Annotated in this window: 192 protein-coding genes and 2 tRNA genes (2 of these 194 only partly in view); 99 read left to right on the top strand and 95 right to left on the bottom strand. The window is 48.0% G+C overall.

The genetic code is table 11. The features are described 5' to 3' along the window. The 3 genes from VC28_RS18005 to VC28_RS18015 all read right to left on the bottom strand — a co-directional run. Positions 1 to 586: the 5' portion of a ThuA domain-containing protein gene (locus tag VC28_RS18005; protein WP_049631856.1), read on the bottom strand. The gene continues 188 nt to the left of window position 1, outside the view; only the first 586 of its 774 coding nucleotides appear in the window; the start codon lies at positions 584 to 586; the stop codon falls past the left edge of the window. 147 nt (positions 587 to 733) lie between these two features. Next, entirely contained in the window at positions 734 to 1,465 is a 732-nt protein-coding gene (gene xdp1 / locus VC28_RS18010; protein WP_197085563.1) for an exosortase-dependent surface protein XDP1, read from the bottom strand. A gap of 278 nt (positions 1,466 to 1,743) precedes the next feature. Continuing rightward, entirely contained in the window at positions 1,744 to 3,021 is a 1,278-nt protein-coding gene (locus tag VC28_RS18015) for a cation:proton antiporter (protein ID WP_049631858.1), read from the bottom strand. A gap of 222 nt (positions 3,022 to 3,243) precedes the next feature. Here VC28_RS18015 and VC28_RS18020 point away from each other — a divergent pair, with 222 nt between their 5' ends. From VC28_RS18020 to VC28_RS18055, 8 genes are all read left to right on the top strand, one after another. After that, positions 3,244 to 4,206 (top strand): hydrogen peroxide-inducible genes activator, encoded by a 963-nt coding sequence (locus VC28_RS18020; protein ID WP_049631859.1) that lies wholly within the window; start codon positions 3,244 to 3,246, stop codon positions 4,204 to 4,206. Positions 4,207 to 4,237: 31 nt separating this feature from the next. Next, on the top strand, positions 4,238 to 5,764 hold the full coding sequence (locus VC28_RS18025; RefSeq protein ID WP_049631860.1) for a tryptophan halogenase family protein: 1,527 nt from the start codon (positions 4,238 to 4,240) through the stop codon (positions 5,762 to 5,764). Between the two features lie 120 nt (positions 5,765 to 5,884). Beyond that, positions 5,885 to 6,337: a hypothetical protein gene (locus VC28_RS18030; protein ID WP_049631861.1), complete on the top strand. Its 453-nt coding sequence runs from the start codon at positions 5,885 to 5,887 to the stop codon at positions 6,335 to 6,337. A 294-nt stretch (positions 6,338 to 6,631) separates the two neighbouring features. After that, entirely contained in the window at positions 6,632 to 11,083 is a 4,452-nt protein-coding gene (gltB, locus tag VC28_RS18035; protein ID WP_049631862.1) for a glutamate synthase large subunit, read from the top strand. Between the two features lie 14 nt (positions 11,084 to 11,097). After that, positions 11,098 to 12,516 (top strand): FAD-dependent oxidoreductase, encoded by a 1,419-nt coding sequence (locus tag VC28_RS18040; RefSeq protein ID WP_156184360.1) that lies wholly within the window; start codon positions 11,098 to 11,100, stop codon positions 12,514 to 12,516. Between the two features lie 150 nt (positions 12,517 to 12,666). After that, positions 12,667 to 13,734 (top strand): uroporphyrinogen decarboxylase, encoded by a 1,068-nt coding sequence (hemE, locus tag VC28_RS18045; protein WP_049631864.1) that lies wholly within the window; start codon positions 12,667 to 12,669, stop codon positions 13,732 to 13,734. Positions 13,735 to 13,956: 222 nt separating this feature from the next. After that, a complete protein-coding gene (locus tag VC28_RS18050; protein ID WP_049631865.1) occupies positions 13,957 to 15,324 on the top strand; it encodes an HD-GYP domain-containing protein in 1,368 nt (455 codons plus the stop codon). A gap of 230 nt (positions 15,325 to 15,554) precedes the next feature. Further along, the gene (locus VC28_RS18055; protein ID WP_049631866.1) at positions 15,555 to 16,307 is read left to right on the top strand and encodes a TerC family protein; all 753 of its coding nucleotides are present in this window, start codon (positions 15,555 to 15,557) and stop codon (positions 16,305 to 16,307) included. A gap of 80 nt (positions 16,308 to 16,387) precedes the next feature. Here VC28_RS18055 and asd read toward each other — a convergent pair whose 3' ends face one another. Next, positions 16,388 to 17,239: an archaetidylserine decarboxylase gene (asd, locus tag VC28_RS18060; RefSeq protein WP_049631867.1), complete on the bottom strand. Its 852-nt coding sequence runs from the start codon at positions 17,237 to 17,239 to the stop codon at positions 16,388 to 16,390. A gap of 177 nt (positions 17,240 to 17,416) precedes the next feature. On the opposite strand from asd, the gene VC28_RS18065 reads away from it, so the two are divergent. Both VC28_RS18065 and VC28_RS18070 read left to right on the top strand, forming a co-directional pair. Then, positions 17,417 to 18,166 carry a M48 family metallopeptidase gene (locus tag VC28_RS18065; RefSeq protein ID WP_049631868.1) on the top strand — a complete coding sequence of 250 codons (750 nt, stop codon included), beginning with the start codon at positions 17,417 to 17,419 and terminating at the stop codon, positions 18,164 to 18,166. Between the two features lie 19 nt (positions 18,167 to 18,185). Further along, complete coding sequence (locus VC28_RS18070; RefSeq protein WP_049631869.1) at positions 18,186 to 18,569, top strand: DUF2750 domain-containing protein; 384 nt, start codon at positions 18,186 to 18,188, stop codon at positions 18,567 to 18,569. Between the two features lie 9 nt (positions 18,570 to 18,578). On the opposite strand, the gene VC28_RS18075 is transcribed toward VC28_RS18070, so the two are convergent. After that, positions 18,579 to 18,956, bottom strand: coding sequence for a hypothetical protein (locus VC28_RS18075; protein WP_156184361.1), 378 nt, complete (start codon positions 18,954 to 18,956; stop codon positions 18,579 to 18,581). 172 nt (positions 18,957 to 19,128) lie between these two features. Here VC28_RS18075 and VC28_RS18080 point away from each other — a divergent pair, with 172 nt between their 5' ends. From VC28_RS18080 to VC28_RS18090, 3 genes are all read left to right on the top strand, one after another. Continuing rightward, entirely contained in the window at positions 19,129 to 19,614 is a 486-nt protein-coding gene (locus VC28_RS18080; RefSeq protein WP_049631871.1) for an LEA/WHy family protein, read from the top strand. Between the two features lie 65 nt (positions 19,615 to 19,679). Next, on the top strand, positions 19,680 to 21,938 hold the full coding sequence (gene parC / locus VC28_RS18085) for a DNA topoisomerase IV subunit A (RefSeq protein ID WP_049631872.1): 2,259 nt from the start codon (positions 19,680 to 19,682) through the stop codon (positions 21,936 to 21,938). Positions 21,939 to 22,033: 95 nt separating this feature from the next. Then, positions 22,034 to 22,306: a PilZ domain-containing protein gene (locus tag VC28_RS18090; RefSeq protein ID WP_049631873.1), complete on the top strand. Its 273-nt coding sequence runs from the start codon at positions 22,034 to 22,036 to the stop codon at positions 22,304 to 22,306. Between the two features lie 119 nt (positions 22,307 to 22,425). On the opposite strand, the gene VC28_RS18095 is transcribed toward VC28_RS18090, so the two are convergent. The 24 genes from VC28_RS18095 to VC28_RS19365 all read right to left on the bottom strand — a co-directional run bounded on the left by VC28_RS18095 (position 22,426) and on the right by VC28_RS19365 (position 49,070). Further along, entirely contained in the window at positions 22,426 to 22,833 is a 408-nt protein-coding gene (locus VC28_RS18095) for a hypothetical protein (protein WP_049631874.1), read from the bottom strand. A 16-nt stretch (positions 22,834 to 22,849) separates the two neighbouring features. Then, complete coding sequence (locus tag VC28_RS18100) at positions 22,850 to 24,124, bottom strand: HEAT repeat domain-containing protein (RefSeq protein ID WP_049631875.1); 1,275 nt, start codon at positions 24,122 to 24,124, stop codon at positions 22,850 to 22,852. Positions 24,125 to 24,145: 21 nt separating this feature from the next. Further along, positions 24,146 to 25,144, bottom strand: coding sequence for a beta propeller repeat protein (locus VC28_RS18105; RefSeq protein WP_156184362.1), 999 nt, complete (start codon positions 25,142 to 25,144; stop codon positions 24,146 to 24,148). Then, entirely contained in the window at positions 25,137 to 25,499 is a 363-nt protein-coding gene (locus tag VC28_RS18110) for an HNH/endonuclease VII fold toxin-2 domain-containing protein (RefSeq protein ID WP_049631877.1), read from the bottom strand. Before VC28_RS18110 ends, VC28_RS18105 begins: the two co-directional genes overlap by 8 nt. 141 nt (positions 25,500 to 25,640) lie before the next feature. Beyond that, a complete protein-coding gene (locus VC28_RS18115) occupies positions 25,641 to 26,639 on the bottom strand; it encodes a hypothetical protein (protein ID WP_049631878.1) in 999 nt (332 codons plus the stop codon). 15 nt (positions 26,640 to 26,654) lie between these two features. Further along, entirely contained in the window at positions 26,655 to 27,035 is a 381-nt protein-coding gene (locus VC28_RS18120) for an HNH/endonuclease VII fold toxin-2 domain-containing protein (RefSeq protein WP_082191612.1), read from the bottom strand. After that, on the bottom strand, positions 27,032 to 27,751 hold the full coding sequence (locus tag VC28_RS18125; protein WP_156184363.1) for a hypothetical protein: 720 nt from the start codon (positions 27,749 to 27,751) through the stop codon (positions 27,032 to 27,034). Before VC28_RS18125 ends, VC28_RS18120 begins: the two co-directional genes overlap by 4 nt. A 283-nt stretch (positions 27,752 to 28,034) precedes the next feature. Further along, on the bottom strand, positions 28,035 to 29,612 hold the full coding sequence (locus tag VC28_RS19635; RefSeq protein ID WP_082191613.1) for a PAAR-like domain-containing protein: 1,578 nt from the start codon (positions 29,610 to 29,612) through the stop codon (positions 28,035 to 28,037). Further along, positions 29,609 to 30,715, bottom strand: coding sequence for a hypothetical protein (locus tag VC28_RS18135; protein ID WP_156184364.1), 1,107 nt, complete (start codon positions 30,713 to 30,715; stop codon positions 29,609 to 29,611). The genes VC28_RS19635 and VC28_RS18135 overlap by 4 nt, the downstream gene beginning before the upstream one ends. Beyond that, positions 30,678 to 31,772 carry a DUF2169 family type VI secretion system accessory protein gene (locus tag VC28_RS18140; RefSeq protein WP_049631882.1) on the bottom strand — a complete coding sequence of 365 codons (1,095 nt, stop codon included), beginning with the start codon at positions 31,770 to 31,772 and terminating at the stop codon, positions 30,678 to 30,680. Before VC28_RS18140 ends, VC28_RS18135 begins: the two co-directional genes overlap by 38 nt. Before the next feature lie 9 nt (positions 31,773 to 31,781). Beyond that, positions 31,782 to 32,282, bottom strand: a complete 501-nt coding sequence (locus tag VC28_RS18145; protein WP_049631883.1) for a hypothetical protein — start codon at positions 32,280 to 32,282, stop codon at positions 31,782 to 31,784. Beyond that, complete coding sequence (locus VC28_RS18150) at positions 32,282 to 34,396, bottom strand: type VI secretion system Vgr family protein (RefSeq protein WP_049631884.1); 2,115 nt, start codon at positions 34,394 to 34,396, stop codon at positions 32,282 to 32,284. Before VC28_RS18150 ends, VC28_RS18145 begins: the two co-directional genes overlap by 1 nt. 13 nt (positions 34,397 to 34,409) lie before the next feature. Beyond that, on the bottom strand, positions 34,410 to 37,160 hold the full coding sequence (gene tssH / locus VC28_RS18155; RefSeq protein WP_082191614.1) for a type VI secretion system ATPase TssH: 2,751 nt from the start codon (positions 37,158 to 37,160) through the stop codon (positions 34,410 to 34,412). A 20-nt stretch (positions 37,161 to 37,180) separates the two neighbouring features. Beyond that, on the bottom strand, positions 37,181 to 38,110 hold the full coding sequence (locus tag VC28_RS18160) for a hypothetical protein (protein ID WP_049631885.1): 930 nt from the start codon (positions 38,108 to 38,110) through the stop codon (positions 37,181 to 37,183). 38 nt (positions 38,111 to 38,148) lie between these two features. After that, positions 38,149 to 39,183: a type VI secretion system baseplate subunit TssG gene (gene tssG, locus VC28_RS18165; RefSeq protein WP_049631886.1), complete on the bottom strand. Its 1,035-nt coding sequence runs from the start codon at positions 39,181 to 39,183 to the stop codon at positions 38,149 to 38,151. Further along, positions 39,180 to 41,048: a type VI secretion system baseplate subunit TssF gene (gene tssF / locus VC28_RS18170; protein WP_049631887.1), complete on the bottom strand. Its 1,869-nt coding sequence runs from the start codon at positions 41,046 to 41,048 to the stop codon at positions 39,180 to 39,182. The genes tssG and tssF overlap by 4 nt, the downstream gene beginning before the upstream one ends. Beyond that, positions 41,045 to 41,563, bottom strand: coding sequence for a type VI secretion system baseplate subunit TssE (gene tssE / locus VC28_RS18175; protein ID WP_082191615.1), 519 nt, complete (start codon positions 41,561 to 41,563; stop codon positions 41,045 to 41,047). Before tssE ends, tssF begins: the two co-directional genes overlap by 4 nt. A 20-nt stretch (positions 41,564 to 41,583) precedes the next feature. Continuing rightward, entirely contained in the window at positions 41,584 to 42,390 is an 807-nt protein-coding gene (locus tag VC28_RS18180) for a type VI secretion system accessory protein TagJ (protein ID WP_049631889.1), read from the bottom strand. 112 nt (positions 42,391 to 42,502) lie between these two features. Further along, on the bottom strand, positions 42,503 to 43,000 hold the full coding sequence (locus tag VC28_RS18185) for an Hcp family type VI secretion system effector (RefSeq protein WP_049631890.1): 498 nt from the start codon (positions 42,998 to 43,000) through the stop codon (positions 42,503 to 42,505). 103 nt (positions 43,001 to 43,103) lie between these two features. After that, on the bottom strand, positions 43,104 to 44,597 hold the full coding sequence (tssC, locus tag VC28_RS18190; RefSeq protein ID WP_197085564.1) for a type VI secretion system contractile sheath large subunit: 1,494 nt from the start codon (positions 44,595 to 44,597) through the stop codon (positions 43,104 to 43,106). 28 nt (positions 44,598 to 44,625) lie between these two features. Beyond that, on the bottom strand, positions 44,626 to 45,153 hold the full coding sequence (gene tssB / locus VC28_RS18195; protein ID WP_049631891.1) for a type VI secretion system contractile sheath small subunit: 528 nt from the start codon (positions 45,151 to 45,153) through the stop codon (positions 44,626 to 44,628). 35 nt (positions 45,154 to 45,188) lie between these two features. Continuing rightward, a complete protein-coding gene (locus VC28_RS18200) occupies positions 45,189 to 46,202 on the bottom strand; it encodes a type VI secretion system protein TssA (RefSeq protein WP_049631892.1) in 1,014 nt (337 codons plus the stop codon). 45 nt (positions 46,203 to 46,247) lie between these two features. Beyond that, positions 46,248 to 46,667 carry a TssQ family T6SS-associated lipoprotein gene (locus VC28_RS19360; RefSeq protein ID WP_053094230.1) on the bottom strand — a complete coding sequence of 140 codons (420 nt, stop codon included), beginning with the start codon at positions 46,665 to 46,667 and terminating at the stop codon, positions 46,248 to 46,250. A 15-nt stretch (positions 46,668 to 46,682) separates the two neighbouring features. Continuing rightward, positions 46,683 to 49,070, bottom strand: coding sequence for a serine/threonine-protein kinase (locus VC28_RS19365; protein WP_053094231.1), 2,388 nt, complete (start codon positions 49,068 to 49,070; stop codon positions 46,683 to 46,685). A gap of 283 nt (positions 49,071 to 49,353) precedes the next feature. Between VC28_RS19365 and tagH the strand changes: the two genes are divergently transcribed. The 7 genes from tagH to tagF are packed head-to-tail and all read left to right on the top strand — an operon-like array spanning position 49,354 to position 58,912. After that, positions 49,354 to 50,691, top strand: coding sequence for a type VI secretion system-associated FHA domain protein TagH (tagH, locus tag VC28_RS18215; RefSeq protein ID WP_049631893.1), 1,338 nt, complete (start codon positions 49,354 to 49,356; stop codon positions 50,689 to 50,691). Further along, positions 50,688 to 51,530: a PP2C family protein-serine/threonine phosphatase gene (locus tag VC28_RS18220; RefSeq protein WP_049631894.1), complete on the top strand. Its 843-nt coding sequence runs from the start codon at positions 50,688 to 50,690 to the stop codon at positions 51,528 to 51,530. The genes tagH and VC28_RS18220 overlap by 4 nt, the downstream gene beginning before the upstream one ends. Next, on the top strand, positions 51,531 to 52,076 hold the full coding sequence (tssJ, locus tag VC28_RS18225) for a type VI secretion system lipoprotein TssJ (RefSeq protein WP_049631895.1): 546 nt from the start codon (positions 51,531 to 51,533) through the stop codon (positions 52,074 to 52,076). Positions 52,077 to 52,084: 8 nt separating this feature from the next. Further along, the gene (gene tssK, locus VC28_RS18230; RefSeq protein ID WP_049631896.1) at positions 52,085 to 53,419 is read left to right on the top strand and encodes a type VI secretion system baseplate subunit TssK; all 1,335 of its coding nucleotides are present in this window, start codon (positions 52,085 to 52,087) and stop codon (positions 53,417 to 53,419) included. Between the two features lie 23 nt (positions 53,420 to 53,442). Continuing rightward, positions 53,443 to 54,723 carry a type IVB secretion system protein IcmH/DotU gene (gene icmH / locus VC28_RS18235; RefSeq protein ID WP_049631897.1) on the top strand — a complete coding sequence of 427 codons (1,281 nt, stop codon included), beginning with the start codon at positions 53,443 to 53,445 and terminating at the stop codon, positions 54,721 to 54,723. Positions 54,724 to 54,745: 22 nt separating this feature from the next. Then, positions 54,746 to 58,303 carry a type VI secretion system membrane subunit TssM gene (gene tssM / locus VC28_RS18240; protein ID WP_049631898.1) on the top strand — a complete coding sequence of 1,186 codons (3,558 nt, stop codon included), beginning with the start codon at positions 54,746 to 54,748 and terminating at the stop codon, positions 58,301 to 58,303. A gap of 33 nt (positions 58,304 to 58,336) precedes the next feature. Next, complete coding sequence (gene tagF, locus VC28_RS18245; RefSeq protein ID WP_231591898.1) at positions 58,337 to 58,912, top strand: type VI secretion system-associated protein TagF; 576 nt, start codon at positions 58,337 to 58,339, stop codon at positions 58,910 to 58,912. An 83-nt stretch (positions 58,913 to 58,995) separates the two neighbouring features. Here the strand turns inward: tagF and ychF are convergent, their stop codons facing one another. The 11 genes from ychF to VC28_RS18300 form a co-directional block, all read right to left on the bottom strand. After that, positions 58,996 to 60,087: a redox-regulated ATPase YchF gene (gene ychF / locus VC28_RS18250; protein WP_049631900.1), complete on the bottom strand. Its 1,092-nt coding sequence runs from the start codon at positions 60,085 to 60,087 to the stop codon at positions 58,996 to 58,998. Between the two features lie 106 nt (positions 60,088 to 60,193). Next, positions 60,194 to 62,371, bottom strand: coding sequence for a TonB-dependent receptor (locus VC28_RS18255; protein ID WP_049631901.1), 2,178 nt, complete (start codon positions 62,369 to 62,371; stop codon positions 60,194 to 60,196). Positions 62,372 to 62,425: 54 nt separating this feature from the next. Continuing rightward, entirely contained in the window at positions 62,426 to 63,016 is a 591-nt protein-coding gene (pth, locus tag VC28_RS18260) for an aminoacyl-tRNA hydrolase (RefSeq protein WP_049631902.1), read from the bottom strand. A 173-nt stretch (positions 63,017 to 63,189) separates the two neighbouring features. Next, the gene (locus tag VC28_RS18265) at positions 63,190 to 63,798 is read right to left on the bottom strand and encodes a PEP-CTERM sorting domain-containing protein (RefSeq protein WP_049631903.1); all 609 of its coding nucleotides are present in this window, start codon (positions 63,796 to 63,798) and stop codon (positions 63,190 to 63,192) included. Between the two features lie 171 nt (positions 63,799 to 63,969). Beyond that, positions 63,970 to 64,578, bottom strand: a complete 609-nt coding sequence (locus tag VC28_RS18270; RefSeq protein WP_049631904.1) for a 50S ribosomal protein L25/general stress protein Ctc — start codon at positions 64,576 to 64,578, stop codon at positions 63,970 to 63,972. A gap of 128 nt (positions 64,579 to 64,706) precedes the next feature. Next, positions 64,707 to 65,636: a ribose-phosphate pyrophosphokinase gene (locus VC28_RS18275; protein WP_049632532.1), complete on the bottom strand. Its 930-nt coding sequence runs from the start codon at positions 65,634 to 65,636 to the stop codon at positions 64,707 to 64,709. A 238-nt stretch (positions 65,637 to 65,874) separates the two neighbouring features. Then, positions 65,875 to 65,949, bottom strand: a tRNA-Gln gene (locus VC28_RS18280). A 35-nt stretch (positions 65,950 to 65,984) separates the two neighbouring features. Further along, positions 65,985 to 66,830, bottom strand: coding sequence for a 4-(cytidine 5'-diphospho)-2-C-methyl-D-erythritol kinase (ispE, locus tag VC28_RS18285; RefSeq protein ID WP_049631905.1), 846 nt, complete (start codon positions 66,828 to 66,830; stop codon positions 65,985 to 65,987). A 6-nt stretch (positions 66,831 to 66,836) separates the two neighbouring features. Continuing rightward, on the bottom strand, positions 66,837 to 67,445 hold the full coding sequence (gene lolB / locus VC28_RS18290; RefSeq protein ID WP_082191620.1) for a lipoprotein insertase outer membrane protein LolB: 609 nt from the start codon (positions 67,443 to 67,445) through the stop codon (positions 66,837 to 66,839). A gap of 80 nt (positions 67,446 to 67,525) precedes the next feature. Further along, complete coding sequence (locus tag VC28_RS18295; RefSeq protein WP_231591851.1) at positions 67,526 to 69,373, bottom strand: tetratricopeptide repeat protein; 1,848 nt, start codon at positions 69,371 to 69,373, stop codon at positions 67,526 to 67,528. A 39-nt stretch (positions 69,374 to 69,412) separates the two neighbouring features. Next, entirely contained in the window at positions 69,413 to 69,946 is a 534-nt protein-coding gene (locus VC28_RS18300; protein ID WP_049631906.1) for a 3'-5' exonuclease, read from the bottom strand. Between the two features lie 176 nt (positions 69,947 to 70,122). On the opposite strand from VC28_RS18300, the gene hemA reads away from it, so the two are divergent. The 8 genes from hemA (at position 70,123) to VC28_RS18340 (ending at position 80,109) form a co-directional block, all read left to right on the top strand. Continuing rightward, positions 70,123 to 71,424: a glutamyl-tRNA reductase gene (gene hemA, locus VC28_RS18305; RefSeq protein ID WP_049632535.1), complete on the top strand. Its 1,302-nt coding sequence runs from the start codon at positions 70,123 to 70,125 to the stop codon at positions 71,422 to 71,424. Further along, positions 71,424 to 72,506, top strand: a complete 1,083-nt coding sequence (prfA, locus tag VC28_RS18310; RefSeq protein ID WP_049631907.1) for a peptide chain release factor 1 — start codon at positions 71,424 to 71,426, stop codon at positions 72,504 to 72,506. The genes hemA and prfA overlap by 1 nt, the downstream gene beginning before the upstream one ends. Before the next feature lie 103 nt (positions 72,507 to 72,609). Beyond that, positions 72,610 to 73,470, top strand: coding sequence for a peptide chain release factor N(5)-glutamine methyltransferase (gene prmC / locus VC28_RS18315; RefSeq protein ID WP_049631908.1), 861 nt, complete (start codon positions 72,610 to 72,612; stop codon positions 73,468 to 73,470). Beyond that, a complete protein-coding gene (locus tag VC28_RS18320; RefSeq protein WP_049631909.1) occupies positions 73,467 to 74,219 on the top strand; it encodes a HesA/MoeB/ThiF family protein in 753 nt (250 codons plus the stop codon). The genes prmC and VC28_RS18320 overlap by 4 nt, the downstream gene beginning before the upstream one ends. 85 nt (positions 74,220 to 74,304) lie before the next feature. Continuing rightward, the gene (locus VC28_RS18325; RefSeq protein WP_049631910.1) at positions 74,305 to 74,913 is read left to right on the top strand and encodes a TIGR00645 family protein; all 609 of its coding nucleotides are present in this window, start codon (positions 74,305 to 74,307) and stop codon (positions 74,911 to 74,913) included. Between the two features lie 83 nt (positions 74,914 to 74,996). Next, positions 74,997 to 76,484 carry a winged helix-turn-helix domain-containing protein gene (locus VC28_RS18330; RefSeq protein WP_197085567.1) on the top strand — a complete coding sequence of 496 codons (1,488 nt, stop codon included), beginning with the start codon at positions 74,997 to 74,999 and terminating at the stop codon, positions 76,482 to 76,484. 249 nt (positions 76,485 to 76,733) lie between these two features. Continuing rightward, positions 76,734 to 77,852: a DUF4405 domain-containing protein gene (locus tag VC28_RS18335; protein ID WP_049631912.1), complete on the top strand. Its 1,119-nt coding sequence runs from the start codon at positions 76,734 to 76,736 to the stop codon at positions 77,850 to 77,852. Positions 77,853 to 77,973: 121 nt separating this feature from the next. Then, the gene (locus VC28_RS18340) at positions 77,974 to 80,109 is read left to right on the top strand and encodes a TonB-dependent siderophore receptor (RefSeq protein WP_049631913.1); all 2,136 of its coding nucleotides are present in this window, start codon (positions 77,974 to 77,976) and stop codon (positions 80,107 to 80,109) included. Positions 80,110 to 80,260: 151 nt separating this feature from the next. Here VC28_RS18340 and VC28_RS18345 read toward each other — a convergent pair whose 3' ends face one another. Further along, entirely contained in the window at positions 80,261 to 81,259 is a 999-nt protein-coding gene (locus tag VC28_RS18345) for an adenosine kinase (protein ID WP_049631914.1), read from the bottom strand. Between the two features lie 260 nt (positions 81,260 to 81,519). Between VC28_RS18345 and mrcB the strand changes: the two genes are divergently transcribed. The 18 genes from mrcB (at position 81,520) to VC28_RS18435 (ending at position 98,740) form a co-directional block, all read left to right on the top strand. Next, positions 81,520 to 83,862, top strand: a complete 2,343-nt coding sequence (gene mrcB / locus VC28_RS18350; protein WP_049632536.1) for a penicillin-binding protein 1B — start codon at positions 81,520 to 81,522, stop codon at positions 83,860 to 83,862. A gap of 162 nt (positions 83,863 to 84,024) precedes the next feature. Beyond that, positions 84,025 to 84,822 (top strand): DUF6249 domain-containing protein, encoded by a 798-nt coding sequence (locus tag VC28_RS18355; protein WP_049631915.1) that lies wholly within the window; start codon positions 84,025 to 84,027, stop codon positions 84,820 to 84,822. A 5-nt stretch (positions 84,823 to 84,827) separates the two neighbouring features. After that, positions 84,828 to 85,376 (top strand): RNA polymerase sigma factor, encoded by a 549-nt coding sequence (locus VC28_RS18360; protein WP_049631916.1) that lies wholly within the window; start codon positions 84,828 to 84,830, stop codon positions 85,374 to 85,376. Positions 85,377 to 85,409: 33 nt separating this feature from the next. Then, entirely contained in the window at positions 85,410 to 85,760 is a 351-nt protein-coding gene (locus tag VC28_RS18365; RefSeq protein ID WP_049631917.1) for a hypothetical protein, read from the top strand. Between the two features lie 236 nt (positions 85,761 to 85,996). Continuing rightward, positions 85,997 to 87,607, top strand: coding sequence for a methyl-accepting chemotaxis protein (locus VC28_RS18370; RefSeq protein ID WP_049631918.1), 1,611 nt, complete (start codon positions 85,997 to 85,999; stop codon positions 87,605 to 87,607). Between the two features lie 82 nt (positions 87,608 to 87,689). Then, on the top strand, positions 87,690 to 88,874 hold the full coding sequence (locus VC28_RS18375) for a hypothetical protein (protein WP_049631919.1): 1,185 nt from the start codon (positions 87,690 to 87,692) through the stop codon (positions 88,872 to 88,874). Between the two features lie 15 nt (positions 88,875 to 88,889). After that, positions 88,890 to 89,315 carry a type 2 periplasmic-binding domain-containing protein gene (locus tag VC28_RS18380; protein ID WP_049631920.1) on the top strand — a complete coding sequence of 142 codons (426 nt, stop codon included), beginning with the start codon at positions 88,890 to 88,892 and terminating at the stop codon, positions 89,313 to 89,315. 180 nt (positions 89,316 to 89,495) lie between these two features. Continuing rightward, positions 89,496 to 91,085: an ABC-F family ATPase gene (locus VC28_RS18385; protein ID WP_049631921.1), complete on the top strand. Its 1,590-nt coding sequence runs from the start codon at positions 89,496 to 89,498 to the stop codon at positions 91,083 to 91,085. A gap of 41 nt (positions 91,086 to 91,126) precedes the next feature. Then, positions 91,127 to 91,900 (top strand): co-chaperone DjlA, encoded by a 774-nt coding sequence (gene djlA, locus VC28_RS18390; protein ID WP_049631922.1) that lies wholly within the window; start codon positions 91,127 to 91,129, stop codon positions 91,898 to 91,900. Between the two features lie 272 nt (positions 91,901 to 92,172). Further along, positions 92,173 to 93,399 (top strand): tyrosine-type recombinase/integrase, encoded by a 1,227-nt coding sequence (locus tag VC28_RS18400; protein WP_049631923.1) that lies wholly within the window; start codon positions 92,173 to 92,175, stop codon positions 93,397 to 93,399. A gap of 209 nt (positions 93,400 to 93,608) precedes the next feature. Next, complete coding sequence (locus VC28_RS20115; RefSeq protein ID WP_082191621.1) at positions 93,609 to 93,815, top strand: helix-turn-helix transcriptional regulator; 207 nt, start codon at positions 93,609 to 93,611, stop codon at positions 93,813 to 93,815. Continuing rightward, positions 93,815 to 94,702: a helicase RepA family protein gene (locus VC28_RS18405; protein ID WP_049631924.1), complete on the top strand. Its 888-nt coding sequence runs from the start codon at positions 93,815 to 93,817 to the stop codon at positions 94,700 to 94,702. The genes VC28_RS20115 and VC28_RS18405 overlap by 1 nt, the downstream gene beginning before the upstream one ends. Then, positions 94,689 to 95,453, top strand: a complete 765-nt coding sequence (locus VC28_RS18410) for a hypothetical protein (RefSeq protein WP_049631925.1) — start codon at positions 94,689 to 94,691, stop codon at positions 95,451 to 95,453. Before VC28_RS18405 ends, VC28_RS18410 begins: the two co-directional genes overlap by 14 nt. A gap of 434 nt (positions 95,454 to 95,887) precedes the next feature. Next, complete coding sequence (locus VC28_RS18415; protein WP_049631926.1) at positions 95,888 to 96,922, top strand: DUF5710 domain-containing protein; 1,035 nt, start codon at positions 95,888 to 95,890, stop codon at positions 96,920 to 96,922. 59 nt (positions 96,923 to 96,981) lie between these two features. Then, a complete protein-coding gene (locus tag VC28_RS18420) occupies positions 96,982 to 97,476 on the top strand; it encodes a hypothetical protein (protein ID WP_049631927.1) in 495 nt (164 codons plus the stop codon). A gap of 116 nt (positions 97,477 to 97,592) precedes the next feature. After that, the gene (locus VC28_RS18425; RefSeq protein ID WP_049631928.1) at positions 97,593 to 98,117 is read left to right on the top strand and encodes a hypothetical protein; all 525 of its coding nucleotides are present in this window, start codon (positions 97,593 to 97,595) and stop codon (positions 98,115 to 98,117) included. Then, complete coding sequence (locus tag VC28_RS18430; RefSeq protein WP_049631929.1) at positions 98,114 to 98,341, top strand: hypothetical protein; 228 nt, start codon at positions 98,114 to 98,116, stop codon at positions 98,339 to 98,341. Before VC28_RS18425 ends, VC28_RS18430 begins: the two co-directional genes overlap by 4 nt. Positions 98,342 to 98,356: 15 nt before the next feature. Further along, positions 98,357 to 98,740 (top strand): hypothetical protein, encoded by a 384-nt coding sequence (locus VC28_RS18435; protein WP_156184366.1) that lies wholly within the window; start codon positions 98,357 to 98,359, stop codon positions 98,738 to 98,740. A 4-nt stretch (positions 98,741 to 98,744) separates the two neighbouring features. Here the strand turns inward: VC28_RS18435 and VC28_RS18440 are convergent, their stop codons facing one another. Together VC28_RS18440 and VC28_RS18445 are read right to left on the bottom strand one after the other, a co-directional pair. Beyond that, on the bottom strand, positions 98,745 to 101,063 hold the full coding sequence (locus tag VC28_RS18440; RefSeq protein WP_049631931.1) for a DotA/TraY family protein: 2,319 nt from the start codon (positions 101,061 to 101,063) through the stop codon (positions 98,745 to 98,747). Further along, positions 101,014 to 101,367, bottom strand: coding sequence for a hypothetical protein (locus VC28_RS18445; protein ID WP_049631932.1), 354 nt, complete (start codon positions 101,365 to 101,367; stop codon positions 101,014 to 101,016). Before VC28_RS18445 ends, VC28_RS18440 begins: the two co-directional genes overlap by 50 nt. Positions 101,368 to 101,629: 262 nt before the next feature. On the opposite strand from VC28_RS18445, the gene VC28_RS18450 reads away from it, so the two are divergent. The 3 genes from VC28_RS18450 to VC28_RS18460 are packed head-to-tail and all read left to right on the top strand — an operon-like array spanning position 101,630 to position 103,601. After that, positions 101,630 to 103,075 (top strand): MobA/MobL family protein, encoded by a 1,446-nt coding sequence (locus VC28_RS18450; protein WP_082191622.1) that lies wholly within the window; start codon positions 101,630 to 101,632, stop codon positions 103,073 to 103,075. Between the two features lie 24 nt (positions 103,076 to 103,099). Continuing rightward, positions 103,100 to 103,402, top strand: coding sequence for a hypothetical protein (locus tag VC28_RS18455; protein WP_049631933.1), 303 nt, complete (start codon positions 103,100 to 103,102; stop codon positions 103,400 to 103,402). Then, positions 103,395 to 103,601: a hypothetical protein gene (locus VC28_RS18460; protein ID WP_049631934.1), complete on the top strand. Its 207-nt coding sequence runs from the start codon at positions 103,395 to 103,397 to the stop codon at positions 103,599 to 103,601. Before VC28_RS18455 ends, VC28_RS18460 begins: the two co-directional genes overlap by 8 nt. Positions 103,602 to 103,619: 18 nt before the next feature. Here the strand turns inward: VC28_RS18460 and VC28_RS19805 are convergent, their stop codons facing one another. The 10 genes from VC28_RS19805 to rpsU all read right to left on the bottom strand — a co-directional run bounded on the left by VC28_RS19805 (position 103,620) and on the right by rpsU (position 110,823). Further along, positions 103,620 to 103,814 carry a hypothetical protein gene (locus VC28_RS19805; protein WP_156184367.1) on the bottom strand — a complete coding sequence of 65 codons (195 nt, stop codon included), beginning with the start codon at positions 103,812 to 103,814 and terminating at the stop codon, positions 103,620 to 103,622. 6 nt (positions 103,815 to 103,820) lie between these two features. Further along, the gene (locus tag VC28_RS18465; RefSeq protein WP_049631935.1) at positions 103,821 to 104,372 is read right to left on the bottom strand and encodes a YkgJ family cysteine cluster protein; all 552 of its coding nucleotides are present in this window, start codon (positions 104,370 to 104,372) and stop codon (positions 103,821 to 103,823) included. Positions 104,373 to 104,389: 17 nt separating this feature from the next. Continuing rightward, entirely contained in the window at positions 104,390 to 104,545 is a 156-nt protein-coding gene (locus VC28_RS19810) for a hypothetical protein (RefSeq protein WP_156184368.1), read from the bottom strand. Further along, positions 104,532 to 104,753, bottom strand: coding sequence for a hypothetical protein (locus VC28_RS18470; RefSeq protein WP_049631936.1), 222 nt, complete (start codon positions 104,751 to 104,753; stop codon positions 104,532 to 104,534). The genes VC28_RS19810 and VC28_RS18470 overlap by 14 nt, the downstream gene beginning before the upstream one ends. Beyond that, positions 104,753 to 105,271, bottom strand: a complete 519-nt coding sequence (locus VC28_RS18475) for a hypothetical protein (RefSeq protein WP_049631937.1) — start codon at positions 105,269 to 105,271, stop codon at positions 104,753 to 104,755. The genes VC28_RS18470 and VC28_RS18475 overlap by 1 nt, the downstream gene beginning before the upstream one ends. Before the next feature lie 307 nt (positions 105,272 to 105,578). Beyond that, positions 105,579 to 105,655 (bottom strand) — tRNA-Ile (locus VC28_RS18480). Positions 105,656 to 105,877: 222 nt separating this feature from the next. Further along, positions 105,878 to 107,734 (bottom strand): RNA polymerase sigma factor RpoD, encoded by a 1,857-nt coding sequence (rpoD, locus tag VC28_RS18485; RefSeq protein WP_049631938.1) that lies wholly within the window; start codon positions 107,732 to 107,734, stop codon positions 105,878 to 105,880. A gap of 151 nt (positions 107,735 to 107,885) precedes the next feature. Beyond that, complete coding sequence (dnaG, locus tag VC28_RS18490; RefSeq protein ID WP_049631939.1) at positions 107,886 to 109,982, bottom strand: DNA primase; 2,097 nt, start codon at positions 109,980 to 109,982, stop codon at positions 107,886 to 107,888. Positions 109,983 to 110,029: 47 nt separating this feature from the next. Further along, positions 110,030 to 110,485 carry a GatB/YqeY domain-containing protein gene (locus VC28_RS18495; protein ID WP_049631940.1) on the bottom strand — a complete coding sequence of 152 codons (456 nt, stop codon included), beginning with the start codon at positions 110,483 to 110,485 and terminating at the stop codon, positions 110,030 to 110,032. 122 nt (positions 110,486 to 110,607) lie between these two features. Further along, a complete protein-coding gene (gene rpsU, locus VC28_RS18500) occupies positions 110,608 to 110,823 on the bottom strand; it encodes a 30S ribosomal protein S21 (RefSeq protein WP_007644759.1) in 216 nt (71 codons plus the stop codon). Positions 110,824 to 111,042: 219 nt separating this feature from the next. On the opposite strand from rpsU, the gene tsaD reads away from it, so the two are divergent. The 3 genes from tsaD to folK all read left to right on the top strand — a co-directional run bounded on the left by tsaD (position 111,043) and on the right by folK (position 113,019). Continuing rightward, positions 111,043 to 112,071, top strand: coding sequence for a tRNA (adenosine(37)-N6)-threonylcarbamoyltransferase complex transferase subunit TsaD (gene tsaD, locus VC28_RS18505; protein WP_049631941.1), 1,029 nt, complete (start codon positions 111,043 to 111,045; stop codon positions 112,069 to 112,071). Between the two features lie 76 nt (positions 112,072 to 112,147). Then, positions 112,148 to 112,507 (top strand): dihydroneopterin aldolase, encoded by a 360-nt coding sequence (gene folB / locus VC28_RS18510; RefSeq protein WP_049631942.1) that lies wholly within the window; start codon positions 112,148 to 112,150, stop codon positions 112,505 to 112,507. Next, positions 112,504 to 113,019, top strand: a complete 516-nt coding sequence (gene folK / locus VC28_RS18515) for a 2-amino-4-hydroxy-6-hydroxymethyldihydropteridine diphosphokinase (protein ID WP_049631943.1) — start codon at positions 112,504 to 112,506, stop codon at positions 113,017 to 113,019. Before folB ends, folK begins: the two co-directional genes overlap by 4 nt. Before the next feature lie 2 nt (positions 113,020 to 113,021). On the opposite strand, the gene VC28_RS18520 is transcribed toward folK, so the two are convergent. From VC28_RS18520 to VC28_RS18530, 3 genes are all read right to left on the bottom strand, one after another. Then, positions 113,022 to 113,987, bottom strand: coding sequence for a magnesium transporter CorA family protein (locus tag VC28_RS18520; protein WP_049631944.1), 966 nt, complete (start codon positions 113,985 to 113,987; stop codon positions 113,022 to 113,024). 32 nt (positions 113,988 to 114,019) lie between these two features. After that, complete coding sequence (locus VC28_RS18525) at positions 114,020 to 114,784, bottom strand: pteridine reductase (RefSeq protein WP_049631945.1); 765 nt, start codon at positions 114,782 to 114,784, stop codon at positions 114,020 to 114,022. 98 nt (positions 114,785 to 114,882) lie between these two features. Next, entirely contained in the window at positions 114,883 to 116,103 is a 1,221-nt protein-coding gene (locus VC28_RS18530; protein WP_049631946.1) for a multifunctional CCA addition/repair protein, read from the bottom strand. Between the two features lie 461 nt (positions 116,104 to 116,564). On the opposite strand from VC28_RS18530, the gene VC28_RS18535 reads away from it, so the two are divergent. The 5 genes from VC28_RS18535 to VC28_RS19370 all read left to right on the top strand — a co-directional run bounded on the left by VC28_RS18535 (position 116,565) and on the right by VC28_RS19370 (position 126,727). Next, complete coding sequence (locus VC28_RS18535; RefSeq protein ID WP_049631947.1) at positions 116,565 to 117,563, top strand: DMT family transporter; 999 nt, start codon at positions 116,565 to 116,567, stop codon at positions 117,561 to 117,563. Positions 117,564 to 117,790: 227 nt separating this feature from the next. Further along, on the top strand, positions 117,791 to 118,453 hold the full coding sequence (locus tag VC28_RS18540) for a TorF family putative porin (protein WP_049631948.1): 663 nt from the start codon (positions 117,791 to 117,793) through the stop codon (positions 118,451 to 118,453). A gap of 232 nt (positions 118,454 to 118,685) precedes the next feature. Next, a complete protein-coding gene (gene galE, locus VC28_RS18545; RefSeq protein WP_049631949.1) occupies positions 118,686 to 119,714 on the top strand; it encodes a UDP-glucose 4-epimerase GalE in 1,029 nt (342 codons plus the stop codon). A 397-nt stretch (positions 119,715 to 120,111) separates the two neighbouring features. Continuing rightward, on the top strand, positions 120,112 to 123,291 hold the full coding sequence (locus VC28_RS18550; protein ID WP_049631950.1) for a di-heme oxidoredictase family protein: 3,180 nt from the start codon (positions 120,112 to 120,114) through the stop codon (positions 123,289 to 123,291). A 235-nt stretch (positions 123,292 to 123,526) separates the two neighbouring features. Beyond that, a complete protein-coding gene (locus VC28_RS19370) occupies positions 123,527 to 126,727 on the top strand; it encodes a family 16 glycosylhydrolase (RefSeq protein WP_053094232.1) in 3,201 nt (1,066 codons plus the stop codon). Positions 126,728 to 126,958: 231 nt separating this feature from the next. Here the strand turns inward: VC28_RS19370 and VC28_RS18565 are convergent, their stop codons facing one another. The 5 genes from VC28_RS18565 to VC28_RS18585 form a co-directional block, all read right to left on the bottom strand. Then, complete coding sequence (locus tag VC28_RS18565; RefSeq protein WP_049632539.1) at positions 126,959 to 127,906, bottom strand: DegV family protein; 948 nt, start codon at positions 127,904 to 127,906, stop codon at positions 126,959 to 126,961. A 266-nt stretch (positions 127,907 to 128,172) separates the two neighbouring features. Beyond that, complete coding sequence (locus VC28_RS18570) at positions 128,173 to 129,567, bottom strand: ATP-binding protein (protein ID WP_049631952.1); 1,395 nt, start codon at positions 129,565 to 129,567, stop codon at positions 128,173 to 128,175. A gap of 37 nt (positions 129,568 to 129,604) precedes the next feature. Continuing rightward, positions 129,605 to 130,282 (bottom strand): response regulator transcription factor, encoded by a 678-nt coding sequence (locus tag VC28_RS18575; protein WP_049631953.1) that lies wholly within the window; start codon positions 130,280 to 130,282, stop codon positions 129,605 to 129,607. 72 nt (positions 130,283 to 130,354) lie between these two features. Continuing rightward, positions 130,355 to 130,693, bottom strand: a complete 339-nt coding sequence (locus VC28_RS18580) for a PepSY domain-containing protein (RefSeq protein WP_049631954.1) — start codon at positions 130,691 to 130,693, stop codon at positions 130,355 to 130,357. Between the two features lie 160 nt (positions 130,694 to 130,853). Beyond that, positions 130,854 to 131,423, bottom strand: a complete 570-nt coding sequence (locus VC28_RS18585) for a glycine zipper 2TM domain-containing protein (protein WP_049631955.1) — start codon at positions 131,421 to 131,423, stop codon at positions 130,854 to 130,856. Between the two features lie 283 nt (positions 131,424 to 131,706). Here VC28_RS18585 and VC28_RS18590 point away from each other — a divergent pair, with 283 nt between their 5' ends. The 13 genes from VC28_RS18590 (at position 131,707) to VC28_RS18650 (ending at position 152,607) form a co-directional block, all read left to right on the top strand. Beyond that, positions 131,707 to 132,960 (top strand): glutamate-5-semialdehyde dehydrogenase, encoded by a 1,254-nt coding sequence (locus VC28_RS18590; RefSeq protein ID WP_049632540.1) that lies wholly within the window; start codon positions 131,707 to 131,709, stop codon positions 132,958 to 132,960. Between the two features lie 85 nt (positions 132,961 to 133,045). Next, positions 133,046 to 133,693 carry a nicotinate-nucleotide adenylyltransferase gene (nadD, locus tag VC28_RS18595; protein WP_049631956.1) on the top strand — a complete coding sequence of 216 codons (648 nt, stop codon included), beginning with the start codon at positions 133,046 to 133,048 and terminating at the stop codon, positions 133,691 to 133,693. A 57-nt stretch (positions 133,694 to 133,750) separates the two neighbouring features. Further along, a complete protein-coding gene (gene rsfS / locus VC28_RS18600) occupies positions 133,751 to 134,083 on the top strand; it encodes a ribosome silencing factor (RefSeq protein WP_049631957.1) in 333 nt (110 codons plus the stop codon). 48 nt (positions 134,084 to 134,131) lie between these two features. Further along, positions 134,132 to 134,608: a 23S rRNA (pseudouridine(1915)-N(3))-methyltransferase RlmH gene (rlmH, locus tag VC28_RS18605; RefSeq protein ID WP_049631958.1), complete on the top strand. Its 477-nt coding sequence runs from the start codon at positions 134,132 to 134,134 to the stop codon at positions 134,606 to 134,608. Positions 134,609 to 134,659: 51 nt separating this feature from the next. Continuing rightward, entirely contained in the window at positions 134,660 to 136,705 is a 2,046-nt protein-coding gene (gene mrdA, locus VC28_RS18610) for a penicillin-binding protein 2 (protein ID WP_049631959.1), read from the top strand. Next, positions 136,698 to 137,852 (top strand): rod shape-determining protein RodA, encoded by a 1,155-nt coding sequence (gene rodA / locus VC28_RS18615; protein WP_049631960.1) that lies wholly within the window; start codon positions 136,698 to 136,700, stop codon positions 137,850 to 137,852. The genes mrdA and rodA overlap by 8 nt, the downstream gene beginning before the upstream one ends. A 30-nt stretch (positions 137,853 to 137,882) precedes the next feature. Next, positions 137,883 to 138,923, top strand: a complete 1,041-nt coding sequence (mltB, locus tag VC28_RS18620; protein WP_053094233.1) for a lytic murein transglycosylase B — start codon at positions 137,883 to 137,885, stop codon at positions 138,921 to 138,923. Continuing rightward, positions 138,923 to 139,813 (top strand): septal ring lytic transglycosylase RlpA family protein, encoded by an 891-nt coding sequence (locus VC28_RS18625; protein ID WP_049631961.1) that lies wholly within the window; start codon positions 138,923 to 138,925, stop codon positions 139,811 to 139,813. Before mltB ends, VC28_RS18625 begins: the two co-directional genes overlap by 1 nt. Before the next feature lie 40 nt (positions 139,814 to 139,853). Beyond that, the gene (locus VC28_RS18630; protein ID WP_053094234.1) at positions 139,854 to 141,068 is read left to right on the top strand and encodes a D-alanyl-D-alanine carboxypeptidase family protein; all 1,215 of its coding nucleotides are present in this window, start codon (positions 139,854 to 139,856) and stop codon (positions 141,066 to 141,068) included. An 83-nt stretch (positions 141,069 to 141,151) separates the two neighbouring features. Beyond that, on the top strand, positions 141,152 to 141,844 hold the full coding sequence (locus VC28_RS18635) for a DUF805 domain-containing protein (RefSeq protein ID WP_049631962.1): 693 nt from the start codon (positions 141,152 to 141,154) through the stop codon (positions 141,842 to 141,844). 438 nt (positions 141,845 to 142,282) lie between these two features. Next, positions 142,283 to 148,720: a starch-binding protein gene (locus VC28_RS18640; RefSeq protein WP_053094235.1), complete on the top strand. Its 6,438-nt coding sequence runs from the start codon at positions 142,283 to 142,285 to the stop codon at positions 148,718 to 148,720. 17 nt (positions 148,721 to 148,737) lie between these two features. Continuing rightward, positions 148,738 to 150,066, top strand: coding sequence for a DUF1552 domain-containing protein (locus VC28_RS18645; RefSeq protein ID WP_049631963.1), 1,329 nt, complete (start codon positions 148,738 to 148,740; stop codon positions 150,064 to 150,066). 162 nt (positions 150,067 to 150,228) lie between these two features. After that, positions 150,229 to 152,607, top strand: a complete 2,379-nt coding sequence (locus VC28_RS18650) for a glycoside hydrolase family 31 protein (protein ID WP_231591853.1) — start codon at positions 150,229 to 150,231, stop codon at positions 152,605 to 152,607. Between the two features lie 70 nt (positions 152,608 to 152,677). On the opposite strand, the gene VC28_RS18655 is transcribed toward VC28_RS18650, so the two are convergent. Genes VC28_RS18655 through VC28_RS18680 form a run of 6 tightly spaced genes read right to left on the bottom strand, consistent with a single transcriptional unit; the run spans position 152,678 to position 159,876 of the window. After that, on the bottom strand, positions 152,678 to 154,024 hold the full coding sequence (locus VC28_RS18655) for a DUF58 domain-containing protein (RefSeq protein ID WP_049631965.1): 1,347 nt from the start codon (positions 154,022 to 154,024) through the stop codon (positions 152,678 to 152,680). 29 nt (positions 154,025 to 154,053) lie between these two features. Beyond that, positions 154,054 to 155,079: an AAA family ATPase gene (locus VC28_RS18660; RefSeq protein ID WP_049631966.1), complete on the bottom strand. Its 1,026-nt coding sequence runs from the start codon at positions 155,077 to 155,079 to the stop codon at positions 154,054 to 154,056. After that, entirely contained in the window at positions 155,076 to 156,560 is a 1,485-nt protein-coding gene (locus VC28_RS18665; RefSeq protein ID WP_049631967.1) for a DUF4350 domain-containing protein, read from the bottom strand. Before VC28_RS18665 ends, VC28_RS18660 begins: the two co-directional genes overlap by 4 nt. Next, a complete protein-coding gene (locus VC28_RS18670; RefSeq protein ID WP_049631968.1) occupies positions 156,557 to 158,170 on the bottom strand; it encodes a DUF4129 domain-containing protein in 1,614 nt (537 codons plus the stop codon). Before VC28_RS18670 ends, VC28_RS18665 begins: the two co-directional genes overlap by 4 nt. Beyond that, positions 158,167 to 159,183: a stage II sporulation protein M gene (locus VC28_RS18675; protein WP_049631969.1), complete on the bottom strand. Its 1,017-nt coding sequence runs from the start codon at positions 159,181 to 159,183 to the stop codon at positions 158,167 to 158,169. The genes VC28_RS18670 and VC28_RS18675 overlap by 4 nt, the downstream gene beginning before the upstream one ends. 15 nt (positions 159,184 to 159,198) lie before the next feature. Then, positions 159,199 to 159,876, bottom strand: a complete 678-nt coding sequence (locus tag VC28_RS18680) for an RDD family protein (protein WP_156184369.1) — start codon at positions 159,874 to 159,876, stop codon at positions 159,199 to 159,201. Positions 159,877 to 160,097: 221 nt separating this feature from the next. Between VC28_RS18680 and VC28_RS18685 the strand changes: the two genes are divergently transcribed. From VC28_RS18685 to lipA, 3 genes are all read left to right on the top strand, one after another. Continuing rightward, complete coding sequence (locus VC28_RS18685; protein WP_049631971.1) at positions 160,098 to 160,370, top strand: YbeD family protein; 273 nt, start codon at positions 160,098 to 160,100, stop codon at positions 160,368 to 160,370. A 67-nt stretch (positions 160,371 to 160,437) separates the two neighbouring features. Next, positions 160,438 to 161,016, top strand: a complete 579-nt coding sequence (lipB, locus tag VC28_RS18690) for a lipoyl(octanoyl) transferase LipB (RefSeq protein WP_369799064.1) — start codon at positions 160,438 to 160,440, stop codon at positions 161,014 to 161,016. A 102-nt stretch (positions 161,017 to 161,118) separates the two neighbouring features. After that, positions 161,119 to 162,150, top strand: coding sequence for a lipoyl synthase (gene lipA / locus VC28_RS18695; RefSeq protein ID WP_049631973.1), 1,032 nt, complete (start codon positions 161,119 to 161,121; stop codon positions 162,148 to 162,150). A gap of 52 nt (positions 162,151 to 162,202) precedes the next feature. On the opposite strand, the gene VC28_RS18700 is transcribed toward lipA, so the two are convergent. From VC28_RS18700 to VC28_RS18740, 9 genes are all read right to left on the bottom strand, one after another. Then, complete coding sequence (locus VC28_RS18700; RefSeq protein ID WP_049631974.1) at positions 162,203 to 162,862, bottom strand: putative glycoside hydrolase; 660 nt, start codon at positions 162,860 to 162,862, stop codon at positions 162,203 to 162,205. Between the two features lie 207 nt (positions 162,863 to 163,069). Continuing rightward, positions 163,070 to 164,134 carry a glycoside hydrolase family 43 protein gene (locus VC28_RS18705; RefSeq protein WP_053094236.1) on the bottom strand — a complete coding sequence of 355 codons (1,065 nt, stop codon included), beginning with the start codon at positions 164,132 to 164,134 and terminating at the stop codon, positions 163,070 to 163,072. Positions 164,135 to 164,178: 44 nt separating this feature from the next. Further along, complete coding sequence (gene manD / locus VC28_RS18710; protein ID WP_049631975.1) at positions 164,179 to 165,387, bottom strand: D-mannonate dehydratase ManD; 1,209 nt, start codon at positions 165,385 to 165,387, stop codon at positions 164,179 to 164,181. Positions 165,388 to 165,447: 60 nt separating this feature from the next. Further along, positions 165,448 to 168,315 carry a glycosyl hydrolase 115 family protein gene (locus tag VC28_RS18715; protein ID WP_049631976.1) on the bottom strand — a complete coding sequence of 956 codons (2,868 nt, stop codon included), beginning with the start codon at positions 168,313 to 168,315 and terminating at the stop codon, positions 165,448 to 165,450. Beyond that, positions 168,315 to 170,006, bottom strand: coding sequence for a glycoside hydrolase family 43 protein (locus tag VC28_RS18720; protein ID WP_049631977.1), 1,692 nt, complete (start codon positions 170,004 to 170,006; stop codon positions 168,315 to 168,317). Before VC28_RS18720 ends, VC28_RS18715 begins: the two co-directional genes overlap by 1 nt. 82 nt (positions 170,007 to 170,088) lie before the next feature. Beyond that, positions 170,089 to 171,936: an endo-1,4-beta-xylanase gene (locus VC28_RS18725; RefSeq protein ID WP_049631978.1), complete on the bottom strand. Its 1,848-nt coding sequence runs from the start codon at positions 171,934 to 171,936 to the stop codon at positions 170,089 to 170,091. A gap of 130 nt (positions 171,937 to 172,066) precedes the next feature. Then, positions 172,067 to 173,122 carry an acyltransferase family protein gene (locus VC28_RS18730; protein ID WP_049631979.1) on the bottom strand — a complete coding sequence of 352 codons (1,056 nt, stop codon included), beginning with the start codon at positions 173,120 to 173,122 and terminating at the stop codon, positions 172,067 to 172,069. 370 nt (positions 173,123 to 173,492) lie between these two features. Further along, a complete protein-coding gene (locus VC28_RS18735; protein WP_049631980.1) occupies positions 173,493 to 174,905 on the bottom strand; it encodes a sugar porter family MFS transporter in 1,413 nt (470 codons plus the stop codon). A 109-nt stretch (positions 174,906 to 175,014) separates the two neighbouring features. After that, positions 175,015 to 175,746, bottom strand: a complete 732-nt coding sequence (locus VC28_RS18740; protein ID WP_197085568.1) for an NUDIX hydrolase — start codon at positions 175,744 to 175,746, stop codon at positions 175,015 to 175,017. Positions 175,747 to 176,070: 324 nt separating this feature from the next. On the opposite strand from VC28_RS18740, the gene VC28_RS18745 reads away from it, so the two are divergent. The 5 genes from VC28_RS18745 (at position 176,071) to VC28_RS18765 (ending at position 184,121) form a co-directional block, all read left to right on the top strand. After that, entirely contained in the window at positions 176,071 to 177,555 is a 1,485-nt protein-coding gene (locus tag VC28_RS18745) for a xylulokinase (RefSeq protein WP_049631981.1), read from the top strand. A gap of 84 nt (positions 177,556 to 177,639) precedes the next feature. Then, a complete protein-coding gene (gene xylA, locus VC28_RS18750; protein WP_049631982.1) occupies positions 177,640 to 178,971 on the top strand; it encodes a xylose isomerase in 1,332 nt (443 codons plus the stop codon). A 204-nt stretch (positions 178,972 to 179,175) separates the two neighbouring features. Beyond that, positions 179,176 to 181,698, top strand: a complete 2,523-nt coding sequence (locus tag VC28_RS18755; RefSeq protein ID WP_053094237.1) for a glycoside hydrolase family 3 N-terminal domain-containing protein — start codon at positions 179,176 to 179,178, stop codon at positions 181,696 to 181,698. 135 nt (positions 181,699 to 181,833) lie between these two features. After that, complete coding sequence (locus tag VC28_RS18760; RefSeq protein ID WP_082191624.1) at positions 181,834 to 183,435, top strand: S41 family peptidase; 1,602 nt, start codon at positions 181,834 to 181,836, stop codon at positions 183,433 to 183,435. A 176-nt stretch (positions 183,436 to 183,611) separates the two neighbouring features. Then, positions 183,612 to 184,121: a GNAT family N-acetyltransferase gene (locus tag VC28_RS18765; protein ID WP_231591855.1), complete on the top strand. Its 510-nt coding sequence runs from the start codon at positions 183,612 to 183,614 to the stop codon at positions 184,119 to 184,121. Positions 184,122 to 184,142: 21 nt separating this feature from the next. Here the strand turns inward: VC28_RS18765 and VC28_RS18770 are convergent, their stop codons facing one another. The 7 genes from VC28_RS18770 to VC28_RS18800 form a co-directional block, all read right to left on the bottom strand. Next, on the bottom strand, positions 184,143 to 185,072 hold the full coding sequence (locus tag VC28_RS18770; protein ID WP_082191625.1) for a prolipoprotein diacylglyceryl transferase: 930 nt from the start codon (positions 185,070 to 185,072) through the stop codon (positions 184,143 to 184,145). A 43-nt stretch (positions 185,073 to 185,115) separates the two neighbouring features. Further along, the gene (locus VC28_RS18775) at positions 185,116 to 186,438 is read right to left on the bottom strand and encodes an NAD(P)/FAD-dependent oxidoreductase (RefSeq protein ID WP_049631984.1); all 1,323 of its coding nucleotides are present in this window, start codon (positions 186,436 to 186,438) and stop codon (positions 185,116 to 185,118) included. 62 nt (positions 186,439 to 186,500) lie between these two features. Then, positions 186,501 to 187,982, bottom strand: coding sequence for a hypothetical protein (locus tag VC28_RS18780; RefSeq protein ID WP_049631985.1), 1,482 nt, complete (start codon positions 187,980 to 187,982; stop codon positions 186,501 to 186,503). Positions 187,983 to 187,992: 10 nt separating this feature from the next. After that, positions 187,993 to 190,260, bottom strand: coding sequence for a DUF3857 domain-containing transglutaminase family protein (locus VC28_RS18785; protein WP_049631986.1), 2,268 nt, complete (start codon positions 190,258 to 190,260; stop codon positions 187,993 to 187,995). A 64-nt stretch (positions 190,261 to 190,324) separates the two neighbouring features. Further along, a complete protein-coding gene (locus tag VC28_RS18790; RefSeq protein WP_049631987.1) occupies positions 190,325 to 191,317 on the bottom strand; it encodes a Gfo/Idh/MocA family protein in 993 nt (330 codons plus the stop codon). Between the two features lie 171 nt (positions 191,318 to 191,488). Further along, positions 191,489 to 192,151 (bottom strand): SDR family oxidoreductase, encoded by a 663-nt coding sequence (locus VC28_RS18795; protein ID WP_049631988.1) that lies wholly within the window; start codon positions 192,149 to 192,151, stop codon positions 191,489 to 191,491. Between the two features lie 64 nt (positions 192,152 to 192,215). After that, complete coding sequence (locus VC28_RS18800; protein WP_049631989.1) at positions 192,216 to 192,488, bottom strand: DUF2798 domain-containing protein; 273 nt, start codon at positions 192,486 to 192,488, stop codon at positions 192,216 to 192,218. A 163-nt stretch (positions 192,489 to 192,651) separates the two neighbouring features. Here VC28_RS18800 and VC28_RS18805 point away from each other — a divergent pair, with 163 nt between their 5' ends. From VC28_RS18805 to VC28_RS18865, 12 genes are all read left to right on the top strand, one after another. After that, positions 192,652 to 193,578: a LysR family transcriptional regulator gene (locus VC28_RS18805; protein WP_049632549.1), complete on the top strand. Its 927-nt coding sequence runs from the start codon at positions 192,652 to 192,654 to the stop codon at positions 193,576 to 193,578. A gap of 109 nt (positions 193,579 to 193,687) precedes the next feature. After that, positions 193,688 to 194,281, top strand: a complete 594-nt coding sequence (locus VC28_RS18810; RefSeq protein WP_049631990.1) for a DUF6088 family protein — start codon at positions 193,688 to 193,690, stop codon at positions 194,279 to 194,281. Continuing rightward, a complete protein-coding gene (locus VC28_RS18815; RefSeq protein WP_049631991.1) occupies positions 194,271 to 195,221 on the top strand; it encodes a nucleotidyl transferase AbiEii/AbiGii toxin family protein in 951 nt (316 codons plus the stop codon). Before VC28_RS18810 ends, VC28_RS18815 begins: the two co-directional genes overlap by 11 nt. A 290-nt stretch (positions 195,222 to 195,511) precedes the next feature. Then, positions 195,512 to 195,811 (top strand): hypothetical protein, encoded by a 300-nt coding sequence (locus VC28_RS18820; RefSeq protein ID WP_049631992.1) that lies wholly within the window; start codon positions 195,512 to 195,514, stop codon positions 195,809 to 195,811. 77 nt (positions 195,812 to 195,888) lie between these two features. Next, entirely contained in the window at positions 195,889 to 196,482 is a 594-nt protein-coding gene (locus VC28_RS18825; RefSeq protein ID WP_049631993.1) for a hypothetical protein, read from the top strand. Between the two features lie 387 nt (positions 196,483 to 196,869). After that, positions 196,870 to 198,147, top strand: a complete 1,278-nt coding sequence (locus VC28_RS18835; RefSeq protein ID WP_049631995.1) for an efflux RND transporter periplasmic adaptor subunit — start codon at positions 196,870 to 196,872, stop codon at positions 198,145 to 198,147. Positions 198,148 to 198,164: 17 nt separating this feature from the next. Next, the gene (locus tag VC28_RS18840; protein WP_049631996.1) at positions 198,165 to 198,908 is read left to right on the top strand and encodes an ABC transporter ATP-binding protein; all 744 of its coding nucleotides are present in this window, start codon (positions 198,165 to 198,167) and stop codon (positions 198,906 to 198,908) included. Between the two features lie 35 nt (positions 198,909 to 198,943). Next, positions 198,944 to 200,257: an ABC transporter permease gene (locus VC28_RS18845; protein ID WP_197085569.1), complete on the top strand. Its 1,314-nt coding sequence runs from the start codon at positions 198,944 to 198,946 to the stop codon at positions 200,255 to 200,257. Between the two features lie 18 nt (positions 200,258 to 200,275). Beyond that, the gene (locus VC28_RS18850; RefSeq protein WP_049631998.1) at positions 200,276 to 201,481 is read left to right on the top strand and encodes an ABC transporter permease; all 1,206 of its coding nucleotides are present in this window, start codon (positions 200,276 to 200,278) and stop codon (positions 201,479 to 201,481) included. A 15-nt stretch (positions 201,482 to 201,496) separates the two neighbouring features. Beyond that, positions 201,497 to 202,864 carry a sigma-54-dependent transcriptional regulator gene (locus VC28_RS18855; protein ID WP_049631999.1) on the top strand — a complete coding sequence of 456 codons (1,368 nt, stop codon included), beginning with the start codon at positions 201,497 to 201,499 and terminating at the stop codon, positions 202,862 to 202,864. Next, entirely contained in the window at positions 202,848 to 204,179 is a 1,332-nt protein-coding gene (locus VC28_RS18860; RefSeq protein WP_156184370.1) for a sensor histidine kinase, read from the top strand. Before VC28_RS18855 ends, VC28_RS18860 begins: the two co-directional genes overlap by 17 nt. Positions 204,180 to 204,379: 200 nt before the next feature. Further along, positions 204,380 to 204,814: a hypothetical protein gene (locus tag VC28_RS18865; RefSeq protein WP_049632001.1), complete on the top strand. Its 435-nt coding sequence runs from the start codon at positions 204,380 to 204,382 to the stop codon at positions 204,812 to 204,814. 111 nt (positions 204,815 to 204,925) lie between these two features. On the opposite strand, the gene VC28_RS18870 is transcribed toward VC28_RS18865, so the two are convergent. Continuing rightward, a complete protein-coding gene (locus VC28_RS18870; RefSeq protein WP_049632002.1) occupies positions 204,926 to 206,155 on the bottom strand; it encodes an MFS transporter in 1,230 nt (409 codons plus the stop codon). 147 nt (positions 206,156 to 206,302) lie between these two features. Between VC28_RS18870 and VC28_RS18875 the strand changes: the two genes are divergently transcribed. Then, the gene (locus VC28_RS18875; protein ID WP_049632003.1) at positions 206,303 to 207,094 is read left to right on the top strand and encodes an AraC family transcriptional regulator; all 792 of its coding nucleotides are present in this window, start codon (positions 206,303 to 206,305) and stop codon (positions 207,092 to 207,094) included. A 20-nt stretch (positions 207,095 to 207,114) separates the two neighbouring features. On the opposite strand, the gene VC28_RS18880 is transcribed toward VC28_RS18875, so the two are convergent. The 3 genes from VC28_RS18880 to VC28_RS18890 all read right to left on the bottom strand — a co-directional run bounded on the left by VC28_RS18880 (position 207,115) and on the right by VC28_RS18890 (position 210,207). Beyond that, complete coding sequence (locus tag VC28_RS18880) at positions 207,115 to 207,888, bottom strand: EAL domain-containing protein (RefSeq protein ID WP_049632004.1); 774 nt, start codon at positions 207,886 to 207,888, stop codon at positions 207,115 to 207,117. Between the two features lie 314 nt (positions 207,889 to 208,202). Beyond that, positions 208,203 to 209,246, bottom strand: a complete 1,044-nt coding sequence (locus tag VC28_RS18885; RefSeq protein ID WP_197085570.1) for an AraC family transcriptional regulator — start codon at positions 209,244 to 209,246, stop codon at positions 208,203 to 208,205. 16 nt (positions 209,247 to 209,262) lie between these two features. Next, positions 209,263 to 210,207 carry a GGDEF domain-containing protein gene (locus VC28_RS18890; RefSeq protein WP_049632005.1) on the bottom strand — a complete coding sequence of 315 codons (945 nt, stop codon included), beginning with the start codon at positions 210,205 to 210,207 and terminating at the stop codon, positions 209,263 to 209,265. 148 nt (positions 210,208 to 210,355) lie between these two features. Here VC28_RS18890 and VC28_RS18895 point away from each other — a divergent pair, with 148 nt between their 5' ends. Together VC28_RS18895 and VC28_RS18900 are read left to right on the top strand one after the other, a co-directional pair. Continuing rightward, on the top strand, positions 210,356 to 213,181 hold the full coding sequence (locus VC28_RS18895) for a TonB-dependent receptor (RefSeq protein ID WP_231591856.1): 2,826 nt from the start codon (positions 210,356 to 210,358) through the stop codon (positions 213,179 to 213,181). A gap of 85 nt (positions 213,182 to 213,266) precedes the next feature. Further along, the gene (locus VC28_RS18900; RefSeq protein WP_231591857.1) at positions 213,267 to 215,216 is read left to right on the top strand and encodes a phytase; all 1,950 of its coding nucleotides are present in this window, start codon (positions 213,267 to 213,269) and stop codon (positions 215,214 to 215,216) included. Positions 215,217 to 215,339: 123 nt separating this feature from the next. Here VC28_RS18900 and VC28_RS18905 read toward each other — a convergent pair whose 3' ends face one another. From VC28_RS18905 to VC28_RS18915, 3 genes are all read right to left on the bottom strand, one after another. Beyond that, complete coding sequence (locus VC28_RS18905; RefSeq protein ID WP_049632006.1) at positions 215,340 to 215,807, bottom strand: GNAT family N-acetyltransferase; 468 nt, start codon at positions 215,805 to 215,807, stop codon at positions 215,340 to 215,342. 32 nt (positions 215,808 to 215,839) lie between these two features. After that, positions 215,840 to 216,133, bottom strand: a complete 294-nt coding sequence (locus VC28_RS18910; RefSeq protein ID WP_049632007.1) for a hypothetical protein — start codon at positions 216,131 to 216,133, stop codon at positions 215,840 to 215,842. A 122-nt stretch (positions 216,134 to 216,255) separates the two neighbouring features. Further along, positions 216,256 to 216,804: a gluconokinase gene (locus VC28_RS18915; protein ID WP_082191628.1), complete on the bottom strand. Its 549-nt coding sequence runs from the start codon at positions 216,802 to 216,804 to the stop codon at positions 216,256 to 216,258. 113 nt (positions 216,805 to 216,917) lie between these two features. Between VC28_RS18915 and VC28_RS18920 the strand changes: the two genes are divergently transcribed. The 3 genes from VC28_RS18920 (at position 216,918) to VC28_RS18930 (ending at position 222,137) form a co-directional block, all read left to right on the top strand. Next, the gene (locus VC28_RS18920) at positions 216,918 to 217,955 is read left to right on the top strand and encodes an HTH-type transcriptional regulator GntR (RefSeq protein ID WP_049632008.1); all 1,038 of its coding nucleotides are present in this window, start codon (positions 216,918 to 216,920) and stop codon (positions 217,953 to 217,955) included. Between the two features lie 120 nt (positions 217,956 to 218,075). After that, a complete protein-coding gene (locus VC28_RS18925) occupies positions 218,076 to 219,719 on the top strand; it encodes an MFS transporter (protein ID WP_049632009.1) in 1,644 nt (547 codons plus the stop codon). Positions 219,720 to 219,785: 66 nt separating this feature from the next. Beyond that, positions 219,786 to 222,137, top strand: coding sequence for a GH36-type glycosyl hydrolase domain-containing protein (locus VC28_RS18930; protein ID WP_049632554.1), 2,352 nt, complete (start codon positions 219,786 to 219,788; stop codon positions 222,135 to 222,137). Positions 222,138 to 222,190: 53 nt separating this feature from the next. On the opposite strand, the gene VC28_RS19645 is transcribed toward VC28_RS18930, so the two are convergent. From VC28_RS19645 to rpsT, 3 genes are all read right to left on the bottom strand, one after another. Next, a protein-coding gene (locus VC28_RS19645) for an IS3 family transposase (RefSeq protein WP_156184249.1) occupies positions 222,191 to 223,398 on the bottom strand; the annotation gives its coding sequence in 2 pieces (ribosomal slippage) (positions 222,191 to 223,056 and positions 223,056 to 223,398; 1,209 coding nt in all). Positions 223,399 to 223,505: 107 nt separating this feature from the next. Next, on the bottom strand, positions 223,506 to 223,913 hold the full coding sequence (maoP, locus tag VC28_RS18945) for a DUF413 domain-containing protein (protein ID WP_049632010.1): 408 nt from the start codon (positions 223,911 to 223,913) through the stop codon (positions 223,506 to 223,508). A gap of 208 nt (positions 223,914 to 224,121) precedes the next feature. Continuing rightward, positions 224,122 to 224,391 (bottom strand): 30S ribosomal protein S20, encoded by a 270-nt coding sequence (rpsT, locus tag VC28_RS18950; protein WP_049632011.1) that lies wholly within the window; start codon positions 224,389 to 224,391, stop codon positions 224,122 to 224,124. A gap of 218 nt (positions 224,392 to 224,609) precedes the next feature. On the opposite strand from rpsT, the gene VC28_RS19375 reads away from it, so the two are divergent. Together VC28_RS19375 and VC28_RS18960 are read left to right on the top strand one after the other, a co-directional pair. Beyond that, positions 224,610 to 226,463, top strand: a complete 1,854-nt coding sequence (locus tag VC28_RS19375; protein WP_053094238.1) for a serine/threonine-protein kinase — start codon at positions 224,610 to 224,612, stop codon at positions 226,461 to 226,463. A 22-nt stretch (positions 226,464 to 226,485) separates the two neighbouring features. Then, positions 226,486 to 227,166 (top strand): hypothetical protein, encoded by a 681-nt coding sequence (locus tag VC28_RS18960; RefSeq protein ID WP_049632012.1) that lies wholly within the window; start codon positions 226,486 to 226,488, stop codon positions 227,164 to 227,166. Between the two features lie 53 nt (positions 227,167 to 227,219). Here VC28_RS18960 and murU read toward each other — a convergent pair whose 3' ends face one another. Together murU and VC28_RS18970 are read right to left on the bottom strand one after the other, a co-directional pair. After that, entirely contained in the window at positions 227,220 to 227,915 is a 696-nt protein-coding gene (murU, locus tag VC28_RS18965) for an N-acetylmuramate alpha-1-phosphate uridylyltransferase MurU (protein WP_049632013.1), read from the bottom strand. After that, positions 227,912 to 229,006 (bottom strand): aminoglycoside phosphotransferase family protein, encoded by a 1,095-nt coding sequence (locus tag VC28_RS18970; RefSeq protein WP_049632014.1) that lies wholly within the window; start codon positions 229,004 to 229,006, stop codon positions 227,912 to 227,914. The genes murU and VC28_RS18970 overlap by 4 nt, the downstream gene beginning before the upstream one ends. Before the next feature lie 156 nt (positions 229,007 to 229,162). Between VC28_RS18970 and VC28_RS18975 the strand changes: the two genes are divergently transcribed. Then, positions 229,163 to 230,686 carry the 5' portion of an LPS-assembly protein LptD gene (locus VC28_RS18975; protein ID WP_049632015.1) on the top strand. It continues 1,029 nt past the right edge of the window, so 1,524 of the gene's 2,553 nt are visible here — the first part of the coding sequence; the start codon lies at positions 229,163 to 229,165; the stop codon falls past the right edge of the window.

The following is a 230,686-nucleotide window of genomic DNA, read 5'->3' on the forward strand; positions in this document are numbered from 1 at the left end:
CCCAATCTGCTGCGGGATTAAAGGTTTGTTCATCGACAGTCAAAATATAGTTGAGGCCTTTGGTGCGTTCTGCACCGAATTCATACCATTCATCAGTCCACCAAAAACGGTCGGGCATGCGTTCGAGCCCGGGAAATTTACGGTCGGTAACGGAGAGCTCTGCGGTTTGGATTTCAGGGTGAATATGGAAGGTGCGCCCCACCATTTTGGTGTACCACTCCCAATCGTATTCAGTGTCTGATGCGCTGTGTATGCCAACAAACCCTTTGCCTGCACGAATGAAGCGCTCCATTGCAGCTTGTTGCTCATCGTTGAGGATATCGCCGGTGGTTAACAGGAATATGATGGCGTGATATTGCGTGAGTTTTTCATCGCTGAAGATGGAGGCATCTTCATGCCAGTCCACGGCGAAGTGGTGGCGAACTGCCAATTGGCGGATGGCATCAACACCTTCATTAATGGATTGGTGGTGAAAGCCATTGGTTTTAGTAAATAGAAGCACTTTGAATTGCTGTGCATGGGCGCTGAGACAGGTGAGGCTGAGTGCGCAGATAAACGCCAGGGATAATGCGATCCGGTTAAGCATGTTATTTCCTCGCTGATGGTTTGTTATTGTGTCCCTGTAGTCATCGGCTCATTCCATAGTCGGCCGTCATCATAAGCGATACAAATATATAGGCAATAAAAAAGGGCGCTGTGTGCGCCCTTTAGTGAATCGATTGGTGAGCCTGAATTAAGCTGAACGACGACGCGCAACAACCAAGCCTACCAAGCCTAACATCAACAGGATCAGTGAGTTTGCCTCGGGAACTTTTACTGTTTTCGCTTCAAACGTGACTGATTTGAGTTTGAAGTAGTCATTTTTTTGAGTCAGTTTATTGGATTGGGTTGGTGCACCAAACGCCGCGTTGTAAGCACCCACCAGCCAGTACTGGGACTGTATATCCGCTGGATTCACCGCGAAACTGCCACTGCCGTTGCGATTGTAGTTACCTACAACACTCCAGCCGTTACTCAACAATGTTGCCCAGTTGTTGCCGAGGCCAGCCAAGCTTCCGGAGAAGGGAGTTGCACCGGTATAAGCAAGAACAGACACATCAGCATCGGTTTGTGCCCAGCCAATCGCCAAGCCGCTTACATCAACGATTTTGCTAAATGAAAACAACACGGCATCATAGTCGCCCTTGGAGTTGTCAATTGCATGCTCGGGGCTACTGGCATTTTCTACTCCGATGCCAGAGCCTGACCATCTGCCGATCTTATCCTGCACGATGTTTTTGCTACCGCTGGAGCTATTAGACCAGCCGGTTACAGTGAGGTTTGCTTCGGTAGAGGTGTAGCTAAATGACCACACGTTCGTTGAGGTATTCGGTGCGAGGTTAATGGTCACCGGTAATGCAACCGCGTTCATAGCGAAGCCAGTGCTTAATGCGATTCCTGCAATAAACGATTTAATGGATGGCATGATGTGTTGAGTCCAATAGATTTGAGTGAGTGACATTTATGACTGTTAACAGTCGTTTACTATCGGCGAATAGCAAATTGTGCGCCATGTCTCATAACTTGTTGATTATCCATCTGTAGTTGATTTTGATGAAAAATGATCGAAATAGTTATGTCAGATTTTTCGACAATATATGTACCTATATTAGATACAAAAAAGCCCGAACGAGTCGGGCTGAAAGGGCATAACGCACGGTAAGGAGAGCTAATGCAATATCAAACGGTTTGGGGTTTTGCGGGTTACTGTGTTTCTTCTGCGCCAACTGCGGCAAGTTCACCCGTTTCACGAGCGCGTTTACCGTAGACGAGCTCAAAGAGTGGTGATGCCATCAAAGTGGTAACAATCGCCATCAGCACCATTATGGAAAAAAGTGCCGGGCCAATAACGCCGGCTTGCAAGCCAATATTGATAATAATCAGCTCCATCAAGCCGCGCGCATTCATCAGTGCGCCAATCCCCATCGCTGTACGGTTGTCAGCACCGCACAGGCGGGCTGCCCCCCAGCAGGCAACGCCTTTGGCGAGGATCGAACCCACTAAAATTACCGCTGCAATCGCCAGCAGCTCCATGTTGTTAACCATAGTGAGTTGGGTATTAAGGCCTGAGTAAGTAAAGAAGATTGGGATCAGCGCGATTACGACGAAGGGCTCCAGTTGGCGTTTGACTTCTTGCGTCAGTTTACCGCGCGGCATAATCGCGCCGAGTAAGAATCCACCAAACACAGCATGCAGGCCAATCGCGTCCGCGGTAAAAGCGGACAACATAAAACACATCAAAACGATAGCGAGTAATGTTGGGCTGAGCGTTTGCTGTTTTTCTGCAGCGCGCGCTAGAGGTGCCAGTAGTTTGGGGGCAACCAGAATCATAAAGGTGGCGAAAATTATCCCCCCGATGATGGTTTTAATGGCCAACTCCGCACCCGCGCCAAATGTTGCCAATACAATCGCCAGCACACACCAAGCTCCTGCATCGTCAATTGCGCCCGCTGATAGTGACAAGGTACCGAGCTTGGTTTGGCTAAGGCCGCGCTCGTGGATAATCCGCGCCAGCATAGGGAAGGCGGTAATCGCAATGCATGCACCCATAAACAGGGTTGCACTGAAAGCGGTCGCTTTTTCAGAAAAGAGTCCGGGCACGCTCATCAGCCACGGAGTAATGGCAATCGCCACCAAAAACGGTGCTGCCATACCGGAGATGGAAACGGCAGCTGCACTTTTGAGATTGGCCTTGAAGTGATCGCCGCGAAAGCCAAGCCCCACCAAAAACATATACATGCCCACGCCCAGTTGTGCGCCTACATAAAGAACGCCTTTCATCTCGGTAGGGAAGATGGTTTTTTGGAGTTCCGGCATTAATAAGCCAAATAGTGATGGGCCGAGGATAACCCCGGCAATCATTTCCCCGACCACTTGGGGTTGGTGAAGGTATTTTTGTCCAATCCAGCCTACCAAACGGCAAACAGCAAGGATGACGAACATCTGTAGGAAAAACACTACGGAGAGTTGGGCAATTGACATGGCTACATCCAATTTTTATTGATTTAATCGTTGTTACTACTTGCCCAGCGCAAGGCAATTTGTGGCTGGATATTTAATGTGAGGCGCGCGCAGGGCGGCAACCGGAATGCCATAGACATTATCTATAGTGTTTGCGGAGCGATTTTTTTAGCGATAGGTTTTTGCCTTGCACGCAAGATATGTGCACACTGATAGCTGCTTTTCCTTTGGTGCCTTACCCCTATGACCCTTACCGAACTGCGTTACATCGTTGTCCTTGCCGAGGAGCAACATTTTGGCCGCACGGCTGAGCGCTGCCATGTGAGCCAGCCGACCTTGAGTATTGCGGTCAGAAAACTGGAAGAGGAATTGGGTGTGGAGCTGTTTGAACGCACCAAAACCTGCGTCAAACCTAATGAAATTGGTGGGCAAATCGTAGCGCAGGCAAAAGCGTTGCTGGCTAATGTGGCGAGTATCAAAGCGCTTGCCGATGCAGGCAAAGATCAGCTTGGTAGCCCTCTTGCTTTGGGTACTATTTTTACTATGGGGCCTTACCTTCTGCCCCAGCTTATTCCGCACTTGCAAAAGCAGGTTCCGGAAATGCCGTTATTTGTGCAAGAAGACCTCACGGAAAGCTTGCGTAAAAAATTACGCGATGGCGTGTTGGATGTGATTCTGGTTTCCCTGCCGTTCAATGCGCCGGATGTGGTTACCCAGGAGTTATTTGATGAGCCGCTGGTGTTGGTTATGCCCTACACACACCCATTGGTGCATCTACAGGAAATCACATTGGATGATATAAAACAGCAGCAGCTATTACTGATGGGCCCTGGGCATTGCTTGCGTGAGCAGGTGCTGGAGCTGATTCCGGGGCTGCGCGAGCAAGTGGCTGATGCCGCTTATCATTGTGCAGAAGCAAATAGTTTGGAAACGCTTCGCTATATGATTGCGGCAGGTCTAGGCTTAAGCATATTGCCACGCTCCGCAGCAGAGGCGAGTCTGTGCCAGGCGAATCGATTGGTGGCGCGTCCGCTAGCGATCCCCGGTAGCCAACGGCGTTTGGCACTTGCATGGCGCGCCAGCTTCCCGCGTTACAAAGCGATTGATGTGTTGCGCAAATCCATACTGACATGTAGCGGAGCTTATTGGAGTTTCACCACTGAACCCGATGAAAATGTGCAGACTATGCTATCGGTTCATTGGTAACTATTGAGTTGTTTGTGAGTAAGAAAACATTATGACCGCCAGCATTAATCCACTTAAAAAAATCGTCATCCTCGGCGGTGGTACATCCGGCTGGATTGCAGCCTCCATGCTTGTCGCACATCTAAAGCGGGAGCTTTGCGAAATCGAATTGGTTGAGTCGGAAGACATTAGTTCGATTGGTGTCGGTGAATCAACAATACCACCGGTGGTTCGTTTGGTGACCAGCCTGGGAATCGATGAAGAAGAATTTATCCGCGAGACACAAGCCTGTTACAAACTCGGCATTAAATTTGTTGATTGGCGGACGAAGAACCAAACCTATTTTCATCCTTATGGCGCGCTGGGTAAACGCATCGGCTCGCAGGATTTTTATCAATGCTGGCTGAAAGCAACCAAAGAGGGCGAGGATTACAATCTGCAAGATTTTTCCCCCTGTGCCGTAATGGCCGCGCAGGAAAAGTTTTTCTTACCTTCGCAGGCAATGAATACACCGATTGGCGGCGCAGGTTATGCCGTGCATCTGGATGCTAAATTAGTCGCTGCCTATTTGCGTCGCTATGCTGAAGAGCGCGGCGTCAAACGCAGTGAAGGCAATTGCGTGAATGTGTTGCGTAAAGAAAATGGTTTTATTGAGGCGTTGGAATTATCGACGGGTGAAAAAATTGGTGGCGATTTTTTTATTGATTGTTCGGGTTTCAAAGCGCTGCTGATTGAAAAATCATTGGGCGTAGAATTTGAAGATTGGTCGCATTATTTACCTTGTGATCGCGCATATGTAGTGAAAACAGAAAAAGCGGGATCGCGCATGCCGTACACCACCGCAACAGCACGCAAATCCGGTTGGGGGTGGCGCATTCCATTGCGCAATGGCACAGGTCACGGCTACGTATATTCCAGTAAATTTTGCAGCGACGCTGAAGCCAAAACGACCTTATTGAAAAATTTGGATGCGCCGCGCATCAGCGATCCTCGCATGATTAGTTTCAATACCGGTCGGCGAAAAGAATTCTGGCGGGGCAATTGTTTGGCGTTGGGGTTATCGGGTGGTTTTGTCGAACCGCTGGAGTCAACTGCCATCCATTTAATTGCGCGTGGTATGGATTTCTTTTTGCGCTTTTTTCCTGATGCAGAATGCGAGCGCAGCCTGCAGCGAGAATACAATCGTCGCATGGCAGCCGATTATGAAGAGGTGCGCGATTTTATTGTGCTGCACTATTGCACGACCGAGCGCGATGACAGCGAATTTTGGCGCTGGTGTAAAACCATGGATTTGCCTGAGTCATTACGTGAGCGTATAGAGTTGTTTCGTGGGCATGGCATTTTGCGCGAAGACAATGATGAATTGTTTCGTGCGGCCAGCTGGCAATCCGTCTTTGAAGGAATGGGGATTCGCCCGCAAAAATATAATCCGCGCGTGGACAATCTGGATTACCAGCAGATCAGTGATACCCTGAAGCTTGCGCGCTCAGCCATCTTCAATATGGTTAAAAGCCTGCCCAGCCACGATGAGTATCTGGAGGAGCATTATGGAATGGTGACTGTCTCTGCAAAAGACTAATCGCTTTGGTTGGTGAACTCAGGCGTGAAATGCAGGTCAACATTAGCCGATCTTTTTGTATTGTGGGCGCGACTAAAACTTCAAGTCATTTACATTGCGGAATAAAAGTGGAATAAACCGATGGGCAAGGCCTTTGTTGTAGTGTTGATGATTTTCATTCTAGCTGGGTGCAGCAATAGCGGGCGCAGCTATGTCGATACCGAGATGACAGAAACCCTTGAGGTGGAAATCCTGCCTAATGCCAGCAAGATGTTTACCTATCGCCTGCGTTGGCCTGAAGAGCATATTCCCAGCCATATCCAGATTGCGCGCAATGGCAATAATCCTGAACGCGGTTTTGCCCAAGGCGGTGTTGATGTGGGGCGCAGCACCCATGAGCGCTTGCTGGCGAATACAGCCTATGTCGTCGAGCGTTCAGGGTATTGTCGGGATGGTTTTTTCGAGTTGGATCGCAGTATCTCCCGCTATCATCTCTGGGTGCGCGGAGAGTGCAAAGATAGCGCGACAGACGCTGACCGCCAGTCATTTGGTTCAGGGCAGACGTTGACCTCAGGGCGCTGGGGAAAGTCTTGAGCCTAGCTCCGACACAGTTCAGCTGGCGCGCAGAATCCTCTAATTCATCGGTCTTGCAGCGTATTATCTCCCTATAGTTCGATCCTTGCCCTTCCGGCCTTATCTTGCTAATACCCCTCCAAGCGGGTAATATCCTGCGCCCATTTGCCTAGCCCCTACAACCTCAGGGGCTTTTTTGTCTGGGATGTGAATTGGCGCAGCTTTCGCATAAATGCTTGCCGCATGAGTGCATAAAAATTGCTCCTTTAACTTGCAGCATATTCCTTGATAGTGATTTTTGTTGAGAATCAGCCTATGACCACTGGCCTCTACCAGATAGACGAGTTTAAAGATAACTGCGGTTTTGGTTTGATTGCCCATTTAAAGGGCAAAACCAGCCATCGTCTGCTCAAAACAGCAATCGAAGCCCTGACGTGCATGACCCACCGTGGTGGTATCAATGCAGACGGTAAAACCGGTGACGGTTGTGGTTTGTTAATCCAGAAGCCGGACAGTTTCTTGCGCGCAGTGGCAAAAGAAGCCTGTGGTGCAGAGCTGACCGCGATTTATGGTGTAGGCTCGATTATGCTCAGCCGTGATGCGTCGGTTGCTGAGTCTCAACGCGCAATTTTGTCTGAAGAGTTGGCCAAACAGGGCTTGGTGGTTGCTGGTTGGCGCGAAGTGCCAACCGATCCTGAGTGCTTGGGGCCTATTGCCCTGAAATCGCTGCCAGCCTTCAATCACGTATTTGTGAACAATACTGACCTGCCAATTGAGCAGGTTAATGCCAAATTATTTGTCGCACGCCGCAAAGCGGAAATCCGTTTGGCGGGTGATAAGAGTTTCTATGTTGCGAGTTTGAGCACCAGCATTCTCTCCTATAAAGGGTTGATGATGCCGGTAGATTTGCCGCGCTTCTTCTCTGATCTGGCCGACGAACGCCTGGAAACGGCTATCTGTGTTTTCCACCAGCGTTTCTCTACCAATACCATGCCGGTATGGCCGTTAGCGCAACCGTTCCGTATGTTGGCGCACAATGGTGAGATCAACACTATCGTCGGCAACCGCAACTGGTCGGTTGCGCGTACCCCAAAATTTATCACGCCATTGTTGCCTGAGTTGCAAGAGCTCAAGCCGCTGGTTAACCGTACCGGTTCAGACTCATCCAGCCTCGATAACATGCTGGAAATCCTGTCTTTGGGTGGCATGGAATTGCACCGCGCTATCCGTATGCTGGTTCCGCCTGCATGGCAGAACGTGGAGAATATGGATCCAGACTTGCGTGCGTTCTACGAATACAACTCTATGCACATCGAGCCTTGGGATGGTCCCGCTGGCTTGGTAATTACCGATGGTCGCTACGCGGTTTGTACTCTTGATCGCAATGGTCTGCGTCCATCGCGTTGGGTAATCACCAAAGACGATATGATCACCGTGGCTTCGGAAGTGGGTGTGTACGCCTATGATCCGGCTGACGTGGTGGCTAAAGGCCGTCTTGGCCCAGGCCAGATCATGTCGATCGATACCCTGACTGGTACTTTGCACAACACCCAGGACATCGACAATCAACTCAAGTCGAGCAAGCCCTACAAGCAATGGCTGAAAGAGCGCGCATTGCGCATTGAATCGACCCTGAATACCGATGCCAAAGAAAACGGTTTGGAAGGTATTGAGCTGAAAGCCAACATGAAAATGTTCCAGGTCAGCTTTGAGGAGCGCGACCAGTTGTTGCGCCCATTGGCTGAGGGTGGTCAGGAGGCAGTTGGCTCCATGGGTGATGATACGCCCATGGCCGTGCTTTCCCGTCAGCAGCGTTCGCTGTACGACTATTTCCGCCAGCAGTTTGCGCAGGTAACCAACCCGCCAATCGACCCATTACGTGAAGCGATTGTGATGTCGTTGGAGACGTGCCTCGGTCGTGAGTTATCTGTCTATGAAGAGCACGCAGATCACGCAGATCGCGTCATTCTCAGCTCGCCTGTGCTGTCACCGGAGAAGTTCCGCGGGCTGATGGCGCTGAAGCGCCCGGGTTACGAGCAGCAAAAGTTCTCGCTCTACTACAACCCTGAAACCACCAACCTGAAAACGGCATTGGGCAAACTGTGCGATGACGTAGCCGCTGCAGTGAAGTCTGGCAAGGTGTTGATCGTGTTGAGTGATGCCGGTTTCAGCAAAGGCCAATTACCGATCCATGCCCTGCTGGCAGTGGGTGCTGTGCATCAGCATCTCACTAATGTTGGTTTGCGCTGTGAATCCAACCTGATTGTTGAAACCGCTACTGCGCGCGATCCACATCAGGTAGCGGCGCTGATCGCCTATGGTGCTACCGCTGTTTATCCATACCTCAGCTACCACGTTCTCAACGATTTGATTGAGACTGGCGAGTTGTTGAGCGATGTGGATTCTGCTTACAAGAATTACCGCAAGGGTATCGACAAGGGCTTACTGAAAATCTTGTCGAAAATGGGTATCTCTACCATTACTTCTTATCGTGGCGCACAGTTGTTTGAAGCAATTGGCTTGTCCGAAGAAGTGATCAATACCTGCTTTGAAAGTACCCCAAGCCGTATAGGTGGCGCGCGTTTTGAAGATCTGGAAGCGGATCAGAAAATTATTGCCCAAACCGCATGGTTGGAGCGTAAGCCTATTGTCCAAGGCGGTTTGCTCAAATATGTGCATGGTTCTGAATACCACGCATACAACCCTGATGTAGTGCAAACCCTTCAAAAAGCTGTACAGAGCGGCAACTACGCCTTGTGGCGCAACTATGCCGATATTGTGAACAAGCGTCCGGTCGCTATGCTGCGTGACTTGTTGGCGATTCGCGAAGATGTTTGTACGCCTGTGCCTTTGTCAGAAGTTGAGCCTATCGAAAGTGTGATCAAACGTTTCGATTCAGCAGGTATGTCACTGGGTGCTTTGTCACCCGAAGCGCACGAAGCTTTGGCTGAAGCCATGAACCGTTTGGGCGGTCGTTCCAACTCCGGTGAAGGTGGTGAAGATCCGGCGCGTTACGGCACCATCAAAACCTCCAAGATCAAACAAGTGGCTTCTGGCCGCTTTGGTGTGACACCAGCGTATCTGGTGAATGCCGAAGTGCTGCAAATTAAAGTCGCACAGGGTGCAAAACCCGGTGAAGGTGGCCAGTTGCCCGGTGGTAAAGTGAATGCGTTGATCGCGCGTCTGCGTCACTCGGTTCCCGGTGTGACCCTGATCTCGCCACCACCGCATCATGACATCTACTCAATTGAAGACTTGGCGCAGCTGATTTATGACTTGAAGCAAGTCAACCCTGATGCGTTGGTCTCGGTGAAACTGGTATCTCGCCCAGGCGTAGGTACTATCGCTGCCGGTGTAGCCAAGGCTTATGCGGATTTGATCACCATCTCCGGTTATGACGGCGGTACGGCGGCGAGTCCGTTGACCTCCATCAAATATGCCGGTTCGCCATGGGAGTTGGGTCTGTCCGAGACTCACCAAACCCTGCGTGCCAACGACCTGCGCGATAAAGTTCGCGTACAAACCGATGGTGGTTTGAAAACCGGTCTTGACGTTGTAAAAGCAGCAATGCTCGGTGCGGAAAGCTTCGGCTTTGGTACTGGCCCGATGGTAGCTCTCGGTTGTAAATACCTGCGTATTTGCCATTTGAACAACTGCGCGACCGGTGTTGCTACCCAACAAGATAAACTGCGTCAGGATCATTACATCGGCACCGTTGAAATGGCGATGAACTTCTTTAAGTTTGTGGCCGAGGAAACTCGTGAGTGGATGGCGCGTTTGGGCGTGCGTACTTTAGGTGAATTGGTTGGGCGTGTTGACTTGCTCAAGATCCTGGAAGGTGAAACCACCAAGCAACAGCAGCTGGATTTAAAGCCAATTATCCATACGGATGATTATTTGGCGACCAAGCCACAGCTTTGTGCAGTAAGCAAAAACGAGCCGTTCGATAAAGGCGAAACCGCCGAAGCAATGGTTAAAGTGCTGCTACCGGCTATTGAAGCGAAAACGGGCGGTGAGTTTGAATTCCATATCACCAACTGCGATCGCTCAATTGGCGCTCGCATCAGTGGTGAAATCGCCAAGCGCTACGGCAACCTGGGCATGAACGACAAACCAATCAAACTGAAACTCACCGGTATTGCTGGTCAGAGCTTTGGTGTGTGGAATGCCGGCGGTCTTGAAATGTATCTGGAAGGCGATGCCAACGACTACGTCGGTAAAGGCATGGCGGGTGGTAAGCTGGTGATTCGTCCACCGCGCACATCGGAATTCAAGTCCAACAAAACCAGTATTATGGGTAACACCTGTTTGTATGGTGCGACTGGCGGTAAATTGTTTGCAGCGGGTACTGCAGGTGAGCGTTGTGGTGTGCGTAACTCCGGCGCGCATGTGGTTGTTGAAGGTGCGGGCGATCACTGCTGTGAGTATATGACCGGCGGCGTGGTGACAGTATTGGGTCAAACCGGCGTCAACTTCGGTGCAGGTATGACCGGCGGTTTTGCTTACGTGCTCGATGAAGCGAATGACTTTGTGGATCGCTACAACCATGAGTTGGTTGATATTCACCGTATCAATACCGAAGCAGTTGAGGCGCATCGCCACCATTTGCGTACGGTGATTGAAGAATTTGTGCAAGAGACCGAAAGTGCATGGGGTCAACACTTGCTGGATAACTTCGATGATTACATCGGCAAGTTCTGGTTGGTCAAACCCAAGGCGGCAGCTATCGGCGGCCTGTTAAACAGCTTCCGCAAGCGCGGCGAATAAGGCGAGGGGAATCCATCATGACTCGTTTAAATAATGACTTTCAGTTTCTCGATGTGGGTCGCCAAGATCCCGCCAAGAAAGATATCGAAACCCGCAGACGTAATTTTGTGGAGATCTACCAGCCTTTCGCCAAAGAAGAGGTGGAAGGGCAAGCACACCGTTGCCTTGAGTGTGGTAACCCTTATTGCGAATGGAAATGCCCGGTGCACAACTTCATTCCTAACTGGTTGAAGCTGATTTCCGAAGGCAATATTTTTGAAGCTGCCGAGCTCAGTCACCAAACCAACTCTTTGCCAGAAGTGTGCGGCCGTGTATGCCCGCAAGATCGCTTGTGTGAAGGCGCTTGTACGCTGAATGACGGCTTCGGTGCGGTAACTATCGGTAATGCTGAGAAATACATTACTGACACTGCTTTTGCGATGGGCTGGAAACCGGACATGTCCAAAGTCGTTTGGACTGACAAAAAAGTCGCCATTATTGGCGCTGGCCCAGCGGGTATCGGTTGTGCGGATATTCTGGTGCGTAATGGCGTTAAGCCAGTGGTATTCGATAAGTATCCCGAAATTGGTGGTCTGCTTACGTTCGGCATCCCTGAGTTCAAGTTGGAAAAATCGGTGATGTCACGTCGCCGTGAAATTTTCACCGAAATGGGTGTGGAATTCCGCTTGAGCACTGAAGTGGGTAAAGACATTACTATGGAAGAATTACTGCGCGACTACGATGCAGTATTCATGGGAATGGGTACCTACAATTACATGAAAGGCGGCTTCCCTGGCGAAGACTTGCCTGGTGTGTACGATGCTCTGCCATTCCTGATTTCCAATGTGAATCGCAATCTTGGCTTTGAGAAAGATCCTGCAGATTTCATCAGTGTAAAAGGCAAGCGCGTTGTTGTTCTTGGCGGTGGTGATACCGCGATGGACTGTAACCGTACCTCAATCCGTCAAGGTGCCAGCACGGTAACCTGTGCTTATCGCCGCGATGAAGAAAATATGCCCGGCTCCAAACGCGAAGTGGCCAACGCCAAAGAAGAAGGTGTTCAATTCCTTTACAACCGTCAACCAGTTGAAGTTGTGGGCAACGGTAAAGTTGAAGGTGTGAAAGTGGTCACCACCAAGATGGGCGAGCCAGATGCCAAAGGTCGTCGTAGCCCTGTAGTCATTCCCGGTTCTGAGGAAATTCTGCCTGCGGATGTTGTATTGATCGCTTTCGGTTTCCGCCCTAGCCCGCAGCCTTGGTTTGATACCAACGGTGTGAAAACTAACGACTGGGGCGGTGTAATTGCGCCTGAGCATCAGCAGTTTAAATTCCAGACTACCAACCCGAAAGTGTTCGCGGGCGGTGATATGGTGCGCGGTTCTGATCTGGTGGTCACTGCCATCTGGGAAGGTCGTGAAGCTGCCCAAGGTATCCTGGATTATCTGCAAGTCTAAGTTTCACAAATCCAATCTGGCGCAATAAGTTAGATTTTGGAATGCACTACACTTCATTAGCCCCGCAAATGCGGGGCTAATGCTATCTAGCGTGAGAATTTTTGCTAATGCCTGTGAATAAGGCGCATTAGAACCAGAGGAATTAAGAGAATGACAGAGCTCAAGAATGATCGCTTTCTGCGTGCACTACTCAAGCAGCCAGTGGATGTGACTCCGGTATGGATGATGCGCCAAGCCGGGCGCTATCTGCCTGAGTATCGTGCCAGCCGTCAGCGCGCGGGCGATTTTATGGGGCTCTGCACCAACCCCGAGATGGCGTGCGAGGTAACTTTGCAGCCCTTGGATCGCTACCCCGGGCTTGATGCAGCCATTCTTTTCTCTGACATTCTTACCATCCCCGATGCCATGGGCTTGGGGTTGTATTTTGAAACTGGCGAAGGCCCGAAATTTCACAAGGCGGTACGCACCGAGGCGGATGTCGATGCACTCAAGGTTATCAATCCCGAGCAGGATTTGCCCTACGTCGTCAATGCTGTCAAAACTATTCGTCGTGAACTGAATGGCCGCGTGCCATTGATCGGTTTTTCCGGCAGCCCTTGGACCTTGGCTACTTATATGATCGAAGGTGGTTCCAGCCGCGATTTTCGTCGCGCCAAAGAGATGCTCTACAATCAGCCGCAAGTGATGCATCGTTTACTGGATGTATTGGCTGACTCTGTCACTGTTTATCTGAATGCCCAGATTAAAGCGGGCGCACAAGCGGTACAGATTTTTGATACTTGGGGTGGTGCGTTATCCCATGCTGCCTACCAAGAGTTCTCGCTTAAGTACATGCAGAAAATCGTCTCTGGTTTGATTCGCGAAAATGAAGGTCGTCAGGTACCTGTGATCCTGTTCACCAAAGGGGGCGGGCAGTGGTTGGAGTTTATGGCAGCGACAGGGGCAACTGCATTGGGGCTTGATTGGACTACCGACATCGCCCAAGCTCGTGCCCGTGTGGGTAATCAAGTGGCGCTGCAGGGCAATATGGATCCCACTATTTTGTATGCGTCACCTGAACGTATCCGCGCTGAAGTGGGTAGTATTCTTGCTGCTTATGGCAGTGGCTCGGGACATGTATTCAATTTGGGGCATGGTATTACGCCCGAGGTTGATCCGGCGCATGCCGGGGCATTTATTGATGCAGTGCATGATTTATCAGCCGGTTTTCATCGCTAGTTTCCCTGTATGGGTTTTATTCAAGTGTGCTGTACCCCACCTTGCAGGATGATTTAGCTGCCTTTAGTCCTGCGGCTCTGGTGTGGCATCCATTTCTTGATTACACTCGATCAGGTTAGGGCTTTTCCAGAATGGGTGGGTATTCGCAATCAAGGGTTTGGTTGCGCCCCCTGCAATAACAACAGTGGATAACGGGCACCGAGTGGTGAGTGGGGATCAAGCGTGGGAATCAAGCAGGTTAAAGTTGACGTCAATGAGTTAACTATCGGCATGTATGTCTCGGGTTTGGATCGCCCTTGGTCGCAAACCCCATTTCCCCTGCAAGGCTTTTACTTGCGCGACCTCGGTGAAATCAATCAGCTCAAAGCCCTCTGTAATTACGTTTTTATCGATGTTGAAAAAGGCCGAGGCCCCATTGCCGCGAACCTTAAAACCATCGCTCCCTCCGCTAAGAAACCCAGTACCCGCGAGCGTGTCAGCTCATACAATGAATCCGTTGCGCCACTCAAAATCCAGCGTGGGTTGTATCGCGGTGTAGAGCCACTCCAGCGTGAGGTTAAAAAGGCTCGCCAGCTACATCAAAAAGTGTATGGCGCAGTCGTGGAGGTAATGGATCAGCTCGAAAAAAATCAGTTTGATGGTTTGGACTTGGGTGAAACCAAGCGGGTCGCGAGTGAGATGGTCGATAGCGTCTTGCGTAACCCGGATGCCTTGACTTGGCTCTCCCGTGTTCAGGAAAAAGATGAATACACCTACAGCCACGCAGTGCGTTCATCGGTATGGGCGATACTGTTTGGTCGCCACATCGGCCTACCCAAGCGTGACTTGGATGTACTGGCGATGGGTGTGTTGTTAAAAGATGTGGGCAAAGTGCAATTGGAAGCTGCACTGCTGTCAAAGTTGGATCGCACTCCGGAGGAAGAGCGCCTGTACGAGACTTTTGTGGAGTTGGGGTGCGAGATTCTGCGCAAGACACCAGGTGTAGAGCCGCGCGTAATCAGCGTGGTCAAAACTCACTGTGAACGATTGAACGGCAGTGGTTATCCGCAGGGTTTATCTGGCGACAAAATTCCTTTGTTGGGCAAAATTGCAGGCATAGTCACTTACTATGATCACGTCACCAATCCGCGTGGTTCACGTCATCCCATCGCGCCTTCCAAAGCGGTTGCCAAGCTCTATGAGTTGCGCAATATCCAATTTCAGGAAGAGTTGGTGGTGGAATTTATCCGCGCCATCGGGTTGTATCCAACGGGCACTTTAGTGGAATTGAGCACAGGCGAGGTGGCCGTTGTCGTTGAGCAGAATTTTGAGCGCCGCTTGAAGCCCAAAGTAATAGTTGTATTGGATGCCTACAAACAGGCGCTAAGCGAATACTTGCTGCTGGACTTATCCGAGGATGATAAGCGCAAACAAGAACTGCTCGATTCCGGCAAAAAATCGCGCTATGAAATTGAAAAAATCGAAATTGCCCGCGATCTTGAACCCGGCAGTTACGATGTTGATATCGCCAGCATTCGCGATCACTATTTAATGAAAAATGAAAAGAAAGGCTTAATGGCGTTGCTGAGCCGTTTAACCACGCGTGGTTAAATTACGCCGTTTTGGTTTTCGGTTGTCCTGTCTCATTTGTACCTCGTCTGTGTGCAACCTCCGTTCTTTCTTCATTTGCATTAATTATCCAACCTCATTGTGATAGAGCCATAAGCTGCTGATACAATTCCGCTCCCTGCAATACAGCGTGCGGGCGTTAATGCCAAACATGGCCAGCATATGTAGCGGCTGCTGTATGGTGTACATCACACAAATCAAAGAGAGTTTATATGTTCGAATGGATAGCAAGCCCCGAGGCGTGGGTTGCATTGGCAACGCTAACAGCGTTAGAGATTGTATTGGGGATCGATAATATTATTTTTATTTCGATCCTCGTCGGGCGTTTACCAGAGCATCAGCGTAAGTTTGCACGTAATGTGGGTTTAGGCTTGGCGATGCTGACGCGCTTGGCATTATTGTTCTCACTGGCGTGGATTATGGGGCTGGTCGAGCCATTGTTCAGTGTGTTTGGAGAAGAGATTTCCGGGCGCGATATCATCCTGATTGGCGGCGGTCTGTTCCTGATTGCCAAAGCGACCCATGAAATACATGGCAGTCTGGAGGGAGCCATAGAGTCAGAGCGCAATGTTGCAGCGCACGGCCTGATGGTGGTGTTAATACAAATTGCGATTCTGGATATCGTTTTCTCGCTTGATTCTGTAATCACTGCGGTAGGCTTGGTTAGCCAGGTACCGATTATGGCGCTGGCAATTATTATTGCTGTCGGTGTTATGTTGTTTGCTGCAAAGCCGATCGGCGATTTTGTGGATTCCCACCCAACTATCAAAATCCTCGCGTTGTCATTCCTGGTGATTGTTGGCTTTACGTTGTTGGTGGAAGGTTTCGATGTAAATGTACCGAAAGGCTACATCTACTTTGCGATGGCTTTCTCGCTGGCGGTAGAAATGATCAACATCAAAATGCGCAAGCATCAGGATAAACCGGTGGAGCTGCGTAAAGACTATCCGGGCGACCAGCAGTAGTTGTCCAGCAACTAGTGAGTTGCCCTAAAACAACAAAGCCGATCATTTGATCGGCTTTGTTGTTTTGGATGCAGAAAAGGCTATCGCTTACTGCCCATGCGCTCGCCCATTTTGGTGGGCGTGGTGGCCGCAAAACGGCTATCCCATTGGATTTTATCTTTGGCAAACAGGATGATGGCGGTAGAGCCCAGCTTAAAACGGCCCATTTCATCCCCTTTATTCAGGACGATGTTTTGGTAAGGGTAAAGTGATGTCGCTATCTCGCGGCTGGCAAAAGGTGCTACCTGCCCATCCCAGACAGTTTCGATACCCGCCACAATCATTGCGCCAACCAATACCACGGCCATTGGCCCTATGTCGGTATCAAAAATGGCTACAACCCGCTCATTGCGTGCAAACAGACGCGGTACATTTTCTGCGGTCACGGTATTCACTGAAAAGAGTTCGCCGGGAATGCTGATCATGGTGCGCAATTTACCGCCATAAGGCATGTGCACACGGTGATAATCACGCGGGGATAAATACACAGTGGCGAAATCACCCTCGGCAAATTCAGCCGCGAGCGCTTCATCGCCCCCAAGTAATTCCTGTGCAGTGTAATCCTGCCCTTTAGCCTGGAAGATACGACCATCGATAATCTTGCCTAGCTGGCTGATGGCACCGTCTGCAGGGCTGACGATCGAATCTTGTGTGCTATCGACAGGCCGTGCACCGGGTTTGAGGGCACGGGTGAAGAAATCGTTAAAGCATCCATAGGCGAGCGGGTTTTCTTCAGCGGCAAGGCTCATATCTACGTTGTAGCGTTTTACAAACCAGCTGATAAACGTATTTTTAACGAACTTGTTCGGTGTGCTGGCCAGCCAACCCGCTGCGCGCGACAAGCCATGTTGAGGTACCAGGTGTTGTAAACGGATAAACAATTTTTCATTCATGTATTTTTATATTCCCTGCTGCCAACAGTTGCGGCGAATAGATGGGGCGGCAGTGTAACAAAACTCGGTAAAGCTTTGGTGCAGCATGGGAGTCTTCTTTCCGGCTGTGGTATCTTCCCGCTGGCCGCGATGTTGCGGACATCACAGTGCGCTCGGTAGGCAAGCAAAGGGTAGACAATGTCAGAGTGGGTCGATCTGAAGAAGCATACATCTCCATCTCTCTTGGGGGTTGATTTGGGGTTTGATTTCACTGTCGCCCGATCAGCCCGGCGACGCAGTATCAGTATCGAAATTCGTCATGCAAAAGTCGTCATTCGCGCCCCAATGGGCGTCGCACAATCGGTATTGGTTGGCTTTGTACATCAAAAAGCGGCGTGGGTTCGCGCCAAGATCAACGAACAGCAGCACCTGCTTGCGGCACTGCCGCAGGCGCGTACTTACGCACAGGGCAGTCAACTTCCTTTTATGGACGAAATCCTGACATTAACTATAGGTCGTGGTACGCGTGCAGCGGTTGCGCGGGTCGATCATCAATTGCATCTCTTGCTCTCATCCCGCTCGCGTTTAGGTGACGAGGCCCAGATTCGCCAGTTGTTAGAGCGTTGGTATCAACAGCAGGCGCTTGCGCTGCTTACGCGTAAAACACAGGCGCTTTGTGCACAGCTGGGTTTGAATTGTACGCAAGTCAGTGTACGGGCGACCCGCTCAAAATGGGGTCATTGCACCAGTCGCGGGGCGATCCAATACAACTGGAATATACTGCTGGCTCCTGAGGCTATAGTCGATTATCTTGTCGCCCACGAAGTTAGCCATCTGCGCCACCAGAACCACAGCGCCGATTTCTGGGCATTGGTTGCCAGCATATGCCCAACCTTCAAGGCCGACCGTGCCTGGCTTAAAGCCGAAGGTGCCCATCTCTGTTTATAAACCTCAAAGGCGTTTTAACATGAATGACACAGTCACAATCGAACCGCTTGGCGATGATCCCGCTGAAAACCTTGACCGCTTTATTGTAGAGGCGATGGAGTTGGGATGTGTGTGGGGGCTGGAGGGGCCGGATGGTTGGGCATTGAGTGCATCGGAAGATCATGATGAAGTCGATGTTATGCCGTTTTGGTCGCAGGAAAGTTTTGCCCGCGCGCATTGTGTAGATGACTGGAAAAGCTATCGTCCGGTTGCCGTTGATTTGATGGAGTTTCTCGAAGAATGGCTGCCCGGTATGCACGATGATGTACTGTTAGTTGGTATCAACTGGAATGAAGATCTGGAGGGAGAAGAAATCGAACCCTTGGATCTGCTGGAAGAGTTCGAAATGGAGATGGGGGAATAACCGGGAGCGCTAGTAGAAACCGCGCTCCTGAAAGTGGTTAAGTTCCTCATCGTCATCGCCGAATAAATGCAGATGCAATATGTCAACCTCATAGCGCTTGGCGTAATCATTCAGCATTTTCAAACTGACCATGCTTGGCGTCATGCTGTACCAATAATGGGTTGAATCATCGTGGACTGCCAACACAAACTCCAATGCGCCAGGTACCATCTTGCGGGTCAGATGGCTGAAAATTTTGCGCTGTAGCTGGAGCACTGAAAAGTTAAAGTCCGCGCACAGTCGCATCAATTGCGGGTACTGACTTTCACGCCGGTCTTGTATACGAATATCGCGGCTGGCGAATAATTCGTCCGGGTCGATCAGTAGCTTGTGCGGGGGGCGTTGCATAGGGATATATTCAGTTGGCATTTTTGTAGAGTAACTTTCGCTAAACATTTTACCGGTACAGGGAGCGAGTACTAAAGATCAATAGTCAGTAAAAAGAGTGCGGATTAGATCACATAAGTGTGAATTTACGAGTGTCTGGGATCACAATTTTACTGTTGAATAGGGCGTCAAAATGACTTTTGTTTTAAATAATCAATTACGTGGCCTGTTGTTATTCTTTATCGGTCTTATATTGGCCGGTTGTTCAAACTTACAACCAAAATTGGAGCAGCCCACAGTGAAAGTGGCAGGGTTGCAATTACTGCCTGCGCAAGGATTTAGCCAGCCGATAGAAGTTAGTTTGCTGATTGCCAATCCCAATGATCGCGATTTGCATCTGCGTGGCATGTCGTACACCATCGGTATTGAAAATTTTGATGTGCTCAGCGGTGTGAGTGATCAATTGCCTACGCTTATGGCCTATCAGGAAACACCAGTGAAAGTCGTTGTGTCAGCGAACGTATTGCAACTGGTGCGGTTGATTGAACATTTTGGCCGCAATGGTGTGAAAGAAAATGTGAATTATAATTTTTCGGCCAAATTGGATTTCAGTGCGTGGCTCCCCGCATTGCGTATTAACGAGGCCGGCAAAATTCCACTTGCCGCCAAAAAACGATAATCGGACAACATCGTTTTCAACACAAAAATAGCGTTGTTTAAATATCTGTATCTTCAGGATCTTCAATGAGTGACGAAATAACCTTGGCTGATGCCGATGAGCGCATCGCGCTTAAAGATTACACCGAGAAAGCCTATCTCGATTATTCCATGTACGTAATTCTCGATCGCGCCCTTCCGCATATTGGTGACGGTCTCAAACCTGTGCAACGTCGTATCGTGTATGCGATGAGCGAACTGGGTTTAAAAGCCAGCGCCAAATATAAAAAATCCGCGCGTACTGTTGGTGATGTCATTGGTAAATTCCATCCGCATGGCGATTCCGCTTCCTACGAAGCCATGGTGTTAATGGCGCAGCCTTTTTCCTATCGCTACACGTTAGTCGATGGTCAGGGTAACTGGGGTTCGCCGGATGATCCAAAGTCGTTCGCGGCCATGCGTTACACCGAATCGCGCCTCACCAAATACAGTGAAGTATTGCTGGAAGAATTAGGGCAGGGCACGGTTGATTGGCAGCCTAACTTCGATGGCACACTGGAAGAACCAATAGTATTACCTGCGCGCGTCCCCAATGTATTGTTGAACGGAACAACCGGTATTGCAGTAGGTATGGCGACGGATATTCCGCCGCACAATTTGCGTGAAGTGGTCAATGCGTGCGTGCATTTGCTCGATAACCCGCAAGCAACTGTGAGCGATTTGTGCCAGCACATTCTTGGCCCCGATATGCCCACCGAAGCAGAAATTATTTCACCGCGCGATGAACTCATCAAAATGTATGAGACCGGGCGCGGCAGCGTGCGTATGCGCGCCGTCTGGCAAAAAGATGAAGAGTCGGGCGATATCATTATCACTGCGCTGCCGCATCAAGTGAGCGGAGCAAAAATTCTGGAACAGATCGCCGCGCAAATGCAGGCGAAAAAATTGCCGATGGTCGCCGACCTGCGCGATGAATCGGATCACGAAAATCCAACCCGTTTGGTCATTGTTCCGCGCTCTAACCGTGTTGATCTCGAACAAGTCATGCAACATTTGTTTGCAACCACAGAGCTTGAGCGCACCTATCGCGTCAACATGAACATGATCGGCATCGACGGTCGTCCAGCGGTTAAAGCGCTCAATAAAATTTTGCATGAGTGGTTAAGCTTCCGCACAGTGACAACGCGCCGCCGCCTGCAATACCGCTTGGAAAAAGTGGAAGAGCGTTTGCTGCGCCTGGCGGCATTAATGATTGTATTCCTCAATGTCGATGAAGTGATTCGTATCATCCGCGAAGAAGAAAATCCAAAACCGGTACTAATGGAGCGTTTCAACTTAATTGAAATGCAAGCGGAATATATTTTAGAAACCAAGTTGCGCCAATTAGCGCGTTTGGAAGAAATGAAAATCCGCGAAGAGCAAGAAGCGCTTATCAAAGAGCGCGATGGCTTGCAAAAAATTCTGGATTCCGCAGTGAAATTAAAAAATCTGGTGCGCAAAGAATTAATCCAGGTTGCCGAGCAATTTGGCGATGATCGTCGCTCGCCCATTGTTGCACGCGCAGAAGCACAAGCACTGACAGAAACTGAGCTATTAAGTGTTGATCCAGTTACCGTTGTCATTTCCGATAAAGGTTGGATTCGCGCTGCAAAAGGCCATGAAATAGACCCTGAAGGTTTAAGTTACAAAGCCGGCGACAGTTTTAAATTTGCGTTGCGCGGCAAGAGCAATCAGCAAGTGATTCTGATCGACTCAACGGGCCGCAGCTATTCATTGCCCGCACACAACTTGCCTTCTGCGCGCGGTCAAGGTGAGCCACTAAGCGGTCGCATTAGCCCACCGAGTGGTGCCACCTTTGAAGGTGCATTGATGGGCACCGATCAGCAGCGCGTGCTATTGGCATCCGATGCGGGTTATGGATTTATCGCCAAGCTGGAAGATCTCATCAGTAAAAATAAAGCCGGTAAAGCATTGCTCACGCTGCCAGAAGCTGCACAGGTTTTACCTCCACAATTAATTGATAATCCCGAACAATCATTGCTAGCTGCGGTGAGTAACGATGGCCGCTTACTGGTCTTCCCCGTTACAGAATTACCTGAACTGGCACGCGGCAAAGGCAACAAAATCATGAATATTCCGTCTGCCCGCGCGGCAGCGCGTGAGGAATTTGTTGTTTCGGTGAATATTGTTGGCGCAGGCCAAACCCTCACATTACACTCAGGTAAACGTCACATCACCTTGAAAATGTCAGACCTTGAACATTACAAAGGCGAACGTGGCCGCCGGGGTAATAAACTTCCACGCGGATTCCAAAAAGTGGATAAAGCAGAAGTTACCGACAAATAAAATAACAGGGCGGATTATTTCCGCCCTGTTATTTTGGGATGCTGTGATTTGCCTATGTCGAATTGTGATTTAACAAAATAATAATAGGAGTATTTATGAGTTCAAAAGACAAGCGCCGTCACGTACGCACTGCATTCGCTTGCCGCATTAAAATCGCACACGACTCCATCGGTGAACTTTTAGTAAAAACCCGCGATATATCCGACGGTGGAGTCTTCGTCGTACTGGAACCCGAACACATCCCTCCCGTTGGAACACACCTACAAGGCCAAGTCCAAGGCCTAATGGAAGATGCCCCAGTACTCATGATGGAAGTCGTCCGCGTAGAACCCGCCGGTGTCGGATTGCGTTTTGTTCAGGATGAGTGATTCACTGGGGCTGTGCGTTAATCCGATTTACTCTTCGCTAATTTTATCTTCAAATCGAAACGCGAATTTATCAATCCAATAATGTTTATACGCTGAATAACTTTTTATGTGACTGAAGGTTAAGCAGCGTGATGTTGTTGCAGAAGATGTGGGCGAATATCCGAAGGCAAATGCGATTCGCTCGTAGGTATGGATTGAATAAATTCAAAAAAATCGCGTTTTTTTATGTGGGTATCATCAATTGCGCCATAACGAATCAAATGGGGGCCTTGATAAACCCAAACTAGAGGGATGGTTTCAGGAAAAAAATCCCCTAAAAATTCGCAGTGGGTCTCTAGATCAAGCCAAAGCCAATGCACATTGGTTAATTTCTTTTCAGAGAATTGGGAAATAGCTTTTTTTACGGGATCGCATTTGTGACACCAAGATGCCCCAAGTGCAATAACGATGGATTCATTGCTATTGTTTAATATATTTTTTATTTTCACAAAATCGCTCCATGCATCTAACACATTACTGTTATCCATAAACTCAGTTCCTTGATTAGTATATGAAAAATGGTTTGGGGAAACTCGCCCATTCCTGCGATTCTTTTGAGAGAGTTGAAAGCAAGGCTCGTTGCCAATGCTGCGGCATAGCGCAAGATGAACTTAATGCTGGTAAAACATTATCAACTGATATGCCGTTAAGAAGTCTTCTTTTCTCTGAGTTGTGGGGTGACTGATCAGATAACCACTGTTTAACGGCGGAAGCCGATACCGTACTCAAGCCTTCCACTTCTCGAAGGAGTTGTTTGATGTGTGGCGGATAATTTCCTTCCTGATCATCGCGAGTGTCGGCGTCAGATTGAATCTCACGTATGTCATCGAAAGAGTCAAGATTGATGCCGGTAATGTGGTGAATCGCATAGGCAGCGAGTGGCGCTGCAATTTTATGATCTAGCAAAATTATCAGGCGTTCCACAGCGCTACTGGTGCCGCGAAACGCGTTTGCCCAGATATAATCGCGTAAAGAGGTGCTAGTGTTGAAAGTGGGGAGTGAATGTTCAAAGCTTTGTTCTGAGCTGGTTATACACCATGTTAGCAAATATTTAAGTCGTTCATTTTTGCCAAGTCTTGGTATTAAGTTAACAGTTTTTTGTTGGTGCTCCGGCCTTCCTAAAATAGCAAGAGAAGCACTTGCAGCGAGTTGGCATAAAGGTTCATTATCGTTCAGCGCGTTCATGAGAGCAGGAATATAATCGCTAAGTTGATATTGGCCTATTGCTTCTAAAGCCTTAATTCGAAGTGATAAATTCGACGATTTAATTGCCATTGTTAGCAAAAAGTCGGTATTCATTTCTGGTATTTGTAATGCTGTGCAAATGAGTGCATTTTTTAATGAATCTGACAGTTGCCAAAAGAACTGAATTGCAGTGATTGCTTTTTCTTTATCTCCGAGTAAAAGTGTCCATTGCAATGCGCTGGAAAGTCCCGCAGATGAGCTGCTATTTGATTTCACAACCTTGGCAATCGCATGCAACTGTTCATCTCGGCCAGTTTGAATCGCAATGTAACTAGCCGCAAATAATTCGTCAGCAGTTTGCCATCGGTTCATTCTCTGGAGTGCGTAAGGCCATGCAGTATCGACCGCAAGGCGCAGCCCTTCCAGATTGGCATCAAGCCGCTGTTCAATTCGATAAAACTGATTAAGGTTAATGTTCGGGCTCCAAAGTGAGTCTTCCCTTCTAAGCCAACAAAATGCAGCTTCTTCAACGTGTTGCTCGACTATAGTGTTGAGTGGACTGCGAGAAATTTTTATTGCGTTTGGTAATTCCACAGTAAGAAAATCCTTTGTCTTTTATTGATAAGGTGCAACCAAGCACTGCCATTCATTGCCATTAAATGCATGCACTTCATAGTTGCTGGCAACAACGAGCAATCCATCGTAGGCATCCATATGACCGTTGTAGGTAATGAGTTCGCCGTTATGTTCCGGAGTTTTTAGTTCTTTTCCATCCCAAACTTTTAATTGGTAACCAGAGCAGAGCCAGAGTTGGTTGTTGAACCATACGCTGTCATTGAATAAAACGCTGGAGTAGCCTTTTGCGATTTTTTTCCAAGTGTTTTTTTCGCCAACCCATAAATTGCCGCCTTCACCGCTGATGTAAACCTCACCGGTTGGTGCAACCGTAACTGTGTTGAGTTGCTCATTACTGGGGAAGTCGCACTGGTGCCAGCGAGTACCATCGTAGCGCCATACATCGCCGTGACCGCCGACAGCATACATGTTGGATTCGTTGTGGCCGTCGAGATCTTCAAAACCAAAAAATCCGTTGCGTATTTGTTCGGAAGTTAATTTCGGAAAGCCATTCATTACTGGTTCCCATTTTCCAATATCAACGCGCTTGTATATATCGCGAAAGGAGCCAATCGCATAAGCCCAGCCGTCAATACACTTTAGTTTTTGCGTGGCAATACCTTTGCTAGGCTCGGTTTTACCGATGGGGGTTATTTCTTCCATTTGCTTTAGATCAGCGTTAACGGAGTAGACCTGACCAATTCTGTTTCTAGACGCTGTGAGTCCTTGAATTACAGGTTTCCTAGCTACTCCTGCGCGAGGAAATGCGAAACCATTATCAAAATCTGCATAGCCTATACGACTAAATTCTAGGTTTATAGTTACCAATCGTGTGGGTACTTCACTATCCCAAAGCTTAGAGAGTTCCTTGTCATTAAGGTCTTTCCTTAGGATTAGGTTAACCATTTTATTTGTTCTTAATGCACAATCACTGATAAGCCATCTATTAAATGTTTCATTCCATTTTTCTTTCGAGGTAAAAATATTTTGATTATTCATGATTGTTGTCTCTATTTGGTGCTTTTACAGGATTGCCAAGTTGATCAACAGCATTAACTTTCGCGTTCGGGCAAAGTCCGTTGTAGTAATCTTCAAGCTGCGCCTTTATGCAATCTTTGCCGCAACCAGAAAGCGGAAACGTTTCTGTGTGTGATTCAGCTGCAGCATCGATTGCATCAGTCATGCTCATCTTGCCGTGTGTATCAATGGCGTTATCTTTAGGTTTTTTATCCAGTGCTTTATCAAATTTATTGTGAATCCTTTCATGGCTTCCGCCACTGCCGCGTCCACCTTCAACACATACCACTGGTGCGTCACTATCTTTATAGCCGGGGCAGCAACCGCGTCTACACATTTTTGCGATCAGTTTTGTTGGGTTTTGATGGCTCTACATTGCCTGCGCTGTTGCCTTGTTTTTTGTGGGGAATCAGGCTGCATTTGTGTGCGCGAATATGGGAGGGTAATGTTGCCATCCTTGGTTAATTCCTATCGATAGTTATTCATAAGGTGCAACCAAGCACTGCCATTCATTGCCATCAAATGCATGTACTTCATAGTTGCTGGCAACAACGAGCAATCCATCGTAGGCATCCATGTGGCCGTTGTAGGTAATGAGTTCGCCATTATGCTCTGGGGTTTTTAATTCTTTACCATCCCAAACTTTTAATTGGTAACCAGAACAGAGCCAGAGTTGGTTGTTAAACCATACGCTGTCATTGAATAAAACGCTGGAGTAGCCTTTTGCGATTTTTTTCCAAGTGTTTTTTTCTCCGACCCATAAATTGCCGCCTTCACCGCTGATGTAAACCTCGCCGGTTGGTGCAACCGTAACTGTGTTGAGTTGCTCATTACTGGGGAAATCGCATTGATGCCAACACGCACCGTCGTAGCGCCATACATCGCCGTGACCGCCGATAGCGTACATATTGGATTCGTTGGGGCCATCCAGATCATTAAAACCGTAGTGACCATTTTCAATCTGTTCAGGTGTTAGTCGTGGAAAGCCATTCATCACTTTTTCCCAGTGTCCTATATCTACTCGTTTATAGATTTTTCTGAACATTCCAATGGCATATGCCCAGCCATCAATACACTTGAGTTTTAACGTGACTATTCCTTTGCTGGGATCGGTTTTTCCTATAGGAGTTATTTCTTCGAGATCTTCCATGCCTGATCCGATAAAACCTATTGTTCCTGATCTCGTTCTTGATGATGCCAATCTTTGCATAACTGGTTTTCTTGAAACGCCAGCTCTTGGAAAGCTCATCCCATTAAATCCAATGTGTCCACTTTTTTCAGGGTTGTCATCAATAAAAATTGTAAGTAATCGTGTTGGTACTTCGCTGTCCCAAAGGGTTTCTATTTCTCCTTCTGGTATATCTTTGCGAAGAACAAATGCAATTTTTTCTTTTGTTAATACCGCACAATCTGTTATTAGCCAGCCTTTTGCTGATTCCAACCATTCATTTTTTGGCAAATAAATCGGATTAGCCATAATTATGTCCTGTAATTAGTCTTTACGACGTTTTTTGTCATCGTTGTTATTAATTGGATTTCCATTTTGGTCAACAGCATTAACTTTTGCATTCGGGCAAAGTCCGTTGTAGTAATCTTCAAGTTGCGCTTTTATACAGTCTTTACCGCAACCGGAAAGAGGAAAGGTTTCGGTGTGTGACTCGGCGGCCACATCAATAATTTCGTTTAATGACATTTTTCCATTTGCATCAACCTTTTTGTTTTCTGCTTTTTGTTGCAATGCAATGTCGTAGTTATTATGAATCCTTTCATGACTTCCCCCACTGCCGCGCCCACCCTCTACACACACCACCAGTGCATCGCTATCTTTATAGCCTGGGCAATCTACACCTTTATTGTGAGCTTTTATTTTTATTCATAAGGCGCAACCAAGCACTGCCATTCATTGCCATCAAATGCATGAACTTCGTAGTTGCTGGCAACGACCAGTAATCCATCGTAGGCATCCATATGGCCGTTGTGGGTGATGAGTTCTCCGTTGTGTTCCGGGGTTTTTAATTCTTTGCCATCCCACACTTTTAATTGGTAGCCGGAGCAGAGCCAGAGTTGATTGTTGAACCAAACACTGTCATTGAATAAAACGCTGGAATAACCTTTGGCGATTTTTTTCCAGGAATTTTTTTCGCCTACCCATAAATTTCCGCCTTCACCGCTGATGTATACCTCACCCGTTGGTGCAACGGTTACGGTGTTGAGTTGTTCATTGCTGGGGAAGTCGCATTGGTGCCAGCGAGTGCCGTCGTAACGCCACACATCACCGTGGCCGCCTACTGCGTACATGTTGGATTCATCGGGGCCATCAAGATCATCAAAGCCAAAAAATCCGTTGTCAATATCATCATCTGTTAGTATAGGCAATCCCTCTGCGATTCGTTCCCATTTGCCAATGTCTACACGCTTGTATATTTTTCGAAATAGTCCAATCGCATACGTCCAACCATCGATACATTTTAGTCGCATCGTATCGATGCCTTTGCTGGGTTCGGTTTTTCCGATGGGAGTAATTTCTTCAAGTCCTTTTATTTCTGAGGATGCAGCCCATGTTCCGCCCGTGCGCCAACGAGTGGTCATTAAGGTTTGTAGCACTGGTTTACGAGATATGCCGATTACGGGAAATGAAAACCCGGTATCAAATCCACTACTTCCTAATAAATTTTTTCTTATATCAAATGAGGTGCAACGTGTTGGCACCTCTCCATCAAATAATTTGTTGAGTTGATCATTTTGGATATCTTTTCGTAAAACAAAGCTCACAATATCTTTTGTTCTTATTGCACAGTCTTTTATGATCCAACCTTTAAATCGTTTCTCCCAATCTAATTTGGTAATAAAAACCTTATTCTGATGGCTTAAATTAGATATCATCTTTTTCCTCATTAGTGTCTTTTACTTGTTTACCATTTTGGTCCACAGCATTTACTTTTGTGTTTGGGCAAAGCGTATTGTAGTAGTCTTCCAGTTGCGCTTTTATACAGTCTTTACCGCAACCAGAAAGGGGGAATGTTTCTGTATGTGATTCCGCACCCAAGTCAATTGCTTCTGCAATGCTCATTTTACCGTTTTCATCAATCATATTTTTTTCGATTTTTTTCTTTAAAGCTCGGTCATACTTATTATGAATCCTTTCATGACTTCCCCCACTGCCACGTCCACCTTCCACACATACCACCGGTGCATCGCTGTCTTTATAGCCTGGGCAATCCACGCCTTTCATGGTAGCTTGGGGAATTAAATGATGCCCTTGTTGGCCGGTACAGCAACCGCGATCTACACCTTTATTGCGATCAGTTTTGCTGGGTTTTGACGGCTCTACATTGTCTGCGCTGTTGCCTTGTTTTTTGTGGGGAATCAGGCTGCATTTTCTTGCGCGTATACAAGGGTTCAATGTTGCCAGTAACTCCTGAAAATCACCGGTAATACGGCTTAATTCCTGATCGCTAGCGGTAAGTTCGCCTTTTGAATTAATCAATGGATTAATTTTTTCAAAAGCTTCGCTGGCATTTTTATAAAGTTGCTCGGCCGCTCTGGCATTTTGAATATTTTCCGGCAGGCGTGAGATAGTGAGAATGGCATCGCCTACCGATACTATTGTTCCCAGAATACTACCTATGCCTGCTCCTGGCGCTGCGCCTGCTCCCAATGTGGGTGCTCCAGCTACAACAGCGCCCATTGCTGCACCCGTAGCAATTTTTGCACCTGTACGTGCGGCGAGTTTGCTCGCGCCTTCTATCGCTGCATCTGATAAGTAACCCCAGAAACCGGATTTTATTGCTTCCATTTCTTGTGCTGCGGTATCCAGTATGGAATTTAGTTCAGTGCGTAATTGGGTTTTATTCGGTGTGTTAGTGGGAATATTTAAGCCATCACAAAACTCTTGTGACCAGTGGCCGGGTTTATCATCTGAACTAAGCTTTTTCTTTTTGCGTGACTTTTTAGCTTCGCTATCGGAGCAGGCTTTATTGATGCGCTTCTCTTGTTTTTTGCATTCATGCCCGCCTAAAAAGTTGCGCGATAAAAATGGAAACAGCGCGGTGTTAGCCGGATTGGAGTGGTTGTGGGTTACTGTATCCATATCCCTTGCTACACCTTCCCCCTCGATCTTTACATTCATAGACCAGCTGGTAAAAAAAGCACGCCCTTCAATGTTTCCGGATACGATGCCTTTCTTCAGCGCTTTTGTTGCACCTGCATCACCAATACTTTTGTGAAAATAGGATTTGTTGGAAAGTGCAACTTCTTTACCTGCAATAAATACGGTCCGGCTACCATTGCGAATATCTTTGGCAAATACTGTATTGGGGTAGGGAATGGGGATACCTGTTGCGGGCGGAGTAGGTGGCGTAAAACAAACATCACCCATCGCATTGCTTTGCCCATCGGATGAGCGAGAGGCAATTTCGTGACCGTTGGCGTAAACGTGGTGTGCGCTCATTTCAACTCCTTGAAAGGCTGTTTAATACAAAAAACGGCTGCACCGCGCGTTGTTTGAGCGGATGACAAGTGCATCAGTATATAGTTAGCCTTTAAGCGATTACTGCGTAATAGTTGCCACATATACGCAATAATAATCAAACCTAAAGCACACCCTGGATGGCCAATGTTCGCTGCAATCGTTTGATGTGAAAAATCAGCGGGTGAAGCAACTCTTAATACTCTGGCCCAAGCGTAAGCGGCTTCTTCGAAAAAATATTGTTCACCACTGATATCACTCAAGCGTAAATCAATTTTCTCTGCTGATACGCCTGCTTGTTGAAGTGCTGATTTTATCGCTCCAGCAAGTCCGGCACCATACACAGGCTGATCACTCCTTAAAGTGGCCGGTTCTTCTGCGCACCCTAAACCGCAAACAAATATTTCATCCTTATGTTCAATCGATTTGGTAAGTAAGCAAGCCGCGGCACCTTCTCCGGGGATAAATCCAGTTGCTGAGTCAGATGTATTTAGACGGCGATGCTGTAAACAATGTTCAATATCAGAAGTGTTTAACCAGGAATCAACCGCAAGCAAGATTGCATAAGTTTTTTTAGTTAAATAGTTGTTTGCAGCGGCCAAGGCATAAATACAGCTGCTTTCGCCGTGAGTAAATACTTGTATATGACGTGTTTCTGATGGGGTGAAAATAGATTTATCGCTAAGCATCTCTTGGATAATTGTAGTGATTGATTTAGGTCTGGTGTCATCACTTAAAGCGAAAATTGCAATGTCAGCTGGTAGTGGCAATACCAGTCCTGCGTTTGCTGCACATTCTTCAATGGCGAATTTACACATTTTAATAAAATGTTCATGGCCTCCTTCCCGGTAGCCGTTTGTATCTACTGAAAAATTTATTTTTACAGGAGCTGCTACCAGTGGTTCGTTAGTAGTGTCCTTAAATTCGGACATTGTAAAATTATCCAAACCGGCACGAATCGCCGCTACAGTGGTTGGCGCGTCCATTCCCAGGCTGGTCACCATTCCTGCCGATACGACTTTAAGATTTTCCAATTCCATTTTTTTGTTATCCATGCCTAACCGAAGAAAGTGTTGTTTCGCCACAGCAGCCACCCTGCTGGCGTTGATTGGCTTTCCAAAGATTCATTCCTTGGCCTATAAAGATGCCAGTAATTTCTCGAAGGGATCTTTTAATAGGGAAACGCGCTCGCCAGCTAATAAGTATTTTTTCTGTTGTTGCATCAATCATGACAGTATCGACGTTTGAGGCTAGGTTATGCTCAACCCCCTTTTCGCAAATAACATGTATGGGAAGGTTGAGATTTGGCAGTGAAAATTGGATTTCAGAACGGGTGGGGTGCAGATTCCACAAGGAGAGTATTTCACCACCCTTTGGATATTCAATCTGCTGATCTTTGGGCGCCGCCTGATAATAACGTTCATCCAAATCGCCAGGAGGTAGTGGAAAAATGTTGTCTTTCCAGTGATCATCGTAGGTGCCTGCAAAGGCTACACGCGGTTTCCAACTTCTTCCAATTGGGCCGAATGACATCGGACGATAATTGGCCGCATAAGTTTCAATGGAATTTAATGGCTCGCTTAAATTGGGAAGTTGCGTTCCATTCAATTGTTTTGTGTATTTTCCTTTAGCAAAGCCACAGCCGACGGGATTTTCCTGATAACAAATAGACTCTGCTGTATTCTCATCTGTCCATTGTCCGCCAAATGCTAACCCATAGTGAATTGGCATGCTTGTAAACGGTTCTGGCCTTGAAGGCGTAAGTCCGAACAAGCTCTTTTTCCAGAAGCGATTACCGGTGATAAGAATTTTTTTATTGCAGTCACCTAATTGGAATCCAACGATTAATTCTTTTTCAGGCTTACTATTTTTTGTAAAAGCATTTGCATGAATAAGAATGTCACAACGCAGTTTGTGAGGTACTAAATCCGATTCAAATAGCGGAGCAGATAAGCCAGGCTCCGCTATAAATACGTCACTTAGAAATAAATCGCTTTGTTGCTCTGCTGGACGTGCGCGACTATCGTTATTTTCTGGAAATAAATAAGTTGCCTTTACCACAATAGACGCAAAAAGCTGCCCGCGACTATCCATAGTTTGATAGAGCTTTGCTGGGTATTTAGTATTGTTGATCAATTCCATGATGTTGTTTTAATTGATCCTGACAGATGCTGCTTTTATTCGATGGACTTCGCTTGCCTGATTGATAATACGTGTGCCGCGTATTTCCACCTTCCCATCCGGGTTTAACGTTAATGAAGATTCGCCACAAGTAATTCGTAAGCCGTCAGGGTAGTGTATTTCTGTTTCTTCATTCGAATTAACTGTTGATTGCATTGCAAATTTGGCAACAGGATTTTGCAGTAAGCCGATAACCACTGCATTAAACGTTAAAGTTTCGCTGAGCATAAATGCACATTGTTTGTTTAAATCATTCTCACTTAATGAGCATGCAGCAATTGCTGAGAAAATATCGCCTTCTAATGAGCGGATTTGTATTGCATTCTGATCGGCCTGGATCACCGTCCCAATTAAAATGCCGTGAATATGAGGTTGCTTGCGAAGGGCAGGGGTTCCCAATAATTCTGAGAATGGAGAGTTGGTTTCGGCGTCTGTTGTATTCTCTACAGTGACATTAAAGTGGTTGTCCATTATGGATTCTCCAGTACTTTTTTAGCTTTCAAGGTGATTTCACCTTTGGCTTCGAAGATTTGTTCTTCACTGCTCATAAGATTAATATTTGCCGCTTTCATAGTGATTGTTCCATCGCCAAGCATTTCTATTGTCGATTTTCCCACTGTGAAAATAATGCTGTCTCCGTCAATACTGATATTGGCTTTTTTGCTTACTGTGAGACTGTAGTCATCACCTACTGAAATGGACTCACTTTTGCCCACACTGGAGCTTTTGTTCATAAGTACTTGTTCGGTTTTGCTCAAACCGACTAATGTGTTCATGGCTGCGCCCACGTTCAAACTGTAGGCCGCACCAACATTATCCATTCTTGCCAGTAATACATTTTGTGTACTGGTTTTGAGAATGGTTTCGAGCTTGTGACCGCCTATATCGCGTGTTTGGTTTTCACCGATGCTGATGATTTCATTTGCACCGACATCTTCCGTGCGATCGTTACCAATCGTTATGGTTTCATTGTTATCCACAGTTTCTGTACGATTACGTTTGACGTGAACGGTTTCATCGCGGTCAATGGTTTTGCTTCTGTCATTGCCCACCCAGTGGGTTTCGTCGTGCTCGACTTCAATATCCTGATTGCGCTGGGCGTGAATCCAGATTTGCTCTTCGCCGATTTTGTCTTCAAAGCGAAAGGCGTTGGCATCTTCTGCGGTGCCCTTGGGTGTTGATCGGGTGAGAAAACCGGATTGGGTCGCGTTGGCAGGTAAACCCCAAGGGTGTGGTTGCAAATTGTTGTATACGCGGTTGGTGATGACCGGGCGATCAGGGTCGCCGTTTAAATAATCCACCAACACTTCTTGCCCGATGCGCGGTACATGCACACCACCAAAACCGGAACCAGCCCAAGGGTGTGATACGCGAATCCAGCAGGAAGAGTTTTCATCTTTTTTGCCATATCTGTCCCACTGGAATTGCACAATCACGCGGCCAAATTCATCAGTGTGAATTTCTTTACCGGCAGGGCCGGTGATAACGGCGGTATCTGGCCCTTGGCTGATGGGTTTTTCAGTCAGGCGCTGCGGGCGAAAGGGTTGGCTGCTGGGTTGGGCCTGCAGCTGAATATCCATGATGAATGGTGTGGTATTGGCATCGGCTTCGTAATCGTTGGCTTGAAATAAATAAGTGCAACTGATGATTAAATATTCTTTATTCAATGCCGCTTGCGTGTGTTGCGCGAGTGTAAACAAACGCCCCGGAGCAATACCCCGAGCGGCGGCTTGGCCAGTGCAGCGCTGGTGTTGGCTGTGCAATTCCTCCATGCGAACTTGCGCATAGGTATCGCCTTCGCCTGCAAGGTAATAGCCACCGGGGTAATCAAAAATTTGTAAATCGCTAAAAGGGTGAGCTGCAGATTTTTTATGTTGGGTGTCTAGCAACGCACTGGCTTCTTTGAACGAATAATCGCGCGCGGCGTAATCGCCGGAGGTCACACTGCCTCCACTAAACCAACCGGTGACGAAATCTTCATTTGGATTGCCTTGCCCGGAACTGCGATAAGGCAAGCTCGCACAACCGGGGGCAGGGCTGGCAAGGCCGATATCATCGGTAATCACAAGTGCGTGTGATCCTGCTTTGTGATCAAACCAAAACCAAATACCTTCATGCTCCAGCATGCGCATCACAAAATTGGCATCGGTTTCGCGGTACTGCACGCAGTATTCCCATGCGCGATAATTTTTGCTTAATTCCAAGCGCAATTCAAAACCGTAGGTGCCCAACACTTCCTGCACCATTTCCGGCACGGTCTTATGTTGGAAAATACGATAATCCTGTCTGCGTGTGGCATACCACAACCAAGGCTGAATTGTAGCCTGATAAACATAATGACGGCCGTGCTTTCCGGTACAGATAAAATGACTACATTGGCCGTTGATATGGCGCACACCGCCTTGCATTGCAATTTCCACTGTGAGTGGTTTGCCAATCATGTCCGTTGGGTTGATATCACCCCGAGGGCTCTGTAGTAAAAGATTCAAGTTAAACAGTTTGGAAATTTCTTCCTCGCCACTGAGTTGGACAAAACGTAAATCCTGGGGTGGTAAGTGGCTTAGCAAATTGTAATTGCGTTTCATGGATGTGTGTCCTTTACACCATTTCCGGCGTGTTTTCGGTAGCCGTAATTATTGGTTTTGCAATGATCATCTGATCCATTGCTGGAAAAAATTCAAACGCAAATTCATTGGTATCGGTGATTGTATTAACGTACAAATGAATATGAGTGAGTGTGCGGTTTTCACTTAATCGTGCAAGTAGCTCGCGGCTAATTATGGGCAGAAGGTAATGCGTAAGAATGGAATCAATCATTCGCCCGCCGGATTCCAACTCGGTGCAGCGCTGAATAATAAGATCCACTGCGGCCGGGTCGTACGTGAACTGCATTTGATGCTGCTCCAGCGTGCGTTTTTGGATGCGCGCAAGTTGCAGACGCACGATATTAGCAAGCGTTTCATCTGTAAGTGGGTAATACGGAATAACAACTAATCGGCCTAAAAATGCCGGAGGAAAGGCGTTCAACAGCGGAGCACGCAGTGAGTTGGCCAATGCTTCTGGCTCGGGCAATAATTCAGGGGCACGAGTAAGGCTGGTCACTAAATCGGTGCCCACATTGGAGGTCAGCAGTATGACCGTGTTGCGAAAATCAATCGCTCGACCTTCGCCATCTTCCATCCAGCCTTTATCGAATACTTGAAAAAATAATTCGTGCACATCCGGATGCGCTTTTTCAATTTCATCCAACAAAACAACTGAGTAAGGTTTGCGCCGCACTGCTTCGGTAAGTATGCCGCCTTCGCCGTAACCAACATAACCGGGTGGTGCGCCCTTGAGCGTAGAAATACTGTGCGCTTCCTGAAACTCACTCATGTTGATGCTAATTAAATTTTGTTCGCCACCATAAAGTGCTTCTGCTAACGCGAGTGCAGTTTCGGTTTTACCAACACCCGACGGCCCGACCAACATAAATACGCCAACAGGTTTGTTGGGATTATCCAAATTTGCACGTGCGGTCTGTATGCGGCGACTGATTAATTCCAGTGCATGGCGTTGGCCTATGACACGTTGATCCAAGGTATCAACCAGCTGCAGCACATTGTGTAATTCATTACGTACCATGCGGCCAAGTGGAATACCTGTCCAATCAGCCACTACAGCAGCAATTGCCGTTTCATCCACGGCTAGTAGCACCAGAGGGTTTTCCCCCTGTAACTCACTTAGTTTTTGCAGGGTAATCCGATGTTGTTCTTGCAGTGCACTCACTGACAAGGATTGATTGTTATCTGCATTGTTGTGGTGAGCAGAAAATAGTTGCTGGCGCAGATGCAATAATTGTTCAATGTATTTTTTTTCTGCTGTCCAGCGCGCTAGTAATTCTTGCTCTTCCGTTAATGCGTTTGCTAATTCGGCTTGGCATCGTTGCTGTTCGTTGTTGTCCACTAATCCATAAATGGCTTCACGCGCTAGAATTGCGCTTTGCACTTTTAATGCTTGAATGCGCTTTTGGCAATCCTCCAGGGCTGCAGGTGTCGCGTGTTGACTGACAGCAACGCGAGCGCAGGCGGTGTCTAATAAACTAATGGCCTTGTCTGGTAACTGGCGCGCAGGAATATAGCGCTGTGATAATTTCACTGCTGCGCTGATAGCTTCATCCAGTAGCAACACCTTATGATGATTTTCAAGATTAGCGGCAATGCCGCGCACCATGGCAACCGCTTTTCTCTCATCGGGTTCATCAACCTGGATTGCTTGAAACCGACGTGTAAGCGCAGGGTCCTTTTCAATATATTTTTTATATTCGCTCCATGTCGTCGCGCCAATAGTACGCAGGGTTCCGCGCGCGAGCGCTGGCTTTAATAAGTTGGCTGCATCGCCTGTCCCGGCCGTCCCTCCGGCACCCACGAGGGTATGAATCTCATCGATAAATAAAATTATCGGAGTGGGGCTGGTTTGCACTTCATCAATAACCTGACGCAAACGTTGTTCAAATTCGCCTTTCATACTGGCACCAGCTTGCAGTAATCCAATATCAAGCAATAACAAGCGAACATCTTTTAGTTGCGGTGGTACATCTCCCTGGGCTAAGCGCAATGCAAAGCCTTCGGCGACGGCAGTTTTTCCTACGCCAGCTTCACCGGTGAGCAATGGATTGTTTTGACGACGACGCATCAGAATATCGATGATCTGACGAATTTCCTCATCGCGCCCAGTGACGGGGTCTATTTTTCCATCGCGCGCTTGTGCAGTTAAATCAATTGCAAAACGATTAAGTGCTTCTTGTTTACCTAGCGCGCCTGGTGCCATTGCGCCGCTAAATTCACCTGGTGCGCCAATGTTGAGAAGTTGATCGCTGGCGCTGAGATTTTTTTCGGGCGATTCAGCAGTAATTTGTGCAAATTTCTCAGCCAGCTGTTCTGCATCTACTTTGGCAAGTGATGGTGCAATGAGCGAAAGCTTGTGGCGTAGCTCGGGGGTTTTTAATAAGCCCAAGAGTAAACTGCCGGTGCGCACCTGCGGTTGATTAAGCATCAGTGTTGCGTACACCCAAGCGCGCTCAACGGCTATTTCAATGGTGGGGGACAAGTCATTAATGATGTTGGCTCCACGCGGGAGTCGCTCAAGTGCTTGGGTGAGCTCCTGAGCGATATGGCTCGCATCCAACTGATAGTGACGCACAATACGATGCAGGTCACTATCATCCAGTTGCACTAATTGATGAAGCCAGTGGGTTAATTCAACATTGGGATTGCCACGCAATTTGCAGAATACGGTGGCACTTTCAATTGCCTTATAAGCAATGGCGTTTAGTTTGCCAAACAATGCAGTGCGGCTTATTTCACGCATAAAAAATCCTTTTCTATCAATTAACGTTGAGTGACTGGTGTTGCCTGATTTTTCCTAATTTTTTTGTTGGTACTTTTGTTTTTTCTGCCGCCTTGCTGTTCTAGTTTTTGCTGCATGGCGAGTTGTTGGGCTTTGTAAATATCAGTTGGTATACGCGCACCTGTGAAGTAGTGTCCACGGCTATCTAGCTCATCAGCGATAGGCGTGGATGTTGTGGGTGATAACGTCCACAACGGGCTATCGACATTTTTGCTGAGCTTGTAAGAAACGGGTAATTCATTTTCCTGCGTGCGCGTAATGCCGTTCCGATCTAGATTATAAAGTAGGATCTCGTAAGCAATAATAGTGTTATTGGTATCCCAGCTTGAAGGCACCAGACGCGCATAATTTAATACCGGTGAGTTAGGCAGGCGGCCCAGTACACGTTCCCCTAAATGAGCATCGGCAAAAACCGCATAATGTTGAGTGGTGTAGCGGTTGCGCCCCATGTCAAATACATGAATAAACCGATAGCGTTGATAGTCAGTGGCTGAAAATAATCCTTCACCTTGGCCAGAGAATACTATGTATTTTGTTTGGGGGATGGCGATTTCAAGCAGGCGAATTGTGTCGGGATTTAATTGAGGGAAATTTCCCCACTGGGATTGGATAGCAGAGTATTTTTTGCGGCGATATTCCACCTGCGCGCTTTCGTAAGATTCGCGTAAATACACTGGTGAATCTTTAGCGTGAGGCTCATGACGTAAAACGCCATTTTCTGCATAGGTGTCCACTCTGTCTGTTATCAGGCTGGTTGCGCTCCGCTCCATTTTCCAAATTCCATCAAACGCCTGTAACAGATATGGATCTGGTGTAGTTATTTGCGCATGTGCACTTGTGCCGAAAAATAGTATTGTCGCAATAAAAAATAGCTTTCTCACTAAGAGTGCTTGTAATTCTATATGGCTCATAAAATGTATCTTCTATTAAGGTTAATAATGGGTATGGATTAACAAACGGATTCGGGATGAAAAATGACACTGGCAGTGTGATTTGTGGTGCTTTGGTTTTCGTTTCTATTTCCAAGCCAGGAGTTCCAACCCAGATATTTTTCTTTTCCCAGCGATAAACCAATATTTTTAATTGATTTATTCAGTATCAGACAAAGATCCCATGTGAATTCAACTCCGGCATAACTGCGTACCCAATCGCGCAGCTGAGTAAATTTTGCGGTATTAGGTAAAAATTGGTTATATTCATCGAGCGTAAGTGGCCCAAGCTGAATTTGAAAGTGTTGCTGTCTGGTCATTACTTTGCGACCTAATATCGCATCAAAACCCAGTTGGGTTCCCTTTATGTTACCCAGACGAGTCTGTTCGTCTGTCGGCAGTGGTAGCCAGTGCGCGACAAATTCCTGAATGTGTACAGGTACTTTAAAAAAGCCGGAGAGAATGCTTTTTAATCCATTGGCATTACGCGATTGACGCAACAAGTGGCCAGCATTGTGCCATCGGGCATGAGTGGGAATTGCATCAGTTTGGTGTAAAGAAGAAAGCCCGGATGCGCAAAGACTGGCGATATATCGAGTAAAATTTTCTTCACATTTATCCAAACTTGCACATGAATTTGCATCAGCCCAAGCACGATAAAACAACATAATCAATCTGTTGTGAAAAATATCGATAAAGTCACTGAGCGCATAATCGTTGTGATGTGCCATTCGCTCTTTTACATATTCAGTAAACACCAGTGGCATTGCACCATTAGGGCCAAATAAACCAAAACTGTGAATAGCTAATTTAGGTTTTCTGCTACCCGAATATTGATAGAGCTTGGCAATGCTTGCGCTGGCAAAAATAGACGATGGCTCTTGGCCGAATTGCAGTTTTTCATCGCGATATTTATTGGCATAACCCCATTTTATGGCGTTACTACCGACTTCCAATCTGCGCATAAGTGCAAATAAATCTATCGCATAGGGTTTACTTGCTATCGCTTGCAGCATTTCATCCAGAATGGATGGTGGTGTTACCTGAATGTTCACAGGCAACCTCGCTCGCCAAAGCGCGCTGGCCACTGTGCAATTAATCCTCGTTGGGAGCTGATTAGTTGCATTTCGGTGAAAGAATTAATACTGGCGTGATGAGCCAGATAACGCTCCAGAACTGCACCAAACGCGTAAGGGCTCGCGCCAGCAAAAGGAATTTCATCCACCTCAATTTTTATTGCAGTTCCCCGGCCAAACACCAACGGACCTTTTCCTGGCATGCGGCGTGTAATAGGGTTGAGATTACATTGGATCAGTGCTTGGCTGTAACGCCCTAACGTTGCGTCGCCCAATGCGGTATATAAGCCTAAAAGTTCACGCAATGTTTTTGCACTTTGTTCCGGGTTTGGTTGCGCGAGGCTTTGATAAGACAGATGAAGGTGGCTGATAAAACGCCAATGCATTTGGCCTTCATCGATTGCTGCAACCGGACGAGTAGGGCCGCTCATAATGCGTATGCCGTCTATAGGCAATGAAGACACTGAGCGTAAATCCTGATTGGACCCGGTTGGGATAAGCAGCGGTAAATCGCGATTGGTGGCTAATAGGTCTATCCCCAATTGACGAAGTTGGAAATCGTAAGGTGCATCGTTTTGATCAACCAGTGAAACAAAGACTTCCGATCCTTGATAGGTTGAGCGCGCACCATTTTGTACAATATTTTCGGATGCTATACGCGGTTCGCGACGAATAGAAAAATAAGCACCGTGATTATTGCGATCATCGGCATGGGTGGCATAGAAAGGGCGAAATTGGCGCTGAATGCGATGATCCCGATCAAATCCATCTGCCGCACTTACACTGTAAACTTCATAATCCAGTGGTCGCTCTCTATCTGGAACTACATGAAATTCGTTGCGATTATCTCCCAGTGGAACACGGTCAGCTCGCATGGATATCAAATTAATCGCAGGTGTACAAAACAGTGAAAATTGATTTTCATCAACTTTCTTTTCCAGATCTGATGTTGCTTGGTCGAGTAGTATCGCTACCTCAAATGTGCGGCATTTTTTATTGTTAGCAAGAAAGCGCTTGATATGGTTTAGTGAAAAAAAATGAAACCGGCCAGGTAATGCGAAATATTCATGCAAAAGTCTATACCCTTGAAAGCTTTGGCTTTCGTAGGGGAGAAGTGCTTCTTGTTCGGTAAAGCCAATTGGGGTAATTCCATTAGGCTCAAAACACCAGTTAGCATTTTCAATATCTGTTGCCCGCAGTGCTATGCCTATATTGTGCCCCATGATGACTTCATATAAGCGCGAGGCTAGCTGCAAATCTCCACATAAATGAATGGGAATAGAGTCATTGTTAGATTCATCAAGTTCCAACGGAATACTCAATGTAAAGCGCAGATGCAAGCAAGAGATGGCGGCTTTCTTTTCGCGCGCATGAAAATATTTTAACTCACTGCTGGCGGGCGAAAAGCCGACTCCGTTGAGCTTGAGTGGCAGCAGTTCTACTTCATGTGCGGTACGAAACTCACAATAGCTTGCGCCGGGGATTTGGTTGGATCTCAAGCGTGAGCCTTTCGGCGCAAGATAAGAGCTGCGTTGATTGCGTACTAGTTCCCCTGGCTCAAAACGGACAATGCACATCGAGGGAGTGGGTGCCAAGTAATTGGGATAAGTCACCTCAATAAGACGCTGAATAAAGCGAGGAAACTCTGCATCCATTTTTAACTTGATGCGTGCGGTTAAAAAACTAAAACCTTCCAGTAATCGCTCAACATAGGGATCGGCCACTTCTGACCCATTGAGTGTAAGGCGCGCTGCAATTTTGGGGTAATGCTCGGCAAATTCCGCGCCGGCTTCGCGCAAATATGTTAATTCACTGTTGTAGTATTCCAGCATCTTCTCGATCATGGCGTTTTATCCATAAGATCGGTTAGCTGTACTAAACCGATTTCCAAATCGATATGACTACGTAATATAAATTCCAATGGGTAAGGGTCTGCCCACAGATGACCTTTTATTTCCAGTGATAATTGATTGCGTGCTGCATAACCCTCATCGATTGGAAGAGCATTGACTTGTAAGCTCGTTGGTACTATGCGTGGTTCATAATGCAAAAGCGTTTGAGTGATAGATCTGGCAATAATAGACCGATCATCATCCACTAAATATTGCCCCGATAATGCAGGCACCCCGAAATTCAGCACTGAACTTTTGACTAAAGGTAAATGAGCAAATTCTATTGCTGAATCGATATTGGTCGAATTTAAGAGCCAGCTGATATCCCGTAGCACACTCGCACGATAGTCACGTTTACTCATGCCCGTTACACTGATGGCTTCACGTTTTTGCTGTGGCTGTTCATCGGTGAGGCGATCGAGCAAGCTAGGCGTTAGTCGATTACTCCGCGCCATGCGGATTGTCATAGAGGCATGTTGCGACACAGTTATTGGCTCACTGCTTGGGTAATCGTTCTAACGGAGAGAAGTGGATACTCAATCTGGTCTGTTATTAACATTTTTTGCCCCACACCAGACCAGCAATGTTCACTGAGTGCTTGCCATTGCGTCAGGTTGGCAAGGCTCAGCTGATCGTTATCATGCTGATAACTGCCAACATAACGGCTTGGCAAAAATCCGAAATGACGGGAAAAATCAGTCAAGGTGATTGTGGCGGGAATCCATACTAAATCGCGTAAGTCTTGTGGGTGATCAATATTCATTTGCTGTATTTGGTTAAAAGGCAGCCAGTAATAGTTACCGTTAATAAATACTTCGCAAACGGGGCCAAGCCGTGAATCTCCATCGGCCAACCACTCTACTTCATTCTCATTGATAGAAAAGGTTAGCGCTGGCGCATCGGCATAAGCTTGTTGCTGGAATTTTTCGCTTGCATCGATTTGTTGGTGGCTGCGGGCGATCAATGCTTCTGCCAATAAAATCTGCCAATCATCGGGCGTAGTAAAAAATTGCGGCTCTACCTTCCCCTGGAAAACATGTTCGCGCTGTATTTCTGCTTGAATCAGTGCGCGATAGGTTTGTGCCATCGCCACTGCTTTTTTATCTAGTTGGGCAGCAGTTTGTAACTGCTGCAGTGCTTTTTGCCATTCACCGGTAACCATCAGTAGCTGTGCTATATGAATACGATATTCGCAACGTCCAGGATTTTTTCGGATGAGCGATTGGAGATCTTGAATCTGGATATTGAGTGGAGTGCCATAGCTATGAATTTGATGTGCGGTAGCTGCTTGCATTGCATATCCCTGTTTTTTAAACATGACTTCTGAGTGCTTAGTTTATGGTTGATCAGTTGTTTCCTGTTTTGAATTGGATCAGTTGCCTGAGTGCAGGCAACTGATAGGAAAATTAAGCAGCTTTGTTCTGCTTAACATCCCATGCGCCAGTAACGGCGGCACCCATAGAGCCATTAGCATTTTGTTCTTTTACTTCCACCTTAATTTTGGAGTAAGAGATGCCAACTTCTTCCATTACGCGCGGACTGCTTGCATCACCAGTTGGGCGTACATGAGTAATAAGAACGTCATTCAACACAACTTTCATATACTCTTGTTGGCCATCTCCTACTTTGCAGCAAGACAATTCAACGCTCGGGATGTGTTTACCGCTAGCGCAATACTTCATCAGATTTGGAGTTGATTTATCAATGTAGTGGGTAAATACCAATTCACTAAAGTGGGCTTTACCAACACCGCCTCCACCGCCTGTATTGGTAGAGGATGATTGGCTAACGGAATAACCCCAATTAAGCACGTCAATTTGCCCTTTATGGCTTGAGTCTTTTGATTCGCCAGCAATGCCGTCAATTTTGATGAAAAAATCCTGCAGAGATTCATGTGCAGACATAGTGTGTCTTCCTTAGTTAATACAACATCAAAAAATAAATATCACCCTCATGGTGATATTCGCTTTATTAAAAGTCTGGCTTCGAACGCCAGATTTTTAATATTTACTGGCCACCTGTTTTTATAGATGGCAATTTAGAGACCAAACGTAATGAAACGGTGAGCCCTTCTAGTTGGTAATGAGGGCGTAAGAAAAATTTAGAGGTGTAGTGCCCTGGGTTTCCTTCCACTTCCTCAACATATACTTCTGCAGCTGCAAGGGGTTTTAATGCTTTGGTTTGCTGTGACGAGTTGGCAGGATCACCATCGACATAATTCATGATCCAATCATTCAACCAGCGCTCCATTTCTTCCCGTTCTTTAAACGAGCCAATTTTGTCGCGCACTATGCACTTCAAGTAATGAGCAAAACGGCAACATGCAAACAGATAAGGCAAGCGAGCGGCGAGATTGGCATTCGCTGTTGCATCAGGATCAAAAAAATCCCCGGGTTTCTGCAGTGACTGTGCACCGATAAAGGCTGCAATGTCAGTATTTTTGCGATGAATTAATGGCATGAATCCATTTTTAGCGAGCTCCGCTTCGCGGCGGTCAGAAATGGCAATCTCTGTTGGGCATTTCATATCAATGCCTCCGTCATCTGTTGGAAAAGTATGGGTAGGTAAATTGGGAACCGCACCACCTGATTCGACTCCGCGAATGGAGGTGCACCAACCATACTGTTTGAAAGAGTTATTGATATTGACCGCCATTGCATAGGCGGAGTTGGCCCAGCAATAGCGTGAGTGGTCAGCACCCTCAATACTTTCTTCAAAATTAAAATCGTCCACCGGATTGGTTTTTATTCCATAAGGTGTGCGTGCCAAAAAGCGTGGCATGGTTAACCCTAAATAGCGGGCATCATCTGAATCACGTAGGCTGCGCCATGCAGCGTATTCTGTGTTTTCAAAAATTTTGGTGAGGTCGCGTGGATTTGCCAGTTCTTGCCAAGATTCCATTTGCATTACGGCAGGGTCAGCAGCAGAAATAAACGGACAGTGAGCCGCGGCAGAGATTTTTGCCATCTCGCCTAGTAACTCTACATCCGGTGGTGAATGGTCAAACGTGTAATCGCCGACGACACAACCATAGGGTGATCCTCCCAGTTGATCATATTCCTGCTCGTATATTTTCTTAAAGATTGGACTTTGATCCCAGCCTACACCTTTATGCCGGCGCAGGGTTCTGTGCAGTTCTTGTTTGGTGATTGGCATAAAACGGATTTTTAACATTTCATCCGTTTCTGTATTGTTCACCAAATAGTGTAGTCCCCGCCAGGCGCTTTCCAGTTTGAGAAAATCCGGATGATGAATAATGGCATTGATTTGTTCGGATAATCGCGTATCTATTTCTGCAATAATAGACTCAATTGATTTGTACGCATCGTTGGTAACCGTTACTGATAGCGACAACGCTTGCTGGGCAAGTGTTTGTACAGCAAATTGCACTGCGGATTTTGCTTCGTCAGTTTTAGGTTTAAATTCTTTCTGCAGCAGGCTGGAAAAGTCATTGAACTGGTGACTTTTTTCATAGCTTCTGGTGATTTCGCTCATCTCCATAGAGAATGCTCCTTTAATAATTGCCTGATTACATTGCGTCGGCAGTTTCTTTGGTTTCAGTTGTTTCGCTGGGCAATGCCAGGCTCTTCAGAAGGGTTGGGTCTTGTAGCACTTTGCTGATGAGATCTTCCGCGCCTGTTTTTCCATCCATGTAAGTCAATAGATTGTTGAGTTGAGTGCGCGCTTCTAATAATTTAGAAAGTACATCGACGTTTTTAGCAATAGCGGAAGGGGAAAAGTCTTCCATGCTATTGAAAGTTAAGTCGATAGATAATTCGCCTTCGCCTGTCAACGTGTTTGCCACCGAAAAAGCAGCTCTAGGTTTTAAAGCTTTCATGCGATCATCAAAATTGCTTACATCAATCTCTAAAAACTTTCTATCAGCTACGGAAGGCATTTCTTCTTTTTGTTTTCCTGCCAAATCGGACATAACTCCCATAATGAATGGGATTTGGATTTTTTTTTCAGAGCCGTAAATTTCCACATCGTATTCAATTTGAACGCGAGGTGCGCGATTTCGTGCAATAAACTTCTGACTGCTTTGACTGTTACTCATAGTTGCTCCCCTGCACATAACGCAGACGTTGTTGATTAAAATTGTGGGCCGGTAATATGCTCAGCTTGGGCGACCGCATCGGGTGCTAACTGGCTTAAAATAGTATAGAAGTCTTGGCCAATCATGTTTCGTGCGCGGTTGATAAGCATTGGCGCAGGGTTGGCAGGGTCGTTGCGTTTTAGAAATTCGCATACTATGTCTAGTGCATTAATAGCATCATCGCGCGTCTGGATAAACGTTGGAGTTATTTGCGTTTTGCTATAGATATGAGACGTACTGGCTTCAGTAAAATCACCTGTCCCATCAATTTCTGCAATTTGCTTTTCGCCTGTCATAACACTGATATTGGTAAGCATAGATTTTAATTGGCTAAAATCTGGCTTTTGTTCGCTGGCTAAATATTGGGATAGTAATTTTTCCAATTCAGAAATTTTACTTAATAGTCTGGATATTACAAAAATTTCACTTTCGGGTGACAGTGCGTCATCGCGACAAATTTGTAGTAATTGGTCTCTTGAAAATTCCTCGTTTTCTGATCTTCCGCTTAGTATTTTCTCCATTCTATTTATCGATAATTTTATTGTGCTTCCTAGTCTTATATCAGTATGGCGAAGATCTCCAACCAAACCCGTCATGGAGTTTAATTCAGCAATAGCATTGGATCTTGGAAGGAAGTCTGTTTCGCCATCGAAAACAATAGCCGGAAATGCATAGCGCCAACAATTCGCTGTCAGCAAATAAATAGTTTCTATTCCCTTTAAGGTTCCGCGAATCCCATGCTTATGAGTAAGCGCACGCGTAATAATGCAACAAAGTCGATAATCTTTGCTCTTATCTAAAAGCTCATAGGCTTTACTAAGGGCGCGCGACCAGTCAATAGGTGCTGCTGGAATAATGGTGTTGCCATATTGCTGATCCATTTTAATAGCGATCATATTTTCCAGTTCAATGAATTCCGGGTCGTAATCTATCTCTATTCCCTGTTCTGCATTATTGAGTAGCTTGCTTTCCATTGTGTCATATGAAAAATCGATACTGTCATAGTCCATTGCCGACTCCTGATGGTGATCAGTGAAGTAGATGTCTAAATAGAGTTACTGTTTTCCTAGACCGCTCTGTGCAACTATGAATTCAGGGCCCCATAATGGATGCGTGCTTTCTGCAGGCGTTAATTCAAATTCTGGGTTTAACTGCAGCGCTTTGTAAAAAGAGTGACGGCACAGCGTGATTCGCTCGGTAACACAATAGATAAAAGCAAGATATTTTAGTGATTCGACTTGCTCTGACTTGTCGCCTTGCCAAATGGCGCTATCGAGTAAATTTGTCTCTGCAATGCCATATTCCCCGTTTTGGAAATTGTTTTTTCCTATTTCCAGTTTTATTTGAGCGGGTGATGCTTGGGTGGGTTTTGTTTGGGTTGTGCTGCATCCTGTAAAAACACAGAAGGAAAGTGTGATTACCACCGCCAGTGAAAATTTTCTGTATAAGAAAATTAAAAAAATTGTATTTGACATAAAGGTTATCTCACATTATTTGAATTGATGCTCGATGGGCATGTTAAGTGGATCGTTTGCACTGATGACGATTGTCTTGGGCGCATAATTGGGGTGGCGAATCTCAATGCTGTGATTGCCCGGTTTCAGCGCTAATTGATGTAGTGGCGGTGTAACTCCTACCATTTTTCCGTCAATGTAAATTTCACCCCAAGGTAAAACTTTAATATTAAGTGTGCGCTCATGTGTGATAGCAGTGGCCGTAGATGGTAAATGTGATGTCTCTGGTGTGATGGTGTGTTCATTTGCTTTTGATGGTTGATTTTTGCCTGCGGGTATTTGATTCGCAGGTGTGTCTGTTGCCTGGCTATTGTCTGCGGATTCAGGTGCAGAAAAGTTATGATAAATTGCTGGGTTTTCACCTTCACTAATAGTAACGGTGCGGATGTGTGCTGGCAGCCCTGGGTTGCGTAGTTCAACGCGATAAGTCCCTGGCGCTAGTGATAATTCTTGTACAGGCGGGCTAACGCCATAACGTTGATTATCCACCCACACTTCTCCCCATGGAAGTAGCGTGAGTTTTGCTGTTCCCAGTATGATTTTCTTGTCAGTCAATTTCTTCAATTGATCTTGCTGTATAGCGTTATTGCGCTGATTATTTTTTGGTGATTCGGAATTAATAGCGTTACTGGTTTTATTGTCGGATTCGATAGTGATAGATGAGCGCATTGAGATGTCTTGCGCTTTGGATTCAATTGATTCGTCCGTTATAACAGTTTGTTGCGCCGGTGTTAATTGAGCTGCTTGAGCGCTTATGTTATCGGCGTTATCAAAATCATTGAGTGTTAAATGGGTTGTTGGTTGAGAAAGTGAATATTCATCGGGAATATATACATCTATTTGACTGTCCGTGCTTGCGGTGGGTGTTGCTATGGTAGTGTTTTGTGCAGCTGCAATACTGGACGAAGGCAGCTGGCTCTCGCTCAACTCGTAGCTTTTAATGTCGCTTTTATTCAGTAGATAAACAGTTCCCGCAAACAGTGCCAGAAAGGTGCCGCAGCCAATAATTAAAGGAAGTGTCATTAACTTATGAGCTGACGATATTTTCTTTGCTGTTTTTTTCGCAGCAGGATTACTCTGTAACTGAGTTTGTGGTGTTACTTTGGTGCTTTTTGAAGTTGCGTTGCCTGGCTTTTGAATAGGCTTCTTTTCAAGCAGTTCTTTTACGTCACCGAAACTATTAATGGATTTTTCCCTGACTTCAGGAGAGTTAAGTAAAACATTCTCATCTGATTGTATTTTTATCGGCATCGATAAAGGGGCTTGTTGACGCTGATTTTTACAGGATAAGGTATTTAGCAGCTTCTCTTTAAACTGATTGATCTCGTCTTCAGTCAATATTTGGGTTATTTCATCATCGTCATTATTTTTTTCTGTCAAACCGGTTTTATTTGATTGCCATGCAAGTGGCGCATTCTGTGTATTGAATGAATCTAATTTTAAATTTTCGCGAAATTCAGAGATGGTTTGGAATCTATCTATGGGGCGCAATTGCAGCGCTTGATTAATCGCAGTAAGAAACTCCTCGCTAAATTGCGGATGGTCTTGCTGTGTTAGAGGTTTTAGTGTGTCGCGCATCATACGCGATACTGAAGCGCTGGGTGCGGCACCAGTAATTGCAAAATACAGGACTGCACCTAACGCATAAATATCTGTCCAAGGGCCTTGATCCTCGGCGGTATCTTCTGTGTATTGTTCAATAGGGGCATAACCAGGTTTTACCACCACTGTCAGTGCGCTTTGCATGCCAGCAATAACACGCCGTGCGGAGCCTAAATCCAGTAATACGGGTCGATTATTATCTTGAATGACAATGTTGTCAGGTGCGATGTCGCGATGATAGATATTGTTTTTATGAAGAAGTTCTACTGCATTCAAAATAGGGGACAGGATTTTTTTAAGCCAGTTTTCGGTACATTGGCTTTTGTTTTTTCGCAAAAAACTGCGAAGCGTTTGCCCGGAATAGTGAGGCATGACCATATAGGCGGTGTTATTTTCTTCCCAGAATCGCAGAATTTCAACCAGAGCTGGATGTTTGAATTGCGCAAGAAGTCGCGCTTCGTCAATAAATCCCTGCATCCCTGCATCGAATGCTTTCTTGTGGCGTGTAGAGCGTACATTAATATTTGATGACGCCAAACGATTGGCAATAGAAGAAGGCATGTATTCTTTGATAGCTACATTGCGATTTAGAAGAGTATCTTCCGCGGCATAAACAATACCAAAACCACCTTCACCAATGACCCCTGTGATTCGATATTCTTTTAGTTTTTTTCCAATGGAAAGCGCTGATACGTGTGTAACCGATGTTTCAATGTGGTTTTTTTGTGAAGTGGATATTGGGGTAATAACGTTAGCGTCCATGCGTCATCCGCTTGAGTAAATGTGATCTAACTATAAATTTAAATGCTAAACACAACACAAAAATAAATTTTAAGGCGTGTTTTTAATGAGTAATTTGTGAGGGGTGATTCTATTTATAATTCATATGTATCTTTGTGATCAAAATCTCCATTTGCGAATTGTTATGTAAAAAAATATCGCTATCATGGCGCTGTAGTAATCGCGATATTGTTAGTGTTGATGACTTTAAGTCGTTTCGTCTAATTATTTTTTTGCTCCTTCTTCTATATGGACATAGGAACTCATGTCTTTCTCTCAACAATTAAAATTAGCTGTTGTTAGCCATAGCAATCAGCCTACTGAAGTTAATAAACACAGCTATCAGTTTTCTGCCAATGAGAATATAACCATAGGCAGAAGCAGTAATAATCATTTAACGCTGATTGATCCATTGCGTATTATTTCTCGAGTTCAGGCGCGAGTATTATTAAAAGATAATGCATCTGCTTGGGTAACTAATGTCAGTTCATCTACCAGTATTTTTATTAATGAGAGCGAAATAAAGCCAGGGGATAGTGGTGCTTTCTTATGTGAAGACTTCCTGCTAATAGGTGATTATGTATTGAAGTTAAGTCAATGTGACTTGATTGAGAATAGTGCAGTAGGTAATTTCCCGACGGATACCGGTTCTCCCGGATCGGGTGTATTTATTCCGAAAGAAATGGATTTCTTCTTGTCAGATAGTCAAATTGAAAATAATTATTTTGACGTAAATAATCTTGCCGAAGTCGATATTTCATCGCCAGAGAAGGCTGCATGTGAAAGTGTAATGCTTGAGCGTTTGTTGGCCGGCGGTGATGCTGATTCAGGATTATCCTCCGACATGCTGGGGCAGGTTCAGCACGATTATCTTCCTGAAATAAACTCTTTATTTATTCCTCCGCGTGCAACTAACTTACAAAAAAATAATTCCACCGGAGAAGATGCACTCGCCGTTGCGGCGGACTCGCTAACAGACGATTTTAGAAAAAATGATGATATTGCACTTGAGTGCAGGCAGGCATTTTCTCGTGCGCTGGGAATTGATTTGCAAAAGTTGCCTGCTTTTACGCCGGCCTTGTGCGAGCGACTGGGCAGTATTTTATTATTGCTGACGGCAGGTACCGTCAACATGGTTCATGAACGCGCAAAAATAAAACATGAAATGCGTGCTGATGTAACCATTATTGCGGCATCAGGCAATAATCCACTGAAGTTTGCCCCTGATGCACAGTCTGCAATTGCACATTTACTTGCTGACACCATGCCTGGATTTATGTGTGCAAAAGACGCTATTAACGATGTGTTTGACGATTTGCTGGCGCATCAAATCGGGTTGCTATCGGGTGCACGGGAATCTGTTTACGATGCAGTAAGAAATTTCAGTCCGGAGCGAATACAAAAATATATCGCCACTAAAAATATTGTTGATGCACTGGTTCCCATGTCGAAAAAAGCCAAGCTGTGGGAGTTATATGAAGTGCATTATGCCGAAGTCGCTGGGTATGCGCGCGAAGAGTTTGAGTTGCGTTTTCAGCAGGCCTTTGCTCAAGCATATGAGCTTGCAATAGATAGAATGTGTGAGGCTAGGGAGGTTGCATGAGTAGCTATTGTGCGCTCTCAGGTATGGTGGTTGAGTTTGCCACTCTTTCGCGCCAAGGGGCTCGTGACTACAACGAAGATGCTTGCGGTTATTGGACATCCGATAATGGAGCATGTTTTGTAATGGCTGACGGTGCGGGTGGTCATGGTGGTGGCGATGTCGCATCAGAAACGGCGGTAAAAACGTTTTTGCTGGGTTTTTCAGCGCACCCCACAATTGAAAAAAAATTTGTAGACCAGCTGCTGCATCAGGCGGACTCCGCTATTCGTTATGGACAGACGTTAGCGACGCAGTTAAAGAAAATGAGCACAACGGTAGCTTGCTTGCTACTAAATGATAACGCCAGTCTTGCGCAGTGGATTCATTTGGGCGACACACGCATTTATCTGATCCGTCGTCGGCAGTGTCAATTGCTGACCAGAGATCATAGTTTATTGCAGCGGCTACTGGACAATAAAACGCTTGATGAGAATGCGGCTCACGCCAGTGTTGCTCGCAATATTCTTTACGCTGCGCTGGGAACTGGCGAAGAGATGTATTACGAGTCTCTTACGTCGCCTTTTTCATTGCAAGAGGGAGATGCATTTCTATTGTGCTCTGATGGATTTTGGGAGGCGGTTGATCAGGATGCGATGGTGTCGGCCTTGGGTATAGCAGGGTCGGCGGAGGAATGGTTAATCCGCATGGAGCAGATTATTGTTGAAAAGAAATCTGTAACTCAAGATAACTATAGTGCAGTTGCTGTTTGGGTTGGCGGTCCTAATGATATTACCGTAAACCTTGGTGCATCGGGTGTTTCTGATTTACTAGGGGCGCACCGTGCTGGAGGCGAACAGTAAATGATGCTATTCGGGGTTGGCTCGTTAAAAATATTCATACGTTTTACGAAATATGTATTGGTTATTTCACTGATCATTTTTTTTCTAACGTCCTGTGTTACGTCTACAGATTCCAAAAAGACAGTGTTGCTAACCTTTATCGTCGCACAGGATTTAAATCCTGATGTTAATCAGCGGCCTTCACCTGTAGCAATCACTTTTTATCAATTAAGTAATAGCTCTTCATTCCGCAAGGCGGACTATTTATCGCTCGCAGAGAATAGTAATGCTGTCTTAGGGCGAGATTTATTGGCAGTCAATACATTGATATTGCAGCCGGGACAAACCTTGACAGTAAATTACCCTGTAAGTGAACACGAGGCTGCATTTGGATTGTTGGCTGGGTATCGAGTGATCGATACAAGTGGTTGGCAGTTGGTCTATGAGTATCCACGTGATAAGACTGGATTTTGGTCCAGCTTTAATAGAAATGGGATATTTGATCAAAAAATCCTGGTTGGAAAAAATCGAATTCAATTTGACTCTTCGTCTAATGGAAGTCAGTAGGAGTTTTTATGGACGCTTTTAAAAAAGTTGTTTGGTGCGAAGGAATGTTTTTGCGTCCACAGCATTTTCAGCAACAAGATCGCTATTTTGAAAAAATTAATCATCAGCGAGCACAAGCCCCTGCCAATTATTATTGGGGATTTAGAAAGCTACAAATTGATAATTCGGCCTTGAGTCAGGGTATCGTTTCAATAATCGAAGCTGAGGGAGTATTTCCCGATGGTACTACCTTTGTTTTTTCTTCTCCCCATGAAGCGCCGCTACCATTAAATATTCAGGAGGGAGTTGCTGATCAGTTGGTTTATTTGGCGATACCCATTCTGCATGGGCAGAATGAAGCTATAGCATTTGATCCGCAAGAGAAAAATATGGCGCGCTATGGCGTTCAGGATTTTCTTGCAGATGACATCAACTCTGTAGCGGGCGAACCTGCTGAATTACAAGTTGCAACACCTCGATTACGTTTGCTACTGCAACGTGAGCTTACCGATTCGTGGGTTGCTTTGGGTGTGCTGCGTATTATTGAGCGTCGTATTGATCGGCAAGTAATTGTAGATAACCAATACATTCCAGCGCTTATTTCCTTGCTCGCGTCGCCTTCGCTAACCCATTTGGTTAATGAAGCGTTGGGCTTGATTCGCCAACGGGCAGATGTGCTTGGCTCACGCATGAATCAGCCTGGAAGGGGTGGGATTTCTGAAGTTGGTGAGTTCCTCATGTTGCAACTACTGAATCGCAATGAGCCTTTGGTTGAGCATTTGCTGCATGGGCGCGGCGCTTGTCCGGAGACCGCGTATCTCCATTTGGTTGCTTTGTGTGGTGAGCTGGCAACTTTTGCGAGCGAAACCAGACGTTGCGAGAACCTGCCTGCATATTTTCACGATGATGCCGAAAAATCATTCAATGGCTTGATGCAGTTACTGCGCCGTTATTTGTCAACCGTGTTGGAGCAAAATGCGATTGAAATTCCTCTGGTAGAGAAAAATTATGGTGTGCGACTTGGGCAGGTTATCGATCGCGAGCTATTTCATTCTTGCCAATTTGTATTGGCGGTGCGGGCAAGCGTACCGGCGGACATATTGAAGCAAAATTTCCCACGTCATATAAAAATTGGTTCGGTGGACCAAATCCGCGATTTGGTGAACCTACAATTACCAGGGATACTGATACAAGCTATGCCGGTCGCTCCGCGACAAATCCCTTATCACACTGGCAGCCATTATTTTGAAATGGATACTACGTCGGATATGTGGAAAGCTTTCAGGGTAAACGGAACTATCGCCATGCATATAGCGGGTGACTTTCCTGACTTGGAAATCCAGTGTTGGGCGATTCGTCGCTAATCGACTAAATGAAGGGAATTCTTATGCTCGATATAAGTAATGTTGGAGAACATGAATCGCGCACATTTGTAGTGCCTAACCCAGGCGGCAAGCGAAGACCTTCCGTTGAGCCGGATTCAACTGCGTTTGGTGCCCAGGGTTCTGATGAAATATTGCAGGCTTCCAGTCTATTACTGCGTTCGGCGAGTCCATTGCTCAATATCATATATCAGGTTCGCACCTTGGTGCATAACCCGGATCCTTCACGTTTGCGAAGTCATTTAATTGATGAAATTAAAAAATTCGAGCTGCAAGCAAGGGCAGATGCCGTTCCGGCAGAGACCATTGCGGCCGCGCGTTATTGCTTGTGCACAGTAATTGATGAAACCGCTGCTCAAACCCCTTGGGGGGGCGGAGGCGTTTGGGCTAAATACAGTTTGTTAGTGACCTTTCATAATGAAACATGGGGTGGCGAAAAATTTTTCCAGATTTTAGCGCGCGTCACTCAAACACCTGCAGTGCACCGCGACTTAATTGAACTGATGTTCTTTTGTATTTCCTTGGGTTTTGAGGGTAGGTACAAAATAGTGCCCAATGGGCAATCGCAATTGGAGTTGTTGCGCTTGAAGCTCGCGGAAATTGTCGCCGATTTAAAAGGTGAGCGGTCAAAATACCTGTCACCTAATTGGCAGGGAATTATTAAGCCGAGACCTCCGATTTGGACGTTGTTGCCTTTGTGGGTATCCGTACTGTTTTGTACTATTGCAGCCGCCATGTTGTATATCGCTTTTGCGTTAAAACTCTCTGACGAATCAGATCATGTGTTTACAAAGATGTTGCAAATGCCTGTTCCATTGCTTAAAGAAAAGCCGAAATCTGTATCAGTAGATGGAAAAATTACGGCGCTATTGCAGGCTGAAATTCAGCAGAAGTTGGTAAGGGTGCGTGAGGCTTCGGGTGTTGCAGTCGTGACATTGATGGGCGATGGTCTGTTTTCATCGGGCAGTGTTTCACTCAGTCCAGCTTATATTCCTGTGATAGAAAAAATTGGCCGCGCTATTAATGAACTTGGTAAGGGCGCAGTTGTATCAGGATATACCGACAATGTTCCCATTCGCAGCGCGCGCTATCCATCCAATTGGCACTTATCGGTTGAGCGTGCTCGTGTTGTGGCGCTCGCTCTTGATCCGTATCTGCTACCCCATCAATCATTAGATGTGCAGGGGTTGGGTGAGGCAGAGCCATTGATGGCCAATGACACTCATGAAGGGCGAGCGATGAATCGGCGGGTTGAAATAAAAATTCTCTTTAATTCAGCCAAATAGCCAAAGACAAGGAATTCGTATTGTGTTTCGAAAACTAATTACTTTTTTAATTCATCCACTGCTGTTGAAATTTTTTCTGTTTGTTATTTTAAGTTTGGCTATTTGGTTTATTGGGCCTTTGTTTTCATTTGCTGACTTTCGGCCTCTTGAATCTAAAGTGCATCGATTATTATTAATTTTTTCTATACTCGCATACTGGGTAATAAAAAAATTGCTTACTTTCTGGCGGGGGCGGCAGTTGAATACGCGGTTTATACACGCACTGTCGAATAAAAATATCAACGATCGCCAAGCCAACTCTGCTCTGGATGAATTAGGAAAGAATTTTGCGGTGGCAATGACCCATTTGAAGAACTCTACGATGAATACACGTAGCGGCCTTTTCAGCAGTTTACGTCAGCGTTTTGTGTATCAGTTTCCATGGTATGTTTTTATTGGTGCGCCTGGCTCTGGTAAGACCACTGCGCTAATTAACAGTGGCTTGCAGTTTCCATTAACCGATGTGCTAGGGCGCGAATCCTTGAAAGGGGTTGGCGGAACCCGCAATTGTGATTGGTGGTTTACTGAGGATGCGGTGTTTATCGATACGGCGGGGCGTTATATCACTCACGAGAGCCATGCAAGACAAGATAAAGATGAATGGATTGGTTTTCTGGGATTATTAAAAAAATTTCGACCAAGGCAGCCGCTGAATGGTGCGATCTTGACCATTTCGGTTGCAGATTTGTTAGCGGGAACAGAGCAGAACAGGAATCAACATGCTGCCATTGTGCGTGCGCGCTTGGGTGAGTTGAGCAATTCACTCGGAATTAACTTCCCAGTATATATTTTAATAACCAAAGCAGATTTATTGGGGGGCTTTTCAGACTACTTTGGCGCTTTATCCAAAGAGGACCGCGATCAAGTGCTGGGCTTTAGCTTTTCAGAGTACTCTGCATCCACTCAGAACTTGTCTGCTCTGGTTAGGCAAGAGTTAGAGATTCTGGCGCGTGATCTATTTGACGCGTTGCCAGATTTGTTGGTTCGTGAAACGGATACTTCCCGGCGCGCTCATAGCTTTGCTTTTCCGCAAAACTTCACTAATTGCTTGCCGCTGATTGTTGACTTGATAGATAAGGTTTTTGCTGGGGTTGATGTTTCAGGTGTGCAATTGCGCGGTGTATATTTTGCCAGCGGCACTCAGGAGGGAACGCCTTTTGATCGCGTATTGAGTGCATTGGGGCGCAGGTTTGGGGTGAGCTCTAATATCAATCTTGGCAACCGCTCGGCAACCGGACGCAGTTACTTTTTAAAGCATTTAATTACACGTGTAGTGCTGCCTGAAGCGCATCTTGCTGGAAAAAATCAGCACGAGGAAAAAAAGCAATTCTGGTTTGGTTTGGCATCGCATAGCATTATTTTCATAACACTTTTAGTGTTTTGTGGTTTTTTGGCGGGAAGCTTTTTAAAGAATCGTGCCTACCTAGGTGTAGTAGATGAAAAGGCTGCCCGGGTTTCTGCAGCGGTTAGTCAGCTATCCGCTGCGGAAATGAAATCAGTTGTCGATTATTTGCCGCTACTTAATTCGCTTTGTTGTATTGCCAATGGCGACTACTTTGCGGTTGCTTCACCACCCGTGAATATGACCTTTGGTTTGTATCAGGGTGAAAAACTGGATGCTGCAGCGCAAAAGACATATGCGCGTGGCTTACAGGGAATATTACTGCCTTGGATTGGGCAGAGGCTGCATCAATTACTAGTCGGCAGCGGTAATCGTGATATGGATTTCACCTATCAGGCCTTAAAGGCTTATCTCATGTTAAATCAGCCAGAACATTATAATTCCGAGCAATTACTTGCATTTATTGAGGCTGATATAAGTCAGCATTTTTCTGCAGACATATCGCGTGATCAGCACGCCGCACTGCTATTTCATGTCCATCAGTTATTGAGTGCGGAAGTTCAGGTATCTCCTTTCGCGCTGGATGAAACATTGGTTTTGTCAAAGCGTCGTGAGTTAAGTGGCTTTTCATTTTCCGATCGGGCTTATCAAACAATAAAAGCAGATCTATTGCGGCATACAACACTCGCGGATATTTCATTTTTAACCGCTGGTGGTGCTAGAAGCAATTTTGTTTTTGAACGTAAAAGTGGAAAGTCATTGAGCGATGGTGTTCCGGGGTTGTTTACTCGCAAGGGCTATAAGGACGTATTTTTACCCGCTGTGCAGGATCGTTTGAGAGCAGCGGTTGAGGAGGAGTCCTGGGTGTTGGGAAGTTACGCGTCCTTTTCGTTAGATCAGTTAACCGAAGAGCGTATAGCTGATATAGCGCAGATTTTGGTGCGACTATATCTACAGGACTATGCCAGTATTTGGGATGCATACCTGCTTGATCTCCGTCTGATTTCCACTCGCTCCATGTCAGAGTCAATCGATGTGGCTCGTATATTATCGGCCAATGACTCACCGCTGTGGCAATTGGTAAACAATATCGCACCGGAATTAAGCCTTGGGAAAAATTTATCTGCACCTGCGCAGATTGCTGATAAGGAAATTAAGCGGCGGATCGCGAATAAACTATCGGGTTTTGATCAATCTCTCCAACAGTTGGCTACAGATGTTGCCCATCCGGATTCGTTGGAGTTTATGGTGGATAATCGCTTTAAAGAGTTGACCGAATTGACGCACGGAGAAAATAAAGAAACTGCAAAAATCGCATTATTGAAGTTGTTTAATGATGTGTATATTGGGCTATCCAATGCTGATTTTTCTATTCGTGGTGGAGCACGAAGTTTGGACAATAATGATTCACTCGTAAAAGTTCGTTCAGAGGCTGCGCGTTATCCAGTTCCTATCCGTACTATTCTTGAGGGAATTTCTGATGAGGGAAGCCGTCAGGCGGAAGGTGGAATCCGCGGTGCACTAAATGCCGAGTTTAATAATTCTATCGGTGAATTTTGCCGTATGGCGATCAATGGTCGTTACCCGTTTGATCGGCGCTCAACCCGTGATGTTACCTTTGCGGATTTTTCTAAAATGTTTGCTCCACAGGGAATGATGGATCGCTTTTTTAATGAAAACTTGCGCGCGCTTACTGATAGCAGTGGAAAGGTTTGGGTTGCGCGGCAAACAGTAAGTGTTCCACTACCCATTCGATCTTTCCAGCAAGCAGCGCGGATTCGTGATGTATTTTTTCCTGCTGCGACCGCTAGTCCGATGTTGAATTTCGAATATAAAGTACTTGAGATGGATGCAGGTATCAATCAGCTGTCTATGGATTTTGATGGCCAGCTTTTTCAATACGCACATGGGCCGCAAATACCGCGAAGTGTGGTCTGGCCTGGTCCATTGGGAAGTAATCAAATACGTATTGAGTTAAGCGGTAATCATATTGATCGTAAATCGTTAGTCGTGGATGGCCCTTGGGCGATCATGCGCTTATTTGATATGGGGGAACGCCGGCAATTGCAACCTGAAAGATTTATCACCACATTGAATATTCATGGGCAGAAAGTGGTGTTGGAGATCACCGCCAACAGTGTGAATAATCCTTTTTATTTATCTGAGTTAGCAAGTTTTACTTGTCCTGCGCTGCATTGACCAATAGGTATTGTTTTGTCGACATCAAGATCCTTGGCATTTTACGGAAAGTTACCTTGTGCTGGTGATTTTATTGGACGGAATCTTGGGTACTCCACGCGGTTGTGTGTGGATAAATGGCTTGCTGAAGGTTTTGAGGCTTTTCAAAAAGCAAACGCTTTTTGGCTGGATCGCTATCTTACTGCTCCTGTATGGTGTTTTGTGTTGCCAGCGAATATATGGGCGGATGCTCCAGTTGTGGGTGCTATTATGCCCAGTGTTGATAAGGTAGGACGTTATTTTCCGTTCGTAAGTTTTTTTGAATGCACGCAATCTGAGTCACTACTTAATTGTTGTGGTCAGGCGATAAAAATCGCAATGCTCATGCCTGAATTACTGGCGATTGAAATCTCTATTGATGATGTTCTTGGTCATCTTGATACACCCACCGAGGAAGCAATTCATATTGCTTCAAAGGTTCTTGATAGTGAGGCAATCGCACTAAGCCTGACATCAGATATAAGTTATTGGTGGCGGCCAGATGAAAGGGATATAAGCTTCTCTTGTGGCTTTGCTGATTCAGCGCACATTTTTTCACAGCTGTTTAGTTGCGAAGTTGCTGTAGATTGATCAGTTTTTATTAGCAGTAATATCAAAGTCGTTACAAAAAAATGGCCGCTACAAGCGGCCATTTTTTTGAGTTTTTTCGTCAATTAGACGTTAAACAAAAAGTGCATCACATCGCCGTCTTGTACGATGTATTCCTTGCCTTCTTTGCGCGCTTTGCCTGCGCTTTTTGCGCCTTGTTCGCCGTTGTATTGTACGAAGTCTTCATACGAAATGGTTTCGGCGCGGATGAAGCCTTTTTCGAAATCGGTGTGGATGACACCGGCGGCTTGGGGTGCGGTGGCACCGACGGGGATGGTCCAGGCGCGGACTTCTTTTACGCCTGCGGTGAAATAAGTTTGCAGGCCGAGGAGTTGGTAGCCTGCGCGGATTACGCGGTTAAGGCCGGGTTCTTCCATGCCCATTTCAGCGAGGAATTCTTTTTTGTCGTCGCCTTCGAGTTCGGCGATGTCGGCTTCGAGTTTGTTGCAAATGGGTACTACGATCGATTTCTCTTCTGCGGCGATTTTGCGCACAACATCCAGATGCGGATTATTTTCAAAACCATCTTCTGCCACGTTGGCGATATACATGGTGGGTTTGAGTGTGAGCAAATTAATTTCTTTGAGCAGTGCGATTTCTTCTTTATCGAGCGGGAAGGAGCGCAGTGGTTTTGCTTGATCCAAATGCGGTTGGATTTTTTCCAGTAGTGCTTTGATGGCAACAGCGTGCTTGTCGCCGCCTTTTGCTGCTTTAGCGTAGCGGTTGATGGCTTTATCTACGGCTTCCAGATCGGCAAGTGCAAGTTCGGTGTTGATGACTTCAATATCGGCTGCAGGATTTACACCGTTGGCAACGTGAATGACGTTGTCGTCATCAAAGCAGCGTACAACGTGGGCGATGGCGTCTGTCTCGCGGATGTTGGCGAGGAATTTGTTGCCAAGGCCTTCGCCTTTGGATGCACCGGCAACGATACCGGCGATGTCGATAAACTCCATGGTGGTGGCGATCACGCGTTCGGGTTTTACGATTTCGGCGAGTTTATCCTGACGTGGATCGGGTACGGTTACGATACCGGCGTTGGGTTCAATGGTGCAGAAGGGGAAGTTTTCTGCGCTGATACCGGCGTTGGTGAGTGCATTGAACAGTGTTGATTTGCCGACGTTGGGCAGGCCGACGATACCGCAATTGAAACCCATGATGCTATTCCGCTTATGAGATGTGTGAAAAAGGGATGAAAATCGAGAGGGCGCGATTATACATGGCCGAAGCAGATTAGACGAAGCTCAGGCCAACTGGCGTGGATTAAAAATCGACAGTGGCGGATACAACCAGCGTGCGCGGGTTGCCTTGGGTTAGATAGCCCGCGCCGGGAAATCCGCCAACAGATGCCCAGTAGTCATTACTGGTGGCATTTTCCAGAGTGGCGCGCAGGGTCAGCGTTTGTGTGGAGAGCCTTGTGGTGTAGCGTGTGCCCAAGTCCAGCCTTTGCCAGCTAGGCACTTTTTGGGTGTTGGCGAGATCTGCATATTGGCTGCCGGTGTACATCCAATGGCTGTTGAGGGTCAAGCCGGCGATGCCGGGTACGTCCCATTCCAGCCCCAGATTGGACTGTACTTTGGGGGCACCTAGGGTGTTTTTGCCGTATTCGTCGGTATCAAGAAAGCTGATGCCGCCGAGAAGCTTAATGCCGGGGGCAGCTTCGCCGTAAAGCGATAGCTCCAGCCCGCGATGGGTTTGGTCATCAATCAGTGCCAGTGCATTACGACTGTTATAGCCTGCCAGCGGTTTACGGATCTCAAAGACGGCGATAGTTGCTCCGAGCGACTTCCCCAGATACTTGATCCCCGCTTCGGTTTGTTGGGTCTGGTAAGGCCTTAGCGCTTGACCGCCATTGGCTACCGGGCCATCGATGTTGGTGGTGGGCGCGATATCGCCTTTGAGTAGCCCTTCCATGTAATTGATGTAGCCGGAATAGCGCGGAGAAAATTTATAGAGCGCTGCAAATGCTGGTGTCAGGCGGGTTTTATCGTAGATAGATTGGAGAGCGCCTGAGTTGTAGTCAAAGTTGTATTCACGGATTGTCTGTTGGCGGGCACCCAGTGTCAGCAGCAGGCGTTCGTCCAGTAGAGACAATTCATCGGCCAGTGCCAGGCTTCCGGTTTTAGTGGTGGTGGTGATCAGTGGGCGGCGGAGATCGCCACCGCCAAAGACCGGGGTTTCTGGTCGTTCTACGGCTGTTGGATGGTAAAGATTATTGGTGAACCCGTTATAGATGAGATAGGCATTGCGGCTGTCATTCTCATAGGTATTGGCAGAAAGACTCAGTTGGTGGGTTATCTCGCCAGTGTTGAATTCGGTTCTCAAACCCAGTTCGCCGGTGATAACCGAATCTTTGTGGACGACATCAAAACGGCTGGCCGAGTAATCTCCCATTAGGTTGGTTGTGGTTAAAAAAGCGCTGAAAATGGAATCCTCATCCCCTTCGCGTGCGCCCAAGGCCAGCCAGCCGGTCAACTGTGGTGTGATGTCATATTCAGCGCGCAGGGTGCCAAAGAGATCCTTGGCATCCGAATAGGTCCAGGGTTGCCCAATATTGTGATCAGTGTCGGGTGCTGTTGGGATGGGAAGGTCGCTCGCCACAGTAACACTGGGTGGGCTGGCATCCAATTGCTGATCCTGATAGCCGAAATCGGCTGAGATACGTAGATCGTTGCTGTGAAAGTCTGCGCCCAGTGTCAGCAGTTGAAGAGCGCGTGCTTCGCCATCGATATCGGTATCGCCTCTACGCTCCACGCCGTTGACACGAATACCAAAGCGGCTGTCGTCTGAGCGATGGGATAGATCGGCTGCTGCATAATATTGGCTGGCGGATTGGGCTCCAAGGGTAATCCGTGAGAAGTTCTGTTTTGGTGCCCGCTTGGGAACCGCGCCGATACTCCCCCCAAGCGAACCACTTACGCCGGGAGCGGCTCCATTGATAAATGCATTGGCACCGCGCAACACCTCCACCCGCTCAATCAATTCGGCCGCCAGATATTGCCTGGGTAAGATTCCATACAGGCCGTTGTAGGTCATGTCATCAGAGAAAATAGGAAAGCCGCGCACCCGGTAAACCTGCTGGAAATTGCCAAAACCGCGTGCCAATTGCACGCTGGGATCGTATTGGAGTACTTCTCCGATACTGGCGGCCTGATGATTTTGTGCGAATTCCTGTGTGTAGCTGGTAGTGGAGAAAGGCGCGTCCAAAATGGTTGTTGAGCCCAGTATTCCCAACCGCCCGCCATCGGCAACTTGCGCGCCAGCGAGTGGGGTGCTCAAACCTTTGGCGGAGGCATCGGCACTGGTGCCGACCTGAATGGTCATCAGGGTGGCCAGATCCAGATCGAACAGCTCTGTGTTCTCTTCGGCAAAAGCTGCTATCGGTTGATAGGCAAGCAGGATTATTGCCATCGAAGAGAGTGAGAGAGCACCAGCCTGCATAAGCCCTAAACCTGTTTATTGTAAGGAGACTTATGCAGTGTAGTTCAGGCGTGCCTATTTCTTTGGATCGGTGTGCAAGTTTTTCATCGCGGTATTCCAGTCGCCTTTTAATGCATCGGGTGTGCATTTGATGGCGCGGGCAATTGCATCATCAATAAGCTCTTGCTCGCTGGATGGGGCGCGTTTAAGGACAAAATTGGCGACCATTGCGGCGCTACCGGGGTGGCCAATTCCTAATCGCAAGCGCGGAAAGTTCTGGTTGTTGCCAAGTGCGGCGATGATATCGCGCAAACCGTTGTGGCCGCCGTGGCCTCCGCCTTGTTTGAAGCGGGCAATGCCCGGCGCTAGATCCAGCTCATCGTGAGCGACAAGGATTGCGGAGGGTTCGATCTTGAAAAAGTTCGCCATAGCACTGACCGATTGGCCACTGCGGTTCATATAGGTAGTGGGAATCAGCAGGCGCAGGTCGCGGCCTTGATAGTTGGCGCGCGCGGTCAGGCCGAAATATTTGTTGTCGTTAACCAGCGATACACCCAGCGTGCGGGCGAGTTCCTCCACAAAATCCTGCCCGGCGTTGTGGCGTGTGCGTTCATATTCGCTGCCGGGATTGCCCAGCCCAACGACTAGCTGTATTTCGGTTGCCATGATTAACCTTGCGTTATTACGTGTTGAATAAATCCTAATCGCCGCTGGTGCAGCGGCTGGGTATTGTCGCCGCAATCAATCCAAGTGAATAGTGCCGAGCTCGTGGCAGAGTATTTGAGGCGAAAAAAAACCTGCCATGCAGCAGGTTTTTGCAAACACTATTAATTTTGCAATTATTTTTTCAATCGGCGTGAGCCAAAAAGACCGAGTAAGCCAAGCCCCACCAAAATTAATGATGATGATTCCGGTACTGCTGTTTGAATGCTATTGAATGTGAAGTTATCCATTGCGAAGTGCTCGCCTTCGCCAATAGAGGCATATACCGCGTTGGCTATACCACCAAAGGAATGAAAGTGCAGGGTGTCGATACCGAAAAATGTGAAGTTAAACCAAGTTGGTCCACTGGTATCAACTACCACTGTTTCTGTGTAGAGACTTAAGCCATTTTTTGAGCCAGTCAGAGTAATATTTAGGCCGTCATTCCACGCGGCGGTAAAATACGCGCCAGTAAAGTTAAATAGGCTACTGCTTACCTCTACATCATTGGCCGAACTGTTAAATGCGGTATTTAACCCAGAGACAGCGGCATTGGCGTAGCCACCTGATCCGCCTAATGACCCCGTAGTGTAGAGGTTGTTCCAGCTTAGACCGGCGTAGTGGGTGCCCACCTCGGTTCCATGGGGTAAATCATCAAAGGTGATGATTGTGGCATTGGTAAGGGATGCCAGCGAGAGTGCAAGGCAGGTGGCAGTGGCTTTAAAAAAAGAAGTTATTTTGCGCACTTAATTCTCCTAATGATAGATGTGGAACTTCCTATAAAAATCGGGCGCATGATATCAGGATTCGTGTCAAATAAAAGCAGTGTAAAATCAAGATCGACAATCCGTGCGCGATACGAAAAAAAAAGGGCTGACTCCGAAGAGTCAGCCCTTCTTTCAACCGGGAAGAGGCAATTAAGCTTCTTCGCTCTCTGCGCCGCCTTTTGGCTTAACGATAGTCGCAACAGCCAGGTTGTGGTCAGCACCTTTTTGCAAGTCAGCAGACACTACGCCGCCAGGCAATTTCAGGTCAGAAATGTGGATGATGGTACCCACTTCTGCATTTGCCAAATCAACTTCGATAAATTCTGGCAAGTGTTGTGGCAAGCAGATGATGTCCAGTTGGGTCAGGTTGTGAACCACTTTACCGCCCTGGATTTTCACGCCTTTTGATGTCGCTTCATTAATGAAGTGCAGAGGTACGTGAGTGTGAACCTTGGTAGCTTTGTCAACGCGCAGGAAGTCCAAGTGCAGCACAACTGGCTTGGATGGGTGACGTTGAACATCTTTCAGGATCACATCTTGTGCAGTGCCATCAACGTTCAGGCTGATGATGTGAGAGTAAAAAGCTTCGTGTTCCAAGTGCTTCATCAACTCGTTAGCAGTCACAGAAACACTCGCAGGGGCTACGTTGCCACCGTAAATAACAGCGGGAACTTGGCCAGCCAAACGACGCAGGCGGCGGCTCGCACCTTTCCCCAAGTCGTTACGGGCAGTTGCATCTAATTTAAAGTCTTCAGACATTTTATCGTCCTCAATTTTCCGTGTAGATCCGCGACCAGAATCTACCGGGTTTCAGTAACCACATTACCTTATGTAATGCGGCGGTTTACCAGAGGCGATGTTTCGCTTAGCGGAACCTTTAAAGGCTCCTAGCGGAACATGGCACTCAGGGATTCTTCATTGCTCAGGCGACGCACAGCTTCGGCCAGCATTTTTGACAATGTCAGGCTACGGATGCGCGCGCAATTTTTAGCTTCATCACTCAGTGGTATAGAGTCAGTGACCACAAGTTGATCCAGCTCAGAGCCGTTAATATTTTCAATCGCCTTACCTGACAATACAGGGTGGGTACAGTAAGCGATAACACGCTTGGCACCGTGTTGTTTCAAGGCTTTTGCTGCGCTGCATAAGGTGCCGGCGGTATCGATAATATCGTCTACCAGCAAGCAGGTGCGACCTTCAATTTCACCGATAATATGCATCACTTCGGCCACATTGGCGCGTGGACGGCGTTTGTCGATGATCGCTAAATCGATGCCCAATTGTTTTGCCACTGCACGGGCACGAACTACACCGCCGATGTCAGGTGATACTACAATCAGGTCTTCAAATTTTTGTTGCTCAATATCTTCCAGTAGTACAGGTGAGCCATAGACGTTATCTACCGGTACATCAAAAAAGCCCTGGATTTGCTCAGCGTGTAAGTCAACCGTCAATACGCGATCAACACCAACGCCCACCATCATGTCAGCAACGACTTTTGCTGTGATGGGCACGCGCGCTGAACGCACGCGGCGATCCTGGCGTGCATAACCAAAGTAGGGAACCACAGCGGTAATGCGACCTGCGGATGCACGACGCAGGGCGTCAACCATCACGATCAATTCCATCAGGTTGTCGTTGGTGGGGGCACAAGTAGGTTGCACCACAAATACATCGCGGCCGCGCACGTTATCGTGCAGCTCTACCGCAATTTCACCATCAGAAAATTGCGAAACAGAAACGTTGCCAAGCGGCATGCCCAAGTGATCCACAATTTTTTTCGCGAGATCCGGGTTTGCATTGCCGGTAAAGACCATTAAGTCAGTCACGTCAGATACCTTTAGGTGATGGCTGGGGTGATTGCTGGTGGTTAAAAGCCAGAGCCGATAGTTGCCGCCTGCGCAAAGCAGTGTTTTTTACCCTAGGGAATTCCTGCGGGTAATGCATTATCGAAAGCAGTAATGGGTAATTATAATGAATGGTCATTGTTGTGCTGTTCGTAATCGCGTTGTGGATTGATGGTTAATCACACTTGAAACAATGACTGAAAATAGATGGCAGGGGCGGAAGGACTCGAACCTACGAATGGCGGGATCAAAACCCGCTGCCTTACCACTTGGCGACGCCCCTATTGTTTCTCGAATATTCGAAAAAACAGTACTTGATTAGCTTGACGGCAGTAATTTGTAGAGTGGTGATTTGTTAATCCCCTGCGCTACAAAAACCGGCAGATTTTTTGGCGCTAGCGCCTGCACCTTTTGTGCTTCTTCTGCTGTATCGAAGCTTGCAAAAACACAAGCGCCGGTACCCGTCATCTTTGCGTTGCGATCAAATTTTTGCAGCCAGATGAGTGCTTTATCAACTTCTGGATAGAGCTTTCTCACCAAGGCTTCGCAGTCATTTTGACCACCCCGCTCAAGGAAGGCCGCCACTTTAATGGCCGAAGTATCTCTTGTCAAATCTTTGTGAGAAAAAATTTCTGCGGTGGATACATGGCAATCAGGTTGTGCAACCAGAAACCATTTTGGCTGCATTTCGATAGCGTCCAACTGCTCTCCGACCCCTTCAGCCCATGCGGTTTGGGCATTGATGAAGACGGGTACATCGGCACCTAGTGTAAGGCCAATTTTCTGCAGCTGGACTTTACCCAGATTGCACGCCCACAAATGGTTCAGGGCGACCAATGTTGTCGCGGCATTGCTGCTGCCTCCGCCAATCCCTCCGCCCATAGGGAGGCGCTTTTCCAGCTGGATGTCCACCCCCGCAGTCGCAGGTGCGAAGGGTGCTAATGCGCGTACGGCTTTGATAATCAGGTTTTGCTCAAAGTTAACGCCCGGTAAATCCGGTGCCAGCGTGATACGTGCTTCGTCATTCGTAGTAAATGAAAGGGTGTCGCCGTAATTGAGTAATTGGAACAGGGTTTGTAAGTTGTGATAGCCGTCTGCCCGGCGGCCGGTGATATGAAGGAACAGGTTGAGTTTGGCGGGTGATAGCAGTGTCAGACTGGCCATGATGAATTATTCCTGCGCGCCCAATTGCCAGTTGCGGATGGCAAGTATCAAGCGCACGTCTTTGTATTCGGCGGTGATTTTTCCGGGTAATGGGAGTGTCAGGCCGTTGTAGTGATGATCGCGATAATTGCTGTAAGTGATGATCCAGCCACCTTGATGTAATTGGTCAAGCAGGCCATTGGTATTTTGTTGGAAATGGGTAATTCGTAGCTTGGGGGCGGGCACGCCGCGCACCCAATAGGCGAGTTGTGCGACGGGGAGCGTCCAGCCAACAGATTTTTTGATCAATGCCTCTGCGGTTTTGGCTTGCTGCATGGGTTCGCCTGTTTGTTCCAGGCGGACGCTGCCGGGTTCACCGGTGATAATCATGCGCTTTTGCCCAAGTGGGCCGCTCAGGTTGATTTGGTAGCGAGTTGCTTGTTGATCCCACTTCAGGCTGGCGCTACCACTCTCGTCGCTGGTGCGGACTCCGAGTTTACCTGTGAGTTGCCAATCGCCAATATTTTGCAGTTGGCGTTGATGCTCAAGTACATCCTGCGGTGGCGTGAGTGATCCGCGGTGGACACAGCCGATAATGGTGAGCAGGGAAATCAGGAGTAAACAGCGTAGCATCATGTTCTGGCCTTTTTATTTTGAAGCTCATAGTTCAGCACTGAGGCATATAGTTCAACACTGAGATAGCTCAACGCTGAGGCTTATAGCTCAACGCCGAGGCGATTCAGTGTTTCCAGAAGCGTCGGGTCGGTGGGAGAGAGCTGGATTCCCTCGCGCCAAATGCGTTGTGCCTCTTCTTTATCGCCCAAAACCCAGAGGGCCTCCCCCAAATGGGCGGCAATTTCAGGGTTGGGCGCTGTTGTGTAAGCGCTGCGCAGATAGCTAAGTGCCTCGGTATAGTTGCCCGTGCGGTAGTGCAGCCAACCCATTGAATCGAGGATCGCCGCATCATCCGGGCGTAGTTGCAATGCTTTTTCCAGCAGCAGGCGCGCTTCGCTAAAGCGTTGGGTGCGGTCGGCCAGTATGTAGCCGAGCGAATTTAGCGCTTCAACATTGTCGGGTTGTAATTTGAGAATGCTGCGCAAGTCGCGTTCAGCGGCGGCCAGTTGCTGGCGCTGGTTGCTTAGCATGGCGCGGGCAAACAACAGGCGGGTGCTGCGGGCAAATGTGGCCAACCCTTCGCTCAGTACGGCATCTGCTTCTGCCAGATGTTTGTGGCGGATCAATGCTTGCCCGTGCAGCACATAGAGTGCTTCGCTTTGATCGGGAAAGCGCAAACGTACCCGGTTCATGTGTTGTTGGGCGCTGAGGAAATCTTCCTGACGGATAAAAATATTCAGCAAGCTGATGGTTGCTGAAAGGAAGTCATTGCCGTTTTCTACTTGCAGGTAATGGATGATGGCTTCCGGATAATCCCGGCGCGCCTCCGCCATGCGCCCGAGATAATAGTGGGCGGTAGATATATGCATATCGCGGTCGAGCAGCTGCTCAAAGGTGTCGCGTGCGGTTTCCAGATCTTTGCGTTCGAGCGCGATAATCCCCAGCGCCAGCAGCATATCGCCATTGTTGGGGAGCTGTTTGGTGAGGATAGTGAACTGCGCTTGCGCTTCTTCGATGTTGTGATGGGCAAGGATGCGCGCGTACTGCTGGCGCAAGCTGGTGTTGTCCGGGTAAAACTCCAGAAGCGCGGCCATTTTGGTGAGTGCTTCCTGGTCGCGTTTAAGCTGATGCAGCAAATTGGCTTCTAAAATGGCGGCCGGAATGCTGCGCGGATGCACTTTAAGCGCCTGATGGGTGATATCCATCGCCTCCTGATATTTGCCCTGTTGCTGCAGCAAAATACCCGTGCCGACCAGTAACTGCTCATCTTCAGGATGAGTTTGCAGCAGGTTGACGAAGTCTTTAAGCAAGGTCGCGCGCGCCTCTTCATCGAGGCTTGCCGCATTGGCGGCTATGTTCTGAAACAGTGGCTCGCCACCTTCATCCAGCAAGCGGCGGGAGAAGTCGAATGCATCGCGCAATTGTCCGGTTTGCATATAGGCCATGGAGGCGTTTGCCAGCGCTTCTTCATTGTGAGGTGCAGCATCTACCCAAATCTTGACCATTTCCAGTGCGATAACATGGTTATTCATGTAGCGGGCAATCAGGGTGGCGCGTTCGGCAATCTGTGGATCGCGGGTTTCGCGCGCTTGTTGGGCGTAATTGCTCAGCGCCAGATCATACTGCGCGCGGCTGCCGGCAATTTCAGCTGTGAGCAGCGAATACAGGGTTTCTGTAGGGAATGGGCGCGCAGGTGTTTGAATCCGTATTTCGGGTTGCGGTGCCTGCTCTGGTTCCGGAGCCGCCACTGTCCGTGTGGACTGCAAGCTGCAACCGCTCAATACCCAATACAGGGTCATGCTCGACAAAATGATAGGGCGGTGTTTGATCATGCGTGACCGGTTGTAGATGGATGCTCTGGTTGATTGCTGCACAGGGCGAGCGTAGCAGACTGCGCGGCCGGACATCATAAACGCGCGGGCGATAAACGTGAAGGTAAGGTAGTGCAAAGATCCGGCGATGCCACCTGTTTGATGGCGGCGGCTGATTTACAGCCCCTTGAGTTTTGCCAGTGCGGGCTGGGTGTTCACCAGATTGCGTGTTTCCAGGTAAGTTTGCTGGATCAGGTAGGCATCGCCACTGGCGCGGTGGCGTTTGATATCGAGCCGCTTTTCCAGCCGCTTTTTGGTTTGGTCCCAGAGCAGCAGTTGAGCTTCGCTGGCGATCATTTCAATCGGGCTTAGATGGAAGCTGGGCTGTATGCGGCCGGCAAAAAACAGGCGGTTTAGCCAGGGGCTGTCGTGTGTCCAGGCATCGCTGTAGGCGGTAATTTCACCGAGAAACTGGTTGAGTTCGATGCAGATGTCGTGCGGTTTGCGCCCGCGGCTCTCCAGTAGCCCGCGCGAAATACCGTGAATTGACTGGGCGCTTTCACTCCAATGATCCCACTCGGGCGGTGGCTCAATCAGCGCGCAATAGCGATCCCCGTTGGTTTTCACTACGCCAATCTCAATGGGATAGCTGCGTGAACCAAAGCCGGAGGCTTCGATATCGATGATCGTAGGGTTGGGTAATCTGCGCATGGAAAATCCTTGGATTGCGTCTGCGATTGAGTATAGATGCTGATAGATCAGGTGAATGAGTAAGAGGCAATAACATCCCTTTATGACAGGATTGCACGCTAACCTCTTGTCATGCCCCCGTTGTGACCGGACAATACCGCCCTTCAAACTATACCGGCCTGAAATTACTCGCCCCCATGACCCTGTTAGCCTTCGGCATCAACCATACCACTGCTCCTCTTGCCCTGCGCGAGCGGGTTGCCTTTGCGCCCGAACTGCTGCAGAAGGCCATGCAGGAGGCGTGCGCCCAAGCGGGTTTGAACGAAGTTGCCATACTCTCAACCTGCAACCGCACCGAAATCTATGCCGCGAGTGAAGGTGAAGCCGGGGCAATCCAACAGTGGCTGGTCGATCACACGGCGATTGAAGCCGCTGATCTGGCCAATAGCTATTACTGCTATCAAGGTCAGGATGCTGTGCGCCATATGATGAAGGTCGCCGGTGGGCTGGATTCACTTGTGTTGGGTGAACCGCAAATTTTAGGCCAAATGAAATCGGCCTTTGCCCAAGCCAAAGAAGCGGGTACGTTGGGGGCAGAGCTGCACGTTGTTTTCCAGCAAGTATTCAATATTGCCAAGCGCGTGCGCACAGAAACGGCGATTGGCGAGAACCCGGTTTCCGTTGCCTATGCGGCAGTCAGTTTGGCGCAACAAATTTTCTCTGACCTCAAACAAGATACCGCGCTCCTCATTGGTGCAGGTGAGACGATTGAATTGGTAGCGCGCCATCTGGCAGAGCAGGGCATCAAAAAAATGATCGTCGCCAACCGCACGCTGGACCGCGCCCAACGGTTGGCGCGTGAGTTCAATGGTGAAGCGATTTTGTTGGCCGACATCCCCGAGCAATTGCACCGTGTTGACATCGTCATCTCTTCTACCGCCAGCCAATTGCCTTTGCTGGGTAAAGGCGCGGTGGAATCGGCGCTGAAAAAACGCAAGCACAAACCCATGTTTATGCTTGATATTGCGGTACCGCGCGATATCGAAGAGCAAGTGGGCGAGCTTGATGATGTGTATCTGTACACCGTCGATGATTTGCACGCGGTTATTGATGAAAACAAAAAATCCCGCGTTGCGGCTGCAGATCAGGCGGAAGAAATTATTAATCAAGGCGTGGAACTGTTTTTGCGTCAGCAGCGCGCATTGGATGCGGTTGAAACGGTAAAAGCTTATCGCCAAAAAGCAGAGCAACTACGCGACCAGGAATTGCAAAAAGCCTTGCGCAGTTTGCAAACCGGCGGCAATCCCGAGCAGGTGTTGCAACAGTTTGCGCGCAACCTGACCAATAAACTCATTCATTCACCGACCACCGTTCTAAAAGAAGCGAGCGCGAGTTCGCGTCATCATGTCATTCAGGTCGCACAAGAACTGTTTGCGCTTTCGCCGCAAGAATCTGTTAACCCGGCTGCTAACAATAGCAGCGATGCAAGTGAGTCATAATGAAAGCATCTATTCTAGAAAAACTGGATCGCCTTAAAGAGCGCTACGAAGAAGTCAGCGCGCTCTTGTCAGAAGCCGAGGTCATCAACAACCAGAATAAATTCCGCGATCTGTCAAAAGAGTATGCGGAATTGGAACCTGTGGTTCAGGGGTACAAAAGCTACCTGCAATTGTTGGCAGATATTGAAGAGGCGAAAAATCTTCTCGTGTCTGGCGATGACGACATGAAAGAAATGGCAGAAGAAGAATTAAAAGAGTGCGAAGCGCGCCTTGAGCCGATGCAATTGGAATTGCAAAAACTCTTGCTGCCAAAAGACCCGAACGATGAGAAAAACTGTTATCTCGAAATCCGTGCTGGTACCGGTGGCGATGAAGCTGCAATTTTTTCCGGCGATTTATTCCGCATGTATTCCCGCTTTGCAGAAACGCAAGGTTGGCGTGTGGAAGTGTTGAGCCAGAACGAAGGTGAACATGGCGGATTTAAAGAAATCATCACGCTGGTGAGCGGTCAGGGTGTGTATTCAAAATTAAAATTTGAATCGGGTGCGCATCGCGTACAGCGCGTGCCGGAAACTGAATCCCAAGGGCGCATCCATACTTCGGCCTGTACTGTTGCGGTAATGCCGGAAGCGGATGAGATGGAAGAAATTAATATCAACAAAGCGGATCTGCGCATCGATACGTTTCGTGCATCCGGCGCTGGTGGTCAGCACGTTAACAAAACCGATTCTGCAATCCGTATTGTGCATATCCCAACCGGTTTGGTAGTGGAGTGTCAGGACGAGCGTTCGCAACACAAAAACCGCGCACGCGCGATGAGTTTGCTGGCGACCAAATTAAAGCAGCAGCAAGAAGATGCTGCGCATAAATCCATGGCCGATGAGCGTCGCAACCTGGTGGGTTCCGGTGACCGTTCCGAGCGTATTCGCACCTACAATTATCCGCAAGGGCGTGTGACAGACCATCGCATCAACTTAACGCTGTACTCGTTGGATGCGATTATGCAGGGTGATTTAAATCCAATTGTTGAACCGCTTGCGCACGAGTATCAAGCTGATCAATTGGCGGCGATTGCGGATTAATTTTTAAATCTTTGTACCAATGTAGGTTGGGCAGCAATGCCCAACATAAAACCATCTTATGAATTTTCGTTGGGCATTGCTGCCCAACCTACGTGGCTCCCTTATGAGCAACATCACCGTTGCGCAATGTTTACAGCGTGCAAGCGAGCTGGAATCCGTAAGCGATTCCGCTCGCCTCGATATCGAATTAATTCTTTGTCATATCCTGCAAAAAAATCGCACCTGGCTTTTTACTTGGCCGGATAAAACACTCACTTCCGATCAGCAAACAATGTTTGATGATTTTTTTCAGCGCCGAAAAAACGGTGAACCGATTGCACATATTATTGGTCAGCGCGAATTCTGGTCACTGCCGTTGTCAGTGAATAATTCCACCTTGATTCCCCGCCCGGATACCGAGCTGTTGGTAGAGACAACATTGGAATTATTTGCCAACGATGCACCGGCACAGCAGCGGCGTTGTTTGGATTTGGGTACGGGCACGGGAGCAATTGTATTGGCGCTGGCCAGCGAAAAACCGCATTGGCAATTGCTGGGGGTGGATTACTCGGCAGATGCTGTTGCATTGGCAGAAAAAAATCGTCGAGCTTTAGAATTTGGTCATGTAAGCATCCTGCAAAGTAATTGGTTTTCTGCTGTTCCCGCACAGCTATTTGATGTGATTGTCAGTAATCCACCGTATATAGATCCACAGGATTGTCACCTCGAACAAGGCGATGTGCGGTTTGAGCCGCGCTCGGCGCTGGTCGCAGGTAATCATGGTCTAGCCGATATTGAATTAATCATTCGTGATGGCTGGAATTATGTGGCGGAAGGTGGTTGGTTGTTGTTAGAGCATGGCTACGATCAAGGTGAAGCTGTGCGCAGGTTGTTACACGCACGCGGGTTTATTGCGGTAGAAACCCGGCGCGATTTTGGTGGCAATGAACGCGTATCGCTTGGCAAAAAGAAGGAGCAATCGTGAACGACGAACAATTATTGCGTTACTCGCGCCAGATTATGTTGCCTGATGTCGATATCGACGGACAGGAAAAATTACTGGCGGCGCGCGTATTGATTATCGGGCTGGGTGGATTGGGTTCACCGGTGGCAATGTACCTTGCAGCAGCAGGTGTTGGGCATTTGGTGTTGGCCGATTTTGATGCGGTGGATTTAACCAATTTGCAACGACAAATTGCGCATACTAGTGCGCGCATTGGCATGAACAAATCGGCCTCGGCGGCGCAGGCGTTGCGCGAGTTGAACCCCGAAGTGCAGATCGAATGTATCGAGCAAGTATTGGATGCAGACAATCTTGCCGGGCAAGTTAAACGCGCTGATGTTGTGGTGGATTGCACCGATAATTTTGCCACGCGCTTTGCAATCAATGCCGCCTGTGTGGCAGCTGGCGTTCCGTTGGTGTCGGGTGCTGCAATCCGTTTGGAAGGGCAAGTCGCGGTGTTTGACTCGCGCCAACAAAACAGCCCGTGTTATCGCTGCCTGTACGAAGAAGATAGCGATGACCTGACCTGTGCCGCTAATGGTGTATTGGCTCCGCTGGTGGGTGTTATCGGTTCAATGCAAGCGCTTGAAGTCATCAAGTTGATCTGTGGTTTTGGAACATCCCTTGCCGGGCGTTTGTTGTTGTTAGATGCACGCCATAGCCAGTGGCGTGAGATGAAGCTGCCCAAAGATCCCGAATGCCCAGTGTGCAGCCTGCGTAAGCCTGTGTAAAAAACTTGTTTTTTGCAATGGCATCTTTATATTGGCGCCATCGGTTTCTGACTCTATTTATTTTCATTTATGCAAAGGTGTTTTGATGAGCGAAGTTCCTTCCGGCTATAAAACTGGATTTCTCCCGGCATTAATATTCAGCTCGCGCTGGTTACAGTTGCCTTTATATTTGGGTCTGATTATCGCGCAGTGCGCCTATGTGTTTCTGTTCTTGAAGGAACTGACGCATCTGGTAACCGATGTCGCCTCGATGAATGAACAGCAAATTATGCTGATCGTGTTGGGCTTGATCGATGTGGTGATGATTTCCAACTTGTTGGTGATGGTGATTGTCGGTGGTTACGAGACCTTCGTCTCGCGTCTTCGTCTTGATGGTCATCCCGATCAACCTGAATGGTTGAGCCACGTTAATGCAACGGTATTGAAAGTAAAATTGGCAATGGCAATTATCGGTATCTCTTCTATCCACTTGTTAAAAACATTTATCGAAGCGGGTTATATCGGCATTCCTTGTGAAGAGCTGATGAAGTTAAAACAATACGCCAACAACCCAAGTGCTTGTGCAAAAATTACTGAAGCCGGTGTGATGTGGCAAACCATTATCCATATGGCATTTATCGCATCGGCGATTGGTATTGCGTATACCGACTGGTTAATGCAGAAAGTCAGTGATGGCGCCAAAAAGCATCACTAATACTCGGTTCGAAGTAATACGGTAATTCAAAAAAAGCGGCAATGCCGCTTTTTTTGTAATTGATTTATTGCAGGGTGATGGATGTGACAATCAAACATAATATTGTGTATCGCATCAATGGTTTTACCGTTAATGTCACCCAGCGGCAAGTTGTTACTGCACAAGAAACGATAAATGTCAGGCCTAAAACGTTTTCGTTATTGCTGCTGTTTCTTGAAAATCCTTTGCAGGTGTTAGCAAAAGAATTTTTGCTAAACCAAGTGTGGGATGATGTCAGGGTTGAAGAGCAGGTTTTGGTGCAGTCCATTCGTGAGTTGCGACAATTATTTTCCCCGCTGGATATTATCCAAACACATCCACGCAAAGGTTACGCCTGGGTTATCCCTGTTGAAAAAGTCGAACAACTCCCCGCGATTGAAACGCTACAAAAACCTTCCCGTCTAAGCATAAAAATTCCCAAGGTTGTCGTGGTTTTGGGTGTTGTCGTGTTATGTGCGCTGGGGCTTTTTGTATTCAAGCATGTTGCTGTTAGCGATCCAGCCAATAAAAATATTATTACGGTGTTACCTATCGAAAATCGCACCGAAGGTTCCAATTTATCCTGGGTTCGCTTGGGGATGATGGATCAGTTGATCCAGTCGTTGCAGCTGTCGCCTGACGTGCAGGTATTTGATGTTCCCTATGTGCTGCACTTGTTGGATGTGTCAGGTGAGTCGGGTGTCGATACCCGTAATCGGATGCAACTGGTGAACCGCATTTTTGAAATATCGGGATCAAGTTTGGTGTTGGATTTGGAACTGGCAGGTTCAGTCAATGATTACCGGTTGCTGTATCGCCTGTATACACCTACGGATCAAGCATCGGGTGTCATTATGGAGCATCAGTTAGATCAGGTGATAGAAAGCCTGGCCAAGGTGATTGCCACAAAAACCAATGCGCGTTTGGATTTGTCGCACCTGAATGCGGAATTCAATTCCAATGTAGTGGCGCAAGCTTGGGATAAATGGAATCAGGGTCAGGCAGATGCAGCGATTGCCCTGTTAAAAACCGCTGTTACTTTAGAGCCGGATAATTTTCTGGCCTATCAACTGTTAATTGAAGCGGAACTGCACCAGCAGGATTGGGATCAGGCAATTGATCATGCAAAAAAGAGTATCGCTACTGCTGGGCAGGAGCATTATTCCAGACTCTATGTGTTTTATTATTTATTAGCCAAAGCGGAATTTGCGCGTGGTGATCTTGAACAGGCGCGGGCCAATTTATTGGTCGCAGAGCGATTGGCCAAGGAAGCGTTTGATAGTTTGTACCAAGCCTATATCGCCAGTGTGTGGGGTGATATTGCATTCGCATCCCGGCATTTTGATGAGGCTGAAATCGCCTATCAGCGGGCGATGGGGCATCATCAGACAATCGCATGTCCAATTGGTGTCAGCATGGCGCGTTTAAAATTGATCGATCTTTACCATCTCCAAAAACGTAAAAGCCAAGTGCAAGAGCAACTGGATCAGCTTGGTGTTTTAGTAAAAAAGCATAAGTTGCCAATCGAATTGCCAACACTGCCGGCAAAGTAGTCATTTCATGACCACAACACCTATTCCATCTAATTAAGCAGTAAGTATTTACCAGTGCGTCATCCCCGCCTGCGGGGATCCATAGGTTTTAAGGTCTACAGCTGGACTCCCGCGAGCGGGAGTGACGATGAGTTATGTAGCTGAGAAGACCACAATGCAGTGATTTTCATAAAATTTTATAAAGTTTCATTGGTTTTTAACCCTGCAAACTCGCGAAAGTAGCCCGACATTATTTATCGGGTGAGTTCTATGGCTTCCAATCCAATCCGCTGGCGCAGTTTTATTAGCCTGTCTGTTTTCTGTGGTTTAACCGTTCTTTTCATTACGTCACTGTTGATGTTTTTACAGCCGCATCAGGATCTGGTGGCATTGCTGCATACGATTTTTGGTTTTTGGATGTTGCTGCTGTTGCTCTGGCATATCAAAAATAACTTCAAACCCCTCAAAAATTATGTCAAAGGTACCGGAGCTTCAAAGGTCAATTCTGTTGCCTGGGGGAGTGCGGGTGTCTTTGTGTTACTGCTGGTTCTGGTTTATCACCAGACTGCGCCTTTTGCGCAGTTTTATCGCTGGGGGCAAACGCAGCGTGCGGCAACTGAAAATGTGATGGATGAGCAGCAGGTTTACCAAATCCGCAAGGTGCAGCCCGCTATCGCACATGGAGAAACACTGACGGTTGAGTTTCGTAAAGGACCGTTTTTTATGTGGCCGCAATATGCCATCTGGCTTGAGACGCTAGAGGGGGAATTTATCCAGCCGTTGTATGTGACCGGAAAACTGGCGAGCAATAATTTTTCCAATAAAGTCACACAAAAAAATCCACAGCGGGTATTTACCGAAAATCCTTTTGCGACGGGCGAAGATGAAAACGATATTTTTGAATATCAATGGGATACCGCCAGTAAAAATGACCGTATGCGCCCTGAGTCCCTGCCGGTGTTTTTACACGCGCTGGGTTTGCAATCATCCGGTGGTGCAATGGTGCCGGAAGAACCGACTCCGGAACTGGATGCGTATTCTGGTGCGACCCTGTTGGAAAACTTTTCACTAACGACCCGATCGATTGCGAAATTGCCGGAGCAATTCCGCATCCGTTTTGAAATCAACCAGTCGTTTGATTTTAATGACTACTACTCCAGCGACCGTTTTCCCGATGACAGCATTTACTCCGGCGATGGCTATTCCGCCCAGCCATCGGTTATTTATGAGGCGGTGGTTGACCGCCGCGATAAACACCCGGTTTATTTATTGACGCTGGCGGGGCAAGGGCATCACTCCGGCAGGGATGGCCAGATTCATCCCGACACAAGCAAGCTCACTACGGCAACGCAATTGGTCGATAGGATCATGATTGAGTTTCATCCTTGAATGGGGAATGACTGGTGCAATTGATCCAGAACAATGATTGGCTTATTTTCAATCTAAATGCTATTGATAGTAATTATCATTATGATATTCTGGCGCTCAAATTTTCCTGAGAGCCAGAATTATGTTGTCCTATCGCGTTAAAACCGGTTTCAAAACCTTGCCGCTAGTCGCTGCGATACATGCAGTCTGTGTTTCTGGCGCTGTCTACGCCCAGGACAGCGTTGAAACCGTGCTGGTAACTGGCCAGTACACGGTGGCCGACAAGGTGGATACGGCGACCGGTTTGGGCTTGACCCTGTTTGAGACCCCCCAGTCGGTTAGTATCATGACTGAGCAGCGCATCATCGATCAGAATTTGAATTCCGTTGCCGATGTGGTTACCCAAACGGTGGGCGTTTCATCCAATAATCTGGATACCACGCGCAACACCTTCAATGCGCGCGGTTTTGAAATTGATAAGTACCAGATCGACGGTGTGCCCCAAGCTTGGAGCCTGGCCGGTGATTCCGGCGAAACCATTGCCGATGTTTCTATCTACGAACGTATTGAAGTGGTGCGCGGCGCGACGGGTTTATTGACCGGCGCGGGCGATCCTTCTGCGTCTATTAATCTGGTGCGCAAGCATGCAACCGCAACGGAATTGACCGGCTATGTGAACGCCGGTGTTGGCCGTTGGGATACCCGATTTATCTCTGGCGATCTATCAACACCGCTGACGGCCAATGGTGCAGTGCGTGCGCGCATCGTGGTCAAAAAGGAAGTTAGCGATACCTACATGACAATCCCTGAAGACGACCGCGGCATTATTTATGGTGTGATTGATGCGGACCTGGGGGCAAACACTTCGCTGAGTGTTGGTAGCAGCTATCAGGAAAGCAATCCAAAAGGTTCTACCTGGGGGGCATTGCCTGCATGGTTTAGCGATGGCACGCCAACAGATTGGGATCAGTCGGTCACTACCTCTGCTGATTGGACTTACTGGGATACCACCAACGAAAATAGTTTCGTCACTCTGGCTCATCAGTTTGCCAATGGTTGGGAAGCAAAGGTCAGTTATAACCACACCAAAAATACTGCAGACACCAAGTTGTTGTATTTATCAGGTACCGTGGATAAGGCAACCGGCGAATTTTCCAATGCACCTTTTCCTTACATGAGCGCTGGCTACAACAAGCAGGACAGTGTTGATGTGCAATTGAAAGGCACTTACAACCTGTTTAATCGCGATCACGAATTTGTCGTGGGTGCGCTGGATAGCAGCTACGAAACAGAAACCGCCAACTTTACTGCGCTGTCGTTCCAGCCGACGACGGGCAATTTCTTTGAGTGGGATGGCAGTTATCCCGAGCCGACGTTCAGTGCGGATGGTTTCGTTGCATCCCAGTCCACAACCGATCAAGACGGCTACTACGCTGCGACTCGCTTATCGATAAACGATGATCTCAAATTCATCGCCGGTGGCCGTGTTTCATCCTGGCAGCAGAACGGTTTTGATTGGAGCGGCACCAAAAGTTACGGTAATGATGATGTAGTAGTTCCCTATGCGGGCCTCACCTATACCATCACTGAACGCCACAATGTTTACACCAGCTTCACTGAAATTTTCAAACCACAAAATGCACGCGATGCCGATTTGAATTTTCTTGATCCGGTAGAGGGCACCAACATTGAGGCTGGTTTGAAAAGTAGTTTCTTTGATGGAGCGCTGCAAACAGCAGTCGCGGTTTTCCAGATCCAACAAGACAATGTCGCCCAGGTCGCAGGGTTTTTACCGCCAGTTGGCAGTGCGCCGCCTGAATTTTTCTACCGCGGTGCTAAAGGGGTTGAAAGCAAAGGCTTCGAACTTGAGGCGGTGGGTTATCTGACACCCAATTGGAATCTCTCGGCAGGCTATGCGCAATTCAAAGCGGAGGATGCCGCAGGCACCGAAGTGAATACCGATAGCCCGCGCAAAAAGCTAAATGTATTTACCACCTATGAATTCACCAATGCCTTGGATGGTTTAACGATTGGTGGTGGCGCGAGCTGGGAGAGTGAACGTCGCGGCAGTGGTGGAGAAGGTTTGCCCGCGTTGGTACAAGATGCTTACACACTGGCAAGTGTGATGGTTCGCTACAACCTGACTGACGATTTTGCTTTGCAATTCAACGTGGATAACTTGACCGATGAGCATTATTACGGGCAAGTGGGTTTTTACTCCGAGTACACCAATGCGGCACCAAGAAACTACACGCTAAGCGCAACTTACTCGTTTTAATAACGGGTTAATGCTAAAAACAACAATGCCGGCAACTGCCGGCATTTTATTTATTATCACTACCGCTTGCGTTATCGTCACTCCCGCTTGCGGGAGTCCAGTTCTCGAACCTCAAGCTTGATCCCCGCAAGCGGGAATGATGTTCAGATAATTAAAAAAATCCGTCCATCAACTCAGCGTGTTGCTCTGGTTTCAGGCGCGGACCAAATTGTGATACGACTTTTGCGGCTGCTTTGTTAGCGAAGGCAGCGGCCGTTTTAAAATCTTTGCCGTGATTGATTGCGTGCAGGAATGCGCCTGCAAACATATCACCAGCGCCATTAGTATCGATGGCTTTTACCGGTGTGGCTGCGACGTTAATTAATTCGCTGCCATCAAACACCAGTGCGCCTTCGCCGCCGCAGGTGATCGCAAATTGTTTGCAGTATTTTTTTAGCGCTTCAATGGCATCTTCAATTGAATGGGCTTGGGTGAAGCCGATGGCTTCGTCGCGGTTACAGAAAATTAAATCTACGCCGTCACCAATCATTTCCAGCAATCCATCGCGAAAAAATTGCACCATTGCCGGGTCCGATAAACTCAATGCGGTTTTGGTGTTGTTCGCTTGCGCTTGTTTGCGCAACTCAATGGCGGCTGCACGGCCGGTGGGTGATGTCACCAGATAGCCTTCGATATACACATAATGGGAATCGGCGATGGCTTGTGTATCCAATTCATTCACCGACAGTGTTTCGCTGATTCCTAAAAAAGTATTCATGGTGCGTTCGGCATCAGGCGTAATCATCACCAAACATTTGCCGGTAATGCCTGCTGGCGGCGTGATATGTGCAGGTGTTGCAACGCCAGCGGCTTTGAGGTCATTCAAATAAAACACACCGTTTTCATCGTTGGCAACTTTGCAGGAATAAAAATTATTACTACCAAAATAACTGGCGGCCACGATGCTATTGGTTGCTGACCCGCCACTGGCGCGATGTGATGCAACCAGGTGGTTTTGCAAATAACCAATGAGTGTGTTTTGGCGCTCTTCATCCACCAATGTCATAACGCCTTTGGCCACTGCCATTGTGGTGAGGTCGTTATCGGTAAGGGTGATTTCAGTATCGACCAATGCCGCGCCTATGCCGTAGATGTGATATTGCTTGCTCATGGGAGTGTCCTGTTGGATGCCAGATCCGAAATAGCGCGATCTGAAAAGAAAAAGAGAGATCTGGAAAGAGAGATCCGAAGTACAAAATGTGCTGCATTATGCAAAATTCGCAGCGACCTATAAAGCGACCATTACTCTGCACCGGAAATTGCCGGTTTTTACCCTCGCATTCACACAGTGCGAGGGTTAAACTGGCGCGCAAATTTTTGCGCATAGCGCGCAGCCTTCCTGTTACACAATCCACCAAAAAAGATGTGCCCATGACCAAGCGCCGTTCAACTGCTCGCCGTACAAAATCTCCATCTACCCCCCGCCGTGGTTGGGCGCTGGCGCGGCTGTGGATTTTCTATGGATTGTTATTGGCGGTGGCGTTGCTGGGGATTTGGACGCTCTATCTGGATTCGGTTGTGCGTGAAAAATTTGAAGGCAAAAAGTGGTCGCTGCCTGCGCGGGTGTATGCGCGCCCACTGGAGCTATACCAAGGGCAATCTTTGACCCCGGCGCTGTTTGAACAAGAGTTGCGCGCACTGGGTTATCGTTTTGAAAGTAATGCAGATGCGCCTGGTAAGGTTCTGAAAAAAGTCAGTGCCGCATCCCATGAAGTGACCTATCACATCCACAGCCGCGGTTTTGCGTTTTGGGATAAAACCGAACCCGCACGCAAATTTATGCTGCGCGTCGGCAATAACGAGGTGCAGGGGTTGATCGATCTGGCCGGTGCTGATTTGCCGATTGTGCGGTTGGAGCCGGAAGAAATTGGCGGGTTTTATCCAGCCGATAAAGAAGATCGCTTGCTGGTGCGCCTTGCGGATTTGCCGCCTCTGCTGGGTGAGACCTTGTTAGCTGTTGAAGATAAACATTTTCTGGATCATCACGGCGTATCGCCACTGGCCATCATCCGTGCGGCTTGGGTCAATGCAACCAGCGGCGAGGTAGTGCAGGGCGGTAGTACCATCACCCAGCAGTTAGTGAAGAATTTTTATCTGACGAATGAGCAAAGTATTTTGCGCCGCAAAATTCCGGAAGCGATTATGTCGGTACTGCTGGAAGTGCATTACAGCAAATCGGAAATTCTGGAAACTTACATCAACGAAGTCTTTTTAGGCCAAAGTGGATCGCGTTCTATCAATGGGTTTGCACTGGGCGCGCAGCATTACTTCCGTCAGCCGTTAAGTGAATTGGATGTGCATGAATTGGCGCTCTTGGTGGGCGTAGTAAAAGGGGCATCTTATTACAACCCCTGGCGCAATCCGGAGCGCGCCAAAGAACGTCGCAACGTTGTGCTGGCCGTTATGCACAAGGAAGGCTTGATTGATGCACAGCAGCTCAAACGCGCGCAAGCAGCACCCTTGGGCATTGTGGCTGAAGGTGAATCGCGCACTACGACTTACCCGGCTTTTATGGAATTGGTGAAGCGCCAGTTAAATCAGGATTACAAAGAAAGCGATCTTCGCAGCGAAGGCCTGCGCATTTTTACTACCTTGTCACCCATGGTGCAGCGTCAGGCGGAAAAATCCATGAAGCTGCGTGTGGATCAACTGGAGAAACAATTCAAAACCAAAAATGTGCAGGGCAGCATGGTAGTTACCTCTGTTGGCGGAGGCGAAATCCTTGCCTTGCTTGGCGACCGCAATCCGCGTTTCTCCGGTTTTAACCGCGCACTGGATGCCAAGCGCCCGGTGGGCTCGCTTCTGAAGCCGTTTGTGTATTTGGCCGCTCTGGAGATTCCACAGCAATATAATTTGGGCACGATCATTAGTGATGCGCCGGTGAGTTATAAATCCGGCGGCAAGTGGTGGGCACCGCAAAATGCTGATAAAAAAGACCATGGCGATATTCCGCTCTACAAAGGGTTGGCTTACTCCTACAACCAATCCACCGCGCGCCTCGGTATGACCATTGGGTTGGATCGCGTTGCCAAAGTGGTGAAGCGCGCCGGTTATGAAGGCAAGGTCCCTGAATTACCGGCAATGCTGTTGGGGGCAGTGGATATGTCGCCGATGGAAGTTGCCGGGATGTATCACACACTGGCAGCAGAAGGCGTTTATACACCGCTGCACGCGATCCGCGAGGTGCTGGCGGCTGACGGCAAACCGCTCAAGCGTTATCCATTGGAGTTGGAGCAGCGCTTTGATGCTGAATCCATCTTCCAGTTGCAATACGCCATGCAGCGCACCCTGCGCGAGGGAACCGGGCGCAGCGCCTACAACCAAATTCCATCTGCTATTGATCTGGCCGGTAAAACCGGTACCACTAATGACCAGCGCGATAGCTGGTTTGCAGGCTACAGTGGTGAGCATCTGGCCATTGTATGGCTCGGGCGCGACGACAATAGCGCAACACCACTTAGCGGTGCCGGTGGTGCCTTGCAGGTCTGGACAGATTTTATGAAGCACCTGCCTACCCGCAGCTTGTCGCAAGAACCCCCGCCCGGTGTCAGCTTTGACTGGCTGGATGAAAAGACCGGCAAGCTCAGTGCAGAAACCTGTGAAGGTGCGGTCTGGCTGCCATTGCGCGACGATTTCCGTCCGCTGCAATCGGTAGAGTGCGAGCTGCAGAATAAAAATCCGATCAAGAGCTTCTGGCACAAGCTGGTCAATTGATCGCGCTTCCAGCCTTTGATGTATCAAAGGCTGGAAGCTTGTCGCAAAAATAAACCTCTCCAGTGAATCCGAAGCTCACTAGACTGTGTCTTAGTCTATGAGTTGGGGCATTATCGATTGAAACATCCAATCCTGCCCGGATTACCCTGAGAGGCTTAACCCATGATTTTACGTTCACCCTCTATGCACCTGCTGGGCTTCGTGCTCGGTTGCGCCATCCTTATGCCTGTGAGTGCTGCCGAACTGGAAGGTACTCCGGTTCCGGTTGACTCCACTCCTTCTGTTCCTGTCAGTGCCCAAGCGCCTGCCACGCCTGATCCATCTACCCCTGCTGTAGCGCCGGTTCCGGAAGAGCCCCAGCAATGGGAGCAGGAGCAAAAAGACCTTGAACGCGAGCAGGAAGTGCAGGCTATAGAACAGCAAGCCCATGCGGTGGCGCAGGAGGCGATTGCGCGTGATCACGAACGGCGGATGCGCGAACACCACGACTGGCAGCGCGACCTGGATAAAGGCCTGCAAGAGGCGTTTGGCAAACCCAATTTTGATGAAGAGGATATTGGCTTGGCACTGTTAATTCCATTATTTGCAATTGTGTTTATTTTTGGCGGGCCGATCTTTTTATTGGCGTTCCTGCTCGTGCTTCGCTACCGCAGCAAGGCGCGTCGCCAGCAGGAAATCAATAACAATATCGACAAACTGCTTGCGGCAGGGCGCGATATTCCAGTGGAGCTTTTGCGTGGCGATGAGCCTAAAAGCGCAGGCGAAACCGGTGATCTCTCCCGCGGTATCCGCAACCTGTTCCTCGGCATTGGCTTGTTGATCTTCCTGACCGCATTGGTAGGGTTTGATATCGGATCGGTCGGCTTTATCTGGATCGCCTTCGGGTGTTCGCAAACCCTGATCTGGTACCTGAACAAACCCAAAGCGGGTTCTGTTGAACAGCAGGGGCAGCAGGACTAATCCGCATGTCCCTTTCCGATCAGGAATTGATTGCGCGGGTCGTTAGCCGCAAGGATCAGCACGCCTTCGCGCAGCTGGTTTTGCGCTACCAGTCGCCATTGCGTACATGGGCAAGACGCCTGTGCAATGGCGATACCCACCTCGCGGATGATCTGGCGCAAGAGACCTTTATGAAGGCCTACGCTGCGCTGGGCGCATTCCGTGCAGAAGCCAAGTTCTCCACCTGGTTGTACCGTATCGCCTTCAATATTGCTGCCAACCGCTGGCGTGCGAAAAAGATCGAATGGTGTGAACTTGACGAGAATGAAGAGATCGAAGCTGAGCAGTGCAGCGTAAAGCAATATCATGCACAAAAAGATGTGGAGGCCGCCATGCAAACCCTGAGTGCCGGGCAGCAACTGGCAATCCGTCTATGCTTTGAAGATGGCTTTTCCCATGAAGAAGCAGCGACTATTATGGGTATACCCTTGGGCACCGTGAAAACCCACATCAACCGCGGCAAGCAAAAATTGCAAACCCTGCTGGCCTCCTGGCAGGACGGTCTGCCCCAATGATGGTCGGGATAAAAGACAAAAGTGAGGTTGCGTATGAGCATCAGTAACTTTAATGACAATGATTTTGATAGCTTCCTGCGCAAGCAGCTGCAAGCATCCAATAGCTACATAGATGATGACGGGTTTACCGCGCAGTTAATGGCGAGCCTGCCTGTATCCCGGCGTTTGAATCGCTGGTTGGAGTTATTGATTATTGCCGTACCAGTAACACTGATCGCGCTGTTGGTAGCGAGCCAATTCCCGGTGCGTGAAGTGGTTCAGCCAATTTACGCCTGGATATTAACGATGGATGCAGCCAGCTTTGCGACTATGTGTGTAGCAGCTGCAACGGCCATGTTGTTGGTGCCTGTGTTACTGATATTCAAACCAAAGCCATTGCTGTAGTGAATGAGTTATTGAATATTGTGCCCTGACTGATTTCCTGTTTTCCTCGCTTTTAAATTCGCTTTTGCATTCTCGTTTAAATCGCCTAATTGCCAAGAGTAATTAGGCGATTTTTTTTTGCTCCCGAAATGTCAATAAGTGGTTCTACTCAAGCGTACTTGGCGCGAGAAGTTTGCGCATTATATGTGCGACTGCTATACCCAAATGATTATTTCTATCGGACTGGGATTGTACGCATGCTTCGGTTGACCATCGCAAAAAAATTAATGTTATTGGTAGCCATTTCTCTTATTGGATTTGTTATCAGCCAAGGTTATTCACTTTGGGTTGAACGTGCCAACAGTGGCCGCTTGGCTGAAGTGGAACAGCGTATTTATCCCACGCTGGAATTAACGACTATTAATCTGGGATCACTGCTGTTAATGGAGCAGCAAATTAACAGTTCAGTCACAACGGGTGATGAACAAGTATTGGAAGATGCAGATAAACATTATCAAGAGATTCGCAGCAATCTTGAAAAGCTGTCGGCCCTAAGTAGTGATTTATCCGTGCAAGTAAATGATATAGATGCGCAACTGCAAGACTGGTACACCACAGCAGTGCGTATCGCAAAAGGTTTTATTGCAGGAACAGTTGATTTCAATCAAGTGGGTGCTGAAACCGCTGCTAATGCAGATAAATTAAAAAATTTGCGCAAATCACTGTCGGCAATGAAAAGCCAAACCGCAAAACGTTTTAATCTGGCGATCAGTGAAACCATAGAGTCATCGCAAACTGCATCGAACATTGCATTGATTATTGCGATCTGCGCGATAATTGCGTTGCTGATTATCAGTTTGATTATCAGTCGTTCAATCACATCCAGCATCAACGAAGTGACAGAATCCCTGAAAGAAATGGCGTCAGGCGCGGGCGATCTCACCAAACGGATTCAGTATCCCGGTCACGATGAAATTCGTTATCTGGTCAAATATTTCAATGCATTTGTAGAAAAACTACATGGTTCATTTGCGCATGTCAGTCAAGATGTCACGGGCCTTTCACAAGTGGCAACGCGCCTGACAAATTCCAGCAGCCAAAACATGGTGCGCATCAATGAGCAGGCGAACGCAATTTCCAGCATGCGCAGTTCAATCGAAGACCTAATGAAAATGGTCAGTGAAATTGCAGAGTTTGCAGGCAATGCATCACACCAAGCACAAGATGCAAGCACAGCAGCAGCACGCGGAAAAGAAACGCTCGCAGCGAATGTATCGACTATCAGTACCCTTGCAGAAGAAGTGCGTAGCGCGGCCAATGTGGTTAATCGTTTTGAAGAATTTTCTGCTGATGTTGGCCAGTTGCTTAACACAATCCAGACCGTTGCAGAACAAACTAATTTGCTTGCGTTGAATGCGGCTATTGAAGCGGCGCGGGCAGGCGAGCACGGGCGTGGTTTTGCGGTCGTTGCGGACGAAGTGCGTGGGCTCGCCGTGCGCACGCGTCAGGCAACGGAAGAAATTCATAAAGTCATCAGTGAGTTGCGTCAGGTTTCTGCAAGTGCGGTTACCGCCATGCAAGGTAGTGTTGATCGTGCCAATCGTGGAGTAGAAGCTACAGTAGCCTCGGGTGAAGTGCTCAATTCCATTTTAAATAATGTGGAAACAATCAGCAGCATTAATGAGCGCATCGCAGCAGCCACACACGAACAAACGGTGACATTTTCCCACGTTTCCGAACACGTCAATGGTATTTACAGCAGTACCCAGTTGGTTACCAGCAGCACCAATGAGTTGAACGAAATCAGTCATGACATTGGGCACATCAGTCAGGAACTACGCAACGTCGCCAGCCAGTTCCGCGTCTAACAATTATTTTCACAGGAATAAATACAGCGGTTTTTACGGAGCATATAAACAGGACGTTATTAACTTAGGAGCGGAGTTACACATGAAAAAAATGAATCCAACACACAAAAAAAATCGCCTGGCTTGCGCTCTGGCGATATGTATTGCAGCACCTTGGGTGCAGGCTGCCGATGTCAATGTCACCGGTTTTTTATCGGTCGGTGGCGGCTTTGTCGATGATGAATACGAAGATGCTGCCAATTATGGTGGTTATGAAGAAGATCTGACGTTTGATAACAACTTGCTCGGCTTGCAAGTGAGCGGGCAAGTGAGTGAAAAACTCACCGCCACCGCGCAGCTGATTGCGCGCAGCAACAGCGATTACGATGTGAATGCTGAGTGGGCATATCTGACCTGGCAAGCAACGGATGACGTTAAATTGCGTGCAGGTCGTTTGCGCACGCCATTTTATTTATATTCCGATTTTCTTGATGTTGGTTACGCCTATTCATGGATAACGCCACCGCGCGAAGTGTATTACCTGCCGTTTAATAACGTGGACGGTATTGATATCTACGCGACGAAAACCCTCGGTATTTTTGATACGACGTTCCAAGCCTATTTCGGCAGTTTTAATGATGAGTTCTCGCTGGATGGTGTGCAAACAGAAGCTGAAACACGCAACCAGGCCGGTATAGCGGCAACCTTGGGGAAAGATTGGTGGACGCTGCGTGCGGCTTATCATCAAGCTGATCTGACGGTGGATGTCGCAGGAGCTGTTCTTGATCCTGCAACCGGTTTTACACTGGGGCAATTTTTGGATTCATTGCCAACAACACTGCGTGGTGTTACCACCAACGTGCTAGTGGATGAAGACAAGGCCACCTTTGCGCAAATTGGTCTCACGATTGATACCGGCACATTTGTAGCTGCCGCAGAGCATGTGGAATTTGAAGCAAAAAATTCGATGCTCGCTAAAAACGTTCGTGAATACGTGATGGGTGGTGTGCGCACAGGTAATTGGTTATTCCACGTCACTGTTGCGCGTTCCGATGATGAGGCCGCGAATTTGGCAGCCGGAATACCTGTTGCTGCACCCACACTCCCGGTCATTGGTGTGCTCAATCAAGTCGCTGCATCGCAATCAGATAAACGCGATGTCATTTCTCTGGGAACCCGTTGGGATGTTACCAGCGGTAGTGCACTCAAATTCCAGATTGATGACGTTGATGATGAGGTTAACGGTGGACAAAAAGTCTATTCCGTTGCCTTGCAGACCGTGTTTTAAAAAGGAGCTGCAGACATGAAAAAAATCATTACATCTTTCGCTGCTACGCTTGCATTGTGTGTCTCGGCCATTAGTTGGGCTGAAGTCGCGGTTATTGTCCACCCATCTGCTGGTTTCGATTCGCTGACCGAAGATGATGTATCGCGCATTTTTCTCGGTAAAAGCAAAAGTTTTCCAGGCGGTGCACAGGCGGTGCCGGTGAATCAAAACGAAGGCTCTGCTGCACGCGATAAATTCAATGAAAGTGTGTGTAAGAAAAATGCCAGCCAGTACAAAGCCTATTGGTCGCAATTGGTATTCACCGGCAAAGGCACTCCACCAAAGGATGCAGGCGATGATGGCGCTGTTAAAGCCCTTGTTGCTGCCAACCCCAATATGATTGGGTATGTCGATTCCAGTGCGGTGGATGCCTCGGTAAAAGTCGTCTTTAAAGTGCCTTGATTTTCCGCTACTCATTCAGCTGTCAGCCCGCCTTGTGCGGGCTTTTTTATGACCAATAAAAACCCCTCTCAGGCTGCCAATTAGGCTAAAATGCGCGCCCTTTACGTATCTATATGTGATGCATCTATCCTTTGGTGATGTATCTAGCCCGTTAATCGTTCAGCCGCAGAGAAATTACCCGTGATCTCCACCGCCAATATCACCATGCAATTTGGTGCCAAGCCCCTGTTTGAAAATGTCTCCGTTAAGTTCAATAACGGCAATCGCTATGGTCTGATCGGAGCCAATGGTTGCGGTAAGTCCACCTTCATGAAAATTCTCGGTGGCGATCTGGAGCCTTCTGCAGGGCAGGTTATGCTGGAGCCTAATACCCGATTGGGTAAGCTCAAGCAGGATCAATTCGCCTACGAGGAATACTCGGTGGTGGATACCGTCATCATGGGGCACACAGAGTTGTGGGCGGTGAAATCCGAGCGCGACCGCATCTATGCTTTGCCTGAAATGAGTGAAGAAGATGGTATGCGTGTGGCTGAGCTGGAAGTAGCGTTTGCCGAAATGGATGGCTACACCGCAGAATCGCGCGCAGGCGAATTATTATTGGGGCTGGATATTCCTATCGAACAACATTTTGGTCCTATGAGCGCAGTCGCGCCGGGCTGGAAGTTGCGCGTGTTGCTCGCGCAGGCATTATTTTCTGATCCCGAAGTATTGCTGCTCGATGAGCCAACTAACAACCTGGATATCAACACCATCCGCTGGTTGGAAAATATTTTGGTTGAGCGCAACAGCACCATTATTATTATTTCGCACGACCGTCACTTTTTAAATTCGGTGTGCACACACATGGCCGATCTGGATTACGGCGAGTTGCGTGTTTATCCTGGCAATTACGACGACTACATGATGGCGTCTACCCAGGCCCGCGAAAAGTTAGTCAACGAGAACGCCAAGAAGAAGGCGCAGATTGCAGAGCTGCAAGCATTCGTTAGCCGTTTCTCGGCTAACGCATCCAAAGCAAAACAAGCCACCTCGCGCGCACGTCAGATTGATAAAATCCAGTTGGATGATATTAAACCCTCAAGCCGCGTAAGCCCTTACATCAAATTTGTACAAAACAAAAAATTGCACCGCCAGGCCGTCACTCTTGAGCAAGTGAGCAAAGCGTTTGATCGACCTTTGTTTACCGATTTAAGTTTGCAAGTGGAAGCGGGTGAGCGCATTGCGATCATCGGCCCTAATGGTGCGGGTAAAACCACACTGTTGCGTTGTTTGTATGGCGATTTGCAACCTGACAGCGGTACAGTGAAATGGGCAGAGCAAGCGGAGATCGGTTATTTCGCCCAAGACCACGCTGCGGATTTTGCTGACGATAGCAATTTATTTGATTGGATGAAACAGTGGACCAGAGGTGACGAACAATTGGTGCGCGGTGCGCTTGGGCGAATGCTGTTTTCCAATGATGACGTAAAGAAAAATGTAAAAGTATTATCCGGTGGTGAAAAAGGCCGCATGCTGTTTGGTAAGTTAAGTCTCGTGAATCCCAACGTATTGTTAATGGATGAACCCACCAACCATTTGGATATGGAATCCATTGAGGCGCTTAACCTGGCACTGGAAAATTATCCCGGCACATTAATTTTCGTCAGCCATGATCGTGAGTTTGTATCTTCTCTCGCCAACAGAATTATTGATATGCAGCCAACAGGGCTGATCGATTTCCATGGTAATTACGAAGACTATTTGCGCAGCCAGGGAATCTATACCCAATAAGACATTAACTGCTTTTTGCTGTTGAATATAGAGTGTTTGTGATGCATAAACAAAATAATATTCGCGAATCTTTTTTAACAGCAATGTTTAGTTTATTGGGCTATGTATCTAATTGTGATGGCCCAATAAACAAATCCGAAGTAAAGCGCGTAAAGCTTTACATGAAAAAAATGAACTTGTCGGAGGATGAGCACAGTAAAGCCCTTCTGTTGCTAAAGTCAGGCGCAAGTCCTGACTTTAATGCAAACGAAACGATCCAGAAATTTCTTGAATCCACAACACCAAAGCTAATACAGATTTTATTGGTTTATTTGGTCACTGTTGCGAAATCCGACGGCTATTTGGTTGAAAAAGAGTTGCATGCAATACAGTGGATAGCGCGCAAATTAAATTATAAAAGCATTGTATTTAATCATTTATTAAAAATGCTTTATGAGCAGGATCAAATAGCAGCGAGTCGCAACCCCCAGTCAATTGATTCAGTAATGCCGCAAGACACTTCTGTTTCATCCCAAAGAAAGCAGGCAGGAAACTATTCAAATAGGGAAGACCTTAACAGTGGCCCCTATGTTGAATCCAATTCCCAAAATCAGGATTTGCAGAAGTGCTACAGGGTTCTTGGTGTTAATTCAGAAATGACAGATGATGAAATAAGAATGGTTTATAAAAAGCGTGTGAACCAATTTCATCCTGACAAATTAGCAAGCAAAAATCTTCCACCTGAACAGTTGAATGCTGCAACTGAGCACTTCAAGAAAATTCAAGTTGCATACGCATTTATCAAAAAACATCGTTCAATTTATATCGCTGGCTGATTTATCTAAGTAATGAATAAATCGAATGGAATGTTTTTTTTGCTGAGAGAATTATTTTGATGGGATTGGAGTGGTAATAATGGTGGGCCCAGCTGGACTTGAACCAGCGACCTGCCGATTATGAGTCGTCGTTAAACATATAATCCAGTGTAACACAGTATCACAATATATAACTAAGTTATTGTTTTTAAAGAATTTTATATACATAAAGATCACCCTATGTAATATAAAGTCTTATTGTGATGTAACCCCAGTGTAACCCCGGAGCGCATGTGGAACGACAATTCAATTTCACCAAACAAGCCATAGAAGACCTGCCACTTCCTGAATCTAGGATTGAATATCGTGATGAGAAGCTGCCCGAGCTTCGCTTGCGGGTAACATCCAGTGGAGTTAAAAGCTTTTCTGTTTTTAAGCGCGTTTCAGGTGGTAGTCCGGTGCGGATAACCCTTGGTAAATACCCTAGTTTGTCACCAGTAAGAGCTCGCACTCTGGCGCTAAAGCATTTGGCCGATTTGAGTGATGGGGTGAACCCCAACGAGCAGCGGCGCGTCGACGCAATGTCAGCTGTGACACTTGGCGAAACCTTTGAAGCGTACAAGCGCTCCCGCAAACTCCGTGTAACCACTCTCAGAGGGTACGAGGGAGTATTAAGAAATCATTTGCGCAAGTTTATCTCAAAACCGCTAGGTGAAATTGATCGCCGCGTGGTTATTGATATACATGCTGGTATTGCCTCGGAAGCTCAGGCAGATCTGACCATGCGTGTGTTGCGGGCAATATTTAACTTCGCCAAATATGAGTACTGTCGTCAGGATGGGACTTCGATTTTTCCCGAAAACCCAGTCGAGATATTGTCCCACCGTAAGCAATGGAACAATGTTCGGCGTAGGCAAACACATTTACGCCCCGGGGAGCTTTCGGTCTTTTATCGAGCCTTACAGGAGGTTCGTGATCAAGAGACACCGACTGGTCAATCTATTTGTGATGCGATGCTGTTCGCTTTGTTAACAGGGCTTCGGCGTGGAGAAATATTTGGATTAAAGTGGAAGGATGTGGATCTGCGAGCTGCAATCTTCACCGTCTATGACACAAAAAACGGGTTACCGCTGGAACTGCCAATCACTAAACACATCGATCAATTATTTAAGCAGCAGAACGGCAGAGTTAATTCGGAGTTTGTATTTGCTGCTGATAATGAATATGGCCAGGTACGCGAACCCAAAAAAGTGGTGGCCAAAGTTAAAACGCTCTCTGCCGCCCATTGTGACTTTCACGATCTACGGCGCACTTTTGCCACCACAGCGGAACATCTGGATGTCGGCAATTACAAGATCAAACGATTGATGAACCACTCAACTGGTCGGGATGATGTGACGGCTGGCTACATAGTTTTAACAGCTGAAACGCTTCGATCTTCAGCGGAAAAAATACAGAATTATTTTTCAAGTAAACTGAAAAATTCCAATATTGTTGAAATTAGAAAAGCAGTTTATTGATATGTATCGAAAATCCTTTTTGAATAGTCATTTTTTTACTCCCTTGCTTGTCTTAATAATCCATCGTGCATTTGGATTGCACGATGGAAAATCCTTTCATAAATAACTTCACTTTTCGACAGTTTTTTGCTGAAAAAACTGTTGACAGTCACGCATCATAACCCTGCGCCATACGACGAAACGCATCGTCATCAACGGAGGGTAAAAACGTGCAAATAACTTCAGAAAAATATTTAACCTACGAACAAGCCGCGGGCTTGCTATGCATGTCTACCGGCGGCCTTAGGAACAGGTTGTGCAGAGGCGAGCCTGTCCCCCCATCCATTAAGGTGGGGCGCCGGCGATTGTTTCCCGAATCTGAGTTGCATCGATGGCTGGCTCAACAGGGCGGCTTGGTCTGTCAAGGAGAGCATTAATGGCAATTGACATCATGTCAGCGTTTGAGAATGAGCCTCCACAATTAGATTTTATTTGGCCTGGTTTTTTAGCCGGAACGGTCGGTGCATTGATTGCTCCAGGTGCTACAGGAAAAAGTTATTGGGCGCTTGAGGCGGTGATGTCAATTGCATGTAGCGTCACCTGTGGTGATTTATTAAAAATTGGGCCAGGCCAAACGGGAAGGGTGGTGTATCTCGCGGGGGAGGATCCGGAAAGTGTACTAATCGGGCGTGTCCACGCTATCGGTAGGCATTTTAATGCTCAGGCTCGTATCGAGATCGCTAAAAATCTTATGCTTGAACCAATCATGGGGCGCTGCTTTAACGTCATGACTACTAAAGACAGCGAGTGGTTGATTCAATTGGCTATGGGAGCAAGGTTGATCGTGTTGGACACATTAAGTCGCACTCATTGTTTGGATGAAAACAGTAATGGTGATATGTCGCGACTTATTTCAATCCTGGAGAGCATTGCAGTGAAAACTGGAGCTGCTGTTCTCTATTTGCATCACGTTAGTAAAGGCTCGGTGCGCGAAGGGCAAGCAGATCTGCAGCAAGCTGCTCGAGGTGCTGGCGCTCTTGTTGACAATGTTCGCTGGTGTGGTTTTGTTTCGCGGATGTCAGCCTCAGAAGCGAAGGAATTGAGTGACCGCACTTACGACCGGAAACCAATTGGCGATCGAAAAGGCTTTTTTGTGAGGTATGGGGTTAGTAAGCAGAATTACGCTTTAGTGGAAGCTGATAAATGGTATCAGAGGGGGGAGGGTGGCGTACTTTTGCCTGTAGATCTAGCGGCGTGCAAAGGCGGCGATTTTGGAAATAAGGTTGCCGCTTTCAAGGGGAGGGAAACAGATGAAGAGTGGTAACTTGGTTGCGCCAACCAGCACAATCACGCAAGCCAGGTTGATGCTATTCCAGCCCACTCAACGCCCAAAATATCGTGAGGGGGAGTGGCTGGAAACTGCCCATGGGCGTTGCCGTGTTTTTGGTAGATTGGGTCAGCGTCACGCTGATCTTTTGGAAGCTATTCTTTACTGCGCAGAGGATAGTCGAGCCATTAATGATGGTGGAATTGAGTTATTGGTTGATCCTGCTCGTATCCGAAAAACGCTTTCAGACAGCCAGTATAGCTTCACGCAGATGGAGAAGCTTCTAATTGAATTGTGCGCAGCAGTTATCCATATCAAAAAGCCGCAGTTTGACGTCCCGATTATAGGCAATTTAATTGATCACCGTGACCCCTCGCTTAAGCCCCGCCGTGATCCTCTCACTGGTGGTGTTAGAAATCTTTGGAAGGTGCGCTTAGGAAAAGCTCTTTTGGAGCTTCTTGAGCGGGATCTGGCTCTGTACTACGACCCCGCTCCAATTGCTCGATTGCAGCACGGTATCGCTCAGGCGGTGGCCCGGCACATTCTGACCCACCAAAACGAACCTGCTGGAGGCTGGTATATGGATACAGTGATTTTGGCTGTCGCCGGGCAGATTTCAGGAAAAACCTTGCGCGATGCCCGCTTCCGCTTGAGGGAGGATGCTGCTCAACTAAAGCGAATTGGAGTTGTTATTGAAGGGGGTAGGGTTAGAAGAGTGGTTTCAGACTGTCGCGCACCCGCCCGATAGCGTCGCATACCCGCCCGATGGCGTCGCGCACCCGCCCGGAAGCGTCGCACACCCGCCCGGAATTGGCAGGATATACAGGATATTCAGATTCGGCTCAGTCGCCGCTAGGCGCGGCAGCTGACCGAAACGCATTAAGTGGAAGGGGCGCAGCCCCTTCAAACATCCCCGCAAACAGCCGTGTTTGACCCTCGGGAGCAGTCGCCGCTGCGCTATGCCTGCCCCTCTGGGAGGCTGTATGACCCTCCAATCTGTCAAGGGTGCGCTGCGCCGTAAGGCTCACCCGTTCGGTGCTCAGTCGCTACGCTCTTTGTGCTCCGCTGCGGCTTCCGCTTCCGCCCTTGACAGCTTTTCGAATCTTAATAACAAAATATTATTTGCGTTAGGTGCTAACCATTATATAATGATTTCATGAAAACATGATTGAGGAGTGATCTATGATGAATATTTACGGTGGTTTGGCCTGCGACCTGTGCGAGTCAGAAAATGCTGCGCAAAGCCATAAAGGGGATATTGATGAACTGGATAACCCAGAGTGGCTACCAAAGTGGCAAAGTGCTGGAGTTATTGATTCTTCCTCTTCTGTTATCTCAATCTTTCATAAAGATGGGGATAACATTTACACCCATTTAAATGGGCGCAGGGAAGGGCAGGCAGCGTTCAGGGATAATGGAAAATCCATTGATTGCTGTACAACAAATCCTTGGGCGCTCGCGGCTCAGTTGGAACTCGCAAAGCAAAAATTAGATGCAGGTGAGTGGGAGCAAATATGGGTATTTGGGGGGGAACAATTCCAGAGGGCAATTCTCATGCAGGCCCATGATATGAGAATCCGTGTTTTCTCCCAGGATGAGGACAATATAAAAACATTGATAATCAAAAAACGCGGCCGCAAGTGGTTTGAATGTTTGATTGGTGGTTATAGCGCCAAGCTTTTGATCAACACAACAAGCGATCATTTACAGCCCGACCATGTGGTTAAACTGCTGGTTCAAGACACCAGCAAACGTACAGATTTTGGGAGCGATCTTTCATTCACGCCTCTTAAAATATACGAGATCCACGATGCAGCAGAACTCCGCCAGTTTGCTGATCAGCTAAAAGCTTTAGAAAAGTGGTTAGGTTTGGCCGATAAAGATGTCAGCGCAGGCTTCATAAATTCAAACGCAATATCTTCATTACTTGGATGTTGGAAATCACTAAAAGATGCTGTACCGGCCACTGAGCGTGGCGCGAATAGGCACATTGAACTTGCCAATAAAGTTCAAAATCTTCTCTGCAAACTAGAAGGCAATAAGGCGGCCGTGACCTATTTAAACGTGCCTTTTTCCAAAAAGGATTTTGCGAAAAGATTAGGTGCGCATTGGGATGCCAGTGTCAGATCCTGGTATGTGGTTGGTGCTGTGAAGCCTGAGCTGCAGGAATTTGTGAAGAATTTACCTGACAACATGGAAATCCTTGATTGGCTTTAGCGTTAGAAGCTAACCAAAAACACGGATCATTAAATAATGAAATCATGAAAAGGTGATTTATGGCAAGGCCAAGACAGGGCGTGACACTGGAAAATGCTGCAGGTGTTCATGCGTATTTTCGTGAAGCACTGTCGGACTATTCACGCGCCGATAAACTCTTGTTCGATCCAAAAACATCGTATGCAGCAGTAAGGGCGCTCAATGAAATCAACCAAGTGCAATACTGCAATATTGAACGTTACTGGCGAGCTATTGAGCTGGCCGATAAAAACCCGAAATCACAGTTTATGGTCGAGTACGCTACTCGTGGCCATTCAGTCCCCGATCCAGACGAACTAGAAGGATGGGTGCTTAGGTTTGTCAGCAAAGATGGCTGGAAACAGTGCCAAAATAATCTGCGCCAAGCGCGTTATGCAAACGATGCAGGTAGAGAGAAAATACAAATAAAGCTGAATCGATCCTTGGTGTCTGGACTAAAAAATTTAGCTGAAGAGAGGGGAAAGTGTCTTGATGAGCTACTGGAGGACTTTTTAAAAAAAGAACGGGGATATTAAATCGTGATGCATTGATATGACTTTTTATTGTTAGCACCTAACAGTTAAAATCGTCCCGAATGAATGCGGACACATTCATCCGAGACTAACCACAACCACCTGTTTGGAGGTGATTTATGGCTGATGCCAATTGTACACAAATACATTCACGGGAGTTTATCCGCGTGTTGCCACTCATAGTCGCGCTGGAGCGTATCGAGCGGCCAACAGTGACCAATTTGGCTACTGACACTGGCCTAACAGAAAAGGAGTTGGAAAGTCGTTTGCAGGCGCTCCAGGGTGATTACCAAGTGTTAGTTGAGAAATCTGGGGATGCTGTGTACCAGGTGGCCAGTTGGGGACTGCTGCCACGCCATCCGCGCAGTGAGGTGGAGAGAGGTGTTTTTTCAGTCAAACGCGACAACCCACAGGATGAACAAATCACATTTGATATTGCAAATAATCTGCTCCGGATTTACGGCCACCGCATCGCTTATACTGCACCCCTTGATACAGTGAAATTGATAAAAGGATTTTCAGGCGGGCAGTTAAGGCTGGATTCAGGAGGTTTCTGCGCAAATGTGCAGTTATCAGTTGTGGAATATTTTCAGGCTGAACATTATTTCCTGGTCATCAAAAAATCTCAGGAGACCATGAAATGACAACAGGTAAAAAAGTAGCTATTGCAATTCATTGTGCTGGCGTCACGCTCGCGGCGTTTTTAGTTCTGGGAGCGGCAAAATTATTGATGGGTACTGTGTCCACCTCAGTGATTTTGGCTTCCGCAGTTTTTTATTTTGGAACGGTAGCATTTGCCACAGCGCGAGTTTTGAGCGGGACTGATGAGAAGGCAGAGAGGCTGGCGAATTTTATTGATGGGAAATAATAGAGAGAAAAGGCGATGGAAACTTTAATGAATGCGCGAGAGTTGGCTAGGTGGTCGGAGAGATTGGCCGCAGATGACTGGAGCCGCCAAACATGGGAAAACTTCGCCATGGGAACAGTATGTGGAGCAGCCTGGCTGCTCTGCATTTTTTTGCTGGTTGCGTGTCTGGTTCCACCACTGCGTAGAAAATTCCATTTATGGACAGGTGTATATCTGCCCTGGAATATTTTTGTAGCGTTGACGATTGTTACAAACCTAGTTGGAATTATGGGGCACCCAGCAATCTTTTCAACCGGGGTGATTGCATACTGGGTCAATACAACAGTGCCAGCATCCCTGCTGGAGCCCACTGCGCGAGCACTAGATTTTCTGGCTTTTGCAGGATGGTTTTCACTGTAAATTTTTAATTTTTAGTGCTCAGCATTTTAGACAGTTTGCTCATCCCACTACTGGCTGCACCTGCAGCATTTTTAATACCACTACCCGCAGATTCCGCCATTTCATTAGCACCAGAGCGGGTTTTATTTCTCATTGTGTTTCCCGCACCACTGGCAACGCGAGCAGCTCCGGCTACAAAAATTGAGCGGCTCTGTTGCTCATTTGATGCCTCACCCAGGTTTTCATTCCCTCCGCCGATATAGCGGAGGACCTTATCCGGAACCTCATGTATTAGGCCAAACGCGCGGTGCGCAATTTGAATTACGACTGCTGTAAAAATTCCGAGCATGGCGAATGCAGTGACCACGCCGCTCACGCTATCCCCAATCATTCCGCTCATGGCTGGCAGGAACAAAAGCATCAAAACTTTTAGCATGACGATCACTAAAAGCATTCCAGCAAAAAAGCCTAAAACCGCTAATGCTGGCCGCAAAAAAAGAGAAAGCATGACCATGTATCCCGCTTTGGCGCGCTCGCCAATGAAACCGTTGCCCTCAGGCATGGCATGACTTGCCGCCCATATGGGTGCTGCAATCACCGCTTCAATTAACATCACAAACCAAGCCGCAACCCCCATGATCCACAGAATCAGAGGCATTGCTGGTAGGTAAAACGCGAGCATTAGCGCAATTGGTATTAACAGCAAACCTGCGCCTACCAATGCCCAAAGTGATTTATTTGTGACTCTGCACAGTGTACTGGTGACTGGGCGAGCTGCCCCACCAATCAGACCGCCCACCGCCTCACTTGTATCGTCTGCAACACACGCTGCTAGATCAGTCAAAAATGCAGCAGCAATTGTGATTTCAAACGTACCTATGATCGTGTGCCCAACGTTGGCCAATCCCGCTACTGGGTCAGGCTCACTGAGCGCAAAATTTAATACTGACTCAACACGATTCATAACAAATTCCAGCCCGATATTATCGTCACTGTAGGTGCTGCGCTCCATGGCATTCACTGCCACGCCACTCGCAGGGTCAGTAACCAGCATTTTCTCCTGGTAGGTTTTCAGTCCATCGACGAATGTTGAGTAGTCATTGTGTTCCAGAACGGCCTCGGTCGGTCCTGCCAGCTCAGCTTTTACCGAAACCATTTTTTGCGTTTCAGCGTTCACCCTTTGCAAATCCCAATACCATGCCCCCACCGTGATCCATCCAGCGTCTCGGGCGCCTATGGTGGTGCCCGCAGTGTCGGGGTTACCTGACGCCCACTTGCTCACTCGCGCAGTCGCAATCTCACTAAGCGCGTCATTTATGGCTTTTTGATAATCAGCTTTGAAAGAATTTACCGAATTGTTAAACGCATTTTGGTCAGGCTCCGCCGCGTTTTCGTCAACTGAACGAAGCACTATTTGCCTAGCCAGAGGATCCAGTCCCTCATCAAGATCAGCGTGCGCCTGGATCACTTTATTTTGGAAACTTCTGACAGGGACATCTATTGCTGTGCCTTCATCAATTTCTGCAAACTCAAGCGAGATGGATCCGCATGGATTTGCACCGTAACTGCGCGGTACGCCATTAGGAAAATCAGATGCCCACGCCGCGCCATATGCTAGTCCTGCGCTGGCGATATTGTAGCTGCTGTCATAACGCTGCATGACTCTATGCTGCACCGGCACCAGTGGCGCACCAGTGGCACCACTGGTGCGCAGATTAACAACCTGATCATCGTTAATAACCTCGATAGGCTTTTCTTGAATATTCTGATGACGATCAGCAGTATTTATGCCGTGCATACAAACGCGGTTTTCCAAAATCCTTTTTGCTGTTTTTTCATAATCCACCGTGATTTGTGGTGGATAAAGAGTGCCTTTTTGCTCAATTTGATTAAGGGCAGCATTCCATGAGGAATTGGCTAGCCCAATCCCATGACCAGCCATCCATAAAACTCCAATTTGCATCGCAGAATAGCCACCAGAAAAAGGCAAAACCAGTGCAAGAGCAACCACCATCCTCAGCGGTATCCACATTGTTGAATACGCTTTTCCCAACGGGTTCCCTTCATGTGCTGAATTCAGCACTCCAGTTAAAAATACATATCCAATAATTAATCCAGTAAAAACGAGCATTCCAGTGTTCAAAACCTGGGACATTGCCCCAAGAACTGAATCAGGGCTTGCAGGTCCAGTGCCACCCAAAATGATGTCCACAACACTGCCAAAAATGTAGCGTAGATATTCAACACTTTTATCTGTTGGTTGCACATCAGTGATTGATGCAAATGCCCCACTGCTAAGCAGTAACAGCGGGAGCAGAAGCGCTATTTTTTTCAGTTGTTTCATGTTCAAACTCCCAGCCAAAGGCTTTTAAAAATTCAATATCACGTGAGGCAGTTAAATGCCGTTGCAAAACTTTTTGTAAACCGGCCTTGAAAGCTGGATTTACCATCGCCTCATTTATGAGAGCGGCACCCACTAAAATTTTTTGTCGCGTTGAATCCTTTTTTGCCCTCTCGCTGGCCTGACGCATGAGATCAATTGCGCGCGCTTCCTGCTGTTCAATTTCTTTAAGAATTTGAGCTGCAGCCCCGCCCGGATTTTTTCTCGCCTCTTCTTCCAAAAGTTTTCTTTGCCGTGTTTTCAACATTTGCACCTCCACTGAATTTTTTAAAAAAATCACTACACAGTGAGAATATGACGTGCTAAATTTATTTTCAAGATTTATCCTTATTTATCAATGGCTTACGTGCTGCTGAACTGCACGTTGGGCGTGTAAGTAGGGTGAGAGTGAGGGGGAGTGATGTGGCACCGAGCAAAGCCCCCCTGGCTTCAGAAGGGCGCATTTACGACTTGTGCCAAGTCATGCGTTTTTCGCGCAGCGAAAAAGAAAAAAAGCGAGGTAGGTTTTCATGGCCATTTTTTATTGCCCAACAACGCTGATTGCTCGTTCCAAAAGCAGAAGTGCAACTGCTTCTGCAGCCTATCGTGCAGCTGAAAAAATCGTTGATGAAAGAACGGGAATCGTTCATGACTTTAAGCACAAAACAGGTGTACTGGATAGATTCCTTTTTAACTGTGGAGGATTGTCCAGAGCGGAACTGTGGAACCTCGCTGAAAAATCAGAAAATCGCTCAGACTCCAGAGTTGCCAGGGAGTGGACTCTAGCGCTTCCTCATGAGTTAAAGCGAGATGCACATCAGCGAATTATTGCGCGATTTTCACAATCGATTATTGATAAATACCACGTAGCAATTGATGTCTGTGTGCATGCCCCCGGAAGGGGTGGGGATCACCGTAATCTTCACGCTCACTTATTAATGACAACACGCCCAATGCACGAATCTGGATGCTTGGGAAAACGAAAAACCATTCTTGAGTGGAGTGACTCAGAATTAAAAAAAAATGGATTACCGACTGGGGCTGAGCAGATAAAAGCGATCAGAGAAAAATGGGCTGACGTAGTTAACTTTGAACTGGAAGCAGCAGGTTTGTATGAGCGCATTTCTCATCTCTCATTAAAAGAGCAGGGGATAGAAAAAATCCCACAAATCCACGTTGGTCCATTGAACACACAATTGGCTCGGATGGGCTACATCGAGCGGGCTTCTCGGTGGCAGCTGAATGAAAAAATAAAAGCTCAGAACAATTTGTTTGACCTAACCAAAATGAGGATTTTACGTATGCAACAAACTCAAACAACATCCCTCCAAGATGATGCTATTACATCTAAAAAAGTGAACACCCACGGTGGATTAGCGGCTACTTGGCAGGCCGCTGAAGACGCCGAACTGCAGGCAATAAAACGCCTAGAACAGCACCACAAAACAGAGATAGAAGAAATAAAGAATCGCGAAGAATTAAACAACTGGAAACCCGCGCAAATCGATCCTGAGAAAGGGTCTGTGATCGCAATGTTTCAGCAGGATGCGCAAGGCGTTTATCGCTGGACGAAGGGCCAAAATGAGGGGCAAGAGGCGTTCAGAGACGCAGGCAAAGCCATTCACAGCCAAACCATCAACAGTTGGGCGCTAGCGGCTGAATTGGAGCTGGCAAAACAGAAAGTGGATGCGGGCGACTGGAAGGAGATAAGAGCATTCGGAAGCGAGCAGTACCGGCGCGCAATCTGGATCCAGGGGCAAACCATGAATATCCAAGTAAATGGCTACACACCAACAAAAGAGGAGTTGGCCAAATATGGCCAAGCCCCCTCGCAAGGCCTGGTCGGTGATGAAAAATCAATACCAAATCGCTTTGCGCAAGCTTCAAAATTTGAAAACAAATTTACTAAAAACACAGGAGGAGAAAACAGCCCAGATCAACCGAAAACAACGCCAACCCACAGTCAAAAAATATAATCAGTAAACAAAGGTAAAATCACCATGAGCGACAAATATATTCAAGAAATAAAAAATCGAGTGGAGCAACTGCAGGAACGCTTGGGTTGCCAGCTTCAAGTAACAATTTATAAAGATACTCTCAACACGGCCGACGATCTAAAAAAGGCCGTCAATGATTGCCGTATGAGCATCATAAATGCTGGCTATACACCCGGCAAAAAAGAAGATAACCCCACTTATGCTGTCCGCGTGGTTGCAGAGGGAATCGGAGAAATTCCTTATCCGTTAATGTGCAATGAAGTTTATCTGGTAGGCCAAAGTGCGCAGGAGAAAAGTAATGAGTGACGATGCAAATCCCTTAACAATCCTGGATACGATCTATGAGGCTCGATGTAGTCCACAGCCCATACAAAAAACTATTGCGAGGGTAAATGACTTGGATCAGAAAGCTATTAATGATTGGAGAGCCGAAAATGGCCACAGTGCGGTTTGCGGCAGCAATTCACCAGAACTGGAGGATTTATCTAAAATGTTTGATGACTAAAAGCGCATTAGTGCGGTTTTAGTCATTATTTTCATTCAGTGGGCGGGATTCAGTGCGCTTTTCGGCACTGTCTCGCTCTTGATGAGGGCAGCAAAAATTTGCCGGGAGGGGAATAGGTTCGTCCGGCACCACTAAATAGTTGTAGCGCAATCTCTCTTCTGCAGAGGCAGCATCATATACCTCTTGGGTCACCATAAAGCGGGGTCTGAACATAACGAACTATCTCCGATACGGGAAAAAATCTCGAATATCTTTACAGTGGCCACCTACCTGCATTGTTTGAAAATGCACCCAATGCACTAGATTTTTATAGATTGGATTTCCAAAGCCTGACTGGGGGCTACCGTACTGAAGTTGGTCTTTGCCTGGCGCGCAATTTTTAGGGTCACCTACCGCATGAAAAGTTCGGCAAACAATAGGCCTAAACTGATAGATACCACATTGCCCATCGGACGCTAAAAAAGGGCAAGGTTTTTCATTGTTGAAGGTGTGCGATGTGTCTGGATTATGGGGTATACCGGTTTTTAAATAGATGTACTCAGCCTCAAATGAAGTAATTTGTACATCGTAATGGCAGCAGTAGTTGCAGCCCTTCTGGCATGTCGCAAAAGTGGCAACATATTTGCCAAACCCATCCAGGTAACTGTAAATCCTTTCAAGTGTCTGAATTAGGTTAAGGCCGGGCTTCCGAAAATCGAGATAGAGTTGATTCGCCTGATCAATGAGCGGTTGAGGGATCTCTGGTAGTTCAATGGTGGTAATTCTTTCCATGATTTTGTTCTACGTTTTTAGCTTCTTTTCTTTACGGGTGTATTTTTTTTAATGTCAGCGAGAGCTTTCGATACTGCTTGGCTTGCCTTTGTAAAAGCATGTTCGGGAGCAGTTTCATTGGGCAAAACTGTATACTGCTTTTCCTTTGGTGTAAGTGGTCTATTGTTGCTCATCGTCATAATCCTCTTCTAAATCGATAATCATTTTTCCATTCTTGTCTGTAGCGCCAGAGGCTAACCCTTTAGGCTCTTTAATCGCTTTTTGGTTGGCTTCCATTTCTTGAGCCAGTTTTTTTAATGCAGCTTTCACGCGCTCTTCTTTAGTTTGGCCTTTCAATTTTTCATTGAACGCGGAATCGAAATCTTTAATTTTGTTGTTCATCACACAATCCTCCGGATGCAGCTATTACTTTTCAGGTCATATTTAAAGCCTTTTTGCTCGTAATAGTCGCGAACATCTTTATTGATTGGGTTCATGATCTTAACGTGAGTTGCACCTAACAAAGTTGCATAGGCGTAAAGGGCAAGATAGGTCAGATCTAAATGTGGTTCACTAGCTTCTGGTGACTTTTCAATGTAATCCAACCTAAGTCCAGTAGCCTGATAAGTGGGTCTACCCATAGCGAAACCTATCAGTCTATTGCCTTTCCAGGTGGCGCACTCAAAACGCTTTGGATAATTCATTTTCCAGCTCATCCAGGATGTTGGCCAGTCCCAATCCACTAGCCTGTTCGGGCTATTTTCCCAGCGTCGAAAAGCTTCATAGGAAGCCCCGTCAACAAGTGTGAGCCTTGTGTTTGGCATTCTCAGTGCTTGGTTTGCCATCAATATTGATTGTCTGCGAAGTTCGCCATATCTGCGTTCAAGCTCTTCGCGCATCGCTAGTTTGAAGCCGGTCATATCACATCCTTTTGGGAGTCACGAATTAAGTCTCGGGATCTTAATCTCGTCTGAGTGCAGATGCTACGCCGTATTTCACAGTAAGGAAAATGGAAGCTTAAGTTGATACGTTGCTATTGAGATAAGTTGGCAGGAAGCTGGCGCAACAGAGGCAATGTAACCCCAGTGTAACCCCAAGTTTTTCTAGTTTTTGGGGTGATGGTAGGTTTGGGGGCTAAGTGGAATCAGGGTTACACACATTAAAACCCCCGCAGGGGAAGAGTTAGGTATTAAAAACTTCGTAACTCTTTGATTTTAATGGTTTAAATGGTGGGCCCAACTGGACTTGAACCAGTGACCTGCCGATTATGAGTCGGATGCTCTAACCAACTGAGCTATAGGCCCATTAAAACTTTCTGCCCTTGACCCATTGATTATGAGTCGGATGCTCTAACCAACTGAGCTATAGGCCCTAAAGAAAACTGCGCAAGGAATTTACATATACAGAAGCTATGGTAGCGCAGTGCGGGCATTATAGTGAGTTGTGAAGTGTGTGGCTAGAGATTATGAATATTGGCGGCTTAAAAAAATAAAACCCGCATATGCGGGTTTTATTTCGAGTGATGATTAATCATCAAGGAAGCTGCGCAAGTGATCTGAACGCGAGGGGTGGCGCAATTTGCGCAACGCTTTTGCTTCGATCTGACGGATACGCTCACGCGTTACATCGAATTGCTTGCCTACTTCTTCCAGTGTGTGGTCGGTGTGCATATCGATACCAAAACGCATGCGTAACACTTTGGCTTCACGTGCAGTAAGGCCAGCCAGTACTTCGCGTGTTGCTTCCATCAGCCCTTCCATTGTTGCTGATTCCACCGGAGAAATAATGGTGGTGTCTTCGATAAAGTCACCCAGATGCGAATCTTCATCGTCGCCGATTGGCGTTTCCATGGAGATGGGTTCTTTGGCGATTTTCAACACTTTACGTACTTTATCTTCTGGCATTTCCATGCGTTCGCCGAGTTCTTCAGGCGTTGGCTCGCGTCCCATTTCCTGCAGCATTTGACGCGATACACGATTGAGTTTGTTGATGGTCTCAATCATATGTACCGGAATACGGATAGTGCGTGCTTGGTCGGCGATGGAGCGTGTAATCGCCTGACGAATCCACCATGTGGCATAGGTAGAAAATTTGTAACCGCGGCGGTACTCAAATTTATCTACTGCTTTCATCAGGCCGATGTTGCCTTCCTGGATCAAGTCGAGGAACTGCAAACCGCGGTTGGTGTACTTTTTCGCAATCGAAATTACCAGACGCAGGTTGGCTTCAACCATTTCTTTTTTCGCACGGCGCGCGCGCGCTTCGCCAATAGACATGCGACGGTTGATGTCTTTGATTGCAGCGAGGCTCAAGCCACTCTCGGTTTCAATCTGTGCAAGCTGTTGTTGTGCCGTTTGCACATCGGGTACTACGCGTTCGAGTTTGTCGGCATGCTCAACTTTACCTTTCAGAAAATCGGGTAGCCAAGCTTCGTTGGTTTCATTTCCCGGGAATTCTTTGATAAAGGTTTTGCGTTGCATCTGTGCTTTGCGCGTACACAAATCCATGATGTGACGTTCTTGCTTGCGAATATTGTCGAGCGTATCGCGCGCTTTGGAATAGATTGGATCAAATTGACGTGCGGGTAATTTGAAAAACTTAAACAAGTCACCCAGCGCAGACAGTTCTTTCTCAGCTTGCTTGCTGCCGTAACCGTGTTTGGCGAGTGCTTTGGCGGTTTTATCCTGTTGCTTTTGAAGTTCTTCAAAACGCACGCGAGCCTCTTCAGGATCTACACCTGAAATGGCTTCTTCTTCGTCTTCGGATGATGACTCTTCATCTTCATCCTCGGTTTCCGGTTTTGCGCCAGCGACAGCGACGGGAATTTCTTCGTCATCAGGCAAGGTTGCAGGAATATCTTCAACTGGATCCAGCCAGCCAATAATTACATCGGCAAGACGACGTTCTTCTTTTGCAACCAGTGCATACTCATCGAGTACTTGTTGAACCGCGCCGGGCCAGTAGGCGATGGCGTGCATTAATTCGCGCACACCTTCTTCGATGCGTTTGGCAATAACGATTTCGCCTTCGCGGGTGAGCAATTCAACCGTGCCCATTTCGCGCATGTACATACGTACCGGGTCTGTTGTGCGGCCGGTTTCGGTCTCTACCGCTACCAATGCGGCTGCGGCTTCTGCAGCGGCAATCTCATCGGCGGCAGAATCGCCATCGGTCATTAACAGGGTATCGGCATCGGGTGCAGTTTCATACACGCGGATGCCCATGTCGTTAATCATCTGGATGATGTCTTCGACCTGATCCGGATCTGAAATGTCCTCCGGAAGGTGATCGTTAACCTCGGCATAGGTCAGGTAGCCCTGTTCCTTACCGCGTGCGATCAATTCTTTAATACGGGACTGTTGCTGTTGGACGTCTTCAGACATTCGAAACCCTATTTAAAACCTGATGAGTGAAATGCAAAGCCCGAAATTATACTCCACTTGCCTGAGTGGATTCTAGGCAGTCGGGTTGAGACACTAAAAACTCTCATCATTTACTGAGAGGTTGCGCAGCTTTTGATCGATTTGGGTGGTGTTAGTGCTGCGATTTAGTCGCAAGAGCGGCGCGCACCAGTTGTTCGCGCTCTTCTTTGGATAGTTGAGTAAAGTCGGTATTCCTAAGTTTTGCCAAAGATTCTGCTGTTTTTTTCTGATTTTGTTGGAGCCGCAGTTTTTCGATTGCATCGCAAAATGCCCGCTCGCTGTCGTAGTCTGCTTTTGCGGGTTTATCCTCCCGGCCCTGGCTCAGGGCATTGGCGGCTTGCAGTAAGTCGTGCCCGGCAATTGTCGCAAGCTTCTCTGTATCGTCTGCGCCATAAACCCCCCGCCAATAACCAATCAGGTGGGAGAGGTTGTAATGCGGTCGTTCATGCAGCACTTTAAGAAGCCGCCCAAGGGTAAGGCATTCGCTGCTGGAATCCTCTTTTAGCCATTCATCATGATCGGGGGTGAGGATTGCAAGGCTGGGGTACGTGAGCAGTAATGCAAGTGCTTTGCGTGCTGGTGGCATCAGGTAACGGCTTGCTGCGCGGGCTTGTAATTCCGGCTGGTATTGGCGACGGTTTGGCGTGCGCGCAATAGGCTCTTCGTAGTATTCGTGATAATCCGGTGGCGGCAGTTCTGCAGGAAAATCACCGTAATCCGCCGGAAGCATGGTGCTGTCAAATGGGGCGTTATGACTGGCATAGTTTGTGTGGTTGTCAGGCCTGTGACTTGTATGTTGGGCGTTACCGGACTGCGCAGCCTTTTCCTCCATAGGTGCGTTAATCGATGGTGCGTTTATCAGTGTTTTAGCAGGAGATGGTTGTGCAACCGGATCTGCCTTTTGCTGCTCAAGCACTAGTTCCTGTAACACTTTGCGATTTAGACCTGTGCGGGTTGCCAGGTTCTCAAACATCAACTCCCTGAATACTCCCTTGGGGAGTCGATCCAAAAGGGGCGCTGCGCGCTTGCTAAATGTGGCGCGCCCTTCCATTGTGCGGATATTCAAGCCTTCAGCGACAGCATCAAACAGGTAATCTTCGAAGGGTACAGCCAGTTCGACCATTCGCTCGAATTTTTCCGGACCTACTTGGCGTACCAATGTGTCCGGGTCTTCGTTCTCCGGCAGAAACAGGAATTTCACCGTGCGACCATCGGTCATGCATTCAATAGATGCTTCCAGTGCCCGGTGTGCCGCGCTTCGGCCTGCTTTGTCGCCATCGAAACAAAATACTACTTCGTTGGTGTATTTGAAGGCTCGGTCCAGATGGTCGGGGCCGCATGCGGTTCCCAAGGTGGCGACACCATAACAAATACCGAACTGGGCGAGGCTCACTACGTCCATGTAACCTTCAACTACCAGCAGGCGCGGCAGCTCGCGATAAGCAAGGCGCGCCTCGTAAAGCCCGTAAAGCTCCTGGCCTTTGTGGAAAACTGGCGTTTCCGGAGAGTTGAGATATTTGGGTTTGTCGTCACCTAAAACGCGGCCACCAAAACCTATAACCCGCCCGCGTGTATCGCGGATGGGGAACATGATTCGATGGCGAAAGCGGTCGTAGAGTTTCTTTTCTTGCTCCTGGTGAATCAGCATTCCGCCTTCAATCAGCAGGTGCTTGTCTTCATCGTTCTGGGCGAGAGCTTTGAGTAAATTGTCCCAGCCAGGTGGTGCAAAACCGACACCATAGGCTTTGGCTGTTTTGCCGTCCAGGCCACGGTTTTTTAGATAATTGACAGCGAGATGTTTACTGGGGTGATGGCGCAATTGCTGCTGGTAAAACGCATCGGCTTTTTCCAGTAGTGTATAAATGCTGCGCTTCTCTTCTTCGCGTTTTTGCTGGGCTTCGGTCTGTACTTCGCGCGGCACCTCAAGCCCTGCTAGGCGAGCAAGCATCTCTGTCGCTTCGGGGAAGCTCAGGCGTTCGTAATCCATAACAAAGCCGAGTGCATTGCCGCTCGCGCCGCAGCCGAAACAATAAAAAAACTGTTTCTCTGGACTAACAGTAAAAGAGGGTGTTTTTTCGTCGTGGAAAGGGCAGCAGGCGCTGTAGTTTTTGCCGGTTTTTTTTAGTTTTACGCGACTATCGACCACATCGACAATGTCGAGGCGGTCGAGTAGATCATCAATAAAGCTTTGTGGAATTAGTCCGGCCATTGAAGCTGTCGCCTGAGGTTCGATTGCCAGAAGCTAGCAGTGAGCGACTAATTGCCCAATTTAGCCTTAAGCAGTTTGCTCACATCGCTCATGTCGGCGCGCCCTTGCACCTGTGGTTTGATCAGTGCCATGGCTTTGCCCATATCGCGCGCTTCGGTGACGCTGGCATCGGCTATTGCCTTAACGACAATGGCATCCAGCTCTGCAGCTGTTAATGCAGCGGGCAGGAATTCCTGTATTTGGCTTATCTCGTAAGCTTCCTGGTCGGCAAGCTCGGGGCGATTGGCATTGCGATATTGCGCTTCGGAATCGCGGCGCTGTTTGACCATTTTATCCAGCACGGCCAGTACGCGGGCATCATCCAGTTCGATGCGCTCATCCACTTCGATTTTTTTGAATTCAGACATCACAAGACGCAAAACCGCGACGCGCTCTTTTTCTTTAGCGCGCATCGCGGTCTTTAAGGCATCATTTATGCGGTCTTTTAGCGTCGTTTGACTCATGGGTTCACCAATAATCAATCATTTAAAACGCACGGTTTGCTAGCGAAAAGATGCAAACTAACTAACAAACAGAACCGGTAAGCACTAATTGCTGTGTTATCCCTGATGGGCACAGCGGACTATTAGTACAGACGGGTAAACTTTTTGGATTCGCGTTGAACCTTTTTAGCATGACGCTTAACTGCAGCAGCGGCATCACGCTTACGAATAGTGGTTGGCTTCTCATAGCATTCGCGAGCGCGAACGTCAGCCAAAATACCGGCTTTTTCACAGGCGCGCTTGAAGCGACGCAGGGCTACATCAAATGGCTCGTTTTCTTTGATTTTTACTGAAGGCATGTCGTTACCTTTAAATTAAGTGCTTAAAAATGATGTCTTGAGGAAATTGGACTGCGCAATGCGCGGCCAAGTATCCAAGGGGTGCGGATTCTATACGCTTCTCGTTGCTGCCGCAACCTTGGCTGGGCGATGGCGCTGGGTTTTCCCGAGGCCAGCCTTTATCATAGCGCCACTGAAATTGTTGATTGCTGCCTGATAAGGTGAGTAAGGGGTTGGATTATGCGTGTATTAGGCTTGGAAACATCCTGTGATGAGACTGGCGTTGCGGTCTACGACAGTGAGCAGGGCTTATTGGCGCATGTGCTCTACACCCAAATTGCCCTGCATGCTGAATACGGTGGCGTTGTACCGGAGTTGGCCTCGCGCGACCATGTGCGCAAGCTCTTGCCTCTTATTAATGAGGTAATGGATAAGAGTGGCTCCAGCGCTGCTGATATCGATGCTATCGCCTACACATCAGGCCCTGGCTTGGTGGGTGCCTTGATGGTGGGTGCATCGCTCGGGCGCTCCCTTGCTTATGCATGGGGTATCCCTGCGATTGGTGTGCATCATATGGAGGGGCACTTGCTCGCCCCCATGTTGGAGGCGAATCCTCCCGCATTTCCTTTTGTTGCACTGCTGGTATCGGGCGGGCATACGCAGTTGGTAAAAGTCGATGCGATTGGACAATATGAATTGTTGGGCGAATCGATTGATGATGCAGCTGGTGAAGCGTTTGATAAGGCAGCCAAAATGCTCGATCTGGATTATCCCGGCGGTCCGCAAATTGCCAAACTTGCAGAGCAGGGTGTTGATGGGCGATTTAAATTCCCTCGTCCTATGGTAGATCGCCCTGGATTGGATTTCAGTTTCAGTGGGTTAAAAACGGCGACGCTCACGACGGTCAATGCCAATAAGCAAGCGAATGGCCTGCCTGATGATCAAGCCTGTGCCGATATTGCCTGCGCATTCCAGGCAGCCGTTGTTGATACATTGGTGATTAAATGTAAGCGCGCGCTTGAGCAGACGGGTATGAAAACGCTGGTTATTGCAGGCGGTGTTTCTGCGAATAAAAAATTGCGCGCCGATTTGGATGCTGAACTCGCCAAAATGGGTGCAAAAGTATTTTATGCCCGCCATGAATTTTGTACTGACAATGGTGCAATGATCGCCTATGCGGGTTGCCAGCGATTGCTTGCGGGGCAGCAAGAAGGTTTGGCGATCAACGTGAAGGCGCGCTGGCCATTGGATTCGCTCAACCCTCTGTAACATAATGGCTTTGTTGAAATCATCGCACCGCTAGAATAATCACATCACAATTAACACCACGGAAAAGAATCTATTTATGGATATTGTTTACATCCGCGATTTACGTATCGACACTATTATCGGTATTTATGATTGGGAGCGCGAAGTGCGCCAAACCGTCAGTATTGATTTGGAAATGGCGAGCGATATTAGTAAAGCTGCTGCAACTGACGATATTCAATATGCATTGAATTATAAAGCGGTTTCCAAGCGGTTAATTGCTTATGTAGAAAATCGCAATGCGCTTTTGGTGGAGACGCTTGCTGAGGAAATTGCACAGGTAATTCGCGCTGAGTTTGATGTGCCCTGGTTGCGCCTAAGGTTAAGTAAGCCCGGGGCTGTGCGGGGTGCTCGTGATGTCGGTCTGATCATCGAGCGCGGGGTCAAGCCTGCATGACAATGATTTATCTGAGTCTCGGCAGCAATGTCGATCGTCATAGGCATATTGCAGCGGCATTGAGTGCGTTGAACTATTTGTTGGGCGAATTGCAGATCTCATCTGTGTACGAAAGCAAATCAGTGGGTTTTGAAGGCAGTAACTTTTTTAATTTAGTGGTTGGTGCGGATACAACCCTATCAATTACTGAGTTATCAGAGAACTTAAAGCGAATTGAAGATAACAATGGGCGTAAACGCAATGGCCCAAAGTTCAGTCCGCGCACGCTTGATATTGATATTCTGACCTACGGTGATTTTGTTGGGATAGAAAGCGGCGTTGAGTTGCCGCGTGCAGAAATTACCAAAAATGCATTTGTGTTATTGCCGATGGCAGAAATTGCTTCACAGGCTAAGCACCCTCAGTTACTGCAAACCTATGCGCAGTTATGGAGTGAGTATGACCAGTCATCGCAGCAATTGTGGGTGATTGATTTTGTATGGGATGGGAAAAAAATTTCGCAGGCCCAATAATCCTACAGCCATTTCTTGTAGGCAACCACACCAAATCCTGCTGCTATTACCAGCATTGCACCCAGTGTATAAAAATAACCGTTAGGGGCATGCAGTTCTGGCATGTTGTCGAAGTTCATTCCATAAATGCCCGCGATAAAGGTCAATGGGACAAATATCGCTGTGATGACTGTCAACACTTTCATGGTGTTGTTCAGTTGATGTGAACTGATAGATAAATATCCGTTGATTAAATCGCCGCAGATTTCATAGTACATGGTACATAGCCCATGTAAACGCTCGCAGCGTTCAAATAAATCTTGCAGTGCGTGTTCAATATCGCCGTCTTCATCGATCAGGCGTTGCGGTATGTCTTTTAATAAATTGGTTACCAGTTTTTCGTGATAGCTAAAAATGCGTTTGAGTTTGCGCAAACGTGACTGGTAGGCGATGAGTTCACGCATAACTTCATCGTTGGGTTTTTCTTGCATTGCATCTTCAAGTTCATTAAGTGATGGCTCAAATGCCAGTATGGCTTCCAGATAGCGGCCAACCGAAAAGCGCATGATGCGCGATGCAAGTAACCCTGGGCTCACCAATAAATTTTCATGACGCGCATTTTCCCAATAGTGTGCAATGCCCATGGAGTTGCGTGGATGACAGCTAATGAGATGGCGCTCACCGGCAAACAATGCAATGGTCATTTGTTGGATGGTGAGGTCTTTATTGAATTCGGTAATGCCGCGGTACAGTATTAATGTGTGATCATCGAAGGTTTCCGTTTTTGGGGGGTGACGAAAGCGCTGCACATCCTCAACTGCCAATGGGTGGCAGTTCATCGATAATAAAAAGTGTTTCTCTTTGGCTGGGTCTTCCCCATTTAAATCTATCCAGATATAGCTGTTTTGGTCTGCGCGCCAACGCGACACTAACTCTTCATTACCAGTAAGCCATTCGCCACTTGAGGTTAATAACTGTGTTTTGATCATACAGAATAAAAATCCATGTTGATGGGTGGCGATTAAATAGTGATGGAGCGTCCACCGTCTACATTCAGTATTTGTCCGGTCACATAGGGTGCTTCGTTGGCGAGAAATAAAATGGTGCGCGCAATATCGGATTCATGTCCGCGTTCTTGCAGGGGGATTTTGGCAAGCATCTTTTCTTTATTTTCATCAGAGAGCTGGTCTTCCGGTTTTTTATGGCTGTCATCTGGCCACAATATTGCACCTGGTGCAATTCCATTGACCCGAATTAATGGTGCCAGTTCCAGGGCGAGGGTTTTGGTGAGCATGACATTGCCTGCTTTGGCGATCGAATAAACGCTGTGTTTTTTTAGTGGTTTATCGGCGTAAATATCTGCAATGTTAATAATGCAGCCGTGCTGTTTTGCCAGAGATGGAGCTAGTGCTTGCGCCAGAAAAAAAGGCGCTTTCAAGTTGGAGTTGATAATGTGATTCCAGTCTTGTTCGTCGGTTTTTCCGATGGGAGTTGGAAAAAAGCTGGAGGCGTTATTGACCAACAAATCAATTTTTTGCCATGCCTCATTACTGGTGTGCGCCAATTGCATGATTTGCGACATATCATTCAAATCTGCTTGTACGCTAATAGCAGAGTTACTGCGCTTTTCGTTTAGCTCCTCTGCAAGCTCTTCGGCATCTGTTTTGGATTGGTGATAGTGAGCGATGATGTTGAAATTGGCTGCGTGCAGTTTGCGTGCGATCTCTGCACCTATGCGCTTGGCAGCTCCGGTGACCAGTGCAACTTTTGGATATGTTCCCGACATATTTCTGTCCTCTTTATCGGAATTGGTTATCGACATTGGTCATCGGCATTCGATTTATTGGCCGATTTTCACCATGTCATTAGCCAGTGGCCGATAAGCTATTCATTTTTTAATGTAAGCAGATTGTGTAATCGTTGTTGATTGACTGCATCGCCAAAGGCTTTTCCGGTGAGGTTCTGCGCCTGGATGGCTGTTATATCAATATTCTGTGCTGCACTGAGCGCGGCGCGAAAAAAATTGGCCTGCGGATAATGGCGATCTTCAAAGCCTGTGCGCCCGCGGGCATCTGCTTCACAGCATAGCAAAAACTGTTCAAATCGCTCGGGGCGACGGAATGCGTCGTTTGACTGCAATACTTTTAATATCGTGGCCGGTTTTAATTCCAATGCGCGATGACAATGGGTGTGCCATTGCGCGACCATCAATGCCAGTTCTTTGTATTCTTTCGGTGCGGCAATGCGTTCACATAATTGCTTTACCAGCGGTAAGCTGCGGTCTTCATGGGCAATATGGCGCGGCCACTCATGGGGTGGTGTTTTGGCTTTGCCCAAGTCATGCAAAAGCGTAGCAAAGCGTACGGATGTGCTGGGCGATAATTTAGCGGCTTGTTGCAGACTCATGAGCGTATGTACACCGGTATCAATTTCCGGATGATGCAGTGCGGTTTGGGGAACACCAAAGAGTGCATCAATTTCTGGAAATAATCGCGCCAGTGCCTTCGCATTGCGCAACACCTCAATAAAAACGTCCGGGTTTTGCTCACCGAGCGCGCGCTCGGTTTCTTTCCATACTCGCTCGGCAACCAAGTGATCGACTTCGCCGTTATCGACCATCATTTGCATCAGCTGAATCGTCTCATCGGCAACGCGAAACCCTAAATGGTGATAGCGCGCCGCAAAGCGAGCAACGCGTAATATGCGTACCGGGTCTTCTGCAAATGCAGGTGATACATGACGCAGGATTCTATTGGCGAGATCTTGTTGGCCATTGTAAGGGTCGATGATCTTGCCGGTTTCATCTTCGGCCATGGCGTTGATGGTCAGGTCGCGGCGGATCAAATCCTCTTCCAGTGAAACTTCGCTGCCGCAGTAAAAACTGAAGCCGCTGTAACCGTGACCGGTTTTGCGTTCGGTGCGGGCGAGGGCGTATTCCTCTTTGGTGTGAGGATGGAGGAATACGGGAAAATCCTTGCCTACAGGTGTAAAGCCAAGGCGATGCATTTCTTCCGGGGTGCTGCCTACCACAACCCAATCTTTTTCTGTTGCCCCGCGGCCTAATAATTTATCGCGGACAGCACCGCCTACCAGATAAGTCTTCATGTAACTCTCTATGTACTATGTAGCCTATGTGGCTCTTCATGAGTTTTTGTCATTAAAAAATATGTAAACGAGTATAAGTGAGTTATTAGTCAAAAGGCATTAATAAAAAGCGTGAATAAAAATGCAAAAATAACTTGTCGAGTGTAAGAAATTAAATTAACCTCGGTTCTCTTTTCAAAAACCTTATAAGCTTAGACCAATTAATTATGTACCCAATTTATATCGCCAAGCATACCGCCCAAGCACTACGACCAATGATTTGGTTTGTGGGCTGTGCGCGCTGCTTGGCGGAATTTGTTGATTAATTAGTTAATCGTTGTAAACAAAGGCCGCAGCATAAAAACTGCGGCCTTTTTGTTTTTGGGTTTCAGTTTTGTTTTTCCGATGTTGGAATTTTTCCAGTATTGGATGTTGCGGCCATTCTCTTGCACTTTGCTCATTGGGCAATAAGGAGCTATGCCGTGGCCGTGATATTTTCGTATTTTTCAGTAGTGCTGATATGGGCTACTACTCCGCTCGCTATTCAATGGAGTAGCGATAGTCTCAGCTTTATGCTGGCCGCTGTGGCACGCATGTCGCTTGCGTTAGCAATTGCATTGGTTATTCATGCGTTGCTGCGTCAATCGCTGAAAACCTATTGGCAGCATCGTGCGATTTATTTTGCTGCATCTATCGGTATTTTTCCCAATATGCCGGTGGTGTATTGGGGTGTGCAATTTATTCCGTCTGGTTTGGCGGCGGTGCTCTTTGCCATGTCGCCTTTTGCAACTGGCGTAATGACGCTGCTGCTGTTAAAGCAAAATCCATTTTCGGTTAAACGTGTGATTGCGTTGTTATTGGCGCTTTCTGGTTTGGTCATTATTTTTTATCACCAAATGAAATTCGATTTGCGCTCTATCTATGGTATCAGTGCGATGTTGTTGTCCTGCGTACTTTTTAGTTTCAGTAGCGTGTGGGTAAAAAAATTAACGCAGCAAAAATCGGTCACTCTGGATGCATTCCATCAAGCAAGCGGTGCATTGATATTTGCATTGCCAGGTTTGTTGCTGTGTTGGTGGTTGATGGATGGCGCAGTACCGCAGCAGGTATCAACCAAATCCGCGTTATCGATTATGTACTTGGCGGTGATGGGATCTTTGGTGGGCGCTGCATTGTTTTTTTACGTGTTGCAGAGGATGTCGGCAAGTGCGGTGTCACTCATTACCTTGATGACACCGGTCTTGGCGATTGTGATTGGGAAGGCATTGGCAGATGAGGCGTTGTCATCGCAAACACTGATTGGTGTGGCAGTGGTGCTGTTTGCCTTGTTGTTGTATCTGCCCTGGACGATCCGCTCTGCTATCGCCTCGTTGAACGCGTGGTTGTTGCGCAAATTAGCTGAGCCGCCCGCTTATGAAGGTGGAACCAGCGTGCAACAGGAATTACAGAAAATTAAAGAGTACGTTATTCGGTTTAAATGAGTTGTTTTGGTGCGTGCCCGGGTGGCGAGCTTGGTTTTTGTGCACCATGCTTGTGCCTGGGCGAGTTTTGTTTTGGGTATGCAATCTTGTATTCAATGTGTAACGTTTTGATTTTAAAGTGAAAAATAAAATTGGCTTGGTACCTGCAATATCCCCGTCAAGCTAGTGTGAATTATCAATAGCTGCCTCAAAACTAACTAGTAAAGACCATTGAAGAGGAAGAACTCATGAAAATGAAACAAAAATTAATTGCTGGTGCCGTAGCTCTGTCGGCGTTTGCTGGTTTCTCTGTTCCAGCAGTTCATGCTGAGGTGGCTGCCAGTGTGGGTGTTTCCAATATGTACTATTGGAGAGGATATGATTTGGGCGGCGGCGCGGCATTGACTGCAGATATCAACGTAAGCGGCAACGGTTTCTTCGCGGGTGCCTGGACCTCTTCTGGCGATGAAGCCTTGGGAACCGAATACGACCTGTACGCAGGTTACGCTGGTGAAGCTGGCGACTTTAAATACGGCGTGAGCGTAGTGTCTTACAACTACCCAGAGTTGGGTGGTGAAGAAAAAATCGCTCCGGGCGACTATGTAGAAATCATCCCAATGATCGGCTACGGCCCATTGAAAGTGACCTATTACGATGCAGTAGCTGCAGAAGTAAGTCCTTTGGACAACAAAGACTACTCATACGCAACTGCAGAATTGATTTTTGAAAAATTCGCAGTGAAGTACGGCCAACACATGGATGATGGCGATACCACTTCTTCTCACTTGGATCTGACCTACAAGTACAACGACAAGTTGAGCTTCACTGTAGGTACTTTGGTTGATGACGGTGATGATCCTGAAGCAGATGACGCTACTTTCGTAGTGAATTTGTCTCTGCCAATCGAGTAAGTTTTAGTTCGCTAAAATCACTTCGCAAAAGGCAAGCTTCGGCTTGCCTTTTTGTTATCTGAGTTCTTATCTGAGCTGTTATCTGGATTTCTGCTGCGTCTATTTGTCACTACACCTTAATAAAATAATAATTATATGATTTAATAAAAGATTCTTTCCTAGCCCTTATACTGCCGCCCGAACTCTGGTTCAATGCGCCGGCAATGGCTCACATCTTTATAAGGAATCTTGTATGTCCCGTTCCCCCATTCTTGTAACAGGCGGTGCCGGTTTTATCGGTAGCCATGTCTGTGTTGAATTGATCAATAGTGGTTATTTGCCTGTCGTGGTTGATAACTTGTGTAACAGCAGCGCCGAATCGCTCAAGCGCGTCGCCCGCATTACCGGTGTTGAGCCCGTGTTTTTTGAGGTGGATATCAACGATAAAAACGCGCTGCGCGAGGTGTTCCGCGCTTACAACATCAGCGCAGTGATGCACTTTGCCGGTTTGAAAGCGGTGGGTGAATCCAACCAGATTCCGATGAAATATTATCGCTACAACGTAGCGGGTACCTTGTCATTGGCGGAGGTGATGGAAGAGTTCAAGGTGTGGAAGCTGATCTTCAGTTCATCGGCAACTGTGTATGGCGACCCCATTTCGGTGCCGATTGATGAGACCTTTGCCACCTCGGCTACCAATCCTTATGGCCGCAGTAAGCTGATCGTAGAAGAGATCCTTTCCGACATGGCAAAGGCGCCCGGCAATCAGTGGAATTTTTCGTTGTTGCGTTACTTCAATCCGGTTGGTGCACATGAAAGTGGCTTGATCGGCGAAGATCCCGCAGGAATCCCCAATAATCTGCTGCCTTATGTGGCGCAGGTAGCGATTGGAAAACTGAAAGAGCTGAGTGTATTTGGCGATGATTACGACACCGTCGATGGCACTGGTGTGCGCGATTACATCCATGTAGTGGATTTGGCGCTGGGCCATGTGGCTGCATTGCAAGCGCTGGAAAAAACCGGCGTTGGGTGCCGCGCGTATAACCTGGGTACGGGAATGGGCTATTCGGTGCTGCAGATGGTGAAAGCTTTTGAAGCCGCGAGCGGGCGCGCAGTACCGTACAAAATAGTGCCGCGCCGCGCGGGTGATATCGCCAGTTGCTACGCTGAACCGGCCAAGGCCAAAGCTGAACTGGGATGGGAAGCTAAGTTTGGCCTTGAGCGCATGATGCAGGATGCATGGCGCTGGCAGTCGCAAAACCCCAATGGTTATGGCGATTAAGCTGCACGCAACATTTGCGATTAGCCAAGAAAACCCGCTGCGTTCCAGCGGGTTTTTTATTACAGGTCATCATTGCGGGTATTTTATTGATGTACGCCTGCACACCCGGACTGTGACCCGTTGTGCACAAATCCCTCTCACTTTTTACTGTTTTAAGTGAGATGCCCCAGCTTTGGGCGGTTTTTCAAAAGTGAGAAGAAAACTGTCCCCCTCAAATCGATACTGCCGATGTTGATGCTTACTAGTGTGCCAGTGCGTCACGTAGTCCTTATGAATGAATAATCAATAACAAGACAACCAGCCATTTTCTGATCGGCAGCTCTCGCATTTACAACAATAAGATCTCGCAAGAGGCACGGAGGGCGCTGTCGGCAGGGAACCCAGTGGAGACAACTCTATGCAAACCAACCAGATAGGCAGGCTGCTATGCCTGTTTTGTGCGTTATTGCTCAGCCCCGGCCTTTTGGCCCAAACCAACCTTGCCCAGAACAAAACGGCGACAGCCAGTACCGCCATGACCCCGGCCGCCAATGCGGTTGATGGTAATGGTGGCACCCGCTGGGAATCGAATCACGGTGTTAGCCCATCCTGGGTGAGTGTTGACCTTGGAGCCTCCTACAGCCTGTCATCGGTTGTGATCGATTGGGAGGCGGCCAATGCAGCTAACTATGAAGTGCAAGGTTCAGCTAACGGCACCAGTTGGACAACACTTGCTACCCGTACCGGTGGCACATTTGGCACCCGTACCGATACGGTCGCAGTGACGGGCTTGTATCGCTATGTGCGTGTGTACGCGACCCAGCGCAGCACTGGCAATAATTGGGGTTATTCGATCTGGGAACTAAAGGTCTATGGTGCGGTGCCTGCCAGCAGCAGTGCGGCGAGCCAGCCGGCTAATCTCAATCTGGCGTTAGGCGCGACGGCTACTGCCAGTACGCAAGTACAGCCTGCTGCACTGGCGATTGATAATAACGGTGGTTCGCGCTGGGAATCGGCTATCAATACCGACCCTTCATGGATCAGTCTGGATTTCGGCTCGGCCAAAACCCTGAGCTCGGTGGTGATTGATTGGGAAGCGGCGAACGCAGCGAACTATCAGGTACAGGGTTCAAATAACAACTCGACCTGGACGACCCTGGCTACCCGCACGGGCGGCACCTTTGGCAACCGTACCGATACAGTTGCGGTAAGCGGTTCTTATCGCTACCTGCGCATTTACGGTACTGCACGTAGCACCGGCAACCAGTGGGGCTATTCGATTTTTGAGCTGAAAGTCTATGGCTCCAGCGGTACTGCGAGCAGTGCGCCAAGTAGTACTGCTCCAAGCAGCGTAGCGCCCAGCAGTACTCCTACCGCATCATCGACACCTACCGTGCCTTCATCTAGCAGTGTGGCGGCAAGCATTCCGGCGAACCTGACCTATAACCGCCTGTTCCCCAACCAATTCTCGCCAGAGGTGTCGCGCAACTGGCGTATTGAGCCGGATGGCACCATCGTCACCTTCGGCAGCGGCCGCGCGCGTTCACGCCATGAAGCAGAAAGTATCTTCTATACCTTCCCAGCGTTTTATCACGAGCACCGCACCTTCAAGTTTGAAGTGCACGACCACACGCCTAAAGGCGAATCGCGCGTAGAGATTTTTTACGAGCCGGAGTACGCCAACTTTAACGATATCGGCTGCCGCAAGAGCTTGTTCAACCCCTATCGCTCTTACTTTGGGGACAACGGCGGCTTTACCCGTATTGCAACCGCTGACCCTGCGACCGGTAAAGGCGAGCGCTGGCGCTGTGTGGGTACCCGTTTTGTACCGGGTGAACGCGAAGGCCAAACCACCTTGCGGGTTGGTGAGTTCTACGATTTTGAATTCCAGCAATGGCTGGGCTTTACCGAGACAGATCCGCGGGTCAGCGCACAGCGCGTGTATTACACCGATACGTTCCGCATCAAGCTGGGCAGCCCGGGTTTGTATATCGTGAATAACGATGAGTTGAATGCCAAATTATCATCCGGTGGCGCTGCGACCGCTCCGCCTGTGCGCGCCTTTAAAGGCATCGCACCGGAAAATGTCATCAGTACATCGGGTGTGTTGGTGGATTCCAGTGGCCCAGGCTATATGCCGATCCGTTCGCCACAAGCGATTGCCAAAGGTTACCAAAAGCCGTCTTACCTGATCAGCAATCCGGCTAACAATGCGACCGTAACCTACCGTGAGGGGAACCAGACGTTCACTGACCAGGTGTTGGAATATACGCCGGGAGCGGCAAGTGCCTTTGTTGTGGAACGCCACGAGTACCAGTGGACATCGTTCTTCCGTGAAGCCCTGAACACCCGCTGGGAAACCCATAATGGCTTCCTCAATGGCCGCCGCTTGTTCCATACCAGTTTTGTGGATGGCAAACACTTTGAGCCGGGCAACCCTGACTTTACCGAAATGGCAAACCTGTCTACTGGCCTGACGATCAACAATTCCTGTGTGGCATGTCACGTCAATAATGGTCGCGGCACCGCACCGGTAAATGGTCAATTGCCGGATACCATGGCAGTAAAAGTCAGCTCTGGCCAAACCAGTGCGACTGGCAATGCCTTACCTCACGCTTATTTTGGCAAGGTGTTGCAACCGCAATCGCGCAATGGCGGTGTTCCCGCAGAGGCCAATACCAATGTGAATTACACGACGGTATCCGGCACCTTTAACGATGGCACGCCGTATCAATTGCAATTGCCTAACTACTCAGTACAAGTGTTGGATCAAGCCGGTGGTGCGGTGAGCTTCTTCTCGCCCCGTATGGCGCAAACCATTGTTGGATTGGGCTTGCTGGAAGCTGTGCCTGAGGCGACCTTGTTGCAACGCCATGACCCGAACGACAGCAATGGCGATGGGATTTCTGGCCGCGCGAATCAGGTGTCTGACCTGAAAACCGGCGAGCAGCGCATCGGCCGTTTTGGTTGGAAAGCGACTATCGCCACTCTTGAGCAATTCACTGCAGATGCATTGCATGAAGATATTGGTGTCAGTACTACCATGCTGCAGGGGCCAGCCTGTGGTGCTAACCAAACCGCGTGCCGCAATGCGGGCCCTGCCGGAGTGGAGCTGAGCGATGCGCGCGTTAACCTGTTGGCTGTGTATATGCAGGCGCTGGGTGCACCGGCGCGTCGTCCGGAAACTGTGAATAACGCTGATGTTGCACGTGGCGAGCAAGTGTTCGCTAACCTGGGCTGCGGCGGCTGCCATACACCAAGTATGACCACCGATTACGGTCACCCCCTGGCGGAGCTGCGTGGCCAAACCATCAAGCCCTACACCGACTTGTTGTTGCACGATATGGGCGCGGGCTTGGCTGATAATCTCACCAATAGCGCCAGCCTGAATCGCGAGTGGCGTACCCCTGCGCTTTGGGGCCTGGGTTTGACCGAAGCGGTCAATGGTCATAGCCGTTTATTGCACGACGGCCGCGCGCGTAACATTAACGAGGCGATCTTGTGGCATGGCGGTGAAGCAGCGGCAAGTCAGGCGGCCTACCGCGCTGCATCTGCTGCGCAGCGCAACGATTTGATCAAGTTCCTCGAATCGCTATAAGTATCCAGCACGGTTAATAAGCCGAAACTCCCGTCAGGCAACTGGCGGGAGTTTTTTGTTTTTCCCATGCTGTACCCAGCCAAAGTGGCACGTATCTATTTCATTCTTGAGTTGATGTGGGACGATTTTCGCGCCAATCGATGTGAGTATCGCCGCGCCTGATTGCCAGTACGGCCAGTAGAGCCAGTACAAACTAGTCGGGAACGTCACGCTAATAATAATCATCGAGGCTCAAATGAAATTCTCTCTCCCTCTGATCTCCTACATCAGTGTGGTGTGTATTGCACTCACTGCCTGTGGGGGTGGTTCCTCTGATAACAAGAACACTAGCTCCAGTAAAGTTGCCCAAACCGGTAGTTCCGCGGCAGGTGTGGCTGAATCATCCATTAATGCCAGCTCAAGCCAGCCTGCTGCAACGGTTGTATTGAGTGGCCGGGTAGCCATTGGTGCTGCAATACCTAATGCCACTGTGGTTGCACGTTGCGCCGATGGCAGCGGTTTTACCGCGCCAGTCGTCACCGACATTAACGGCGGTTATCAAGGCACTATTCCGGCCACAGCCAGTTTGCCTTGTGCATTACAGGCTCGCGGTGGCCAACCGGAAGTGGTGTTGCACAGTTACGCCACTAGCGCGGGCAACGTTAACATCACCGTGTTGACCGATCTGATCCTTGCCGGTGCCAGCGGTCAATCGCCAGCAACCTGGTTCGACAGCAGCGATTGGCAGTCCGTCGGGGCGACTCTGGAGTCTACCCAAGCCGAGTTGGCGCGCCAGTTAGCCCAATCTGGCTATACCCTGGATAGCGAAACCTTCTCACCCTTTACCGTCAGCTTTGTGATTGGCGATGCCCATGACCAAATCATGGACCGTTTGCAGGAAGCGATTGCTGCGGATGGCGATCTGGACAGCTACGAAGACCTGCTCGAACAAATAAAATCTGGCGAAGGGCTGGGAGTGATTCCACCGGTTCCTGCAAGCTCCAGCAGCAGCTCAAGCAGTGCAGCACAAACCTCATCGGTGCAGACTTCACTCGATGCGGGATCATCCTCCAGCTCCAGTGCTGCCAGCAGTGTTGCATCGAGCACTACTGTAGTGGTGCCCGCCCCAAGTTCTGTACCTGCCAGTTCAGTGGCACCGAGTTCTGTTCCAGCCAGTTCAACAGCTCCGAGTTCGGTGCCTGCCAGTTCGGTAGCGCCCAGTTCTGTGGTACCGAGTTCAGTGGCACCGAGTTCTGTACCGGCTAGTTCAGTTGCCCCAAGTTCTATCCCGGCAAGTTCAAGCTCAGTCGAGTCAAGTTCTGTTGCCAGCAGTTCTACTCCTGCAAGCAGCTCAGCAGCCAGCTCCAGTGCACCGGCGTGGAATCTGGTGTGGGAAGACGAATTTGAAGGCACCAGTATCGACTCCACCAAGTGGGAACACGAAGTTAACTGCTGGGGCGGCGGTAATAACGAGGCCCAGTGCTACGTTAATAACCCGGCCAACAGTTTTGTTACGGATGGCCTGTTAAATATCAAAGCCATCAGAGGTCATGTATGCGGCCCAGCGAAGAATCAGGAAGACCCTGGCTATAACCCTGCGGATACCTCGGTATGTAAGGATTATTCATCTGCCCGTTTGCGCACCAAAGGCAAGGCGGATTGGAAATATGGTCGCATGGAAATCAGGGCGAAAATGCCATCCATTGGCGGCGGTGTATGGCCTGCGATTTGGATGCTGCCTACCGATACCACCAAATATGGCGGTTGGCCGCACAGTGGCGAGATCGACATTATGGAAGCCTTCCAGCCAGGCGTGTCAGGCCCGCAACCAACCGGTGCTGCCAACGAAATCCACGGCACTCTGCACTATGGCTATTCATGGCCTATCAACCAGTACAGCGGCGCGTCTTATGAACCACCAACCAATATTTGGGATGATTTCCATACCTACGCGGTGGAGTGGGAAGAGGGCGAGATTCGCTGGTATGTGGATGACGTACTCTTTGCGCGCAACAGCGGTAACTGGTTTATCTATTACTGGGGTGGTCAGGAATTGGGCTATCAGGTAGGCACTGGTGCCCAGCCGTTCGATCAACCTTTCCACATGATTTTGAACGTGGCATTGGGTAATGGCAGCTATGTTCCTTATCCAACCTTCGGACCTTCTGACAATGTCACCATGGAAGTAGACTTCGTTAAAGTCTACGAATGCTCTGCTGATCCGGTGACCGGTAAGGGTTGTGAAACACCGACTGCTGACCCCAGTGTGGTAGCAACCGAGATTGCCAAAGACACACCGCCACCGGCTACCTGGGATACCCGCTGGTTGTACAAAGACGGTTTGCAAACGCTGTCATTTGATATCAATGGTGCACAGGTACCGGGGCCAATGTCTCTGGGTAGTTATGCTTGCCCGACGTGGGAAGGTTGGTGCCCTGCCGGTTCAAGCATCACCGTCACTGAACCAAACATTACCGATGGCCCTGGCGGCGAACCGGCTAAAGTGTTGGATCTTGCATTTGCGGGTATCAGCAACGCCTTTATCATCTTTGGTGAAGCCGGATCAGAAGATGCGCTCGACTTTGGTGGTTCCATCACCGAATACGGCCGCGCTGCGAACCTGGGTGAGATCAAGTTTGATATGCGGGTATTGGATATCGATGCCAACACCAAGTTGCGCATCAAGCTGGACAGTGGTTATCCAAACAACAGCTACCACGAGATCGAAATCCCGGCGGAAAATGAATGGGCGGAAGTGTCTGTGCGTCTTTACACCTTGCTGCCCAATACCAACGAAGGCTATGCATCACCGGTGAATTTCAAGAGCATCAAAAACCCCTTCGTGATTGAGCCGGTTGGCGGCAATGCGCACGTGCAGCTCAACAATATCCGCATCGTCTGCCAGGACAGCGAAGAGTGGGGCGATTGCAATATCAAGCCGGTAGTTCCGCCAGAGCCGATCACCGAAGATATGGATGTTTTTGTGGGTGGATTGTCAGCAGACTGGGGTAACCCAGGGTTTGGTGTATGGCAGATCGATGGTCAAAATATCCAGATTGACGCGACCGTGAATGATCCGGATAAAGGTACGGTAACGCAGGTTGCATTTACCTCTACCGGCATGGGCACCTTCTACATCCAGGGTGGTGCCAAAGACCTGAGTGCGTTTGCCGAGGGTGATCTGGTGTTTGATCTTAAAGTGGTAAGCAATACAGGTAATACCAGTGGCTTCCTTGTGAAGGCTGATTGTGGTTTTCCTTGTGTAGGTGAGGAAATACCTGTTCCTCTACCGGCGGATAACAATTGGCATACCATCACAGTGCCTATTGCGAGCATTGCAGCTAAAGCTGGTTTTGACATCACAAAAGTAAATACACCTTTCTCGCTGTGGCCGGTATTTGGTCAACAAAATGTCACTTTCCAAGTGGCAAATGTTCGCTGGAGGCTCCCGCAATAAACGTCTGTTGTAACGATGGACTAAAATAAGCATTGAGCGAAAAACAAAAACGCCCATCAGGTAACTGATGGGCGTTTTCATTTTTCATGAGGATAACTTTCAGAAGGGCTCCGGTATTTCATCGGAGACCGTATGCAGCATGGATACTGCATTCGAGCCTACAGGGACGTATTTACGGCGAGTCTCCGAGGGAATACCGGAGCCCGTCCTTTGAATATTCACAATAAAAAATCAAACCAAATCTTTATCAGTAGCAAATGACAGCGCGAAAGATTTTGGGCCTACGTTGATAGCGCCCGTCATGCTCATCATCGACAGCATGGTTTTTACATTGTATTGCTTACAGAATTCACGGAACTCCACCAGAATCGGTTCGTCTTTGATTTCTTCCAGCAAACCGCCGTAACTCATCGCGACTACTTCACTGGTCAAACCCTGTTGAATTTGTTTTTTCACGTGCGTGAGCAATTTTTCCAATGCACCTAAAAAACCTCTGCCGGTATCGATTTTTTCGGTATTGCCGCGATGCAATTGCACAATCGGGCGCAGGTTTAAAGCGCTCGCCAATTTAAAATTGATCCAGGAAATATTGTTGTCACCTTTGCGCAAATGGCGACGCTCACGCATGTACGACAAATCGTTCGGAATTAAATAGCCATAGACTTGATCGCGCATATTGTCGATTTCGCGGATCGATTTATTCAGCGGCAAATTATCAACTTGAATGCGTTTGACCAATTCGTACACCAGCAAAGCATGGCCAGTGAACATAGACATTGAGTCATATAAACGGATACGAAATGGCGAACGGCCTTCGCTTTTTTCCATCTCGCGAAATTTGGGTTCGTTCACCAGCGCAGCTTCTGACACGCGCTTGAACACATCACTTTTTTTACTGTTGATGGTCACCACTTGCACCAGATCGTATTTCGGTAGCAAGCGATCTCTGAGAATGTCTGTCATGTCATTGACGGAAAGTGGATCAGACTGCGCCAAGCCGTACACATCGCGTGAATGGTTTTTGTAAAAATTCAGCATGGTTTGTGGATCGCGATAATCCAGTTCCTGGCCTTTGGCGTGCTTGATGTAAATCGGCAGCACTTCAATGTTGTGTTGCTGGATAAATTTCGCTGGTAAATCGCATGTTGAATCGACAGCAATACACGTCCTGGATGACATTTTCAAAACCCCGTAATTTGGTAGCATTTTTTGTGAGTGCCGTCCCGGGCGGTTGTTTCCTGTCGCTCGCGCTGTTTTCTTGCGTACAGCACCTGAGCCGATGGTGCCAGTATCCGGTGTGCGCAAAAAAAGCAGTAGTCGCAAATTTCCCTGAAATCTGTGCGGCGTTGCGGAAGTTGTTGTGAGGAATAACCGGTACGCGTGTGAGCTTTGGCTTACACGATGGGAGACTTTATCGACAAAACAGGGGGGGGACTGGCTGGCATTTAATCGCTGTTGGGTAAGATTGGCAGGGTGATACTGAAGCAAGCACCGCCCAATTCCGAACGGTGAATGCTGATATTGCCCTCGTAACTGCGCACAATTTCCGCCGCTACTGCAAGGCCAATGCCCTGCCCGGGAATGGAGGTATCGAGCCGCTGGCCGCGCTCAAGAATACGTTCAGTCTGGTCTTCCGGAACGCCGGGGCCATCATCTTCAATATCAATCTGCAAGAAATTGCCTGCAATCTGCGAGCGCATACGCACTTGTTTGTTGCCGTATTTGAACGCGTTTTCCAGCAGATTTCCCAGCAGTTCCATCACATCCTGCTCATCGCCTGCGACGATGGAATTGGGGGTGAGATCCAGCTCCTGCTCCATGCGTTTTTGCGCATAGACTTTTTGCATCGCTGAAAATAAACGCTGGGCGATGGGTTCAATCCGTGTGCGGCGGAAGGTGCCTTTTTGCTGGCTGGATACAGCGCGCTGCAATTGATAAGTCACGACCTGATTCATGCGCGCTACTTGCTCGCTAGCAATTTGTTGCAGCTCGCCATCACTTGCGCCGCCGTCTACCAACTTACTTTGCAGTACTGCCAACGGGGTTTTCAAACTGTGCGCAAGGTCGGCCAGACTGTTGCGATAGCGCAAGCGTAAGGCCTGCTCGCGCTCCAATACCTGATTGAGATTGTTGACGATTTTTTGCAGCTCTTTGGGGTGCTCGCCTTCAATATTGCTGGTATCGCCACTTTGCATGGCTTTGAGTGCTTGCGCGAGTTTGCCCAGCGGGCGTAAACCCCAGCGCAAAATCAGTGTCTGGGCAATCAATAAAAATACCCCTGCTGCGCCCAGCCAGCGCCAGAGTTCATTGCGGTAGGCTTTGAGCTCTGCCTGATATTCCTGGGCGCTATGAACCACCACGAAATGAAAGGGCGTGGGGTTGCCGCGCGCGTCTTCCCAATTAACGGTATAGCGCGCAATAAAGTGCAATTGGTTATCCAATGTTTTGGTGCTGAACAGCATTTTTCCGGGGGTGTCACTTTTGGCGATGCTGTTGTATTTGGGGGGCTTGTTCAGTGCAGCAGAGTTGGAGTGCCAGACAGCTTTTGCCTGGCTATCAAATACATAACCGTAAAGTCCCGAGTTGGGGTGTTCGAAATCGGCCTCGCTTAATGTGACCGGTAAACGCAGCCCTACAATGCGGGAGTTTTTACTCTCCGGTTCCGCAACGCTCATCAACAAATTCACGTGACCACGCAAGCGCGAGCGCTCGGCAACTTCCAGGCTGTTTTCAAATGCGCGATCCAGAAAAAAACCGGTCAGCCCCAAAAACAATGGCAGCAGCAGCGCCGATGCCAACAGCAGGCGCGATGCAATAGAGGAAAACCGGGCGACTCTCACTGTGCTCTCATCACTACACTCTCACTACTTGCTGGGGTTACTGCTTATCGAGATTAAAGCGATAACCCAAACCGCGCTGGGTGCTGATGAGGTTCAGGCTGCCGTCCGGATCGAGTTTCTTGCGCAAACGGCCGACAAATACCTCAATCACGTTGCTGTCGCGGTCGTAATCTTGCGCGTACAAATGCTCAGTCAGTTCGCTCTTGGAAATATTTTTGCCTGCATGCAATGCAAGGTAAGTCAGCGTGTTGTACTCGAAACTGGTCAGATCGACTTCGGTGTCATCGCGATGTACGCGTTTGGCGTTGGTGTCGATGGTAATGGGGCCGTAGCGCAGTACCGGCGATGCATGACCACTGGCGCGGCGCAATAAGGCGTGGATACGTGCGCGCAATTCTTCCGGGTGAAAGGGTTTGGTGAGGTAGTCATCGGCACCCGCCTCAAGTCCACTGACCTTATCTTGCCAGTTGCCGCGGGCAGTCAGCACCAGAATAGGGAAGTTGCGCTCTTTGCTACGCAATTCGCGAATGAGTTGGGTACCGTCCAACAGAGGAAGCCCCAAGTCGATAATAGCGAGGTCATAGTCGTATTCACTGCCGAGAAACAAACCTTCGCGGCCATCAGCGGCAGCATCGCAGGCGTATTTTTCAGTCGCCATCAAACTGAGGATTTGCTCGCGCAGGGGTTTTTCATCTTCAACAATCAGGATACGCATAGGGCTTTCCTAAAAAGAGTTATTCCTAAAAACGACACACAGGGTAGTGTTTTACCCTTATTGATTCGCGATTTATGGGTTCAGTAATTGGCCGTTCTGGCCATCGACACGGATGACACGCATGCGCCCAGCGCTCAGTACCTTAACGCCATAGACCACACCAGAGTCATTTTGTTGGGTACTGACGCTCATCACTTGCCCGCCTACTTTCCTGCGCACCAGATCAGCGGCTTCGGCAGGGGACAGTTTGGGTGGTGGCGGCGATGGGGTATCGTCCTCATTGGCCTCGAATATATTATTGCCGCTGGCGCTGGATGAAATGCCCATGTCGCTGCCAATTAAGTCTGGCTCGGCCATTCCGGGTTTGCTCACCAACAACACAGTCAGCAGGCAAACGGATATCGCTAACATCGTGATCCAGTGAGTGGAGCCGGAGCGAAAACAGCAGCGTTTTGAGTACAACATGGCAAATCCCAAACAAGAAGGCTTTCAATCGTCAGTCGTTTTGCCTTCACTATCGCCCGTGTTTGGACAAAGGTCAATTTGACCTTTGCCCATGACGGTTGCGCAATTAATGGCGACCTCTTACATGAACGATGCGGTCGCCTGGGTGATGGCGTGTCTCAGTATGGTAGATGCGGCCATCATAGCGATAACTCACATCGTAACCCACCAGTTCGCGTTGGTATTCAGTGCGATAGCGGGTGCTGCATACTTCGCGGTCTTCATAGCGGGTCACCCTGCGGCTACCACCGGCAATATCGTTACCAATGGCTGCGCCAATCAATCCGCCTGCAGCGGTAGCATGGCCGCTGTGGCCAATTTCCTTACCAATGGCTGCGCCAATCAATCCTCCCACGACAGTGCCTTTGAATGAATCCCCTCCACCGCGACGTTCGCTGTAGGCGACAGTTTCCACGCGGCAGGAATCCACAGGAACCTCTACTGCAATGGTGCGGTAAATCGGTCGGCTGGATACGACGCGTGCATATTCTGTGTATTCAACCACTTCATAGTGACGCTCATAGTGGCGGTCATGATGCTTGTGATGATGTTTATGGTGATGCTTGTGATCAGCCAAGGCGTTGTTAGCCAGCAACAGGCTGCTGGCCAGGGTGCTGATTAATAACAGGCTTTTCATGATGGTTATCTCGTGTTGGTAAGGGAGGCCCCAGTGTTGTCTGGAGCAAGTTCAGACTATGCCTTTCAATCTGAACAAAAACTGAAATGACAATAACCAAAATTGCGGCCTGTTTCGCAAAGCCTGTAAATGGCGATCCGCACAATAAGCCAGTCAAGTAATGGGGCAAGAAGCCTGTGAATTGCTGAAATAAAGCCAGTGCTAGCCCCAAAAACGGGCGCGACTCGGGTTATAATCGCCGCTATTTTTCTGAATTGTCCGCACAGGTTGTTTCATGTCTGAACTGAACGTCAAAGAATACATGGCCGATGTTGGCCGCAAAGCGCGCGTTGCCTCCCGTGTAATTGCCGCCGCGCCAACTGCGCTTAAAAACAAAGCGCTACTGGCGATTGCCGATGAATTGGATAAATCCCGTATTACGCTGGTGGCTGAAAACCAGAAAGACCTTGCTGCTGGTAAAGCCAATGGCCTTGATTCCGCTATGCTTGACCGCCTCGCAGTCAAGCCAGGTACCATTGATGGCATGATCGAAGGTTTGCGTCAGGTTGCTGCGCTAGCTGACCCTTGTGGTGCTATCACCGATATGAGCTATCGCCCAAGTGGTATTCAGGTGGGCAAGATGCGCGTGCCTTTGGGCGTGGTGGGGATTATTTACGAATCGCGCCCCAACGTGACCATCGATGCTGCCAGTCTCTGCCTGAAATCCGGCAACGCCGCAATTTTGCGTGGCGGTAGCGAAGCAATTCATTCCAACCGTGCGATCGCCAATTGCCTGCAAGCAGGCCTGAAAGCCGCCGGTTTGCCTGCAGATGTGGTGCAGGTCATCGAGACCACCGACCGCGCTGCGGTGGGCGAGCTCATCACCATGCCGCAATTTGTGGACGTGATTGTGCCGCGCGGTGGCAAAGGTCTTATCGAGCGCATCAGCAACGATGCCAAAGTACCGGTGATCAAACACCTCGATGGTATTTGTCACGTCTATATCGACGATAAAGCCGATCTGGATAAAGCGTTCACCATTTCCATGAATGCCAAAACTCATCGCTATGGTGTGTGCAACGCGATGGAAACTCTGCTGGTGCACGAGCAAGTTGCGTCTGCAATTTTGCCGCGTCTTGCGGCGGCTTATACCGAGAAAGGTGTTGAGCTGCGCGGTGATGAAAAAACCCGTGACATCATCAAAGCAAATGTCGCGACGGATGAAGATTGGGCGACCGAATATCTCGCGCCGATTTTGTCGATCAAAATCGTTGCAGGTTTGGATGAGGCGATTGCGCACATCAACCAGTACAGCTCACAACACACCGATGCGATAGTCAGCGAAGATTACACTCGCGCGCGCCGCTTCATTAACGAAGTAGATTCCGCATCGGTAATGGTGAATGCGTCAACCCGTTTTGCCGATGGTTTTGAATACGGCTTGGGTGCAGAGATTGGCATCTCGACCGACAAAATCCATGCACGCGGGCCGGTTGGTCTTGAAGGCTTGACCTCGCAAAAATGGGTTGTATTTGGCGATGGGCACATTCGCCAATAAATGCGCTTCGCTCATTTGTGTAAGGCAATCCGTTTAGCGTCATCAAGTTAGAGCAGTCAGTTGAGAACAATCAGGTTGAATTGTTATGCGTAAATGCATCGGGTTTTTCGGAGGGACTTTTGATCCGATTCACCTTGGGCATTTGCGTTTGGCGCTGGAGTTAAAACAGCAGCTGCAATTCGATGAGATGTCGCTGGTGCCCTGTTATATCCCACCGCATCGCGCATCGCCAGATGTGAGTGCGCAGCAGCGTTTGGCGATGTTGCAGCTGGCGCTTGCTGATTGTGCGGAGTTGCGTTGGGATGCACGCGAATTACAGCGCGAAAAGCCTTCTTATACCTACGACACCCTGAGTGAATTGCGCGCTGAATTGGGCGCAGAGGCCAGTATTTGTTGGTGTATGGGGATGGACAGTTTTGTCGGTTTGGAAACCTGGCATCGCTGGCAAGAATTGCTTGGGCTCGCGCATCTGGTTGTAGTGGCGCGCCCGGGATGGGAATTGCCGGTAAGTGGAGTGTTTGCAGAGTGGGTTGCGCAGCATTCAGTTGTGAGCGATGACGCTGTTGGCGCAATACATAGCTCACCAGCAGGGCATGTGGTTATTCTGCAGCCGCGGTTGTTGCCCATTTCCGCAACCGAAATTCGTGCACACATTGGTGCGGGGGTATCGCCACAGTTTTTAGTGCCAGATGCAGTGTTGAATTACATTCGCGCAGAAGGTTTATATCGCTAACAATCCATTTGATGGTGTTAGCAACATTGTTTTTTTATTTTTTGTATAGGTAATTGAATGTCAGATTTAAACAAAGCCATCATCGACGCCCTTGAAAATCTCAAAGGCAAAAATATTGTGACGCTCGACGTTCACGAGCTCACCGATGTGATGGATACCTTGATTATCGCCAGCGGTACTTCCAGCCGTCACTCGCGTTCACTGGCTGAAAACCTGGTAGAAGAAACCAAGAAGGCTGGTTTCCGCGCATTGGGTGTGGAAGGTCTTGAAACAGGCGATTGGGTATTGGTGGACTATGGCGATACTGTGGTGCATGTGATGCAACAGGAAACGCGCGATTATTATGAGCTGGAAAAACTCTGGTCGATGAAACCAGCGAGCCGCGGATAATATTTTGTGCAGAATAAAATAATGTTCTGTGCAGGATAAATAACGGCCATGCGCATTCGCATTATTGCTGTGGGTACCAAAATGCCCGATTGGGTTGAAGCGGGTTACGCGGAGTATGCCAAGCGTATGCCGCGCGATGTCACTGTAGAAATGGTGGAATTGCCGCTCGCCCAGCGCAGTAAAAATAGCGACATCGCCAAAGCAATGGAAAAAGAAGGCGAAGCTATGTTGGCGATGATTGAAAAGGGCGGTAAAGATGAACAAGTCATCGCCCTTGATGTCAAAGGCAAGCCCTGGAGCACCGAATTACTGGCTGAAAATCTCGCGGGCTGGAAAATGAGCGGCAATAATTATTCGCTGCTGATTGGTGGGCCCGATGGTTTGGCTCCTGCGTGTTTAAAATTGGCCACAGTAAAATGGTCGCTGTCACCGCTGACATTGCCGCATCCTTTGGTGCGCATCCTGGTGATTGAACAGCTTTATCGAGCCTGTACGATTTTACAGAACCACCCTTACCATAAATAAAAATGGTTAGATCAACCATCAACCCGATTGACGTGAACCGCCGGCCCGATAATGCAAGAAGCCCAACAGTTTAAAGACCATCAACGCGAGGCAAAAATATTTCGCAATCGCGTACTGGTGATGGCGGCATTTATGCTTCTGTTGGCATCGACGCTGTTGTATCGCTATTACGATCTACAGATAGTCAACTACGAAGAATACGCCACCCAATCAGATCGTAACCGCGTGCACGTACAACCTGTACCGCCAACACGTGGACTTATTTTTGATACCAACGGCGAGTTGCTTGCAGATAACAAGGCGAGTTTTACTTTGTCTGTGGTAAGTGCAAGCCAGGCTGAGCTTGACAGCACCGTTGAATTGTTAAAGTCACTGATCGAAATTACTCCGTCGGATCTGGGTAAATTTTATAAAGCGCAAAAGCAGCGCCGCCATAAACTCGATCCTGTTCCTCTGCGTTACCGCCTCACCGAAGAAGAAATTGCACGCCTTGCCGTAAACCAGCACCTGCTTGAAGGTGTTGAAGTGAATGCGGAGCTGGTGCGCAATTATCCATACAAAGACATGTTTGCCCACGTGATTGGTTACACCGGACGCATCAGTGAAAAAGAAATGGATGCGTTCACACCTGAGCAGTTGCAAAAATATTCGGGCACTCATGCGATTGGCAAAATCGGTATCGAGAAAAGCTACGAGGATATCTTGCTTGGCCAGGTGGGTAGCCAAAACGTTGAGACCAATGCGCGCGGTCGCGTTATGCGGGTATTGGATCGAATTGATCCCAAACAGGGCGGCGATTTACACCTCTATCTGGATGCCCGTTTACAAGAAACGGCAGTTGCTGTTATGCAAGGCCGTCGCGGGGCGGTAGTCGCGATTGATGTCAAAACCGGCGGTGTGTTGGCCGCTGTCAGCAACCCCGGTTTTGACCCCAACTTGTTTGTAACGGGTATTAGCTATCGCGATTACAAAAATCTCAATGAAGATATAGACACGCCATTATTCAACCGCTTCCTGCAAGCACAGTACCCGCCTGGCTCTACGGTTAAGCCTGTTATCGGGTTAATCGGGTTGCAAGAGGGCTTCACCGATGTGCATCGCACCATCGCTGATCGCGGCGTTTTCACCTTGCCAGGCAACTCCCGCTTGTGGCGCGATTGGAGCCTTAAAGTCACCGGGGGTGGGCATGGTCAGGTGAATCTCAAAACTGGCATCTCCCAATCTTGCGATGTCTACTTTTGGGACTTGGGTAATCGGATGGGGATCGACCGGATGAGCGAATATGGCCATTATTTCGGATTGGGAATCCTGACCGGAATTGATGTGCCCAGCGAGCGCCGTGGTATATGGCCTTCGCGTGAGTGGAAGCGAGCCGCTAAAGGTCAGGCGTGGTATCCGGGCGATACGGTCAATGTGTCGATTGGCCAGGGTTTTATGCTGACTACACCACTACAGTTGGCTGTGATGACCAGCACTATCGCCAACCGTGGAATGCGCCATCGCCCGCAGTTTGTGAAGCAAATCGGCAATCAACCGATTGAGCCAATCACTGAGGATACCTTTGATACCAAGCCGGAATACTGGGATGCGATTTTTGATGGCATGGCCGAAGTGGTACATGGCCCGCGTGGTACCGCCAATCGCTACATGAGCCCGGGCGCGGAATATCGTATGGCAGGTAAATCCGGTACCGCACAGGTTGTTGCTATCGCCCAGAATGCCAAGTACAACTCTGCTTTGCTCAAAGAGCGCCACCGCGACCACGCGTTGTTTGTGGCGTTTGCTCCCTTGGAAGCCCCTGAAATTGCAGTAGCGGTAATGGTGGAAAACGCCGAGGGCGGCTCCAGTAAAGCGGCACCGGTTGCGCGCTGGATAATGGATGCCCATCTGCTTGGGTACTATCTCAAGGCGGATGAATTTGTGCCGCCACTGGGGTTCCATCACGCGGCGATTATCAAACGCGCCAACAACTACATTGCCGAACGCAAAGCAGCAAGAGAGGCAAAAGAGGCTGAAGCAGCAGCCAAAGCGGCTTTGGAAGCGGGTGCTTTACCGGCACCGGCAGCAGTGACTGAACCAGAGGCAAACCATGAGTAGACAAGATTTTTTACGGCGCATGCCGGAAGCCGCCAGTGCTTTCAGCCGTCGCGCTCGTCTTGCCGAGCGTTTGCATATCGATTTTTTCCTGCTGGTGTTGCTCATGCTCTTGACCCTGGTGGGGTTGACTGTGCTCTACAGTGCGAGCGGCCACAATCTGCCCAGCGTGGAAAAGCAGGCCAGTTTTTTTATGATTGCCTATGTCACCATGTTCATTGTTGCGCAAATTCCCGTGGAATTTATGCGCCGGATGGCTCCAGTGGCTTATGTAGGAGGCGTTCTGTTACTGGTGGCAGTAACCATTTTTGGTGACATCTCCATGGGGGCGCAGCGCTGGCTGCAAATTGGGAGTTTCCGTTTCCAACCATCGGAAGTGATGAAATTGGCGATGCCAATTGCCGTTGCGGCTTATCTTAGCCGTGGCTTTTTACCCCCACGTTTTACCCAGGTGATGGTTGTTCTTGTCCTGATTGGTATTCCGACCGCATTGATCATTGAGCAACCGGATTTAGGAACTTCTATTCTGGTGGCAACTTCAGGGGTGATGGTGCTGTTTTTTTCCGGGTTGCTCTGGCGCTATATCGCGGCGGCGGCGGTTATCTTCGGTGCCAGCCTTTGGCCGATCTGGCATTTTATGCTGCATGATTACCAGCGCCAGCGGGTGCTAACCATGCTCGATCCAACTCAGGACCCACTTGGGACGGGGTGGAATATCATCCAATCCAAAACCGCAATTGGCTCCGGTGGTTTGTCAGGTAAGGGTTGGATGGAGGGCACCCAGTCGCGCCTGGATTTTCTTCCTGAAGGTCACACTGATTTTATTATTGCAGTCATGTCCGAAGAATTCGGTTTGCTGGGTGTCATACTGCTGCTGTCGATTTATGCGATGGTCATTATTCGCGGCTTGGTGATAGCAAAGAATTCCCAAAACAGTTTTGGCCGCCTGTTAGCCGCCAGTGTCAGTTCAACATTTTTTGTATACGTATTCGTCAATATGGGTATGGTATCGGGCATGCTGCCGGTAGTGGGAGTGCCACTGCCGCTGATCAGTCAGGGCGGTACAGCGATTGTGGCGCTCTTTGCCGGATTCGGCATTCTGATGGCGATATCCACCGAGAAAAAACGGGTAATGACTCCCCAAGCGTAATGCTTGGATGATTACAACACTTGAGGTTTTATGTTGTCTTTTTCAAATAAAATGACCAAACACGCGATGGCGTTTTTTGCCGGAATAGGGTTCAGTTTTACTGTGGCTGCAGATTACAGCAATCATCCGCTGGCGGCCGGATTTGTCGATGAAATGGTACAGAAGCACGGTTTTACCGCTGCAGAAGTGAACCAGTTTTTAAGCAAGGCACAAAAACGCCAGCCTATTTTGGATGCAATTGCGCGTCCTGCAGAAAAATCCAAAACCTGGAAAGAGTACCGGCCGATTTTTCTTCAGCCACTACGTATTGATAACGGTGTTGTATTTTGGCGTGAGCACCGCACTGCACTTGCGCGCGCAGAAAAGGCATACGGTGTTCCTGCAGAAATTATTGTGGCGATTATTGGTGTAGAAACCAATTACGGTAAAAATACCGGTAGTTGGTATGTGATGGATGCACTGACAACTCTCGCATTTGATTATCCTCCGCGCGCGCCATTTTTCCGTTCGGAGCTGGTGAATTATTTAATCCTTACGCGCGAGCAAAAACACAACCCGTTGGAATTTAAAGGCTCCTATGCCGGTGCTATGGGTTACGGTCAATTTATGCCATCGAGCTACCGCAATTATGCAGTGGATTTTAGTGGCGATGGATTTACCGATATATGGAATAACCCAACCGATGCAATTGGCAGTATCGCTAACTATTTTGTAAAACACGGTTGGAAAACCGGTGAAGCTGTTGTTATTCCCGCTAAGTTGACGCGTGCGCGTGAACAGTTGTTGGCGAATGAATCATTCAATACCGTGGTGCCACCGGCAATCAATATTAACGCCTGGAAAAAAGCGGGCATTGCTCCTGCAATTAAGGTCTCCAAAAATGCTCCGGCAATTGCGATCGAATTTGATGGTGTCAATGGTTTGGAATACTGGTTTGGTTTGCAAAATTTTTACACCATTACACGTTACAATCGCAGCCCTATGTATGCGATGGCAGTTTACGATTTAAGTTTGGAAATCAAGCAAGCTATGCGTAACGCAGATAAAACAACTGCAGGGGTGACTCGATAATGTTGATGCATCGATCAGGCTATATTCATAAATGTGCAGGTATTGTGTTATTGCTGTGTTGTGCATTGATGGTGGCCTGTTCGAGCAAGCCGGTAACAAAAAAACCGGTTGCTAATGAACCCTTCAATCCCAATGAAGGTCGGTATAAACACGACAAAGACTTTGGCCCCGATGAAGATGTGGACTTATCCCACATTCCCGATGCTGTCCCACGCTATGAAACACGTACGCGTGCAGGCAACAAAAATCCTTACACTGTACTCGGCAAAACGTATCACCTGATTAAAGATGAAAGCTCGTACCGCGAGCGTGGTTATGCATCCTGGTACGGGAAAAAATTTAATGGATACAACACCTCAAACGGTGAGCGCTACGATATGTACGCAATGACCGGCGCGCACAAAACCTTGCCAATCCCCTCGTATGTCCGCGTGACCAATTTGGATAATGGCAAAAGTGTGGTGGTGCGCATCAATGACCGCGGGCCCTTTCATCAGGGGCGCATTATCGATTTAAGTTATGCCGCAGCGCAGCGCATTGGTATCCATAAAACCGGAACGGGCAGGGTGGAAGTGGAAATTGCGTTGCCGGGTGATGCCGCACCCATTCCGCGTCGCCCCGATGCAAAAGCAGTGGCTACCGTTGAGTCGGCGCTGCCAGCGGGTACTTATTTGCAAATAGGGGCATTCAGCCAGAAAGCATCTGCCCAACAATTTTCCGGGAGTGTTGGGGCCAAGCTGACGTATCCGGTTATCATCAATTCAGCAAACCAACCCAAGCAAGTTCATCGCGTGCGTGTAGGTCCATTTAAAGACGCAAAAAGTTTGCAAGATGCGCGTGATCAATTAGCCAAACTCAAAATTTTCGAAGCACATGTTGTCTATCAATAAGTGCTACCTGTTTCTTTTTTGTTTTACAGAGTGTTGATCCATGATTAAAAATATTGTTTCCAGTGTTTTACTCGCGGGCGCTGTTATCGCCCATGCCCAACAACCTGCAACGCCTGTTCCTACCTCAACGCTGCCAACACCGGTTCCCGGCCAAGTGGTAGAGCAAAAACCGCAAGCGATTCCTGCCCCGCCCCAATTGGCGGCGACAGGTTATATTCTGGTGGATGCAACCACCGGCAGTATTGTGGCGGAATACAATTCCGAGCAGCGGTTGCCACCTGCGAGCCTGACCAAAATGATGTCCAGTTATTTGGTGGTGGACGAATTGGAAAAGGGGCGTATCACTGAAGACACTATGGTTAACATCAGCGTAAAAGCCTGGAAAATGGGCGGCTCGCGTATGTATGTGAAAGAGGGAACCCAGGTTTCGGTGATCGATTTGCTGCGTGGTGTGATTATCCAATCTGGAAACGATGCCACAGTGGCACTCGCTGAATTTATTTCAGGTAATGAAGATGCTTTTGTGGATGCAATGAACCAAAAAGCAGCGCAACTGGGCATGGTTAATACGCATTTTGAAAACTCTACCGGCTGGCCAGCTGAAGGGCATTTGACCACTGCAAAAGATTTGGCTGTGCTTGCTCGCGCTATTATTAATGACCACCCTACACATTATCCTCTGCACGCCGAAAAACATTTTTTCTATAACAACATTCGTCAGCCCAACCGCAACTTATTATTGTTCCGCGATGAAACGGTTGATGGTTTGAAAACCGGTCATACCGAAGAAGCTGGCTATTGTTTGGTTGCTTCATCCAAACGTGAAAATACCCGTTTTATTGCAGTGGTGATGGGCACCGAGAATGAGAGTGCCCGTGCAGCAGAAACCCAAAAGCTGTTGGCGTATGGTTTCCGTTATTTCCAAACCCAGCAGTTATATCAAGCAGGGCAACAAGTCAGCACATCGCGTGTATGGGCGGGTAAAACGCAAGAAGTGACGTTGGGAATTCCTAATAATATTGTCCTGACGTTGCCTAAAGGCCGCGAGCAAGCATTGCAAGCTAATATGCATATCAATGAAATCATCAAAGCGCCTATTGCTGCAGGCCAGGAGTTGGGTAATCTCACTGTTGAGTTGGATGGACAGCTTTTGGTGAATACCCCAATTGTGGCGTTACAGGCTGTCGAAGAAGCCGGCTTTTTTGCACGCTTAATGGATAATCTAAGATTATTCTTTCGCAATTTATTTAGTTGATCGTTAGAATCCTTGATCTGGTATTTGCCTTGCTTGGGAAGGCAAATACCGGAAATCTCAAATAACAGATCAAGGAGCTTGTTGTGTCTACTAATCCCTACCAAACACCCGAAGGTCAATTGTCCACTGATGACCAATCATTCGGCGAAGTAAAATTTTTCTCTCCATCCTCTCGTGTTAATCGCTTACGTTATTGGGCTCATGGTGCCTTGCTTGCGTTAGCTGCGTACGCAATTCTGGCTATCGGCGGTGCATTAAGTTATTTCGTATCTCCTTGGGCTGGTATTCCGGTGATGGTAGTGGCGTACATCGCCATGCTGGTATTTAGCGTAATCATCATGATCCAGCGCTTGCACGACCTGAATAAAACCGGCTGGATGTGGCTGTTGGCCTTGGTGCCCTTCGCAAACATTTACCTGATGATCATTTTGATTTTTTTCAAAGGAACTCCAGGTCGCAATAATTACGGTTTGCAAACACCACCGAATAAAACCTGGCATTGGGTATTGGCGTTGGGTTTCCCAGCCTTGATGTTGGTTGTGATTTTTGCAGTTGCATTGCCTGCATACAACCAATACCTGCAAACTATGCAGGCAGCGCAGAGTTATCAATTTGAAGAGCAGACACAAGATACTTATCCATCTGAATACACCGAAGAAAGCACTACCGATGAATCGCTCTACACCGATGAGGCTATCGTAGACGGCTTGCCAGTTGATGAGGAAATTACTGATGAGCCAGTTGAGGAATCAACAGAGTCAGAAACCCCGCAATAATCATTAGTGATTATTTTGCAAAAAAAGCAGCTTCGGCTGCTTTTTTTATAAGTCTATTTTCTGTGAATGCATACGTATTCATATTGCGGTACATCAGGGTTAAATCCTATTCTATTGTTGAAGTTATCTTATAAATATTGCTTTAAATATCAAAAATTAGTTTATACAACAATAAATAGCGAATTCAGTATCACCCGCGCCAATAAGGTGCCTTTTAAATACTCTTACATCGAAAATTGTTTCAGTGGCAATGGCTGCACCTATGTTGTGCGGCCAGGGATCTGCGCGATTTTTTGTTCAATTGGAAAACCACAGCGAATGGGTTCAGGTGCATAACGCATCGACTGGTTTGCTTTGCCATCCATAACTCACATTACATAACAATAATATTCCGGGCGTTGTTGTACCTATCGCCTGGCTGGCCTTAGGAAACATGCTATGCATACTTCATCATTCCTCATCGCGTGGAAATGGCAGCGTTATTTCATTTTTCTTTTTGTTATCGTATTTGCGTTAGTTTATGCACGGGCAAGTCATGCACAGGCTTGGAGCAATAGTTATTTTCGCGGTACACCCAATAACTGGGCTGCAACTGCGATGACAAAAAATGCATCAACAGGCTTGTGGGAAACCCAGCAGGCATTTGCTGGAATCAATCCGCGTTTTAAAATCAGCCGCAATGCAGATAATTGGAATGAAGCCTATCCCGCACAGGATTTTTTGATTACTGGCGGCGATGGGGATTATAAAATTACGTTTAACGATACATCCAAAGCAATTACGGTAACAAAACTTCCTATTTCAATTCCTGCCAACAATATTTGCTTTAATAACCCCAATAATTTTGCTGCTCCTTACATTTATTTTTGGAATCCTCTGCCCGCTGGCGCAGTGACCCCTTTGCCCGCTTGGCCCGGTAAGAGTATGACCAAGCGTGGCACTTTTTATTGTTACGATTTCACCGCATCGATACCTTCCGGCATGCAAATGCCGACATCGCTGGATGTTATTTTTAGCAATAATGGTGCAAACCAAACCGCCAACCTTAAATACACTGGCGCAGCCTGCTATGAAAATAATGTGTGGAAAGCTCTGTCTCAATGTGGTTTTACTGTTGCTGTCAGCTCATCTTCAGCGAGTTCTTCCTCATCAATAGTGTCTTCTTCTGCTGGGAATTCGTCATCCTCAATTTCTTCTTCATTGGCGGCATCTTCGTCGGTTTTATCTTCTTCTAGCGCTTCGTTAGCGTTATCCAGTCAGTCATCAATTGCAGTAAGTTCGTCTGTCGGCTCGATTGCCGCAGCAAAAACAAAAATTTATTTTAAAAACACGGCCAATTGGGCTTCGGTCAATATCCATTATTTTAATGTTGTGCCAGCCATGACAGCCTCTACTTGGCCTGGCCCAGCGATGATTAAAAATATTGCTGCGCCAACATTTTTCAGTCATGAATTTGCGAGTACGGTTAACTCGGCTGGCATAGTATTTAGCGCGAATGGAAACCCTAAAACTATCGATTTAAATTTTGTTGCGCCGAATAATTGTTATGACTTTGGTACAGCGAGCTGGAAAACCGCCAGTGCCTGTGGTGTGCCTGCAGAGTTAGTGGCAAATGCCGGAGTGGATCGCAAAGCCAATATCAATACACGGCAAGCGTTGTCTGCGGCAGCGTCAACTGGTGATTATGTTACGGCGAGTTGGACAAGTGCTGCATGGACAGGCGCACTATCAGGCAAACAAATTGTTACACCGATATTAACAGCAACAGGCAACATCACAGTAACCCTCACCCTGACCGCCGCAGATGGCAGTACAGCAACGGATACGATGGTGATTAACGTTGTCGCCGCGACACAAGCATTGCCCGAGCGTCCGTTGCTGGATGCACCTTTGGGTTTTCCAATTACTGGTACCGTCAGTGCGGGTAAATATCGCTTCGTAAATGCATATCCCAACTTAAATGAGTTTTTCTTTTCACCGGTAATGGTGACCAACGATGGTGTTAACGATCTGGTTTACGTAGTCGATAAAGAAGGCGCTATTTACGTATTCCCCAATAAAGAAAATGTACTCGCATCGGAAGTGCGTAAATTATTGGATATTAAATCCACCGTGCTCAATAAAAATGAAAGCGGCATGCTCAGCATGGCGTTTGACCCTTATTTTGCGAGCAACGGTTTTATTTACGTGTATTACATTTTTGGTGAGACCGATAATTTTTATCCGCGTACGGATGGCATAGTCGGTGGAAAAACCGGTGATGCGATTATTGAACGTTGGACGGTGGATAATCCTGCAAACCCGACTTCTGCTGGCGCTAAAGTGGAGGTGTTACGCATTCCGCAAATTGGTGAAGATCATAAAGGCGGCATGATGCAATTCCACCCCACAGAACATTATTTGTATGTGGGAATCGGTGAGGGCGGTTACGGTCACAGTGCGTTTGCACAAAACCCTTTGCCAAGTGATCCTTACAATCGTCGCACTAATAACAGTGCGCAGGACCCAACAACCTTACGTGGAAAATTTATTCGCATTGAGCCTTTGGCGCAGGCGGTGAATGGAAAATATTATCGCGTTCCTGCTGATAACCCTTTCGTTAATCGCGCCGGATATTTACCGGAAATCTGGTCCATGGGGCATCGTAACCCTTGGCGCTGGTCGTTCGATACCGATGCGCCTTACACCTTGTGGGAAACGGAAATCGGGCAGGATACTGACCTTGCTTACGAAGAAGTCAATATCATCACCAAGGGGCAAAATTACGGTTGGCCTGTGTGTGAAGGCATACGTAACCGCGGTGCATTAGGTGGCGATGCTGCAAAAAATTGCTCGACTGATTTTGTGCCACCACGTGAGGGTTATGGGCGTACGTCGGGCGTTTCAATTATTGGCGGATTTGTCTATCGCGGAACGGATTTGCCCAATCTGAACGGCAGTTTTATTTTTGGCGATTACGTGAGTAAACGTTTGTGGTCAGTAAGTAATGACGGCCAAGCCAAAAAATTAATCAGCGAAGCTTTTCCGCACTACATTTCATCAATTGGCAAAGACCTGAAAAAGAATTTACTGATTTCAAGTCACGGGCGTGAATTGGGTGGCCCTTCCAGTATTTTTAAAGTGGTGGATGATGACGTTGCCTCCGCACAAATTCCGCCGACGTTATCATCCACGGGTTTGTTTGCTGATGTCGCCAATGTTATTCCGGCACAAGGTGTTATTGAGTATCAGGTGAATACCGGTGGTTGGTTTGATGGCGGCAACATGCGGCACTTTGTTGTAGTGCCTAACGCAAGCAAAATCAGTTTTGATCCAACCAATGTGTGGAATTTGCCGGTAGGTTCTGTCTTGGTGAAACACCTGTCTGTCGCTACATCGGCTACTGCAAAAAAACCGTTTACGACATCCGTGTTATTCCGTCAGGAAACCGGTTGGCAAGCGGCCAATTACCGTTGGAACTCTACCGGCACTGATGCAACACTCGTGACTGAATCATCAGTAGAACCTGATGGTGGTTTGGTAAATGTGGTGCGCAAAGTAGAAACGGGCAGTAGCTGCGCCGGTTGTCATAAAAATGCCGAAGGACAACTCACACCACTCGCGTTAGATACACGGCAATTGAATGGCAATTTTAATTATCAGGGTGTGACACGCAACCAATTGGATGTGTTGAACACAATTGGTTTATTCACTGCGAGTATTGGCAATGCCACCACTTACGAACAATTTGCGGCACCTGATGATGCAAACCAAAATTTAACGTTGCGGGCAAAATCCTATTTGCACACCAACTGCGCTCATTGCCATTCCGGTTATTCGGGCGGTATGGATTTGCGTTTTTCAACGGCGCTTGAAGCGATGAAAATTGTGAACGAACACAATCGTATCGTTCCCGGTATTCCAGCCAACAGCAATATTTATAAATACCAAACCGGTGCAGGCATGCGCATGCCGTACGGATCGGTTGCCACTAATCCCGCCGCAGAAAATGTATTCCGTAATTGGATAAATGCATTGGGTGTTGATGTTGTCCAGACAGGAATTGAAATTGCTGCGACCACAGTATCGCCAGAGGTTAATCAGGTGGTCGGTTTGAATCTGGAATCGGTTTATAGCAACGGCACACGCCTGGCTGCTGCGGGTTCTATTACCTGGAGTTCAAGCAACCCTGCAGTCATCTCCACACAAGGCAAAACCGGTGCAGCGATTAACCTGACTGCATTGGCCGCAGGTTCGGTGACGATCACGGCAACCAGTGATGCTTACACTGCGAGCATTACACTTGATGTAATTCCTGCATCGAATCCGGTCACCGCATTGGCAATTACCGGTACAGCAAATTTGCGCATTAAAGCAGGCGAGACACAACAACTGGTTGCGGTCGGTACTAATAGCGATGGCTTGCTAGGCATGACATCGCAAGTGAATTGGACGAGCAGCAACACCGCTGTGGCGAGTGTTTCTGCAACAGGTTTAATTACAGCGGGCGCATCCGCCGGTACAGCAATTATCACCGCGACTTACGCTACGCTCAGCACAACTTATACCGTCACCAGTTTGGGTGCTGGGCAATATGTCTATGTGAAAAAGCCTGCAAACTGGGCGACGGTTAATACCCATATTTGGACCAACCAAAATGGAGTTGAAACCAATCGCACCGGTGGGTGGCCTGGCCCGGCCGCAACAGAAGTTGCAACAAAATACGGTGCTGGTTGGCTGCGTCTTTTTATTCCACAGGCGTGGGCTAATACGGCAGGCAACACCAATATTATTTTCAGCAACAATGGTGCAAACCAAACCGCAAATTTAACCGTGAGCCAAACCAATCCAAGTTGGTATGACGCTGCGTGGTTAGCGGCTGAACCAGCGTCTGCGGTTGTGGAGGCCGGTACGCAAATCCAGGTGGGCAATGGCACGGCCACTATCGCAAACAGCGCAAACCTGAGCGGAAAATTATTTGTGCCGGGTACGCTTGTGGATATCAAAGCGAACGCTGCGGGCCCCGGCATGCAGTTTGTTCATTGGGAAGGCACAGGCGCAGCGTATTTGTTGGATGCCAACAGCGCGATCACAAAAATGGTAGTGGGCAATGCGGCATCGCTCACACTGCTTGCGGTGTTCGATAGCATCACCGACCAACATCAGGTCGCGCGCAGTCATTACCAAAGCCAGGGTTGTATTGGTTGTCATGGTAGTGATGGCAATGGTTCGCCTTCATTGCTGGATCTGCAAACGCGTTACACACAAACCAGCCTTGCGAATTACATCGCGGCAAACATGCCGAAAGGCAATGTGGGCAGTTGTACCGGCACTTGCGCAAGCAGTATTGCGGCGATGATTTTTGCCGAAGCATTTATTCCACCGGCAGGCGTTTGCGATGCGGAAAATTTGGATGACCTGATTCCGCAAGACCGCAGTTTCCGTTTGTTATCCACATTGGAATACAACAATTCAGTGCGCGATTTATTAGGGCTTGCGAATAATATTGACGTGACCACTGGCCGTATTCCTGCCGATTTGCCAGTGAATGGTTTTAAAACCAATGCCAACACGGTATTCACCAACGACTACGCAAAAGGTTATGTGCTGGCAGCAGAAGCGGCGGCGGCCATGGTGAGTAATATTTACAGCCTCACGCCGGGCTGTAGTAATGCCACCTGTTTTGCGCAAACGTTTGGCAAGCGCGCGTATCGTCGTCCACTCAGTGCAACGGAAGTGAATAAATTAGTTACGTTGCAATCGGCGCAAGGAAACCTTGCATTACTCACGGCGATATTGTCCTCACCTTCAATGCTGTATCGCTCGGAAGTGGGAGAATTAAAAGGTAATTATTACGAGCTGACCGATTACGAAGTCGCTGCCATGTTGTCGTACACCTATTGGGCAACCACGCCGGATGCTGCACTAATGGCAGCAGCGGATGCAGGCCAATTAAGTACGCCGCAGCAAATTTCTTCCAAGGTCGCGCAGATGTTGCAAGACCCCAAAGCGCAAGTTGCATTTGAGCGTTTTATTCGCGGTTGGTTGGATTTGGAGAAAGATATTAAATCCACCGCGATCAGCGACAGCCTCAAAGCCGATATGAAAAACGAAACCATTGAGATGGTGAAGCGCACTGTTTTTGGTGGAGGCAGTTACAACGAATTACTCACCGCCAATTACAGTTATATGAGTCAACAACTGGCTGCGCATTATGGATTGACATGGCCCGGCGGCAGTGGTGTGCAACGTGTGGATTACAACGCAGCAAATGCAGAGCGCCGCGGTATCTTGGGTCACGCAGGTATTCTTGCCATTCAATCGGCATCGGAAAAAACGCATCCGGTAAAACGCGGTTTGTTTGTGCGCCGCAATCTGATGTGTCAGGACTTCCCTCCGCCACCTATCGGTGCTGAATTGAAACCGCAGGAAGATCCAAGCCTGACAGTGCGTGAACGTTTTGAGCACGCGCACTTAAAAGAAGGTTGTGAAGCTTGCCACCAATACATCGATGGCATCGGTTTCGGTTTGGAAAATTACAATGCGCTGGGGCTGTATGTCACATCGGAAAAAACCGACAACGGTTTGATTAAGGCGATTAATTCGCTAGGTTATATCGGCAGTTTGAATTCAGCAGAAACCTATCTGTCCGAATCAGAGCCTGTGGTGCCTTATCACGGCATGGATGAATTGGCGGGTTTGATTGCAGGCAGTTCCAATGCCAAAGCTTGTTATGTGCGCCAGTGGTATCGCTACACGCGTGGGCAACTGGAAGATGTCACCGACAGTTGTACGTTACAGGTTTTTGGTAAAACATTTAAAGAATCGAGCAATGCCAGCATGTTGGATTTGATGATCCAATTTACCCAAACCAAAAATTATATTTTGCGTAAATAATCGAGGCGGGCATCACTATGAATCTATTAAAAAATAAAATGCAGCGTCGCGATTTTTTGCGCACTATTGCCAAATTGGGTTTGACTACGGCATTCACTAGTCAGTTTATGTTGTCATCGAATGTATTTGCACAAACGGCGGGTGCAAAACGGTTTGTGATGGTGTATTACCCTAACGGGTGTGTGCGCGATAAATGGCATTCATACAATGTGGGTGCTTTAGGGGCGAATAGTTTTGCGACCAGCCCGTTACAACACTTGAATGCGCATATCACAAAATTAGTGCCGATCAAAAATTTAACCTACAACGGTCACGGCGGCAGCTCCGGTCACCCTGAAGCCTGTCGCGGTGTGTTTGCCGGTGGGCAGGAATACGCACCCACATTTGATGTTGCCATTGGTGAAGCGCTTGGTGGGCGGTTAACAAAAAACATGCATGTAGGTGTTTGGTCGAGCAAAGCAAAGGGTGCGGAATACATGCCCTTTACCGATAAAAACCGCAATAAAATTCAGGTGTCAGATAATCCACAGCAGGTGTACGACGCATTGCTCGCCGACGTTGTTGGTAGCAGTAGCGGAACGCCGGACCCCGATGCTGCGCGCCGCCGTAAAGTGTTGGAAGCCTTGCATGAAAATTTGGATGTATTGCAAGCCAATACATTGAACGTAAAACAACAAGGCAAATTATTAACGCACGAAGAAGCCCTGAATTATTATCAAAATACATTATCGGGCACATTGGATATCGGCAGCACAGGTTTTGCCCGCCCCACCATCGGCATGACCGGTATTGACGACGATGCCGATGCAATTGCCAAAGCGCAAATGCGTAATATCGCCATGGCATTTCAGGCAAATATCACACGCACAGCGAGCTTCCAATTTATGGGCGCGCAAGATGAGTCACTTAAAATTAATTTCCCCAGTATTCGCCCTTACATGGGGGATTACGGTTCCGGTGAAAAATTAAATTACAACGAAACCCGCAGCCATGTCAGCTCACACAATGAATCATCATTGTTCGATGCACAAACCCGTTGGTACAACATTATGGTTGCTTACTTAATGGACGAACTTGCCGCCCGCCCCGATGTAGCCTACGGCGGAACTTTGCTGGATAACACCTTAATTCTAGTAATGTCCGAAGTCGGTGGTGGCAACCACCAACAAGAAAATCCCGGTATTTATGTCGCAGGCGGTGCAGGTAATGCCCTCCGCTCCGGTACTGCAATCGATGCAAACAACACTGGCATGTCAAATTTGTATTTGGATATTGCCAAAGCATTTGGTTTGAATTGGACGCGTTATGGGAATAGTTCGGGTGGTATTGCAGGGTTCTTGCGTTAATTTTTATTCCTTCATGTAAAAGCTATCTGCTGTTAAAGGTGGATAGCTTTTATTTTTTAGTGTTGTTTATTTTCAGGTCTTTGATATTCCCAAGGAGCAATGATGCTTTTCGCGAACCCCAAAAATTGGTCTGTATTTTGTGTCCCATTTTGGGTATTGGTTTTGAATGGCATATTAGTTCATTCGTCTTATGCGGCCACCAATAACCCCGTTGAGGTTAATGGGGCTTATGTATTTGTTGCTGGTAATGGTGAGCGGCTTCGAATAACCCCTTATGGTGAATTTATCGTTCGTGTACAGCGTATTCGTACTGGCGAAAACTTCCTACCGGATGATCACTATGAAATGGTAGAGCGCCACGATTGGTCTCGTGATTTTCGCATGCAGGAGTTGACCGAAAATTGGAATCTGGTTAGCCCTAAAAATCCAACATTAAAAATTACGGTTGATAAAAAAACACTGACGTTAACTTTTTTTCGGAAGAAAAAAACAGTGCTGCAAGAGGAGAAAGCATGGTGGCAAGGGCGTCGAATGGGGATACATTTTGTACCAGATGCAGCGGAGCATTTCACCGGCCTTGGGCATAGTTACTACGGAAGGGAATCCAGTATTGATTTGCGCGGAAAAGTGGTTGGTCGCAATTACGGTAAAGCGCAAATCCAGCAAGCTCCATTAATCGTTCCTTTTTATTTGTCCAGTAAAGGTTATGGAGTTTTTTTAAATTCTACGTTTAGTAATCAATTCAGTTTTTCTGCGAACACCGAAAGCCATCGCAAATATGATTACAGCATAGTGCTGGATGATCATGGGTTTGGTGGGCAGCTGGATTATTTTTATATAGATGGCCCAGAGCTAAAACAGGTTTTAAATAATTACACCCAACTGACTGGTCGCCCACGCCTACCCATGAAAGCAGTATTTGGTTTGCAATTGTCCGATAAGGGGCATGATCACGATTCATCCACGCCATCGGATCAATCCTGGTGGCAGGAAAAAATAACCCATCATCGCAAAGCAGGTTACCCACTGGATCATGTGATTAACGATAACCGCTGGCGTGCTGGTGGTGGTAAACGTTGCGAGTCGCGTATGGAGTGGGATCAGGAGCGTTATCCGGATCCAAAATTATATGCACAGTGGTTGAAAGCGAATGGCTTAATTAGCACGCTGGATATTAACCGCTGCATAGCGCAATTCAGTCGCGGCTGGAAAGCGGAATTTAATATCCAAAACCCTGAAAATATCGAATTCAGTAGTAGCGCTCCGGATTTGACTAACGCTGAATTTCGGAAATGGTTTTGGAATATTTTTTATCAGCAATCATTAGATCCACAATTACAATTTCCCGGTGATGCATTGTGGATTGATGAATTTGATGAGATGGGCGCTGCGCCAGACGCGATGAAACTTGCAAGCGGGCGATCCTGGGCGGAAATGCGCAACTATTGGTTTTTTCTGATTTCCAAAGCACTGGTACAAGAGGGGTGGGACAAGTCTGCATTACGCAATAAACGTCCTTATGTATGGGTTCGAGGTATGACGGCCGGGGCTCAGCGTTATGCCAGTTTATGGAGCGGTGACATATATCCCAATCACAATGACATGCAAGCGCAAATTCGGGCAATGCAATTAGCGGGAATGTCCGGGTTTCCATTTTGGGGGCACGATGCGGGAGGTTTTTATGATTGGAATAATAAAATGGGACCAGATGAAAATCTTTATGCAAAGTGGGCGATGGCTTTTGGCAGTTTTGCGCCTATCTGGAAACCTCACGGTATGGGTCAGTCGCGTTGGCCTCTGGATAGATCGTTGAAAAATCAGGAAATTGCAAAACGATATACACAACTACGTTATGAGCTAATGCCATACATATACACAGCTGCTCATATTGCTACAGCAACAGGGGGGCCTATGGCGCGCCCCATGTTATTGGATTACCAAAATAATAAAAATGCATGGAAATACGATTTGCAATACATGTGGGGCGATAGTTTTTTGGTTGCTCCACATGCGGACAGCGGTAATCAAAAAGAACTCTGGCTTCCGCCGGGCTCATGGTATGACTTTTACAGTAAAAAGGTAGTCCGTGGTAATAGGGTTATTAAACTCGAAATACCTGAAGGTTTTTTGCCCCTTTATGTGAAGCTGGGAGCAATTATTCCTCGTTACGATTACGCACTATCAACTGCATTTGCTAACAAAGAAAAATTATTTTTGGATGTTTATGTTGGTGCGAATGCCAGTGCAGAACTGATTGAAGATGATGATCGCAGTGAGGGTTACCGCAACGGAGAATTGCAGCGCACCCAGTTCTTTTATGACCATAAAGGTAAATCACTGCGTATTAGCGAAGCTCAAGGTGATTATATGGGAGCGCCAAAAAAACGTAGCTATGAAGTTCGCTTTTATGGCGAAACGAAGAGCTGCTGGGAGTTAAATGGGAATCGATTGGTAGTAGAGAAAATAGGTGGGCAATTAATTATTAAACTGCCTTCACTTCCGGTAAGTGATCCTGTAAATATTAATCAATGCTCTGAGTAAAAAAACGGATGACTGTTAAGTCATTTGAAACTATTTGTAATAGGCCTGCTATTGCCTATTACTGACTGCTTTACAAAACTCCCGCACTCTTAATTTCCAAATAAGCATTCGATACCCGCACGGCTAATTCGTTAGCTGTGCAGTCAATGGCATATACACCCGCAGAGGTGAGTTTTTTATGGGATTCATTGCGCTCGTGTAAAAAGCGGCGCACGCCAGCGTAAGTAAGCGCATCATCAAAAGTGTGCACCGGTGTGTTGTCGAGTTGGTCTAGAATATGTTCGCGGATGTTGGCAACCATCACCAAGTGGCGTTTTTTCAATAGATTCACCGCAAGCAATAATTCACTGTTGTCCTCATCGCGCGAGTTGGTGACAAGAATAACCAGAGAACGTTTGGGTTGCAGAACCGAGAGTTTTTCGGCAGCGGTTATGTAGTCAGCAGTGGATTGTTGGGCGTGCAAATCGTAAATGCCATTCAATAGCACCTTTACACGATCAACGCCTTTTTGTGGTGGAATCCAACGATGGCGGTTGTTGGCATCGCCACCAAAACTCATCAGGCTGACGTTATCGCCTTGGCGTAAAGCAATGTAACTAACAAGCAACAATGAATTCAGTGCGTGATCAAAATGGCTGAGCTCATCGTCTTTGGCGCGCATACGGCGGCCACTATCAATCATTAATACAATTTGCTGGTCGCGTTCATCTTGATAATCGCGCGCAATTAATTTTTGTCTGCGCGATGTGGCTTTCCAATCAATTTGGCGCAGGCTATCGCCTTGGCGATATTCGCGCAGTTGGTGAAATTCCATGCCCGCACCACGGCGTTGTTTTTTCTTAATACCCATTTGACTGGTGTGATTTTCAGTCGCGAGAATCGCGTAATTCGCAATAGCAACAAAATCAGGGTACACCTTGGCAGTTGTGGGTTCTCCTGCCCAATAGCGGATATTCCATAATCCCAACGGGCTGTTGAATTCGATATGGGTTTTATCCAGTTGCAATGAGCCGCGCACCAAAGGACGCAATAGATAATGCGTATCGCTGATCTGGTTAGGTTGTAATTCAATTGACAGCGGCAAATGCTGGTAATTGGCATCGCTGGGGACGCTATCAAAAATACGGATCTGGCGAGCTTCAGTAAATTGATGGCGAATGCGCAATTTCACTTCAGTCCATTTATCCACGGCTAAATTGCCTGGCATCTCCCGTGAAATTTCAACCGGTGGCAAACGGCGCGATAACAACCAATCCAATAAACTTACAACAACGAGTGCAATCAGTAATCCTTGTGGCAAATACCCCGGCACACCCAGTTGAAAATAGTGAGTGCTGAACGCGTTGATAAATACCATCGCCCCTAGCAGGGCGAAAGTGATTATCAAGCGTGAATTGGGAATCCATTGTCTTTTCATAAACGTGCCATATGCGAAGCGGTTGCGTATTAGTGTCTGGGAGCTTCAACTTGCAACAAAATATTATGCAGAATGCGCTCTGCGGCCACGCCTTCAATCGCTAATTCCGGGGATAACAAAATGCGGTGGCGCAGCGCAGGAATGAACATGGCTTTTACGTCATCCGGTGTTACAAACGAATTACTATTGAGCAGTGCGTAAGCGCGCGCGGCTGACAGTAGTGCGATACAAGCGCGTGGGCCTGCGCCACGAGAAATGCCTGACCAGCTGCGGGTGGCGCGTACCAGTTTTACCACGTACTGCAAAATTTGGTCATCTACGGTAATTTGTTCTGCAATTTTTTGCAGGCTTAATACATGTGCCGGTTTTAACAGTGTACGTATCTGCTCCAAACCAAAACCGCCTTGTGCTTGTGAGCTGACCTGGCGCAACATAATTTGTTCATCATTCTCGCTCGGATAATCAATCATCACTTTCAGCATAAAACGATCAAGCTCTGCTTCTGGCAGCGGGTAAGTTCCTTCCTGTTCAATCGGGTTTTGCGTAGCCAATACCATAAAGGGCTCACCAGTTTTGAACGATTGCCCTTCAATGGTAATTTGTCCTTCTTGCATTACCTCCAATAATGCTGCCTGGGTTTTGGCGGGCGCACGGTTAATTTCATCGGCTAATAATAAATTGGTGAACGCAGGGCCGCGACGGATTTCAAATTCCTGTTTTGCCATATTAAACATGGCGTGACCAGTGACGTCGCTGGGCATTAGATCGGGTGTGAATTGCACGCGGGTAAATTGTCCGCCAAAGCATTTTGCAAGGCTGCGCACCAGCAGGGTTTTTCCTAAGCCAGGCACGCCCTCAATTAATACGTGGCCACGCGCGATTAATGCAACCAGCACTTGTTCGATGATTGCATCCTGACCGATCAGATTTTTTTTGATTTCATTTAATAAATTATTGGCAACCGTGCTCGCTTGTTGCAAACGGTTCTGCAAGCTTTCTTCCGTGTCCGTACTTTTGTTATCAATGCTGTCGTGGGTGTTATTTATGTCAGTCATAGTTGCTTCCTGATGGTTTGCAAATGTGCGATAGCGGTTGCGAATTCTTGTGGGTGCTGCAAATTGTCGGCAAAGAGTGCATGTTTAATTGCGCCCGGTGCCAAGCCAGTGAGTTGATGCAAAAACTCAATACGTTCATCACCTTGGGGCTGGCTGAGATTGGGGTGTTGCTGTTCGATACGCTCTAAAATGTCGGAGCGCAATAATGTTAATAACTGCGGGTGTTGCTGTTGCCGCCAGAGCAGCATTGCTCCTGCGTAAATGTGTTCGGCAAGGTTGCGTCGCCCGGCTTTTTCCAGCGTAAATACCGGGCCAAAACGCTGGCTTTTTGCCCACAGCCAAAATACCAATGCGAGCAGGGCTGCTATTACCCCATAACTGGCATTGCGCCAGATAATGGCGGCAAGCGATGGTGCATCCTGATTTACCACAAACCACACGCGGCCATCGGGGTTGACTAAACGCCACAGCGCAAAAGCGTGATCGCGGCAGTCGATGCGTTTGTTTGCCCAGATAAAATTGTCGCTGGTGATGGTTATACCGCCTTGGCCTACATCGAAATACAGCAGATGTTCGTGTCGTTCTTTGTATTCGCTATCTTCCGTGTCACTGTCTGCTTCACTATATTCATCACGATCTTCATCGCTGTATTCACTTTCTTCCTCAGGTTCACTGGTGTTGTCAGTGTGCTCGGTATAGTCGTAATAAATAAACGGTGTGGCTGAACTAAAATCAAATTTCAATGGCTTCTCTTCGCTGTGAAAGTTAACCAGAGTAGGGTCTTTGTGTAATCCGCAGCGATAATAGTATTCGGGCTTTTCGGTTTTTTTGTTTTTAGTGTTGGCGTTTTCCGCCATTTTTTTGGTGTCTGTATTTTTATTACCTGCATCTTTATTGGTTTTATCACTCTCGTCCTGATGCTTGTCTGCTTTTGTGTCGGAATCGTTTTTATCTTTTTCGCCTTCAACGGCTTTTTCCAATTCGTCGGCCAGTTTTTTCATTGGGTCGAGTGTATCGGCATCCCACTCTGGCACGCCGGGTTCAATATTAAAATCGTCCAGCAGTAAATCATTTTCATCGGTGTGCGCACCGATAAAAGGATTTTGGGTTGAGGTAATTAAGGTGCCGCCGTTTTCGATCCATTCATAAAGTGCGTCGTAGCGTTCCTGATTCAGAATTTTATGGCCATTGATCAGGATAATTGTGTCTTGTTGTCCAAGTTTGAGGTTGCGCCAGCTGTGTTTGTCCAACAGGCTTTGGCCTTTAACGGTAATCGCCTGTACACCATGTTTGCGCAGAAAAATTTCAGCAGCGAGAAAATCGTTCTGCAGTGCTTCTTTGGAATAGCCTAAATCAATTTCTTTTTCTTCCCACTCCAGTGTGGTGTACCACCAATAACCCAAACCAATAATGAGGGCGAGCATTGCCCCAATCACGATTTTGTGTTGCACAGGCATGGTCTGCGGATGCTTATCTGTCATTGTGCCGCTCCTTGGGTGTTGCTATCGCGCAACCAACAGTGATTCCAACTGGAGCAAAGCTGTTCCGCCTGTTCTGCATCGGGTAACAAATGCCCGTATGCCAAGCGTTGCCATGTGCGAGTGAGGCGGGAAAAATAATCGACGCGCGCTTGCGCTGGTTGGTTATTGGCAAAATGCTCGCACATTAATTGCGCGCATTCACGCTCGGTATGGCCATCGTGAATATCAACGCCGGTGTGGATTAAATGAAACAAGCTTGCACGGTAGAGCAATGCGAGTGCCGCGCGTGTATCGCCAGCGCGCAATAACTGCAGTGCATTTGCACTGATATCATCCGGCAGCGATTCGCGTGTGACATCCATACCAAATAAGGTTGTGGGTTTTTCCCGTTGTGGTGCTGCAGGTTTTACGCGCACAAAGTTTGCAGCTAGCCAGTGGCGGTAGCGATAAATAACAAACGCAATAAGCGCGATAACGGCGCACCACAACAAAATTTCCAGCAGGCTGGCAGCAGCCAGAAAGCCTTCAAAATTGCGCATAAAATCAAATACTTTTTCCCAGAACTCGGAGGGTTCTGTTTCGGGGTCTTCCTCGTCGTCATCCAGTTTTAAGGTGCGGCGGGTTTCTTTGCGGCTAAATTCTTCCTGTTGCATCACCGCTTTTATCGAATCTTTGGCTTGCGTGCGATTAATCTCGGAAAATTCTCCCACCGGTTTTTCAATGACGGGTTCGCCTTTATAAACGTCGGTATTATTTGCCTGGTCAATACTGGGTAATTGTTCATCCGCATAGGCATGGCGTTGTGCATCCAACGAAAATGATCCAAGACCCAAACACATCGCAAATATGAGGCTGGCAAGGTTTGTAGCAGTGCGGCGTTTATTGGCTATGCGGCGAAATGCAATATCGATATCCCAGGCTTCTAATTTAATGCGGCGATTCAAATACAAGGCAAAACCGCATGCGACATAAAAAGGCGCGGTAAACGCCAGTGCGATGTACCACACCGCCAGTTTGAGGCTGTTTAACTCAGAATCTTCTTGATCAAAAAAGACATTAGCCCACTCGATATGAATCTCATTAGGAATGAGCGCCCATAGCAATCCGATCATGCCAATCCATAACAGGTTTTCCATCATCAGCCCCATAAAACTGAGCCAGCTAGCGGGTGATGAATCTTCCCGGTGCAACACACTTAAACGGTCTTGTCGGCGTTCGCCGCTTAATCCTTCCAATTGCAGCACGGGTAAATCCATTGAGCGGGTAGGGCTGAAGCGACGCCAGGTCAGACTGGAAAATAGTTGTTTCACTGCAAGCGTGGGAAATAATTTTAACGTGCTGCTTGTATTGGGCAGATCATTAAAAACCCCATGGCTGATAAGGTGCAGCAACGGGCGCTCATAAATGGGTTTGAACCACCATAAAAATAATCCGCCCCACAACCAATTTTCAGTGGGAATTAACAGCGCAAGAATAAAAAAAGGAAAGCTCACCAGCAGCCAGACTTTCATCATGGCCCACCACCAATGGCGCGTCATGAGAATTCCCAGATCGACAGCTTCCCATGCACTGCGAGGGCGAATCTCGATAGTGACCTGATCCAGATTCATTGCGCGCCTCCCGTATCACGGGAAGAATTGGCTTCTGCGCGCGGTGCAAAATTGCGCCCGCTAAAAACAAAATAGCCAATCACAATCGCCCATAAAAAACCGCCCACTGTGTATTTTTGCCAAGGCAGCAAAATATTGTTGGATGACCAAAAGGCTTCAATAAAAGCCGCAATCACCAACATGATAATGACGCCGTAAACCAGTTTGATTGCGATTGCCGCTGCGCGCTTGAGTGATTCAATACGGGTGAGATTTCCCGGTGCCAGCAATGCATGGCCAAGCAACAAACCGGCTGCACCGGAAATACAAATGGCCGTTAATTCAAAACTGCCGTGGCCAACCACAAACGTAAAAAACGTTTCAGTGAAACCGGCGTTGGTGAGATGGCCAGAGACTGCACCCATCAACAGGCCGTTGTACACCAGAAAAAAAATCGAACCTACGCCAAATAAAATACCCGATGCAAAAGTGCGGAATGAAACGCCGATATTGTTGCTGATATAAAAACCAAACATTTCAATATTGGTCGAGGATTCGCGCGCGCTACCGAGCGTGCGGTTTTGCGGATCGTACATGTGTTCAAAACTGCTGACTTGATCCGGAGAGGTAACGGTGTACACCAAATCCGGCTGCCATAAAATGGCCAAAAAAATCAGCAGACCCGGTACATATAAAAGTGCTGTCGCCCACCAGATATAGGCCTGATGTTCGCGCACCAACTGCGGAAATCCCGCCACAATAAAACTAATGAACTGTTGCACAAATGGTTGTTTGCGGCGATACAACTGTTGATGGCCGCGCACCACAAGATCGCCCAACTTATCCACCAAATGGCTTGAGTAATGGCGGTCTTTGGCTAGCGCATGGAAATGGCACAGGCGGCGATAACGGCTGGCAAAGCTCGCAAGCTCTGCACCTTTTAAACGGCCATCGGGTTTTTCCAGCTCGATAATTTGCAGCTCGATAACTTGCCAGAGCGGTTGGTAAAGTTGTTCGAATTGTCCTTGTTTCATTAATACGTTCCTGACTTACTGCTTGCCAACCATAGTGTTCGCCATTTGTTTGATGGCGATAACAGGATCTTTGGCATTAATCACGGGTTGGAGAATCACGGCGAGTTCGCTTTGGCGCTCGGCCGACAAAAATTTGCTGCGCTCGGCAAAGGCGAGCAGGGCGCGTTGTTCATCGGTAGAAAAATCAGCAGGCACCGGCAATTGCCCACGCACTTCAAAACTGGGTTCACGCGCGGCGGGCGCTTCGTAAATCACCATGCTGCCAGCGGCTAAATCGCCCAAGCGTTTGAACTGGCGGTTGCACAGGCTGGCGATAATTCCGGTCAGGTACATCATCGGCAAGAAATCCACCACGCGCAGCAGGTTGCGCAGCAGCGATGGGCCAAAAGTAATCGGGGTACCATCGTCGTTGACCACACGGATTCCCATCCATTTTTTACCGGGTGTGCGGCCATTGCGCGTCACTTCAAAAAAGACGGGGTAAAACCATTCGAGTAAAAACGTGAGGATCAACGCGATGCCCGTACCCATGCGGCCGAGCAACGACAACACGATGAAGATCACGGCGGTGATGCCGAAGCGGATCAGAATATCCAGCGTTTGCGCCAGAATCCGCACCCCGAAACCAGCGGGTGTCAGCGGCAACAATGCGCCCTCGGGCGTTTCCAGCGAATGGCGGGTATCGAGTAACAAGTCCAGTTGTCCTTCTACATCAGCGGGCAGCGCACCAAGTGGGCGATGTCGTGTAAATTATTGTTGGCGGGTAATCATGCAAGCGGCGAGGATAGCGGATAAGGGTAGGGATGAATAGCCAAACAGGCAGCATTTGAGGCTTGTCAGACGGGATTTTGCCCCCATCTAAGCGGTATAATTTGCCTCTCGCTTACAGGTTCCGTTTATAGGTTTATCAGGTTATGTCCCAGCAAGAACCCCCAAAAATTGAATTTCCCTGCGAAAACTACCCGATCAAGGTGTTGGGTGATGCAACGCCCGAGCTGCATACCTATGTGGTGGAGATTATGGAGCGCCATGCGCCCGGTTTTGACCAGACCCGCATTACGGTGAAAGAGAGCAGCAAAGGCAGCTTTCGCTCCCTGACGGTGTGGATTACGGCTACCGGTGTTGAGCAGCTGACGGCGATTCATGAAGATTTGCGCCTCAATCGTATGATCAAGATGGTGATGTAACTTGGCAGGTTTAACCCTTGAGGTTGTTCGCCTCGGCCTGCAGGATTACCAAACCAGTTGGCAGGCAATGAGCGATTTCACCAACCAACGCACGCCCGATACCACTGACCAGCTTTGGTTGGTTGAGCATCCGCCGGTGTTTACCCAAGGGCAGGCGGGTAAGGCGGAGCACTTGTTGTTTCCGGGCGATATTCCGGTGGTGCAAACGGATCGTGGTGGCCAAGTGACTTACCACGGCCCCGGCCAGCTGGTGGCTTATCCTCTACTCGATTTGCGTCGCCTGAATATCGGGGTGCGCGAGTTGGTGACGCGCATCGAGCAAACCATCGTTGCGACCTTGGCGCATTACGGCATTGAGTCCGCTGCCAAACCGGATGCGCCGGGGGTTTATGTGAATGGCGATAAAATTGCCTCGCTCGGGTTGCGCGTGCGTCGCGGCTGCAGTTTTCATGGTTTGGCCTTGAATGTGGATATGGATTTGTCGCCTTTTGGACGAATTAACCCCTGTGGTTATCAGGGCTTGGCGATGGCGCAAATGCGCGATCTTATTCCCAATCCACCCACTCTTGCGCAGGTTCAAGACCAACTTGTTACGGAATTTGCGCGGAAATTGGGCTACGAAACCTGTACAATGCGCGCCACGTAATTCTGGTCGGGAGCCGGGCAAGGGCTTGTGCGACACGCCGTGAATCCCTCACCCGACTTCCTCTGTGCCTCCGATGAGGCAGAATCAGTAAAGAGCTTCTTTATGTCAGATCTACCACCCGTATCTACCTTTGTCCCCGAACTGCAACCGGTCAAACGTACCGAGCGCTACAAGCAGGGCGAAAAGCTGCGCGATGCCGATAAAGTAGAGCGCATTCCGGTAAAAGTCATTGCGACTGATCGCGATGAAGTGCAACGCAAGCCTGACTGGATCCGTGTGCGTATTCCCGCATCGCCAGAGGTGGATCGCATCAAATCCATTCTGCGCAAAAACAAATTATCGTCAGTATGCGAAGAAGCCAATTGCCCAAATTTGGGTGAATGTTTCAGCGGTGGTACAGCCACCTTTATGATCATGGGCGATATCTGTACCCGTCGCTGCCCCTTCTGCGATGTCGGCCACGGCAAACCCAATCCGCTCGATGTGAATGAGCCGCGCCAATTGGCAGAAGCCATTGCGGAAATGCGGTTGAAATACGTGGTGATTACCTCGGTAGACCGCGATGATTTGCGCGATGGCGGGGCACAACATTTTGCGGATTGTATTCGCGAAGCGCGCGCGCTTAGTCCGAATTTGCAAGTAGAAGTGTTGGTGCCTGATTTCCGCGGCCGTATGGAAATCGCTTTGGATATTCTGGAAAAAGAAGCGCCCGATGTGTTCAACCACAATATGGAAACGGTATCGCGTTTGTATCGCCAGGCGCGCCCAGGTGCTAACTATGAGTGGTCATTGGAATTGCTCAAGCAATACAAAGCGCGCCGCCCGGATGTGTTGACCAAATCCGGTTTGATGGTGGGTTTGGGTGAAACCAAAGAAGAAATTATTGAAGTGATGAAACACATGCGTGAGCACGATATCGATATGCTCACCATTGGCCAATATTTGCAGCCATCAAAAGATCACTTGCCGGTTGCTCGTTACGTTCATCCGGATGAGTTTGATGAGTACACTAAACTTGCGGAAGAGATGGGTTTTAAACACGCGGCTTGTGGGCCATTAGTTCGCTCGTCTTATCACGCCGATAAACAAGCCCATGGCGAAGAGTTCAATATCAACGCCTTCGCCAAGGCTTAGTTTTTTTAATCAATTTACACATTGAGAGGTAAAAATTTCTCTCAAGAAATGATTAAGGCTGTGCTTCTTCTACGCAGCCTTTTTCCCCCTCCGGTAATTTTTCCAAACGAATGTTGGTAATACTCACGGTAAATTTTCCGTCAGTTGTTATGGAAAATGGGCTGGCGATTTTACTTAAATCAAAGTTATCGCTTTTAAAACAATTAAGCGGAATGGGTAGTGAAAACCACTCACCTTTGGGCATGGATTTGATCATGCCGTTAATCGAAATATCGGCTTGGCAAGGATAACCGCAACCCATTCCAATTCTCACGTCTTTACTCGGTTTAACATCCACCTTCATGTCGATGGTGAGTGACACCGCATCTTTGAATTTGGATAAATCGACAGTGCTTCCGGATAGCGAAAAGTTGCCTACGTCTTTTTTACGCGGCGACCATGTGATTTGAATTGCATCGCCTTTGCCTTTGAAGTCCGTAGGTGACACCTCAATTTTTCCACTTGCCGACTTTCCTTCTCGCCCGTTCAGTGGGGTGTACCAATTACTGGGGTCGCCCAGCGCGATACTGCGCTGGATTAATTCACCTTTCACTAAATAAAAATAGTTGGGGTTTAGTGCTGCATTGTCTTGCGCTTGGCTCACCAGCGGTGCCATCAGGCCGCAGGCAAGTAGCAATACTGTTGACGCTGTATGACGAAAAAGCTTATCCATAGTTGTTATCTCTCTGGGCAATTATTATTAGTCAGCAAACGGGAGTTTTGCTGCGCGAATAATATTCACCTAAGTGTGATAAAAGTCAATTTTTCTCATGAGCAACATGAACCGCAAAAGAGCATGTGAAAAACAAAAAGCCCGAACAGAAAAATCTGGCCGGGCTTTTTGTTGTGCATAGCCTGTATTGTCAGGCAGTAAATCGGTTTACTCGAAATAGGCATCCACAGTTTGGATACTGCCGTCGGCATTGTGCACCAATTCAGTCACTTTAATATTGCGCAAATAGGTTTTGCCACCCGAGAGTTGCGAATCGTGATAGAACAAATACCATTTACCGTTGTGCTCAACAATGGAATGGTGGTTAGTCCAACCCAGCACTGGCATAAGCACTACACCTTTATAAGTGAATGGCCCGTAGGGCGACTCACCCACAGCGTAAACGATCTTATGGGTGTCGCCTGTGGAGTAAGAAAAATAATATTTGCCGTTGTATTTGTGCACCCATGCCCCTTCAAAAAAACGGCGCTCTGTATCGCTACTCAAGAGCGGATTGCCTTGTTCATCAAGAATCTGAACATCTTTTGGCGCTTCGGAAAATTGCACAAGGTCATCACTCAGGCGTGCGATTTTAGGGCTGAGTGCAGGTTCATTTGCAGCGGGGTAATTATCGTCCGGGTTGTAAGTGCCGGTTGTCCAGCGCTGTAATTGGCCGCCCCAGATGCCACCAAAATATAAGTAGTAAGCACCGTCATCATCGTTGAATACCGCTGGATCGATACTAAAGCTGCCGTTGATTGGCTCAGGTTCTGCGGTGAAAGGCCCGGTGGGTGAATCACTTATCGCAACACCGATTTGAAAAATATCGCTTTTATTTTTTGCGGGAAAATACAAATAGTATTTGCCATTTTTTTCCGTTGCATCGGGTGCCCACAACTGGCGGCTTGCCCAGGGAATATTTTCCAGTTTGAGCCCTTCACCGTGATCGGTAATCGCGCCGCCCACTTCATCCATGGAAAAAATGCGATAGTCTTTCATATCGAATTTATCGCCTTCACCGTCGGTGGTAATACCTGAATCAATGTCGTGCGACGGATAAATATAAATCCTGCCATTAAAGACATGTGCCGATGGATCGGCAGTGTAAATGTCGGTGATCAACGGCTGGGTAAGAAATGATGATGTATTGGTTTCAGGAGCAGATTTATCCTGACATCCTGCCAAGGCAAGCAGACTTGCGCCTATACCTAAAGTGATAATCATTTTTTTCATAATGCACTCACTATTAATATGTAATGGACGGGTGTGCCCTGTATTTACCAATGCCAGAGAGTGCCATCTTCCAAACGGTTGACAGGTAGACACGCGCGTTTGTAAGGATATTTTGCTGCGAGTTTTTCATCGATATCCACACCGTGGCCAGGTGCTTCACCGGGTGTGAAATAGCCGCGGTCAAATTGATACGCATGCGGAAATACTTCTTCCATTTGTGCGCTGTGCGCCATGTGTTCCTGAATACCAAAGTTGGGAACCCAGTAATCAAAATGCAATGCAGCACCCATGCACACCGGTGATAAATCGGTCGCGCCATGAAAACCGGTGCGCACATTAAACAGGCTGGCAAAATCCGCAATCCGACGCACATGGGTAATGCCGCCTGCGTGCACAATGGTCGTGCGGATGTAATCAATTAACTGGTTCTGGATTAGCTCGCGGCAATCGTGAATGGAATTAAATACTTCGCCCACCGCGAGTGGCGTGGTGGTGTGTTGGCGAATCAATTTAAACGATTCCTGATTTTCCGCGGCTACTGCATCTTCCATCCAAAACAAACGGTAGGGCTCCAGATCTTTACCCAAACGCGCCGCTTCAATGGGTGTTAAACGGTGATGCACATCGTGCAATAAATGAATATCGTTCCCGAATTCTTTGCGTACTTCGGCAAAGACTTCGGGAATAAAATTCAAATATTTTTCAGTTGACCAGATTTCGGTTGCGGGTAAATCCGAATCTGCTGGCTCGTAACTTTTATCGCCTTTGGAAACGCCGTAGGTTTTTTCAATGCCGGGAATGCCGCACTGGATACGAATGGCCTGATAACCTTTTTCACGCGCCTTGCGTACAGCATCGAGTGTGGAATCCAGATCTTTGCCGTTGGCATGAGTGTAGGTGAGGATGCGCTCGCGGCTTTTTCCGCCCAGTAATTGATACAGCGGCATATTCGCCATTTTGGCTTTGATGTCCCAGAGTGCAACATCAATTGCGGCAAGTGCGGTCATGCCCACTGGCCCGCGACGCCAATAAGCGCCGCGATAAAAAAATTGCCAGATGTCTTCAATTTGTTGCGGGTCGCGGCCAATTAACGCGGGGATTAAATAATCCTCTAAATAAGAGACCACACTTTTTTCGCGGCCGTTGAGTGTTGCATCGCCAATACCGTAAACACCTTGGTCAGTAGTAATTTTGAGCGTGACAAAATTTCTGCCGGGGCAGGTGACAATTACTTTTGCATCAACAATTTTCATTCAACGGCTTCTCTGCTGGTTAGCGCGCGGCTTGCACCGGCGCTTTAATCAATGGCTCTATTAATATCGGCGGTTTTCCTCCGGCCCTAAATAACTGGGCAAAAGACCTCCGGTATCAATCACTATTTTTTGCAGGGTTACACCCGGATCAAGGCTGTAGATACGCAATGTATGCGCGCCTGCGGTAATGGCTTTGTGTGTAGATCTGGTGACGCGTACATCGGTGCGCACGGTTTCTTCCCAGGTGGCGTTGCTCATATCGGCAGTCAAACTCACCACTTGCGGTGTCTCATCGTCAATCGCAATAGCGTAGCGCAGTTCTTGTCCGGGCAGCATGGGCCAACTGGGCGCAAACACGCCGTCTATGTTGAGATCGGTTTTATCTAATGTGAAAAAATCGTATTCAACGTAAGGGGCATCGCTTGCATTGGCAAAATGGTGGTCAGTGATGGGATAGACCGACAGTGATGACAGCGTTCGCCCATGCTGGGGAATTTTTTCCCAGCGCAGTGTGCGGCCATCATCCAGCGTCACTGTGTTTTGCCGCTGGAAGTGTTCCGCTTCTATGGCAACAACACCATCGGCCTCCACAAAACCTTTGCCTTTCAGTGCAGTGGTTTTGATGCCTGGATTAAATGCGCTCACACCAATACTCGCACCGCCCCAGCCAGTTCCGGTGATCTGGATACGGCCGGTGTGCTCACCTTGGGGGAGCTTGCTCCAATCAATGCTGACGTGCAGCTGTGCCTCAGTATCAACTTGTACACTAGTATGATTTATTATAATCCAAGGATGGCTGGTTTGGGCAAGAGCCTTAAACGATTTTTTACCCTTATTGAAAATAGTGAGTGTGCGCGATTGTTTGCCAAAAGGATCAAAACGCCCCAACTGATAATTACCGGCGCTCGGCCAGGCCGATGCCATGCCTTCAACGGCGATGCCCATTTCTTCTGCGCTGTGAGGCTCGTAAATGTGCACAACGGGCAGGGTATCTTCCGGCGGGTTGTTCCAATTGCTGTAACCAATATGTGGCTGCGACATAAAGTGATTCCACTTGCCGCCGTTGAGCGCGTGATATTCCCGTTCCAGTGCGGCATCTGCTGCAAATAATTCGCGCACTTTTTCTGCGTAGGTATTGGTAGTGGCGCGCGCTTGTTGCGCATACAAATGGTTTTTGGCTTGGGTATCGTAAAGCGACGTAATTGTCGCGCTGGCTTTGGTGGGGAATAGCACTAATTGATAAAACGCATTGCGCTTTTCTTTGGGGAGTTGCGCGTAAATTTTTTCGGCGCGAGTTGCGTAGGATTGTATTTCAGCGGTGATGCGATCCGCTTCTGCATAATGTAGTTGACTGTAAATCGTTGCATCTTGCAGCTCTGGTTTGCGGCGCAAATTGTGGCGGGTATAACCCGTCATAATGTCGGCAATCTCTTTCGCGAAAGCGTTTCCAAATTCGCGCTCGGCCCAGAGTTCTGCAAAGTCCGGAATACGCTCTTTAGGCCAGGCTTCTGGGTTCCATGCCATGCGCAGGAAAAACTCAATCGGATATTCCATGGGTTTTAAATCGCCCACATTTACGATCCAGATTTTATTCGCCTCATAGGTGTAAGCCAGATGCATTTGCTCCCAAATTTTGGCGATGGAAACGGTATTGATCCAGCGATACGAACGCGGCCCGCCCACATAATCAAAGTGATAATAAACACCGGCACCACCGGCGCGCTTACGCTCCTCCGGTGATGGCAGCCTGCGGATGTTGCCCCAGTTGTCATCGCACCACAGCAAAATCACATCATCAGGTACGCGCATGCCGCGCTCATAAAAACCCTGCACTTCTTTGTACAGTGCCCAGACTTGCGGAACTTGGGTGAGCTGGTTTTTGCCAAATTGATTGGTAAGTATTTCGCGTTGGTCGCGCACAATTTTTTCCAGCAGGCCGATGTTTTCCCCTTCGCTCATGGGTTCATCTTGCTGGCCGCGCATGCCGAGGGTGTAAATGCTTTCGTAAGGTTTGTTGCGCTTAACACCATCCACCCAAAAGTTATATAAATTTTCCGGGTTTTTGGAGTATTCCCACGGGCCTTTGCCGTAGCGGTTCCACTCTTTGTCGGCGCGCATCATAGGTTCGTGGTGCGAGGTGCTCATTACAATGCCGTATTCATCGGCGAGGATCATGTTTTGCGGGTCATCATCGGCAAAAGCATTGTTCCACATCGCGGGCCATAAAAAATTGGCTTTTAAACGCAGCAATAATTCAAATACATTTTCGTAAAACTTATGATTGTAATTGCCGTATTTTTCAGCGACCCAGTTGCTGAGTGCGGGCGCTTCATCGTTTAGAAAAATACCGCGGTATTTCACTTTGGGCATATCAACGATGTGCGTTTTATTATCGATAATCAGTTTTTCTTTTTTAGCGATAGGTACATCTGCCCACCAATACCAGGGCGATACGCCGATCTGTTCGCTCAAGCTGTAAATGCCGTACGTAGTCCCACGTTTGTTTGCGCCAATAATCACCAGCGCACGCTGCACCTGAGGCAATGGTTGTTCGACCACTTGTATCTGGTAGGCATCCCACTGGTTGCGAATATTGCTCACATCCACTTTTTTTGCAGCAACTAATTGATCGATCAGTTGGCTTTTGCCCAGGGTGCCAATAATGACGGCCTGGATATTCTTGCCGTTTGGCTGATGATTAAGTGGAAGTGTTTGGCCGGTGACTTTTGCAATATCACTTTGCAGGTTGCGCGCAGCGCGCAGCACACCCGGAAAATCATGGTTGTCGATAATTAATTCGGCAACCACTTTTTTGTCCGTCAACACCACATTGTTGTGCGCGTTTTCAGTGAGCCAGGATTTCTCCCCCAGCGCAAAACAGCTGGGGGAAAGTAATAGGATTAACCATAAACAGCATAGTCTGCGCATTATTCTGCCCTCGCGTGGATACCCAGTAGTGTTCCGACAAATCCGCCAGCAACTTCAGTGCTCAGGATTTTTGCATCGGCATTTTCCAGCACCGGTTTTTTATGGCCATCTTTATTGTGGTAGTAAAAACTGATCTTGCCTGCATCGCCTTCTATCGCCAACTGCAAAGGTTTGCCAAGATCGGTGGGCGATAATGTGCGGATGACTTTCGGTGCACTTTTATTGGCTTGTTCAATAAACAGCTGCGTTTTGCCATTGATGGTGGTTGCACCAAAATAATAGTGCGCCGTTTCGCTTTGCAGTGCGACGATTCCTGCTGAGACTTTGCCAGCCTGATTTTTTTCAGAAGGTACATCCAATTGGGTGCTGGCACTAAAGCGAGTGTGTTGTTGGCGACGGCCCAGAAATGCCGGTTGCTCCAGTTGATCCAGTGTTACGTTTAATGCCTGTAATTGAATGCGATTATTTTTCAATGCATAAAAGGGCGAATCAGCAGTGCGTAAACTGACCCAATGATGCTGCAATGCGCTGCCGGAAAAATTATCCTGCCAGATAAAATTTCCGGTCATAGGTTCAATGTTTTTGTTGTTGGCCGATGTTGCAGCTGACATTTTGGGTTTATCAAGTTGGTAGGGAATTTCTTTGCCTTGTTCCAAAATCATGGGCCAGCCGTTTTTCCAATTGACCGGCAATAAAAAAGTTTCGCGGCCAGTGTTGTAGGCGGTTTTATCGTAAGCACGTGTTGCTAAAAATACGGCCCACCATTCACCTTCTGTGGTTTGCACTATATCGGCATGGCCAGCGGTGGTGATGGGGTTGGGGCGATTAATATCCAGATCGCGTTGGGTCAGGATAGGATTGCCTTTGTAAGGTTCAAACGGTTTGCTTAAATCTTTGGTACGGAATATCACTGCACTGTGTTCGTAACCGGTGCCGCCTTCGGCGCAGAGCAAATAATACCAACCGTTAATTTTGTAGAGGTGTGGAGCTTCAATCCAAATCGGTTTTTTGGCTAGATCGGTACCGCCATTTACAATCACGCGGCCAGACTCTTTGATAATTTTTTGCTTCTCAAGGTCAAATTCCCACAACCAAATTGCGCGGTGGCCTTCATAGAGTGGCTCACCTATGGGGGCGTCGTTATGCGCGATATAAACGCGGCCATCATCATCGAAAAAAATATCCGGATCTATGCCGCCAACTTCCGGCAGCAAAATGGGCTCAGACCAGGGGCCAGCGGGATTTTTTGCTGTGACAATAAAGTTGCCGCGTACATCAACCAGGGTGGTGATCATGTAAAACGTTCCCTCGTGATAGCGGATTGTGGGTGCATAAATGCCGCGTGAGGTTTTTTGCTTGTAGAGTGGTAATTGCGAAGGGGTAACCAATACATGGCCAAGCGATTTCCAATTCACCAAATCCTTGCTGTGAAAAATGGGTACGCCGGGTGAATACGAAAACGAAGAGGTCACTAGATAATAGTCATCGCCCGCGCGGGTAATACTGGGGTCGGGATAAAACCCGGCAAGCACCGGATTTTGAAATTGGCCTTGTGCTGGTTTTTGTGCAAAGACAGTATCTTTTCCTTCATAGGTAAATTGGTAAAAATTTACCGTTGGCGAATCACTCGCAAATGCACTTAATGAAAAAACATTGGCGATTAAAAAACAGCTCAGTGATTTGGTATTCATTTATTTACCTCATGCGAAGAAAAAAATGGGCAATCACTTGCATGATTGCCCACTGTGAGAGTGTTTAGTGCAGTGCTAACAATTAATTACACGCACTGCCCTGCAATGCATCGGCATAGCCGCGCAGTGCGGGTTTGTCGTTGTAGTTGTTATCGAACAGCAATGGCCAGGCAATTGCTTGGCCGTTGTAGGCTGCGGTCGCGGTGGTTAACCAGGTGCTTGCATCGGTGGTACCCCACACAGTAATACCACCGCGTAAATTGGCAGGTACTGTATCCAGATAGGCTTTTACAATTTCGCAATAACGTTTTTTCTGTGCGAGTGCAGCCGCTTCAGTGAAGGTGGTAATTTTGTTGCCCGGCCAGCCGCTGTTGTACGGATTATTGACAGCTACATCCAATTCCGTAATTTTTACCTTGAGGCCTTTATCAACCACTTTTTTCATGGCTGCACTGATATTGGCGATTGATGGGTAATCCATAAACACATGCATTTGGAAACCTACGCCATCAATAGGAATGTTGCGCGCCTGGAAGTCGGTCAGCATTTCAATCATCTTGGTGGTTTTGGCGTTGTTCTGGTCGATGTTGTAATCGTTGTAATACAGCGTTGCATTAGCATCTGCTGCACGCGCGGCTTGAAATGCCTTTTCAATGTATACCGCACTGTTGCCGCTTTTGGTGTAAAACGCCGAGTCGGTGCGGAAATTTGCCGGGCTGCTGTCATTGATCGCTTCGTTCACTACATCCCAGCTGGTGACATTGCCTTTCGCTTCAAAATGATCGACTACGGCAGTCACATGCGCTTCAACCGCGGTAATAAAATCGGCAGCGGAACCTGACCAATTTTTCATAAACGATGGCACTTGATAGTCCGAATGCCACACCAACGCATGGCCATGTACGGTCATATTTTTACTCTTGGCGTAATCGACAAATGCATCGGCATTGGTGAATGTGAAGTTGCCCTGCGTCGGCTGCAAGTAACTCATTTTCATAATGTTGCCTGCGGTCATTTGATCGAAATGTTTTTCCACCACCGCTTGTTCAGAGGCGTTGGTCAAAATGTTGTAAGTGGCGGAATCGGTATTGGATACCGCAGCACCAATCGGGAAGCTGGCAAGATCGCGCAGGCTGTTAACACCGGCCGAATAAATGCTGCTGGCGGTTGAACTGGTTGCTGAGCTGGAACTTGCAGCCGTTTGCGCGAGCGCGATGGTGACGCTTTTGATGGTAACAACGCCGGCGGGTGAGCCTTTGGCTTGAACACCGATTTGTACGTCGTTATCGGTTTGGTCGAATTTTTTATCGGCCTCGCTGATGGTGCAGGTGATAGTGACATCGGTACCGGCAGTGAGTAATTCATTGCCTGACCAGCAGCCCCATTCTCCCGGCCAGCTTCCCCCTTTGATTTGCGCGAGTGGTTGCAAACTGGCACCGCTGGCTTTGAATTCACTGCTGACATTTACCACCATGGAGATGACGGCTTCTTCCAGCTTGATGGGCTTGGCAACATCGGTGACTGCGCCAATATTGTCGCCACTGGCGGTAAAGCTGACTCCATCGCTATTAAACGTGACACCGGAGTTTCCCTCGCCATTGCCGCGCCAGCCGCTGGTCATATCTACGTTGATAGTTGTGTTAGCGATAGAGCTTGAGCTGCTGGCCGGTGCAGAGGATGCCGGTGTGGAGCTGGGTGCAACTGATGAGGTGGGCACGGATGAAGGTGCCACTGAAGAACGTGCGGTTGATGATGGAGCCACTGAACTTGCCACCACTGAGCTTGCCACCACTGAACTTGGCACTACTGACGATGCAAGTACAGAGGCCGCGCTGGAGTTGGTTGATTTACTGCCTCCGCTTCCACCACCACAGGCACTTAGCCCGATAGTAATCAAAAAGAGAGGTATTAAACGTTGGATTTGTTGCATGGTAAGGTCCCTAGTTATGGTGTTATTGTTGTAGTCAATTAAACCATAACCGTGGAACACTTGTATACCAGTGAGAGCCTGATTTATATCGGCTACTCACAACAGATGTGGCAGGGACTGCGATGCTGAATCAGGTTGCTTGTGGTAGTGCGCGGCTGACTTTGTCGGGCAATCTTTCCAGCAGTTTGCGGCTCATGCGTTGCAACGGCATTTCTACATAATGGGATGCGATCATCGGCAGTAACACCCCTGCAATTCCCAGGGGTATCCAGAGTGGCGCGTACTCTTTGTGGTCAAGCCCAAGCCAGTGGGCACCGTAATAAAACACCAGTACATGCATCAGATAAATCGAAAAGCTGGCCTGGCCAATTTTGCGCATGGGTGTATTGGCAAACAGCAGCGATGTCCAGCGGGAGTCAATCGAGAGCAGATAAATTGCAATCGCAAACGCAATGCTCATCTCCACAGAATCGTAAAGGGCGGGGGTGCTATCAACGAGCATCATGGGCGAGAAAATGACGGCCAAGGCGGTGAGCTGCAATAGGTTCAGTGCAACCCGGTTGCGGGTTCCCTCCCACTGCCAGCGCGGTAAAAGCCCTGCAACCGTTCCTGCCAAAAAGTAATGCAGTTTGTTAGGCACGCTCAAGTTGGGCCAGTAGTCGTGTGTGAGTATCAACAATGCGCACGCAAAAATCCCCAGCGGCATTGCATAGGTCAGGCGGTTGCGATTGGCAATGCACCACCACACAAACAGAAAAAATACGTAGTACTGCACTTCTAACGGAATTGACCAGAAAATACTGACGTTGCCACTGAACAGGTAATGGCGGGCGATATCGGTCGAGCCTTCAATCGCCAAGGGGAAATCGCTGGGAGCGAATTGGGTTAGCAAGATACAGATACTGACGACCAGCCAGTAAATCGGGGCGATACGCGAGAAACGCGCAATCCCGTATTTAACTACCGCGTTGCTGTCGCAGTCGCTGCGCGCGTAAAGGTAGCCCATCAAAAAACCGCTAAGCACAAAAAAAACGCCAACCCCTACGGAGCCAATCAGCCCTATATAAGTTGGCCAAGGCATGTGGGAAACAATAACGAAAAGACAAGCCAATGCGCGTATGCCATCCAGATTGGGCATTTTGTCCTTAGGTCCCGTATGCGGGATGGTTAATGAGCGGGTATCCATAGCGGGCGAACTCCCATCGCAGTGTGTGAATGCAGGCAAATAACTGAAGTTCAGGCTTCAGTCATTGCTGGTTAGATCAATAAGTCTGAAGGGATGAAGCAAAATACAGTCCAGCCGGATTGCTCAACGACGTGCTGAAACCAAAATTGTGGATTTGTACCCGAGTACAAATGTTTTGGACGACAAAAGCAGTGGCTGAATGTTTGGATAATCAAACGTGGCGATATGACGGGGATTCACAAAAGGGCAGGTGCGTGCAGCAATGGATGATTTGTGGGCAGCATGCGGAATTAAAAAATGTGGATCAAAATAGCGAGCAATAAAAAGGCGAACCGAAGTTCGCCTTTTGGGTATTTCAGGAAAGTCAGGATTAGCCTTCCATTTGCTCCAGCTCTTTGCCTTTGGTCTCTTTGATGTACCACATCACGAAGAACACCGAGAAGAGCGAGAAGAAAGTGTAAATGCTGTAAGCGCCCGCCAAGCCAATCGCAGATGCCAGCAGCATTGGGAAGGTCCAGGTGATGAGGAAATTCGCGCCCCATTGCGCCAGACCGGCAATAGCCAGGGCAGAACCGCGCATTTGGTTGGGGAACATTTCACCCAGCATGATCCACACCACTGGCCCCCAAGACATATTGAAGAACACCACATACACGTTGGCCGCAATCAGTGCCAGCATCCCGTCGGTTGGGGAGAGTTGCAGCTTACCGGCTTCGTCGGTTGGTGCACCGGAAAACGCGTAGGCAACCAGTGCAAGGGTGATGGTCATGCCGATAGAACCGAACCACAGCAGGGGTTTACGGCCGATTTTATCCACCAAAAAGAAGGTCACCAGGCAGGCACCGATACTCACCGCACCCGAGATCACATTGGTAAAGAGTGCATCGCTCTCAGAGAAACCGGCCGCTTGCCAGAGTACCGAACCGTAATAGAACACCACGTTGATGCCCACAAATTGTTGCAATACCGCAAGGCCAAAACCAATCCAGACAATCGGGCGAATTTTGCCGGTGCTTTTGTTCACCAAATCGCGAAAGCTTGGTTTGTGATCATGAGCCAGGGTGTTGTAGATGTCTTTGACTTTGTCATCGGCTTTGTCGCCATAGAGTTTGGTAAGGACTACTTTGGCTTTGTCATTTTTACCATTGGCAACCAAAAAGCGCGGGCTTTCAGGGATCAGGAATAGCGCCAGGAAAAAGATACCGGCAGGGATCAATTCCATCCAGAACATCCAGCGCCAGGTTTCATAACCCCACCACAAAATAGACGTTGAACCGCCAGCGGTTTCGGCCAGTTGGTAATTGCTGAGGAAGGAGAAAAACAAGCCGCTGATAATCGCAATTTGTTGGATGGAGCTGAGTTTGCCGCGGTACTGCGCAGGTGCCACTTCACTGATGTAGGCGGGGCAAATAATACTCGCTGCGCCTACTGCGAGACCGCCAATCACGCGGTAGATGATGAATTCAACCGAGCCGGTTGCAATGCCTGAGCCCCAGGCAGAAATAATAAACAGAATGGATGACACCATCAGTACCCACCAGCGGCCATATTTGTCGGCCCACTGGCCAGCAAAGAAAGCGCCGACGGCGCAACCGAGCAGCATGGAGGACACGCTAAAACCGGTGCCCATGGAATCGGAATTAAACGCTTTTTGCAGGCCATCAACGGTGCCGTTAATTACACCACTGTCATAGCCAAACAGAAATCCACCAATGGTGGCGATCAAACTAATGAGTACGACAAACGACATGTTTGCCTGGGTAGGGCTGGAGGTCTCGTTCATGGTAATACCTGTTATTGAAATTATCGTGTGCCTGTCTTTGATCGGCAGGCTTTTTTATTGCCGCTAATTCGACGGCGCGACCATACCACAATTGCCGTGTGGCTAGCCGTCAAATCTCGAAGGCGAAACCGGATTCGCTCAGGTGTTTGTAGGCCTCGGCATCAAACCGGTAAAGGCTTGCAGCGCGATGTGGAACGCCTTGCTGTTTTTCATTGCACGGCGACAGCAGATTCATCTTCATAATCTTGCGACGGAAGTTGGGCTTGTCCAGCGTGGTGTTGAGGATTGCCTCATACAGCGCTTGCAATTGCAGCAGGGTGAATTTTTCCGGGAGCAGGTTAAAACCAATCGGTTGATGGCAAACCTGATGGCGCAACACCTTCAAACCATGCGCAATGATTTCCGCGTGGTCATACACAAGTTCAGGCAAGTTATTCACGCTTTGCCAGTTCACATCGGCTGCACTTTGGCCCGCCACTAATGAAAATTTATCGGCGCTTACCAGTGCGTAATAAGCGATGGTCACAACACGCTCTGTGGGAAAACGGTCAACCCGGCCAAAGGTTTTCAGTTGTTCCAGATACAAATCACGTACGCCGGTCAGTTCTTCCAGCAGGCGATAGGCTGCATCGCGCAGGTTTTCATCGTAACGGATCCAGCCCCCGGGCAGCGCCCATTTACCTTGATGCAGAGGGTCAGTTTGCTTGACCAGCAGAATTTTCAGCTCGTTATTTTCCAAGCCAAAAATCAGGTTATCGATAGAAAGTGCCTTGATGACATCCTCAGCCAAGTTGAGGCTGCTATGGGTTGGTTGGCTGCCGGGAATGTGAGTAGTGGGCACGTTCAATGTCCTCAGGATAACAAAGGTTATTGTTTCTATTAGTCGATAAAGCCTGTTCGATAGGCTGGTTTAATCGGCATTGTATAAGCCAGCGTCACAATGGTCGAGAGCTGCGCGGATAGGATCAACTTACGCGACACAAAAGAAATTTCATAGATATTGTGATTATGACCTTAATATTTACGTTCCTTTATCTTGTTGTCACATAGACAATAAGCTATTCTATGCTCATGTCAAATAACGGTGTGCAATTTATAACCATAAGTGCGCATTGTTTAGTTCTCTCTCTATGTGTTGGCTGCAAAGCCTAAGGTGAAAACCGCTATGTTGTTTCTTGGCATTGATGTCGGCAGTTCTTCCGTCAAATTGTCGGTATTGGATGGTGCTACAGGCAAAAGTCTGGGCGCGCTGTCCCATCCTGAATCGGAATTGGCGATAGAAAGCCCTGCTGCCGGTTTTGCCGAACAAGACCCGAATACCTGGTGGGATTGCATTCGTCAGGGTTTTGCACGTTTGGTGGCGCGCGGCAGTTTTGACCCGCAGCGTATTGATGCAATCGGTATTTCTTACCAGATGCACGGTTTGGTTGTTGTGGACAAAAACCAGCAAGTGTTGCGCCCTTCTATTATCTGGTGCGACAGCCGTGCGGTGCCGCTGGGCAATAAAGCACTCACCGATCTCGGACACGATTACTGCTTCGGTCATTTGTTGAATTCCCCTGGCAATTTCACGGCAGCGAAATTGCGCTGGGTGCAAGAAAACCAGCCAGAGATTTTCGCGCGCATCCACAAAATTATGCTGCCCGGTGATTTTGTAGCGATGAAATTATCAGGCGAAATCAACACGACCGCGTCGGGTTTATCAGAAGGTACGCTGTGGGATTTCAAAGAAAATCGCGTTGCCACTGAATTGCTGGCGCACTGGGGAATTGATGCGGCAGTGATTCCCGATGTAGTGCCCAGCTTTGGTGTGCAATCGGTCGTGAGTGATTCGGTTGCGGCGGAATTAGGTTTGCGTTCAGGCGTGAAAATTTGTTATCGCGCGGGCGATCAACCGAACAATGCATTTAGCTTGAATGTGTTGGAGCCGGGCGAAGTTGCTGCAACGGCGGGAACCTCGGGTGTGATTTACGGCGTGACCGATCAGCCCGCGGCTGATACTGAATCGCGCGTAAATACATTTTTACATGTCACCAGCACCGAAGAGAAAAAACGCAATGGCGTGCTGGTGTGTGTGAATGGTTGTGGCCGCTTGTATTCCTGGTTGCGCCAAACCATCAGTGCGGCCGGCGCAACGCCATCTTATCCGCAATTGAATGCGTTGGCGCAAGCCGTGCCAGTGGGCAGTGATGGTTTGTTGTTCCATCCGTTTGGCAATGGTGCCGAGCGAATTTTTCAAAATAAAAATCTGGGCGCGCAATTGCGCAACCTGGATTTTAATCGCCATGGTTTGGGGCACATGGTGCGCGCCGCACAAGAAGGCATAGTGTTTTCACTCAATCAGGGTTTCGATGTATTGAAATCATTGGGTGGCAGTTGCGAAGTGGTGCGTGCCGGTAAAGGCAATATGTTTTTAAGCGATGTATTTGCGCAAACCTTTGCGAATACAACGCAAGCTGCAGTCGAAATGTTTGAAACCGATGGCGCTGAAGGCGCAGCGCGCGCAGCGGCATTGGGTAGTGGTTATTACGCTTCAGCGAATGAAGCATTTACTGGGTTGACGCGCCTGAGTGTGGTGGAGCCACAAGCAGCACTGTTTGCCCAGTATCAGGATGCTTATCAACACTGGGTTGCACTATTGCCAAAGTAACTTAAAAAATATTTTGGTTTGAGCCCGCTTGCGATAAACAATTTTTTGAATGTGTGTTAGTAAAAAATCCTCAAGGTGAAAAATATGAGTATTGTTCTTGGTAGCAAAGAATACTTCCCCGGTATCAGCAAGATCGGTTACGAAGGCCCGGATTCTGATAATCCATTAGCATTTAAATACTACGATGAAAACCGCGTAGTTGCCGGCAAAACCTTGAAAGAACATTTCAGATTTGCCACTTGCTACTGGCACAGCTTCTGTGGCGCTGGCCATGATCCTTTTGGTCCAGGCACCAAAATTTTCCCGTGGATGGCAACGCAAGATCCTATCGCGCGCGCGCGTGAAAAAATGGATGCCGCATTTGAATTCATCACCAAGTTGGGCACTCCATACTACTGCTTCCACGATGTGGATCTGGTAGATGAAGGTGCATCACGTGCAGAAACCTCCAGCCGTTTGCAATCTATTGTTGAGTACGCAAAGGAAAAACAAAAAGCATCTGGCGTGAAATTATTGTGGGGTACTGCCAACCTGTTTTCTAACCCACGTTATATGAACGGGGCATCTACCAATCCGGATTTCAACGTAGTGGCTTATGCCGGTGCGCAATTGAAAGATGCGATTGATGCAACCATCGCACTGAACGGTGAGAACTATGTGTTCTGGGGTGGCCGTGAAGGTTACATGAGCTTGCTCAACACCGACATGAAACGCGAACAAGAACATATGGCGCGCTTCCTGACCATGGCTCGCGACTACGCGCGCTCACAAGGTTTTAAAGGTTGGTTCTTTATCGAACCAAAACCAATGGAACCTTCAAAGCACCAATACGATTTTGATGCCGAAACCGTAATTGGTTTCTTGCGTCATCACGGTTTGGATAAAGATTTTAAATTGAATCTGGAAACTAACCACGCAACGCTTGCTGGCCACACCATGTGCCACGATATGCAAGCCGCAGCAAATGCTGGCATGTTGGGTTCATTGGATGCTAACCGCGGTGATTACCAAAACGCGTGGGACACCGACCAGTTCCCTTACAACATCAACGAAACCGTAGAGATGATGTTGGTGTTGTTGCGCGCGGGTGGTTTGCAAGGTGGTGGTGTGAACTTTGATGCAAAAGTTCGCCGCAACTCTCCAGACCCGGTAGATATGTTCTACGGCCACATTGGTGGTATGGATACATTTGCACGCGCGTTGATTATCGCTGACAGCCTGATTCAACAATCACCGCTGGAAGGTATGCGCAAAGAGCGTTACAGCAGCTTCGATGCAGGCAATGGCGCTGCGTACGAACAAGGCAAGCTGACTCTGCAACAATTGGCAGAGATCGGTAACAAAGGTGGCGAAATCACCTTGCAAAGCGGCCGTCAGGAGCTGTACGAAAATATTATCAACCGTTACATCCGTTAATCGTTTTTGAGTTAACAATTTTTCTAGCAAAGCCTCTGGCCGCCTATGATCATCCCAGCAATGGTGTGATAACTGGCGGCCTTTTTTATTACCAATAACATAATAAAAACCAAGAATCGCAATCGTTAAATCAAACATCGTAATTGTTAAATCAAGTACCACGTTCGCACAACCAAAAATACACCAGTAAAAGAGGGCAACACTATGCAACCCTTATTATCCCTACGGTTAAAAAATTGTATTGCCAGTGCATTGTTATTGGCACTTCCGTTTAGTGCACACAATGTCAATAGCGCAGACGATTCGAATAAAACAGGCGCTTCACACAAGCCCGGCACTTCTCACAAAACAGTTCCGGTTTATAAAAATCCCGCCAAATCAATCGATGCACGCGTCAATGATTTGCTCAAACGCATGACGTTGGAAGAGAAAGTTGCGCAATTGCAAACCGTGTGGGTTGCGCGGCAAAAATTGGAAACAGAAGCGGGTGAATTTACCGCAGAGCATGCACAAGACATTATCGGGTTGGGTATTGGTCAGGTTGCCCGTCCGGCAGAAAATAAAGCAGTGCTGTCTCCCAATAAAACACCGGCACAAACATTGGCGTTCACCAATGCTGTGCAGAAATATCTGGTTGAAAATACCCGCTTGGGAATTCCTGCGATCTTTCATGAAGAGGCATTGCACGGTCACGCTGGTCGCAATGCCACAAGCTTTCCGCAATCGATTGCTCTGGCAAGTACGTGGGACCCAAGCGCCATTGAGCAGGTGTACACCATTGCCGCAAAAGAAATGCGCGCGATAGGTACGCACCAGGCGCTTGCGCCTGTACTTGATGTGGCGCGCGACCCGCGCTGGGGGCGCATTGAAGAAACTATGGGCGAAGATCCTTATCTGGTATCTGAATTGGGCGTAGCAGCCGTAAAAGGTTTTCAGGGAGCCGGCAAAGACATTGGTAAAGAGCGCGTGTTGGCGACCTTGAAACATCTTGCCGGGCACGGTGAACCCACCGGCGGATTAAATACCGCGCCAGCGCCGATAGGTGAGCGCAGTCTGCGCGAAAATTTTCTACCGCCTTTTGAAGCGGCGGTGAAAGTGGCACATGCACGCAGTGTGATGGCGTCTTACAATGAAATTGATGGCATCCCCTCGCATTCGAATGTGGATTTGCTGCAAAATATTTTGCGCGGCGAATGGAATTTTAGTGGTGTTGTTGTCAGTGATTATTTTGCGATTGCCGAATTAATTAACCGTCATCATCTTGCGGCAGATAAATCTGATGCCGCACTGATGGCAATGGCTGCCGGTGTCGATGTCGAAACACCCGACGGCGATGCTTACAAAACATTGGTTCAATTAGTTAACGATAAAAAAATCAGCATTAAAAAAATTGATCAAGCCGTCGCGCGCGTATTGCATGAAAAGTTTTCACTAGGGTTGTTCGATACGCCCTACACCCCCGTCACTGATGTGGATGCATTTGTCGGAAATCCACAACACGCGTTGCTTGCGCAACAGGTTGCTGAAAAATCTATCATCCTGCTGAAAAACGAAAAAAATATTTTGCCGTTAAATAAATCAGCATTGAAATCCATCGCGCTGATCGGCCCGCATGTCGATGAAACCTTGATTGGTGGCTATAGCGATGTACCCAAAAAGACAGTCAGTATATTGCAGGGTTTAACGGAATATCTTGGCAGTGCAGTGAAAGTGCATCACGAGAAAGGCACATTGTTAACCATTGAAAAATGGCCATCGCATCCGGATTCTGCCGCTGCCAACAGCCGTTCAAAACAGCGTTGGCACACCGACGAGGTAGTGTTGGCATCACCAGCTGATACCAAAGGTATGATTGAAAAAGCAGTAGCCGCTGCGCAAAAAAGTGATGTTGCTATTGTGGTTGTGGGCGATAACGAAGCAACCTCGCGCGAGGCTTGGAGCGATAGCCATTTGGGCGACCGGACCAGCCTTGAATTATTGGGCGAACAGCAAGCGTTGGTTGATGCTGTATTGGCAACCGGACAACCAACGGTGGTGTTGCTAATAGGTGGGCGTCCATTGGCAATCAGTAAGCTGGCAGAAACTGCGCCCGCGATTTTGCAAGGTTGGTATTTGGGGCAAGAAACGGGGCGCGCAGTTGCCCGCGTGTTATTTGGCGATGTCAATCCCGGCGGCAAATTGCCGGTAAGTGTTCCGCGCTCTGCTGGCCATTTGCCGGTGTATTACAACTATAAGCCTTCGGCTAAACGCGGCTATGCATTTGAAAAAACCGACGCGCTTTATCCTTTTGGTTTTGGTTTGAGTTACACGCAGTTTGCCTACAAAGATATGCAGCTGGACAAAACCACGCTGGGTGCAAATGAAGTGGTTAATGTCAGTGTCACAGTGACCAATACCGGCAAGCGTGCGGGCGATGAAATTGTGCAGCTTTACACCAATGACCCGGTGGCGAGCGTTACCCAACCGGTTAAACAATTGCGCGGTTTCAAACGCGTAAATCTTGCTGCTGGCCAATCGGCGCGCGTGGTGTTTACCCTGTCGGCCAATCAATTTGCGTTTTATGACCGCGCGATGAAATTTATGCTTGAGCCGGGAAAAATCAATGTGATGGTGGGCGGATCATCTGCCGATCTGCCATTAAAAGCAGAATTAAACGTGACCGGTAAAGCAGCGGATGTCAGCCGCTCCAAGGTCTACATCACACCGGCAGCGGTGAGTTATTTGTAATCGGTTTAGCTGGAACACCCTGTCAGCCCACTGCGGTGGGGGTATCCCCGCCGTAGTTTTTCAGGTCCTTTTCTTTTATTCTGTTGCACCCACCGTCGGCTGTGGGTGACTAATAGGATACCTAAGGACTTCACTGTGAACGAATCATCTTGCCCCGCAACAAAAACGGCAGCCAAGGCTCATGCCTTGCCTTTATTCTCATTATTGCCAAAACGGCTTTCATCCCTTGTTTCCCTTTGCGCTTCTGTACTTCTGCTCTCATCCTGCGGTGGCGGGGGAGGTGATGGCGGTGGGGGCGGCACACCGGGGCTTATTTCCGGCGGCAATAATACTTGGCAAGCAGGTGTGTATAAACCGTCGGATAACTTTAAAAATTACTGCGAAAAACCACGTGTAGGCGCAAGCAAAATTACCGGCATTCCTTTCCCTGACCGTAAAGGAAACGCCACACAAGAAAAGAATTTTTTGCGCTCATGGAGTTATGAAACCTATCTTTGGTTTGAGGATTTACCTGATGTCAATCCTGACAATAGTGATACGCCACAAAATTATTTCAGACGTCTGGTTTCCGATAAAAAAACACCCTCGGGCTCTTATAAAGATAATTTCCATTTTTATGAGCCGACCGAAAGTGAAGAGGCATGGAGTGCGGGCATCACTTATGGTTACGGACTTCATTTAAAAATTAATTGGGAAGTACCGCGGACTATCCAGGTTGTTTACGCCGATAGTAATTCACCGGCTGCTAATAACAACGTTAAACGTGGTGCAAAAATTATCGCAGTGGATGGATTGAATATATCCACCATGAATGCCAATGCATTATTTGATGCGCTTTATCCGCCACAAATTAATGCGGTACATGAATTTGAAATTCAGGATGCCGGTACCAATAACACCCGTAAAGTCATTTTGGAATCAGCCTCTTTACCAACAGAAGCTGTATCCATTGCCAAAGCGATTGATCATAACGGCAGTAAGGTAGGTTATATTCAATTCAATACTTTTATTCCAGATGCACAGGACCAATGGGTGACGGCAATAAACTCGCTTAAAAATGCGGGTGTAACTGATTTGGTCGTGGATATGCGCTACAACGGTGGTGGATATATTTCAATTGCGGCGCAAGTCGGTTATATGATTGCTGGGGCCAACACCAACAATAAAGTGTTTTACCAGAATGTCGCCAATTCAAAAATGCCTAAAGAAGATCCTTGGGGGTTCGTCGATGTTGGTTTGTATGGCTTAAATAAATCGTTAAATTTGCCTACACTGAATTTGCAGCGCGTTTATGTGTTGGCAACAGAAGGAACGTGTTCCGCAAGTGAATTGGTCATCAATAGTTTGCGCGGTATTGGTGTCAGTGTTTATTTAATTGGTGATACCACATGCGGCAAACCCTATGGATTTTTGCCGGAACCGAATTGCGGCACTACCTATTACACCATCCAATTTAAAGCAGTAAATGCCAAAGGTTATGGCGAATATAGCGATGGCTTTATACCGTCCACAACCGATAATGGAATGGATAGAGTTAAAGGTTGTAGTGTTGCAGATAATCTGACCTATCAATTAGGTGATTCAAATGAACCTTTACTTGCGGCTGCACTGCAGTTGCGTGCAACGGGGATATGTCCAACTGCATCAACTCGTGGCCAGCAGAAAGTGTCGGTGGATGTAGAGCAAGGAGAATTGATGTTGCCGCCCACCAGACGGTTGATGATTCAGGATCGTTAATATCTGATCAATAGCGAATTAATGAAAGAAAGGTGATATGCGTTGCAAAAGGCTCCTATTAATGGAGTCTTTTGTTTTTGTGGTGGTCAGATTGTAAAACCGATATAGTGGCGGCTCTGCTTTACACAGAGCTACTGTGAGTTTCCCCCCTTCCTTACCTAATGCGTTAAATGATTGTGAATCCTTCTCGTTCTATTGCTACCGCTGTTGATATCGCACTTCTGGAAACCACACCAGAACACTTCCTGCAGGTTGCACAATGGCATCATCAGGAGTGCGAGCGCCAAGGCGTAAAATCGTCCCTTGCGTTGCGCCAACAGCGTTTGGTATTGCATGTGCAGGAAAGCCGCATTCCCAAAACACTGGTTGCGCTGCTCGATGGAAAATTGATCGGCTGCGTAAGCCTTGTTAATTACACCTATCGCAGCAGCGAGCGAATGCCCAAAGTCGCGAGCGAAAGCCCGGTGTGGTTAAGCAATTTATTTGTGCTGGAAAAGTACCGCCAGCAGGGTTTTGGCAATGCATTAATCGATGCAGCAAAACACTACGCGAGCGATTTGGGGCAGGATGAATTATGGCTCTCGGCAACAGACTACACCGATTATTATCAAAAACGCGGCTGGGAAATTATCCGCCGCACCCGCTTGGCGGGGCGGCAGGTAAATGTGATGCGGGTGGGATTGTAAGCGTTATATCTGGAATTGTGTTTAGAGTTGGGCACAGGCTGATAATGCGCCCACTGCGGCAAGTGCAAAAATAATTTTAGGCAGCCGTTTTGCGTTTATTGTTTTAGTAATGCCGATGGTTCCCGCGATTATCAGTGCAGTAGAAATAAATTCTGCCTGGGTAAAACTCATTCCCCATAGGTGATATTCGCTGTTGATGCGGATCTTCTCAATTAATAAACGTTCGAATCCGCTCAACAACAAATACACAGAAAAAAGAAATCCCGTTTGGTGATGATGTTTGCGGATGCGCCATAAAATCGCGAAGATAAAAAATGCCGCAAGCGCTTCGTAAAGTGGTGTTGGATAAACGCCCGGTGCGGGAATAGCTATGCCAGCAACATTGTTCTCGTAAGTTTGCGCCCAAAACCAATTAGGTAGCCACTCAGGTTTGAGTGCCATGTTGGCTGCTGTGCCCCAGTCTCCGTCGCCGGATATTTGACAGCCCAAGCGGCCAATTCCGTAACCTAGAATCATCGATGGCGCTAGCGCGTCCAGCATGGGTGTAATAGCTACTGCGCGTTTTTTTAAAAATATTGCGCCAGCGATAGCACCTACAATCAGTCCACCATAAATGGAAAATCCATCGCGTGAAAAAATCATTGCAGCTGGATTTTGTATAAATTCACGTGGGTATTCGAGCAGATGAAATAAACGCGCACCTATTATGCCAAAAATTGCGCAGATCACGGCCAAATCTGAAACCAGTTCATGAGTGGCAGTTTCTTTGTTGCGATATTTTATGTGTGTTGGTAGCAAGCCACATTGCTCAAAACGAATAACTTCTTTTTTACCAATCCACGCTGCGGTAGCAATAGCGAGCGCGACAAATGCGCCGAACATCGCAATTGGAAGATGGATGTTCGTGCCGAAAATGTCGTTAATTAAATCGCTTAAATAAGGGTAAGACATTAAATTAATTTCCTTGTCGTCACGTTATAGTTGGGGGATTCAATCAATGCAACTTCAAACGTGGGCGCAGCCAGCGGTTTAATCGTCCGCCCAGCATAATTAATCCGGTGCGGATTAAACCGTGAATCGCGATCTGGTGCATGCGGTACAGTGATATGTACACCATGCGCGCCAGACGCCCTTCGATAAACATACTGCCTTTGCTTAAATTACCCATCAAATTTCCGACAGTAGAATAACTTGCTAATGAAATGAGCGAGCCGTGGTCGGTGTATTTGTAAGCTTGCATAGGTTTATTGTTGAGCGTGGCAATCAAGTTTTTATAACAAGTGCTTGCCATTTGGTGCGCAGATTGTGCGCGTGGCGGAACACGGCTGCCATCTGGATTAGTAAATTGTGCGCAATCGCCAATAGCGAAAATAGTGGCATCGCGTGTGGTTTGCAAAAATTCATTTACATGAAGTTGATTGATGCGGTTAGTTTCAAGCCCCGCGATATTCGCCATAAAGTCGGGCACTTTAATCCCCGCTGCCCACACCATAATGTCGGCCGAAATTAATTGGCCATCTTTAGTGTGCAAGCCTTCTTTGGATGCCGAGGTAATCATAGTGTTGAGTTTGACATCGACACCAATTTTTACCAATTCACTGTGCGCTGAGCCGGAAATACGCTCAGGCAGTGCAGGCAAAATACGTGAGCCAGCTTCAACCAGTGTTACATGAAGGTGATCGTTTGATACCGCATCAAAACCATAATTGTGAATTTCATGTACCGCGTGGTGCAATTCTGCAGACAGCTCAACACCAGTTGCACCGGCACCGACAATCGCAATGCGCACGTGTTCGTTTGAACCGCTTACACGTTGAATGTGCAAAAATTTATTCAGTAACTTGGTGTGGAATTTATGTGCTTGGGTGGGGCTATCAAGGAACAGGCAATGTTCTTTAACGCCAGCTGTGTTGAAGTCATTGGACATGGAGCCGAGTGCAATCACCAGGTAATCGTAAGGAATTCGTGTTGAGGGTAAAAACTCCACACCGTCTTCATCTTGCATGGGTGCCAATACAACTTCACGCGTTTCACGGTCGATATCAATCATGGTGCCGACACGAAAGAAAAAATGATGCGCGTTGGCGTGGCCGCGATAACTCACCGCATCAACATCTTCATCCATAGTGCCCACCGCAATTTCATGCAGCAATGGTTTCCATAAATGCGTGGTGTTGCGGTCAATCAGGGTGACTTCCGCTTTGTTTTTGCGGCCTAGCTTATTGCCCAGTTTGGTGGCGAGTTCAAGCCCGCCAGCGCCGCCGCCAACTACCACAATGCGCGGTTTGGTTGGCGATGTAGTTGATGATGTTTGCATGGTGCTACCTGCATATTAAGTGGATAAATCGTCTGACGGCACAGCGAGCCATCTGCCCGCTGTTAATGATCAAGGCCGTTTAAAAAATGTTTTGCCAGTGGCCGCTCGATAAAGCGGTAGGTGTTTTGTGCCAGCGCAGCGGAAAAAAGTTTGCGCGCTGAGGGCAAATTTCCAGCGCGATAATCGCGATAGCCGGAATAAAAAAAGTATTCAGTGCGCTCACAGCGGTTGCTGGCATTTTGCCTGAATTGATTGCGCGACATTTTGTTCGTCCAATAAGCATAGACGGCTGCCTCCCATTCGCTACGGAAACCCAGTTTTCGCTGCGTGATCAGGCTGGAAAAATCCAGGTCAGCTTGTTGGCCAATAATGTCTGCTTTGGCGACATCATAAACGCTGATATTTTGTTGGGATTGTAAATAGTCTGTAAAACTCAGGGCGGCTTTCTGCCAATCACCGGCGTTCATGTAAATTTCGTGATGCGATGGGTCAGTATTGGCCAAGCCTTTTTGCGTGGCTTGTGCGAGCAGTTCGTAAGCCTTTCCATGATTGCCTAGCATGGAATAATTTTGTGCATGGAAGGCGATATTGTCGGCGCTGGGGTCCAGCTCAATCAAAATGCCGGATTCATGCAGCGCCAATTGGTACTGGTTTTGATCGAGGAATAAGCGCGCCAATGCGTAGTGGAGGCTTGCATTGTCAGGCGCAAACGGAACCGCTTGTTGGTAGTAATTGATAGCCTTTTTAAGGTAAGCATTTTTTTCATAACTACAGCCACTCGCCTCTGCGCTGGCCTCATAAGTGGTTGCTATAGCTTCGTACAAATCTTCAGACGGTTTTACTTGCTCTTCACCCAATTTGAGTGTTGCCAGTGCGAGCGGATAATAACTGGCCTCGCGGTACATGCGTGCCAGTTGAACATAGGCTTTATCCATTTCCGGTTGTTCATGAATCGCTGCCAGCAATGCGCGATGAAGCGGTTCGGGGTTATCATCTCCCGATTTTTTTTGTTCCAGATACTGTTGTAAAAATACACCCAGCGAAGGTGCGTTAACTTCAAGCCGGTGAGCTGCTGACATTTGCATAAAAATATTATGCGCTTTTGTATAGGCATTATCTTTGCCTGCGACGACATCTTCATAATAGAGGTTATACAGCAGCTTTAACGTGGAAGGATTCCCCGGCACTAAATGTAAAATATGGCGCAAATGTTTTTCGGCTTGTGCGCGGTAATACGGATTTTTTTGCTTTTCATTTTCGGCCAAATACGCAAGGCTCAATTCATAGAGCAGTTCAGCATTGTCAGGCTCTGTTTTGATCCGCGTTTCCAGCGCAAGCAGTTCGGCGGTTTTATTTTCAATGGCCAGATTGGCAGCGGAATCAGTAGTGAAAACCGTCGTGCTCTGATTTTTTACCGGCGCATTATGCGGTACCTGACTACAGCCAAACAGCGCACTGGCGAGCACTGCACAAACTAAACCGGTGCGCAGGAACGGTATGCCGCAGCGTATAGAATTCTTACCGTCATAAGCCTTTAATTGCATTGCATCCACCTCAGAATTGATAGCCCAAGGCTTCTGCTGTTTTAAAGGAGGCATCGGATTCTGTTAACAGCTGGTTGTATCCCTGTGCCAAGCCCAATATGTAATAAGCTTCTGCTTTTTTGGGCGATGCTTTTACCGCTTGCTGTGCAATATCCAGCGATTTTTTGTAGTCGCCATTTTTGATGTGCAATTTGGCCAGTGCAATCAAGCTGGCAACATCGGATTTACCATTGTTGTTCAGTGCAGAATTTTCCAGTGCCAATAATTCGGCAGAGGTTTTGTTGTACTCGTAAGACAATAACCAATCATTGGATTCCTGCAGTGCATTGGTTTTTTGATAAAAGTCGGCGTAATCAGCCACAGGTACTTGCACCGTTTTGGCGGTGAATGTTTGGTTGACGATATAGCGATTTTTTTCCTCGCTGCCAGTTTGCACCAAACGGTAGTACGCGTTATCGATATTTTCGCCCTGGGTTTTTAACAGCAGGCGATGTTCCGGGCTTGGGCTGTTGAACACAACACGCGAGCGCAGCGTGAAACCCGGGTCTACGGCATAGGGTTGTTTGCGGTCTTGCGGTTTGTGCAGGTTGCGCAAATCAGCAAATAAATTAGTGAGCTGGGTAATGCTGAAGGAATAATTGATGGGTTCTTTTTTTCCGCCCCAGACATTAGTGAAAACAAAACGCCCGTGAATTGTAAACGGCTGCCACATATTATCGGCGTTGCTTGCAGTTAATTCGGTCACTTCAGCCGAGTTGTAAATCTGGCCAATCAATTCGCGGAAATATTTATCGCGCTCATGGGAGTATTGCCACATGCTGCGCAAGCGCTGCTCATACATGCCGCCTAATTGTAATTTGAAACTGGCAGAGGCATTGCGACCATCAAACTTATCAAAAACCAATTCAAGATCAGCAAGGTGTTCGCGTTCATTTAGTTCGGGCAGTGTGCTAATGGTTTGCGTATCGCTATTAACGACCAATGCAGGCTGGCCTTCGATGCCGAGTGAAAAACCGGGGTACAAACTGGTTTCGCCGGTGGTGTCCATCCATATTTCCGGCTGGCCTTGTTGGGCGGGAATATGCACGATCATATGGTCAAAGCTCACGCCGGGTACGCGCATATCGGGTACACCGCGGCCACGGGTAATAATCAGTGCCGGGTCGGCTTTTATACCCAGTTTGCGCAGCAGCATCACAGCTAATACGGTTTGGTCTTTGCAATCACCGTAACCATTTTTTAATACTTCAAATGCATCGTGGGGTTCATAACCACCGCGGCCTACGTGGGCAAATACGTAGCGCACACGGTCTTGTATTGCGCGATAAACTGCCTTGGTTTTTTGCTCGTGTGTGAGCGCGGTCTTTTTGATCTCGGCAATCAATGCATCCAATTTTTCATCGCTGATTAAATGCGGTTCCACCAAGGCATCGGCCCAGCGCGCAACATCGTTCCATTTACTGGTGGTAGATACACGTAAATAGGGCGCATAGTCGTGCGTGCGCGGCATATTGTTTTGCAATTCAATTTTGGCGAGATTTTTTCCTGTCCAGGTAATGGTTTGTTGGTCGCCTTTGGTGCTGCGTTTTTGGGTGATGGGAAAACGGCTTTGGTCAAATGCGTTGGTATCGCTGCTGGTGAGCTGGATTTTTTTCGGCGCGGTGATTTGCAACTCGCTAATGCTGATAGCATCGGCGCGCGAGCCTTGGCCAGCCGCGCGGTCTTCCCACCAGTGAAAACTGAAACTGTCAAACCATTGGTCGGGCACCATTTTTTTGATGTCGGTGTAGCGATATTGGAATTCAATAATCGATCCTTTGCGCACATTGGGGAGCGAAAACAATAATTCCTTGCGGTCGTGATAAAAATTTTCGTCGGTCGGGCTTTGGATTTGTGTCGCATCGGCTTTGATGCTATCTATCTTGCCATCCGGTGTGCGCACATTGGCAAATTCCAGTGCGATGTCTTCATAAAAACTGTTGAAGCTCACACTAATCTGGCTGTAATCACGCACCGCTTCATCGCTGTTGATATACACCGCCACATAGGATGTAGCATGGCTCATCAGTTGCTCATCAATATGCACATGGGTTTTGCGCAAAATAACCTGAGCTTCTCCGGCTTTGTTTGCATCAACACTGCTCGCCAATGTTTTTAATGCAGGTGCAATACGATGGACTTTTTTATCCTCTGCATTCGCATGACTGCTGCTTGCGGCCAACAATAAACTGCAAATAGCGATTACATGCAGGTATCGGCTGAAGAAAAATTCTGACACTCGCGCTCTCCAAAGATGTAACGGTGATGTGTTATCGACAACAAGGCCTATATTCAGATGATTATTAAACCCGAACCCAACGGCGCTCTGCAGCACTTTGAAAAATGGCATCGATGCAACGCATATTAGCGATGGCATCTTCCAATGCGGTCGGCACCGGCGTGTTATTGAAAATGCTCAAGGCTAATGCATCGCCCATTGCGCCGTAATGGTTATTATCCGGCACTTCAATTTCCTCAACTACACGGTTACGGGTGATGCGGATTTTTTGCACCGGCAGGCCGCTGTCGTTATAAAACGGGCGCTCGATGTAAAGGCTGCCTTGATCGCCAAATGCTTCGGCGTATTGCTGCGCTTCAATTTTGGTTGCTGCGGTAAAGCTCGCGGTACCTGCCGGAAATTCCATAATGCCAGAGGTCAGGCAATCCACTTCTTCACCGGGCATAGGCGTAATCTGGCCGAGTACATTGTTGGGCTCTTCATTAAATAACCAGCGCGACAATGAAACGGAATAACAGCCAATATCCAGCAGCGCACCGCCGCCCCATTCAGCTTTGTTGCGAATGTTATCCGGCTCGCGGTTGTTGTAAGAAAAATGCGAATGCACGGCGTAGAGTTTGCCAATTGCACCCTCATCAACCAGTTTTTTTGCCAGCTGCCATTGTGGGTGAAAGCGATACATAAACGCTTCCATGACTTTCAAGTGCGGATGCGCACGCGCGGCATCTACCAGGCGCTGCGCATCGGCGGTATTTAACCCGAGCGGTTTTTCACAGAGCACATGTTTGCCTGCTTGCAGCGCTTTGATCGACCAGTCCACATGCAGGTGATTGGGCAGCGGATTGTAAATCGCATCAATCTGCGGATCGGCCAACATATCTTCGTAACTGCCATAGGCCTGTGCGATGCCTAATGAGTCAGCAGTAGCGCGAGCGTTTTGCAAATCGCGTGAGCAGATAGCAACGACTGCATTGTGTTGGGAGGCCTGCAGGGCAGGGATAACTTTTTCGCGGCCAATTTTGGCGGTGCTGAGCACGCCCCAACGGAGTTTTTGCATAAGGGTTCCTGAGCTAAAAAGCAGATTATTGTGCGGATTTCAGCCTGGCGTAAGCACCAGTGCCTTAGTGAGTAGTAGTGGGGAGCAGTGTAGCGCAAGCGCGGCTCAGGGGGTGAGCCGCGCAGGGTTTTTGGTGCGGAAAAAGCGGGGAATTAACAGTAAAAAAACAGACTACCAGGGCAGCAGATCGCCATTGGAATGCCAGAAGCTGCCACTGTTCTCAAGAGTTAATCCATCGATGCGTTGGCTCAGGCGCTGCGCGGATACATCGGCAGAAATATCGCCGCCAAAATTGACCATCGCGGTTTGCACGTAACCCGGGTGGAGAATCGCCACGGCAATGCCGCGCGGTTTTAAATCCCGCGCGAGTGATACCGCCGCCGCATTCAGCGCTGCTTTGGACATGCGGTAGCCGTAATAACCGCCCGAGCTGTTATCGGCAATAGAGCCCATGCGGCTGGTAATAAAGGCGATTTTCGCACCGGCAGCCAGATTGCCCAGTAGTGCCTCGGTCACCCGCAGCGGTGCTTCGGCGTTGACCAGAAATTGCTGTTGCACGGATTGGTAATCAATATCGCCCAGGGCTTCATGCAGAAAAATACCGGCGTTGTTAATCAGCAAATCAATCGATTTACCGTCTAACCGGTCGGCCAGCTGCGCTACCGCCTGCGCATCGGTCACATCTACACCGGCCACTACCAGCGCGCCGGATTCCGTTAACTCCGGTGATGCGGTTCGGCATACGCCAATCACGTTCCAGCCCTGCGCCAAATAGGTTTTGCACAATGCCAAACCAATCCCGCGATTCGCGCCCGTCACCAATACTGTTTTCATTTTGTACGTCTCCTCAAGGCCATAACGATAGCGCCAAAGGGTAATCCATTCGCTGGTGCACGGGTTAATTTTTTACCGTGTGCTTAACCAGCAGCATCACCAGCGGGCGCACCAACAAAATACAAAAGAAGGCCGATGGCATGGCAATGCTATAAGCGTGGACGACCTGCGCCAGATAGTGATCAGCAATGCCGCTATTGGCTGCCACGATAATCAGCGACATCAAAAACGCCATGATCGCCGACATATAAAACGCGAACACAAGCGGCGTAAAGCGGGCGGGCAGCTTGCGGCTGTTGGTGGGTTTAAGGGTGATGTTGATATTGGCTTCTTGCATAGGATTTCCTCGGAAATAGGGTTCTCGGTTCGCTAATACAGGCAAATTTGCCTGCCAGTGAATGCACTTTACGGCGAGTCTGTTGGGCGCGGTAGATGGTCAATGGCTTCTGCTATATTAAGTAAAACTTACTAATCAATTTATTTATTCGGAAGTTATGGCGATGGATACATTACGCGGTATCGAGTGTTTTGTACGGGCAGTAGAAGGCGGCAGCATTGCGGCGGCAGCGCGACGCTTGGGCATCAGCGCCGCGGCGACCAGCCAGAATATCGCCCGTTTGGAGTCTTACCTGGATGTGCGCCTGCTCACCCGCACCACCCGCAGCCTGGCAATGACCGATGCTGGCCGCGTTTATTACGACAAAGTCGCGCTGTTAATCCATGAGTTGGAACTGGCGCGCGCCGCCGTAACCGATGCGCAGCAAGAACTGCAAGGCCGGTTATGCATCGCCTCCACCGCCGCGTTTAGCCGTCATGTACTCGCGCCCCTGATTCCCGCCTTTAACCAGCGCTATCCACGCTTGGAAATTGAAATCACCTCAACCGACCGGCGCGTGGATCACGTGCAGGAATCGGTGGATGTCAGCATCCGCATCAAACAGCAATTGGATGAAGGTTTAATCGCGCGCAAAATCGCCGCCATTCCCACCATTTTTTGTGCATCACCTGCGTACATCGCCCGTGCAGGCCGCCCCAAAACCCCAGCCGATTTGCGCGATCACGATTGCCTGGTATTCCGCCTCGCCGTTGACGGGCGTTTTTTGCGTTGGGGATTTGTAGAAAACGGTTTGCGTTTTGATGCCGAAGTGCGCCCCGCCATTATCAGTGACGATATCGACGTACTCGCGCGCCTCGCCGTTGCAGGCGGCGGCATTACCCGCTTGGCCGCCTTCGTCGCCAACGATTATTTGCGCCGTGGCGAATTAAAAGAATTATTCACCTGCGACGAATGCACCGGCTTTAACGCAGAAATCGAACCACTGGATATTTACGCCTGCGTGCGCGATCGCCACCAGTTAACCCCCAAAGTGCGCGCGTTTATGGATTATTTGGCGGAGGCGCTGCCTGCGGAGTGGAGGGTGGGGTAGTTGTAGATGGTTATCGAAAGCAAAGTGCATGAATTTTTAATAAAAATATTGGCAATTTGGACTGTGTTGTGTATTTTGTGTACAGGTGAGTCGAATATTGGGTGCGAATATGTCCGCATTGGATGAGTTAAAGCAGCATTTGGAGCAGGGGCAGGTATACCGCAGGGGTGATCTGGCGCAGTGGAGTAATGCTGTTGATCGCCACTTGAGGCTGCTAGTAAAAGATGGAACCTTACAAAAAGTCTCCCAAGGCGTTTACGTCTGCCCCAAGAAAACGTCTTTTGGTAAAGCGGTACCAGAGGATCACAAACTGGTGGAAGCCTTCTTAAAAACGGACGATTTTTTATTGTTTTCTTCAAATGCCTACAACGCATTAGGTGTTGGGACAACCCAGCTCTACAACGAGCAGGTTGTCTACAACCGCAAACGCCACGGTAAGTTCAAGCTGGGGAACCGTACCTTCAACTTTCAAATGAAGCCTTACTTTCCCAGAGAAGTTTCAAAAGAATTTCTGTTGGTTGATCTGGTGAACAATGTAAATAAATTGGCAGAAGACCAGAGTGCGGTGTTAGAGCGTGTTAGTCGCGTCGCCGCCAATATGGACTTATCTTCTTTAAAAAATGATGCTCAACTGTATGGTGGTGTTAGAGCCAAAAAACTATTTGCAGAAATTAATAATAAAGTAGTGACACATGCCGCTTGATTATTTGCATCACCATGAAGATTACAAAGATCTCATTCGCACGGTTGCTGAAGAAAAAGGCATAGCGCCTGATCTGGTAGAAAAAGACTACTGGATCATGCACTGCCTTTATGGCCTTGCTCAGCAGGGCTATTCATTTGAGTTAAAAGGCGGGACGAGTCTGTCGAAAGGTTTTAGGATTATTCATCGCTTCTCTGAAGATATTGATATTCGTATTGAACCGCCTGCTGGAACTACCGTAGCTACCGGAAAAAATCAAAACAAAGACCAGCACTGTGAAAGCCGAAAGGCTTTTTATGATCAGCTTGCTAAAGAAATTGTTATTGATGGGATTGATGAAGTTGTAAGAGATCACAGCTTCGATGATGAAAAATTCCGTAGTGCGGGTATTCGCTTGAAATATTCCAGCGCTAATCCGATTTCTGTTGGTATTAAAGATGGTGTGTTATTGGAAGTAGGGTTTGATACCGTAACACCGAACAGGCGAATCGATATCAGTTCATGGGCGCTGGATTTTGCCAAGCAGCATGACCTACCGGTCATAGATAACCTGGCCACAGCGATCCCCTGCTATGAACCGGGTTATACCTTTGTCGAAAAGCTACAAACGATAGCGACTAAATATAGAAATCAACAAGAACGCGGCGGTATGCCTAAAAACTTTATGCGGCATTACTACGACGTATATTGTCTGCTTGAAGATGAAAGTGTTAAGTCATTTATCGGTACAGGTGCATACCACGCCCACAAGCTTGCACGCTTCCCCGAAAAAGATTATCAAATACCAATCGCTGCGAATGAAGCTTTTATTTTGTCTGATGCTGCTACGAAGAAGTTGTACAAAGAAAACTATCTGGCAACATCGGCTTTGTATTATCAGGAGCAACCGAGCTTTGATGTGTTACTAGAGCGAATTCGTTCGGTGATTGATGAGTTGTAAATATTTTTCGCGGTTATGTTGTGTAATGGAGTTATCTGCAGATAAGTGATATTCATTGCCATTGTGCTAGTAGGTTGCTAGAGAGCTTGCGAACCGCAACAGTCTAAAGGTCAGCAGTGTTCTGCCTTTCGTTCCCTCAGCATAAAATGACTGCCGAATGAAAGCCAGTAATGACGTGTGACTGGAAGATGTGTTATTAAATTACCACCCTTAAAGCTTAGACAGAAAAATTCCGTAGTGAAGTACGGAAAAGTTCCATCTAATTACATTGTTAGAGATAAGGAGTAAAAATGAGCAATTGGTATTTTAAAGAGCTGGGTGATGGAGTTGCTGCATTTGGACCTAGCACTAAAATTCATGAGGTTTTTATTCAGCTAGCCCAATCAGGAATGGATATGATGGAAATAGCTGTGTTCTCACATTATGACTTAAAACGAAATATGGTCACTCTTTACTTTACACCAGAAGCGGAAATACTAGCTCGGAGTTATGGTGCATCTACTTGTGAAAAGCCTGAGCCAAAAGAAGGGTTCTCTCTTTTGGTCGGGGAATTTGGTATTTTGAAGAAACACTTTCCAAACTACAATTAGCGTTTTTAAAAAGTAATCTCTAACAAATCGCGCCCCTGCGCTCAGCGTTATGCCTTTATATATGAGAAATTAATACTATGAAGTTATTACTTGCACTATCTATTTTCTTTATGTCTGTCTGTGTTTTTGCTGATACTGAAAGGGGTATTAAAAACTATAAAGCAATCGTTACTGGTGAGAAGAAATACGAGTCTCTGAGTAAGCCAGAGATTGCAGAGGTAGATAGAGTTGTTGCAATGATTAATTCTGGTTTTTTAATTATTCCTGCGGTCCCATTTAAACCATCTGAGGAAGAACTTGATGATGGTTATAGTGCTGCAGTCACGTATGCAAATGGATCCACGATTAATGGGCAAAAAGCAGATCCGTGCATCCTTGCAAACTTAATGGCTGGAGACAATATGCGAGGAGATGGAGCTGCTAGGGCGGGGTTTCAATCCTGTATTGTTGGTGGCGGTGGAGTAATTGGATCAACCTACAAGGTTCAAGCGGTATCAAAAAACTCTTCGGTATTTGTTGTGGCTGATACTGCTTATTTTGCAGCTTCATCATGCCCCGGAATCAACGAAGGTGATCAAGTAACATTTGTGCCTGACGCTTATTCCACGTGTGCAGGTAGAACTTTTGTAAATGTGCAAAAAGAAATCATCTGTCGCTTAAAATGCAGCTAATAATTGTTTTGCCTAACAAGCGACTGTGGTAAAAAATAAATTGATTTGATATCAAAATCACTCTTCTTTTTTGTTGTGCACCGTGCCCCAATGTGTGCAATTGGCCGATCGCTGGCATTGATCTTCAAATAGTTTTGAACAACGCGTAGGTTGGGCATGGCTGCCCAGCCTGCATAAGCGCAACATTTCCTTCTTCCCATGTATCACTCTCCTCACCTGTCCGCTCCGTTCAAATTAATCGTAGCGGACACTTTCTGCGGACACTTTCCAATTACTCAACATCGCTACGCGAATAAAAAAATTCTTATAAAACATTGGGTTAAAAATTTTCTGCGCAGTTGGTACGGGCTTTGAACTACTAAAGCAAAAGTCCCTGAGTGATGTTGTATGAATATGAAAATTGCTGATACCTCTGCGCAGGATCTTATGCTGGGTCAAGCGAGCCGCAAGAACAGGCGCATTGTTATTGTGGGCGCAGTGGCGTTGTTGGTTGGTGTTGTTGTGTCGGCGTTTATTTATGTGGCCGATGTGTCTATGTCGGGGCTGGTGGTGGAGCGGTCTGCGATTCGCGTGGCGACAGTGGAGCGCGGCACCTTGGTGCGAGAAGTGGTTTCACAGGGAAAGATTGTGGCAGCCAATAGCCCCACTTTATTTAGCCCCGAGCAGGGGTATATCGATCTGGCGGTGAAAGCGGGCGATACGGTGGCGCGCGATCAGGTGCTCGCCACTATTGTTAGCCCGGATTTAAATGAATTACTCGCGCGGGAAATGGCCAACCTCACACGTATTGACGCTGATCTTGGCCGCCAAAAAATAGAATCAAAACGTCGCAAATTGGAGCTGGAGCAAATTATCGCTATGGCGTACGTGAGCGAAAAAGCCATGATGCGCGAAAAGCTGCGTGCAGATGAAGCCATCAGCAAAAAACTTATCCGGCAGCTGGATTACGAAAAAGCAGTGGATGATCTGGAGCGCGCCAAATTGGAGTTGATACAAGCCAAACAAAATGGCGAGCTTGCGAATGAGTCACTGGGGTTTGATGTTGAATCGTTGGAACTGCAACTCAAAAGCCAGCAGCTTTTGGTGGATGCGTTACAACGGCGTGTGCATGAATTAACGATTAAATCGCCGGTGTCCGGCATGGTGGGGAATGTTCAGGTGATTAACAAGCAGGCTGTTGCCGCTAATCAAGCGCTGATTACTGTTGTTGATTTGAGTGCGTTTGAAGTGGAGGCGATAGTGCCTGAAGGTTTTGCAGATGACATAGCGCCACTCATGCAAGCAGAAATTACCTTGGGGGGAGCAGCTTACCCCGGCATGGTTACCGCTATATCGCCTGAGGTGGTTAACGGCGGTGTCAGTGCGCGTATTCGTTTCACCGATGTGTTGCCTGAAAATCTGCGCCAGAGTCAGCGTTTGACTGCGAAGATTTTTTTGGAAAATAAACCCAATGCGCTCATTGTTAATCGCGGTTCATTCTTTGATGGTTTCCGTGGCCATGTTTACAAATTGCAAAATAATAAAGCGCTACGTGTGCCTGTGGTGCTCGGTGGCTCAAGTCTAAAGCACATTGAAATTATGGATGGTTTGCAAGAAGGTGACAGCATCATCATTTCTTCACTTGCGACTACAGCCACAGACGAACAAATTTTGGTAACAGATTAATTTCAGGAGAAAGCTCCATGTTGAAAATGCAATCCGTAAAAAAAATATACCGAGCCGACATGATTGAAACCCATGCCTTGCGCGATTTTAATCTGGAAGTAAAAGAAGGTGAGTTTGTTGCCGTGACTGGGCCGTCCGGTTCCGGGAAAACCACTTTTCTTAATATCGCCGGATTATTGGAAACCTTTGAAGAGGGGCGGTATTGGTTGGATGGAAACGATGTCAGCCAGTTAAACGACAATGTTCGCTCAAAATTGCGCAATGAAAAAATCGGATTCATTTTTCAGGGGTTCAACCTGATTTCTGATCTCAACATTTTTGACAATGTGGATGTTCCGCTGCGCTACCGTGGGTTTTCTTCATCAGAAAGAAAAAAACGCATTAATAACGCACTGGAGATGGTGGGGCTGGCCGCGCGTGCGCGCCATTTGCCGTCACAATTATCGGGTGGGCAACAGCAGCGGGTTGCCATTGCGCGTGCGCTTGCCGGTGAACCTAAATTTTTATTGGCGGATGAGCCAACCGGAAACCTTGATTCGCTGATGGCGCGACAAGTCATGGAGATGCTTGAAGAGATCAATAAAAACGGAATGACTATTGTGATGGTAACTCACGATCCGGATTTGGCGCGGCGTGCGCACCGCAATATACAAATCGTAGACGGGCAGGTCACTGATTTTAAAATTTATGAATCTTATGTTGATTCGCATGGCACGGCTAATTCAGATAGCGCAAAACATTTGACGGCAAATAGCCTTTAGCCTTGATGACATCAACAAAAGCGGAAGCGAAAAAAATGTGGAAATATTATTTGCGATTGTCGTTGCATAGCCTGCGTAAAACACCTGTCTTGTCGCTACTTATGGTGCTTGCGATTGCAACGGGTATCGCTGCCAATTTGACAATTCTGACCATGCATTCCGTGGTGTCGAGCAATCCTTTGACCCATAAAAATGATCAACTTTTTGCGCTACAGCTCAATTCATGGGACCCCGAACGGGAATATTTTGACCTCAACGCTATTCCGCCGCAATTGACTTATCAGGATGCCAAGGCTCTGTATGATGCAAGCATGGCCAATGAAATTACCATCATGCGTAAGGCGGGTGTGGCTATTCAGCAGCCTGAATCCACCGAGCCACCCACGACCTACCATACACGTATGACCACGCGTGATTTTTTCAGCATGTTTGATGTGCAATTTATTTACGGTGGCTCCTGGAGTAAAAGCGCAGACGACGGTCCCGAACAGGTGGTTGTCATTAGTGAGGGGCTAAACAATAAATTCTTCAAAGGTGAGAATAGTTTGGGCCAAACTATTTTGATGGATGGTGAACTCTTTACGGTGATTGGTGTAGTCAGCGAGAGATGGCAGCTGGTGCCCAATGTTTACGATTTGAATAATCTGCCGTTTGAAGCAGCAGCTGATGCTTACATTCCATTCTTTTTTTCTGCAGCCAAGCCTTATCAAGGCTGGGGCAATTTTCAGAATTGGGCAAATGAGGACATACGAAATCATCAGGATTTTTTACAAAGTGAGACTATCTGGATACAAGCCTGGGTTGGCCTTAATTCGGCAGAAAATCGTCAAGAGTTTACCCGGTTTTTGGAAAATTATATTTCCACCCAAAAAGAACAAGGCCGATTCAAGCGATCACCTGGTTATCAACTCAATACACCGCAAGAATGGTTAAACATTAATAATGTAGTGTCAAAAGACAACAAACAGCTATTAATCATCTCCTTCGTATTTCTGATGATCTGTCTGGTAAATAGCACGGTGTTAATGCTGGCAAAATTTCTGCGCAAAGCACCGGAGGCGGGTATTCGGCGGGCACTCGGCGCGAGTCGTCACTCGATCTTTTTTCAACACTTAACAGAAGCATTTGTTGTGGGCACTGCGGGTGCTTTGCTCGGTTTGCTCATGTCGCTCGGCGGGCTCGCTGCTGTGCGCGCGCTTTATAGCAACTATGAAAATGTTGCTGTCTTTAACGGTGTGACTATCGTCGCCGCCATGTTGCTCGCGTTGGCAGCAACGCTGTTGAGTGGTTTTTTACCTGCCTGGCGAATTAGTCGCGCAGCGCCCGCAAAATATCTCAAAACCCAATAACACCATCAGGATAATGTTATGTTAGACCTCATTCCGATTTTGAAAAGTTTGTGGCGAAATAAAACCGGGCCGCTGCTGATTATTCTTCAGCTTTCGCTCACCATCGCTGTTGTCAGTACGGCATTATTTGTTGTCAGCGAGCGCATAGCAAAAATAGAGCGGCCCAGTGGATTGGCAGAGGAAGAAATATTCAAGTTGTGGATGCGACAAAATGCTTCCGATTCAGATATGGAGAAAATCGTGAAAAGAGATATGGAGATTATTCGCGCAACACCGGGCGTTATTGAGGTTACACCTATATCAAGCCTGCCATTATCAGGGGGCGGATCTTCTTCATCACTCTACAAAGATCCGGACAATAAACTCGCGGATTTTCCCTCTGCAATTTATGAAATGAGCGAGCATGGACTAGCGACACTCGGGTTAAGATTGCTAGAGGGACGAAATTTTAATGCAAACGAAATCAATTTTTTTGCACAAGAGAATACGCCTGCACAGAGCGTCGCGCTTATTACCCAAGATCTTGCCGAGAAGATATTTCCCAGTGAATCCGCTGTAGGCAAAACCGTATTTATGGGGAATCTACAACTGACCATCATCGGTGTTATTGAGCGCTTGATGGGCCCATGGCCTGACTCGGATTTTGCTACCAGCGCAACCATTCTTCCCGAGATTAGTAAAGACAACTCTATCAATTATCTGGTGCGAACCAATCCTGAACAGCGGGATGACATTATGCATTCTCTGGTTGAAAAGTTACGGTCAATCGACAGCACACGCTTGATTGGCGATGAAAAATCGATGGAGCAAATAAAACGCGAGACCTACACCAGCGATTATGCAATGATCAAAATTTTATCGTTCGTTATATTTTTACTGACGTTCGTAAACGCCTTGGGGATTTTTGGCCTGACCACGTTTTGGGTAACCCAGCGTCGCAAACACATTGGTATCCGGCGTGCGCTGGGTTCTACCAAGGCAGGTGTCATGCGCTATTTCATGCTGGAAAATGCCACCTTGGTGCTATGCTCTGCAATTATTGGTAGTGTTATCGCTTATGTGAATAGTAGCTACATGGCACGAACCCAGGGAATGGAATTGCTGCGCATGGAATATGTACTGATAACCATAGTTTTTATATTGTTGGTTACCTTGTTGGCTGCTTATTCGCCGGTTAGAAAAGCCGCGCAGATTTCACCTGTTGAAGCTGTCTCCAATGTTTAAATGTGTGTGGGATGTATGCCAAAAGAATCCGCTCAAAAAATTCTGATTGTTGATGACAATCCCGCTGTTGGAAAAGCACTTCATTTGTTGCTTGACGTGCATGGTATTGCTGCTGAAATTGCGCTGACACCACAAGCAGCGACCAAACGCTTGGAAGAAGATGGCAACATCGCTTTGGTTGTACAGGATATGAATTTTTCTGAGGACACCACCTCGGGGCAGGAGGGTAAAGCGCTGTTTTATAGCCTCAGGCGAATTCGGCCGGATATTCCCATCATTTTGATCACCGCATGGACGCAACTTGAAACCGCTATAGAGTTAGTGAAGAGCGGTGCCGCTGATTATATCGCCAAGCCTTGGGACGATATTAAGTTAGTAACAACCATTAAAAATTTATTGGAACTGGAAGACTTGCAACAGCAGCAGCGATTGCAAGCACAAGCCTTACTGACAGAAAAAACACGCTTGTCAGAAACCGCGAATCTTTGTGGGCTTGTTTACCAAAGTACTGCAATGCATGCATTAGTCAGCCTTGCGGTAAAAATTGCCCGCGCGGATGTACCGGTACTGATCACTGGCCCCAATGGTTCCGGCAAGGAAAAAATTGCGCAAATTATTCAAGCCAATTCGCGCGTAAACACCGGGCCATTTGTGTGTGTCAATGTCGGTGCATTACCGCAAGAGTTAATAGAGGCGGAATTGTTTGGTGCAGAAGCGGGTGCTTATACCGGTATCAGCAAAAAGCGTATCGGTCGTTTTGAGGCAGCAGATGGTGGTACTTTATTTCTTGATGAGTTGGGCAATTTATCTGCATCGGGGCAGGCAAAATTATTGCGGGTTTTACAATCCGGAGAATTTGAGCGGTTGGGTTCCAGCGAAACCCGTCATTGTCATGTGCGGGTTATCAGCGCCACTAACACTAATCTTGAACGCGCGATTAAAAACGGCGAATTTCGCGAAGATTTATTTTATCGCCTGAATGTATTTGAATTAAAAGTGCCGCCGCTAGAGGAGCGCAAAGAGGATATATTGCCGCTCATACACCATTTTCTTCGCGGGCAGGCGCAACTGGATCATTCGGTCTTGCACGCATTGCATTGCTACCCTTGGCCAGGGAACGTTCGTGAATTAGAGAATGCTTGCCAGCGCGCGCTGATATTGAACGAGGGAGGAAAGCTGCAGCTCAGCGATTTTGGTTTGCCCATCAATGAAACCACAATTGACAATTACAAACCCGTGATCGCTGAGCCTTCGCGCGAGGTTATCGAAATGGTGCTAAAACAAAATCAGGGTGTTGTTGCCCAAGCCGCGCGACAATTGGGTTTTTCACGTCAAGCTCTCTACCGGCGATTGGAAAAATATCAGATTGAACACAACCAATAGAAAATTCTCCCTCGAAGGAAAACTCAGCGCAATAGTGGCGCTATCGGTCACTCTTGGCTTGTGTATTCTTGTTCTGTTTTCAATATTCATCGATGAGTTGTTGATAGCATTGATAATTGCTCTGCCTATCTCGTTGGTGATTTCGATCTGGCTTGTGCGTAAATTAGCGCAGGATCACAATATCAAAATTGCAGCCATCCATAACGGCATGCTGAACCTGATGGATAACGACTTCAGCGTAAGCATCGCCAATACAGGGAAGGACGAGTTAAACGAAATCATCGCCATTTTTAATCAGCTATCTGAAAAATTGCGCAATGAGCGCCAGCATGTTTATCAACGCGAATTGCTGTTGGATATGGTGATTCAACATTCCAATATGGGTGTGGTTCTTATTGATCAGGAAGATCGCGTTATTTATTCAAATGGTTTTGCAAAAGATATTCTCAACGCCGGTAAGCCCATTAATGGGCTGTACTTTTCCGATGCTATCAAGCTGACATCTGATTTGCTGAGGGAAATTATCTCCCAGCGCAAAGAGGGTTTATTCAGAGTGAGAGAGAGTTCGGGGGATGAGCTTTATCACATAACGACCGGCCGATTTATTCTCAACGCACGCAAGCATGAGGTGTTGCTGATTAAACGAATGACCTTCGAGCTTCATCGCCAGGAGGCTGTGATATGGAAAAAAGTGATTCGCACTATTACCCATGAACTCAATAATTCATTAGCGCCCATCTCTTCAATGGCACATTCCGGGCAGCTTTTGGTGGAGCAGGAAAAGTACAATCAGTTGAGCGTCGTTTTCGAAACTATCGGTGAACGCGCCCAGCATCTTAAGCACTTCATCGATGGCTATGCGCGAATTGCCAAACTGCCAATGCCTGAAAAGAAAATAGTAGATTGGTCAGAATTTATAAAAAAATTGTCCGTAGCCCTGGAGTTTTCTTTTGACGGAAATATGCCAGCAAGCCCAGGGTATTTTGACCCGGTACAGATCCAGCAAGTGATTACCAATTTACTAAAAAATGCACACGAATCCGGCTCAGCTGCTGATCAAATATGTTTGACTCTGGAGCAAAACACCCAATGCAGTGTGCTAAAAGTGTTGGATAGGGGCACAGGTATGTCTGCCAACATAATGGAAAATGCGTTGTTGCCTTTTTACACCACCAAACAATCCGGCAGCGGAATCGGTTTATCTCTCTGCCGTGAAATAGTAGACGCCCACGGTGGACATATTTCCCTTGAAAACCGCAAAGGTGGTGGGCTTTGCGTGAAGATATTACTGCCGAACGCCCCTGCGACCAGTTAATACCGAAGGCGCGGGCATTTATGGACTATTTGCTAGTGAAGGGAATTACTTCAGTTATTGATGTGTTATCAATATTCAGCTCGGTTATGCCGTGTAATTGAGTTGTTAGAAGGTTGATGATATTGGTGATGCTGGAGTGTGCCCGTAGGTTTGGGGGAGTCGCGTACTAATAATATTATGTGTAAAGAATGGGGCTTTGAATGGAAATAATACTAAAAATTGGAATCGGCTCGATTCGGTTTGGGATAGGCGAGCCTGAAGCATTGGAGATTCTTGGTGCTCCAGATAAAACGTACTTTACTGAAAACGAATGCAAAAGGATTCAGTTCAATAATCATCTGTTAGAGCTATCCTTTGAGCCTGAAAATGAAAATCGGTTAGGGTGGATTGAAATTTATAATCCCAATGCAACTATTTTTGAATACAAAGTTATAGGATTAGAGCAAAAGTTAGTTGTAAATTTGGTTTCTAGCCAAATCACAGAAGTTCCCGAAATTGAAGACTATGGAAAGTTTATTTCTTATTTTTATAGAGAAAATATGTTCGAGCTTCAGTTTGAGTTCGGCATATTAAAGTGCGTAAATATTGGTGTTCCGTACAATACCGAAAATCTACCTGTGTGGCCAAGCACATAACATGCGTACGATTACGCTGCGCTAATCATACCTACATAAATAGATTACTTCAGTAATATGCACCGGGCTGGTTAATCCAACCAGCCCGCGTAGTTTTTTTATTGCAAATATTTAATTCCGTTTCATCGCAGGCAACAACACTGTCACTATCCCGATCAGTGGCAAATAGGCGCACAAATCAAACATATATTCAATCGATGTCGCATCGGCAATTGCGCCTAAGCCTGCTGCGGCAATTCCGCTAATGCCGAACATCAAACCAAAAAACACGCCGGAGATCATGCCGATTTTGGTGGGGACTAATTCTTGTGCGAGTACGACTATTGCCGAGAAGGCGGACGATAAAACCAATCCGATCACGACTGACAGCACAGCCGTCCAGAATAAATTGCAGTAGGGAAATAGCAGTGTAAAAGGCGCAGCGCCGAGGATAGAAATCCAGATTACGGCTTTGCGCCCAACCTTGTCACCAATCGGTCCACCGGCAAAGGTGCCGACGGCTACGGCGGCTAAAAATACAAACAACAATAATTGTGCATCGGCGACGGAGGTGGAAAATTTTTCCATCACATAAAACGTGTAGTAGTTGGTGAACGCTGCCATGTAGATGTATTTGGAAAATACCAAAATCGCGAGCACCGTTAATGCTCCGGCGATTTGCTCTCGCGATAGATGTGCGAAGTGTGGATTTTTTTTAGTGCTCTTGAGCGATGCGCGTGAGCGAATGGTCCAGCGGCTTACATTAAACAAAACTGTAAAACCCAGAATCGCAAATAGTGTAAACCAGCCAATTGCACCTTGACCTTGCGGCAAAATAATTGCGGCCGCGAGCAGCGGGCCAAATGCAGAACCGGCGTTGCCGCCCACTTGGAAAAACGATTGTGCAAAACCAAAGCGCCCGCCCGATGCCATGCGTGCAACGCGCGAAGCCTCCGGGTGAAAGGTGGATGAACCCAAACCAATCATGGCTGATGCAATCAACAGCCAGGTGAAATTACTGGCCAGCGCCAACATCACCAAACCGCACAGAGTGAACAGCATTCCGGTGGGCAGCAAATAGGGTTTTGGGTGTTTGTCGGTGTAGAGCCCAATGCCCGGTTGCAGCAGCGATGCGGTCATTTGGAAGGCGAGGGTGATCATGCCGATCTGGGTAAAACTCAGGGCGTAATCGCTTTTCAGCAGCGGGTAGATCGAGGGCAAAATCGCCTGGATCAAATCATTCAACAAATGCACAAAACTCACTGCACCTATAACCGGCAACACGGTTTTAGTGGGGTCAAATTCGACTGGCGTGAGGGGCTGTGTAGAAGGCTGTACAGGAATGGATTCCATTTGACTCATGTTGGTTGCTATCTCCGCGAATACTGGCTTGGGCATATTGGCCTTTGGCAGTATAAAGTGCTGTGAAAAGCAGAAATGACATAAACTATCGAATAAGTGACAAGCTGTTGTGATCCAATGATCGTCCAGTTAACCCGAGGGTAATCCATGACAAATACGGTTATGCCGCGCAGCCCGGAAGCCTTGCAATATGTGCCGCGCCCCATCGTCGCTTGGGGCGGCCACTATGCCAATGGCGATGAAATTCCGCCGCACACCCATCCGCGCGCGCAACTTTTGTATGCCGTTGAAGGTGTGATGCGCGTGATTACGCCCAACAGTGTGTGGACAATTCCCTCGCACCGCGCACTTTGGGTGCCGCCAAATGTGGAGCATCACTCGTTCATGATGAGCGACCTGGAAATGCGCACACTCTATGTGAGTGCCGATGTTCCTTTATCGCTCGGCAAAGAATGCCGCGCAATTTCTGTGTCGGGATTGTTGCGTGAATTAATTTTAGGTTTGCTGCAAGAACCTGCGGAATATCCTATTCCCGGGCGCGGCGAACATTTAACCGCGCTGATTTTGATGGAGATTGAGCGCGCGGCAACGCAAGCGGTTGAAATCCCCTGGCCACAAGACCGGCGCTTACAGCGTGTTTGCCAATTGGTGATGGATGAACCCGGCATCAAACGCACGATTGAAGAATTGGCCGATAGTGCAGGCGCGAGCGCGCGCACATTAATTCGTTTATTCCCTAAAGAGACAGGTTTGAAATATCACCAGTGGGCTCAGCAAGTGCAGTTGGCAGAAGCGCTCTGCCGCTTGGGGCGCGGTGAAGGCATTGCCCGCATCGCCAGTGAATTGGGTTACGCGAGCCCCAGTGCATTTTCCGCCATGTTCAAACGCAATTTTGGGGTAACGCCTAACCATTATTTTTCCAAACACGTGCAGCCTTAACGAACAATATCATTAAACATTCAGCGCGCTTGAAAAACCTCTGCAGGAACTTCGGCGAGCGCTTCAAACGCGGGGCGTGCAAAATAATAGCCCTGGAATAATTCAATGCCCATATCGCGCAGAACCGAAAATTCCTCGTAGGTTTCTATTCCTTCTGCAACAACGGTCATATTCAGTTCGCTGCACACTTGGGTAATGCCGCGGACGATAATTTGGCTTGAACGGCGTTTATCGATATCGCGCAGCAATGCCATATCCAATTTCATAATATCGGTCTGGATCTCTGCAAGCAGGTTTAACCCGGCATAGCCCGCACCGAAATCATCGATAGCAGTTTTAAAACCGCGTTGGCGATAGTGATCAACAATATTGCGCAGATGCGCAAGGTCATCGACCTTTTCACTTTCGGTAATTTCAAAAATAATTTGTTCAATGGGGAAATGGTATTTTTCTGCAGCGGCAAGTGTTGCACGAATACACAATTCAGGCCGATAAACCGCATTGGGCATAAAATTAATACTGAGCAACGATTGCATACCCAATTCAGCCGCTAATTTGATCGCCTTGGTGCGGCAGGCCTGATCAAACCGGTAGCGGTTTTCATCATTCACGTGCGCAAACACAGCACCAGCGCCTTCGTTGTTTAAACCCCGCACCAGCGCCTCATGGGCATAAATCTCGCGCGTGCTGCTGTTAATGATGGGCTGAAATGCCATCGTAAAATCAAAGTCCAGGCCTTCGCCATTAGTACATTCTTCACAGCCCATTGGGCGACAGGATGATTCAGGTTTCATAATGTAATGATATTTAGCTCAATAGTGTTGCATGATTGTTGGCGCTACTGTTCGTGCTCGGCTACTGTTCAGTGCTCGTTGGCATTTACGGCGCACAGGCTTTAAAAGGAATACTGCCTGTGGAACCTATACCGCAGTATTTATGGAATTGGGGGCACGAAAAACGCAACTCGCAAAGGTGCTATTTGAAAGACCCTGTTTGAAAGTCTAGTCATAGTTTTGCGTATTGGCCAATTAGTGGGGCTAATTCATTGAGGGACGGGCATTGCAATCGGCAGGTTGAAGCCGTGGAAGTAAAAGATTGTAAAGTCAGATTATGCTTTCCGCTTTACAGGGGCTCCTGTCCATTTTTTAAAAGCGCGCCGTAAATTGGCGACATCATAAAAGTGCAGCTTGTGGGCGATTTGTTCTGTTGACCAGCCCCCTTGTTCTAACCACATGAGCGTTAGATCTCTGCGCACCTGATCATACTGCGCTTGAAAATGGCTGTTATGTTTTTTCAGTTTGCGCTTAAAACTGGCGCTGCTCATGCCGAAATCTGCTGCGCTTTGGTCGAGGTTGGGTGCGCGGTGAATATTATTGTGCAGATAATCGTAAGTCTCTGCTAAAAATCCTTGCGCCGAATCAAGCTTAGCCAGTTGTTTTTCCGCTAATTGTTCTGCGCGGGTAAACACATCCGCTGAAACTTTTTGCCAAGGTGTATGCAAATATTCCCGTGCAATTGACATGGCATTGACCGGTGCATTGAAGTGAATCTGGCCGGGTAAGTGCACCTGGTATTGTTCTATATGTTCGGGTTTATCGCAGCAAAAATAAAATTGCCACGGCAGAGGTTGCGCCGATTTCCAACGCGAGAGCGCGCTGAGTGAGGTCGCCATCATTTCAAGCAAGAAATGTTCACTGCTCGCTGCACCGCAGCTATCTTGCCAGTACATCATTACCCGGTCTTGCTGATAATCCAAACGCGCTTTTAACAGTGGGCTGATCAAGGTGTTGTAGCGAATAACAATATCCAATGCCTCTTGCAGGTTGCGTGCATGGGTGAGTGCAATCTGTGCAGGTGTGGGATTATCCAACAGCAAGCGGCTGCCAATTAAAAACGACAGATCGCGATGCAGATTATATTTTTGGATATTGGCAATTAATTGAAAGCACTGCTGTGGTGACAGCAGAATATTTTTTTGTGCAATATCATCGCGAAAAATTCCGGTGCCGCGCAGTAGCTTGTGTTCTTCGATACCGCGATTTAACGCCAGCTCTATTAATGTGAGTGGCCAGCCCTGTGCGGAAACCAGCGGCGTATCAATTTCAATATAGGCTTGTGGTTTGTAGGCTGCGTGTGCATCTGCTGTAGCCATAATGGTAATCCTGTTATCAGGCCACATATGGCAACGTAATTGATGGTTCTTTTGCGCGTTTTTCTTTCTGGTGGAGCAGGGCAACCGTTGCGCGCTCGATCAGTGAACAGGCTGTATCCGCCACGGGCTGGTCGTTATTGGTCAGTGCAATACCAATACTCACCGAGTGAAACAGGCTTTCGTCGTGATTAAACGGTTTGTAAGCAAAATGCTGCACGGCATTGGCAATTTCGGCTGCGATTTTCTCTGCTATTGAGCGGCCAGTGTTAGGCAGAACCAAGGCAAACCGGTCACCAGCGTAGCGGCACAGTAAATCGTTGCGGCGAATATTCAGCAATATCAATTCACTCAGGCACTGCAACAAATGATCGCCTTGCTGATGCCCGTAGTGGCGATTGGTGTGGCTGAAATGATCGACATCAATCAATAACAGTGCGAGCGATGTTTCGGTTGCCCGTTGTTCTGCCAATGAGTGATTGAGCTGTTCCCGTAAATAGCGGGCTCCGCTTAAGGTGGTCGTGAAATCCAGACCGCGATGCTCGCGAAATAAACGCTCGCGTTTACGCAGTTGTTCTGCCAGCAGCAATTGTTCTTTGTGCCAGTGGAAAATGCCCCAGGTTAATAAAATTAATCCGACCGGCATAAAACCGGACTCCAACCAGTGATCCCATAATGCGTTATCGGGGAAGTGAATAAATTCATCCAACCAATCCTGAAATCCTGCAATAAAGATTGCCCCTAAACCCACACTCAATAATTGAGTGACGCGCCCGGTTGGTCTGCTGTGCAAAATTAATAGCAACCAGACCAATGCCAGAAATGCCAATCCACCTTCACCCACAATGTCCAGCCAATTCCATTGGTCGTAGGGTTTTATATCGCCACTGATCAAGCTGCCAACCAAGGCAATATTGGCAGCGAGTGCGAGGCAGAGCAGTTTCCATTTATGCAATCTGAGCATTTTGGTTATCCGGTTTAGCAACATGACGGGACACCCTTAACAAATGGATGTGACATTTTTATTTCAGCAGCAACCTATTTTTGCTTTTCCATGAAAGAGGCAAATCAGCTCAGGCTATTTAGCGATAGCGGCAAAAGAGGTAACAGAAGTGTCACAGAGCATCCCTAGTTTGGTGGCAACTGAAACCACTAACCGTGCTTGGGGAATGATTGTGAAAAAGTCTGCAAACAAAATCGCCGTGAAAAAAACGATGTTGGCAATCGCTATTGCGGGTATGGCTGCGCATGCAGTAGCCGATGGCCGTATTGAAGGCCAAATCAAAACCACTGAAAAAGGGATTGCATTACAAGGTGCAAAAATTCGTATTCAGGAATTGAATCGCGAAGTGGTGAGCCAACGCGATGGCCGTTTTGTTTTTTTGGATGTTAAGGCAGGTAACTACACTCTGGTAACCAGCTATATTGGTGCCGACAATATAGAGCGAAAAATTGTTGTACAAGACCAGAAAACCACACGTGAAAATTTCAATCTGATTGGCGTATCCGGTTTGGTTGAGAATGTGATTGTGATCGGCCAAGCCGCAGGCATTAATAAATCGCTCAATAAGCAGCGCAGTGCAGACAATATTATTACTGCTGTGTCAGCAGATTCGATTGGCCAATTTCCGGATACCAACGTATCGGAATCCTTGCAGCGTTTGCCGGGCTTATCCATTGAGCGCGATCAAGGTGAAGGCCGTTATGTGCGTGTGCGCGGCATGAGCCCGGATTTTAATGCGGTGACAATTAATGGTGTTGGTGTTCCCGGCCCGGATGCAGATCGCCGCGCAGTTGCGCTTGATGTCATTCCTTCTGATCTTCTGGAAAATTTGACCGTCACCAAAAGTGTAACGCCGGATATGGATGCCAATTCATTGGGCGGCAGTATTGATGTACAAAGCCTTTCGGCATTTGATCGCGATGGATTTTTTTATCAATTCACAGCAGAAGGCAGCTTTGATGAAAACACAGAGCAGACCAGCCCGAAATTGGCTGCAACCGCCAGCAACCAATTCAGTATTGGCAATGGCGAAAATAATCTTGGTGTGGCCTTGGGTGTGAGTTCATTCAAGCGCGAGTTTGGTTCCGATAACGTGGAGACCGGAGGCAGCTGGGATTTTGAAGACGGTGAAGCGCGCCTGGAAGAGTTGGAGCAACGCGATTACCGCATTACCCGTGAGCGCTCGGGCGTAACCTTAAACCTGGATTACAAAGCGAGTGACAGCACCGATCTTTACTGGCGCAACCTGTACAGTGAATACACTGATTCCGAAATTCGTCTGGCCAACGTTATCGAATTTGAAGATGCGGTTGCCGAGGGTGAAACCGGTAGTGCAGAAGTACAGCGCGAATTAAAAGACCGTGTAGAAACGCAAAAAATTCTGTCTACCTCGCTGGGCGGACAAACCCGTTTGGATAAATGGACGGTGGATTATCGCGCGGCATACAGTAAATCCAGCGAAGACGAGCCACAAAATATCGCCGGTGCAGTTTTTAAAATTGATGACGATGTGATTGCTGATGAAGTATTTGATCTATCGCTATCGGGCACGAAAAAAATTCACCTCACTGCGCCCGCCGAATATTACCAAAGTGCCAGCTATAAATTGGATGAAGTTGAATTGGGGGCGACCAACACCAATGACGAAAGCACCAGTGTGAATGTGGACTTCACCCGTGAATTGGAGTGGGGTAATAACCCTGCGCAAATTAAATTTGGTGCAAAACACACTGAGCGTGAAAAAGATAATGATGTTGATATCTGGGCATCGGAAGATTTTATTGGCGAGACTTCCCTCAGCAACTTTGCCGGTAGCGATGTTGATTACACGCTTGGCCAATTCGGTTCACAGATTAATGCCAAATCGGTAAAAGCGGCGCTGGGCGAAATAGAAGATGACGAAGTGGAAAGCAATATTGGCGATTATGCAGTAACGGAAGATACCAGTGCGGCTTACATCATGGGGCGCGTGGATATTAACGATTGGCGCATACTCACCGGTGTGCGTTATGAAAATACCGATTTTACCGCGCAAGGTTTTTCTTATAACAGTGAAGACGATGAAATCAGCAGTCAGTCATTTAGCAATTCCGATGATTATTTTTTACCGGCGTTGCACATCCGCTACAGTATTGACGATAAAACCCAAATTCGCGCGGCATGGACTAACTCGGTCGTGCGCCCTGGTTTTGCGCAATTATCTCCCGGCCGTTTAATTGAAGAAGATGATGGCGATATTGAAGCCGAATTTGGTAACCCGTATTTGAAATCGCTGGAGTCCAGCAATATTGATGTGGGTATTGAACATTATCCCGGCGTAGCCAGTGTGCTATCTGCCTTTGTGTTTTACAAAGACATTGATAATTTTGCCTATCAAACCGATTTGGGCGGCACAGCGGGTTATGAAGAATTTGATAAAGCCTTTACGTTTGTGAACGGGAATTCTGCCGAGTTATTGGGTATTGAATTGGCCGCATCCAAACAATTTACCCAATTACCTGCACCTTGGGACGGCTTGTTGATTGGCGGTAATGCGACCTTCGTTGACTCTACTGCAGAAATTGGTGGTTATGACGATGGCGAATTTATCGCGCGCGATATTCCGCTGCCAAGCCAATCCGATACTTCTGCGAATTTTATGATTGGTTATGAATCTGAAAAAATCAGTATGCGTTTATCAGCCAATTATAAATCCAACTATTTGCTGGAAGTGTTGGAGCCTATGGAGGCGGATTATGACGCTTATGTGGACGACCAAATGCAATTGGATTTTTCGTTGCGTTATTACCTGACCGATTCCATTAAGTTGCATTTTGAAGCGCTTAATCTGACCGATGAAATTTATTATTCCTATGTGAAATCACCAGGGTACAACGCGCAATACGAAAGTTACGGAGCGACTTACAAGCTCGGTATTACGTTTATGCAATTTTAATCCTGAATTAAGTATTGCTTTGTAGCATGGATGCTTCTGTTGGGCCTTAATGGTTAAGGCTGTATTTCATAAAAAGGTTTTGATTATGATCCACTTGCGTACGTTGTTAACTGCCTGTGTGCTGGGCGCTGGTGCAACAGTAATGGCTATTACTGCATCGGCAAATACACTTAATAATATGCCAGCGTCATTCGCGCCGGTTTTGCATGCGCCGTTGAATGTGCTTTATCAGCAACAACCAACCTATTTGAGTGTGGGCAACACTATTGATTGGCGCGATGCCCAAGGGAAATCCGTTGCCCAATTAAAGCAGCCTGCGGAATTTCTTGACTGGCGTTACCCGGTTAGTGTCGAGTCAAACGGAAAAAAACAGGATGTACTGGTTGCCGCCACCGTTTTTTTACCTGAGCAACAACCGGGCTTGGTTGTGCTCGATCCTGTTACCGGTGAATTACGCGAGCTTCTGCGTGTGCCGACACCGCAATTTAAAATTGAAAATATTTGTTTGAGCCGCGCAGTTGGCCAGCATTTGTCATTGTATTTATTGGATGAGCGCGGCACAGCAGAGCATTGGTTAGTAGTAGATGCTGCAGGTAATGCCAATGCCAGATTACTGCGCCGTGTGCCGGTAGCGCCCAACAGTAAAGCCTGTGCAGTGGATGATGAACAGGATCTATTATTTATTGCTGAAGAGGGTGTTGGTATTTGGGCGCTCGGTGCATCGGAAGAATCGCAACCTGATCGTAAAATTGTGGATATGCAAAAACCTTTCGGGAAATTATCGGGTGGCGTAGAAGCGCTTGCTGTTTTGCCGCAAGGGTTGGTGGCTGTTATCGCAGAAGAAAAACAATTGGCTGTGTATTCCACTACCAAGGCCGCGTTTGTACAGAAGCAGCTAATCGAATTACCGGAAACCGATGAACCGGAAGTGCTAAAAGCGGTTTATCGTACAGACAAAAAATCCGTATCCATTATTGTTGGTGATGAAAAAACCGGTAACCATCACGTTGATTTGCCTTGGCAAGCCACAGTGTCGCCGTCGCTTGTCTATCCCGTTGTGTCGGTGATGCCGGATGCGCAAACCGAACCCATGTTGCGCTTTGGCGATGCGGCGGACGACCCGGCTATTTGGATCAATAAAAAACATCCGCACAAAAGCCGTGTTATTGGCACGAACAAACAGCAAGGATTATTTGTATACGATTTACAAGGCAAGGAAGTCCAGCATTTCAATACGGGCAAATTAAATAACGTGGATGTGCGTTATGGCGTTGCTGTTGGCAACCAACGTGTTGATATCGCGGTGGCAACCAATCGCGATGACAACAGTTTGGCGATTTACACCATTGACCCGCGCTCGGGAAAGCTCACCTTTTCCGGTAGTGTAAAAACCGATTTGGAAGAAATTTACGGTTTTTGCTTGTATCAATCACCTACGCAAAAAACCTATGCCATTCCTAATGGCAAGAGTGGTGAATTCCAACAAATTGAATTAACCGCCGTTGCTGCGGGTAAAAATAAAATCGAGTGGAATGGAAATGTTGTGCGCCGTTTTTATGTTAAAAGCCAACCCGAAGGTTGCGTGGCAGATGATAAAAACCAGCGTTTGTTTATTGGTGAAGAGGATGTTGCACTCTGGACGCTCGGCGCTGAGCCTACCGCTGGCAATTCACCGGAATTAGTATTGGCTGCGGGCGATATTCTGGTGCCGGATGTAGAAGGTGTTGGTGTTTATCACGGCAAGCAACACGCGTATGTGGTGGTATCCAGCCAGGGCAATAATACCTTTGTGGTGATGGATGCATTGCCTCCATTCAAGGTGCGTGGTCGCGTGCGTATCGATATGGATGCGGATAAAAATATCGATGGCGTATCAGAAACCGATGGGCTCGAAGTGAGTTCTGCGAACTTTGGGAAATCGTTTAGTGAAGGGCTGTTGGTAGTGCAAGACGGTCACAAGGTCATGCCGGAAGCACCGCAGAATTTCAAATATGTGGATTGGAAAAAAATTCGCGAAGCATTGCAGTTGGATTAATTTCCCCCAGCCCCTCTTTTTCAAAGAGGGGGGCAAGCTCTTCACTTTGAAGCGGGCGCGTAGCCAAGGGAGGCTGGGAGGGTATCAATTTCCTCCCTTTCTAAAAGGGAGGTCAGGAGGGATTCATCCGTTTTGTGCCGGTAAATACCACTCCGGCTTCAACGCATAACCTTTTTCCACATCGCCGCGGAAGCCTAATTTTTCGTACACCCTGTGGGCTTCTACTCGCTGCATTCCTGACAGCAACATCACTTTGTAACAATTTTTTTGCCATGCCAGATCAATTGCAAAACGCAGCATGCGTGTACCAAAACCTTTGCCGCGGCAGTGGCTGTTAGTGATCACATGTTCGATCATTGCAAAAGGGCGGGCACCGTTGGTCAGTGTGGGAATAAGCCCCAACATGCAACTGGCAATAAGCTGTTGGTTTTCCTCTACCACTATGAGAGAGATGTTGGGGTTACTGAGTAACTCGTGCAGTGCATTGTCTGCTTGCGCCACCGATAGTTCCGGATCATGCGGGCGTAGCTCGCGGTAGAGTGCAAGCAAACCCGCGAGGTCTTCGCGGGTTGCCAAGCGAATCATATCCATTACTGACCTTTTACTGAGCTTTTACTGAGCTTTTACTGGCCTTTGCGCGATTCGCGAATATAAAAACGCGCGTCTTTTGCCTGGTTATAGCAGTTATCGAAATTTTCTACGGTTTGCATGGTGCGCGCAGAGGTGATCAAACCAAAGGCTTTGGTGTAACTGATAGTGCCGCTAAACCCTTCTGCTTTTGCAATGGATAATTCACTCCACGCCGCTTCAAGTTCTTTATCACACGCGCTGCGATATTGGGTTTTGGCTGCGCAGGCTGAAAGCAAGAAGCTGGTGATCAATAGCGTGCCGGTCAATACACGTTTGGTGTTGGACATTGCTGACTCTCCGTTAAATGAACCTTGTCGATAAGGTGTTTTACCTGACTATTTTGATAAGGTTCCCGCTTAAGAGTTCGCATTCTCGCTTGTGTGATGGTTAATGCCAAGCCTTGGATTTGCTATTCATAAAATGCACTGTCCACAACGCTAATTGCGTGAGCAAGTACGTGTTCAAACGGTGCGCTCACATCAATGATGGCCACATCACTTTCCTGAGTGGGATCTTCCAGGCTATCAAACTGGCTGTTCACCAAACTGGGTGACATGAAATGGCCTGCGCGATTATTAACGCGTGTTTGTATGGTGTTTTTGTCGCTGTGCAGGAATAAAAATAATGTTTTCAATCCCGCTTTGCGCAGCTCATTGCGGTGCGCTTGTTTTAATCCCGAAAAGGCCAGTGTGGAATGCTGTTGGGTGCGCGCCGCCTCGCGGAAATAGTCACGCATGCGGATCACCCACGGCAGGCGCATGTCATCGGTGAGCGGTTTGCCGCTCGCCATGTGGTCGCGCGCTTCCTGACTGTGAAAGTCATCCCCATCCCGATACTGGTAGCCATAGTGTTCTGCCAAGGCCTTGGCGAGCGTTGTTTTTCCGCTACCAGAAACTCCCATCAGAATGATTAGGTGGGTATTGGCATTGGGGTTGGATAAAAGCAGTGGGTGAGGCATTGGCGATAAATTCCGGAGGTTTGGTGCTATGTGGACTGATAATATCATGATAGCGCAATCATTTTGGCTGTGCTATGGTGGCGACAAAATAATGGCAGATGCAGATATTGCCCATGAAAATAGCGAAAAAAGACAGCGTAAATAAGAAAATTACCCTGACCGATGTGGCTGACCTTGCCGGTGTTAGTGCTATCACTGTATCGCGCGTGATTAACCAGCCAGAGAAAGTGTCTGAGGCGCTTCGTGCCCAGGTGCAAAAAGCGATCGACGCTTTGGGGTACATACCCAATCAACACGCCAGCTCGTTGGCATCGTCCCGCTCGCGGGTCATTGGCGTGGCGATCCCTTCGTTGAGCAACATTGTATTTACCGATGTGTTGCGCGGTATTTATGAGGTTATGGGGAATACCGGCTACAAGGTGCTGTTGGTCGATACCCATTATTCGCCGTTAGAAGAAGAGCGGATGATCCGCACCTTGCTTAGCCAATCGCCGGAGGGGTTGATCATTACCGGTGGTGACCAGACCAAAGCCTGTCAGCAATTCCTGCAAAAAGCGCGCATCCCTATCGTACAGATTATGGAATTACTGCCCGATGCAATCGATATGAATGTCGGTTTTTCACATTCGCAAGCGGGCTATGACGTAGCAACGCATTTGTTGGCGCAGGGATATGAACGCATCGGGTTTATCGGTGCGCGTATGGACCCGCGCGTACAGCAGCGGATGCAAGGTTACAAGTTGGCGCTTGAGCAGGCGGGCAAATATGAAAAACATTACATCGCCACAACGCCTGAGCCTTCATCGATTTGTGCGGGCGGTGAATTATTTAAAAGTGTTATGGCATTAACCAATGGAACGCTGGATGCGATTTTTTGCGCGAATGACGATTTGGCATTAGGCGCTTTATTTGAAGCCCAGCGCATGAATATCAACGTACCGAAAGATCTGGCTATTTGCGGTTTTAACGATACAGAAGCCGCCGCTTATGTGAATCCATCCCTGACCAGTGTGTCTGTTGGTCGTTATGAGATGGGAGTCAAAGCAGCTGAGATGATCATCCGGGTGTTGGATGAGCAAACCATCGAGTCAAAACAAGTGGATATGGGATACACCATCCGCGAGCGCGCATCCACCCAGCGATTGGCGTAATGTTTTGCGCGGCGATCACAACATAAAACGTTTATAAAAAACACCACAACTACACACCTGACCATTTTATTGCGGCAAGTCAATTTGCCGGATAAACATGCATTTAAAAACTGGAGAGCAATGGTGAATACGCAGGAATCCCATGCAATAAATAATGATCGTCTTGCAAAATTACGCTTGCGTGAGCGGATTGGCTATGGTTTGGGCGATGCCGGATTTAATTTTTATTGGGCGATTATTGGTTCTTATCTCGTCTTTTTTTATACCGATGTTTTTGGCATTGGTGCCGCTGCCGCAGCGACTATGGTAACGGTGACAAAAGTTATCGATGCGATTACCGATCCCATCATTGGCGGTATTGCGGACCGCACCAATACGCGTTGGGGAAAATTCCGGCCTTATTTATTGTGGGGTGCCTTACCCATGATGGGTGCCGGTGTGCTCACCATGAGCACGCCGGATTTGGACGAGACCGGAAAATTAATTTGGGCCTATGCGACCTACAGTTTATTAATGCTTTGCTACACCGTGTTGAATATGCCGTACAACTCGTTATCGGCAGTGCTTACCGGCAATGTGCAAGAGCGCAATACACTCAACAGCACGCGCTTCTTTTTTGCGTATTTCAGCAGCATTATCGTGGGTGCGGCCACGCCGGAACTGGCGGAATATTTTGGCGATGGTGATCGCTACTCGGCCAAAGGTTGGCAATTAACCATGGCGGTGTATGCGGTGATTGCATCCTGTTTATTTATCGTCACTTTTTTAACAACGCGCGAGCGCATTCAGCCGGCCGCTCATCAAGAAAAAACCAATCCTCTGAATGACCTAAAAGATTTATTTGTCTGTCGCCCCTGGATGATTTTATTTGTATTGGCATTGGTATTCATGATCGCCATGACCCTGCGTGGCAGTTCAGCCGCTTATTATTTCCGTTACTTTGTTGAGCGTCCGGACTTGTTAGGGAATTATATCGGTTTGCAAATGGCAGGTTTGATGGTGGGCGCAATGATGGCATCGACCGTGACCAAATACATTGATAAACGCAAACTGATGATGTGGTTGATGTGTGTGGTTGCCGTGTTATCGATTGCCTTTACGTTTGTTCCAAAACCGGATCGCCATGGTGTGGTGGATATTACCGTTAATGAAGCGGTGCAGTTGGATGCGCAAACATTACTGGGTTCCGCACATGAAGATGGTGACCGCTATCAATGGCTGCGTCATGACAAAATTTTCTGGATTATTAAAGAGCGCGTACCTCTTGCTGAAACCGGTGCAGGGCTCACGCTTGAAAATGCCAAAGGACAAGTGATCAGCGTTATTCGCACTCGTGTTAATGGCAGCGAGCAAGACAGTGCGGACTTGCCCGGCGAAATTATATGGATGTTTGCGCTCAATATTTTGATCAGCATTGCGCTCGGGTTTAAGCCTCCTATTACCTGGGCAATGTATGCCGATGTGGCGGATTACAACGAGTGGAAAAATGGCCGCCGTGCAACGGCTATGACATTTGCGGCAACGACATTTTCACAAAAAATCGGCAGTGCAGTTGGTTCGGCGCTGATGTTATCAGTGTTGGCGGTGATGGGTTATCAAGCCGGGCAAATGCAAGCCGGCGCATCGCTCGATAGTATTGTTTATATGCAGACTATTGTGCCGGGAATGTTTGCATTGCTTACCGCGTTGTCGTTGGTGTTTTACAACCTGACAGACAAACAAGTTGAAAATATTCAACACGAATTATCGTCTCGAAATAATTAATCGTCTCGAAATAATTAATCGTCTCGAAATAATTAATAGGTTATTGGGTTTTTAATCATGACTAATTTGCTAAATCCCACTGATACTGGTGATCGCTACGAATTGCACAGCCCCACCGCTATGCCGCGTGCAGCGGGTTTTTTATGGAATCAGCGGATGATGATCCAATCAACCTGCCGCGGTTATGCGGTTGCGCAATTTATGCAACCCGAACCTGCCAAATATGCGTATGCGCCCAACCTGGAAGCAAAAACATTTATGCAGCCAGAGCAGCCCTATTATGCGCATCATCCCGGGCGATTTTTTTATGTCAAAGATGAAGAGACGGGAGAGATTTTTTCAGCGCCTTACGAACCGGTGCGCGCAGCGTATGACCGTTACGTATTTTCAGTAGGCAAAAATGATTTGCGCTGGACGCTGCAAACACTCGGCATTGAAATTGAATTAACGCTGTCTCTGCCTGTGGCAGATGTTGTTGAATTATGGGAAGTGAATGTTATCAATCGCTCCGGGCGTTCGCGCCGTATCAGTGTCTATCCCTATTTTCCGGTGGGATATATGTCATGGATGAATCAGTCCGCGGAATATCGCGCTGATGTGGGCGGAATTGTCGCAAGTTGCGTCACGCCCTATCAAAAAGTGGCTGATCACTTTAAAAATAAATGGTTCAAAGACAAAACGTTTTTCCTGCATGAGCAAACACCAACAGCCTGGGAGGCAAAGCAGGAAAGTTTTGAAGGCGAAGGCGGTTTGCATTATCCGTCTGGTTTGCAGCAAGAGTTGCTGTCTTGCGGTGATGCGCGCTATGAAACACCGGCTGCCATTTTGCAATACCGCGAAACATTTTTGCCTGACGATAAAAAAACCTACCGTTTTATTTTTGGCCCGGCATTTGATGATGTGGAAATCAGCAAGCTGCGTAATACCTATTTAAGTGAGCATGGCTTTGCCAAAGCCCGCGCTGAGTATACGGCGTATGTTGCGAGCGGAAGAGGTTGTTTGCACATTGAAACACCGGATGCCGAGCTGAATAATTTTGTCAATAATTGGCTGCCGCGCCAGGTGTTTTATCACGGTGATGTAAACCGTCTGACAACGGACCCGCAAACGCGCAATTATCTGCAAGACAATACGGGCATGACGTTTATCAAGCCCGATGTTACGCGCGCGGCGTTTTTACATGCACTCAGCCAGCAGGAAAGTTCAGGCGCAATGCCGGATGGAATTTTATTGGTAGAGGGGGCAGAGCTTAAATACATCAACCAAATTCCTCATACTGATCACTGTGTATGGCTGCCGGTGTGTTTAAAAACCTATCTGGATGAAACCAACGATTACGCGATTTTGGATGAGCTGGTGGCAGGGCATGATGGTAAAACCCTGAGCGTATTTGAGCGAATCAGCAACGCGATGGATTGGTTGTTGCAGGCGCGCGATTATCGCGGCTTGAGTTTTATCGCCCAAGGTGATTGGTGTGATCCCATGAATATGGTGGGATACAAAGGAAAAGGTGTTTCTGGTTGGTTATCTGTCGCAACTGCTTATGCGTTGAATCTGTGGGCGGAAGTGTGTGAAAAAATATCACGCAAAGATTTGCAGCAAAAATATATCGCAGGTGCGGCAGACATTAATGCTGCTGTGAATAAACATCTGTGGGATGGCGAATGGTTTGGTCGTGGCATCACAGATGATGATGTAGTGTTCGGGGTCAGCAAAGATAACGAAGGGCGTATTTTTTTAAACCCGCAAAGTTGGGCGATTCTTGGCGGTGCGGCAAGCGAAGATCAGCGCAAAAAAATGATTGCCGCAGTAGAAGCGCAATTGGAAACACCTTACGGTGTCGCCATGTTGGCTCCTGCATATACCGCTATGCGCGACGATGTAGGCCGCGTTACCCAGAAGCACCCTGGCTCTGCAGAGAATGGCTCGGTCTACAATCATGCGGCGATTTTTTATATCTACAGTTTGTTTACGATTGCAGAAAAAGATCGCGCCTATAAATTATTGCGGCAGATGATTCCGGGGCCAAGTGAAGCTGATTATTTGCAGCGCGGCCAACTGCCTGTCTATATCCCCAATTATTATCGCGGCGCTTATCATCAGTATCCGCGTACCGCTGGCCGTTCATCGCAGCTATTTAATACCGGGACTGTATCCTGGGTGTATCGCTGTTTGGTTGAAGGTGTGTTTGGTTTGCAGGGGGGCACCGAAGGTTTGTGGGTCAATCCGCAATTGCCGTCAGCGTGGCAAGAGGCGAAAGCGATACGCGAGTTTCGCGGTGCGCGTTTTCATGTGAGCATCAAGCGTGTTGCGATCGATAAGGTGCAGTTGTATTGCGATGGTGAGCTGCTGGACGACAATTGTGTGCGCAGTATCAAGGCTGGAAGTGAATACCATCTGGAGGTATTGATCCCCTGATATTCGGTTGAAGGTTTTTCGTTTGTCCAGTCCTGAAATAAGTTGACACTGATTTATCCAAACGCCCGATGCACCTCATCGGGCGTTTTGTATTCTAGGGATAGATGCGGACGACGTTCGTTGTAGATCCGAATCGACTCGGCCACCATCACTTTTGCTTCTGCAAGATCCCTGGGTTTCCTTATCAAAAACTCACTTTTCAAAATACCATTCACACGCTCTGCCAGCGCATTTTGATAGCAGTCGTAACCATCCGTCATCGAACAATGAACACCGTATTGATAATGCAATTTCTGGTATTGCGCTGAACAATACTGAATACCCCGATCTGAATGGTGGATGAGCTCATCACCACTGCGTCGCTGCTGTAGTGCTTGTTTATACGCACCGATTACTGACTCAGCCTTCAGATTGTCATGGACGCAATGCCCCACAATCTTGCGCGAATAGGCATCGGTCACCAAACTCAAATAGGCCTCGCCCTGATGCACGGGTAAATAGGTAATGTCAGCCACCCAAACATGTTCTGGTCGTTGCGGAATCACTTGATGTTCACCAGGCTTCAGAAGATTGGGATGTTTGCGAAAGCGATGATGGCTGTGCGTTGTTTTGTGATAAGCCCGCTTGGTGGGAACCAGCAGGCGATGTTCGCGCAGCAAAGCAAACAGTCGATCTCGCCCCACAACCAATGCGGATTGTTGTAACAAGCGCTGTAGTTTGCGCGTTCCGATGCAGGGTTGTAATGCACGTTCACGCTGCACCGCATCAAGGAGTATCTGCGTGTGCACTTCTCGTTGTCGCACCCGCTTACATTGTTGATACCAGGCTTGCCGACTGATGCCGAGTAGCTGGCAACCACGGACAACGGATAAACCCGCTAACGTTTTCGTTTGGATGATGTTCCGTGCGGCTTTTTTACCACGCTGACTCCATAGTCGCGCTTGAGTACATCAACCACCGCTTCGAAAAAATCCGCTTTTTGTTGGGTTAGAGCGAGCTGCTGTTCCAGTTCTTTGATGCGCTGTTCTGGCGTTTGAGGGCGAGGATTATCGGACATGAGGAGGCCTTTTGCTGGTAAACCTAATGACCAATCCAGTTGACCATGCTTGCGCAGCCAACACAAGACTGTAGATCTGCCTTGTATACCGTAGCGAGACTGGGCTTGTTTATAAGTCATCTCTCCTTTTTCGATTTGATCGACAAGAGCCAATTTAAAGGCGAGAGAGTAATCACGCTGGGTGCGTTTAATAACGGGATTCATAACACTTTCCTCAGTAGAGAGTAGAAAAGTGTCAACTTTATTCAGGACGAGTCAGTTTGCATAAAAAAGGCGCTTTTGGAAAGCGCCTTTTTTACTGGTGTTGCCGGTTATTCCGCTTTTGCAGTTTTAGTGGTTTTCTTGGCTGCTTTTGCTGGCTTGGCTTCATCGGCAGGTTGTTCAGTGTTGGATTCCGCGGCGGCCTTGGTTTTGGTCGTTTTGGCTTTGGTGGTTTTTGCCGGAGCTGAAGCCTGCCGTGCTTTTACAATTGAGAGGTATTTGATCCAGGCCTGTTCGATTGGGCTTTTTGGTGCACTTTGGTTGGATATGACTTTGAGTATATGCAGATCTTCAGGAGTGGGGTCAGAAACTTCATCCATGGACAGTGCATTGACCAGTACCCCTTGTTTGCGTATCAATCTGGCCTGGATATCCGTCAGGCCTCCTTTTTCAAAGCCGTCAGGAAAGTTCACGGCATCCTGGAAGGTTTGTTTCAGATAATGTTCACGCGGCAACATAGGTATCTCCATTATTAGTATGTGCTCTTTTGGCTACACCGGAAGACACTTCCGGACAAAAGTCGCTGCCGAAGATAATCTGTTTTCATGACACTGTATAGAGCCAAGCCTGGGCTTTTTGGTGCTTGAAGAAGCAGTTTGGATAAATGTCGGGCATAAAAAAACCGGCCTGAGCCGGTTTTTTATGTTTGAAGCGATTCAAGGTGGATTAGGCGGTAGCCAGAGCCTTGATTTTTGCATTCAAACGGCTCTTGTGGCGAGCAGCTTTGTTCTTGTGGATCAGACCTTTGTCAGCGATGCGGTCAATTACCGCAACAGCTGAAACATAAGCAGCTGTTGCCGCTGCTTTGTCGCCAGTAGCGATAGCTGCCAGCACTTTCTTGAGGTAGGTACGCCCCATAGAGCGCATGCTTGCGTTGTGCTTGCGAGCTTTTTCATTCTGACGCGCGCGTTTTTTGGCTTGGGGTGTATTTGCCACCTTAGTGCTCCTATTAAATTCTGTAAAAACTGTCTAAAAAAGGGTCGGGATTCAAGGACGCGACATTATGCCGTGTTCGATTTGTTTGTCAACAAAAGATGCTGGCTTATTTCAATGTCGGAGCCTCCCGTCGCTGTCCTGATCCAGTCCCTCAAGATTGGCTGGCATGTTAGTATTGATGCTTATAAACGCGCCAAAACTTGGGGGATTTCCGTGTCATGACAGATGACCATCGCATCGCTAAAGGTAATAGCGGTCAGGGTGCTATTCAGGATGATGCAATAGACAGCGATAAAACCCGGTTTCGCCCCGGCGACACGATTATCGCTGATGCACCTCAATCGCCTGATCTGACGGTTACCCACTACAGCGCATCCCATAATCATTCTGCCGGCTTTGCCCAGGCACGTGAGCTTGTCAAACAGTCCCAAAGTGGTAAAGGTACTCTCCTCAAAAAGCGGTTTTTGTTGGAAGAGGTGCTCGGGCATGGTGGTATGGGCACTGTTTACAAAGCCAAGGATTTACGCAAAGTCGAAGCGGAAGATCCCGACCCCTATATTGCCACCAAAGTACTGAATCAGGATTTTAAAGATCACCCCGATGCTTTTGTCACATTGCAACAGGAGACTGCAAAGTCCCAAACGCTTGCGCACCCTAATATTGTGACTGTCCATGATTTTGACCGCGATGGCGACATTCTGTTTATGACGATGGAGTTGCTTGAAGGTAAGCCGCTCGATCAATTAATCAAAGCACATCGGCGCACAGGTTTGCCCAAAGAGCAGGTGTGGAAAATTACGCGCGATCTTTGCGCTGCGCTTGCGTATGCGCACCAACGCCAATTAATTCATGCCGATTTCAAGCCGGGCAATATTTTTGTTAATAACGACGGTCATGCCAAGGTGCTGGATTTTGGTATTGCGCGTGCTGCCAACCGCGAAGCGCAAAAGCACCGGTTCGACGCAGGGCAGTTGGGCGCGTTGACCCCGGCGTATGCCACTGTCGAAATGGTAAAAGACGAGCCGCTCGGTTTTAGCGATGATGTGTATGCACTGGCGTGTGTGGTATACGAAATGTTGGCGGGCCAGCACCCTTATAATCAGCGTTCTGCCTTTGAGGCGCAGCAGCAAAAATTATCCGCCAAACGTTTGGATAACCTGAGTGCGCGTGAATGGAAGGCGTTGCATCGCGCGCTCGCATTGGATAAATCCGCGCGCACGTCCAGCATCGCGCAATTTGCGGATGAATTATTTCCCAAGCGCAGCCCGGTGGTGTTGACGGCGGCGTTGGGGCTTGCTGTTGTTTCATTGGTGGGCGCGGGGTGGTTTGGATACAGCCAGCATCAAGCCAAGCAGCAAGTACAAAAAACGGTGCAGCAAAAAATAACGGCTGCGCAATTATGTTTTGCCCAAAGTGATTTTTCCTGTGCGATTGAGCAGGCATTGGTAGCGGTCAATCTTGATTCTGCGAACAATGTTGCCGCGCAGTTATTGCAGGCCGCGCAAGTCGCGCAAACGGCGCGTGAACAAGAGTCCCGCTTGCAAGAGTTGCTTGTACAGGCGCAGGAATGTGTTGCAAAACAAGATTTGGATTGTGCCGTTTTATTTGCGGATAAATTGCGTGAGGCCGATGCTGATTATCCAGCACTGCAATTGCTTGACCAGCAGATCCATTCTGCGCGTGTCCAAGGCGAACAAGCTGCAGCGGCGCAACAAGAGATGATTAACCAACAATTGGCAGTCGCGCAAAATTGTTTGATAAAAAATGATTACGCGTGTGTGCAGGAGCAGGCATCGGCAATTTTGGTGCTGGAGCCTGCCAATGCCCAGGCGATAGAAATACGGCAGCAGGCCAATTTGGCGCAACAACAGCAAAAAGAAATTGCGGTAAAGGTCGATAAGTTGCTTGCCGATGCCAATAATTGCATGACCAAAAAAAATTATTCCTGTGCAATAGCCAAAGCCGAATCAGCCATGGAGTTGGATGCAGGCAATAAACAGGCTGAAGCGCTCAGGGTGCGTGCAATGGACACCCAGCGTAAATTGAAAGAAACCGGTTTTACTATCAAATAATTGTATGCAGCAAGGTGGCTTTATGAAATCCAAATGTCTGGTTTTGCTCTTATCCCTCGCTATGGCTTATCCGTCCTACGGATTTGATTTGAAAGATCTAAAAAATAATATTGATCGTTCACACAAGTGTAAAAGTGATGATCAAGGGTGCAAAAATCGCGAGCGTTTAAAAGCGGTGGCACGAGTGGCGGTTGTAGCAGCTGCGGTAACATTAATTACCAAGATGGCGATCAAACACCGCTCCGAACGTATTGCTCGCGAAGAGCAGGTAGCCGATGAATACAAAACCCAAAATAGCAGTTTACCTGCTGAACCCATAGCGACTGAGTACATCACCAAAACATTGCCGGGTAATGTGGTGGAGCCTGGCAGTGAAGTGATTATTCAGTCGGATATTGTTGTGGTGCCGGGTACCAAACAGAAAACGGCATTGATAGAAGAGCGCATTGCGATTTACGACAATGAAGATAACACCAAAGAATTAAAAAATTTCACCAAACCGGTAAATGGAAAAACCAAAAAAGGTGGACGTTACCAAAATGAATTTTCATTTACGTTGCCCGAAGGTTTGCCGCAAGGTGTGTATCCGATCAAAACCGAGCTGTTGTTAAATGGCAAAGTAGTGGATACATCGGATACGGATATCCAACTCGTTCTGCAAGTCAATAATGTGGGTGAGATACAGCTGCTAGCGATGAATTAAGTGCGCATTATTGCGCAGCAAAAAGGGCGCGTTTAATCGCGCCCTTTTTATTGTTAACGCGGGTTTTCCAAATAGCGATTCAGCATTTCCAGCCGTTCAGGTGTGCCTACATCGCTCCAGTGCCCGCGATGTACCTGTCCGCTTAATTGTTGATTGCTGATCGCGCTCCGCAGCACTTCTACCAGCGGAAATTTTTGGCGTAGATGCGGATACTGCGCAATCAATTCCGGTTTAAGCAGGCTGATACCGCCAAACGTGAAGCGTTGGGGGTGAATCTTATCGGTGTCCTCAACCAACAAATTATTTTGGTCTAATGCAAAATCCCCATGTGGATGGAAATCGGGATTGGGTACCAGCAAAAGATGCCCCAGTTGCGTTTCGTCCAGTGGTGTTTGGATGAACGGGGCAAATTCGAAGTCACACCACACATCGCCATTGACCAATAAAAAAGGTTCATCGCCCAATAGCGATAGTGCGTGAAAAAGTGCGCCGCCAGTTTCCAGTGGTTCAGGCTCTTCTGAGTAATGGATTTGCAAGCCGAATTGTTGCCCATCACCTAAATGCGCGCGAATTTTATCGCCCAGATACGCAAGGTTGATAATCACATCCTTAATACTGGCGCGCGCAATATTCTCCAGATGATATTCAATCAAGGGTTTGCCGCCGGCGGGCAATAAGGGTTTGGGAGTGTGATCGGTAAGCGGGCGCATGCGATTACCCAACCCGGCAGCGAGGATCATGGCTTTCATGGTGCCTCTCCTGTCGCATTTCCTGCTGAGCGATAATCGCTGTACCAGGCTTGTTGCTGTGCACGCGGTAGAAGGGTTTGTTTGAACCAGTCTGAAAATGGTTGCAGCTCCGGGTATTGCTCGGCAACTTCCAGTGTGTAGCGAATGACGAGCGGTAAATCCTGCAGGTAGCCCTGCTTGTTATCGCGCAGTGATAGGCGCGCAAAAATACCCAGCACTTTGATGTGCCTTTGTAAGCCCAGCCAGTCGAACCAACGTAAAAATTCTTGTTCGCTCACAGCGGGGATAATTCCTTTGCTAATCGCCTGTTGACGATAATCCAATGCCCAGCGTTTTACCTGTTCGGCAGGCCAGCGGCGATAACAGTCGCGCAGCAGCGACACCAGATCGTAAGTGATCCCGCCCCAGAGCGCTCCCTGGAAGTCGATGACGCCCAGCGTGCCATCATCAAGCAATAATAAATTGCGCGAATGGTAGTCGCGGTGCACAAAGCCTTGCGGCTGGTTGAGTGCATTGTCTTCCAGTTGCACAAATAGCGCGTCCAGTCGCTCCCGTTCGCTTTGGTTCAAGCTGTAGCCCAGCAGGTGTTGGACGAACCATTCGCTGAAAATCCCCAGCTCGCGGCGCAACAATTCGCGGTCATAGCGGGGGATCAGCGAATGATTATCGGCGGTGCGATGCAATTGCAGCAGGGTGTCCATGGCCTGCCGGTAAAGGGTGTCGGCATTATCCGGCGTAAGTTCGCGCAGAAACAGCCGATCGCCAAAGTCCTCTACCAGCAAAAAGCCCTGGGTGATATCGGCAGCGGCAATTTGCGGGCTGCGCACATCTTGTCTGGCAATCAATTCGGCTATCGCCAAAAACTGTGCGCTGTCTTCGGTTGCTGGCGGGGCATCAACCGCCAGCCATTGCGATGGTTGCTGGAAGCGAAAGTAGCGACGAAAGCCGGCATCGCTACCCAGGCTGTGCAATACAATCGGGTGCTGCTCTTTCGGAGTGTGCTGCGTTACCCAGTTAGTGAGTGCTAGCTTTCGGAGGTCAGTTATGGGGCGGTTATCGCTGGCTGTTTCGGGTGTTGTGGGGTTGGTCATGCGGCGATCCGGTAGGGATGTGATTATCAGTAGTGCGCTGGATTCTACCCCAGCTTGTGGATTTGCCCCAATTCATTCCCAGTGCAGGCGGTTTACAGTAGAATCGCTGCAATTTTTTCGGTGATAAAACCGATCGCCCATTTGAGATTGCGGTTAATGGCTCCAACCCAACAGCGACACATAACACAATATCTGCGCAGTAAATTCCTCCGTTCCCGCCTAGCCCTGTGTATTGCAGCCCAGTGCGCGGGGATTTTGCTGTTTGCCAACCCGGCGTTGGGAGCAGACCCGGCAACAAACACCGACCCAAACGAAGAATTGCGTGAGCTGGATTGGGTGCCCCTTGAAGAGTTGACCGCGGAGCAAAAAGCCCAGGTGCCTACTGCCTGCTGTGGCGCTTATGTTGCGCCTGAGCGCGATGATGCGGAATCAGAGATGGATCCGGAAAAGGCGAACATCTTCGGCACTGCAGATTATTCAGAATCAGAAAAGCAAACCAAATTTATCATGCGCGATGATGTTCGCCTGACCCAAGGTCGGCGCTCATTCCGTGCAGATACGTTTACCTTCGATAAAACCAGCCGCGAGGCAGAGCTAGACGGCAATATCCAGGTGCGTGAGCCGGGTGTGTTGCTGCGCGCTGACCGCGCGTATATCGATACCAATACCGGCGATGCGCGTCTGGATAATGCCCGTTTTGTATTGTACGAGACCCGCGTGCGTGGCCGTGCTGAGAACCTGCAGAAGTTTGGCGACAAGATTATCAGCCTTGACCAAGGCACCTTTACCAGTTGTGAGCCGGGTGATAACACCTGGGCGATCAAGGGTTCCAATATCACCCTTCACAACGACAAGCACTACGGCACCGCCAAGCATATGCGCTTGCACATCAAGGATATTCCGGTCGCCTATGCCCCTTATTTTCGTTTTCCTATTGGGCCGGATCGCCTGACTGGCTTTCTCTTCCCTTCGGTGGGTTTTGATGAAAATGACGGGATTGGTGAGTTTTCAGCGCCGTTTTATTGGAATATCGCCCCCAATTACGACGCGACCTTCACCCCGCGCTATCTGTCTGAGCATGGCTACATGCTGGCGACTGAGTTTCGCCATAAATCGACGTGGTTTGATACTGAGCTAAGCGGTAGCGTGCTGAACAATGACCGCAGTGGCGATACCGGCCGCGCCGATGATGAGATTGATGCGCGTTATTTGGGCAAAGACCGCTGGCAATACAATGTGCTGCAGACCGGTGGCCGCAACCAGCCTTGGTCAACTGAGATTGATTACACCGATGTCAGCGATGCCGATTATTTGCGCGATGTGGATGGCAGTGCTGTGGATTTGAATCGCCAGGCTTACATCCGCCAGCGCGCAGCAGCCAGCTTCAATACGGGGCACTGGCAAGTGGGTGCCAAGGCGGAAGAGTTCCGCCTGCTGACCAGTACACAGCTGCCTTATCGTGAGTTGCCTCGCTTGCACGCTGACGGTCAGTACCGCATTAATGATTGGCAAATTGAGTTGGATCATGAGTTCACCAACTTTGCGATGAACCGCTACTTTGAAGAAGATCCGGCCAATGCGCTTTACAAAGCGGATCTGATCACCGGCGAGCGCTTGCGTACCAACTACAAACTGACATGGGATAAAGAGTTCACTGCGGGTTATCTCAAACCCGGTATC

It is taken from the genome of Cellvibrio sp. pealriver (genome assembly GCF_001183545.1).
Lineage (GTDB): Bacteria > Pseudomonadota > Gammaproteobacteria > Pseudomonadales > Cellvibrionaceae > Cellvibrio.

What these genes read in the sequence shown, in the direction of transcription:
- xdp1 (WP_197085563.1), bottom strand. Translation starts at nt 1,465, where the DNA reads ATGCCATCCATTAAATCGTTTATTGCAGGAATCGCATTAAGCACTGGC.
- VC28_RS18015 (WP_049631858.1), bottom strand. Translation starts at nt 3,021, where the DNA reads ATGTCAATTGCCCAACTCTCCGTAGTGTTTTTCCTACAGATGTTCGTC.
- VC28_RS18020 (WP_049631859.1), top strand. Translation starts at nt 3,244, where the DNA reads ATGACCCTTACCGAACTGCGTTACATCGTTGTCCTTGCCGAGGAGCAA.
- VC28_RS18025 (WP_049631860.1), top strand. Translation starts at nt 4,238, where the DNA reads ATGACCGCCAGCATTAATCCACTTAAAAAAATCGTCATCCTCGGCGGT.
- VC28_RS18030 (WP_049631861.1), top strand. Translation starts at nt 5,885, where the DNA reads ATGGGCAAGGCCTTTGTTGTAGTGTTGATGATTTTCATTCTAGCTGGG.
- gltB (WP_049631862.1), top strand. Translation starts at nt 6,632, where the DNA reads ATGACCACTGGCCTCTACCAGATAGACGAGTTTAAAGATAACTGCGGT.
- hemE (WP_049631864.1), top strand. Translation starts at nt 12,667, where the DNA reads ATGACAGAGCTCAAGAATGATCGCTTTCTGCGTGCACTACTCAAGCAG.
- VC28_RS18055 (WP_049631866.1), top strand. Translation starts at nt 15,555, where the DNA reads ATGTTCGAATGGATAGCAAGCCCCGAGGCGTGGGTTGCATTGGCAACG.
- asd (WP_049631867.1), bottom strand. Translation starts at nt 17,239, where the DNA reads ATGAATGAAAAATTGTTTATCCGTTTACAACACCTGGTACCTCAACAT.
- VC28_RS18065 (WP_049631868.1), top strand. Translation starts at nt 17,417, where the DNA reads ATGTCAGAGTGGGTCGATCTGAAGAAGCATACATCTCCATCTCTCTTG.
- VC28_RS18070 (WP_049631869.1), top strand. Translation starts at nt 18,186, where the DNA reads ATGAATGACACAGTCACAATCGAACCGCTTGGCGATGATCCCGCTGAA.
- VC28_RS18075 (WP_156184361.1), bottom strand. Translation starts at nt 18,956, where the DNA reads ATGCAACGCCCCCCGCACAAGCTACTGATCGACCCGGACGAATTATTC.
- VC28_RS18080 (WP_049631871.1), top strand. Translation starts at nt 19,129, where the DNA reads ATGACTTTTGTTTTAAATAATCAATTACGTGGCCTGTTGTTATTCTTT.
- parC (WP_049631872.1), top strand. Translation starts at nt 19,680, where the DNA reads ATGAGTGACGAAATAACCTTGGCTGATGCCGATGAGCGCATCGCGCTT.
- VC28_RS18090 (WP_049631873.1), top strand. Translation starts at nt 22,034, where the DNA reads ATGAGTTCAAAAGACAAGCGCCGTCACGTACGCACTGCATTCGCTTGC.
- VC28_RS18095 (WP_049631874.1), bottom strand. Translation starts at nt 22,833, where the DNA reads ATGGATAACAGTAATGTGTTAGATGCATGGAGCGATTTTGTGAAAATA.
- VC28_RS18105 (WP_156184362.1), bottom strand. Translation starts at nt 25,144, where the DNA reads ATGAATAATCAAAATATTTTTACCTCGAAAGAAAAATGGAATGAAACA.
- VC28_RS18110 (WP_049631877.1), bottom strand. Translation starts at nt 25,499, where the DNA reads ATGTGTAGACGCGGTTGCTGCCCCGGCTATAAAGATAGTGACGCACCA.
- VC28_RS18115 (WP_049631878.1), bottom strand. Translation starts at nt 26,639, where the DNA reads ATGGCTAATCCGATTTATTTGCCAAAAAATGAATGGTTGGAATCAGCA.
- VC28_RS18125 (WP_156184363.1), bottom strand. Translation starts at nt 27,751, where the DNA reads ATGACCACTCGTTGGCGCACGGGCGGAACATGGGCTGCATCCTCAGAA.
- VC28_RS19635 (WP_082191613.1), bottom strand. Translation starts at nt 29,612, where the DNA reads ATGAGCGCACACCACGTTTACGCCAACGGTCACGAAATTGCCTCTCGC.
- VC28_RS18140 (WP_049631882.1), bottom strand. Translation starts at nt 31,772, where the DNA reads ATGGAATTGATCAACAATACTAAATACCCAGCAAAGCTCTATCAAACT.
- VC28_RS18145 (WP_049631883.1), bottom strand. Translation starts at nt 32,282, where the DNA reads ATGGACAACCACTTTAATGTCACTGTAGAGAATACAACAGACGCCGAA.
- VC28_RS18150 (WP_049631884.1), bottom strand. Translation starts at nt 34,396, where the DNA reads ATGAAACGCAATTACAATTTGCTAAGCCACTTACCACCCCAGGATTTA.
- tssH (WP_082191614.1), bottom strand. Translation starts at nt 37,160, where the DNA reads ATGCGTGAAATAAGCCGCACTGCATTGTTTGGCAAACTAAACGCCATT.
- VC28_RS18160 (WP_049631885.1), bottom strand. Translation starts at nt 38,110, where the DNA reads ATGAGCCATATAGAATTACAAGCACTCTTAGTGAGAAAGCTATTTTTT.
- tssF (WP_049631887.1), bottom strand. Translation starts at nt 41,048, where the DNA reads ATGATCGAGAAGATGCTGGAATACTACAACAGTGAATTAACATATTTG.
- tssE (WP_082191615.1), bottom strand. Translation starts at nt 41,563, where the DNA reads ATGACAATCCGCATGGCGCGGAGTAATCGACTAACGCCTAGCTTGCTC.
- VC28_RS18180 (WP_049631889.1), bottom strand. Translation starts at nt 42,390, where the DNA reads ATGCAAGCAGCTACCGCACATCAAATTCATAGCTATGGCACTCCACTC.
- VC28_RS18185 (WP_049631890.1), bottom strand. Translation starts at nt 43,000, where the DNA reads ATGTCTGCACATGAATCTCTGCAGGATTTTTTCATCAAAATTGACGGC.
- tssC (WP_197085564.1), bottom strand. Translation starts at nt 44,597, where the DNA reads ATGGAGATGAGCGAAATCACCAGAAGCTATGAAAAAAGTCACCAGTTC.
- tssB (WP_049631891.1), bottom strand. Translation starts at nt 45,153, where the DNA reads ATGAGTAACAGTCAAAGCAGTCAGAAGTTTATTGCACGAAATCGCGCA.
- VC28_RS18200 (WP_049631892.1), bottom strand. Translation starts at nt 46,202, where the DNA reads ATGGACTATGACAGTATCGATTTTTCATATGACACAATGGAAAGCAAG.
- VC28_RS19360 (WP_053094230.1), bottom strand. Translation starts at nt 46,667, where the DNA reads ATGTCAAATACAATTTTTTTAATTTTCTTATACAGAAAATTTTCACTG.
- VC28_RS19365 (WP_053094231.1), bottom strand. Translation starts at nt 49,070, where the DNA reads ATGGACGCTAACGTTATTACCCCAATATCCACTTCACAAAAAAACCAC.
- tagH (WP_049631893.1), top strand. Translation starts at nt 49,354, where the DNA reads ATGTCTTTCTCTCAACAATTAAAATTAGCTGTTGTTAGCCATAGCAAT.
- VC28_RS18220 (WP_049631894.1), top strand. Translation starts at nt 50,688, where the DNA reads ATGAGTAGCTATTGTGCGCTCTCAGGTATGGTGGTTGAGTTTGCCACT.
- tssJ (WP_049631895.1), top strand. Translation starts at nt 51,531, where the DNA reads ATGATGCTATTCGGGGTTGGCTCGTTAAAAATATTCATACGTTTTACG.
- tssK (WP_049631896.1), top strand. Translation starts at nt 52,085, where the DNA reads ATGGACGCTTTTAAAAAAGTTGTTTGGTGCGAAGGAATGTTTTTGCGT.
- icmH (WP_049631897.1), top strand. Translation starts at nt 53,443, where the DNA reads ATGCTCGATATAAGTAATGTTGGAGAACATGAATCGCGCACATTTGTA.
- ychF (WP_049631900.1), bottom strand. Translation starts at nt 60,087, where the DNA reads ATGGGTTTCAATTGCGGTATCGTCGGCCTGCCCAACGTCGGCAAATCA.
- VC28_RS18255 (WP_049631901.1), bottom strand. Translation starts at nt 62,371, where the DNA reads ATGCAGGCTGGTGCTCTCTCACTCTCTTCGATGGCAATAATCCTGCTT.
- pth (WP_049631902.1), bottom strand. Translation starts at nt 63,016, where the DNA reads ATGGCAACCGAAATACAGCTAGTCGTTGGGCTGGGCAATCCCGGCAGC.
- VC28_RS18270 (WP_049631904.1), bottom strand. Translation starts at nt 64,578, where the DNA reads ATGTCTGAAGACTTTAAATTAGATGCAACTGCCCGTAACGACTTGGGG.
- VC28_RS18275 (WP_049632532.1), bottom strand. Translation starts at nt 65,636, where the DNA reads ATGGTCTTTACCGGCAATGCAAACCCGGATCTCGCGAAAAAAATTGTG.
- ispE (WP_049631905.1), bottom strand. Translation starts at nt 66,830, where the DNA reads ATGGCCAGTCTGACACTGCTATCACCCGCCAAACTCAACCTGTTCCTT.
- lolB (WP_082191620.1), bottom strand. Translation starts at nt 67,445, where the DNA reads ATGATGCTACGCTGTTTACTCCTGATTTCCCTGCTCACCATTATCGGC.
- VC28_RS18300 (WP_049631906.1), bottom strand. Translation starts at nt 69,946, where the DNA reads ATGCGCAGATTACCCAACCCTACGATCATCGATATCGAAGCCTCCGGC.
- hemA (WP_049632535.1), top strand. Translation starts at nt 70,123, where the DNA reads ATGACCCTGTTAGCCTTCGGCATCAACCATACCACTGCTCCTCTTGCC.
- prfA (WP_049631907.1), top strand. Translation starts at nt 71,424, where the DNA reads ATGAAAGCATCTATTCTAGAAAAACTGGATCGCCTTAAAGAGCGCTAC.
- prmC (WP_049631908.1), top strand. Translation starts at nt 72,610, where the DNA reads ATGAGCAACATCACCGTTGCGCAATGTTTACAGCGTGCAAGCGAGCTG.
- VC28_RS18325 (WP_049631910.1), top strand. Translation starts at nt 74,305, where the DNA reads ATGAGCGAAGTTCCTTCCGGCTATAAAACTGGATTTCTCCCGGCATTA.
- VC28_RS18335 (WP_049631912.1), top strand. Translation starts at nt 76,734, where the DNA reads ATGGCTTCCAATCCAATCCGCTGGCGCAGTTTTATTAGCCTGTCTGTT.
- VC28_RS18340 (WP_049631913.1), top strand. Translation starts at nt 77,974, where the DNA reads ATGTTGTCCTATCGCGTTAAAACCGGTTTCAAAACCTTGCCGCTAGTC.
- VC28_RS18345 (WP_049631914.1), bottom strand. Translation starts at nt 81,259, where the DNA reads ATGAGCAAGCAATATCACATCTACGGCATAGGCGCGGCATTGGTCGAT.
- mrcB (WP_049632536.1), top strand. Translation starts at nt 81,520, where the DNA reads ATGACCAAGCGCCGTTCAACTGCTCGCCGTACAAAATCTCCATCTACC.
- VC28_RS18355 (WP_049631915.1), top strand. Translation starts at nt 84,025, where the DNA reads ATGATTTTACGTTCACCCTCTATGCACCTGCTGGGCTTCGTGCTCGGT.
- VC28_RS18360 (WP_049631916.1), top strand. Translation starts at nt 84,828, where the DNA reads ATGTCCCTTTCCGATCAGGAATTGATTGCGCGGGTCGTTAGCCGCAAG.
- VC28_RS18365 (WP_049631917.1), top strand. Translation starts at nt 85,410, where the DNA reads ATGAGCATCAGTAACTTTAATGACAATGATTTTGATAGCTTCCTGCGC.
- VC28_RS18370 (WP_049631918.1), top strand. Translation starts at nt 85,997, where the DNA reads ATGCTTCGGTTGACCATCGCAAAAAAATTAATGTTATTGGTAGCCATT.
- VC28_RS18375 (WP_049631919.1), top strand. Translation starts at nt 87,690, where the DNA reads ATGAAAAAAATGAATCCAACACACAAAAAAAATCGCCTGGCTTGCGCT.
- VC28_RS18380 (WP_049631920.1), top strand. Translation starts at nt 88,890, where the DNA reads ATGAAAAAAATCATTACATCTTTCGCTGCTACGCTTGCATTGTGTGTC.
- djlA (WP_049631922.1), top strand. Translation starts at nt 91,127, where the DNA reads ATGCATAAACAAAATAATATTCGCGAATCTTTTTTAACAGCAATGTTT.
- VC28_RS18405 (WP_049631924.1), top strand. Translation starts at nt 93,815, where the DNA reads ATGGCAATTGACATCATGTCAGCGTTTGAGAATGAGCCTCCACAATTA.
- VC28_RS18410 (WP_049631925.1), top strand. Translation starts at nt 94,689, where the DNA reads ATGAAGAGTGGTAACTTGGTTGCGCCAACCAGCACAATCACGCAAGCC.
- VC28_RS18415 (WP_049631926.1), top strand. Translation starts at nt 95,888, where the DNA reads ATGATGAATATTTACGGTGGTTTGGCCTGCGACCTGTGCGAGTCAGAA.
- VC28_RS18420 (WP_049631927.1), top strand. Translation starts at nt 96,982, where the DNA reads ATGGCAAGGCCAAGACAGGGCGTGACACTGGAAAATGCTGCAGGTGTT.
- VC28_RS18425 (WP_049631928.1), top strand. Translation starts at nt 97,593, where the DNA reads ATGGCTGATGCCAATTGTACACAAATACATTCACGGGAGTTTATCCGC.
- VC28_RS18430 (WP_049631929.1), top strand. Translation starts at nt 98,114, where the DNA reads ATGACAACAGGTAAAAAAGTAGCTATTGCAATTCATTGTGCTGGCGTC.
- VC28_RS18435 (WP_156184366.1), top strand. Translation starts at nt 98,357, where the DNA reads ATGGAAACTTTAATGAATGCGCGAGAGTTGGCTAGGTGGTCGGAGAGA.
- VC28_RS18440 (WP_049631931.1), bottom strand. Translation starts at nt 101,063, where the DNA reads ATGAAACAACTGAAAAAAATAGCGCTTCTGCTCCCGCTGTTACTGCTT.
- VC28_RS18445 (WP_049631932.1), bottom strand. Translation starts at nt 101,367, where the DNA reads ATGTTGAAAACACGGCAAAGAAAACTTTTGGAAGAAGAGGCGAGAAAA.
- VC28_RS18450 (WP_082191622.1), top strand. Translation starts at nt 101,630, where the DNA reads ATGGCCATTTTTTATTGCCCAACAACGCTGATTGCTCGTTCCAAAAGC.
- VC28_RS18455 (WP_049631933.1), top strand. Translation starts at nt 103,100, where the DNA reads ATGAGCGACAAATATATTCAAGAAATAAAAAATCGAGTGGAGCAACTG.
- VC28_RS18460 (WP_049631934.1), top strand. Translation starts at nt 103,395, where the DNA reads ATGAGTGACGATGCAAATCCCTTAACAATCCTGGATACGATCTATGAG.
- VC28_RS19805 (WP_156184367.1), bottom strand. Translation starts at nt 103,814, where the DNA reads ATGTTCAGACCCCGCTTTATGGTGACCCAAGAGGTATATGATGCTGCC.
- VC28_RS18465 (WP_049631935.1), bottom strand. Translation starts at nt 104,372, where the DNA reads ATGGAAAGAATTACCACCATTGAACTACCAGAGATCCCTCAACCGCTC.
- VC28_RS19810 (WP_156184368.1), bottom strand. Translation starts at nt 104,545, where the DNA reads ATGAGCAACAATAGACCACTTACACCAAAGGAAAAGCAGTATACAGTT.
- VC28_RS18470 (WP_049631936.1), bottom strand. Translation starts at nt 104,753, where the DNA reads ATGAACAACAAAATTAAAGATTTCGATTCCGCGTTCAATGAAAAATTG.
- VC28_RS18475 (WP_049631937.1), bottom strand. Translation starts at nt 105,271, where the DNA reads ATGACCGGCTTCAAACTAGCGATGCGCGAAGAGCTTGAACGCAGATAT.
- rpoD (WP_049631938.1), bottom strand. Translation starts at nt 107,734, where the DNA reads ATGTCTGAAGACGTCCAACAGCAACAGTCCCGTATTAAAGAATTGATC.
- dnaG (WP_049631939.1), bottom strand. Translation starts at nt 109,982, where the DNA reads ATGGCCGGACTAATTCCACAAAGCTTTATTGATGATCTACTCGACCGC.
- VC28_RS18495 (WP_049631940.1), bottom strand. Translation starts at nt 110,485, where the DNA reads ATGAGTCAAACGACGCTAAAAGACCGCATAAATGATGCCTTAAAGACC.
- rpsU (WP_007644759.1), bottom strand. Translation starts at nt 110,823, where the DNA reads ATGCCTTCAGTAAAAATCAAAGAAAACGAGCCATTTGATGTAGCCCTG.
- tsaD (WP_049631941.1), top strand. Translation starts at nt 111,043, where the DNA reads ATGCGTGTATTAGGCTTGGAAACATCCTGTGATGAGACTGGCGTTGCG.
- folB (WP_049631942.1), top strand. Translation starts at nt 112,148, where the DNA reads ATGGATATTGTTTACATCCGCGATTTACGTATCGACACTATTATCGGT.
- folK (WP_049631943.1), top strand. Translation starts at nt 112,504, where the DNA reads ATGACAATGATTTATCTGAGTCTCGGCAGCAATGTCGATCGTCATAGG.
- VC28_RS18520 (WP_049631944.1), bottom strand. Translation starts at nt 113,987, where the DNA reads ATGATCAAAACACAGTTATTAACCTCAAGTGGCGAATGGCTTACTGGT.
- VC28_RS18525 (WP_049631945.1), bottom strand. Translation starts at nt 114,784, where the DNA reads ATGTCGGGAACATATCCAAAAGTTGCACTGGTCACCGGAGCTGCCAAG.
- VC28_RS18530 (WP_049631946.1), bottom strand. Translation starts at nt 116,103, where the DNA reads ATGAAGACTTATCTGGTAGGCGGTGCTGTCCGCGATAAATTATTAGGC.
- VC28_RS18540 (WP_049631948.1), top strand. Translation starts at nt 117,791, where the DNA reads ATGAAAATGAAACAAAAATTAATTGCTGGTGCCGTAGCTCTGTCGGCG.
- galE (WP_049631949.1), top strand. Translation starts at nt 118,686, where the DNA reads ATGTCCCGTTCCCCCATTCTTGTAACAGGCGGTGCCGGTTTTATCGGT.
- VC28_RS18550 (WP_049631950.1), top strand. Translation starts at nt 120,112, where the DNA reads ATGCAAACCAACCAGATAGGCAGGCTGCTATGCCTGTTTTGTGCGTTA.
- VC28_RS19370 (WP_053094232.1), top strand. Translation starts at nt 123,527, where the DNA reads ATGAAATTCTCTCTCCCTCTGATCTCCTACATCAGTGTGGTGTGTATT.
- VC28_RS18565 (WP_049632539.1), bottom strand. Translation starts at nt 127,906, where the DNA reads ATGTCATCCAGGACGTGTATTGCTGTCGATTCAACATGCGATTTACCA.
- VC28_RS18575 (WP_049631953.1), bottom strand. Translation starts at nt 130,282, where the DNA reads ATGCGTATCCTGATTGTTGAAGATGAAAAACCCCTGCGCGAGCAAATC.
- VC28_RS18580 (WP_049631954.1), bottom strand. Translation starts at nt 130,693, where the DNA reads ATGTTAGCGATATCCGTTTGCCTGCTGACTGTGTTGTTGGTGAGCAAA.
- VC28_RS18585 (WP_049631955.1), bottom strand. Translation starts at nt 131,423, where the DNA reads ATGAAAAGCCTGTTATTAATCAGCACCCTGGCCAGCAGCCTGTTGCTG.
- nadD (WP_049631956.1), top strand. Translation starts at nt 133,046, where the DNA reads ATGCGTAAATGCATCGGGTTTTTCGGAGGGACTTTTGATCCGATTCAC.
- rsfS (WP_049631957.1), top strand. Translation starts at nt 133,751, where the DNA reads ATGTCAGATTTAAACAAAGCCATCATCGACGCCCTTGAAAATCTCAAA.
- rlmH (WP_049631958.1), top strand. Translation starts at nt 134,132, where the DNA reads ATGCGCATTCGCATTATTGCTGTGGGTACCAAAATGCCCGATTGGGTT.
- mrdA (WP_049631959.1), top strand. Translation starts at nt 134,660, where the DNA reads ATGCAAGAAGCCCAACAGTTTAAAGACCATCAACGCGAGGCAAAAATA.
- rodA (WP_049631960.1), top strand. Translation starts at nt 136,698, where the DNA reads ATGAGTAGACAAGATTTTTTACGGCGCATGCCGGAAGCCGCCAGTGCT.
- mltB (WP_053094233.1), top strand. Translation starts at nt 137,883, where the DNA reads ATGTTGTCTTTTTCAAATAAAATGACCAAACACGCGATGGCGTTTTTT.
- VC28_RS18625 (WP_049631961.1), top strand. Translation starts at nt 138,923, where the DNA reads ATGTTGATGCATCGATCAGGCTATATTCATAAATGTGCAGGTATTGTG.
- VC28_RS18630 (WP_053094234.1), top strand. Translation starts at nt 139,854, where the DNA reads ATGATTAAAAATATTGTTTCCAGTGTTTTACTCGCGGGCGCTGTTATC.
- VC28_RS18640 (WP_053094235.1), top strand. Translation starts at nt 142,283, where the DNA reads ATGCATACTTCATCATTCCTCATCGCGTGGAAATGGCAGCGTTATTTC.
- VC28_RS18645 (WP_049631963.1), top strand. Translation starts at nt 148,738, where the DNA reads ATGAATCTATTAAAAAATAAAATGCAGCGTCGCGATTTTTTGCGCACT.
- VC28_RS18655 (WP_049631965.1), bottom strand. Translation starts at nt 154,024, where the DNA reads ATGAAAAGACAATGGATTCCCAATTCACGCTTGATAATCACTTTCGCC.
- VC28_RS18660 (WP_049631966.1), bottom strand. Translation starts at nt 155,079, where the DNA reads ATGACTGACATAAATAACACCCACGACAGCATTGATAACAAAAGTACG.
- VC28_RS18665 (WP_049631967.1), bottom strand. Translation starts at nt 156,560, where the DNA reads ATGACAGATAAGCATCCGCAGACCATGCCTGTGCAACACAAAATCGTG.
- VC28_RS18670 (WP_049631968.1), bottom strand. Translation starts at nt 158,170, where the DNA reads ATGAATCTGGATCAGGTCACTATCGAGATTCGCCCTCGCAGTGCATGG.
- VC28_RS18675 (WP_049631969.1), bottom strand. Translation starts at nt 159,183, where the DNA reads ATGAAACAAGGACAATTCGAACAACTTTACCAACCGCTCTGGCAAGTT.
- VC28_RS18685 (WP_049631971.1), top strand. Translation starts at nt 160,098, where the DNA reads ATGTCCCAGCAAGAACCCCCAAAAATTGAATTTCCCTGCGAAAACTAC.
- lipB (WP_369799064.1), top strand. Translation starts at nt 160,438, where the DNA reads ATGAGCGATTTCACCAACCAACGCACGCCCGATACCACTGACCAGCTT.
- lipA (WP_049631973.1), top strand. Translation starts at nt 161,119, where the DNA reads ATGTCAGATCTACCACCCGTATCTACCTTTGTCCCCGAACTGCAACCG.
- VC28_RS18700 (WP_049631974.1), bottom strand. Translation starts at nt 162,862, where the DNA reads ATGGATAAGCTTTTTCGTCATACAGCGTCAACAGTATTGCTACTTGCC.
- VC28_RS18705 (WP_053094236.1), bottom strand. Translation starts at nt 164,134, where the DNA reads ATGAAAAAAATGATTATCACTTTAGGTATAGGCGCAAGTCTGCTTGCC.
- manD (WP_049631975.1), bottom strand. Translation starts at nt 165,387, where the DNA reads ATGAAAATTGTTGATGCAAAAGTAATTGTCACCTGCCCCGGCAGAAAT.
- VC28_RS18715 (WP_049631976.1), bottom strand. Translation starts at nt 168,315, where the DNA reads ATGCGCAGACTATGCTGTTTATGGTTAATCCTATTACTTTCCCCCAGC.
- VC28_RS18720 (WP_049631977.1), bottom strand. Translation starts at nt 170,006, where the DNA reads ATGAATACCAAATCACTGAGCTGTTTTTTAATCGCCAATGTTTTTTCA.
- VC28_RS18725 (WP_049631978.1), bottom strand. Translation starts at nt 171,936, where the DNA reads ATGCAACAAATCCAACGTTTAATACCTCTCTTTTTGATTACTATCGGG.
- VC28_RS18730 (WP_049631979.1), bottom strand. Translation starts at nt 173,122, where the DNA reads ATGGATACCCGCTCATTAACCATCCCGCATACGGGACCTAAGGACAAA.
- VC28_RS18735 (WP_049631980.1), bottom strand. Translation starts at nt 174,905, where the DNA reads ATGAACGAGACCTCCAGCCCTACCCAGGCAAACATGTCGTTTGTCGTA.
- VC28_RS18745 (WP_049631981.1), top strand. Translation starts at nt 176,071, where the DNA reads ATGTTGTTTCTTGGCATTGATGTCGGCAGTTCTTCCGTCAAATTGTCG.
- xylA (WP_049631982.1), top strand. Translation starts at nt 177,640, where the DNA reads ATGAGTATTGTTCTTGGTAGCAAAGAATACTTCCCCGGTATCAGCAAG.
- VC28_RS18755 (WP_053094237.1), top strand. Translation starts at nt 179,176, where the DNA reads ATGCAACCCTTATTATCCCTACGGTTAAAAAATTGTATTGCCAGTGCA.
- VC28_RS18770 (WP_082191625.1), bottom strand. Translation starts at nt 185,072, where the DNA reads ATGTCTTACCCTTATTTAAGCGATTTAATTAACGACATTTTCGGCACG.
- VC28_RS18775 (WP_049631984.1), bottom strand. Translation starts at nt 186,438, where the DNA reads ATGCAAACATCATCAACTACATCGCCAACCAAACCGCGCATTGTGGTA.
- VC28_RS18780 (WP_049631985.1), bottom strand. Translation starts at nt 187,982, where the DNA reads ATGCAATTAAAGGCTTATGACGGTAAGAATTCTATACGCTGCGGCATA.
- VC28_RS18790 (WP_049631987.1), bottom strand. Translation starts at nt 191,317, where the DNA reads ATGCAAAAACTCCGTTGGGGCGTGCTCAGCACCGCCAAAATTGGCCGC.
- VC28_RS18795 (WP_049631988.1), bottom strand. Translation starts at nt 192,151, where the DNA reads ATGAAAACAGTATTGGTGACGGGCGCGAATCGCGGGATTGGTTTGGCA.
- VC28_RS18800 (WP_049631989.1), bottom strand. Translation starts at nt 192,488, where the DNA reads ATGCAAGAAGCCAATATCAACATCACCCTTAAACCCACCAACAGCCGC.
- VC28_RS18805 (WP_049632549.1), top strand. Translation starts at nt 192,652, where the DNA reads ATGGATACATTACGCGGTATCGAGTGTTTTGTACGGGCAGTAGAAGGC.
- VC28_RS18810 (WP_049631990.1), top strand. Translation starts at nt 193,688, where the DNA reads ATGTCCGCATTGGATGAGTTAAAGCAGCATTTGGAGCAGGGGCAGGTA.
- VC28_RS18815 (WP_049631991.1), top strand. Translation starts at nt 194,271, where the DNA reads ATGCCGCTTGATTATTTGCATCACCATGAAGATTACAAAGATCTCATT.
- VC28_RS18820 (WP_049631992.1), top strand. Translation starts at nt 195,512, where the DNA reads ATGAGCAATTGGTATTTTAAAGAGCTGGGTGATGGAGTTGCTGCATTT.
- VC28_RS18825 (WP_049631993.1), top strand. Translation starts at nt 195,889, where the DNA reads ATGAAGTTATTACTTGCACTATCTATTTTCTTTATGTCTGTCTGTGTT.
- VC28_RS18835 (WP_049631995.1), top strand. Translation starts at nt 196,870, where the DNA reads ATGAATATGAAAATTGCTGATACCTCTGCGCAGGATCTTATGCTGGGT.
- VC28_RS18840 (WP_049631996.1), top strand. Translation starts at nt 198,165, where the DNA reads ATGTTGAAAATGCAATCCGTAAAAAAAATATACCGAGCCGACATGATT.
- VC28_RS18845 (WP_197085569.1), top strand. Translation starts at nt 198,944, where the DNA reads ATGTGGAAATATTATTTGCGATTGTCGTTGCATAGCCTGCGTAAAACA.
- VC28_RS18850 (WP_049631998.1), top strand. Translation starts at nt 200,276, where the DNA reads ATGTTAGACCTCATTCCGATTTTGAAAAGTTTGTGGCGAAATAAAACC.
- VC28_RS18855 (WP_049631999.1), top strand. Translation starts at nt 201,497, where the DNA reads ATGCCAAAAGAATCCGCTCAAAAAATTCTGATTGTTGATGACAATCCC.
- VC28_RS18865 (WP_049632001.1), top strand. Translation starts at nt 204,380, where the DNA reads ATGGAAATAATACTAAAAATTGGAATCGGCTCGATTCGGTTTGGGATA.
- VC28_RS18870 (WP_049632002.1), bottom strand. Translation starts at nt 206,155, where the DNA reads ATGAGTCAAATGGAATCCATTCCTGTACAGCCTTCTACACAGCCCCTC.
- VC28_RS18875 (WP_049632003.1), top strand. Translation starts at nt 206,303, where the DNA reads ATGACAAATACGGTTATGCCGCGCAGCCCGGAAGCCTTGCAATATGTG.
- VC28_RS18880 (WP_049632004.1), bottom strand. Translation starts at nt 207,888, where the DNA reads ATGAAACCTGAATCATCCTGTCGCCCAATGGGCTGTGAAGAATGTACT.
- VC28_RS18885 (WP_197085570.1), bottom strand. Translation starts at nt 209,246, where the DNA reads ATGGCTACAGCAGATGCACACGCAGCCTACAAACCACAAGCCTATATT.
- VC28_RS18890 (WP_049632005.1), bottom strand. Translation starts at nt 210,207, where the DNA reads ATGCTCAGATTGCATAAATGGAAACTGCTCTGCCTCGCACTCGCTGCC.
- VC28_RS18900 (WP_231591857.1), top strand. Translation starts at nt 213,267, where the DNA reads ATGATCCACTTGCGTACGTTGTTAACTGCCTGTGTGCTGGGCGCTGGT.
- VC28_RS18905 (WP_049632006.1), bottom strand. Translation starts at nt 215,807, where the DNA reads ATGGATATGATTCGCTTGGCAACCCGCGAAGACCTCGCGGGTTTGCTT.
- VC28_RS18910 (WP_049632007.1), bottom strand. Translation starts at nt 216,133, where the DNA reads ATGTCCAACACCAAACGTGTATTGACCGGCACGCTATTGATCACCAGC.
- VC28_RS18915 (WP_082191628.1), bottom strand. Translation starts at nt 216,804, where the DNA reads ATGCCTCACCCACTGCTTTTATCCAACCCCAATGCCAATACCCACCTA.
- VC28_RS18920 (WP_049632008.1), top strand. Translation starts at nt 216,918, where the DNA reads ATGAAAATAGCGAAAAAAGACAGCGTAAATAAGAAAATTACCCTGACC.
- VC28_RS18925 (WP_049632009.1), top strand. Translation starts at nt 218,076, where the DNA reads ATGGTGAATACGCAGGAATCCCATGCAATAAATAATGATCGTCTTGCA.
- maoP (WP_049632010.1), bottom strand. Translation starts at nt 223,913, where the DNA reads ATGTTGCCGCGTGAACATTATCTGAAACAAACCTTCCAGGATGCCGTG.
- VC28_RS19375 (WP_053094238.1), top strand. Translation starts at nt 224,610, where the DNA reads ATGACAGATGACCATCGCATCGCTAAAGGTAATAGCGGTCAGGGTGCT.
- VC28_RS18960 (WP_049632012.1), top strand. Translation starts at nt 226,486, where the DNA reads ATGAAATCCAAATGTCTGGTTTTGCTCTTATCCCTCGCTATGGCTTAT.
- murU (WP_049632013.1), bottom strand. Translation starts at nt 227,915, where the DNA reads ATGAAAGCCATGATCCTCGCTGCCGGGTTGGGTAATCGCATGCGCCCG.
- VC28_RS18970 (WP_049632014.1), bottom strand. Translation starts at nt 229,006, where the DNA reads ATGACCAACCCCACAACACCCGAAACAGCCAGCGATAACCGCCCCATA.